The organism is Mesorhizobium sp. AR02, from assembly GCF_024746835.1.
GTDB lineage: Bacteria > Pseudomonadota > Alphaproteobacteria > Rhizobiales > Rhizobiaceae > Mesorhizobium.
The window spans coordinates 6,755,444-6,974,587 of the sequence record NZ_CP080531.1; the positions used below are offsets into that span (position 1 = coordinate 6,755,444).

The window sequence follows — 219,144 nt, forward strand, 5'->3', positions numbered from 1 at the left end:
GGAGATAGCACGGTCACCGCCCCTGCCCCGCTTCGGGCTGCCGCAAGCGCCGACAACCGCGCCGCGCCAGTGGCGCTCGGCCCGCCGGAAAAGACGCCGACATGGCCGCGTTTGTATTTGTGCGCGTCGACGGCCGGAACCGGAAAACCACGCAGCCAAAGCGCCGGCCTGTTCTCGAACGCCCGGGGCTGGAGCCGTGCAATGATGTCGTCGCCGATGCCGATATCGGCAAGCACGATCTCGTCACACCGTTCGCGACCAGGCAGAAGCAGATGGCCGGGCTTCTTGCGTGCAAAGGTGACGGTAACATCAGCGGTAAATGCCTTGCCCAACACTTTGCCGCTATCACCGGAAACGCCGGAAGGCAGATCGACCGCGACAACGGGCAAACGCCGATCGGTGGCGATATCGACCGCTCTCGCGGCATCGCCGGACAGCGGCTTGGACAGCCCTGCCCCGTAAAGCGCGTCGACTACGATCGAGCCGGGCTCGGCCTCAAAGCCGGACAGTGGCCGAGGCGTGACCAGGCACTCCGCTGCGGCGAGCGCCGCGTCGCTTTGCGGCCTCGGCGCACCGGACGCCCAGATCGTGGTGGCAACGTCGCTGCCGGACAGGATGCGGGCGACGACATAGCCATCGCCACCGTTGTTGCCGGGGCCGCACAACACATGGACATGTGTCGCTGAGGGATAGCGCCTGAGAACTTCGGCCGCGACGGCTTCACCAGCGCGGCGCATCAGGCCGATGCCGTCGACTGGACCGGCGGCAATCGTCAGCCGGTCCGCCTCGGCCATTTCGGCGGAGATAAGAAGTTCGTTGCTCATGGATTGCCGATCCGCATTCGATCAAGCATTGTCCAGTTTTCGAGCCGAAGCAAACGAAGAGGAGTTGTCGCGATCCGCCGCCAGACCGTTAAGATGTGCGCCGCAGGCACAAAATTGCCCACTATATGAGCAACTTGCCTAGATTTTGTGCGGACGCCGGCGTGGGCACTGTGTAGGCTCCAGCAATCCATGCCGCAACCGATGCAGTGAATGACGCGAATTTGCATCCCGGCGCGGCATGGCTTCGAAATCGTATGAGACCGCTTCGAATCCCTCGGATTGGCACAGTTCGTGCTTGATGGAGGCGCAAGCGGGGGCTCACAACCCGTTTTTTGGCAGTGGAGGCCACTTTTTACATGAAAAAGATCGAAGCGATCATCAAGCCATTCAAGCTGGACGAAGTGAAGGAAGCGCTTCAGGAGGCCGGACTGCAAGGCATTACAGTGACCGAGGCCAAGGGCTTCGGACGCCAGAAGGGTCATACCGAACTCTACCGCGGCGCCGAATATGTCGTCGATTTCCTGCCCAAGGTGAAGATCGAGGTCGTGCTCGGCGACGATGCCGTCGAAGGTGCGATCGAAGCCATCCGCAAGGCGGCCCAGACCGGCCGGATCGGCGACGGCAAGATCTTCGTCTCCAATATCGAGGAAGTCGTACGCATCCGCACCGGCGAAACCGGCATGGACGCCGTCTGACGCGGCCATCCTCTAAGAAACGTCATCCATCAAAAAACGTCATCAAACAGGGATACATGACATGACGACAGCCAAAGACATCATGAAGCAGATCAAGGACAACGACGTGAAATTCGTCGACCTGCGCTTCACCGACCCGAAGGGCAAGCTGCAGCACGTAACGATGGATGTCGTCGAGGTCGAGGAAGACATGTTTGCCGACGGCGTCATGTTCGACGGCTCCTCGATTGCCGGCTGGAAGGCCATTAACGAGTCCGACATGGTGCTTATGCCCGATCCGGACACGGTCCACATGGACCCGTTCTTCGCGCAGTCGACCATGGTCATCCTGTGCGACATCCTCGACCCGGTTTCCGGCGAATCCTACAACCGCGATCCGCGCGGCACCGCCAAGAAGGCCGAGGCCTACATGAAGGCCGAAGGCATCGGCGACCAGATCTTCGTCGGCCCGGAAGCCGAATTCTTCGTGTTCGACGACGTCAAATACAAGGCCGATCCCTACAACACCGGCTTCAAGCTCGATTCCACTGAGCTGCCGTCGAATGACGACACCGACTACGAGACCGGCAATCTCGGCCACCGCCCGCGCATCAAGGGCGGCTATTTCCCGGTGCCGCCGATCGACAGCGCGCAGGACATGCGCTCCGAGATGCTGACCGTGCTCGCCGAAATGGGCGTGCGCGTCGAAAAGCACCACCATGAGGTGGCAGCCGCCCAGCACGAACTCGGCATCAAGTTCGACACGCTGGTCCGCAACGCGGACAAGATGCTGATCTACAAGTACGTCGTGCATCAGGTCGCCAATGCCTACGGCAAGACGGCGACCTTCATGCCGAAGCCGATCTTCGGCGACAACGGCTCGGGCATGCACGTCCACCAGTCGATCTGGAAGGGTGGCAAGCCGACCTTCGCCGGCAATGAATATGCCGGCCTTTCGGAAAGCTGCCTGTTCTACATCGGCGGCATCATCAAGCACGCCAAGGCGATCAACGCCTTCACCAACCCGCTGACCAACTCCTACAAGCGTCTGGTGCCCGGCTACGAAGCGCCGGTGCTGCTCGCCTATTCGGCGCGCAACCGCTCGGCGTCCTGCCGCATCCCGTTCGGCTCGTCGCCGAAGGCCAAGCGCGTCGAGGTCCGCTTCCCCGATCCGGGCGCGAACCCCTACCTCGCCTTCGCCGCCATGCTGATGGCCGGCCTCGACGGCATCAAGAACAAGATCCACCCGGGACAGCCGATGGACAAGGATCTCTACGACCTGCCGCCGAAGGAGCTGAAGAAGATTCCGACCGTCTGCGGTTCGCTGCGCGAAGCCTTGCAGAGCCTCGACAAGGACCGCGGCTTCCTGAAGGCCGGCGGCGTCTTCGACGACGACCAGATCGACAGCTACATCGAGCTGAAGATGGCCGAGGTGATGCGCTTTGAAATGACCCCGCATCCGGTCGAGTACGACATGTACTACTCGGTGTAAGAACCCGTCGGATAGCGTTGAAAAGCCCTTGAAGGATTTCCCCTTCAAGGGCTTTTTGCTGTCCCCAATGCTTCGCCGATGGATAGCGTGGCCACGCAACAGCGTGGCGAGCTCTTTTGGTTTTTAAGGATTGTTTGATAGTTGGACTTGCTTGGGTCGGTGACCTGGCAGAGCCGCAAATTAAGGCTAGCGGGCAGCTACTTCAACCGCAATCAATCGCCAGGAGCGAGCGGCACACTGCCTCAGGCTGCAATGCCCGCTCGTCCGGCGCCCCCGCCAATGCCGTCGTTCAAGAAACCCCGCCCCGTTCGAACAGCATCGCTTTGGCGTAACCCCAAGGCCACGAATACGCATGCCGCAGCGTGATCTGTCAACGCCGCCAGCCGAAGGCATAAATCGCGGATTTCGATGTATGAACAGAGGCTTATAGAGAGGATCGTTGGTGTACGGATGAGCTGAAACAGGCTGTTTTCCGGGCTTTTTCAAGGAACTCGGAAACGCACGACACCGGTGGTGGCAAGGGGCACCAGCCAAAAGCCTCTCCGGCCAGTGAATTTGCCCGGTCCTTTTCAACCTGACTTTTTTTGGGGGTATTCGCTCCGCCAAGCCAGCACGGCAAAAAGAACCCCGGCAAAGCCGGGGTTCTCGCACGGACAAGCATCGGAGGGTGACGCCTATCCGGCAAGTTCGTCGGGGCCGTGCAGGTTCCAGTCCGTCCGCCTGGCCAGCACCAGCACATAGTAGATGGCCGCCACGACCATGATCAGCAGCGTCGCGATCAGGCTCGGGCGCCCGAAGGCGGCGTCGAGCAGGTTCTGATAGGCGACATAGACCAGCGCCACGAAGGCAAGGATGGCCGGCACCGGAAACAAGGGCATGCGGTAGTGTCCGCCAGCCGTGGTGCCGTTGCGGCGCCCGGCAAACGCCGCCACGCAGAGAAGCGCGTAGATCACCACCAGCGAGGTGCCGCTGACCACCAGCAGCAGGTTGATGTCGATGAAGCAGGCGACCGCCGCCAGCACCGACACGACGATGGTGGCGATCCACGGCGACGCGTAGCTGCCATGGACGGAGGCGACCGCGGCGTTGATCGGACCGAACCAGGTCTTGTCGCGGCCGGAGCTGAACAGCAGCCGCGCCGCCTGCAGGATGATGGCGATCACCGCGTTGAAGATCGCAACCGCGATGGCGAGGCTGATCAGCACCGTCAGCGCATGGCCGCCGCGCGCCTCGAGGAAATATTCTATTTTCTGGGGAGCTGCGAGCAGTCCCGCCAGATCGGGCGACCCCAGCAGCACGGCGGTCAGCGGAATGAGCTCCGCGGCGACCGTGATCAACAGCGCCCACACCACGACCTTGCCGATGTTGCGTTTGGCGTCCTGTGTCTCCTCGCCGAAATAGGCGGCCGCGCCATAGCCATTATAGGCAAAGAGCGAGACAGCGGTGGCCGCAAGGATGATCCCGGCCGACGCCGGCACCAGCGTGTTGGTGGCATCGAGCAATTGCGGCGACGTGAACAGGCTCGACAGCGGCCGCTCGACGTGGGCGAAGCCGAGACCGGTCAGGATCAGCAGCGCCAGCATCTCGATGCCGAGGAAGATGCCGGTGACGAAGGCGTTGAGCTTGATGCGCATTGCCGCGACCGTGCCGGCCAGCGCGATCGTCACCACGCCGACCCATTGCGGGCTGAGGTTGGGAATGAGCACACCGAGATAGGTGCCGACGCCGAGCGCGATGACGGCGACGATCAGCACGATCGAGACGAACACCAGCACCAGCGTGACAAAGCCCCAGAAGCGGCCGAGCGTGCGGCCGATCATGGTGTATTCGCCGCCGGCCATCGGATAGGCCGACGACAGTTCGGCGTAGACGAAGGCCATGAACAGCCCGATCACCGCGGCAATGACGAAACTGAGAAATGAGCCGGTGCCGGCGAGCGCAATGACGCCCGGCACGATGATGAACACCGAGGATGCCGGCGTCACGGCCGACAGCACGATCATCAGCGTGCCCAGTGCATTGAGCGCCCGGTCCAGTCCCTTGGCGGTTGGCGCAGCCTTGTCGACCGCCCCTGTTGTTGCTTCGTTTGTAGACATCGTCCTCCCATTTTTTTAATCAGATAAAAATTATCCTCCGACGCGGAACCTATCGATCGAGTCAGATATCGTCAACAAATATGGTGCATTGGTGCTTGAAAAATTTCACATGTCAGTTTTTAATTGAATCAAATTCAGGAAACAGAAATGGGACGACCCAAAACCCAGACCGATCGCCGCCTCACTCTGGTCGCGGCGGCAGAATCGATGATCGCCAAGCGCGGCCTTGCCGGCGTCACCCTGCGCGACGTCGCCAATGAAGCGGGGATGAGTTCGAGCGCCCTGCTCTACTACTATCCCGGCCTGAAGGACCTGCTGGATGATGTGCAGCGCAAGGCCGTCGAGCGGTTCTGCACGATACGCGCAGCTTCGGTCGCCGAGATCGCCGATCCGCGGCTGCGGCTGAAAACGATGATCGAAAGCGGGCTGCCGACCGATGCGGACGACCAACTCTGCCGGCTGCTGCTCGAGCTCGGCGCCTATTCGCGCTCTGAAGCGAGCTATGCGGCCCGCCATATCACCTTGTTCGAGCGGCAGGTGTCGATCTATGTCGGCATCCTGGAAGCGGGCGCGGCCACCGGCATCTTCAAGCTGCAGGCGACCAGCGAGACGATCGCGCGCAGCCTGGTGGTGCTCGAGGATGGACTGGGGCTGCATCTCGTCAACGTTGTGCCCGCGGTCGATCAATCTTCGGCCTTGGCAATCCTGACAAGCTATGCCGAGCTTGCGACCGGCTGCGGCCTTCGCTGAGCCCGCTTACATCAACGGAGCGAAACCCAAGCATGGACCAACTGCCCACCCAAATCACCACGCCAGCCGGTAAGGCGCGAGCCCGCGCGCTCGCCATTCCCTTGCAAGGCACGCCCGGTCCCGCCAATGCCATCACCGATGTCGACGGCGTCCTGGTCGGTTATTCCACGATCATCAAGGGCGAAGGCGAGCTCGACCGCGGACAAGGACCGGTGCGCACCGGCGTGACGGCCATCCTGCCATTCGGCCATGAAGGCGTCGGCGTCGCCTGCGCCGCCGGCTACCACTCCTTCAACGGCAATGGCGAGATGACCGGCGCATCGTGGATCGAGGAAGCCGGCAGCATCAGCCTGCCGATCCTGATAACCAACACCCATGCGATCGGCCCCTGCCATCGCGGCGTCATCGATTGGGTGGCGCGCCACAAGCCCAGTGTCGCGAGCCAGTGGCTGCTGCCGGTGGTGGCCGAGACCTGGGACGGCTATCTCAACGACATCAACGGCTCGCATGTCACAGTCGATCACGCGATGGCCGCGATTGACAACGCAGCAAGCGGGCGCATCGAGGAAGGCTCGGTCGGCGGCGGCACGGGCATGAATTGCTATGCCTTCAAGGGCGGCTCGGGCACGGCCTCGCGGATCGTCGATTACGGCCATCGTTCCTACACGGTCGGCGTCTTCCTGCAGGCCAATTTCGGTTCGCGCCGCGAACTCACCATCGCCGGCGTACCGCTTGGTGATCGGCTGGCAGACGACAACCCGATGGAAACGTACTTCCGGGGTGGCCCGACGGGCGCCGGCTCCTGCATCGGCATCATCGCCACCGACGCCCCGCTCTTGCCTGGCCAATGCAAGGCGCTGGCCCGGCGTGTACCGCTCGGCCTGGCGCGGACCGGCACTACGGGCTCGCATTTCTCCGGCGATATTTTCCTCGGCTTCTCGACCGCCAACCGCGATGCGCTCAACGGCCGCTTTCCCAAAGGCCCTGCCAGCGAAGAGAGCTACAGCCGCATGGATTTCATCCCGTGGGGTCGCATGGACGATTTCTATGCTGCCGTCGTGCAGGCAACCGAGGAGGCAGTGCTCAACGCGCTCGTCGCCAACAGTGACATGATCGGTCGCGACGGCAACCGTACGCCGGCTTTGCCCCATGCCAAGGTCGTCGCCGCACTGAAGGTGCGCGCGACGTGATCGCCGACTGATCCTTTGCACGCTATAATCCGGGGCGGCACCAGCAAGCTGCCGCCCGACGACAAAGCTCTCGCAGTCATCTCTTCAATTTTCATGACCGGATTCACCCGGTCATAAATCTATCCATCTATCCTCGGGTGCGAAGATGGAGCATTACCCGATGATCGCCAGGCGAGTTATTGCCGCGCTACTGGTCGCCTTGTTCGTGATGGGGGAGTCTTCCAGCACGTTTGGCGGCAGCCTCCAACAGCTTAGCCAAACCGACAAAGCCGCATTCGACAATATCGTGAGCGCCCTCGACAATTGGCGCAGCGATCCCGCGCAAGTCGCGAAGGTTCAGGCGGACATCCAGAATTTCAGCGCCGCCCACCCCGGCTTTGTCCCCATTCAAGTGGAGGCAGCCCGCGCCAAATGGCTATGGGTTTCGGACGGCCTCGGCATGATCATCGGAGCCAAATCATTCACTCCGATTGTTCTGGAGCTGCAAAAACTCGAGCCGACCTATGCCAAATCCTACATTCTGGGTGCTCGCGCCTTCATTCTCTCGGGCGACCCGGCCAGCGCCAGGCTTCAACTCGGCAAGGCAGCTGAACTCGATGCCAAGGATCCCTGGGTTGATCTGACCTCAGCACTTTTGTTCGACCGAACCGGTGATCCCAACAAGGCAGTGATATCCGCCGGGGCTGGCCTTGCCAAAGCGAAAGGGCAACCATTGGCAATCGCCGAGGCTGTCGTGACAATCGCAAGCAACGGCGGCATCCCGGATGACAAATCCGCCGATCTGCTCGCGGACCAGATCTACAAAATCGACGCAGATGCTTCGACTTTGACCACGGTCATGGCAAAGGCACTGGATCAGTACAGGTTTCAGCCGGGACTTCTGCAAACGCTCGCGCAAGTCACGCAGCGCGTCCTGGCTTCGTCGGAGCCAACGCCGGAATTTCAGCTTCAGATGGCGCGCTGGAACCTGGCATCTGGATACCTGTATTTCTACGCTGGAACGTTCCGATACCAGCCGGACTACGCGAAAGCCGCACTCAAGATACTGGACCAAATCCGGGATGATCCGGATGTCGCCCAAATGGCCTGGAGCCTTCGTTTCGATATCGCCGCAAGCCTCGACGATTCCCCCGAGATCCAACGATTGATCGCGGAGGGCGAAAGCAGAAAATATCCTGTGCAATTGGTGGCGCCCAAAAAAGGCACACAACTCTACGCTCAAGGAAAATTCTGGGAGTTGATCGCTCTCTACAAGGAAGCAGGCCTGCAGGATGACGAATTGATTGCAAGGGCCGATGGGCGTGTCGGCACTGGAGACACTGCGAGGCGTTACTACCTGCGGCAATTGGAAATGGCGCCAACGGCGCCAAACCTGAACGCGAACTATGCGCAGTTTTTGCTGATGCGCTTTGCTGACGCCGACGGCGCTATCGAGTACGCGGGAAAGGCGCTTTCGCTGACGCCTTACGAGAGCGCGCGGCAAACTCTTTCACTTGCGCTGCTCCTGAAGTCCGGCCGCTACCTTCGCAGTGGAAATCTCCCCAAGGCAAGGAGCACGCTTGAGCAGGCGAGCCTGGTGGGGATCGATCAGGACTATGCCAGAAAATGGTGTCTGGATTTCTGCAACGATGTGGATGCCGCGCTGGCGGCAGTTCAATAGGTAAACGGCGCTCACCAGACCTACGGCAAAAAAGAACCCCGGCTTTCGCCGAGGTTCTTCAGACTGCTGACAAACCCCTGGCATTTGCCGGGGGTTTTTGATTCACTGGGTCATGTTGAAGCGACCCGCCCCTGAACAGACCGCGCTTGAGATGGTAACGCTGGATCAGCTGGTTCCGGCTGATCACCTGTTGCGCAAGATCGACCGTGTGATCGATTTCTCCTTCATCCACGATCTGACGGCGCCACTCTATTGCCCGGACAATGGCCGGCCGCCGCTCGATCCGACCTTGATGTTCAAGGCGCTGTTCATCGGCTACCTGTTTGGAGTTCGCTCGGAACGGCAGTTGGTGCGCGAGATCGAGGTCAATGTCGCCTATCGTTGGTTTTTGCGGCTGAAACTGACGGACAAGGTGTTCGACGCCTCGACGCTGTCGCAGAACCGGCGTCGACGCTACGACGACACCAGCGTGTCGCAGGCGATCTTCGACCGTATCGTCGAGCAGGCGATCCGAGCGGGCCTTGTCGATGGCACGGTGCTTTACACCGACTCCACCCATCTGAAGGCCAACGCCAACAAGGGCAAATACGATCTTGCCATGATCGCCAAGTCGCGGGCCGACTATTGGGCCGACCTCGATCGTGCGATCGACGCCGAACGAGGGCTGCACGGCCAGAAGCCGCTGAAGGAGAAGCAACGCCAGCCCGCGGTGAAGGAGACGAAGGTATCGCGCACCGATCCCGACAGCGGCTACATGGTGCGCGAGGGCAAACCGAAGGGCTTCTTCTATCTCGACCACCGCACGGTGGATGCGGCCCACGCCATCATCACCGACACGCACACGACAGCGATCGTCCACGATTCTACGGTCTACCTGTCGCGGCTCGACCGCCAGGTGGAGCGCTTCGGCTTTGATGTCGGCGCTGTCGGGCTGGACGCCGGCTATGCCACGGCCGGCATCGCCAAAGGGCTGGAGGATCGCGCAATACGCGGCGTCACCGGCTATCGCCGCCCAACACCGCCCAAGCCTGGCATGATGGGACCGTCATCCTTCACCCATGAGCCCGAGACCGATGGCTATCGCTGCCCACAGGGCCAGTTGTTGGCCTACGCGACCACCGACCGCAATGGCTACCGCCATTACAAGAGCGCCCCCGCTATCTGCCGCGACTGTCCACTGCTCGCTTCCTGCACCACCAATGCCAAGGCCCAGCGCACCATCATCCGCCACGTCTGGGCCGATGCCAAGGAACGCACCGACGCCAACCGGCTGACGGCGTGGGGCAAGGCCGTCTACCGCCGCCGCAAGGAAACTGTCGAGCGCTCCTTCGCCGACGCCAAGCAACTGCACGGCCACCGCTATGCCCGGTTCCGAAGTCTCACCAGGGTAGCCTGCCAGTGTCTGATCGCCGCCGCAGCCCAGAACATGAAGAAGATCGCCCTGGCCCTCAGCCCAAGGCCAAAACCCCGCCTCGCATGAGGCAGGCAACCCTGACAAACGCTGCTGACGGCCGAAAATCCTGACCCACCAACCCCATAAGAAAAACCCCGCCGAAAATCGACGGGGTTTGTCAGCGGTCTGAAGAACCCCGGCTTTCGCCGAGGTTCTTGTTCGGTTGTCAGATGGCATGGGGCCGTCAGCCCCACATCCGACGAATGACTAAGCGGCAGCCGAGACCTTCGCGTCGGTCGCAACTTCCGAGATGGTCTTCAGGATCTGGGAGGCGATCTGGTAGGGGTCGCCTTGCGAGTTCGGGCGGCGATCTTCCAGATAACCCTTGTAGTCATTCTTGATGAAGGAGTGCGGCACACGGATCGAGGCACCACGGTCGGCGATGCCGTAGCTGAACTTGTTCCATGGCGCGGTCTCGTGCTTGCCGGTCAGACGCTTGTCGTTGTCCGGCCCGTAGACGGCGATGTGGTCCATCAGGTTCTTGTCGAACTGCGCCATCAGCGATTCGAAATACGCCTTGCCGCCGACCTCGCGCATATAGGCGGTCGAGAAGTTGGCATGCATGCCCGAGCCGTTCCAATCGGTATCGCCGAGCGGCTTGCAGTGGAACTCGATGTCGATGCGGTATTTTTCAGTGAGGCGCAGAAGCAGATAGCGGGCGATCCACATCTGGTCGGCGGCCTTCTTGGAGCCCTTGCCAAAGATCTGGAATTCCCACTGGCCCTTGGCCACTTCGGCGTTGATGCCTTCATGGTTGATGCCTGCAGCGAGGCAAAGGTCGAGATGATCTTCGACGATCTGGCGCGCGACATCGCCGACGTTCTTGTAGCCGACGCCGGTGTAGTACGGGCCCTGCGGCGCGGGATAGCCGCTCTCCGGGAAGCCGAGCGGGCGGCCGTCCTTGTAGAAGAAATACTCCTGCTCGAAGCCGAACCAGGCACCCTCGTCATCGAGGATGGTGGCGCGCTTGTTGGAAGCGTGCGGCGTGACGCCGTCGGGCATCATGACTTCGCACATGACCAGCACGCCATTGGTGCGGGTCGGGTCCGGATACACCGCGACCGGCTTCAGTACGCAGTCGGAGCTGTGGCCCTCGGCCTGCATCGTCGAGGAACCATCGAAGCCCCACAGCGGCAGCTCTTCGAGCGTCGGGAATTCGGCGAATTCCTTGACCTGCGTCTTGCCGCGAAGGTTGGGGACCGGGGTGTATCCATCGAGCCAAATGTACTCGAGCTTGTATTTCGTCATTCTAGCCTCTCGTTGCTTGATCACCGAACACCAGACGGGGTCGACATGCGTCTGCCGTCGGCAGCCGGCGCTGCCGATTGATAAAATGCAATTCGTGTGCCACTCCGGCGTCGATGGGTGCGGCAAAATGGCCGCGATATTGCGTTAGATCTGTTGAGCCGCCTCATCATTGGGTCGAGATCAGTCAAACGCATATCATGCATAAATATTAGGCATTTAATGATCTTTTCGTAGGCATATTGCCTAAAGGAATCGCAGGACCTATCTTCTGGGAAAGCTGAATCGAAAAGCTCCTGAAGAAGAAAGGAGACCGCTCATGGAAGTCGTCCACTCCCGTCCGTCGGCAAAAATTCTGATGTTCCCTCTGGCAGCGCGCAATTCTGCCTCAAATTTAGGCGTGAAGGCGAAATTCGCGGCAGAGCTCGCCTCGTTGCGCAACACGCACGCTGATTTTGACGGCTGGTACCACGAAGCGGCCGTCGAGGAAGAAAATCAGCGCAAGAGCTGATCCGCTTCTTCAGGCCTCAGACACGAAAAGCCCGGCGTGATTGCTCACGCCGGGCTTTCTGTTGGCCGATGATCCGTCGGCTACTCCTTGGCCTGCAGGTTGGTTCCGAGCGTATCCCTGACAAAGATCATGCCGATGATCAGTGACATTGCCGCGATCACCACCGGATACCAGAGACCGTAATAGATGTCGCCCTTGTAGGCGCTGAGCGCGAACACGGTCGCGGGCAGCAGGCCGCCGAACCAGCCATTGCCTATGTGATAGGGCAGCGACATGCCGGTGTAGCGAATGCGGGTCGGGAACATCTCGACCAGGATCGCGGCGATCGGGCCGTAAACCATGGTCACGAACAGTACCAGAATGAACAGGATGCCGATTGTCATCGGCCAGTTCACCGCGGCCGGATCGGCGAACATGGCAAAGGCGCCGCCGCCCGGAATGTTGTAGACAGTGACCTCGGGCGCGCCCGCCGCCTCATCGCTGGTCAACAGCTTGTCCTTGACCGCTTGGTCGGTCGGCACCGCTGCCTTTTCGCCGCCGCGGATAGCGGCTGCGTCGAGCTTGAGTTCAGGATTGGCTGCGATGAAGGCATCGAGTTTCTGGTCGGCAACCTTGATCGCCGCGCGCTTCAACGGATAACCACCGTCTTGCAGGGACATGTTGACGGCCTTGACGAAGGCCGCGTCCTTGGCCTTGGCCTGATCACCGGCGGCGACAGCATCGTAAGATGCCACCGTCTCTGTACCGATCTTGACCGACGCAGCCGTCCCGGCCGCAGCCGTCGACAACACGTCGTACGGAACGGAGTTCTTGGTCAGGAATGAAGTCGCGATGTCGCAGGACGTCGTGAACTTCGCCGTACCGACCGGATTGAACTGGAACCTGCAGTCGCCAGGGGCTGCCGTCACAGTTGCCCGTGTGTTCTGCTGTGCCTTGGCGAGTGCCGGGTTGGCCGCCCAGGTCAGCGCCTTGAACAGCGGGAAGGTGCAGACAATGGCAAGCGCGAGGCCAGCCATGATGATCGGCTTGCGGCCGATCTTGTCGGAGAGCCAGCCGAAGACGACGAAGAAGATCGAGCCAAACGCCAGCGCGATGGCGATCATGATGTTGACCGACTGCGCGTCGACCTTCAGCACGTTCTGCAGGAAGAACAATGCGTAGAACTGGCCATTGTACCAGACGACGGCCTGACCGGCGGTGAGGCCGAGCAATGCCAGCAGGGCGATCTTGGCGTTCTTCCACTGACCAAAGGCTTCCGAGAGCGGCGCCTTGGAGCCCTTCCCTTCGTCCTTCATCTTCAGGAAGGTCGGGGACTCCGAGAGAGACAACCGGATCCAGATCGAAACAGCGAGCAGCAGGAAAGAGACGATGAAAGGAATGCGCCAGCCCCAGTTGGCGTAGGTCTCCTTGCTCAGCGATCCCTGCACGATCAGGATGACGATCAGCGACAGGAACAGGCCGAGGGTTGCCGTCGTCTGGATCCAGGAGGTGTAGAAGCCGCGGCGATCGTCGGGCGCGTGCTCGGCGACATAGGTCGCCGCACCGCCATATTCGCCGCCCAGCGCCAAGCCCTGCAGCATGCGCAGGATGATCAGGATCGCGGGAGCCGCGATGCCCAAGGTTGCATAGCCGGGCAGCAGACCGACCAGGAAGGTCGACAGGCCCATGATCGTCATGGTGACCAGGAATGTGTATTTGCGGCCGACGAGGTCGCCGATGCGACCGAACAGCAGCGCGCCGAACGGACGCACCAGGAAGCCTGCGGCAAAGGCCAGCAGCGCGAAAATGTTGCGCGTTGCCTCGGGAATGGTCGGGCTGAAAAAGGTCGAGCCGATGAAAGCCGCCAGCGAGCCGTAGAGATAGAAATCGTACCATTCGAAAACGGTGCCGAGCGAGGAAGCGAAGATGACCTTCTTCTCTTCCCGCGTCATGCCGCGGCTGGTTCCGCCGGCGGTCGATGCCATTGCCATTGAGTTGTCCTCCCGTGAGACCCTGTCCTCGATGCTGAGCGCGAACGTCCACGCTCTCCTCCGAGCGCGGACTCGGAAATGCCGAGCATCCCGGAAAAAATGACAGAAAGCGCCCGCCGACGGCAGAGCGACGATGGGATTATGACTTTGGTATTAGGTGCGGTGCGGTAGGGACCGGCCGGTCAGGCCTTGAGCGCTTCGAGAAGGCTGACCGCAGCCACCATATCGCGCCTACGGGCGGCGCGGCGGGCGACTGCTTCGGCGTCCTGCCCCCAGTGCTCGATCTGCCAGTCCTCGTCGACATGGCCGGCGGCCCAGGCGGCCTCCGCGTCGAGCTCGCCGAAATCGACGGCCAGCGCCAGCAGCGCCGAACCGGTCAGAGAGGTCATGACGTGGATGGCGGCCAGCCGCAGCGGTTCCGCGCGCTGAGCAAGATGACTGCCCAGAACGGCGATAGACTCACGCGGCTGCTCGACATGGATGATCCCTTCGGCCAGGTTGAAGCGAGCCCCGAGTGCAGCGCGCGCCCAATCGATGACCGGATCCCACTGGTCGTTCTGCCGCTCGACCAGCCCTTGCGGCGCGTCGGCGCGGTAACAGAGCAGGTCCGATGAGGCAAACCGCAGTATGTCTTCCAGCACTGCCTGCGGATCGCTGGCGACGCCGTCGATGGCGGTGTTGACCAGGCGCATCACCGGCATCGTCACCGGATTGATCGTCTCACCCTGCTCCGCGAACTCGTCGGCAACCAACGCTGCAGCCGCCTCGGTCGGCAGCGCCAGCAGCGCCTTGCCCGGCGTGCGCACCGGCTTGCCGTCGAGATGCACGGCAAAACCGCCCTCTGTCAGCGCCACCGAGACGGCCTTGTAGAAGCGCTTGGGCAGCGGTGTCTTCATCTGAATCTGGGCTCGACGCACCGGATCCGGATCGGAAAGATACTTGCCTGCTTCGAGGTCGTTGAGGATGTCACGCATGAAAAATCTCTCTCACACCGGTGTCAGCTTGCGTGCCGGCCGGTTGACGATGATCAGGCCCGCTGCAATCAAGCCAAGTGCCAGGAAGATGCGAATGGTCAGTGGCTCGTTCAAGATGACCGCACCGCACAAAACGCCGAAAACCGGCGACAGGAAGGTGAAGCTGGACAGGCCGGAGGCCGGATAGCGGCGCAGCAGCCAGAACCACAGGACGTAGGTGAAAGCGACGATGTAGATCGCCTGGAAAAGCAGCGCCAATGTCGGCAACAAGGAGGGATCGCGCACCGGCGGACCGGCGAGAGGCAGCACCAATATGCCGACGATCGCCGCACCGGCGAGTTGATAGAGCAGCAGTTTTTCGGCGCTCGCCTCAACCAGTTTGGACCGCTTGATGAGGATATTGGTCAAAGCCCAGAAGAACCCGGAACCCAGGCTCAACAGGTCGCCGAACAGCATGTCCCCGCTGCCGCCAAGCTTGTCGGAAAAGACGGCGGCAAGGCCGGCGAAGGCCAGCAACAGGCCGAGGAACTTGCGCATGGTGATCTGCTCGCCAAGCAGGAAGTGACCGCCAATCAGCATCCAGAACGGCATCGAGTTGACCAGCAGTGTGTTGCGGGCAACGGTCGTGTGCTCCAGGCCGACATAGAGGCAGAGGAACTCGACGCCAAAAAGCACGCCAACCGCGATGCCAGCCAGCAACGTGCCATCGCGCGTGAACAGCGCGATGCCGCGCCAGCGGCACCAGAGGAAGACGCAGAAGCCGCCGATGATCGAGCGTGCGATCGACAGGAAGACAGGGTCGTAGCCGGCGTAGGAGATCTTGGCGGCGACGTAGTTCAGGCCCCAGGAAAAGGTCAGGCCGACCATGATGGCGGCGGCGGCCATGTCGACTGTGTCGCGCCGATCGAGCGCGTCGGTGGCGCCGCTCAAGCTCAATCCTCCGCGCTGGCGTCGTCGAAGCCGATCAGGTTCCAGCTCTGGCGCATATGCGGCGGCATTGGCGCTGTGACGTCGATGACGCCCTTGTCCGGGTGTGGAATGATGATGCGGCGCGCGTGCAGATGCAGGCGATTTTGAATGCCACCGGGGAAATCCCAATTGGTATCGGCCTCGAAATATTTCGGGTCGCCGATGATCGGGCAGCCGATATAGGCGGCGTGAACACGAAGCTGGTGGGTGCGGCCTGTAAAGGGCTCCATTTCCAGCCAGGTCATGGTCTGCGCCGCCTGCTCGATGATGCGGTAGTAGGAGACGGCGTGGTCGGCGCCTTTTTCACCATGCGCGGCGACCCGAACGCGGTCGCCGTCCTCAGTCGGCTCCTTGATCAGCCAGGTGGAGATCTTGTCCTCGCGCTTGGGTGGCACGCCTTTGACCAGGGCCCAATAGGTTTTCTTAGTCTCGCGGGCGCGGAACGCCTCCGACAGCTTCATGGCGGCCAGTCTCGTGCGGGCGACGACCAGCACGCCCGACGTGTCGCGGTCGAGCCGGTGGACCAGCCGCGGCTTCTCACCCTTCTGGCTGCGCCAGGCTTCCAGCATGTCGTCGACATTGCGGGTGACGCCCGAGCCGCCCTGCACCGCAAGGCCCGCCGGCTTGTTGAAGACGAAAACCTTCGGGTCCTCGTGGATCAGCATTTTTGCCAGGACGTCGGCATCGCCCTGGTTGCGGATCGAGTGACCGGTCAGCGCGCTCTCGCCCTTCTTGTCGACCTCGAGCGGCGGAACACGCACCACCTGGCCAGGCTCGACTCGGCTGTCGGCCTTGACGCGGCCGCCATCGACGCGGATCTGGCCGGAGCGCAGCAGCTTCTGCAGATGGCCGAAGCCAAGGCCCGGGAAATGGGTCTTGAACCAGCGATCGAGCCGCATGCCCGCCTCGCCGGCCTCCACCGTGATCTGTTCAACGCCTGCCATTTTTTCTTCGCTTGTCCGTTTCCAAAGCAGGGCTCGGCCTGCGCTTGGCGCGGCAATAGCACTAAGGCAGGCTTCTTGCGAGCCAAAGACCCAAAAACAGGGCGACAATGGCGCCAATGACGCTGACCAGCGCATATCCAAACGCCGGCAGCGTGGCGCCGCGCTCCCACAGTGTCGCGAAATCGAGCGAAAAAGCGGAAAACGTGGTGAAACCGCCAAAGATGCCGGTGGCGACAAACAGCCTGACTTCGTTCGATCCGCCGCGGCGTGCCAGGGTGGCGATGAACAGGCCCATGGCAAGGGAGCCGACAATGTTGATCGCCATCGTGCCCCAGGGAAAATTGGGGCCGACGAGGCGCAGCGCGCCCATATTGGTGAGATGGCGGATGCCGGCGCCGATGCCGCCGCCGACGACCACGAGAAGCAGATTGAGCATTGTCGTCTACTGCCCCTGTCGAGCCGGTGACGTCAATCCCTTCACGCCGAGGGCGATGGGATCGCACACACAGTTGAACGCGTCAGAAACCGCCTCTCGCGCCCATTGTCGAGCGAGAACATGCCGCCCCTGCCCGCCACGACGTCGATGATGAGATCGGTGTGTTTCCAGACCTCATACTGCGAAGAGCTGATGTAGACCGGCGTCTCGCCAATCTCGCCCAGCATGACATCGTTGTCGCCGACGATGAAATCGCCCTGGGGATAACACATCGGCGAGGAGCCGTCGCAGCAACCACCCGACTGATGGAACAGGACCGGGCCATGGTCGGCGATGATTTCAGCCAGGAAGGCTCTAGCCTCAGGCGTCGCCGAGACTTTTCCCAGGGAAACCTTGTCGAGCATGCCATCCTCCATCACGAAGAGATCGACGCGTGGCCCTATCAGCCACGCCTCTGTCTTGGTTGGTGCATGATCCCGGGAAAGGATCATGCGCGGCCCCGGGAGGCGATCAGAAGAAGCCAAGCTTCTTCGGGCTGTAGCTGACCAGCATGTTCTTGGTCTGCTGATAGTGGTCGAGCATCATCTTGTGGTTCTCGCGGCCGATGCCGGACTGCTTGTAGCCGCCGAACGCCGCGTGCGCGGGATAGGCGTGGTAGCAGTTGGTCCACACACGGCCGGCCTGAATGGCGCGGCCGAAGCGGTAGCAGCGGTTCGCGTCGCGGCTCCAGATGCCGGCGCCGAGGCCATAGAGCGTGTCGTTGGCGATCGACAGCGCCTCGTCGTCATCCTTGAAGGTCGTCACCGAGACCACCGGCCCGAAAATCTCCTCCTGGAAGACGCGCATCTTGTTGTGGCCCTTGAACACGGTCGGCTTGACGTAGTAGCCGCCGGCCAGATCGCCCGGCAGATGGTTCTGCTCGCCACCGATCAGCACCTCGGCGCCTTCCTGCTTGCCGATGTCGAAGTAGCTCAGGATCTTCTCCAGCTGTTCGCTCGATGCTTGTGCACCGATCATAGTTGCCGGGTCGAGCGGATCACCCTGGACGATCGCCTCGACGCGCTTCAGCGCCTTTTCCATGAACTTGTCGTAGATCTTCTCATGCACCAGCGCCCGGCTGGGGCAGGTGCAGACCTCGCCCTGGTTGAGCGCGAACATGACGAAGCCTTCGATCGCCTTGTCGAAGAAGTCATCATCCTCCGCTGTCACGTCCTGGAAGAAGATGTTGGGCGACTTGCCGCCGAGTTCGAGCGTCACCGGGATGAGGTTCTGGCTGGCATATTGCGAGATCAGCCGACCGGTCGTGGTTTCGCCGGTGAAGGCGATCTTGGCGATGCGGTTCGACGAAGCGAGCGGCTTGCCGGCTTCGAGGCCAAAGCCGTTGACAATGTTGAGCACACCGTCCGGCAACAGGTCGCCGATCAGGTCCGCCCACAGCATGATGGTGGCGGGTGTCTGTTCGGCCGGCTTCAGCACCACGCAGTTGCCGGCGGCAAGGGCTGGCGCCAGTTTCCAAACCGCCATCAGCAGCGGAAAATTCCAGGGAATGATCTGGCCGACGACGCCAAGCGGCTCATGGAAATGATAGGCGACGGTGTCATGGTCGATCTCGGAGATGCCGCCTTCCTGGGCGCGTACGGCTCCGGCGAAATAGCGGAAACGGTCGATGGCCAGTGGCAGGTCGGCGGCGGTCGTCTCGCGGATCGGCTTGCCGTTGTCCCAGGTTTCAGCGAGCGCCAGGAGATCGAGATTGTCCTCCATGCGATCGGCGATGCGGTTGAGGATCAGCGCACGGGCGGCGGCACTGGTCCTGCCCCAGGCGTCCTTGGCCTTGTGCGCGGCGTCGAGTGCCGCCTCAATGTCGTTTGCATCCGAACGGGCGATTTCGCCGAGCGGCTTCCCGTTGACCGGTGAGATGTTGTCGAAATACCTTCCTGAATGCGGCGCCACCCATTTGCCGCCGATGTAGTTGTCGTAGCGCTTGGCGAAGGGGACCTTGGCCGTGCGTGAAAATTCCACCTTGTTCATTGTCTTCCTCCCAGGAAACAGCGGTACGGGATGTACCGCGCTGCCAGGGAGAGTGAGGATGCCATCGGGCTTTGTCAGCCCGGGCAAATCATCCACACCAGGCCGACTGTCGCAAGATTGCGACAGGTTCGGCGCCGAAACCTCAATGTGGCCGACGGATGCCGAAGCGGGCGAGCTTGCGATGCAGAGTGGCCCGGGAAATGCCGAGATTGTGCGCAGCGGCAGAGACGTTGCCATCGGCGCGCGCGATCGCCCGCTGGATCACTCCGCGCTCCGCTTCGTCGAGTTCCTCCGCCGCCTTGGCAACGTCGCCGAGGATGTCGGCGGCGGGCAACCCCCTGGCGAGCGCCTGTTGCGTGATGCCGAGGGTCTGCCGCGCCGAGCGTGTCGCACCGACGACCAGATCATCACCGTCAACGGCGATGAGCGCGCCGGCGCCGCGCTCGGCCGCCGAGGCAAGCAGAATGCGGGCATTGGGAAAAGACAGGCGAAAATTCTCGGCCTCGATGCGGCGGGCAGCATCACCGACCGCCATGGCGATCAGGCCGACAAAGCCTTCGGTCAGATCCGACCGGCACGACGAGACATCGAGCGCGGCAGCCAGATTGCCCTCGTGGTCGTAAATCGGCGCCGTGGTGCAGCTCAGCAGCGTGTTGCTCGAAAAGAAGTGCTGGTCACGATGAATGGTCAGCGCGCGCTGGTCGGCCAGGCATGTGCCGATGCCGTTGGTGCCCTCGGAGTCCTCACTCCATACTGTCCCGGTCCACAGGCCCCATTCGTCGAAGGTCTCGTCATCGGCGGAAGCCCCACGGCGTTCGACAGGGATACCGTCGCGATCGGCCAGCAGGGCGCAACAGCCAATGCCGCCGACCGCTAGATAGAGACGATCAAGGCTCGCATCCGCAGCCCGCAGCAGCTGCTCGACCCGCTGCCGCGCCTGCCTGAACTCGCCTTCGGTCAGCCGTCGAGGCGCCTGTCGTTGGCCAGGATCCAGTCCATGCACCGTGAGCGAGCGTCTCCAGGAGGCAACCAACGCCGATCGGGCGGCATCGCTGGTGGCAATGGCCGCCTGGACGATATCGGCATGATGGGCCGGCTGTCCGCTCACCTCATCCTCCCAAGGCGCTTCCAACTCAAGCAGCGTTATATCCGTTCAGATATATCCGCTGCATCAGATGTAAAGGACCAGCGGCTGCTGGCGCTATAAGACAATGGTCCAACAGCAATTACGGGAGGTGGCCGATCGCTAAAAGCTCGCCAGAACGCTGCCAGCGAGGCCGGCAGCGCCGCGAAGCTTTCAGCTCAGGTGGTTTCGACCTTCTTCGGCTTGGTCGAGCCGATCATCTTCCAGTTCTTGTAGAACATCGAATTGATGCGTTCGACGCTGACTGACACGACAGCGAGCATGCCTGCTATCAGGCGCGGAACCGGGGACGGCCTGATAATGTCCATGAACACGCAGTAGCGGCGGCCGTCATATTCGTTGACCGAGCGATGCAGCAGTGTGTCGTCGAAAATGAACAGCGGGTTGTCGTACCAGTAGTTCTTGACGTTGCCGCATTCGACGAAGATTTCCGACTTCACCGGGACCAGATTGTAGAGGATGCGCAGGCTGAGCCGCAGCGGACCGAAATGCCAGGAGGTCGATTCGCGCTTGCTGAAGACCGACACAGCAATGGTCTTGATGTATTTGAAATCCTTGTTGAACTCGGCGACGTTGTCGATCCTGTGCTTGCCATACCACTGGTAGACATACATGCCGCGCCGGCCGGCGCCAAAATTGGCGTCGATGTCAGCGATGATCTCGTCCTTGCGCGCCTTGAAGATGTCCAGGACCTCATTGACCTCGCGCTGATAATCCTCTGGAAACTGCTCCAGCTTCCAGACGCCGGGGTTCCTATAGCAGAGCAGGTCGACCAGCAGGTTGAACGGCGACAGCAGCCAGGTGAACAGGCCGTTGCCAAGGAAGTAGCCTGAGAACAGCGACAGATCCTTCCTGTCGTTGCGCAGCACGTCGATCAGGCCGCAGACGATGAAGATCGTCGTCAGGATCGGGATGAAATAGAAGCCAAGGGCGAGAAGCGGGACGGCGATGGCGAATTTGCGAAGGGATTTGCGAAGGGTTTTTGTCATTTTTCCACGCGCGGAGCGCGATCCTGTTGCGAATGAGTGTGCCAAATCTCGGCAACGACCACCGCCCGGCCGTGCGCCTTGATAAGGTTTTTTGGGTCGCCGCACAACGCCACGACGTTGTGGCCTGGCAGCTGCCTGGTGGAATTTGCCAGACTTCGGTCAATGCACCGCTGGGGTCAATGCACCGCTGGCAAGCCGAGTTCGTCCCATTTCTCCCTAGCCACGGGATCGCCGACCAGGAACTCAAAGCCGATGACGCTTTCGCCGTCTCGTGCGAGCTGGCAGTTGAACATCAGACTATACCAGTTTTTGCGGCTGCGGAAAGCCGCGCCATCGGCGGCGATCATGGTGCCGCTGATCTTCTCCTCGGCCGTTGCGCAAGGCACGACGCGCTCCGGCTGAAAGTCCGCGCGCCAACGCCGGATCTGGTCCGAGATTGCACCATGCGCTCGTCGGAAGCGAAGGTCGCAAGATCGGCGCGCGCTTGCCGGCTGCGCGGATCGGCGAGCGTCTTGGCCGACAGCATTTCGGTCGGCCGGATCATGGCCGGCGCGGTGGGCGGTTGAAATTGAGGAGCACTCGGCGACGGTGTGGGCGGCATCGCTTGCGCCTCGGGTGCCGGAGGTGGCGCCGGCGGTGGCCTTGTCGCGGCCTCGAACTGCTGCGGCGTCAGAATGTCGACCGACACCCGCTCCTCTTCCAACCGCCTCGGCGGCTTCGGCAGCGGCATGAGCGCCAGCGTTGCGGCCAGCAGCGTGTGAAGAACAACCGACGCGGGAATGCCCCATGGCGAGGCCTCGCTTCGAAGCGTGACGACCACCGGGCCGCGCAAGTCAGCTATTCCCGTTCCTTGCGCAGCTTCGCCCAGTAGTCGAGCCGCTTCCTGATATCGCGCTCGAAACCACGCTCAGGCGGATCGTAGAAGGTCTGGCGGCCCATTTTTTCGGGAAAATAGTCCTGGCCCGAAAAGGCGTCCGGCTCATCATGATCGTAGCGATAGCCCGCGCCGTAATCCTCTTCCTTCATCAGCTTGGTCGGAGCGTTGAGGATATGCTTGGGCGGCAGCAGCGAGCCATGCTCCTTGGCAGCGCGCGTGGCGGCCTTGAAGGCGGTGTAGACGGCATTGGATTTGGGCGCGGTGGCGAGATAGACGGTGGCCTCGGCAAAGGCGAGTTCGCCCTCCGGCGAGCCCAGATAGTCATACGCATCCTTGGCGGCATTGGCGACGACCAGCGCCTGCGGATCGGCAAGGCCGATATCCTCCATCGCCATGCGCACCAGCCGGCGGCCGAGATAGAGAGGATCCTCGCCGGCATCGAACATGCGCGCGAGATAGTAGAGCGCTGCATCGGGATCCGAGCCACGCACCGATTTGTGCAGCGCCGAGATCAGATTGTAATGGCCGTCCTGGCCCTTGTCGTAGATCGGCGCGCGGCGTTGGACGATGCGCTGCAGCCCTTCGGGATCGAAGACCTCGCCGGGCTTGGCGGCACGCCAGACTTCCTCGGCGAGCGTCAGCGATGCGCGTCCGTCGCCATCGCTCATGCGGATCAGCATCGTACGCGCCTCGTCATCGAGCGGCAGCGCCCTGCCCTCCGTCTCCTCCGCCCGCACCATCAGCTTGGCGATGCTCTCCTCACCGAGCGAATGAAAGACCATGACGCGCGCGCGGGACAACAGGGCCGCGTTGAGTTCGAAGGACGGGTTTTCGGTCGTGGCGCCGACTAGGACGACCGTCCCATCCTCCATGACGGGGAGAAAGGAATCCTGCTGGGCGCGATTGAAGCGGTGGATCTCATCGACGAAAAGCAGGGTCTGACGACCGTTGGCGCGGCGAAGCTTGGCCGCCTCGAAGACTTTCTTCAGGTCGGCAACGCCGGAAAAGACCGCCGATATCTGCTCGAAGGCAAGGCTGGTTTCGCCGGCGAGCAACCTTGCCACGGTGGTCTTGCCGGTGCCTGGCGGCCCCCAGAAGATCATCGAGCCGAGCGAGCCGGACCCGATCAGCCGGGTCAGCGCGCCATCGGGGCCGGTCAGATGCTCCTGGCCAACGACCTCGCCAAGATTCTTTGGCCGCAGCCTGTCGGCCAGCGGCCGCCCGGGCGGCGCCTTTTCCGGTTCATCGACGCTGAACAGATCGGCCATGCACTTCTTTTGGTTGGAGCGCGATCCCTTCAGATCGAACTCAGTAACGCAACACCTGGCGCAGTATCTGCCCGCCACGCTCGACGGTAAAGCGCCACCAGCGCGTATCCTGCTGGGCAACCTGCGCCAGCGTCGCGGCGGTGTCGATGGTGGTGCCGTTGACCTCGCGCACGATATCGCCCGGCAGGAAGCCGAAATCGGCGGCCGGAGAATCGCGGTTGACATCGATCACCGTGACGCCCTTGAGGTCGGTGCGCAGGCCAAGCTTCTGGGCAAGGCGCGGCGACAGTTCCGCAACCTTGGCGCCCGAGAACGGGCTGCGGCCATGCAGCGTCACTTCCGAGGCCTTCGCACCCTCCGGCGCGCGCTCCAAAGCGATGTCCATGGCTGCCTTCTGGCCCTTGGTCAGGATCGCGAAATTCGCCTTGGTGCCGATCGACAGCGTCGCCATGCGATAGTCCAGCGCCTCGATGCTCTCGACAGGCTTGCCGTTGATCTGCAGCACGACATCACCCGCCTTCAGCCCAGCCTTGCCCGCCGGTCCGGTCGCTTCGACGGAAGAGACCAGCGCCCCGGTCGGCTTCTCCATGCCAAGCGATTCGGCGATCTGCGGCGTCACCGCTTCGAATTCGGCGCCGATATAGGGCCGCTCGAAGAAATCGAGGCCGGCCTTGGCGGCATCGGCAAAAGCCCGCACCATATTGGCGGGGATAGCAAAGCCGATGCCGATCGAGCCGCCGCTGCGGCTGTAGATCGCCGTGTTGATGCCGACCAGCTGGCCGCCCATGTTGATCAGCGCGCCGCCGGAATTGCCGGGATTGATGGCGGCGTCGGTCTGGATGAAATAGCCCGAATCCGAAACGCCGATATGGCTGCGGGCAAGCGCCGAAACGATGCCGCTGGTGGTGGTCTGGCCAACGCCGAAGGGGTTGCCGATGGCCAGCACCAGATCGCCTACCTCGAGCGCGTCGGAATCGCCGATGGCGATGACCGGGAAGGGTTTGTCGGATTCGATCTTGAGCACCGCAAGGTCGAGCGTCTCGTCCTTGAGCATCACCTTGCTGGTGAATTCACGGCCGTCGGCGGTCGCCACCTTGACCTCGTCGGCATCCTTGATGACGTGGAAATTGGTGACGATGACACCGCTCGGATCGACGAGCACGCCTGAGCCCAGCGAGGACTGCGCGCGCGGCTGGGCGCGGCCGAAAAACTCCTCGAAGAACGGATCGCCTTCAAAAGGCGATGTGACCTTGGCCGTCTGCGACGCATAGACATTGACCACGGCCGGCGCGGTCTGCTTGACCAGCGGCGCAAACGAAAGCTGCACCTCCTCGCGGCCGAACGGAACGCGCTTGTCTGGACCGGAGGTGGAATTCTCGCCTTCAACGCCATGCAACAGATCGGTCAGCACGTCCGACAGGCCCGGATCGGCTGGCTTGGCGGCGTCTTCGGCCAGCGCCTGCCGGACTGCCGGTGCGGCTGCGAACACCATGAAGGCGCAGAGCAGAACAAGGGACAGTCTTTTGGCGCGCATTCGCGAATCCTCCAAGGCAAGTTCGGGCGCATTGTCCCGACGATTGTGCAAAATGAAAGGCTAAGCCGCTGAAATCCGATTATTTTCGCGTCGGCAGATCGTTTAAGACACGCATTGGAACGCGCAGAACATGAAAAAGGGGCCCGCAGGCCCCTTCAATTCATTCTGGAAAGACGTGGCGTTATGCGGCTGCGGCGTCCGCTTCGGTACCTTCGGCTTCGATGCGAGCGCGGTCGCCGGCGCCCTTGGCCGAGGTGTCGCGATCGACGAACTCGATGACGGCCATCGCGGCATTGTCGCCGTGACGGAAGCCCGCCTTCATGATGCGCAGGTAGCCGCCATTGCGGTTGGCGTAGCGCGGGGCGATGGTGTCGAACAGGCGCTTGACGACGCCTTCATTGCCGATCTGGGCAATGACCTGGCGGCGGGCGTGCAGGTCGCCGCGCTTGCCGAGCGTTACCAGCTTCTCGACGATCGGACGCAGGTCCTTCGCCTTCGGCAGAGTGGTGACGATCTGCTCGTGCTCGAGCAGCGACACGGCGAGGTTGGCGAACATCGACTTGCGATGGCTAATGCTTCGGGCGAAGCGACGGCCTTTGAAACCGTGGCGCATGGCTCTTTTCCTTCTTCAGTTGTTCAAGAGGCCAAGGCCTCTGATGGTTTTCCGCATGACCGTCGGATCGAGCGGCCCAGGCCGCCGATCCTTGGAATTCATGCTCAATATTGATCTTCGTAGCGCTTGGCGAGGTCTTCGATGTTTTCCGGCGGCCAGTCCGGCACTTCCATGCCGAGATGCAGGCCCATCGCCGCGAGCACTTCCTTGATCTCGTTCAGCGACTTGCGGCCGAAGTTCGGGGTGCGCAGCATCTCGGCTTCGGTCTTCTGGATGAGATCGCCGATGTAGACGATGTTGTCGTTCTTCAGGCAGTTGGCCGAACGCACCGAAAGCTCGAGTTCGTCGACCTTCTTGAGCAGCGCCGGGTTGAAGGCGAGTTCGGTGACGGCTTCGGCAGCGACTTCCTTCTGCGGCTCGTCGAAGTTGACGAACAGTCCGAGCTGGTCCTGCAGGATGCGAGCAGCGAAAGCTACCGCGTCCTCGCCCGAGATCGAACCGTCGGTCTCGATGGTCATGGTCAGCTTGTCATAGTCGAGAACCTGACCCTCGCGGGTGTTCTCGACCTTGTAGGAGACCTTCTTGACCGGCGAGTAGAGGCTGTCGACCGGGATCAGGCCGATCGGCGCGTCCTCGGCGCGGTTGCGCTCGGCCGGCACGTAACCCTTGCCGGTGTCGACGGTGAATTCCATGCGGATTTCAGCGCCTTCGTCCAGCGTGCAGATGACGTGGTCGGGGTTGAGGATCTCGACGTCGCCAACCGTCTGGATGTCGCCGGCGAGAACCGCACCCGGGCCCTGCTTGCGAACGACCATGCGCTTGGGGCCGTCGCCTTCCATGCGGATGGCGATTTCCTTGATGTTCAAGACGATGTCGGTCACGTCCTCGCGCACACCGGCGATGGACGAGAATTCATGCAGGACGCCGTCGATCTGCACGGCGGTGACAGCCGCACCGCGCAGTGAAGACAGAAGCACGCGGCGCAGCGCGTTGCCCAGCGTGAGGCCAAAGCCGCGCTCGAGCGGCTCGGCGACCAGCGTGGTCAGAGTCTTCTTCTTCGACGAGAACTCGATCTTGTTCGGCTTGATCAGTTCCTGCCAATTTTTCTGGATCATGATGCTTTCCTTCCGTTGACCCGCCACCATCCAATCGTGGCGGGCGACCTGGAATACCGCGGAGGAACGCCTTTCGGCGTTCGCGCGGCGTTCGGTAATTTCTTAGACGCGGCGCTTCTTGCGCGGGCGGCAGCCATTGTGCGGGATCGGCGTCACATCACGGATCGAGGTGATGGTGAAGCCGGCCGCCTGCAGGGCGCGCAAAGCCGATTCACGACCGGAGCCGGGTCCGCAGACCTCGACTTCGAGCATGCGCATGCCGTGTTCCTGGGCCTTCTTGGCAACGTCCTCGGCAGCCATCTGGGCGGCGAACGGGGTCGACTTGCGCGAACCCTTGAAGCCCTGGGCACCGGCCGACGACCAGGCGATCGAATTGCCCTGCGCGTCGGTGATGGTGATCATCGTGTTGTTGAAGGTCGAATTGACGTGGGCAACGCCCGACGAGATATTCTTGCGTTCGCGACGGCGAACACGAGCGGCTTCCTTGGCCATGATAGTCCTTTCAGTTGATCTCTACACCGCCGTAATGCCAGCGGCTCCACCAGGGAGAAGGCAGTAGGGGAATATGGCAGTAGGGCAGTATGTCTGCCGGTCTATTGCCTTGCTGCCCTACTCCCTTACTGCCCCAAATTACTTCTTCTTGCCGGCGATCGACTTGGCCGGGCCCTTGCGGGTACGTGCATTGGTGTGCGTGCGCTGGCCGCGAACCGGCAGCGAGCGGCGGTGACGCAGACCGCGGTAGCAGCCGAGGTCCATGAGCCGCTTGATGTTCATCGAGACTTCGCGGCGCAGGTCGCCCTCGACCTGGTAGTCGCGGTCGATGGTCTCGCGGATCTGCAAGACTTCCGCGTCGGTCAGCTGGTTGACGCGGCGCTCGGCCGGGATGCCGACCTTGTCGACGATCTCCTGGGCGAACTTCTTGCCAATGCCGTGAATGTACTGAAGCGCAATGACGACGCGCTTGTTAGTCGGAATGTTGACGCCGGCTATACGAGCCATGTTCTTCTCTTCTCCATGTGGGCCGGACAAGCCGGCGTTATTCAGATTGCCCCGCGTCCGGTGGAGGCCGGCCCTTGCGGGTGTTTCCAGTTCAAAGCCACTGCGTTGCCCTTGCGGACAAGCAAAGTTCGCACCTGATAGGAAGACGGGCCGCCATACCGCAGCGAGCCGCCTCCGTCAAGCCTAATCTCTAAATTCCCCTTACCGCGCCTTTGCGGCCGCCGCGAGCACGGCTTCGATCTCGGCGGTCACCGCGTCGATGCTGGCCATGCCGTCGACCGTCTTGAGCCTGCCCTTGGCGTAGTAATAGCCGGTCAGCGGAGCGGTCTTCTTGTAGTACTCGCGCAGGCGCTCTTCGAACACCGCGGGATTGTCGTCCTTGCGCACCGGCTGGCCGGCCGCCTTGGCATCCTCGGCACGCTTGACGATCCGGCCAACGAGGGCCCTGTCGTCGACGACCAGTTCGATGACCGTGTCGAGGCTGATGCCACGCTCCGAAAGCATCGATTCAACCGCATCAGCCTGCACCAGCGTGCGCGGGTAGCCGTCGAGGATGAACCCCCCGGCGCAGTCCGCCTGATCGATCCGCTCGGCGACGATGGCGTTGACGATGGCGTCGGACACCAGCTCACCGGCATCCATCACCGCCTTGGCACGCTTGCCGACTTCGGAACCGGCCTGAACGGCGGCACGCAGCATGTCGCCCGTCGAAAGCTGGGGTATGCCGTATTTGTCTACCAGTCTTTGTGCTTGTGTCCCCTTGCCCGCCCCTGGCGGCCCAAGCAAAATCAACCTCATCTGGCTTTCTTCCCCCCGCGCAGCTTCGACTTCTTGATCAGGCCTTCATACTGGTGCGCGATCAGGTGGCCCTGAATCTGCGCAACCGTATCGAGCGTGACACTGACCACGATCAGAAGCGATGTGCCACCAAGGTAGAATGGTACGCCAGTCGCCGAGATCAGGAACTCCGGCAGCAGGCACACCAGCACCAGATAGATGGCGCCGACGACGGTGATGCGGGTGAGAACGTAATCGATGTAATCGGCGGTGCGCTCGCCCGGACGATAGCCCGGGATGAAGCCCGAATGCTTCTTGAGCTGGTCGGCGGTGTCCTTCGGGTTGAAGACAATCGCTGTGTAGAAGAAGGCGAAGAACACGATCATCGCCGCATAGAACGCCATGTAGAGCGGCTGGCCATGGCCGAGCGAGGCCAGGATGGTGCTCGCCCAGGCCGGCATGTTGGTCGTCTGCGAGAAGCCGGCGACAGTGGCCGGCAGCAGGAGCAGCGACGAGGCGAAGATCGGCGGAATGACGCCCGACGTGTTGAGCTTGAGCGGCAAATGCGAGGTGTCGCCCTGGAACATGCGGTTGCCAACCTGGCGCTTCGGATACTGGATCAGCAGACGGCGCTGGGCGCGCTCGAAGAACACGATGAGCGCGATGACGACGATGGCGAGCACGATGATCGCCAGGATCAAGCCGGTCGACAAGGCACCGGTGCGGCCAAGCTCCAGCGTGCCGGAAATGGCGCGCGGCAGGCCAGCGACAATGCCCGAGAAGATGATCAGCGAAATGCCGTTGCCGATGCCGCGCGCGGTGATCTGCTCGCCGAGCCACATCAGGAACATGGTGCCGCCAACCAGTGTGACGACGGTCGAGAGGCGGAAGAACATGCCGGGATCGTTGACGATGCCGTTGCCATTTTCCAGGCCCACCGAAATGCCATAGGCCTGAACCAGCGCCAGAAGCACGGTGCCGTAGCGCGTGTACTGGTTGATGACCTTGCGGCCCTGCTCGCCTTCCTTCTTCAACGCTTCCAGCGACGGGATGACGGAGGTCATCAGCTGCATGATGATGGAGGCGGAGATGTAAGGCATGATGCCGAGCGCAAAGATCGCCATGCGCTGCACGGCGCCGCCGGCGAACATGTTGAACATGCCAAGCACGCCCTTGCTCTGCGAGGAGAAAGCCTGGGCGAAGGCGTCGGGATTGATGCCGGGAAGCGGGATGTAGGTGCCGAGACGATAGACGAGCAAAGCGCCAATGGTGAACCAGATGCGTTTCTTCAGGTCCTCCGCCTTGGCGAAGGCCGAGAAATTCAGATTCGAGGCTAGTTGTTCAGCAGCCGAAGCCATGCCTGATTCTCCGCTTGGTAACGCTTGATGGCCCGTGAGGTCAGGCGGCGCGTTTCACCGAAGCTCACGAGATAAGCTCCGGGCTGTAAACATGCAAGCGGCCGCGTTGACGCGGCCGCCTAATTGAGCAGATCAAAGCGCAATCGTGAGCAAAAACGGTTTCTGCCGATCGCGCTTCAAATTGCCGTTACTCGGCAGCTGCCTTTTCCGGCAACTTGACCGAGCCGCCGGCCTTTTCGATCTTGTCGATCGCGGCCTTGGAGGCACCGGCGACGTCGAAGGCGAGCTTTGCCTTGATCTCGCCGTCCGAGAGGATGCGAACGCCGTCCTTGACGCGGCGGATGACGCCGGCGGCAACGAGCGATTCAGCCGTCACGGTTGCCTTGGCGTCGAGCTTCTTGGCGTCGATGGCGACCTGGATACGGGCCAGCGACACGACGGTGAAGCTCTTGGCGAAGATGTTGTTGAAGCCACGCTTCGGCAGGCGCCGGTAGAGTGGCATCTGGCCACCCTCGAAGCCATTGATGGCGACGCCGGAGCGCGCCTTCTGGCCCTTGACGCCGCGACCGGCGGTCTTGCCCGAGCCGGAACCGATGCCGCGGCCGAGACGCTTCTTGGAATGCGTCGCGCCGTCCTTGTCACGCAGATCGTTGAGTTTCATCTGGGTTCTCCTGCGCTTTGGCTCAGCCCTCGTCCACGACGCGGACGAGATGCTGAACGGCGGCGATCATGCCGCGCACGGAAAGCGTATCTTCCAGCGTGCGCTGCTTGTGCATCTTGTTGAGGCCGAGGCCGACCAGCGTCGCGCGCTGTTCCTTCGGACGGCGGATCGGCGAACCGATCTGCTCAACGGTGATGGTCTTGGTTGCTTTCTTGGCCATGGTCAAAATCCCTGGTCAGATCGACTATTCTTCAGCCGCAACGGCGGTGCCGCGGCGGGCCTGAAGGGTCGAATACTTGATGCCGCGAGCGGCAGCCACATCCTTGGGATGCATCTGGCTCTTCAGCGCGTCGAAAGTGGCGCGAACCATGTTGTAGGGGTTCGACGAACCCATCGACTTGGCGACCACGTCATGCATGCCGAGCGTCTCGAAGACAGCGCGCATCGGGCCGCCGGCGATGATGCCGGTACCCTGCTTGGCAGCGCGCAGCAGAACGCGTCCGGCGCCCCAGCGTCCCTCGACGTCATGATGCAGCGTACGGCCCGAGCGCAGCGGCACGAAGATCATGTCGCGCTTTGCCGATTCGGTTGCCTTGCGGATGGCTTCCGGCACTTCGCGTGCCTTGCCATGACCGAAGCCGACGCGACCCTTCTGGTCGCCGACGACGACGAGTGCGGCGAAACCGAAGCGGCGGCCACCCTTGACGACCTTGGCGACGCGGTTGATGTGGACGAGCTTGTCCACCATGCCGTCATCGCGCTCTTCACGCTCGCGGCCGCGGCCGCCTTCCCTACGTTCCTGTGCCATATCCTGTTCCTTGTTTTTTTCCGGAAGCACGGTTGATGATGAGATCCGGCGCCTCTGTGGGTCACCGGGGGCGAAAGTTTTTAGAAGCTGAGACCGCCTTCGCGTGCAGCTTCAGCCAGCGCCTTGACGCGGCCGTGATAGATGTAGGCGCCGCGATCGAAGACGACTTCCTTGACGCCGGCCTTGGTGGCGCGCTCGGCGATCAGCTTGCCGATCGCAGCAGCGGCCGCGGTGTCGGCACCGGTCTTGAGCGAACCCTTGAGGTCCTTCTCAAGCGTCGAAGCGGCGGCGATGGTGTGGCCCTTGGCGTCGTCAATGACCTGCACATAGATGTTCTTCGACGTGCGGTGAACCGAGAGACGCGGACGCTCGCCGGCGACCTTCTTGATCTGACGGCGGACGCGCTGCGCGCGGCGCTGGATGGATTCTTTGCTAGCCATGATAGTTCCTTGCCTTCAAAAAACGGGGGCCGCCATATGCGGTAGGCGAAAGCGCCTCCCGCGACCGCTCCCCGCGGCGTTGCACTTCTTTGGCTTGGTCCTTTCCGAAAAGTCTGCAACTTTTTTCGGGGCCAAGCCCACTACTTCTTCTTGCCTTCCTTGCGGACGATCTTCTCGCCAGCGTAACGGACGCCCTTACCCTTGTAGGGCTCGGGGCCGCGGTATTCGCGGATCTCGGCAGCCACCTGGCCAACCTGCTGCTTGTCGATGCCAGCAATGGTGATCTCGGTCGGCTTCGGCACGGTGATGGTGATGCCGGCCGGCGTCTCGTAGACGACGTCATGGCTAAAGCCAAGTGCCAGCTGCAGGTTCTTGCCCTGAAGTGCCGCACGATAGCCGACGCCGGTGATCTCGAGCTTCTTCTCGAAACCGTCCTTGACGCCTTGCAGGATGTTGACGATCTGCGTGCGCGACATGCCCCACTTGGAGCGGGCGGTCTTGGTCTGGTCGCGCGGCTGGACAGCGATCTCGCTGCCTTCCATCTTGACCAGGACTTCGTCGTTCACCACGAACTTCAGCTCGCCCTTGGGGCCCTTCGCCGTCACGGTCTGGCCGTTGACGGTCGCGGTCACGCCCTGCGGCAGCGAAACGGGTTTCTTTCCAATACGAGACATTTTGTTGTCCTCGTCACTTCTCTTGTTTCAGGTCTCTGTCTTCGGAACGATCCGAAGACCGGATTCCACTTTGCGGGTCAGCTGCCAGATCAGAAGATCTGGCAGAGGATCTCGCCGCCGACGTTCTGTTCGCGTGCTTCGTGATCGGCCATCACGCCCTTCGGCGTCGAAAGGATGGCGATGCCGAGGCCGTTGGCGACGTGCGGGATCGACTTGGCCGAGACGTAAACGCGGCGGCCCGGCTTCGAGACGCGGGCGATTTCGCGCACGACCGGCGCACCGTCGAAATACTTCAGCTCGATTTCGATTTCGGACTTGCCGTTGTCGAAGTCGGTCTGGCTGTAGTCGCGGATATAGCCTTCAGCCTTCAGCACGTCGAGGACGCGGGTGCGCAGACGCGAGGCCGGCGTCGAGACACTCGACTTCTTGCGGCCGTAGGCGTTGCGGATGCGGGTCAGCATATCGCCGAGAGGATCGCTCAATGACATGTTATGTCCTCCTTACCAGCTCGACTTGACCAAGCCCGGGATCTGGCCGTTATTGCCGAGATCACGAAGCGCGATGCGCGATACTTTGAGCTTGCGATAGTAGGCACGCGGACGGCCGGTGACTTCGCAGCGGTTGCGGATGCGGATCTTGGCCGAGTTGCGCGGCAGGGCGGCAAGCTTGAGCTGAGCGCGGAAGCGCTCCTCCATCGGCTTGGACTGATCCATGATGATCGCCTTGAGCGCAGCGCGCTTGGGACCGTACTGGTCGGCAAGCTTGCGGCGCCTGTTGTTCTTCTCGACTGAGCTGGTCTTTGCCATTTCAGATTTTTCCTTTTCTCGCTGCCGTTACTGGCGGAAGGGGAAGTTGAAAGCCTTGAGCAATGCCCTGGCTTCGTCGTCCGTCTTCGCAGTCGTACAAACGATGACGTCCATGCCCCAGATCTGATCAACCTTGTCGTAGTTGATCTCCGGGAACACGATGTGCTCCTTGATGCCCATGGCGTAGTTGCCACGGCCATCGAAGCTCTTGGGGTTCAGTCCGCGGAAGTCGCGGACGCGCGGCAGTGCGATGTTCACGAGGCGGTCGAGGAACTCGTACATACGTTCCTTGCGCAGCGTGACCTTGGCGCCGATCGGCATGTTCTCGCGGACCTTGAAGCCAGCGATCGAATTGCGGGCGCGGGTGACGACGGCCTTCTGGCCGGCGATCATCGCCAGGTCTTCGGCCGCAACCGAGGGCTTCTTGGAATCAGCGGTTGCTTCGCCGACACCCATGTTCAGCACGATCTTGTCGAGGCGCGGAACCTGCATGTCGTTGTCGTAGCCGAACTGCTCCTGCAGCGCCTTGCGAATGGTCTCGTTGTAGACCTGCTTGAGGCGCGGCGTGTTGGTTGCAGTCGCCTGCTTGGTTTGAGACTTAGCCATTGATGACTTCTCCCGAGCGCTTGGCGACGCGCACCTTCTTGCCGTCCTTCTGGAAGATGAAACCGACGCGGGTCGGCTTGCCATCCTTGGGGTCGGCCAGCGCGATGTTCGACAGCTGGATCGGCGCTTCCTTGGTGATGATCCCACCCTCTTGGGACTGGGACTGCTTCTGGTGACGACGGATCATGTTGACGCCGCGCACCAGCGCGGTGTCGTCCTTCGGCTGAACCGAAAGGACTTCGCCCGAACGGCCCTTGTCCTTGCCGGCCAGCACGACGACCTTGTCGCCTTTTCTAATCTTTTGCATTGGTCCGGCTCCTTACAGCACTTCAGGCGCGAGCGAGATGATCTTCATGTGGTTCTTGGCGCGGAGTTCGCGCGGAACCGGTCCGAAGATACGCGTGCCGATCGGCTCTTTCTTGTTGTCGACGAGAACGGCCGCGTTCTTGTCGAAACGGATCACGCTGCCGTCCGGGCGGCGGATGTCCTTGGCCGTGCGAACCACGACCGCCTTCATCACATCGCCCTTCTTAACGCGGCCGCGCGGAATGGCTTCCTTGATGGACACCACGATGATGTCGCCCACGGAAGCGTATTTCCGCTTCGAGCCGCCCAGCACCTTGATGCACATGACACGACGCGCGCCGGAATTATCCGCCACGTCGAGGTTTGTTTGCATCTGAATCATGACTGGCCGCCTTCTTCTTTTCTAACGGGACGGGTTTTTCACCCCTCCCCGGTCTGTCCAAAATTCGTTTGTTTACGCCTGGTCCGAAGACACGACGATCCAGCGCTTGTCCTTGGAAATCGGCTTCGATTCCTGGATGAACACCTGATCGCCAACCTTGTGGGCGTTGTTCTCGTCGTGCGCCTTGTACTTCTTGGTCATGCGCACGGTCTTCTTCATCACGGGATGCGTGAAGCGCCGTTCGACCTTGACGACAACCGTCTTCTCGTTCTTGTCGCTGACGACGGTGCCCTGCAGAATGCGCTTTGGCATGGTTTTCGTCCTTAAGCCTTCTTAGCCGCGGACTTTTCCGCAGCGATGGTCTTGATGCGCGCAATGTCCTTGCGGACCTGTCTCACGCGCGCGGTCTTCTCAAGCTGGCCGGTGGCCTTCTGGAAGCGCAGGTTGAACTGCTCCTTCTTCAGGCTGGCCAGGTCGTCGGTCAGCTGATCCTGGGTCTTGGTCCGGATGTCTTCGGCTTTCATGATCAGCCCGTCCTTATTCTGCGATGCGCTGTACGAAGCGCGTCTTGACCGAGAGCTTGGCCGCGCCGAGACGCAGCGCCTCACGGGCGGTTTCTTCATTGACGCCGTCGATCTCGAACATGATGCGGCCCGGCTTGACGCGCGCCGCCCAGTAGTCGACCGCGCCCTTGCCCTTGCCCATGCGGACTTCGGTCGGCTTCGAGGTGACCGGCACGTCTGGGAAAATACGGATCCAGACGCGGCCGGCACGCTTCATTTCACGGGTGATCGCGCGGCGGGCCGCCTCGATCTCACGCGCGGTGACGCGGTTCGGCTCAAGCGCCTTCAGCCCGAAACCACCGAAATCCAGGTTGGTGCCGCCCTTTGCGGTACCATGGATACGGCCCTTGAACTGCTTGCGGAACTTTGTGCGCTTTGGCTGCAGCATCGTTCTAACTCCAAATTCCTAAATGTCTCAGGCGTTTTCGCGACGACGACCGCGTTCGCGATCACCACCACCGCCATGCGCAGCATCACCCTCGGTCGCGCGACGCTCCGAAGCCATCGGATCGTGCTCGAGGATCTCGCCCTTGAATACCCAGACCTTGACGCCGCAGATACCGTAAGCCGTATGCGCTTCGGCCGTGCCGTAGTCGACATCGGCGCGCAGCGTATGCAGCGGCACGCGGCCTTCACGATACCATTCCATGCGCGCGATCTCGGCGCCGCCAAGACGGCCGGCGCAGTTGATGCGGATGCCTTCGGCACCGAGGCGCATCGCCGACTGAACGGCGCGCTTCATGGCGCGACGGAACGCGATACGACGCTCGAGCTGCTGGGCGATCGACTGGGCGACCAGGGTCGCGTCGATTTCCGGCTTGCGCACTTCAACGATGTTGAGGTGCGTCTCGGACTTCGTCATCTCCATCAGCTTCTTGCGAAGCTTCTCGATGTCGGCGCCCTTCTTGCCGATGATCAGACCCGGGCGCGCGGCATGGATGGTGACGCGGCACTTCTTGTGCGGGCGCTCTATCACGACCTTGGAGATCGCGGCCTGCTTGAGTTCCTTCTCAAGATATTTGCGGATCTTGATGTCCTCATGCAGCAGCTTGCCGTACTCGCCGGTGTTCGCGAACCAGCGCGAATCCCAGGTGCGGTTGATGCCGAGGCGAAGACCGATCGGATTGACTTTCTGGCCCATTATGCGGCCTCCCCTTTTTCTTCGACTTCACGAACGACGATCGTGAGGTGCGAGAACGGCTTCTCGATACGGCTGGCGCGACCACGGCCACGAGCGTGGAACCGCTTCATGACGATCGACTTGCCGACATAGGCTTCCGCCACGATCAGCGCATCGACGTCCAGGTCGTGGTTGTTTTCCGCGTTGGCAATCGCCGACTCGAGCGTCTTCTTGACCGTGCCGGAAATCCGCTTGGCCGAGAATTCGAGGTCGGAAAGCGCTGTCGCGACCTTCTTGCCGCGGATCAGCGCGGCAACGAGGTTCAGCTTCTGCGGGCTGATACGGATCGTGCGCAATACGGCGCGCGCTTCGTTGTCAGCAAGCCTGCGCGGAGCTTTGGCCTTGCCCATGATTATTTCCTCTTCGCCTTCTTATCCGCGCCGTGACCGTAATAGGTCCGGGTCGGAGCGAATTCACCGAACTTGTGACCGACCATGTCCTCGTTGACCGCAACAGGAACATGCTTCTGGCCGTTATAGACACCGAAGGTGAAGCCGACGAACTGCGGCAGGATGGTGGAGCGACGGCTCCACATCTTGATCACCTCATTGCGACCACCTTCACGAACCTTATCCACCTTCTTGAGAAGGTAGCCGTCGATGAAGGGGCCTTTCCAAATAGAACGAGTCACTTGGCGTTACCTCTTCTTAGCTCTTGCGCTGATGGCGCGAGCGCAGGATGAACTTGTCGGTCGCCTTATTGGACCGCGTCTTCTTGCCCTTGGTCGGCTTGCCCCACGGGCTGACCGGATGACGACCACCGGAGGTGCGGCCTTCGCCGCCGCCGTGCGGGTGGTCAACCGGGTTCATGGTCACGCCGCGATTGTGCGGACGCTTGCCACGCCAAACCGTACGGCCGGCCTTGCCGTCGTTGATGTTGCCATGGTCCGGATTGGACACGGCACCGACGGTGGCCATGCAGGAGCCGTGAACGACACGCTGCTCGCCCGAATTGAGGCGCAGGATCGCCATGCCCTGGTCACGGCCGACCAGCTGGCCGTAGCCGCCTGCCGAACGAGCGACCTGGGCGCCCTTGCCCGGCTTCAGCTCGATGTTGTGGACGATGGTGCCGACCGGCATCGAGGCCAGCGGCATCGCGTTGCCCGGCTTCACGTCGACCGATTCGCCGGCCAAGATCTTGTCGCCGGGAGCCAGACGCTGCGGAGCAATGATGTAGGACAGCTCACCATCATCATACTTTATCAGCGCGATGAAGGCGGTGCGGTTCGGATCATACTCGATACGCTCGACCGTGCCGACAACGTCGAACTTGCGACGCTTGAAGTCGATGATGCGGTACGAACGCTTGTGGCCACCACCGATGAAGCGGGCGGTGATGCGACCATGATTGTTGCGGCCGCCCGACTTGGTCAGGCCTTCGGTCAGACCCTTGACGGGCTTGCCCTTGTAGAGGCCCGAGCGGTCGACGATGACCAGCTGGCGGGTGCTCGGCGTTACCGGGTTGAATTTTTTCAGTGCCATTGTTCTGTCCTCGCGGCCTTGCTCAGAGACCCGTCGCGACGTCGATCGACTGGCCGTCGGCCAGCGTCACAATCGCCTTCTTGACGTCGCTCTGGCGGCCGATCGTGCCGCGGAAGCGCTTGATCTTGCCCTTGCGGACAAGCGTGTTCACGGCCATCACCTTGACGCCGAACAGCGCTTCGACGGCGGCCTTGATTTCCGGCTTCGACGCCTTCTTGGCGACGTTGAAGACGACCTGGTTCTGCTCGGAAGCCATGGTCGACTTTTCGGTGATCGCCGGGCTGACGATCACGTCGTAGTGACGAAGGTCGGTCATTTAAAGCGCTCCTCGAGAGCCTCGACGGCGGCCTTCGAAAGGACCAGCGTGCCGCGGCGCAGAATGTCGTAGACGTTGATGCCCTGGATGGGCAGCACGTCGATGTTGGGGATGTTGGTCGCGGCCAGCTTGAAGTTCTGGTCCAGCTCGGCGCCACCAATCACCAGGGCGTTGCTCAGGCCCAGCGTCGCGAAATTCGCGATCAGCGCCTTGGTCTTGGCCTCGGTCAGCTTCAGCTCGTCGATGATGATGATCGACGCGCTCTTGGCCTTGGCCGAGAGGGCATGCTTGAGGCCAAGCGCACGAACCTTCTTCGGCAGATCGTGCTCATGGCTGCGAACGACCGGCCCGTGGGCCTTGCCGCCGCCGCGGAACTGCGGGGCGCGTGCCGAATGGTGACGGGCGCGGCCCGTACCCTTCTGCTTGTACATCTTGGCGCCGGTGCGCGCGATTTCCGCGCGGCCCTTGGCCTTGTGCGTGCCCTGCTGCTTCTTGGCAAGCTGCCAGCGCACGACGCGCTGCAGGATGTCCTCGCGCGGATCAAGGCCGAAAATCTCCTCGGAGAGTTTCACCTTGCCGGCGTCCTTGCCGCCAAGCGTTGTGATCTTGAGATCCATTATTCCGCTCCCTCTGTGGCCGGAGCCTCGTTCTTAGCAGCACTTCCTGCTGCAACTGGGCGGATCGCGGCGGGCTTCGGCGCATTGGCCGGCAGTGCCACCTTGGCCGCGTCGCGGACCAGGATCCAGGCGCCCTTCGATCCGGGAACCGCTCCGCGGATCAGGATCAGGCCGCGGTCGGCATCGGTCGAGACGATCTCGACATTCTGCGTGGTGACGCGGGTATCGCCCATGTGGCCAGCCATATGCTTGCCCTTGAACACCTTGCCCGGGTCCTGGCGCTGGCCGGTCGAACCGTGCGTACGGTGCGAGACCGAGTTACCGTGCGTCGCGCGGCCACCACCCATGTGATGACGCTTGATGACGCCCTGGAAACCCTTGCCGATCGTCGTGCCCGTCACATCGACCTTCTGGCCGGCGACGAAGTGCTCGACGGTGATCTCGGCGCCGACATCGATCATGTTGTCGGCGGAGACGCGGAACTCGGCGACCTTCGCCTTCGGCTCGACGGAAGCGGTCGCGAAATGGCCGCGCATCGCCTTCGACGTGTTCTTCACCTTGGCGAGGCCAACGCCGAGCTGAACGGCGGTATAGCCATTCTTCTCCTGCGTGCGCTGCGCCACGACCTGGCAGTTCTCCATCTGGAGAACGGTGACGGGAACATGTTCCCCGGCATCGTTGTAGATGCGGGTCATTCCCACCTTCTTTGCAATCACACCTGAACGCATCGGTTCAATTCCTTTAGAGTTCCGGGCCAGGGGCACCGCCCCTTACCGCGCTCTCATTCCCTTAGAGCTTGATCTCGACGTCGACGCCGGCGGCCAGATCGAGCTTCATCAAAGCATCGACGGTCTGCGGGGTCGGATCGACGATGTCGAGCAGACGCTTGTGCGTGCGCATCTCGAACTGCTCGCGGCTCTTCTTGTCGACGTGGGGCGACCGGTTCACCGTGAACTTTTCGATCCGCGTCGGCAGCGGAATGGGGCCGCGGACGTTTGCGCCGGTGCGCTTGGCCGTCGACACGATTTCCTTCGTCGAGGCGTCGAGCACGCGGTGATCAAACGCCTTCAGGCGGATGCGGATATTCTGTCCGTTCATGCGTCACTTCCTTGTTCTGGCGCGGCGCGGGCAACTTCCGCGCCCGCGACAGATCGGTTTAAGTCCAAATTACTCTTTGATGGTGACGACGATGCCGGCACCGACGGTGCGGCCGCCTTCACGGATGGCGAAGCGCAGCTTCTCTTCCATGGCGATCGGCACGATCAGCTCGACATCGACCGTGATGTTGTCGCCAGGCATCACCATCTCGGTGCCAGCCGGCAGCGACACGATGCCGGTCACGTCGGTCGTGCGGAAGTAGAACTGCGGACGGTAGTTGGTGAAGAACGGCGTGTGACGGCCACCTTCGTCCTTGGTCAGGATGTAGGCTTCGGCCACGAACTTCTTGTGCGGCTTCACCGTGCCCGGCTTGGCCAGAACCTGGCCGCGCTCGACACCTTCACGATCAACGCCACGCAGCAGCGCGCCGATGTTGTCGCCAGCCTGGCCCTGATCGAGCAGCTTGCGGAACATTTCCACGCCCGTGCAGGTCGTCTTGGTCGTCGGACGGATGCCGATGATCTCGAGTTCCTCGCCGACCTTGACCACGCCGCGCTCGACGCGGCCGGTGACGACCGTGCCACGGCCCGAGATCGAGAACACGTCTTCGATCGGCATCAGGAACGGCTTGTCGAGCGGACGAACCGGCGTCGGGATGTAGGCGTCGACCTGAGCCATCAGCTCGCGGATCGCGTCCTCGCCGATCGTCTTGTTCGAATCTTCAAGAGCGGCCAGCGCCGAACCCTTGACGATCGGAATGTCGTCGCCGGGGAATTCGTTCTTCGAGAGCAGCTCGCGAACCTCGAGCTCGACCAGTTCGAGCAGCTCGGCGTCGTCGACCTGGTCGACCTTGTTGAGGAACACCACGATCGACGGCACGCCGACCTGACGGGCCAGCAGGATGTGCTCGCGGGTCTGCGGCATCGGGCCGTCGGCAGCCGACACGACCAGGATCGCGCCGTCCATCTGCGCGGCGCCGGTGATCATGTTCTTCACATAGTCGGCGTGGCCGGGGCAGTCGACGTGGGCATAGTGGCGGTTGGCCGTCTCGTATTCGACGTGAGCCGTCGAGATCGTGATGCCGCGGGCCTTCTCTTCCGGCGCCGCATCGATCTGGTCGTAGCGCTTGTACTCGCCAAAATACTTCGTGATCGCCGCCGTCAGCGACGTCTTGCCATGGTCAACGTGACCAATCGTGCCGATGTTCACATGAGGCTTAGTGCGCTCGAATTTACCTTTTGCCATGTGATGTCTCCATTTCCTGCTCGCCCAAGCGGGCTTTGAATTGCGTTACCGCGACAGCTCTTTCGAGTTACGCGTACTTTTTCTGGACTTCCTGAGCGACCGCGGTCGGGACCGGCTCGTAATGATCGAACTGCATCGTGTAGGCCGCGCGGCCCTGGCTCATCGAGCGCAGGTTGTCGACGTACTTGAACATGTTGGCGAGCGGCACCATCGCGTTGATGACGACAGCCACGCCACGCGCTTCCTGGCCCTGGATCTGGCCACGACGGCCGTTCAGGTCGCCAATGACGCTGCCGACGTAGTCTTCCGGCGTCACGACTTCGACCTTCATGATCGGCTCGAGCAGCTGCACGCCAAGCTTGGGTGCGGCTTCACGGAAGCATGCACGGGACGCGATTTCGAAGGCCAGGACCGAGGAGTCGACGTCGTGGTAGGCGCCGTCGATGAGCGTCGCCCTGACGCCGATCATCGGGAAGCCAGCGAACGGACCTGCGCCCATGACGCTCTGGATGCCCTTTTCGACACCCGGAATGTATTCCTTCGGCACGGCGCCGCCGACGATCTTGGACTCGAACACGAAGTCTTCGCTCTCCGAATTCGGCTCGAACACAACTTTCACACGAGCGAACTGGCCGGTACCACCGGTCTGCTTCTTGTGCGTGTAATCCTGCTCGTGCTTGCGGGTGATCGTCTCGCGATAGGCCACCTGCGGAGCGCCGACATTGGCTTCGACCTTGAACTCGCGACGCATGCGGTCGACGATGATGTCGAGGTGCAGTTCGCCCATGCCGGAGATGATGGTCTGGCCGCTTTCCTCGTCGGTCTTGACGCGGAAGGACGGATCCTCGGCAGCCAGGCGGTGAAGGGCGAGGCCCATCTTTTCCTGGTCGTTCTTGGTCTTCGGCTCGATAGCGATCTGGATGACCGGATCGGGGAATTCCATGCGCTCGAGGATAACCGGATGCAGCGGATCGCACAGCGTGTCGCCAGTGGTCGTGTCCTTGAGGCCAGCCAGAGCGACGATGTCGCCGGCGAAAGCTTCTTCGACGTCGGCGCGCGAATTCGCATGCATCTGCAGCATGCGGCCGATGCGCTCCTTCTTGCCCTTGACGGTGTTGTCGACCGAGACGCCCTTGGTGAGCTTGCCCGAATAGATGCGGGCAAAGGTCAGCGAACCGACGAACGGGTCGTTCATGATCTTGAAAGCGAGCATCGACAGCGGCTCGTTATCGTCCGCATGACGCTCGATCTCGGCGTCGGTCTTGGCATCGACACCCTTGATGGCGGGAACGTCGGCCGGCGACGGCAAATATTCGACAACGGCGTCGAGCAGCGGCTGCACGCCCTTGTTCTTGAAAGCCGAGCCGCAGAACATCGGGTAGAACTTGACCGCGATCGTGCCCTTGCGGATCAGCGAACGGATCTCGTCATTCGACGGCATCTTGCCTTCGAGGTAGTTCTCGAGCGCCGTCTCGTCCATTTCGACGGCGGCTTCGATCATCTTCTCGCGGTATTCCTCGGCACGAGCCTGGAGGTCAGCCGGGATCTCGACGACGTCCCAGGCAGCGCCCAGCGTCTCGTCGCGCCAGACGAGCGCGTTCATCTCGACGAGGTCGACAACACCCTTGAATTCGGTCTCGGCGCCGATCGGCAGCTGCATGACGACAGCCTGCGCACCGAGGCGCGAGCCGATCATCTCGACCGAGCGGTAGAAGTCGGCGCCGATCTTGTCCATCTTGTTGCAGAAGATCATACGCGGCACGCGGTACTTGTCGGCCTGGCGCCAGACGGTTTCCGTCTGCGGCTCGACACCGGCGTTGGCGTCGAGCAGCGCGATGGCGCCGTCAAGCACGCGCAGCGAACGCTCGACTTCGATGGTGAAGTCGACGTGCCCGGGGGTGTCGATGATGTTGAAGCGGTGCATCTTGCCGTCGCGACCCTTCCAGAAGGTCGTGGTGGCGGCCGACGTGATGGTGATGCCGCGTTCCTGCTCCTGCTCCATCCAATCCATGGTGGCAGCGCCGTCGTGCACTTCGCCGATCTTGTGCGACTTGCCCGTGTAATAGAGGACGCGCTCGGTGGTCGTCGTCTTGCCGGCGTCAATATGCGCCATGATACCGAAATTGCGGTAGTCTTCGATTTTGTATTCGCGGGCCATCGTAGCTGCCTCTCAGTCCTGTTCGCGCTTTACCAGCGGTAGTGTGCGAAAGCGCGGTTGGCTTCAGCCATCTTGTGGGTGTCTTCACGCTTCTTGACAGCCGTGCCGCGGTTGTTGGCCGCGTCCATCAGCTCGCCCGAGAGGCGGTCGACCATCGTCGTCTCGTTGCGGTTGCGGGCGGCAGCGATCAGCCAGCGAATGGCCAGCGCCTGACGGCGCTCGGGGCGCACGTCGACCGGAACCTGGTAGGTGGCGCCGCCGACGCGACGCGAACGCACCTCCACATGCGGCGCGACATTGTCGAGCGCCTGATGGAAGACGGTGACCGGCTCCTGCTTGGTCTTCGACTGAACCTGGTCGAGCGCACCGTAGACGATGGTCTCGGCGACCGACTTCTTGCCGTCATACATGACGGCATTCATGAACTTGGTGACGATCAGATCGCCGAATTTCGGATCCGGATTGATCTCACGCTTTTCTGCACTGTGACGACGCGACATGGCTTTTGTCTCTCAATCTCGTAGCCCGACGCATTCAAGCAGCGCCAAGGCCGGAAAATCTTACTTCGGACGCTTGGCGCCGTACTTCGAACGGCGCTGCTTGCGGTTCTTCACGCCCTGCGTGTCGAGCACGCCGCGGATGATGTGGTAGCGAACGCCCGGAAGATCCTTGACGCGGCCGCCGCGGATCATGACCACGGAGTGCTCCTGAAGGTTGTGACCTTCGCCGGGGATGTAACCGATCACTTCAAAACCATTGGTCAGGCGGATCTTGGCCACCTTGCGCAGCGCCGAGTTCGGCTTCTTCGGCGTCGTTGTATAGACGCGCGTGCAGACGCCCCGCTTCTGCGGGTTCTGCTGCATGGCCGGGACCTTGTTGCGCTTCACCGGCGCAATGCGCGGCTTGCGGATCAGCTGGTTGACGGTAGGCATTAAACCCTCTTGTCTCTCAATTCCGTGTCTCGCCCGGTCAGGGCCGCTCAAAGCGTCATTTCCATACGCAAATTCGGGCCATAAACCGCGCCTCGCGGTCTTGCCCGAACAAATGGCAGAGGAAGCGGAAGCCGCTTCATGCACGCCGGAAATGTCTTTTCGCTCGTAAAACGAACCCTGTTTGAGGCAAACTCCAAAGCGTGTCGCTTCGGAAGGGAGAGCCTCACATCGGTTCTGACTGGGCGGCTTCTACTCGTAAGCCCGCGAACCGTCAACCCCGGAGTGGCAAATATTGCATCGAAGCCGGGGCTTGGCAGCTATGCGAAAACCGCATGTAATTTTCTTTCGCCGTTTTGCAAGACCGAGGAAGAAAGTGACCGGCTTTTGGCTGTTGCAAAGCTTTGCTTCATGCGAAAAAGCCGCATGAGCAGCCCAAATCCCCTCGCCCACCCAGTCTCTTTGGCAAAAAACAGGAATCAGCCCGTGAACGACAATGAGGAGCGCCCGGTCACCATTATCACCGGCCGGGTGTGGAAGCGCAAAGGCGGCAAAGTGGAAGGCGTGCATGTCATGCTGGTCGCCCCCGACGACGATTCGGCGGTGCGCCGCGCCCTCGAATCGCTTGCGGCGGAAGGTTACGCCGAGGCCGAGCTCGACCAGATCGGCGACATGGACGGCGTGCCCGACGACGAGCCGCATTTGTCAGCCTACCAGGGCGCGCTCGAAGGCGAAGTGTCGATCGTCACCTTCGACGTGCCGATCTGAACCCAGGGCATAGATAATGGCTGGACCGAAAGCGGTTGAACCTGCATCCCGGGCCTGGGCCGACCGGGCGATCGCCGCGATCGAGGCCGACCAGCACCGTTCCGCCGACACCCACCTCTGGAAACTCGACCTGCCGGCGCTGGCTGGCATCGACTTCTATCTCAAGGATGAATCCACCCATCCGACCGGCAGCCTGAAGCACCGGCTGGCGCGTTCACTGTTTCTCTATGGGCTGTGCAATGGCCTCATCCGCGAAGGCTCACCGGTAATCGAAGCGTCATCCGGTTCGACGGCGGTGTCGGAAGCCTATTTCGCCCGCATGATCGGCGTGCCGTTCTATGCGGTGATGCCGCGTTCGACCTCGCGTGAAAAGATCGCCGCGATCGAACACTATGGCGGCAACTGTCATTTCATCGACGACGGCAGGCGCATCTATGCCGAGTCGGCCGAACTCACGGAGCGGCTCGGTGGTCATTTCGTGGATCAGTTCACCCACGCCGAACGGGCCACCGACTGGCGCGGCAACAACAACATCGCTGATTCCATCTTCGGACAGATGCGCGAGGAGCGGCACCCGATCCCAAGCTGGATCGTGATGAGTGCCGGTACGGGCGGCACCACGGCCACGATCGGCCGCTACCTGCGCTACAAGCGGCATGCGACCCGGCTGTCGGTCGTGGATGTCGAGCGCTCGGCTTTCTTTGACGGCTTTGCCACGCATGATCGCGATTGCCGCTGCGAGCAGCCGTCGCGGATCGAGGGCATCGGTCGGCCGCGCATGGAACCATCCTTCGTGCCCGGCGTGATCGACCACATGCTGAGGATACCGGATGCGCTGTCGCTGGCGGCGATGCGGGTGCTGTCGCGCCGACTCGGCCGCCGTGTCGGTGGCTCGACCGGCACCAACTTCATCGCCATGTGCTTTCAGGCCGCGCGCATGATCGAGCATGGCAAGACCGGTTCGCTGGTGACGCTGATCTGTGATTCCGGCGACCGCTATGCCAACACCTATTATTCCGACGAATGGCTGGCCGCCAACGGCCTCGACCCCTCGCCCTTCGAACCTGCGATCGAAGCCTTTCTGGCGGGCGGAAAACTGGCGCTGCAGTTCGAGGAAAGCTGGGGCTGATCGTTAGGCTTCGGCTTGCCCGAGGCAAGTGTTCTGCTAGAAACGCTCACCATCACCAAACAGACGGAGCGGCCGTGTCCCAGCCCATCAAGATAGGCATCGTCGGCGTCGGCAAGATCGTCCGCGACCAGCACTTGCCGGCCCTGGCGAAAGACCAGAGCTATCGCCTCATCGCCGCCGCCAGCCGGCACGGCAAGGTCGACAACATTCCGAATTTCCCGAGCATCGAAGCAATGCTCGACGCAGTGCCCGAACTCGAGGCCGTGTCACTCTGCATGCCGCCCCAGTTCCGCTACGATGCGGCGCGCACGGCGCTGATCGCGAAAAAGCATGTCTTCCTGGAGAAGCCGCCCGGCGCCACCGTCAGCGAAGTCGAGGACCTGAAGAGGCTGGCGACGGCCAATGGCGTCTCGCTGTTTGCCAGCTGGCATTCGCGCTACGCGCCGGCGGTGGAGGCCGCGCGCGCTTTCCTGGCTTCAGCCAAGGTCAAGTCGGCCGCCATCAACTGGAAAGAAGATGTGCGCCGCTGGCACCCTAACCAGGACTGGATCTGGGCGCCCGGCGGTTTTGGCGTCTTCGATCCCGGCATCAATGCGCTGTCGATCGCAACCCACATCCTGCCGGCGATGTTCATCACCTCGGCCGTGCTCGACTTTCCCGAAAACCGCGCCGCCCCGGTCGCGGCGCAAGTCACCTTTCGCACCTCGAACGGATTGCCGGTGACAATGGACCTCGACTGGCTCCAGACCGGCCCGCAGAGCTGGGACATCCTGGCCGACACCGACCAGGGCAAGATGGTGCTCTCGGGCGGTGGCTCGAAGCTCGCCATTGACGGTAAGGTGGTTCACGACGAGCCGGAAGCAGAATATCCCCAGCTCTACCGCCGCTTCGCCGAGATCGTGCGCGCCGGCGTGTCCGACGTCGATCTGGCTCCGCTCCAGCATGTCGCCGATGCCTTCATGCTCGGCAAGCGCAACGTGGTCGAGGCGTTTTTCGATTGATTTGTGCACGCGATGGGATCGCGGACCTGGCTTGAATGCACGCTCGTGCCAAGTCGACCCCCACTCCGTCTCGGCTACGCCGAGCCACCTCTCCCCCGATCGACGGGGTAGAGGAAGGGCGCGAGCCTATTGCCGCCACCGCTCGTGCAACGCGGCTTCCTTTCCCTCCGGAGGAAAGGTGGCGCTGCGAAGCAGCGACGGATTGGGGGAAGCCGGTCATCAAACGAACAGCCGATGACAAGTGAGCACGACCGAGTTGGTCTGATATCAGCGTCATTCAGACAATCACGGTGTGATATCACTCGACGATCGCAATGGCAAAGCCGTCATAGCCCTTGGCGCCGACGGTCTGGATGGCGGTGCCATCCAGGCGCGTGTCGCCGCCGATGAACGAGAACGCTGCCCGAGCGCCCACGACATTGGCGTCATGGCCATCCCCGTCGAGCACTGCGCCGTCGCGGATGACATTATCGCAGATGATCACTGTCCCCGGCCTCGAAAGCCGCATCGCCCAGGACAGATAGTGCGGGTTGTTCGGCTTGTCGGCGTCGATGAAGATGAGATCGAACGGCCCGGCATTTTCAGAGCTTAGCGCGGCAAGCGACTGGAGGGCCGGCCCGACCCGCAGGTCCACGCGTTCCGACACGCCTGCCCGGTCGAAATTCGACTGCGCGACGCTGGCGTGATGCGGATCGAGTTCAAGCGTCACGATCCTGCCGTCGGCAGGCAAGGCGCGCGCCATCCAGATCGTCGAATAGCCCCCCAGCGTGCCGACTTCGAGGATCCTCTTCGCACTCTGAATGCGCGCAAGAAGCGAAAGCAGCTTGCCCTGCGCCGGCGAGACGTCGATCGGCGGCAAACCTTGATCACGGTTGGCGGCCAGAACAGCGTCGAGGGCGGGATCTGCCTCGAACAGCGCGTCAACGATGTAGCCGTCGACAGCCGCCCAGGTCTTCTTGCTCATCGTTTCTTCCAATCCATCAAGAGCCGAATCACGAAACGGGGCCGCTTAAGGGTTGCGGCAAGGAAACACGTGATGTTGTCGGGTGTCCGAATTCAAGTTCGTTCAGAATGTTCGTACCAACCGCGACAGGTCGTCGTAAATGAAAAAGCCGCCGGGTTGCCCCGACGGCCCCCATCATCGAAGCGCTGTCGATCGCGATCCAAGTCCGGCGGAGTGCTTGGATCAATCCGTGGTGCGGCAGCCAGCGCGCTTGACCATATCGGCAACGATCAGCGGTGTCGCCGGCGTCTGCGACCAGCTATCCTGACGGGGTGCGCCGGCTTCGAGGGCGGCGCGTACGGCCCCAGTATCCAGGCTGAAAGACTTCTTGCACGAACGGGCGCCATTGCCGATCGTGTCGACGATGACGCCGGCGGTTTCACCGACTCCGGCGACATAGGCGACAAGCGTTTGCCTGGCGATCGGGCTGGAATCAGCCTTTTCGATCATCTCCATCACCTGCGCCACCGATATCCGGCCAGTCGCCGTCGATGGCAGAGCGTGGGCTGCAAAAGGCGTCGCGAGCGCGGCCGTGAACCCGATGGCGGCAAGGGTAATCTCGCGGTTGAAGGAAAGCATTGGTAGCTCCTGTTGCGTTGGACGTTGACAGGGATCATCCTTATGCATAAATTAATTATTGTAAAACGATAATTTCTTATCACATAGCGAGACAATTATGATTGAACCTGCCATCACGGCGCCGGATCCGAACCTTGCACGTCAGACAAGGCTGAGGCGCATTCGCCTTTGCAGCCTGGTGCTGGCCAGATGCTTTGTCGCGCTGGCGGTAGTGCTGACCATTGCCGTGTTGAGCTACTGGCTTGCCGCCCCCACCGCTTCGATCGCGATGGATGCCAATATCCCTCAGGAATGGCTGAACGGCATTGGCCTCGGTCGAAGACTGGCCGGGTTCGCGATCTCGTTCGCGCCGCTCGCCTGTCTCGTTTTCGCACTGATGGCAGCCCGACGCGCCTTCCAAGCCTTTGCGACCGGGGACTTCTTCGGTCAGAACGCCATCAGGAATTTGCGGTATTTTGGCTTCGGGCTGTTGGCATCCGCTGTGCTGAAGCCAGTTTCGGGGGCCGCGTTGTCCGTTCTCTTGAGTTTGGACGCGCCTGCCGGCCAGCACCGGCTGACACTCGGTCTCGACAGCGACACGCTGCTGACCTTGCTGACCGCAGGCATCATTGCCGTGATCACCTGGGTCATATCAGAGGCATCCGCGCTCGCCGACGAAAATGCGCAGTTCATATGAGGATCAGCTTATGCCCATAAGGGTCAGGCTCAATGTCGTCCTCGCCGAACGAAACGTGAAGTCGAAGGACCTGGCCGAACATGTCGGCATCACCGAAGCCAACCTTTCCCTTCTGAAACAGGGAAAGGTCAAAGGCATCCGGTTCGACACGCTGGAGCGCATCTGCGAGTACCTCGACTGCGAGCCGGGGGATTTGCTTCGCTTCGAGAAGCCGTCTGAATAGAACAACAAAAAGGCCGCCGGGTTGCCCCGACGGCCCTGTTGCCTGAGATTTCTTACTTTTTCTGGCGCAATTCCGGACGGAAAACCGCTTTGCACTTTTCCTGGAATTGCTCCCGCCGCGCTTACTGCGCGGCGGTTGTCATATCGGCCAGCATCGGCTCGGCGATTTCCACACCGGAGGCCTTGCGGCGCTCGTCGATGATCAGTTCGTCGCGCGAGGTGGCGATGCGCCGGATCTGGCTCATCGTGCCGCCGGTACCGGCCGGGATCAGTCGGCCGACGATGACGTTTTCCTTCAAGCCCTGCAGCATGTCGGTCTTGCCGGCAACCGCGGCTTCCGTCAGCACTCGGGTCGTCTCCTGGAAGGAGGCGGCCGAGATGAAGGACGGCGTCTGCAGCGAGGCCTTGGTGATGCCGAGCAGCACCGGCTGGCCTTCGGCCGGCTTCTTGCCGTCCTCGATCAGGCGCTCGTTGACCTCTTCCAGTTCGATCACGTCGACGTGGTCGCCCGGAATGTAGGTCGAGTCGCCCTGCGTGGTGATCTCGACCTTCTGCAGCATCTGGCGAACGATCACCTCGATGTGCTTGTCGTTGATCGACACGCCCTGCAGGCGGTAGACTTCCTGGATCTCGTTGACGAGGTAGGAAGCAAGTGCTTCCACGCCCTTGATCGCCAGGATGTCGTGCGGCGCCGGATTGCCGTCGAGGATGTAGTCGCCCTTCTCGATGACGTCGCCGTCCTGGAGATGGAACGGCTTGCCCTTCGGGATCAGGTATTCGACCGGCTCAAGCGTCGAGTCATGCGGCTCGATGATGATGCGGCGCTTGTTCTTGTAGTCGCGACCGAAGCGGATCGTGCCATCGATCTCGGCGATGATGGCGTGATCCTTCGGACGACGTGCCTCGAACAATTCGGCAACACGCGGCAGACCGCCGGTGATGTCCTTGGTCTTGGCGCTTTCCATCGGGATACGCGCCAGCACGTCGCCGGGGCGAACCTGCGCACCCGGCTCGACCGAGAGAATGGCCTCGACCGAGAGCAGGAAGCGGGCATCGCCACCCTTCGACAGCTTGCCGACCTTGCCCTTGGCGTCCTGAATGGCAATCGCCGGCTTCAGGTCGTTGCCGCGCGGCGTCGAGCGCCAGTCGATGACCTCACGCTTGGTGATGCCGGTCGACTCGTCGGCCGTTTCCTGAACGGAAATGCCGTCGACCAGATCCTCGTACGACACCTTGCCCTCGATTTCGGTGAGGACCGGGCGGGTATAGGGATCCCATTCGGCGATACGCTGGCCGCGCTTCACCTTGTCGCCATCGTCCACGAAGATGCGCGAACCATAGGTGACACGGTGCGTGGCACGCTCCTTGCCGGCTTCGTCGAGGATCAGCACCGCCATGTTGCGGCCCATGACCATCTGCTGGCCGTCGGAGTTGCGCACCACGTTGCGGTTGCGGATCTCGACCTTGCCCTCATAGGAGGCTTCAAGGAACGAGCTGTCCACCACCTGCGCGGTACCGCCCATGTGGAAGGTACGCATGGTGAGCTGGGTGCCCGGCTCGCCGATCGACTGCGCCGCGATGACGCCGACGGCTTCACCCTGGTTGACCGGGGTGCCGCGCGCCAGATCGCGTCCGTAGCAGACCGCGCACACGCCAACCCTGACCTCGCAGGTCAGTGCCGAGCGGATGCGGACCGACTGGACGCCGGCCTTTTCGATCTGTTCCACGTCACGCTCGTCCATCAGCGTTCCGGCCTTGACCAGCAGGTCGCCGGTCACCGGATGGTTGATGTCGTCGAGCGCGGTACGGCCCAGCACACGCTGGCCGACCGAAGCGACGACCTGACCGGCATCGACGATCGGCTGCATGGTGAGGCCCTTGTCGGTGCCGCAATCCACGGAGTTGACGATGCAGTCCTGTGCCACGTCGACCAGACGGCGGGTGAGGTAACCCGAGTTCGCCGTCTTCAAGGCGGTGTCGGCCAGACCCTTGCGGGCGCCGTGGGTCGAGTTGAAGTACTCGAGCACGGTCAGGCCTTCCTTGAAGTTCGAGATGATCGGCGTCTCGATGATTTCACCCGAGGGCTTCGCCATCAGGCCGCGCATGCCGGCGAGCTGACGCATCTGGGTGGGCGAGCCACGCGCACCGGAATGCGACATCATGTAGATCGAGTTCATCGGCTTCTGACGGCCATTGTCCTCGAACTCGACCGCCTTGATGCGGGCCATCATTTCGTCGGCGACCTTTTCCGAGCACTTGGCCCAGGCGTCGACGACCTTGTTGTACTTCTCGCCCTGCGTGATCAGGCCGTCATTGTACTGCTGCTCGTATTCCTTGGCCAAAGCCTCGGTGTCGGAGACCAGCTTGATCTTGGTATCCGGGATCAGCATGTCGTCCTTGCCGAACGAAATGCCGGCACGGCAGGCGTGAGCGAAACCGAGCGCCATGATGCGGTCGCAGAAAATGACCGTCTCCTTCTGACCGCAATGGCGGTAGACGGTGTCGATCATCTTGGAGATGTTCTTCTTGGTCATCTCCTGGTTGGCGGTCTCGTAGGGCACATTGACGTTCTTCGGCAGAAGCTCGCCGATGATCATGCGCCCAGGCGTGGTGTCATGGATCTTCGACACGACCTTGCCTTCGGCGTCGACCGTGCGGAAGCGGCCCTTGATCTTGGCGTGCAGGGTCACCGCCTTGGTCTCGAGCGCGTGCTGGAGTTCGCCCATGTCGGCAAACACCATGCCCTCGCCCGGCTCGTTCTGGTTGACGATCGAGAGATAGTAGAGACCGAGGACCATGTCCTGCGACGGCACGATGATCGGCGCGCCGGAAGCCGGGTGCAGGATGTTGTTGGTCGACATCATCAGCACGCGGGCTTCAAGCTGCGCTTCCAAGGACAGCGGTACGTGGACGGCCATCTGATCGCCGTCGAAGTCGGCGTTGAAGGCCGTGCAGACCAGCGGGTGCAGCTGTATCGCCTTGCCTTCGATCAGGATCGGCTCGAACGCCTGGATGCCGAGGCGGTGCAGCGTCGGCGCGCGGTTCAGCAGAACCGGATGCTCGCGGATGACCTCGTCGAGGATATCCCAGACTTCCGGACGCTCCTTCTCGACCAGCTTCTTCGCCTGCTTGACGGTCGAGGAGTAACCCTTGGCGTCGAGACGGGCATAGATGAAGGGCTTGAACAGTTCGAGCGCCATCTTCTTCGGCAGGCCGCACTGGTGCAGCTTGAGCTCCGGACCGGTGACGATGACCGAGCGGCCGGAATAATCGACGCGCTTGCCGAGCAGGTTCTGGCGGAACCGGCCCTGCTTGCCCTTGAGCATGTCGGACAGCGACTTCAGCGGACGCTTGTTGGCGCCGGTGATGACACGGCCGCGACGGCCGTTGTCGAACAACGCATCGACGGCTTCCTGCAGCATGCGCTTTTCATTGCGCACGATGATGCCGGGAGCGCGCAGCTCGATCAGCCTCTTCAGACGGTTGTTGCGGTTGATGACGCGGCGATAGAGGTCGTTCAGGTCGGACGTGGCGAAACGGCCGCCGTCCAGCGGGACGAGCGGACGCAGGTCCGGCGGGATCACCGGAACCACCTTCATGATCATCCATTCCGGACGATTGCCGGATTCCATGAAGTTCTCGACGACCTTGAGCCGCTTCAGATACTTCTTCTGCTTGAGCTCGGACGTGGTCGAAGCCAGTTCCGAACGCAGGTCGCCGGCGATCTTCTCCAGGTCCATGCCGGCCAGAAGGTCATGAATGGCCTCGGCGCCGATCATGGCGGTGAAGCTGTCCTCGCCATACTCGTCGACGGCGATCATGTACTCTTCCTCGCTGAGCAGCTGGTGCTCCTTCAGCGCGGTGAGGCCAGGCTCGGTGACGATGTAGTTCTCGAAGTAGAGGACGCGCTCGATGTCCTTCAAGGTCATGTCGAGCAGCGTGCCGATGCGCGAGGGCAGCGACTTCAGGAACCAGATGTGAGCGACGGGAGCGGCGAGCTCGATATGGCCCATGCGCTCGCGGCGGACGCGCGACAGCGTGACTTCGACGCCGCACTTCTCGCAGATGACGCCCTTGTACTTCATGCGCTTGTACTTGCCGCACAGGCACTCATAGTCCTTGATCGGGCCAAAAATGCGCGCGCAGAACAGACCGTCACGCTCCGGCTTGAAGGTGCGGTAGTTGATGGTCTCCGGCTTCTTGATCTCGCCGAACGACCAGGACAGAATCTTCTCAGGGCTGGCCAGTGAGATCCGGATGGAATCGAACACCTGCGCCGGCGCCTGCGGATTGAAGAGATTCATGACCTCTTGGTTCATGCCGTTCTCCTTTTCGGGGTCCTCGAAAACCCCTTGCATCTAACGCGGACCAAACGCCCGCCGTCTTTGTCGGCCACTGGCCGTCGAATTCGTTTGGCGCGCCGCAACTTGTGCGGCGCGCCGTAGCCTTACTCGGCTGCGTCGGGCAACCGGACAGGGTTGTCGTCGAGCTTGGTGTTCTCCAACTCGACATTGAGGCCGAGAGACCGCATTTCCTTGACGAGCACGTTGAAGCTCTCGGGAATGCCGGCCTCGAAGGTGTCGTCGCCGCGGACGATCGCCTCGTAGACCTTGGTGCGGCCGGCGACGTCGTCCGACTTCACCGTCAGCATTTCCTGCAGCGTGTAGGCGGCGCCATAGGCTTCCAGCGCCCAGACCTCCATTTCGCCGAAGCGCTGGCCACCGAACTGCGCCTTGCCGCCCAGCGGCTGCTGGGTGACGAGCGAGTACGGACCGATCGAACGCGCGTGGATCTTGTCGTCCACCAGGTGGTGAAGCTTGAGCATGTAGATATAGCCCATCGTCACCTTGCGATCGAACGGCTCGCCCGTGCGTCCGTCATAGAGCTGCGACTGACCGCTGGTGTGCAGGCCCGCCTGCTCCAGCATGATGTTGATGTCAGCCTCGTGCGCGCCGTCGAACACCGGGGTCGCGATCGAGACGCCGCGGCGCATCTGCTCGCTGAGGCGAACAATGCTCTCGTCGTCATAATCACGGACCGGCTCGTTGCGGTCGTTGGCCGGAATGAAGCTCTCGAGCGTCTTGCGCAGCGGCTTGATGTCGCCAGCCACCTTGTACGCGTCGATCAGTTCGCCGATCTTCCTGCCCATGCCCGCGCAAGCCCAGCCCAGATGCGTCTCCAGGATCTGGCCGACATTCATGCGGCTCGGCACACCCAGCGGGTTGAGCACGATATCGGCATGCGTACCGTCCTCGAGGAAAGGCATGTCCTCGACCGGAACGATGCGCGACACGACACCCTTGTTGCCGTGACGGCCGGCCATCTTGTCGCCCGGCTGCATCTTGCGCTTCACCGCCACGAAGACCTTGACCATCTTCATGACGCCCGGAGGCATTTCGTCGCCGCGCTGGACCTTCTCGACCTTGTCCATGAAGCGCTGTTCGAGCGCCTTCTTGGAGTCGTCGTACTGGCCACGCAGGGCTTCCAGTTCGCTCTGGAGCTTTTCGTTCTCCACGGCAAACTGCCACCACTGCGAACGCGGATACTCGTCGAGCGTATCCTTGGACAGCGTCGAGCCCTTCTTGAAGCCCTTCGGTCCAGCGATCGCTTCCTTGCCAACGAGCACGTCGGAAAGACGCGCGTAGACGTTGCGGTCCAGAATGGCCTGCTCGTCGTCACGGTCCTTGGCGAGGCGTTCGATCTCCTCGCGCTCGATCGCCATGGCGCGCTCGTCCTTCTCCACACCGTGGCGATTGAACACGCGCACCTCGACGACGGTGCCGAATGTGCCCGGAGGCATGCGCATCGAGGTGTCGCGCACGTCCGAAGCCTTTTCGCCGAAGATGGCGCGCAGAAGCTTCTCTTCCGGCGTCATCGGGCTTTCGCCCTTCGGCGTGATCTTGCCGACCAGGATGTCGCCCGGCTGAACTTCCGCACCGATATAGACGATGCCGGCTTCGTCGAGGTTCTTCAGCGCTTCTTCCGAGACGTTCGGAATATCACGCGTGATTTCCTCCGGACCGAGCTTGGTATCGCGCGCCATGACCTCGAACTCCTCGATGTGGATCGAGGTGAAGACGTCGTCGGCGACGATGCGCTCGGAGAGCAGGATCGAGTCCTCGTAGTTGTAGCCGTTCCACGGCATGAACGCGACCAGCACGTTGCGGCCGAGCGCCAGATCACCGAGCTCGGTCGACGGGCCGTCGGCAATGATGTCGCCCTTGTTGACCCGGTCACCCATGCGCACCAGCGGACGCTGGTTGATGCAGGTGTTCTGGTTCGAACGCTGGAACTTCATCAACCGGTAGATGTCGACGCCGGACTTGCCCGGATCGAGATCCTCGGTGGCGCGGATAACGATACGCGTCGCGTCCACCTGGTCGACGATGCCGCCGCGGCGGGCGCCGATGGCGGCACCCGAGTCACGGGCAACGATCGGCTCCATGCCGGTGCCGACAAACGGTGCCTCGGCGCGTACCAGCGGCACGGCCTGACGCTGCATGTTGGAGCCCATCAGCGCGCGGTTGGCGTCGTCGTTCTCGAGGAACGGGATCAGGGCCGCGGCCACCGACACCATCTGCTTGGGCGACACGTCCATCAGATCGACGTTTTCACGCGGCGCCATCATCACTTCGCCGGCACTGCGGCAAATGACGAACTCGTCGACGAAGCCGCCATTCTTGTCGAGCTCGGCGTTAGCCTGCGCGACATGGTGCTTGGCTTCTTCCATTGCCGAGAGATAGACGACGTCATTGGTCAGCTTGCCGTCGACGATCTTGCGGTACGGGCTCTCGATAAAGCCGTACTTGTTGACACGTGCGAAAGTGGCCAGCGAGTTGATCAGGCCGATATTCGGGCCTTCCGGCGTCTCGATCGGGCAGATACGGCCGTAATGCGTCGGGTGCACGTCGCGCACTTCGAAGCCGGCGCGCTCGCGGGTCAGACCACCCGGTCCAAGCGCCGACAGACGACGCTTGTGGGTGATCTCCGACAGCGGGTTGGTCTGGTCCATGAACTGCGACAGCTGCGAGGAGCCGAAGAACTCGCGCACGGCGGCAGCCGCCGGCTTGGCGTTGATCAGATCCTGCGGCATCACCGTGTCGATCTCGATCGAGGACATACGCTCCTTGATCGCGCGCTCCATGCGCAGCAGGCCGACGCGGTACTGGTTCTCCATCAACTCGCCGACAGAACGCACGCGGCGGTTGCCAAGATTGTCGATGTCGTCGATCTCGCCCTTGCCGTCGCGCAGTTCGACCAGCGTCTTGACCACGGCCAGGATGTCGTCCTTGCGCAGCACGCGCACGGTGTCCTCGGCCTTGAGTTCGAGGCGCATGTTCATCTTGACGCGGCCGACAGCCGACAGGTCATAGCGCTCGCTGTCGAAGAACAGCGAGTTGAACATGGCTTCGGCGGTTTCGAGCGTCGGCGGCTCGCCGGGGCGCATGACACGGTAGATGTCGAACAGCGCGTCCTGGCGGCTCTCGTTCTTGTCGACGTTGAGCGTGTTTCTGATATAGGCGCCGACATTGACGTGGTCGATGTCGAGAACCTTGATCTCCTGCTCGCCAGTGCCAAGCAGCACCTTCAGCGTCTTTTCATCGATCTCGTCGCCGGCTTCGAGGAAGATCTCGCCGGTGGCGTAGTTGACGATGTCTTCGGCCAGGTAGTTGCCGAGCAGGTCCTCGTCGGTCGCCTTGATCGCCTTGAGACCCTTTTCGCCAAGCGCCCTGGCCTGACGGGCGGTGATCTTCTTGCCGGCTTCGACAACGATCTCGCCCGTATCGGCGTCGACCAGGTCGCCGACAGCCTTGAGGCCGCGGAAACGCTCGACGTTGAACGGGATGCGCCAGTGGTCACCGGCGCGCTTGTAGGTGATCTTGTTGTAGAAGGTCGACAGGATCTCTTCGCCGTCCATGCCGAGCGCCATCAAGAGCGACGTCACCGGAATCTTGCGGCGACGGTCGATGCGGGCGTGCACGACGTCCTTGGAATCGAACTCGATGTCGAGCCACGAACCGCGATAGGGAATGACGCGCGCGGCAAACAAAAGCTTGCCAGACGAGTGCGACTTGCCCTTGTCGTGGTCGAAGAAAACGCCCGGCGAACGGTGCATCTGCGAGACGATGACGCGCTCGGTGCCGTTGACGATGAAGGTGCCGTTCAAGGTCATGAGCGGCATGTCGCCCATGTAGACGTCCTGCTCCTTGATGTCCTTGATCGACTTGGCGCCGGTATCCTCGTCGATATCGAACACGATGAGGCGCAGCGTCACCTTCAGCGGCGCGGCATAGGTCAGGTCGCGCTGACGGCATTCGTCAACGTCGAATTTCGGTCCTTCGAACTCGTACTTCACGAACTCCAGCATCGAGGAGCCGGAAAAATCGGAGATCGGGAAGACCGACTTGAAAACAGCCTGCAGTCCCTCGTCCGGACGCCCGCCCTTGGGCTCGTCCACCATCAGGAACTGGTCATAGGATGCCTTCTGAACCTCGATCAGGTTCGGCATCTCCGCAACTTCCGGAATCTTTCCGAAGAACTTGCGTACGCGTCTGCGGCCATTGAAAGTCTGGGTCTGGGCCATCGTCGCTCCTTAGCTCAAAACTCGGGACGGGCCTCGCCGCGGCCCGCCTTGCATACCGAGCCGCCTGGGCGGCGGCTCTCTGTCTGTTCTCCGTCCGCCCCAACCAATTGCTTGGCGGCAGCCGGCTAAAACGGGAGAAAACCCGTTTCCTGAAGGCCGGTTGCGGCCCTCAGGAAAGAGGTTCTCGTACATCTCGCGCTACGCGTCCTCCCTTCGGGCGAAGGGAGTGGCGGACGGCGCGAGGCCGCCCGCCGCTTTTACGCTTACTTCAGGTCGACCTTGGCGCCGGCTGCTTCCAGCTGGGCCTTGAACTTGTCAGCGTCGGCCTTGGAAACGCCTTCCTTGACCGGCTTCGGAGCCGCTTCGACCAGATCCTTGGCTTCCTTGAGGCCAAGACCGGTGATGGCGCGGACTTCCTTGATGACGTTGATCTTCTGAGCGCCAGCTTCGGTGAGGACGACGTCGAATTCCGTCTTTTCCTCGGCCGGAGCAGCGGCAGCAGCAGCGCCGCCAGCAGCGGCAACCGCCACCGGAGCAGCAGCCGAAACGCCCCACTTTTCTTCCAGAAGCTTCGACAGCTCGGCCGCCTCGAGGACGGTCAGCTTCGAAAGGTCGTCTACGATCTTTGCGAGATCAGCCATTGTTGTATTCCTTCATAAGGTTCGAACGTGTGTTTGTGATAGCGAGGAACGGCCTCATGCCGCCTCGTCCTTCCGGGCGTAAGCGCCGATGACGCGCGCGACCGAGGCCGCTGGCGCATTGACGATCTGGGCGATCCGGGTTGCCGGCGTGGCGATCATGCCAACCAGCCTGGCGCGCAGCTCATCGAGCGACGGAAGTGTGGCGAGTGCCTTCACACCGTCGGCGTTGAGCGAGGTGGTGCCCATTGCGCCACCGAGAATGACAAGCTTGTCATTTCCCTTGGCGAAATCGGACGCGACCTTCGGCGCCGCAATCGGATCCTCCGAATAAGCGATCAGCGTCTGTCCCTTGAACAGGTCGATGATCGATGCGGAGTCCGTGCCCTGAAGAGCGATTTTGGCGAGACGGTTCTTCGCGACTTTAACGGTGCCACCGGCGGCGCGCATTTTCGACCGAAGGTCATTCATTTGCGCGACGGTGATACCGGCATAGTGGGCCACGACGACTGAACCTGCGCCCGAAAACGCATCATTCAGGCCCGTGACGAGTTCGCGTTTTTCCGCTCTGTCCACTGCCTATCTCCAGTTGACCCCAATCCTGTTCAACGGGAACATTCCCATTGACGAGGACAGGCGTCGGGTTGCCTTTTGCCGGCCGGGCCATCCAGTAACGGATCTCCCGAACGACGCTCGAGGATCCTGCCCCCTTTCGCCACACCGCCGGCCAAGCCGACGATGCGCAGACAAAAGGCAAACACGGTTCGAACCTTCCATTGGAGCTTGTCGCTCCGTTGTCCGGTTTTCACCCGTCTCATGCAGGCCCAATTGAATTAAGGCTTCTGGGCCGCCTGCAATCTCGGACAGGATGTCCGGAAGCCTCTCGGCTTCCGGTACCGGGCCCCCAACAAGTCGGAGGCCCGGAATTCACTTGCGGATCAGCCGCTTAGCGGCCGATCCAATATGTTCGTATCAGGACGCTGCGAGCGTCGAGACGTCGAGCTTGAGGCCCGGGCCCATCGTCGAGGTGACCGACACCTTCTTGACGTAGTTGCCCTTGGCACCAGCCGGCTTTGCCTTGGTCACCGCATCGGCGAAGGCACGGATGTTCTCTTCCAGCGCCTTGACGTCGAACGACACCTTGCCGACGCCGGCATGAACGATGCCGGCCTTCTCGACGCGGAACTCGACCGCGCCACCCTTCGATGCCTTGACGGCGGCGGCGACGTCGGTGGTGACGGTGCCGACCTTCGGGTTCGGCATCATGCCGCGCGGGCCGAGCACCTTACCGAGACGGCCGACCAGCGGCATCATGTCCGGCGTGGCGATGCAGCGATCGAAATCGATCGTGCCCTTCTGGACGATGTCGACCAGGTCCTCCGCACCGACGATGTCGGCGCCGGCGGCCTTGGCTTCCTCGGCCTTGTCGCCACGGGCGAACACGGCGACGCGAACCGAGCGGCCGGTGCCGTTCGGCAGGTTGACCACGCCGCGGACCATCTGGTCGGCATGGCGCGGGTCGACGCCGAGGTTCATGGCGACTTCGACGGTCTCGTCGAACTTGACCGAGGAACGGTCCTTGAGCAGCTTCAGCGCATCACCCAGGGCATAAGCCTTGTTGGGATCGATGCCTTCGCGGGTCTTCGATACACGCTTTGCAATCTTTGCCATGATCTTAGCCCACCACTTCCAGACCCATCGAGCGGGCGGAGCCCTCGACCATGCGCATGGCCGCCTCGACGTCGTTTGCGTTCAGATCCTTCATCTTGGCAGTCGCGATTTCGCGAACCTTGTCGCGCGAAACGGTGCCAGCCTTGACCTTGCCCGGCTCCTTCGAGCCCGACTTCAGGTTCGCTGCCTTCTTCAGGAAATAGCTCACCGGCGGCGTCTTCATGACGAAGGTGAACGACTTGTCCTGGTAGTAGGTGATGACGACCGGAACCGGCGATCCCTTTTCCATTTCCTGGGTCTGCGCGTTGAACGCCTTGCAGAACTCCATGATGTTGATGCCACGCTGACCAAGCGCCGGGCCGATCGGGGGCGACGGCGTAGCCGAACCCGCGGAGACCTGAAGCTTGAGCTGGCCTGCAATTTTCTTAGCCATCTCTTTTTCTGCCTTTGTCTATGCCGGCCCCACTATCTGGGAAATCCGGCGGTTGCAGTCTGGTGGTGCGGTTCACGTGGCCGGCTAAAGCCGCGTTCGCCTCCCACCGTTCTCAGCCGCGCGTTTCCGCGCCGCCTCCCTGATCGCCGAACCGGCGTCGCCGGTCCAACATCGGGGATTTCGGATCAGCCCTTTTCGACCTGTCCGAATTCCAGATCGACAGGCACGGCGCGCCCGAAGATCGAAACTTCCACCTTGAGCCGCGCCCGCTCCTCGTCCACTTCCTGAACGAAGCCGTTGAACGACGCGAAGGGACCATCGGAGACGCGGATCGCCTCGCCGATCTCGAAAGTGACCGAAGGCTTCGGCCGCTCGACGCCTTCCTGCACCTGGTTCAGGATGCGCTGCGCTTCCGCCTCGGTGATCGGCACCGGCTTGGAGTCGCCGAGAAAGCCGGTGACCTTCGGCGTGTTCTTCACCAGCGAGAACACGGCGTCGGTCAGGTTGGCCTTCAGGAGCACGTAGCCCGGGAAGAACTTGCGCTCGGCATCGACCTTGCGGCCACGGCGAACCTCGACGACCTTCTCGGTCGGCACCACGATCTGCTCGATATCGGCGGACAGGCCCTTCTGCTTGGCCTTGTTCTCGATGTCCTCGGCGACCTTCTTTTCAAAGTTCGAATAAGCGTGGACGATGTACCAGCGCGCAGCCATTTTTTTAGACTTCTCCGTAGTCGCCGGACTTAGCGTCCAATGCCCAGAATCTGTTCGATCGCGAAGCCCATCAACTGATCGGCACTAAAGAAAAAGATCATCGCAATCACAGCGAAGGCCAGAACCATCACCGTCGAGATCATCGTTTCGCGGCGCGACGGCCAAGTCACCTTGGCGGTCTCCGAGCGAACCTGCTGGAGAAAGACGAAAGGATTTGTGGTTTTCGAAGCCATATGCCGCTCTGTCTTCAAGACCCGTTGGCCGGGTCTCCTGGATGATCCCGCTGGCCGGGACGTGCCGCCTGAGCCCAATCTCGCGCCGAATCAGCGCAATCATTTCGCCCATGCAAATCAGACGCGTAAAGCCGGCTTCCCAGCTCCACGCGTCGCGTGTCTGTTCTGTCTACATAAAACCGATTCTTGATCCACGCAAGTGGCAAGTGTCCGCTTTATGACCAAACACCGCCTCGGAACCATCCAGTCGTTCCGTCCCGGCTATGGCGCCCTTATGCCCCAATCGGCCTAATATGGCAAGCGTGTCGCCGTTTTTCAAAGGCGGCCCACAAAAAATCGTTTCTGGTGGCCATTCGGAAATGGCACGGGCAGCAGGGCTCGAACCTACGACCTGCGGTTTTGGAGACCGCCGCTCTACCAACTGAGCTATGCCCGTATCGTGCGCGCCTCGGCGCAGCAGGGGTTTCCTAAAAGCTTCCGCGCTCTCTGTAAAGAGTGGTTTGCATGCAAACGCGCCTTCATCCCCTTTGCCAGAAATCGGGATAGGTGACGACCAGCCCATCGCCGTCGATCTCCAGTTCGCGCTTGAAGCCACTGGCGCGCGATTCATAGAGATACCGTCTGCCCTCCTCGAGGCATGTGTAGCGCTGCGGGTTGCCCACGACCGTGAGCGCCGGGAATTCGATAAAGGCGGTGATGATCTCGGCACTCTGCCCGGCGGAAAGCCGCAGGCGCCGGATCGGCAGCGTGTTGGTGAACGGCGTGACGGTGAGATCAGGGTCGAGCACACCATCGAGTTCAGGTACGGGAAAGCCGTCCCGAAGCCAGCGGCCACCGCCATCGGAGGCAAGAACCAGCGTCCGGCCAGAGCCGATCATGTCGACCGTGACACTCCTGGCGCGCCAATTCGCGTCGCATTCTATGCGATAGCGGACGGAAAAAGGGGGTTGGCCGGAGCAAATAACGACGGAGTCGGCCAGGACTTCCCCTGCCCGCTCGCGCAGTTCGAGATGCTCGATGCCGGGGCCGTCCCACTCGCGCCAGCGCACGATCTTCAAATCTTCCGACATAGTCCTGCGCTCCGAGGCGGCTGGAAGCTACTTTGTTTCCGGCGGCGTATACGGCCCGCCGGGCACGCCCCAGCCCCAGGCCGGCATCGGTTCGGTCTCGGGATCGCAGGTCTCGCCGAGATTGGAGTTCATCTTGGCCAATCGCGATCCCCATTCGATATAGCCCATGAAGGCCGAGCGGAATTCAGGATCGTCGGGCAGACCGACGGCATCGGCGGCATCGGCGAGCAGATTGATCCAGCGGCGGCGCTGCTCTTCCGTCAAATGCTTGCCCAGATGATGCATGACCATCTCGCGGTGGCCGCCAAATTTCTCGCTGTAGGTTTTTGGTCCACCAAAGACCTCGCCGATGAAGGCGGCGACATGGGCGGGGTGGTTCGGCGACATGGTCTTGAACACCGGCCCGACGACCGGGTCCTTTGCCACCTTGTCATAGAAGGTCTGTGTCAGCCGGTTCAGCGCGTCGCTGCCGCCGGCCCATTCATAGAGTGTCGGAACATCCTTGCGCATGGCGGTCACCTGTCCTCGATCGCCGCAGACGGTAGCGGAAAGACCCGACCGGCCTCAACCTGCCTCGATGGCCAGTTCAACAGATGCCTTGCTACAGTTTGGCCGGCATGTCGGCTTCGGCGTTGGCTGACGGCATGACCCGACAATTGTCCGGCCTCGGAACAGACCTGCATATGGTGGCGCCAGTCAGTTCGTCGGCAGACTGCGGCCCGGTTGCCAGCCCGAATTTCAGTATCGCCTGCTGATAGAGCTGCCGTTTGGATGAGGAGAGCTGTATGGCGGCGAACAAGCCGGGTCCGATCGCCATCTCCTCGAGATACGCCTTGACCTTGTCCCCAGGCCCAACGGAACTCACGCTGAGGCGCACGGCAGGCCCGATGAAGCGCCTGACGCCACCGGCAATCATGATCGGACAGGCCGAAGCACATTCGCCCTCGGATTCGATGGTGAGCCCGGTGTGGACACCGTCCTTGGCCAGGCAATCCGCCGAGGGATCGCAATCGACGAAATCCGTGTGGGCGACGACGACATCGAGCTTGCGTTCGCGGATCAGCCTGCCGGCGGCAAGCGCGCCCTCGACATCGCCTCCTTGCGAGTTGATGACGATCGGCAGCCGCCGGCCGGCGACGGCATCGAGTGCCTGGCGTAGTCTTTCCGGCGTCTGCGCGGTGATCGCGCCCTCCGCCGAGATCCATTCCGGACAGTCGGGATTGCAGAGCGGGTTGCTGCCGCGGACAAGCACGAAGCGCATGTCCGCCTCCTTCGGCGTCGTGGCCTCAGCCGGCGCAGCGGGAGCTGGTTTTGCCTGGGCGGTCGGGAGATTGGCCGGCATCGCCTCTTTATCAGCCGGTATCTCCCGGCAGTTCGCCGGCATCGGATTTGCCTTGCAAATGGTTCCGCCGGTGAAAAGCTCGACGGTGTCGAGGGAGGTGACGAGGTTCATGTGGAGCATATTGTCGAGAACCAGCTGATGGATTTCGCTGGCCGGCGTGTTCTTCATCGTGATGAACACGCCGGCGCCTATCCCCATCCCCTGCAAATAGGCCGAAAGCCTCTTCTCGACCGCCTTGCTCATTTCGTAGGTCTTGTAGCTGCCCGCGTTCTTGCGGCTGACGACCTTGGTGCTGATGATCTTCTTCTTGCCGTTCACGATCCGGTAGGTGGTCCGGTAAAGCAGCTTCTCGCGCTTATAGGTGGTGGTGACCTGGTGGACGCCGAGATAGGCGAAATCCCCGACAACCCGGCGGACACCGCCGGAAAACATCAGCGGGCAGGCGGAATTGCACATGGCGCCGCTGTCATAGGCCATGCCGAAATAGTCGGCGCCCTTGCCCTGGTTATCCCTGCAATTCTTCATCTCCGGCTCGCAGCCGGAAAACACCGTCGTGCCGACAGCGATGTCGAGCTTGTTCTTGCGGATCATCTGGCCAAGCGTCACCGCCGCATCGACATTGCCGCCGGGGGAATTGACAACCACCGGCAATTGCCGGCCTTTGAGCGCCTTGAGCGTGCGCTTGAGCAGCGACGGTGTGCCCGCCTCGATTGTGCCTTCGGCCGATATCCATTCCGGACAGTTGGGCTCGCATCCCGGCGCATTGCTGCGCACGACGGCGAACCGCATCGAGGGGATCTCCAGCGACTGCTCCTGGGCCCGCGCCGCCGGAGCAAGCAGTACGATGGCAATCAACAGCGCAAGACCAGCCAGCGCCTGCGACCACCATGCATGCTCATCCAAACGGCTGTCCGGAACCACTGCGGCAAAGCTCCCTCGGTGCAACCTATACTAGACAAGGTCCGAGAGCTTGCAACAGGGTTCGACTTAGCTGACACGCGGTGTAGCTGGGGTGAAAGAGCAAAAAAGCAGCCTGAGAGCCGCTTAGTCGTTTGTCGCCGAGGATGGCTATTGAGGTATTGAAACGGGTGTCTGGCCTTTGGCTTTTTTGGGAGCCAGGGCGCAGTCATGATTCGCTCCCGTGCCAGGCGCATTCTCGAAAGTGCACCGCGTTTCCGGCGGTATCCCGCAGACCTTGTCCAGGGCTTTGAACCCTACACACTTGCCGTCGGGCCCGCGATAACCAGGCCCTCCCTTGCAACCGCACCCCTTGCAGGCCGGGCGTTCGGGGCAATCGGTTCCGAACGCCGGATTTTGAAAGGCCAGCGCCATCATCAACAGAACCAGCAGGGCTATGACTTGGCGCGTTCCGGCCTCCAACGCTAAAGTTTGGGCGGCGTCTTTGCCTCGGCATCAGCCGATGACAGAGCCCGGCAATTGTCCGGTTTTGGCGCCGATTTGCAAATGGTGGGGCCTGTCAGCACGTCCACCGATTGCGGCCCGGTGATCAATCCAACCGTCAGCATCAGCTCGGGTTCAAGCTGGCGCTCGACCGATCGCTGCTCGAGCGCCGCGAACAGACCGGGATCGATCGCCATCTCTTCCAGGTAGGCTTTGACTATCCGCTTCTGCCCCATTGCGTACATGCTGAGCCGGGCCTCGGGATCGACCAGCCGCCTGACGCCGCCGGTAAGCACGAGCGCGCAGGCTGAATCGCACTCCACTCCAAAATCGCTGATCAGCCCGACATAGACGCCGTTGTCGGCCAAGCAAGCTCCCCCTACCGGATCGCAGCCCGTGATATTGGTGCGGGCGACCGCGACGTCGAGCCTCCGTTCCCGGATGAGCCGACCGACCATCAAAGCGCTGAACAGGTCGCCTCCCCGTGAGCTGATCACAACGGGCGCCGCGTTTTGCCAAGCATGGCGAGCAACTGGCTAAGCCTCTGCGGGGCCTGTGGCGTGATCGCGCCTTCGGCCGAGATCCATTCCGGGCAGTCGGGATTGCAGAGCGCGTCGCTGCCACGAACAACCACGAAGCGCATCTCCGGCGCCCCATTTCCTGGCGCTGCCCAGAACGGCTTGGGGGGCGGAGCCTTGGCAGGTTGGGTTGGTGCTGCGTTGGCAGGTTGGGTTGGTGCCACCTTGGCAGGTTGGGTTGGTGCTGCCTTGGCAGGCTGCGAAAGTGAGACTTGAGCCGGTTGAGAGGGGGCGGGCTTGGCCTCTATCGCCGCCACGTCGGCCGGCTTGGCGTTCGCAGGGATTTCCCTGCAGTTCGCCGGCGCAGGACTTCGCCGGCACATGCCTGCCCATATAAGCAGGTCGACAGTGCCCTTGCTGGTGACCAACTTCATCGTCGTCATGTCGTCGAGGGCGACCTGGCGGATGTCACCCGCGGGCGTGGCTTTCATGATGTCGAGAATACCTTGCCCCACTCCCATTTCCCTGAGATAGGCCGACAGCTTCCTCTCAACCGCCTTGCTCATCTCGTAGGTCTTGTAGGTGCCGACGTTCGTACGGCTGACGATCTTGCTGCTGACAATCTTCTTCCTGCCACGCACAATTCTGTACGTGGTACGGTAATAGACCTGTTGGCGTTGGAATGTCGTGGTGATCTGGTGGACGCCCAGATAAGCCCATCGCCCGACCAGGCGTTGGACACCTCCGGCAAACATCAGCGGACAGGCGGAATTACACATGGCACCGCCGTCGGACGCGACGCCGAAGTAGGTGGCGCCCTTGCCATCGTTGGCCCGACAATCGCCCATTCCCGGCTGACAGCCGGAGAATTTGGTGGCTCCGACGGCTACATCGAGTTTGTTCTTGCGGATTATGCGGCCGAGCTGGAGCGCGGCGTCGACATTGCCGCCGGGAGAATTGACGATGATGGGTAGGTGGCGGCGACCGAGCGTCTTCAATATCTGCCTGAGTTTGGCCGGCGTGCCGGCCTCGATGGCGCCTTCAGCGGAAATCCATTCCGGACAGTTTGGCTCGCAGCCAGCCGCGTTGCTGCGGACGACGGCAAATTGCATCTCCGGGAAACTATCGGACAGAAGGTGCTGAAGGTACCACTTGTCAGGATTCCATGTTCTTGGGTCGGAGGGGTCAGCAGCCCTCGTGGCGGAGGCAGCTATTGCCATAGCGATCACCAGCGCCAGGTGGACCAACCAACGCCGCGAGCCTGTTGTACTTTTTGAACGATGCCCCAGAACCACGGTTGGCAAATGCCCTCCACCAACGCAACTCATAATAGTTACGGCGGGAATTCGTGCAACAACTTAAACGGCAGCAATACTTGTTCAACGGAGCTTAAAAAACAAAGGGCGGTCCGAAGACCGCCCTTTTCTTCTCGATCCGGCTAGTGCCGGTCTCGATTATTCCTTGATGGTGACGACGATGCCGGCACCGACGGTGCGGCCGCCTTCACGGATGGCGAAGCGCAGCTTCTCTTCCATGGCGATCGGCACGATCAGCTCGACATCGACCGTGATGTTGTCGCCAGGCATCACCATCTCGGTGCCAGCCGGCAGCGACACGATGCCGGTCACGTCGGTCGTGCGGAAGTAGAACTGCGGACGGTAGTTGGTGAAGAACGGCGTGTGACGGCCACCTTCGTCCTTGGTCAGGATGTAGGCTTCGGCCACGAACTTCTTGTGCGGCTTCACCGTGCCCGGCTTGGCCAGAACCTGGCCGCGCTCGACACCTTCACGATCAACGCCACGCAGCAGCGCGCCGATGTTGTCGCCAGCCTGGCCCTGATCGAGCAGCTTGCGGAACATTTCCACGCCCGTGCAGGTCGTCTTGGTCGTCGGACGGATGCCGATGATCTCGAGTTCCTCGCCGACCTTGACCACGCCGCGCTCGACGCGGCCGGTGACGACCGTGCCACGGCCCGAGATCGAGAACACGTCTTCGATCGGCATCAGGAACGGCTTGTCGAGCGGACGAACCGGCGTCGGGATGTAGGCGTCGACCTGAGCCATCAGCTCGCGGATCGCGTCCTCGCCGATCGTCTTGTTCGAATCTTCAAGAGCGGCCAGCGCCGAACCCTTGACGATCGGAATGTCGTCGCCGGGGAATTCGTTCTTCGAGAGCAGCTCGCGAACCTCGAGCTCGACCAGTTCGAGCAGCTCGGCGTCGTCGACCTGGTCGACCTTGTTGAGGAACACCACGATCGACGGCACGCCGACCTGACGGGCCAGCAGGATGTGCTCGCGGGTCTGCGGCATCGGGCCGTCGGCAGCCGACACGACCAGGATCGCGCCGTCCATCTGCGCGGCGCCGGTGATCATGTTCTTCACATAGTCGGCGTGGCCGGGGCAGTCGACGTGGGCATAGTGGCGGTTGGCCGTCTCGTATTCGACGTGAGCCGTCGAGATCGTGATGCCGCGGGCCTTCTCTTCCGGCGCCGCATCGATCTGGTCGTAGCGCTTGTACTCGCCAAAATACTTCGTGATCGCCGCCGTCAGCGACGTCTTGCCATGGTCAACGTGACCAATCGTGCCGATGTTCACATGAGGCTTAGTGCGCTCGAATTTACCTTTTGCCATAGTCTCTTTCCTTGGACGGCCTTGACCTTCAGTTCAGTCGAATGCGGGGCGATTAGCGACAAAGGCCAAAAAACACAAGCGTCTTTTGGCCGGGTGCCGTCTCACTCAGTCCGAACCTGGGATCCGATTGCGGGGATGTGGCGCTGATATAGGAAGGCGATGCGTGAAATGAAATGGGTGACAGGCCGATCGCTCAAGGTCTGCGTCAAGTGCTCTTGCCCGCCAATCCTGTCTGGTTCACGGCCAGTTGATGGCCCATTGCGGCGGCCATTGAGGTCTGATCTCCTGACCCCATGCATTTCATCCCTGCCTCGATCCGCGGCCCGCTGTTCATGATCGTCTCGACCGGGTCGTACCTGGTCAACGATACGATGATGAAACTCGCAACCGCAGGGCTGCCATCCTACGAAGTGCTGTTCCTGCGCGGTGTCGCGGCAACGCTCTGGGGCTTCCCGCTGCTGTTCCTGCTCGGCTACGGCAAACAGATCCCGCTGATCTTCGACAAACGCGTGCTGCGCCGGAACCTGCTCGAGCTGGCGGCGATCCTTTGTTACGTCGTGGCGCTCGCCAACATGCAGATCGCGGATTCGACAGCGCTCGGACAAATCACGCCGCTGCTGATGCTGGTCGGCTCCTCGATGCTGTTTGGCGAGCGTATCGGCGGCCAGCGCATGGCGCTGATCGGGCTCGGCTTCATCGGTGCGCTGATGGTGGCACAACCGACCATGCAAGGCATTTCCGTTTACGCGCTGCTGGCGCTCGGCAATGCCGGGCTGTCAGCCGCGCGCGACCTTGCCGGCAGGCGTGTCCCAGCAGAAGTGCCGGGGATGATCGTGGCGATTTCCGCCGTCGTGGTGGTGCTGATCGGCGCGGGTGCGGCGCATCTGGCGTCAGAGCGCTGGGTCATGCCCGAGGCACGCCACCTGCTGCTGATGGCCGGCGCCGGGTTTTTCCTGATCTTCGGCCACTTCTTCATCTTCATGGCCTATCGCGTCGGGCCGACCAGCGCGGTCGCGCCATTCTATTACTGCTTCACCGTCTGGGCGGTCATTTCTGGCCTGCTGGTGTTCGGCCAGTTCCCCAACACGCTGGCAGTCTGCGGCATCCTGCTGGTGGTGGGCAGCGGGCTGACGATCGTGTCGCTGGATCAGCGCAAGCGCAGGCTGACCGTGGTCGCGTAGCACCGGCACCTGAGCGTCTGTTTCTGCTGTTGCCGGGGCCAGATCGATCGTCTATTCGGCGAAGAGATGATCAATCAGCCAAGGGCGTTTCCCATGACCGATTTTGACCAGAACAAGAACTCCGACGCCGAGCACAAGGCCGCCATTCGCAAGTCGCTGGTCGGCTGGGCGGTGTTCATCGCTGGAACGCTGATCTTCTTCGCCGCGGCCGACGCAGTGTTGATGCCATAGGCAAGCCCGAAGCCGGTCTTGCCTCAGCAAAAATTCCAAACTTCAGATGATCGGCCGGCGCCTAAAGCGTCCGGCGTCCGCTGAACTGGTGGTAGGCCCACAGCACAACCACCGCACCAACCACCGCGACGATCAGGCTAGAGATGTTGAGACCGGTGACGCCCACACCAAAGATCTGGCTGCAGATCACGCCGCCGACAATGGCGCCGACGATGCCGAGCACGATATCCATGAGCAGGCCCTGGCCGGTCTTGTTGACGATCTTGCTGCCCAGGAAGCCGGCAATGGCGCCGAGAATGATCCAGCTGATGATACCCATTTTTTCCTCTCCATCCCCCGCCGACCCGACATTTTCATATGATTGTCAAAACCTCAAGCCAGCTTGAAATTCCGCCCGGATGCGCCATTGTCAGAGATGGGCAGGGCTTGGTTGAGATGGAGGATCCACTATGGGACTTTTTGACAACGCCGTTCCCGGCGGCAACATCACCAAACCGCTGATGATCGCGCTCGGCGCGCTGCTGGTCGGAAAGATGCTGAGCGGCAGAAGTGCCGAACAGCCGGATCAGCCTCAAGCGCCCGCGCCGGTCGAACCCACCGCCAGTGACGGCGGCCTGCTGGGCGGACTGGGCGGCCTGCTCGACAAGCTCAAGGATGCCGGCCACGGCAATGTCGCCGATTCCTGGGTCGGCACCGGGCAGAACCAGTCGATCAACGCCAACGATCTCGGCGCCGCGCTCGGGCCGCAGGTCATCCGCGAGATCGCTCAACGGACCGGGCTGGACGAGCAGGAACTGCTCAAGCAGTTGTCCACCGCCTTGCCGGGCATCGTGGATAAGCTGACCCCGAACGGCCAGGTACCACAGCAGCACCAGGTGGCTTCGGCGTTCAACAGCTGAGGCGCCGCGCCTTGATGCCATGAAGCGCTGCGCGCACGGTCGCGCAGCGTCTAGGCTTGCCGACGGTGGGTGAGAATCTGGAGCGGGTAGCGAACCCGCATATTCAGCTTGGATGTGCTCGCACCGGCGCTGCCGCGACAGCACCAACGAGGTCGACCACATGGTAAGCGTGGGCGCCGACCCTCATTTTCGGCTGTGGCCGAACCTGCGCCCGCTCTGCAAACCGCACGACGGTGGGCGTGCCGCCGGTGAGCACGGCGTTGCGCACAGTTCCCTTACCAGGGGATCGTTAAGGGTAGGCTCTGTTGAGTATCATATTCATCGATAGCAGCTGCTAGGTCTGCGACCATCTGCATGAAAACTTCCGCCAAGTCGGTTAGATAGCCTATCGTGATACCTTCCAATACGTTGCCAGTCGCGTCGCGCCCGTTTCGATGGACGCAATGATGGCGGTTCTGAACAGAGACAAGTATCCGGTCACGCTTCACCTTATCCGACGGCAATAGATGGTGGCCAATTGCCTTGAGAATTATTGCATGAAGAAACTCAAAGCGGTGGAATTGCGTCTGCCTGAGCTGCGCTATGACCGTGGCACGAACGAATCCCGGCTCTGAGGCCTTTATCAACGATACGTTCTGCTTTTTGAGCTCAGGGTGCTTTTCAACTATCGCGGCGGCGACAATCGCATATTCGGATGCGAGCTTGATGACAGCGTCCGATAGATAGGCTTCAAGGATGGAGAAGAGTTGGACGAGCAACATTCGGTTGATACCGGCTGTTCCGGTCGTCCGGTTCCCCATTCGTAGGAGGTTGAACCACTCGCCGATTGCAGCATCGAATATCTCTCTGGGATGAGGCTCCGGTTCCAAATCACCAAGCCAATCATCGTATGAGTAGTCCGGTGGTTCGATCTCGACTTTGGTTGAGGGGTCGTCGGTAAGGTAGGCTTCCCAGCCAGTAAGATGAGCCGTAACAGTTATAGGAATTTCGGATCCACAGGTTTTACATTCGATCTCGACTTCGCTGCTGACAATGGCGTCTGAAGTTGTTTCCGCAGTTAGGTCCGCCGACGGAACTTCGTCAAGCCACCCCTCCGCTGGCATTTTGCAGCTAGGGCATTTCACTGTTACGTGGAAATCGCCTTGAGCCATTGCCCAACCTTTTCTCACATCCTCTGAGTCATCGTCGGCTCAAGAGCCTAAAGCGTTAGCGGCACTATTTGTATCCGCACTGGCTCACGGTTGAAGGCTACCCCTCGAGGAAAGTTAAGCCAATGGCTGCCTCCTATCGCGACCGCGGCAACAGGAAATAGTGCGGCCGGATCGTTGCCAATACCTCACCAATGCCCGCTTAGGCAGGTGGTGCTGAAGCGCCACGCTGCCAAGGATCGGCTGCTCATGGCATCAGAATCAACTGGCCGACCCGATCAATGCGTCGTGTCACGTCAGGAAATACGCCAAGTCACATGCACAGACGAATATCAGGCGGCGTGTCAAGCGCCGCCAAGACGCACGCCAGCGTTCAGAGTCTCATTTTGGAAGAGTGACAGGCTTCTTTTTGCGACTGAACCAAATCTTGATCCACTGGCCGACTGTCGGACGGGGCTGAAACCCACTCAGCCATTGCTCATAATCCTGAATGTCGGGCATTAGCGCCTGGGCTTTTGGCGAGGAATAGTCAGCTTCGGCAATTCTGGGTAACCGCCAAAAAATGTGGTGGCGATATTTCCCGCGAACCCTGTTTCCATACGTATTTAAATCCTCGGAGAGGAGCTTAGAGAACATGATACAGTCGTTGCAGTAGCTTTCCATGGCAAAGAGCGTCTGCTTGTACTTCTCATCCGCTCCACCCTCGACCTTAACGCCAAGATAGCGGAACAACATCTCATCGTGGCCCATCTGCGGTCCTTCATACCATTTCGTCAGCATTTCGTTCCTAGCCGCGGTGGACGTATTGAAAGCGTCAATCGCCTTGTTGAGCTCTATGGTTAGCGCCAATGTCTTCGTACCGAGGGCGAGCTTTTCGAAGGCGATTGTCTCCAAGCGTTCGATTGGAACCTTAGTGATAGGCATTGTTTGTAGATCGGCTTGAAGCAGGAAACGCGGTAGGGTTGGGTCTGCCTTGGCTTTCTCCAGAAAAGATTCGAATCGTTTTTCGGTTTCGCGGAATCGAGCCAACAACTCAATCAAGTGCTGACTTTTCAGCGACATGAAGTTATTTCCGATTGTAAAACAGAGGGCTTGTCCTTCGTTCACAGCCCTCAATATCGCCATGATTTCCCGTCGTTGATCTCGACGAAATATCGCAACTTGCGCTCCCCATGCGCCAGCGAACGATGCCGCGACACCGACAACGGCTGTACTGAAATTACCGCTGGCATTTAGGTAGTGCCAAAGGCTGGTAAGCTGGCTCATTACCCCCCCCCCTAGGATTTCAGTCTGTCGAGATGCACCTTTGTGTGCTTTTGAACCACAATACGTGGCCCAATAGGTGGTACGCTAGCGGGCCGACAATTCCCCGAACTGCTTCCCGACGTTTTTGATTTCCGACATGTTCGGTGTAAACGAGCATCTAAAGCGCCAGAACAGCGCATTTCCGGGCTTTTCTGCGCCCACGGCGCACTTTCAAAGAAACTATTTAGTTAGAAATTTCAAAGAGATATCTGGAGCGGGTAGCGGGAATCGAACCCGCATATTCAGCTTGGAAGGCTGCTGCTCTACCACTGAGCTATACCCGCGCCTTGCACTGAAGTATCGGATTCACCCGAAAAGCGCCATGCACTTTTCGGCCCGATGCTTTTTCGTTTCAGGGCTTCCGGGCCGGCAGTGGTGGAGAGGGTTGGATTCGAACCAACGTAAGCTAAGCTAACGGATTTACAGTCCGTCCCCTTTAACCACTCGGGCACCTCTCCAGTCTGCCGCCGGAGCCATGCAACGAGGCATTCGCGCCAATTCGGACCCGAGTTGTGTCTTCTCCGAAACCAGCGAAGCGCCTTATGGCGGCAAGCCCATTGGGTGTCAACCGCGCAGGAAAGGTTTTTCGATGTTGTTCGCCGGCTGCGGCGACAGGGCATATCCTTGGCGGGAGGAGACGGCTATAGAAGCCGGCCATGAGCAACAATTCCAACACCCCGAAAGACACTCACTACGCCAAGCTGCGCCGCGCCTTTCGCGACGAGAAAAGCGGCGGCGCCCCGGCGTTCCGGCCGCGCCAACCTGTTCCGCCCGGCGAAAACGCAGCCGATGGCCTGGTGCGGCTCTATGGCCTGCACACGGTGCGGGCGGCACTCGACAATCCGCGCCGTCGGATCAAAAAAATGCTGGTGACGCGCAATGCGGCCGAGCGCCTTGAGATAGCCGATCTCGCCGCCCTGCCCTTCAAGGCGGAACTGGTCGAACCGAGAGACATCGACAAGATCACCGGCTCGGACGCCGTGCATCAGGGCGTGCTGATCGAGGCGGAGCCGCTGAAGCCCAAGCGCCTCGATACGCTGGGCGATACCAAGCTGGTGCTGGTGCTCGACCAGGTCACCGATCCGCACAATGTCGGTGCCATCCTGCGCTCGGCGGTCGCCTTCGGCGCCGGCGCGCTGATCACCACCGCGCGCCACAGCCCGCAGGAATCGGGCGTGCTGGCGAAGTCCGCCTCCGGCGCGCTGGAACATATCGACCAGATCGAGGTGAAGAACCTGGCCGACGCGCTCGGGCAGTTGCACGAGGCCGGCTTTCGCACAATCGGGCTTGATTCGGACGGCCCGGCCGAACTCGAAAAGAGCTTTGCCGGAGAAAAGATCGCGCTGGTGCTGGGGGCCGAAGGCAAGGGCCTGCGTCAGAAGACGCGCGAGACGGTGACGACGCTGGCACGGCTCGACATGCCGGGCGTCATCCGTTCGCTCAACGTGTCGAACGCCGCGGCGGTGAGCCTGTACGCGGCGCAAAGGTGGTTCGCGCACCACAGATCGGCCCTGTGAGTGCCCTTGGATTTTGCTGTCCTTGGCGCGAATGGCCATGTCGACCGATGTGTATCGATCGGCCCCTCAGCACATCATGAAATCATATCAATCGCGAGTGACAACGCGTTTGAATTCATACTGCAATTCCAAGATTTCTATGAAGATGCAACCGTTTCGATCGAATCCCTCCCATCATTGACCAAGCAAGTTGCGGAGCTTCAGCGGATTGAAGGAATTTCCGAAGAATCCAAAAGCTTTCTGACAAACTTGGCCGACCTCATCCGCTACGCGGTCGAGCAAAGTCGACCTATCGAGGCACTTGCGGACTAGCCGGCAGGCTGACGCGCCAAACGGGTCCCGGCGACAGACGCCGAAACCCGTTCTTCGACGGACAAGAGTTGGCGGCTTGGGAACGTTACGCCGCCCTCTCCCGACCTATGCCGCTTTGCCTTTGACGTCCGCCACCTCGCCACCGACCTCGAAATTCGCCATCCGCTCCAGCGCCCTGACCAGCGCCGAGTGATCCTCCTTGGCGCCACCATTGGCGGCGCAGGAATTGAACAGTTGCTGCGTGGTCGACGTGTTGGGCAGCGACACACCGAGTGCCTTGGCGCCCTCCAGCGCGAGGTTGAGGTCCTTCTGGTGCAGTTCGATGCGGAAGCCCGGCGCGAAGGTGCGCTTGACCATGCGCTCGCCATGCACTTCGAGAATGCGCGAGGCCGCCAGCCCGCCCATCAGCGCCTGCCTGACCTTGGCCGGGTCGGCACCGGCTTTCGAAGCAAAAACAAGGGCTTCGGCGACGGCTTCAATGGTCAGCGCGACGACGATCTGATTGGCGACCTTGGTGGTCTGGCCGACACCGTTCGGCCCGACCAGAGTGATGTTCTTGCCCATCTTCTCGAACACGGGTTTGGCGCGCTCGAACACCTTTTCCTCGCCGCCGACCATGATGGTCAACGATGCCGCCTTCGCACCAACCTCGCCGCCCGAAACCGGCGCGTCGAGGTAGTCGCAGCCGAGCTCATTGACCTTCTTGGCGAAGGTCTTGGTCTCGATCGGCGAGATCGAGCTCATGTCGATGACCAGCTTGCCCTTGGTCAGGCCGGAGGCAACTCCGTCGTCGCCGAACAGGACGTCGGCCACCTGTGGGGTGTCGGGCACCATGGTGATGATGATGTCGACGGCCTTGGCCACCGCGGCATGGCCAGCGACTGTTTTCAGGCCCTTGGCGATGAGATCGGCGGGTGGCTTGGAGCGGTGATCGCTGGCGATCACCTGATAGCCCGCATCCAGCAGATGCCCCGCCATCGGCGCGCCCATGATGCCGAGGCCGATGAAGCCTATGGTTTCCATTGTTTCTCTCCAAATGACTGTGTGAAACGCCCCCTCATCCGGCCCTTCGGGCCACCTTCTCCCCGAGGGGAGAAGAGGTCGCCGACGCTGGTGCCTGTCCCTTCTCCCCACCGGGGAGAAGGTGGCCGCGCAGCGGCCGGATGAGGGGCCTAAGGTGCTACGCCGCCGCGCTGCCCTGCCCGCTCAATTCCCGGAACCAGCCCAGCCCGGCCTCCGTCCCTGCCTTGGGCTTGTATTCCGCGCCGATCCAACCGGAATAGCCGATGCGGTCGATGTGGTCGTAGAGGAAGGGATAGTTGATCTCGCCCGTTCCCGGCTCGTGACGGCCGGGATTGTCCGCAAGCTGGATATGCGCGATGCGGCCGAGGTTTGCCTCGATTTTACGGGCGAGATCCCCCTCCATGATCTGCATGTGATAGATGTCGTATTGCAGGAACAGGTTTTTTGAGCCGACGCGGTCGATGATCGCCAGCGCCTGATCCGAGTAGTTGAGGAAGAAGCCCGGAATGTCGCGGGTGTTGATCGGCTCGATCAGCAGCTTGATGCCGGCCTGCTCCAGGTTTTCCGCCGCGAAGGCGAGGTTTTCGGCAAACACATCCTCAAGCACCTTGCGGTCGGCGCCGGCGGGCGCGATGCCGGCCAGGCAATTGACCTGCGGGCAGCCGAGCGCCTGCGCGTAGGTGATCGCCTTGGCGATACCCTGCCGAAACTCCGGCACACGATCCGGCAGCACGGCAATGCCGCGCTCGCCCTTGCCCCAGTCACCGGCCGGCAGATTGAACAGCACCTGCGTCAGGCCGTTCTTCTTCAGCCTCGCGGCCACTACCTCGGGCGCGTGGTCATAAGGGCCGATATATTCGACGCCCTTGAAGCCGGCGCGGGCAGCTGCGTCGAAGCGGTCGAGGAAATCATGCTCGCCAAAGAGCATCGACAGATTGGCTGAAAAACGCGGCATTCTTTTTCTCCTAATCGAGCATCACGATCGCGGTCGGCGCATCCTCATGGCTTTCGGCAAGGTCCTCGAATTCGGTGATCTTGTCGATCTCGGTACCCATCGAGATGTTGGTGATGCGCTCCAGGATGAATTCGAGCACGACCGGAACGCGATGTTCCTTCATCAGCCGTTGCGCCTGCTTGAAGGCGCCGGCGAACTCCTCCGGCTTGCGCACCCGGACCGCCTTGCAGCCCATCGCCTCGGCAACGGCGACATGGTCGACGCCATAGCCGGCCTCGGGATCGTCTGATCGGTTGATGTTTTCGAAGGCAAGGCTCACCTCATAATCCATCGAGAAGCCGCGTTGCGCCTGGCGGATCAGGCCGAGATAGGCGTTGTTCACGACGATGTGGATGTAAGGCAGCTTGTGCTGCGCGCCGACGGCCAGTTCCTCAATCATGAACTGGAAATCATAGTCGCCCGACAACGCCACGATGGTGCGGTCCGGATCGGCGGCGCGCACGCCGAGCGCCGCCGGCAAGGTCCAGCCGAGCGGGCCGGCCTGGCCGCAATTGATCCAGTTGCGCGGCTTATAGACATGCAGGAACTGTGCTCCGGCGATCTGCGACAGGCCGATCGTGGTGACATAGGTGACGTCGCGGCCGAACGCCTTGTTCATTTCCTCATAGACGCGCTGCGGCTTCAGCGGCACCTGGTCGAAATGCGTCTTGCGCTTCATCGTCTTCTTGCGGCCCTGGCATTCCTTCGCCCAGCCCGACCAGTCGCGCAGCTTTCCGGCCGTCTTCCACTCGGTGGCGACGTCGAGCAGTATCTTGAGCGCCGCACCCGCATCCGAAACGACGCCGAGATCCGGCGCGAAGACCCGGCCGATCTGCGTCGGCTCGATGTCGACATGGATGAACTTTTTACCCTTGGTGTAGACGTCGACCGAGCCGGTGTGGCGGTTGGCCCAGCGGTTGCCGATGCCGAAGACGAAGTCGGCCTCGAGCATCGTCGCATTGCCATAGCGGTGCGAGGTCTGCAGCCCGCACATGCCGGCCATCAGCCGGTGATCGTCAGGGATCGCGCCCCAGCCCATCAGCGTCGGGATGACCGGCACGCCTGATATCTCCGCGAACTCGATCAGCAGGTCCGATGCATCGGCATTGATGATGCCGCCGCCGGCGACGATCAGCGGCCTTTCCGCCGCATTGAGCATTGTCAGCGCCTTTTCGGCCTGAGCGCGGGTCATGGCCGGTTTGAATGGCGCCAGCGGCTCATAGGCATCGATATCGAACTCGATCTCGGCCAGTTGCACGTCGACCGGCAAGTCGATCAGCACGGGTCCCGGCCGCGAAGAGCGCATCAGATGAAATGCCTTCTGCAGCGCCATCGGCACGAGATAAGGCTCCATGACGGTGACCGCCCATTTGGCGACCGGTGCGGCGATGGCGGCGATGTCGACGGCCTGGAAATCCTCCTTGTTCAGCCGTGCACGCGGCGCCTGGCCGGTGATGCACAGGATCGGAATGGAATCGGCCGCCGCCGAATACAGCCCGGTGATCATGTCGGTGCCGGCCGGCCCGGACGTGCCGATGCACAGGCCGATATTGCCTGATTTGGCGCGGGTATAGCCTTCGGCCATGTGCGAGGCACCCTCGACGTGGCGGGCCAGCACATGGCGGATCGTGCCCCTCGCCTTCAGCGCCGAATAGAGCGGATTGATCGCCGCGCCCGGCACGCCGAAGGCGCAGGAAATGCCTTCCTTTTCGAGAACGAGAACCGCCGCATCGACAGCGCGCATCCTGGCCATTTTTCCGCCCTCCACAGGGTTTGTCATTGTTGGATAGCTGAGGATGTCAGCAAGCCGGCTATTTTTCAATTTTTTCAGAATATTTTTTCATTTCTAGAAAACGACGCCTGAGCTCTGATTTTATTGGGTTTTCTGTTTTCCAAGAATTTGCCTCTCCATTCGAGTGAAAAACTTTTTCATTGCTTGTTCAGCGAAATCGGCAAGAATGGCATCCATGGAAACCGTCGAAAAACGCCAGCGTGGCCGGCCCCGCGCCTTCAACGGGCCATCCGAGGCCAATTCGGTGCAGTCGCTCGACCGGGCGTTGCGCATCCTGGCCATTGTCGCGGAGGGCAGCGGCCTGTCGCTGAGCGAGATTGCAGCGCAGAGCGGCCTTGCCGCCTCCACCGCCTACCGCATGCTGACGACGCTGCAAAACCACGGCATGGTCGAATTCGACACATCAGACCAGTTGTGGTCGATCGGCGTCGAGACCTATCGTATGGGCGCGGCGTTCCTGCGCCGGCGCAAGCTTGTCGACCGCGCCCGCATCGTCATGCAGGAGCTGATGGAAAGAACCGGCGAGACCGCCAATCTCGGCGTCGCCGAGGATGACTGCGTGGTGTTTGTCAGCCAGGTCGAGACGCACCAGGCGATCCGCGCCTTCTTCCGGCCGGGCACGCGCAGCCCTTTCCATGCTTCGGGCATCGGCAAGGCGGTGCTGGCGCATCTCGAACCGGAGCGCGTCGGCACCATTCTGCGCAAGGCCGGCCTGCAGCGCTTCACCGACAAGACGCTGTCCGAGATCCCTGCCCTTGCCCACGATCTGGCTGTCATCAAGCAGCGCGGCTGGTCGGTCGATGACGAGGAGCGGCACCCCGGCATGCGCTGCGTGGCCGCCGCCATCTTCAACGAATTCGGCGAGCCGATCGGCGGCGTTTCGGTGTCGGGGCCGACGGTGCGGGTCACGCCGGAGCGGCTGGCCGAGATCGGGCCGATGGTGCGCAGTGCCGCGGCCGAGGTGACCAGGATGATCGGCGGCGTGCAAGCCGGATGATCAGCCTGCCCCGGGCAGCGCGCTCTTCGTAGCGATATCGAAGAAATCGAGCAGGATAGCCAGGCCGACGCCACAGGCGGTGAAGATGAGGCCGGCGATGAAGATGCGGTTGGCGCGTTCGTAGACGCGCCGCTGCAGGGATTTTATGTCGAGCAGCAGTGACAGCGCCCGCATCTGCAAGGCGATGCCGGCCAGGATCGGCAGGACGGCGACAAGATGGTAGCTCTGCCACGGGATCGGGTTGGCGGCCCAATGGGTGATGAAGCCCAACGAAAACGCCAGCAGGATGCCGACAGTGGTGACGGTGCCGTTGCGGAAAACCGTCTCGATCAGGTCTTCCCTGGGATCCTGCTCGTCCAAGCCACCCTCCCTCAGCCGGCCATCGGGATAGACTAGAGCAATTCCAGGAAAAGTGTGAACGGTTTTCCCGGGAAAAGCGCATAGCGCTTTCCCTTGGGAATTGCGTCAAAACAAGGACTTAGAGCGGATCGCCGTTTCCGTGAAACGGTGAACAGCTCTAGACGCTGCGAAAATCGCTGTATAGCGCCCGCTAGATGGGGTCTCGCCGTCTTGCAGTGGCGTTCGAATGCATGCGAAAGGGCGCGGATGCGGAAAACGGTTCAGCTTTTGCTTGTCGCTTCGCTTTGCGGATGCGTGGCGACGACACCTCAACCCGATGCCGGGGACCAACGCGTCAATCCCATTCCGTTCTCGCTCGCGCTGGAGGAGATCGTCACGAGCGGTATCCGCCAGCACCTGCCGGATCCGGCGTCCGCCAGGTTCGGGACGGTTCTCGCCGGCGAGCGAACGCCGAGCGGCCGCCGGGAAATCGTGGTCTGCGGCACCGTCAGCGCCAAGACCTCATCAGGGGTGTATGGCGGTGACAAGGCGTTTGTTGCTAAGGTCTACCCGGATGCCGGAAGCAGCTTCGAACTCGTCGCGATGAGCGACACTTCGGAAACGAGGCATATCGTCGGCAGCACCTGCAGCGCCGCCGGATTGCCGATCGCCGATCCCAGCCCGAAGACGCAACTGTAAGTCTCTGTGAAAAAAAGCAAAAAGGGGCCCGCGTGAGCCCCTTTTTCTGTTGCTGAAACAATCCTCCTCCCCTCTCAGAGCCGGCAGTAGTGGCTGTAGCCGTCGCGACCGATGTAGGTGTCGGAGTCCGGATCGTAGCTCGAGTAGCGATCGAGGCAGCGGCGGACGTGCCAGGAACCGCCGTCTTCGTCGACATAGACGGTGCGCGGCGGCTGCTGGGCGAGCAGGCTGCCAAGGACAAACCCGCCGACGCCGGCGGCGATGCCGATGCCGAGGTCGTGGTGATGCGAATGGGCCGCCGAAGGCTGAACGGTGCCGACAAGCGTGGTGGCGGCGACGGTGGTGGCGATGAGGCCGGAAACGAGTGTGCGCTTGAACATGATGATCTCCTTGCTTCGTTGACCGAGGCGATCCATCCGCCTCTTGATCATCTGTCGTCGCGGTACCGAAAAAGGTTCGAAGCTTTTTGATCTTTTTTTGCGGAGATGCGGTCGTTCCTGCCTGTGGGCCACGGGGAATGCAAAAAGGGCGGCCGAGGCCGCCCTTCGAACACGGCAGGCCTTGGCATCAAAAGATGATAACCACCCCGTCATGGTGGTGATGATGGTGATGGTGGTGGTGATGCCACCAGTAGTCGCCATAGTCGTCGTCGTAGTGATGATGGTGATGATGCATTCCGTAAGCTGACGACGTCTGAACCGTGGCAGCTAGCGCGCCTGTGGCAACGAAAATGGCGACGAGAGCGGAAGTAAGCGTGCGCTTGAACATGATAATCTCCTGGATCCTTGACCGAGACGACCATTCGCCTCTGGAGATCAGTCGGCGCGGCATGTCGAAAGGTTCGAAAGGTCGAGGAGTTTTTTCTGCGGCACGGGAGGACGGATGAGTAGTGAGTAGTGAGTAGTGAGTAGTGAATGGCGGATCACAGGGGCCCGGCCAACCACCCACTACTGACTACTACTCACTTACCCGTTCACCCCATGCCCGTGACATGCCGAAGCCAGAAGGCCAGCGCGATGAAGCCGATGATCGTGGTCACGCCGGTCCAGTCGACATTGGCCTTCTTCACATCGCTGATGAGCTTCACCAGCAGCATCCAGGCGAAGACCACGAGGGGGAGAATGATGACAAGCCTGATCATGCGACACTCCAGTCCGAAGCGATTGCACCTGGCTGTTATGTAGGAAGCGCGCTCGCGGATTTCAGCATGGGCCGGCGGCGGCGTCATCCACCGCTGGGGTAACCGAAAACGGAGTTTTGTCTTTACTGGCGCACGAAATATGCTACCGGAGCGCCGTGCCCTTGTAGCTCAGCTGGTAGAGCAGCGGTTTTGTAAACCGAAGGTCGGCGGTTCGATCCCGTCCGGGGGCACCAGTTCTGACCAACAATCTGTCAAGAGCCTTAAGCCCTTCCGAGCGCGACCATGAGCGCCGATATCCCCTATGAAGCGCTCGCGATCTGGGTAGATACGTTCGTCCTGATGAACGTATTCCTCACCCTGACTGACCTATAGACATAAGCAGCCCAGATGCCGGTCCCCACAAACGAGGCTATGGGTGCCACCAGCGCATCGCCTGCGAGCACTTGGTTCACCGGAACGTCCAGAATTGACGCAATCCAGATCGTGTCCAGGATGAACACGACCGGAATCGCAAACCACTGGCACAGAAACAATTGCGGGAAGCGGCGGCTTCGCCGCAGCATCGCAACGAGCACAACCAGCTGAAGCGCCAGAAATGCCAGATTGAGGATAAGCTCGCCATACACCGCCAGAGGCCCATTTGAGACGGTCATGAGCTGCTGGTAGCCTTCAACGGAATTGGCCAGGTCGGCGAGTGTGCGCAGCGGCGACAATGTCTGACCGATCGCCAGCAACAGCAGCCAGCCGCCGAAGCCGACAAGAGCCTCGGGTTTCTGTGACGGCTTCGCGGCCGATCGAACAGCAAAGAAAACAGGCACGCCGATCACCAGCAGCAAGATCGCCCAATGCCAGATGGAAAACGATCCCATCTACCCCTCCCCCTTTTTTATGCCCTTCCAAGTTGTATCAGATTTCAAATTCAACTCAAGAGGTGAGACTCGCATGAAACGACGTCTCATGCCGAAGTGGCGATTTCTCCTGCCTGCTCCTGACTCCTTCACACTCCGATAGCCGCCACGAGACGTCCTAGTTCGGACATTTCTCGAAAAAAACTGATCGTTGGATTTCCGGCAGGCCTTCGAACCGGACCCGAACCACCTCGATTCTTGCTCCAACCTTCTGAAAGACGAGATGCATATCGTCGTAGTCGTGTTGGGATGCTGTTTTGCCATCTGATCGGGTGACCGTCACGGGGTGGAGGCCTATCCCGATTTCGTCGCTGGCAACGAGTGCCGATTCAGTGACTTGATCGACAGTGGTAACCAATACACCGCCGTGCTTGTCGAGGATGGTCGCCGTCGCCTCTCCGCCAGACGGTGCTGCGAAAGTAACTCTATCCATCGTCGGCTGAGAAGATTCCCTGCTGCAATCCGACGACCACGCTCCCATGAGGCCAAATTGCTTCATAGGCCCCTCAATGTCGCCGCCAAATGCTGGAGCGGAAACCATACCGGATGCCAAGAGAACCCCGAAAAAGCTGCGCATTGCCCCTCCTACACGCTATCCCCATGCCGCATGCGTAAGCTGGGCACTGAACTTAGGCGCCTCTATGACCCGACTCTGGAGTGATTTTCACACAGGTTGCGCCAAAGACATCTGTCAACCGCCCAGCCGATCCGGCCCATCGCCTTGCCGCAATCCCGTCACACCCCGATCGCCGCCACCAGCATCCGGTTCTGCCTGCGTATCGCCGCGCGCAGCTCCGGGATCCTCGCCTCGTCGCGCTTCACGAATTCGATGAACATCATGTTCATGTTGTTGAAGATCAGTTCGCCCAGCGCCGTCCCGTCGATGTCCTGGCGCACCAGGCCAATCTCCTGCAGCCGGGCGATCAGCGCGCGGATCTGTTCGGTGAGTGAGCGGTCGAGCGCGGTGTAGGCCTGGCCGAACGGGCTGTCGGGCAATTGCGTCGAGATCGCCATCGCCTGCCGCCACATCTCCTTGCTGAGATAGTGCAGCGAGTGCTCGATATAGATGCCGATCAGCGTGTCCAGCGCATCGCCGACATTGGCCGGCGGCCTGGCGACGACGCCTCGCCCGGCATTGAGCACCTCGTTGACCTCCAGCGAGACGATGGCGCCGAGGATGTCGCCCTTGTTCTCATAATAATTGTAGATGGTGCCGATCGACACTTCCGCCTGCGCGGCGATCGCCTCGATCTTGGCGCCCTCATAGCCGGCCTCGCGGAAAAGCGCTGCCGCCGCCTCGATGATGCGCCTGTGCCGGTCCGCCTTTTGCCTTGCCCGCAATCCGCTCATAGCAGCCTCTTGCCATAAAAACAGAATTGACTCAATTTTAGAATTGGTTCAACTTTTTGCAAGAAGCCACAAAGGCAAGGGAGAACACTCGATGTCCGTCAAATCCGCATCCGGGAATCCGCTTTCCACCCTGAAGCGCCATCTGCACGCCGCTTGCGCCGCCACGGCACTGCTGCTTGGCGCCGGCAGCCTCGCCGAGGCCGCCGATCTCAATGCGCTGATCTGGTGCGACCATTCCGATCCGGCGCTGCTGCAGCCCTTCGAGGAGGCCAACAACGTCAAGGTCAATGTCAAGGAGTTCGAGGGCACCGGCGCTGGGCTGGCCATCGTCGAGCAATCACAGCCCGGCGACTGGGACGTGATGGTGATCGACAGCATCGACGTGCCACGCGGCGTCGAAAAGGGTCTGTTCCAGCCGCTGCCGGAAGACAAGCTGCCCTTCTCCGACCTCTTCCCGCAAGTGAAGATGGACGGCTCCACCATTGTCGGCGGCAAGCGCTACGGCATCACCGAAAAGTTCGGCTACAACACGATCGGCTTCAACAAGACCAAGGTCGATCCGGCCGACATGCAATCCTTGGCGTCGCTGACCAGCGACAAGTACAAGGGCAAGGTCGCCATCTACGACTATTACCTGCCGGTCATCGGCATGGCGGCGCTCGCCATCGGCAAGAAGACGGCGGATCTGACAGAAGCCGACCTGCCCGCCCTCAAGGACGAGCTGCTCAAGATGAAGGCCAACGCCAAGCTGGTCGGCGAGGTGACCGCCAGTCAGACGGCGCTAGCGACCGGCGAGGTCGACATTCTGGTCGGCGGCGGCGAATGGGTGACGGCGGGGCTGGCCAAGGAAAACCCTGCCCTCGACTTCTCCATTCCCAAGGAAGGCGCGGTGCTGTGGTCGCAGTCGCTGGCCATGTTCAAGGATTCCAAGAACAAGGATCTGGCGCTGAAATTCATCCAGTACATTATGAGCCCGGAAGGCCAGGCGCGGCTTGCGACCTCCTCCTGCTATTGGGGCATGCCGGCGAACACCAAGGCCGCACTGACCGACGATCAGAAGAAGGTCCTGCGTTTCGACGAGCAGCCGGGCTTCCTGGCCCGCGCCCAGGCCTATCCGGCGCCGAATGCCGATCTCGACAAGAAGATGCAGGACATGTGGACCGAAATGCTGCAGGCGAAGTGATCGGTAGCCGCTCGTGAGCTCAACCAGGAACAGCAGGGCGGGCCGTGCCCTGCCCTGGGCGCTGGTCACGCCGGCGCTCGGCTGGACGCTGCTGTTCTTCGTGCTACCGTTCATCGCCATGGGGTTTTCGAGCCTCACAGCGCATGAGGGCGGCGGCTTCACGCTGACCAATTACAGCCAGTTCTTCACCAACCCCTCCTACTGGCAGGCGATGGTGAACTCGTTGGAAGTCACGGCAACCGTCACCGTGGTCTCGGTGCTGCTTGCCTATCCCTTTGCCTGGATCCTCGCCGAACAGGTGCCGGAACGCTGGCAGCGGCTGGCGCTGATGCTAGCCGTGCTGCCGTTCTGGACGTCCTATGTCGTGCGCTCTTACTCCTGGCTGCTGGTGCTGGCGCAGAACGGCGTCATCAACCGCGCGCTGACCGGTTCCGGCCTGATCGCCGAGCCGCTGCAGCTCGCCAATACACGCTTCGCCACGGTCACCGGCTTCGTGCATTTCTTCGTCATGCTGCTGACGCTGACCATCTTCGCCAACCTCAAGCAGCTCAGCCCGAGCTACCGCAAGGCGGCCGCCGATCTCGGCGCCGGGCCGGTGCGCACCTTCCTGCATGTCGTTCTGCCGCTGACCCTGCCCGGCATCATGGTCGGCGCCTTCCTGACCTTCGTGCTGTGCATCGGCGACTACATCACGCCGCAGATCCTTGGCGGCAACAACGAGCTTCTGATGCCGCAGCTGGTGATGATGCAGATCGGCCGGCGCGGCGATTTTCCGCTGGCCTCGGCGCTGTCGATCATCCTGATGGCGGTGGTCACGGTCGCCTACCTCGCCTGCGCGCGCTGGCTGAAGATCGAGCGGGCCTGAGATGCGCCAGTTGGTCCGTGTCGCTTCCTGGGTCTATGCGCTTGCCGTCTACGGCTTCATCTTCCTGCCGGTGGTGGTGCTGGTGCTGTTTTCGCTCCAGGCGACCTCCTTCCCCATTCCGCCCTTCACCGGCCCTTCGCTGCGTTGGTACGATGCTGTACTCTCGGATGTCAGGCTGACTTCGGCGTTGGTCAATTCGCTGTTGGTGGCGTCAATCTCCTCAGCCACCGCCGTCACGCTCGGCTTCCTCTCCGCTTGGGGCTTTGCGCGCTTCGTGCTGCCGGGCTCGGGCCTGCTGCGTGGGCTGATCACATTACCCCTGACGGTCAGCTATCTCATCATCGGCATGGGGCTGCTGGTGCTGTTCAACTGGGCCGGCGTGCCGAAATCGCTGCTTGCCGCCGGCATCGGCCACGTTGTGATCAACCTGCCGCTGTGCTTCGCCATCATCTACAGCCAGATGGGCGACCACCAGATCAACATCGAGCGCGCCGCGCGCGATCTCGGCGCACCGGAATGGAAGGTGCTGCTCTTGATCACCGTGCCGGTCATGGCACCCGCCATCTTCGCTGGCTTCTTCCTGTCGATGACCTTCTCCTGGGACGAATTCGTGATCTCCTTCCTGCTGACCCGCTTCGACACCACGCTGCCGGTGGAAATCTGGAACCTGCTGCGCTCCGGCCTCAACCCCAAGACCAACGCGGTCGGCTCGCTGGTCTTCGCCGTCTCCATCGTGCTGGTCGTGCTGTTCGAACTGACATTGCTGCGCAGGAGAAAACCATGACCGCGCCTCTGGTCGATATCCGCGCTGTCTCGCACCGTTTCGGACAGCTGGCGGTGCTGAAGAACGTCTCGCTGCGGATCGAGCCGGGCAGCTACACGATCCTGCTCGGGCCGTCGGGGTCCGGCAAGACGACGCTGCTGTCCATTCTCGGCGGCTTCGTCACCCCAAGCGAAGGCAAGGTGTTCATCCGCGGCGAGGACTGCACCGCGGTGCCGCCGGCGAAGCGCCCGACGACGACCGTGTTCCAGGACTATGCGCTGTTTCCGCATATGAGCGTCGGCGGCAATGTCGGCTTTGGGCTCCGCATGCAAGGCGTCGATGGCGCGACACGCGCCGCCCGGGCGCGCGAGGCGCTAGCGCTGGTCGGGCTGGCTGCCGCCTTCGACAAAAAGCCGCACCAGCTTTCCGGCGGCCAGCGGCAGCGCGTGGCGCTGGCGCGTGCACTGGTGATCGAGCCGGCGGTGCTTTTGCTGGACGAGCCGCTCGGCGCGCTCGACCTCAAATTGCGCCGGCAGATGCAGGACAAGCTGAAGGCGATCCAGAAGCGCGTCGGCACCGCCTTCATCCATGTCACCCACGACCAGGAAGAAGCGATGGCGCTGGCCGACCATTGCGTGGTGATGAATGACGGCCGCATCGAGGACGAAGGACCGCCCGAACGCGTCTATGCCAGGCCGGCGACGCGCTTTTCGGCGACCTTCATGGGCGAAAGCACCATCCTTGCCGGCAAGGTCACGCAGGCCAAGGACAGGACAAGCACCGTCTCGACGCCGGCCGGAGCGGTTTTTGTGCCCAGCGCATTGCCGGTGGGCTCGGCTGTTGCACTGGCCATACGGCCGGAGCACCTCCTCCTCGGCGGGGTCGCCGGCACCGCAAGTCTCGGCATGGCAAAAGTGAGCGACGTCGTCTTCCAGGGCAGTTTCAAGCGCGTGCTTGCCGTCTCCGTCGAAGACGCCTCGCTGCAGTTCATCGCCAAGCTGCCCGCGTCAGCCACCGTCCAGCCCGGCGACACGGTTGCCGTTTCGTGCGATACCGACCAGATCATCGTTTTGACGGACTGAAATGGCACCCCTTCCGGTCATCGGCGCACCAGACTGGTACGAGACCATCCGCATGGCCGACGGCGTCACGCTGATCCATGAACCATGGATCAAACCCTTCTTCCGCTGCAACATCTGGCATGTGCGCGGCCGCGACCGTGATCTCCTGTTCGACACCGGTCTCGGCCATTTCAGCCTGCGCGCGCATGTGCCGCTGGTCACGGAACGCAAGCTGACCTGCGTCGCCAGCCACACGCATTTCGACCATATTGGCTGCCACCACGAATTTCCCGACCGCTGCGTGCACCGTGCCGAAGCAAAAATCCTCGCCGATCCGCGCAACGAATGGACGGTGGCCGACCGCTATGCGACCGACGATATGTTCGATCGATTGCCGCAAGGCTGGGAGTCGTCTCGCTACCGGATCCTGCCCGCTCCAGCCGACCGCCTGCTCGAACATGGCGAGGTCGTCGATCTCGGCGACCGCGCCTTCGAGGTGATCCACACACCCGGCCATTCACCTGGCGGCATCGCGCTCTACGAGGAGAAGACCGGCATCCTGCTGTCCGGCGACATCATCTATGACGGCCCGCTGATCGACGATGTCTACCATTCGGACATGTCGGACTATGTCGAGACGCTGCTCGCCATGCGCGACCTCGACGTCTCGATCGTACATGGCGGCCATTTCCCAAGCTTCGGCAAGGTGCGCTACCGCCAGCTGATCGACGAGTATCTGGCGCAGAAACGCCAGGCCGGCTGCCACCTGAGCCAGCGCCCCTGAGAAACAGCTACGGCATCAATTCAAAATGCCGCGGAAATGCCTGATGCAGCAAGAGCAGCATGGTCTTGCGCAGCACATTGGTGTCACGGCTCGAAGGGTTGAGATGATCCCAGTACCAGGCGCCGTGAACAAGATAATTCAGGCTCTCTGACAAGGTGTTGATGTCGACGCCGGTATAGCCGCCGCTGCGCGAAATCTCGATCAGCAGCTCGCGCGCTTCGGCGGTGTAGGCGAGATCGCTTGGCAGGCCGATCTCATTGTAGATCTGCATGCTCTTGCGGTCGCTGGAGAACACAACAAAGACCGAAACCCAGTTCGGATGCTGCCGGGCGAAGCGCTGCGCGCAATTGACGGCGCCCAGCAGCCTTTCGACCGGCGACAGGCCAGGCGCCCGCACCAGGGTGATCCACAACGCGTCATACTGATCGCTGAGATATTGCAGCACGGCCCGGAACAGGTTCTCCTTGCTGCGAAAATGAAAGACGACCAGCGCGTTGGACGAGCCGACATGTTCGGCGATGCGCTGCATGGTGAGGCTCGCCAGGCCCTCCTCGGCGATGAGCTCGATGGTGGCGTCGATGATACGCTGGACGCTCGCTTCGCCCCGCTCGCGCCGCCGGTCCCTGGGCGGCGCGGCATCGTTTGCCGACTCCCTGCCCTTCGGCGCGGCCTTGCGTTTCTCCGGCTTTGCGGTTGGCTTGCGTTGCGCCATTTTCGTCAGGCCTTTCGGACCCGCGGCGGAAACATCCCGCCGCATAGATTGCCTTGCCATATGGCACGCCGGCTCATCCCGGAAATCACTCAGAGCGACGGGCGTGTCTCAGCATTTCCATACCATTGGCCCTGAGCCGTTTCATAGGCCAGCCCGGCCCGGAAGACATCGGCATCGCTGTAGGTGCGGCCGACGATCTGGATGCCTGTCGGTACGCCATTGGCGGCGCGGCCCGACGGTATGGTCAGAGCCGGGCAACGGCTCAGCATGTTGAACGGCGTCGTCATCACCCAGCCCAGCGAGGGGTTGACCTCTCTGCCGTTGATCTCGACCGTGTCCCTGGTCTGATCGAATTCCGCCGGCACCGCGGGCAACGCGTTTGTCGGGCAAATCAGCACATCGTAGGTCTCCAGCAGCGGGCCGAGCGTCTGGTACATCCTGGCCGCCACATCGAGCGTCGCGACAAAGTCGGTGGCCTTCGACTTCTGCCCATCCTCGGCGAACTGCCTGGCATAGCTGGTCATGTCGCTGGCGTGTTCCGCAAGCAGTTGCGACAGCGAGGCACCGAAAAGGTGCTCGAGATAGGCCATTCCGGCCTTGAGTACCCCGTCATCCCAGCCAAGATCGACTTCCTCGACCGTGGCGCCGAGTGAGCGGAACACATCGCAGGCGGCAAGCGTGTTCTTGCGCACGTCGGGGTCGACTTCGAAGGAACCGAGATCCATGGAAAAGGCTATTCTCCAGCCTTTGATTGGTTTGTAGTCGAGTGGCAGGCGCAGTTTGGGACGCAGCGTGGCGATGTCGAGCGGGCTCGGTCCGGCCATGACATTCTGCAGCAGGATCGCATCCCGCACATTCCGCGCCAGCGGCCCGGTGTGGCAATAGAAGTCGAGGTTGAAGGGCGGCTCGTCGGGATTGCGGCCGTAAGGCGGCTTGAAGCCGACCAGACCGCAGGCCGAGGCGGGAATGCGGATCGATCCGGCGATGTCCGAACCGGTGGCGATCGACGATGTGCCGGAAGCCAACGTAGCGGCAGCACCACCTGACGAACCGCCCGGAGTGAAATCCGGATTCCAGGGATTGCGGGTGACGCCCCACCGCTTCGACCAGGTGTAGCCTGCGCAGCTGAACTCGGGCGTCGCCGTGCGGGCATGCACGATGCCGCCGGCCTTCATGATGCGCTCGTTCATCGTCGAGGTGTGGCCGCCTATGGCATCCCTGGACAGCAGCGAGCCATGCGAGGTCGGCTTGCCCTTGATGTAACTTTCGTCCTTGATGCCGATCGGCAGACCTTCCAGCGCGCCGGTCCTGGCGCCCTTGGCGTATTTCGCCTCGGCCTTGGCGGCCAGCCCCATCGCTTCCTCGAAATGCGTGAAGGTGAAGCAGTTGATCGTCGATTTGATGGCTTCGGCGCGGCGAATGGTGGCCTGCATCAATTCGACGGGCGAGAGTTTCTTCGCCTTGAACAGCCGCAGCGCCTCATGGGCCGGCATGTAGCAAAGGTCGAGATCGGACATCATAAATCTCCTGCGATCGTGAGACCGCACTTGGCATGAAGGGTTGCCGGACCGCACGTTGCGGCCCGGTGGTTGTTCGTTGGGGGCGGTGGCGCTATTTCTGAAGGTCGGTCCAGATTTTCGTGTACAGCGCCTGCACATCCGGGGGGCAGGCCGGCATGAACTGGCCCTTGGCGGCAAATTCAGCCGGAATATTCACCTCCGGCGCATTCTTCATATCCTGCGGCATGAAGGCTTCCGAGCCCTTGATTCCGTTCGAATAGCGCGCGAAAGCCGAGATCAACGCGGCATTCTTCGGGTCCATGATGAAATTCTGGAACAGTTTGGCGTTCTCGACATTCTTGGCGTCCTTGAGGACGGCGACATTGTCCATCCAGATCGGAAAACCTTCCTTGGGATAGCCGTAGACGATCTTGTCGTTCTGCAGCCGCTCGCGCAGCGATATACCGTTCCAGTTGACGCCGGCGGCGATGTCGCCTCGGCCCAGGCCGTCGACGGCCGCGTAGTCGAGCGAGAGCCATTTCGCCTTCGCCTCGACCAGCTTGTCATGCACCTTCTTCAGCACCTGCATGTCGTTGGTGCAGTATTGGCCGCCTTCATAGGCGATGGCGAGGAACATGATGTCACCCATTTCGGGCACGACATTGATCTTGCCGACGAGTTCCGGCGGCGGATCGAGGAAAAGCGCCGAGGTGTTCGGGTCACCGGCATACACCGACTTGTTCACCGAAATGCCTGTCGTACCCCACTGCCATGGAACAGTGTATTTGCGGCCCGGATCGAAGGGAACGTCGACCCATCGCGGGTCGACGTTCTTGAAATTCTCCATCTTGTTGGGGTCGGTCTCCAAGAGCAGACCTTCGCTGATCCAGATCGGCACGACGCTGGCCGACGGCACCACGATGTCATAGCCGGAAGCGCCCTGGCGGACCTTGGCCAAAGCGGTGTCGTTGGAGTCGTAGTCGGTGACGGTGACCTTGATCTTGTAGGTCTCTTCGAATTTCTTGATGAGGTCCGGGCTGGTGTAGTTGCCCCAATTGTAGATGTTGAGTTCGCCATCGGCGCGGGCAACGCCTGTCGTCGCGAGCAACGACAGCCCCAAGGCCACCGCGGTCAGTTTCCAGTTCATGCTAGTGCTCCCATTGTTGGGACCGGCTGCGTCACCGCCTCGGGTCCATTTCCTGCTGATAAAGCCTGGTGACGCCTTTCCCGATGACGGGCTGGACGGCGGTCAAGGCATTCCCCACTCGCGGCCATTCACCGGCACATGCCGGCTGGTCAACTCGGTTATGACAGAGGCTAAATTATAACTAACTATATAGTCAATATCTTTTCGCGGCGATGCGTTTCGTGGCTCCATCGGATGCCCCGCAGCCTCTACGCAGGAATGGTGGACGGCACAGCGAGCGACCCTTGACCTCAGTCAGCGCCGCCGGCGGGAAGTGAAATCCGATAGTCAGGCCCGCGATTCCTTGGCTTCCGCCACGGCCTCAGACGATCCTTCAATCTCGTTCGGACAACCGGCTTCTCGTAAACCGGAGCCGGCAGGCCGGCGAGTGCATAATAGTCGTCAAGGATGTTGGTCTGCAGCAGGCGCTGCTCCTGTGTGAAGAAGCTGAAATGCGCGGCGACCAGATCGCCGAAAACCTTGCCCGGCCGATCGAGCTTTGCCGGCAAGGTCGCTGACAGCCATTCTTCTTCATCATTTCCCGGCGGGTAGAAAAGCTCGCCGATCTCCAGGATGTCCGACCCGAAAAACCCTATCGCGTTGATCGAGAAGCGACCCAGCCTGACTTCCCGGTCAGGCACGCGGAAATCACCCAGCCTATTGGTCCGCACAGCCTCGATGAAGACCGGATGAAGCGCCTCGGGAAAGGCGGCATGTGCCCAGGAATACGGACACATCGCCTGACAGGTGAGCGGTCCTTCGATCAGAACCCTGGAAAGATTCTTGATCAAGCTGTTGCAGACCGCGTTGTTGATGATGAGCGGTGCATACCAGAGGGCCGCCCCTTTTTCCGCCATGGCCCGCGCCTTGAACCTGGGAAGGAAGCCCTCCTCCAGAAAAACCACGTCGTCGTCGAGGCGCAGATAGAGAGCGTCGGCGTCGTCACAGAAGCGAAAGAACCTGCCGATGACGTCGATAGTGCCGTCGGCGTTTGGAAGCGTCTTTATCTTGCAGCGCGGATCGCTGGCTGCCAGTCGCTGGAGATAGGCCCGGTCGGCTTCGTTGCGGCAATTGTCCCACAGATGCCATTCGTGCACCTCGGGACTTTTCAGAACATGATGGCTGAGCAGGCGCAGGTACTTCTCACGGCCTGCCGGGGTCACAACAATCAGCTTCATGAGAGTCTCGCCCCGCGTGTTTTGGTCAGCCTGCAACCTATGGCGAGCCTACAATCGATCATGTAGCGTTTCCAGATTCGCGGTGTGTTGCAAAGCACGGCGCAAGACATCGGCCTGACAATGCCAGACAAAAGGCACCCTCCCGTTGGTGGCCCTTCGCATTCATCCGGCTTTGGTGTAGGGGCTCGCTATAACAGCTCGGAACCGAAGGGCTTTCCGCCAAGTGCATAAGTGGAAGAGGCGACTTTGGCATCTGCTGCGCAGGCAATGGTCCAAGCCGATCGACCTGGCTCAGATCATACTCGAACCATAAGGGCGTTGGATCCGCGAATGGACAAGAACCTGCTCAGCAAGACCGACATTCTCATTGTCGGCGCAGGCTTTTATGGCGCGACGCTCGCCGAGCGCATCGCCACGCAACTCGGCCGGCGCGTGCTGGTGATCGACCGGCGCAAACACATTGGCGGTAATGCCTATACCGAACAAGATCCGGCCACCGGCGTCGAGATCCACCGCTACGGGCCGCATCTGTTCCACACGTCCAACGAGGAGGTCTGGAATTATCTATGCGCCTTCACCGGTTTCACGGCCTATCGCCATCGTGCGTTCTCGACCTATCGCGACAAGGTCTATCCGCTGCCGATCAACCTCGCCACGATCTGCCAGTTCTTCGGCAAGCGGTTGAGCCCCAATGAAGCGCGCGGCATGATCGCCGAGCAGGCCGCCGAGCTTGGCGACCGCCCGCCGGCCAATCTCGAGGAGAAGGCGATCTCCCTCGTCGGCCGTCCGCTCTACGAGGCCTTCATCAAGGGCTATACTGCCAAGCAATGGCAGACGGACCCGCGCGAACTGCCGGCGCAGATCATCGCGCGCCTGCCGGTCCGCTACACATTCGAGGACGGCTATTTCAACGACCGTTTCCAGGGCCAACCTGTGGATGGCTATACCGCGATCTTCGAAAAGATGCTCGCGCATGAGCTCATCGAAACACGGCTTGGCATCGACTTCTTCGATATCAAACCCTTGCTGCCGAAAGACCTGCCGGTCGTCTACACCGGTCCGATCGACCGCTATTTCGACTATTGCGAGGGCGAACTCGGCTGGCGGACCATCGATATCGATCTCGAGGTCATGGACACCCCGGATCATCAGGGCACGGCGATCATGAACTATGCCGACGAAGCCGTGCCCTACACCCGGGTAGTCGAATTCCGGCATTTCAATCCGGAACGCCAGCACAAGAGCGACAAGACACTTATCGGCCGCGAATATTCGCGTTTTGCCGGCCGCACCGACGAGCCCTACTACCCGATCGACACACGCCGCGATCAGGCGGTGTACCGTCGTTATCTCGAACGGGCGGCCGCCGAGAAAAACCTGCATCTGGGCGGACGGTTGGGCACCTACCGGTATCTCGACATGCATCAAGCGATCGGCGCGGCCCTGAAGGCCTTCGAAACCGTGCTCGAGCCCTATTTCACCGGCAAGCTCGATTCTGTTTCACGGTCGTTATGACGGGTCGGGTCTGAAACCTTAAAACGTCCGGCGCTCAGGCTGTTGCCGCCGATCTGCCGTCAGTCACAATCTGTCGGCGGAACCATTCGAAGGTGCGCCGTATCCCTTCCTGGTAACTGGTCTTTGCCTCCCATCCGGGAAGAACCTGTCTTGCCAGGGTCAAGTCCGGGCACCGGTTCGTCGGATCCTGCGGGACAGGTGCATGGTGTTCGATGCGGCTGCCCGGCACAAGCGAACTGACGAATTTCGCGGTCTCGAGAACCGAGACCTCGCGATTGTTGCCGATGTTCAAGGGGCCGCGGTGCGAGATGCTGTCACGCCAGAAGAAACGCGCCAGACCATCGACGATATCGTCGACATAACCCCAGCTGCGCGATTGCGAGCCGTCGCCATAGACGGTCAGGATTCCCGTGGTCAGGGCCTGGCTGACAAAATTCGAAACAGCGCGGCCGTCATCGATGCGCGTTCGCGGCCCATAGGTGTTGAACAACCTGACGACGCGGACATCGAGCCCGCTGACGCGTTGCTCTTCGAACAGCAGCGCCTCGGTGCAGCGCTTGCTTTCATCATAGGAAGCCCTTGGCCCGGTGCAGTCCACGGATCCCCGGTAGCTCTCCGGTTGCGGCGACACCAGGGGATCGCCATAAACTTCCGAGGTGGAGGCGAAGCAGAAGCGACCGCCGGGCCTGAGCAGTGATAGAAGATTGAGCGCGCCGCCTACGTTGGCCCTGATCGTGCGCGCCGGCTCGCGCATGTACCATATGGGCGAAGCCGGTGACGCCAGATGTATGATCTCATCGAAATGCCGGCTGGCCGTGAAGCTTTCGGCATCGGCAATCTGCAGGTTGAACCGCGGATCCGCGACATGGGCAATGTTGTCGCGCAATCCGGTCCACAGATTGTCGACGACGACAAGCGTTTCCAGATCATCGCGCCGCAGCAGGCGATCGACAAGATGGGAGCCAATGAAGCCGCAGCCACCAGAAACCAACACACTGCGCGGCATGCGCACTCCCTTCCAGAAACTCGGCCGGTCAACGCGCCGCAGGGCTTGTTTCCCCGGGATGATGGGAACGGTGTCCTATCCAGATCCGAAAGTCTTTCTACCAGTGCTTTCACCGATGCCGCAATTGCAACGATCAAACTTGTCTTGCGCCAGCCGATAACCGGTCGCCCGAGGGTCAAACCGTGGCCGGGATATATGGCGCGGGCGGGTGAGTGGATTTTGGCAACCTACAGTGCCCTTTGCGGGCAAGGCATTCCGGTCGCATCGCCACAGCGTGACGCCGTAGGCAGCGGTCTGTTACTCATTTCTTCCGACTGGCGCACAATCTCGGCGAAGACCAGCGCGAAGCTACCCAGCATGACAAAGACGATGATCAGGCGTGCTACCGGCAATATGTCGGCCTCGTCTGGCTGGTGCGTGCCCAGGAACATCAGGATATTCCCGGGATGATACGCACAAATCAAAAGTGCCACAGCGTCCTTTTAGGATCCCGAAGGATACTTGCGGTGCTGCGGGCGCCCCCACGCCATCCATGCCGGCTAACATGATCCATCCGCCTTTACGAGACTTTAAGCCCCGCCTTAACCATCACATTCGCGCGTGCCCTGTCATGAAGCGCGACCTGCCGGTCGGGACGATGCCGTCGTGGCATGGCTTTGCCCAGTGGCGCAACGGCTCTCTTTGCAGACCTGCCCGCACCATGCTACCCCGGCGCTGGCGCGGCCAGACCCGTCGCCAATCGGTCGCGATCGGGGAGCCATGAGCACAGCCGCCAACAGCATCGCCTTCGTCTCGTCCGACACAACAGACGCCAAGGCGGCGCTGGAAAGCCTGTCGGCGCGTTATGGCCAACGTTCGATCGCGGAGGCCGCCGTTGTGGTGGCCCTGGGCGGCGACGGCTTCCTGCTGCAGACCTTGCGCGATACGATGGGAACGGGAAAGAAGGTCTACGGCATGAACCGTGGCACCATCGGGTTCCTGATGAATGAGTACCGTTCCGGGGGACTCACCGAGCGAATCGCGGCCGCGGTCGCCGAAACCATCCGCCCGCTGGAAATGCTGGCCGTCACCTCGGAAGGCGAAACCGTTTCGGCGCTGGCGATCAACGAAGTTGCGCTGTGGCGCCAATCCTATCAGACAGCCAAGATCCGCATCAGCGTCGATGAACAGATCCGGCTCGAGGAACTGAGCTGCGACGGCGTCATGATCGCCACGCCAGCCGGATCCACGGCCTACAATCTCTCCGCACACGGCCCGATCCTGCCACTCGACGCGCCGCTTCTGGCGCTCACTCCAGTCAGCCCGTTCCGCCCGCGCCGCTGGCGTGGCGCGTTGCTTTCCAACAAGGCGACCGTGCGCTTCGACATTCTGGAGCCGGAAAAGCGGCCTGTGAATGCCGCCGCCGACCATACGGAAGTCAAGGCGGTGACCTCGGTAACGGTGCGGGAGTCGCCGGCAGCGACGGCGACCTTGCTGTTCGACCCCAATCACTCCTGGAACGAGCGCATCCTGGCTGAACAGTTCCGGTACTGAGCCGGCACACAGACAAGCGGCCGGATTAAGCATCGCGATTAAGGTTACAACTTCACAATCGCGCCAATCCCGCCCGTTTCTGTTGACAAATCGCGGACTTGCGCCTAATCGCAATGCCAATCTTGCAAGCGCGCGGCGCTTGCCGCGACAAAAGCCGTTGCGCTTCCCCGAACCAGCCAAAGACAACAACACTTGTCCTCAGACACCACGATCGCTCAAGAAGCGTTGACCTTTTCAGACCTCGGCCTGTCGCCGAAGGTGCTTTCCGCAGTCACCGATGCCGGCTACACGCAGCCGACGCCGATCCAGGCCGGTGCCATCCCGCACGCCCTGCTCGGCAAGGATATTTTGGGCATCGCCCAGACCGGCACCGGCAAAACGGCTTCCTTTGTGCTGCCAATGCTGACCCGCCTCGAAAAGGGCCGGGCTCGCGCTCGTATGCCGCGCACGCTGATCCTGGAGCCGACGCGCGAACTCGCCGCACAGGTCGAAGAGAATTTCATCAGATATGGCAAGAACCACAAGCTCAACATCGCGCTTTTGATCGGCGGCGTGTCGTTCGATGAGCAGGACAAGAAGCTGGAGCGCGGCGCCGACGTGCTGATCGCGACGCCTGGCCGTCTGCTCGACCACCGCGAGCGCGGGAAGCTGCTGCTCAACGGCGTCGAGATCCTCGTCATCGACGAGGCCGACCGGATGCTCGACATGGGCTTCATTCCCGATATCGAGCGCATCTGCGAAATGATCCCGTTCACCCGGCAGACGCTGTTCTTCTCGGCAACCATGCCGCCGGAAATCACCAAGCTGACGGAAAAGTTTCTGCACGCGCCGGTGCGTGTCGAAGTTTCGAAGGCCGCGTCGGCCGCCACCAACATCATCCAGCGGCTGGTCAAATCCGGCTCGAAGCCCTGGGACAAGCGCGAGACGTTGCGCAACCTCATCAAGGCCGAAGACGCGGAGCTGAAGAACGCCATCATCTTCTGCAACCGCAAGGTCGAAGTGTCCGAGCTGTTCCGCTCGCTGCTGAAGTATGATTTCGATGCCGGCGCCCTGCATGGCGACATGGATCAGCGCGCCCGCATGCAGATGCTGGCCAATTTCCGTGACGGCAAGCTTCGCTATCTCGTGGCTTCGGACGTCGCCGCGCGCGGCCTCGACATCCCCGATGTCAGCCACGTCTTCAACTATGACGTGCCGATCCATGCCGAGGACTATGTCCACCGCATCGGCCGCACCGGCCGCGCCGGGCGCTCCGGCAAGTCCTTCACCATCGCGACGAAGTCCGACACCAAGTATATCGACGCCATCGAACGGCTGATCGGCACCAAGATCGAATGGCATGATGGCGACCTGTCGACGGTCGTGGTCAGCGAAGGCGGCGAAGACGATGCTCCGCGCCGTGGCAAAGGCGCGCCGCGTCGCGCCGGCCGCAAGGACGACGATCGCAAGGACAGGGGCGAGCGCAAAAAGGGCGGCGAACGTCGCGCCAGACACAGCGAGGAAGATGCCTCGACCGTGGTCGCACAGCAAGAACAGCCCGATGTGGCTGAGACGCCCGTCGCCGACATTGGCGAACGGCGTGCGCGCAAGGAGGCGATCCGTTCGGACAACACCGAACGCAAATCCTCCGATCGCAACGAACAGCGCGCACCGGGACGGGGCGATACCAGGCCGCAGCGCGAAAGCAGCCGCCCTGCCCGTCACCGCCACCAGGAAGACAACGACACCACCGTTGGCTTTGGCGATGACATGCCGGCCTTCATGCGCATCGTCGCCAAGGTCTGATCTCCGGCCAACTTTCGAAGGCAAGCCAGCGATCCGGCTTGCCTTCGCAGTAAGCTTCTGGCCTGCCTCGCCCGTTACATTGGCCCAGGCATCATCTTGGTCGGCTTCTCCAGCATCGGAAACTCGGCCTTGGTGCATTTCACGTTCGGGTTCGTCGGACTGAACATGCCGTTCGGATTGTCCCTGAACAGCCAAGCGTGAAGATCATAGTGGACGAACTCCCTCGGGATGAGCGGATAGTGTCCTTCCATCGGCCCCATGAAGGTTTGGCCAAACAGTTTTGGCGGTTCTTTGATGTCCGGCGTCAGCGGCACCAGCCATTCCACGCCGACCAACTTCAGGCCTTTCTTGGTCGGCTCGTAGATCAGGGCGTTGGGCTTCATCGGGTCGAGCTTCTGGCCGACGCTCATGGCGTTGACGAAATGGATGCCCATGGCGCCTTTCGGATAAAACATCGCGCCCGGTATCTTTTCGCCAGCATAGTAGACGCAGCCAACCGTCGACAGATAGAGGTCGCGGACAGCTGCGGTATAGTCTTCGTACTTCGCCAACGATTTCTTCAAGGCTTCGATATCGGCCTTGTTGGCGTCCTCGGCCCGAGCCGTAGCGACCCCCAACCACGCGCCTACAACACCGGTCAAAACGAGGACGCCGCAGCGCCCAAGGCTGGCTGTTCTTGTCATGCATTCCTCCCAGATATTTCATCTGGCCGTGCAGACCGAGGCGGGAAAATGCTTATCGCGCGGCCAGTTGTACCGCCTCATCCCCTCTGGAACAAAGTCAAAGCTATTCCTTTCCATGGTTGCGGGAAAGCGGTTATTTAGAACTAGCTAATTCTCATACGTTGCAATCTGAAGAGCGCCTATGGCCGCTCAAGCAGAAACGGCCCCGCATGGGGGCCGTTTCGCATTCGATTGCCGATCAGATCAGGTGAGCGGCGACAGCTGGATTTCGACGCGACGGTTCTGCTCGCGGCCGGCGGCCGTCGCATTGGATGCGATCGGCCGCGTCTTGCCGAAGCCGGTGACCGCGAAGCGGCGCTGATCGACGCCCTGACCGGACAGATAGTTGGCGACCGCCAGCGCGCGGCGCTGCGACAGATCGAAATTGTGCTGGTCGCCGCCGGTCGAATCGGTATGACCGAACACGTCGACCGTGGTCTGCTTGAACTTCTTCAGCACCAGCGCAACCGAGTTCAGCACCGAATAGAAGCCGGGCTTCACCGCATCCTGATCGACATTGAAGGTGATGTCCGACGGCATGTTGAGGATGATCTGGTCGCCACTGCGGGTGACGCTGACACCAGTGCCCTCGAGCTGCCGGCGCAGTTCAGCTTCGTTCTGATCCATGGTGGCGCCGATGGCGCCGCCGGCCAGCGCACCGATGCCGGCGCCAATCAGCGCGTTGCGGCGATCATTGCCGCCGGCAAGCAGACCAAGGCTGGCACCTGCAAGGGCACCAAGACCGGCACCAGCGGCCGTGTTGGAAATCTTCTGGTCGCCCGTATATGGGTCGGTGGTGGTGCAAGCGCTCACGAGCAAAGCCGTCGCCACGACGACGAGCACGGTCTTCTTCATAGATGGTCCCTCTCCAAGTCGCGCCTTTTTCGACGGTGCCAAATCAGCCCTTCCCGCGACTTGTACCATGAATTGCGGCGAAAAGCGGAACGGGAAAAGCGCCCACGACGGCTTTTCCCGGGGTCAGTTACGTGACGCCCGCATTGGCCGGCTACCAGAGATTCTTGCCGTCAATGACCACCACTTCCACCTTGTCGAGATCGAAATTATCGAACAACCGCGAATTGACGCTGATCTTCGGATTGTCGAAATCCGGCTCGCCGGTCGACCAATCCGGTGTTTCGGTGAAAGTGCCGCAGCCGCAAGTGGTGCAAAAACCATGCTTCACGGTTTTCGAGCCCCATTGATAGAAGGCGACGTTTTTCAGCGGCGTGATGAGCCTGAACTGAGATGGGGTGTAATAGGCCCAGAGCGAGCCGCGTTTCGAGCAGAACGAACAGGTGCATTGCGTCACCGTCTGCGGTGCCTCTGAAACCTCGAATGTCGTCGCCTTGCAGTGGCAGCTTCCCTTGATGGTCATCGACATCACCTCTCCATTGTCCGCCGCCCATGCAGCAGGGCACCATAAAGAAGCGATCCTGACAACTGTCTGTCAGCAGGCTTTGCCCGTGAACAGCCGACAGCAAACCCTAAAGCGCGTCGCGCCGAGACGGATTCATGCGACGCGCTTTAGGTCTTTGTCTTTGTGCATGTCGTTTTCCCAAAACCAAGGCCACTTTGGGCGACATGCATTAGTAAGACGATGGTGGCACGAACAGGCAGATGGTCTTGCCGGCATCGAGCCCCGCCTCATGGGCGCACCAATGGAATTCGCCGTCGGGCGAATCCTTGATGCGCCTGTCGCTGTAGGCCAGCACCTCCCCGGTGTCCTTGATGACATAGCCTTCCGGGCGCTCGCTGATCGAGGTTTGCGATACCTCGTGGCAGTCGTAGTTCGCGCAGCAGGCAAACGGATAACTCCAGCCTTGCGGTTTGGCCGCGGTCGGCTTGGCGTCATGCGCCAGGGCCGGCGCCGACAGCAGCGCGATCACGCACGCCGCGCAAAGGGGAATGACAAGCTGGCCAACCGATGGAACGGCGATGGCCGATCTGGAACTGGCAGCAGACATGGGAACGTTCCTTTCAAACCAGGTTCAAGCGTTTCGCTTGCCCGTTCCCGGAACGTGTCTTCCCAGCGGCCAATCGTCAGCAAATATGCCGCGACCGGCCATAAATGCTTTTGTCTCCTCCTGCCTTAAATGGTGAGCCGAAATGTGAGTCGGCGCAAGAAATTGCTGCGTGGCCGGCCCGCACCCTGTTGCTCGGCCGCCCAAGGCAGCAACAGGTGACCTCACAACGACGGCAGTCGTCGTCGGTGATGGCCCGCTTCGTCCTATGCGAGCGGTCACAATCCAGGTTTGGCGGCGGACGGTGCTAGTCCAGATCCGCCACGGCCTCACCCGCGCCGCCCTCGATGCGCTGCGACAGCGAGGCTTCCATGAAATCGTCAAGGTCGCCATCGAGCACGCTCGACGGGCTGGTGCTTTCAACGCCGGTGCGAAGGTCTTTCACCAGCTGGTAGGGCTGCAGCACATAGGAACGAATCTGGTGGCCCCAGCCGATGTCGCTCTTCGAGGCTTCGGTGGCGTTGGCGATGGCCTCCCGCTTCTTCAGCTCTTCCTCGTAGAGACGTGAGCGCAGCATCTCCCATGCCTTGGCCTTGTTCTTGTGCTGTGAACGCTCAGCCTGGCAGGCAACCGCGATGCCGGTAGCAATATGGGTGATGCGCACGGCCGAATCGGTGGTGTTGACGTGCTGGCCGCCCGAACCCGACGAGCGATAAGTGTCGATGCGCACGTCCGATTCGGAAACGTCGATCTCGATCGTGTCGTCGATGACCGGATAGACCCAGACGCTGGCGAAGGAGGTGTGCCGGCGCGCATTGCTGTCATAGGGCGAGATGCGCACCAGGCGGTGGACACCGGATTCCGTCTTCATCCAGCCATAGGCATTGTGGCCCTTGATCATCAGCGTGGCGGACTTGATACCGGCCTCTTCGCCGTCATGCACTTCCAGCACCTCGACCTTGAAGCGGCGGCGCTCGGCCCAGCGCGTGTACATGCGCAAAAGCATCGAGGCCCAGTCCTGGCTTTCGGTGCCGCCGGCGCCGGCGTGGATTTCGAGATAGGTGTCGTTGGCGTCGGCTTCACCTGACAGCAGCGTTTCGACCTGGCGGGCCTTCGCCTCGCCCTGCATCGAGCGGATCGCTGCTTCGGCCTCGGCGATGACGCCTTCGTCGCCTTCTTCCTCGCCAAGCTCGATCAGGCCGATATTGTCTTCCAGCGCCTGGGTGATGCCCTTGACCGCCGCGATGCCTTCCTCGAGGCCCTGGCGTTCGCGCATCAGCTTCTGCGCTTCCAGCGGTTCGTTCCAGAGGCTGGCGTCCTCGGCCCGGACATTCAGGTATTCAAGCCGCTTTATGGCCTGATCCCAGTCAAAGATGCCTCCTCAGCAGGGTTATCGCCTGCCTGATCTCGTCGACAATATTCTGCGTTTCCGCGCGCATGGCCTGGTATTTTGTCCTGTTGCTGAAGTGACACTTCGGTCGGCGCGATACATAGGGACGGCGCCGCCATGTGTAAAGCGAAATGGGCCGGCCCACAGGCCAGCCCAGCGATCCGCATCTGGACCCGTCAGTAGAGGCCGCCGCCGCCGTCCTGGATGGCCTGGTTGGCCTGCGGCGACAGTGGGCCGCCCGACGCGTTGGAGCCGTCGGCGCCCATGCCGATCACCCAATAGCTGTCGGCGGGACCGGTGCCCGGCTTGAAGGCCTCGATGATGGTGCCGGGATCGCCCGACGCGGCACGCATGCCGGTCTTGCGGTTGATGGCAATCAGGTTCATGCCGTCGGGAACCTTGAAGTCGACATTGGGCGTGCCGTCCAGCGCCACGCGCATGAAATCCTTGAAGATCGGGGCGGCGAGACCGCCGCCGGTGGCGCCATGGCCAAGGCCACGCGGCGTGTCGTAGCCCATGTAGAGGCCGACGACGAGGTTGGGCGTAAAACCGATGAACCAGGCGTCCTTCTCGTCGTTGGTGGTGCCGGTCTTGCCGGCGATGTGGCGGCCAAGCTCGCCAATGGTGGCGCCGGTACCGCGTTGCACCACGCCTTCCATCATGGAAGTGATCTGGTAGGCGGTCATCGGATCGAGCACCTGCTCGGAATTGTCGACCAGTTCCGGCTCCAGCTGGTTCTTCCACTCAGGTGCGTTGCAGCCCTCGCAGCCACGCTCATCCTGCTTGAACACGGTCTTGCCGTAGCGGTCCTGGATGCGGTCGATCAGCGACGGTTTGATCGACTTGCCGCCATTGGCCATAATCGAATAGGCCGAAACCATGCGCATGACGGTCGTCTCGCCGGAGCCCAGCGCCATCGGCAGATACGGCGCCAGATGATCGTAGACGCCGAAGCGCTCGGCATATTCGACGACCAGCTTCATGCCCATGTCGTTGGCAAGCCGCACCGTCATCAGGTTGCGTGACTTCTCGATGCCGGAGCGCAGGGTTGCCGGCCCGGCGACCGTGCCGTCATAGTTCTTCGGCGTCCAGGTCGTGTTGCCGCTCTGGATGGTGATCGGTCCGTCCATGATCACCGAGGCCGGCGTATAGCCGTTGTCGAGCGCGGCCGAATAGACGATCGGCTTGAACGAGGAGCCCGGCTGGCGCATCGCCTGGGTGGCACGGTTGAATTCCGACTGCGAATAGGAGAAGCCGCCGACCATGGCCAGCACGCGGCCGGTGTGCGGATCCATCGCGATCAGACCGCCTTCCACCTCGGGAACCTGACGCAAGCTGTAAGTGTTGTCGGAACCTTCGTTCTTCTGCACGAAGATGACGTCGCCCGGCTTCAGCACGTCGGCCGGCGACTTGGCCTTGACCGTCTTGCCGTCGACCAGATGGCGCATGGCAAAGCCCATGTCGTCCTTGCTGACGGTGCCTTCGACACGCTCCTTGACGATGTCTCCCGACGCCTGGCGTGCGGGCTGCAGGCCGATCGAGAGGCCGGATGCCGAGGAGTCGAGCACGACGGCGAGCGACCATTCAGGAACGTCCTCCAGTCCCTTGACGTTGCCCAGCGGTACGCCCCAGTCACCGGACACGTCGATTGATTTCACCGGCCCGCGATAGCCGCGCAGGGTGTCGTATTTCATCAAGCCGTTCTGCATCGCCTTGCGGGCAATGAGCTGAACCTTCGGGTCAAGGGTCGTGCGAATGGAAAGGCCGCCCTCATAGAGCGCGTTCTCGCCATAGCGGGCGATGATCTGCCGGCGAACCTCTTCGGTGAAATATTCGCCCGCGAACAAATAGGAGCCGGTGCGACGCGGGGCGACGCCAAGCGGTTCGGCCTTCGCCTTCGCACCCTCTTCGGGGGTCACGTAACCGTTCTCGACCATCTGGCCGATGACCCAGTTTCGCCGCTCAATCGCGCGATCGGCATGCTTGAACGGATTGTAGTTGGCCGGACCTTTCGGGAGCGATGCCAGATAAGCGGCCTCGGCCACGGTCAGTTCGTTCACCGATTTATCGAAATAGGTCAGTGCGGCGCCGGCGACACCATAGGCGTTGAAGCCAAAGAAAATCTCATTGAGATAGAGCTCAAGGATACGATCCTTGGAATAGGCCTGTTCGATGCGGAACGAAAGGATGGCCTCCTTGACCTTGCGTTCCAGGGAGCGCTCGTTGGTGAGAAGGAAGTTCTTGGCAACCTGTTGGGTGATCGTCGACCCCCCCTGCATCGGTCCACCCGAAACGTAGGTGAGCGCCGCCCGGCCCAAGCCCGTTATGTCAACACCCGGATGGCTGTAGAAATTCTTGTCCTCGGCAGACAGAAAGGCCGCCTTGACGCGATCCGGAATGGCCTGGATCGGCAAATACAGGCGCCGTTCGCGCGCATACTCCGCCATCAGAGAGCCATCCGAGGCATGGATGCGGGTGGTCACCGGCGGCTCGTACTTGGCCAGCACTTCGTAGTCAGGCAGATCCTTTGCTACATGGCCGACATAAATCGCAACGCCCGACGCGACCAGAAGGGCCAGCGTCGTGCCGATGCCGAAGAAATAGCCAATGAGACGAATCATACCCGCTCCAGTCCTTGGTTCGGGAATTTCCTAAACGAAGCCGCCTTCCACGCAAGCTTTCGAACTGGTCCCAATCCGTAATCGAAAACCCATGTCGCCACCATGTGGACAAAATACGGCAAGGCCTGATTTCGTGACCGCGCGCCGGAAATAAAAGGCACCGGGTGTTGTCATCCAGCAACGCTGCCTCAGGTTGCAGGCGCCGCCAGCCATGTCAACCTCCGGTCACCGTTCCGGCCCGGGCGGAGGCAAACAGCGCAACGGCGTTGGTGATGCTTTGTGCGGCCTTGTTGCGCCATTCGGCGTCGAGCAGCTGCGCCTCGTCCTTGGCATTCGAGAGATAGCCGAGTTCGACCAGAACGGATGGCACGTCTGGTGCCTTCAGCACCTTGAAACCTGCGGAACGCTGCGGATTGTTGATGAGGCCGACGCTGGTCGACAGCTGGCCGACCAATGTGTGGGCGAAACTCATCGAAAATGTGTGCGTTTCGCGGCGGATCAGGTCGATCAGGATGTCGGTCACTTCCTTGTTACCGTCCTTGATGACCATGCCGGCGAACTGGTCGGAGAGATTCTCGCGGTCGGCAAGCGCCTGCGCCTCGGGATCCGACGCCTTGTCGGAGACGGTGTAGACGGTGGCGCCGCGGATGCCCTTGACGCTGATTGTGTCAGCATGGATCGAAATCAGCAGGTCGGCCTCATGCTGGCGGGCAATGCGCACGCGGTCGTCCAGACGCAGATATTCATCGGTGTCGCGCGTCATGAAGACATCGTATTTGCCGATGGCGGCGAGCTTGTCCCGCAGTTCCGTGGCGAAGGCCAGCGTGACGTTCTTCTCGATGGTGCCGTTCAGACCCTCTGCACCGCCATCGACGCCGCCATGGCCGGGATCGATGACGACGGTGAAGCGGTGGCCCGGATTGGAGACCGGCCCGGTGCCGACCCGCCCGCCCTTGTCGGTCGAAACCGTCGAGCCGGTGGTCAGCGCCTGGTTGGCAAGGGCGGCGTCGAACTCCCGTTCGGAGGCGGCCGACATGTCGATGGCGATGCGGTAGCCGGTTCCGTCCTCATTCTTGAGCACGTCCAGCTTGTCGACGGCGAACGGGCCCTTGCCGGTGAGGATCAGCCGCGAAACGCCCTCGCCAAGCTCGCCCAGGCGCACGCCCTTGACAAGGCCGCGCGGCTTCAAATCCTTGGCGTCGATGGCCAGCCTGGTATTCGCCAGGTCGATGACCAGACGATTGGGTCCGCGCAGCAGAAACCATTTGATATCCGGTTCGCGATCGAAATCCACGACGATGCGCATCTTGGTGGCATCGCCCGCCATCTTGTAGCCTTTCGCCACCAGTGGCGCGTCGGCGGCATGGGCAACAGAGAAGGCCTGGGAAATCGCCAGCAGCAGCAGAAGGCATAAAGCGCCAAGAATCCGGCCGCCGACACGACATCCCTTGTCTGTGAAGTCTGCCAGTCCCATCTCTCTTCCAGTCGCTCCCGGTTTGGCGCCAGGCGCCCGTTCGTTTCGTCGAAGTGCCGGTTAGGCCGCGAACTCGATTAACGATTGGTATCCAGAGAAGGTTAACCAAGCCTTTTCATGCAGGGTTCGAACCCAGGCTTACGCTACGGAACTGCTTTTTGCCGGCATCGGAAATCGGGGTTGCCTTCCACCCCGCCAAATCATAAAAGCGATAGTGGATCACTGCAATCCTGGAACCGCCCTCCTCCGCAGCTTCCTGCTACAGGGTCAGATGAAAGGCGGCTCCTTTCGCTTCACGCGAAAAGGGTTCAGGTGATTGCGACGAATTTCGCAGGCGTGCTCCCGTGGCGGGGGAATCGCCTGCGTGAGGAAAACGGCCGGGTTTGTTCCCGTGCCGGCTCTGTATGAGCAAACAAGCTGGTCCGGTTTCCGGGCTTTGGTTCAAAAGGTTCTGCTGGTGACGATGGCTTCAAGCGCAATCATGGAAAGGTCCGCATCAAACCGCGCCAGTATGGCTGCGGGCGGCACCGCCATGACGCGCAGGCACCGTCCGGCGGACATTCAGACATCCGGCACCCACACTCCAGACACGCAGCAGCGGACTTTGCCTTGCAAGCTGCGGCTGACGGCTGCCGGGAGGAAACGAAATAATGCCCAACAAAATGCTGATAGACGCCTCCCACCCGGAGGAAACACGAGTTGTCGTCGTACGCGGTAACCGTATCGAAGAATTCGACTTTGAATCCCAGGACAAGAAGCAGCTCAAAGGAAATATCTACCTCGCCCGCGTAACGCGCGTCGAACCCTCCCTTCAGGCAGCCTTTGTCGAATATGGCGGCAACCGTCACGGTTTTCTCGCCTTCAGTGAAATACACCCCGACTACTACCAGATCCCGGTCGCCGATCGTCAGGCCTTGCTGCGCGCCGAAGCGCAGGAGGCCGAAGACGAAGAGGACGAGGATGGCGACGGCGAGGACCGCCAGAGCCGCGAGCGCGGACGGCGCGGGCGCCGGCGCGGCGGCAAGAGCCGCGACCGCGGTGAGCACAAGCGCGATGCGGGCGAGGCAGGCGACGGCGAGGCAGGCGAAGGCAGCGACAATGGCGACATCGTTGTCGAGGAGATCTCCCACACCTCCGAGATCATCGAACACGCAGCCGATACATCAGAACATTCAGATAGCTCGGAGCATGATGCTGACGCGTCCGGCCATGATGAAGGTTCCGCCGAGCAGGACGAAACCGAAACCCGCGAGGGTGGCCCGACGTCGATCGCCGCCGCGGTCGAAGGCGATGTGATTTCCGAACCCGTCTCGCAGACGGAACAGGGCACCGAAGCAACGTCCGGCGACAATGATCGCGGCATGCTCGAGGAAGTACAGTCCTCGCATCCCGATGACCACGAGATCGAATCGGTCGGCGCCGAGGATGCGCTGGAAGAAGTGCGCAACCGCCGCAAGCCGGTGCGCCGCCAGTACAAGATCCAGGAAGTGATCAAGCGCCGGCAGATCCTTCTGGTGCAGGTCGTCAAGGAAGAGCGCGGCAACAAGGGCGCCGCACTCACCACCTATCTGTCGCTTGCCGGCCGCTATTCGGTGCTGATGCCGAACACGGCGCGCGGCGGCGGCATTTCCCGCAAGATCACCAGCGCGGTCGACCGCAAGCGCCTGAAGGAGGTCGTCGCCGACCTCGAAGTGCCGCAGGGCATGGGCGTCATCCTGCGTACGGCCGGCGAGAGCCGCACCAAGGCCGAGATCAAGCGCGACTATGAATATCTGATGCGGCTTTGGGAGAACGTGCGCAATCTCACGCTCCAGTCCACCGCCCCTGCCCTGGTCTACGAGGAAGGCAGCCTGATCAAGCGTTCGGTACGCGACCTCTACAACAAGGATATCGACGAGATTCTCGTCTCCGGCGAGGAAGGCTACCGCGAGGCCAAGGACTTCATGCGCATGCTGATGCCGAGCCACGCCAAGGTGGTTCAGCCGTTCCGCGATACGACGCCGATCTTCGTGCGCAACGGCATCGAGGCGCAGCTCGACCGCATGCTGCAGCCGCAGGTGACGCTGAAGAGCGGCGGCTACATCATCATCAACCAGACCGAGGCGCTGGTCGCCATCGACGTCAATTCGGGGCGCTCCACCAAGGAGCACTCGATCGAGGACACCGCGCTCCACACCAATCTGGAAGCGGCCGAGGAAGTCGCGCGTCAGCTCAGGCTGCGCGATCTGGCCGGGCTGATCGTCATCGACTTCATCGACATGGAGGAGAACCGCAACAACCGCTCCGTCGAGAAGCGGCTGAAGGATCACCTCAAGAACGACCGCGCCCGTATCCAGGTCGGCCGCATCTCGCATTTCGGCCTGATGGAGATGTCACGCCAGCGCATCCGCGCCAGCGTGCTGGAATCGACCATGAAGCCCTGCCCGCATTGCGGCGGCACCGGCCATGTGCGCTCCGATTCGTCGGTCGCGCTGATGGTGGTGCGGGCGATCGAGGAATTCCTGCTCAAGGATTCGCGCAGCCACATCACGGTGCGGACGCCGGCGGCGACCGCGCTCTATGTGCTCAACCACAAGCGCGGCACACTGGTTGAACTCGAAAGCCGCTTCGGCCTGACCATCACCATCGAGGCCGACGATACGGTTGGCGCGCAGCACTATGCGATCTTCCGCGGCGCTCTGGCCGAAAAGCCCGAGGGCTTTGTCGAGGCGCGCAGCCTGCCGGCCTATGTCGAGCCGGAAGAGCCCGAGGACGAGATTGTCGTCGTCGAGGAAGATGATGAGGTCGTGGTCCAGGCCGAGCAGCCGCGCCAGCAGCCGCAGCAAAACCAGCAGCCGCGGCCTGCCGGTGGCGAGGACGGCGAAGGCCGCGACCGCAAGCGCCGCAAGCGTCGCAGACGTCGCGGCGGCAGGGACCGCGATCGCGAGCATGGCGCCCCGACGGACGGCTCATCCATCTCCGCTCCGGCCGGCGATTTCGCCGGCCCGGCAAACGCGGCAGACGATGACGACACCGAAACCGACGACGCCGCTCCGGTCGCTGCCGGAGCCTCTGACGAGGCGGCGCAGGCTTCGGATGACAGCCAGGGCAAGAAGCGCCGGCGCGGCAAGCGCGGCGGCAAGCGCAATCGCCGTGAAGACGGCGAAGGCGAGACCGAGGCAAGTGCCGGCGAAACGAGCGAGCCGTCCGAAGCTGATGCTTCCGAAAGCGAGCCTGCGTCGATCGAGCCCGTGGTTGTTGCTGTGGCCGAAGAGCCGGTGGCTATCGTAAGCGAAGAGGCGCCGAGCACCGAGAAGCCCAAGAAGCCGCGTCGCGCAGCCAAGCCGAAGAGGGCAGCCGCCGAGGCCGTCGCCGAAACGACTGTTGTCGAAGCAGCCGCGGAAACGCCGGTCGAGGCTCCGGTGGCTGTTGCCGAGGAAACAGTGGTCGCGGCCGTCGCGGAAGAGCCTGCAAAGGCCCGACCGTCACGACGCAAGCCGGCGGCCATCGATGCACCGGTCGTACCCGTGGTTTCCTCGACCGTCGCCGATGAGCCGGAAGCCAAGGCCGAAGAAAAGCCGAAGCGTGCCGGCTGGTGGCAGCGGAAGGGCTTTTTCTAAGCTTTTCAATTGGTTGAAGTGATTTCTTGATAAGAAAATCCCGCGCGGGTCGAAAGACGGCGCGGGATTTTTCATATCTGGCGTTGCAACAGGTCGCGAAGTTATGGCGCGAAGATCGACCAGTTCATCATCCTGGCCAGCTTTTCCAGCGCGATCGAACCCAGCTTGGAATTGCCGTTGGCGTTGAGACCGGGCGACCAGACGGCAAGTGAGGCGACGCCCGGCACAATGCCCAATATGCCGCCGCCGACGCCGCTTTTTCCCGGAATGCCGACACGGAAGGCGAAATCGCCGGAGCCGTCATAGTGGCCGCAGGTCAGCATCATGGCGCCGATGCGCCGCGCCCGCTCCGCCGACACCACCGAATGGCCGGTCGCTGGGTTCTTGCCGCCATTGGCGAGGAAGCGGCCCGCCATCGCCAGTTGCCGGCAACTCATGGCGATGGCGCAATGGTGGAAATAGACGCCGAGCGCCAGTTCCGGCGCATGATGAAGATTGCCGAAGGATTTCATGTAGTTGGCGAGCGCGAAATTGCGATAGCCGGTGGCGCGTTCGGACGCCGCGACCTCGCGGTCGATGATGATGGTCTCGTCGTCGGCCAGGAACTGGATGAAACGCAGGATCTCGCCGATCGCCTCGCGCGGCTGGTGGCCGGCAAGCAGAATGTCGGAAATGACGATGGCGCCGGCATTGATGAACGGATTGCGCGGAATACCGTTCTCATGCTCGAGCTGGACGATCGAGTTGAACGGATTGCCCGACGGCTCGCGCCCTACCCGTTTCCACAGCGCGTCGCCGACATTGCCGAGTGCCAGCGTCAAGGTGAACACCTTCGAGATGCTCTGGATGGAGAAGGGCTGGTCGGCATCGCCCGCCACCAGCACGCGACCGTCATTGGTGACGGCGGCTATGCCGAATTTCCTTGGATCGACCTTGCCCAATTGGGGAATGTAGGTCGCGACATCGCCGCGATCGGGGCGCTCGGTCATTTCGGCGGCGACTTCGGCCAGCGCCAGTTCGAGTTCCGGCATGGGTGCTACCTCAACCAGCGTTCGATGCGCGCCATCGCCTCGACCATATCGTCGTGGCTGCCGGCATAGGAAAACCGCATCATGCGATGCCCCGCCTGGGTGTCGAAGTCGCGGCCGGGCGTCGCCGCCACATGCGCCTCGGCCAGCATCTTGCGCGCGAAGGCCATGCTGTCATTGGTGTGCCGGGTGACATCACAAAAGGCATAGAAGGCGCCATCCATGGGTGCGGCCAGCGGAAAGCCCAGTTCCGGCAGACGCTTCATCAGAAGCTCGCGATTCCGGGCATAGCGCCCCTTGACCGCTTCCAGCTCTTCGGTCGCGGCAAAGGCTTCGATCGCGGCGATCTGCGACAGTTCCGGCGGCGAGATGTAGAGGCTCTGGGCAATGCGCTCGACGGGCCGCACCAGCTCTTCCGGCAACACCATCCAGCCGATGCGCCAGCCGGTCATGCAATAGTATTTCGAGAAGGAGTTGATTACCGTCACGCTGTTGCCGAAGGCGAGTGCTGTGGTGTCCGGAGCGCCATAGGCCAACCGGTGGTAGATCTCGTCGGAGATGACGGCAATGCCCAGTGTCTCCGCTGTATTGACCAGCGCCGACAGTTCGTCGGCCGGTATGACCGCGCCGGTCGGGTTGGCCGGGCTTGCAAACAGGACGCCCTTCAGCGGCTTCTCGCGATGCGCCGTCTCCAGATGACCAGCATGCAGATAGGCAGCGTCGCCGAGCTCTATCTCGACCACATCGATGCCGAGCGCCGCCATGATGTTGCGATAGGCAGGGTAGCCGGGTGCTGCGATGGCGACGCGGTCACCCGGATCGAACATCGCCAGAAAAGCGAGATTGAAGGCCGCCGACGATCCCGTGGTCACCGCGATCCGGCCGGGTTCGATTTCGAGCCGATAGTGATCCGCGTAATGCTCCGCGATTGCCTTGCGCAGACCGGCCAGACCCAGCGTGTCGGTGTAGCCGATGCGGCCGTGCTCCATGGCCTTGGCCGCCGCGGCGCGAACCCGAGCGGGCGCCGGATCGGAGGGCTGGCCGACCGCCATGGAAATCACCGGCACGCCCTGGGCCTTGAGCCTGTTTGCTTCGGCCAGCACATCCATGGCGTGGAAGGGCTCGACATTGCCACGACGTGAGAGCGAAACGACCATTTTATTCCTATCCCGACGGTTGGGCACGCCATGCCCTCGAAACCATGCGCCGCACAAATGCCCGATTGATGTGAGGATCACAAGTTGAGGAAGTTTTTCCGGTGCCGACTTTTCATCTTTCGCCCGCTCGTCTACCAGTGGACACGTCATGTTGAGCCGACCCAGACCGACGATTGCCCGGATTGCGCGTGTTTTCGCGACGCTTTCGCTTGGCATCGCCGTTGCGGTGGCAAGTTCGGTCACCGTCTTTGCCCAAGGCGTGCCGGTGGTACGCGATGCCGAGATCGAGGCTCTGGTGCGCGACTACGCACGGCCGATCTTCAAGGCGGCGGGGCTCGCGAATGACGGCATCGACATCGTGCTGGTCAACGATTCCAGCTTCAACGCTTTCGTCACCGGGCGCCGGCTGTTCATCAACACCGGTGCACTGATGACGGCGGAAACGCCCAACGAGATCATCGGCGTCATAGCGCACGAGGCCGGCCATATCGCCGGCGGCCACCAGCAGAAACTGCGAGACCAGCTCGAGCGCGCCAAGACGATGGCCATCATCGCGACCTTGCTTGGCGCCGGCGCGATCGTTGCCGGTGCGACCACCAACAGCCGCGGCCTTGCCGGCGCCGGCATGGGCGTGGCCGCCGGCGGCGGCGAGATGGCGCAGCGCAGCATCCTCGCCTACCAGCGTACCGAAGAGATCACGGCCGACCGCTCGGCCATCACCTATCTCAACGCCACCGGCCAGTCCGGCATGGGCATGCTGAAGACGTTCCGCCGCTTCCAGACCGCGCTGTCGCTGTCGGGTGCGCAAATCGATCCCTATCGGATCAGCCACCCAATGCCGCAGGAGCGCATCGCCAATCTCGAAGTGCTGGTGCAGCAGAGCCCCAATGTCGACAAGCCCGACCCGCCGGCGCTGCAGCAGCGCCATGACATGATGCGGGTGAAGATCGCCGTCTACATGGAAGGCCAGGCCACAGCATCGCGGCTGATGCAGAAGATGCGAGGCAGCCTCGCCGCGCAGTATGGCGACGCCCAATCGACCTACCTTTACGGTGACATCGCCGGTGCACTCGCCAAGACCAATGCCCTGATCAAGGCACAGCCCAACAACCCCTATTTCCAGGAGTTGCGCGGCGACATCTTGATGAAGGCGAACAAGCCCAAGGATGCGGCCGAAGCCTACGCCAAGGCGGTCAGCCTCGATCCGGCGCGGTCCGGCTTGCTGCCTGTCTCGCTTGGCCAGGCGCTGATGGCGGTCGGCACGCCCGACTCGCTGAAGAAGGCCGTCGTGCAGATCAACAATGGCCTGGGGCGCGACAAGGAAAATGCCGAGGGGTATCGTTACCTGGCGCAGGCTTATGGCGAGTTGGGAGACATACCGGGCGCCGAGCTTGCCACGGCCGAAGGTCACTTCTATTCCGGCAATTACAAGGATGCGAAGATCTTCGCCATGCGGGCGCAGCAGCAGATGAAGCGCGGTGAGCCGCGCTGGATACGCGCCCAGGACATCATAAACTACAAATCGTCAAGCAAGATCTAGTGAACCTTCCGGCGACGCGCTGCGACACAGCCGCACCGGGAAACAGGCAAAAAAGGAACGAGAACGATGAAAAAGGCACTGCTGCTGGGCACCACGGGGATTGCTGTGGCCCTTGCCATGCTGGCTTTCGGTTTCGTCGCCGGCAGCCCCCAGATCGCCAAGGCGGGTACGGCGCAGCCTGTCCAGACCACTCAGCCTGTCCAGATTGCAGGGGCCGATACCAAGATCAACCGCACCGAGGTCGAAGGGATTATCCGCGACTACCTCCTGAAGAACCCGGAAGTGCTGCTCGAAGTGCAGGACGCGCTCCAGGCCAAGCAGAAGGAAGAGCAGCGGATCGCCGCGCTCGGCGTCATCAAGAACGCCAAGGAGCAGATTTTCAACTCCACCTTCGACGGCGTCGTCGGCAACCCGAACGGCAAGGTGACGATCGTCGAGTTCTACGACTACAATTGCGGCTTCTGCAAACGCGCCATCGAAGACATGCGGGCGCTGACCAAGGCTGATCCCGATCTGCGCTTCGTGCTCAAGGAATTCCCGATCCTCGGCCCGGATTCGCAAAAGGCGAGCGTCGTCTCGATGGCATTCCACCTGATGAAGCCGGAAAAATACGGCGAGTTCCACAATGCGCTGCTCGGCGGCCAGGGACGCGCCACCGAAGCGGCTGCAATCAAGATCGCGCTTTCGCTCGGCGCCGACGAGGCGACGCTGCGCGAGAAGATGAAGGATCCGTCGATCACCGAGGCCTTCTCCAAGACCTACGATCTTGCCAACAAGCTGGCGATCACCGGAACCCCGTCCTATGTCGTCGGCAACGAGGTCGTGTTCGGGGCTCTCGGGCAGGACGTGCTGGCGGAAAAGATCGAGGCAGCGAAAGCCGCGCTTTGATCAGCCGGGGTTTTTCTTCACGGGCGCATTTCGGCCTGTTGTGGACAGTGAAAGAACGCACTTGCGCTCTTTTCGCGGACGGCTATGCCCGGTATAGAGGCCCAGCGCGCCGGTTTGATACCGGCGCCGTAAAAGGTCGGTTTTTTTGAAAACGGTTTTCGTCCTGAACGGTCCCAATCTCAACGCGCTCGGCAAGCGCGAGCCGGGCATCTATGGCGGCAAGACGCTTGCCGCCATCGCCGACGACTGCAAGCAGGTCGGCGCGTCGCTTGGACTCGAGATCGATTTCCGCCAGTCGAACCATGAGGGCGATCTTGTCGACTGGATCCAGGAAGCCGGCGACAAGGCCGCCGGCATCGTCATCAATCCAGGCGCCTACAGCCACACCTCGATCGCGATCCATGACGCCATCCGTTCGGTCGCGCCGCTGCCGGTCGCAGAAGTTCACCTTTCCAACATCCATGCGCGGGAATCATTCCGCCACGTCTCCATGGTCGCGCCGGTCGCTGTCGGCATGATCTGTGGCTTTGGGCCGCTCGGCTACACGCTGGCGCTACAGGCGCTGGCCGCACGCCTATGACCGGCCAACAAACAGAAGGCTCGAAAATGTCGATAAAGAAGACCGGTGTTGACCAACAGCTGATCCGCGATCTGGCGGGCATACTGAACGACACCAACCTGACCGAGATCGAGGTTGAACTGGGTGACCTAAAGGTGCGCGTGTCGCGGCAGGCACCTGCCGTCCACGCGATTGCAGCACCCCCGCCCAGCTATGCGCCGGCGGCAGCCGCCCAGCCCGCGGCCGCGGCCGCCCCGGCAGCGGTCGACGTATCGAAGAACGCGGTCACCTCGCCGATGGTCGGCACCGCCTATCTGGCGCCCTCGCCCGACGCCAAGGTGTTCATCGAGGTCGGCCAGAAGGTCAAGGAAGGCCAGACGCTGCTGATCATCGAGGCGATGAAGACGATGAACCAGATCCCCTCGCCGCGCGCCGGCACGGTGACGGCGATTCTGTTCGAGGACGCGACGCCGGTCGAGTACGGCATGCCGCTCGTCGTGATCGAGTAGAGCGGGCAGGATGTTCCAGAAGATCCTCATAGCCAATCGCGGCGAAATCGCGCTTCGGGTGCTGCGCGCCTGCAAGGAACTCGGCATCCAGACGGTGGTGGTGCATTCGACCGCCGACGCTGACGCCATGCATGTGCGGCTTGCCGACGAGAGCGTCTGCATCGGGCCGCCGCCATCGCGCGACAGCTATCTGAACATCCATCAGATCGTCGCGGCCTGCGAGATCACCGGCGCCGACGCCGTACATCCAGGCTACGGCTTCCTGTCGGAGAACGCCAAGTTCGCCGACATATTGGCCGCGCACAACATCACCTTCATCGGCCCGTCCGGCGACCATATCCGCATCATGGGCGACAAGATCGAGGCCAAGCGCACCGCCAAGCGCCTCGGCATCCCGGTGGTGCCCGGCTCCGATGGCGCGGTGACCGACGAGAAGGAAGCCAAGCGCATCGCCGCCGAGATCGGCTATCCCGTGATCATCAAGGCCTCCGCCGGCGGCGGTGGGCGCGGCATGAAGGTTGCACTTACCGAGGCGGACCTCGAAATCGCCTTGCAGACGGCGCGCACGGAAGCGGGTGCCGCTTTCGGCGACGACGCCGTCTATATCGAAAAATACCTGCAGAAGCCGCGCCATATCGAGGTGCAGGTGTTCGGCGACGGCTTTGGCCGCGGCGTGCATTTCGGCGAGCGCGACTGTTCGCTGCAGCGGCGCCACCAGAAGGTCTGGGAAGAAGCCAATTCGCCGGCGCTCAACGCCGAGGAGCGGTCCCGCATCGGCGGCATCTGCGCCAAGGCCATTGCCGATCTCGGCTATTCCGGCGCCGGCACGATCGAGTTCCTGTACGAGAATGGCGAGTTCTATTTCATCGAGATGAACACGCGCCTGCAGGTCGAGCATCCGGTGACGGAAGCGATCACCGGCATCGATCTCGTCCACGAGCAGATCCGCGTCGCTTCCGGTGGCGGTCTTTCGGTCAGGCAGGAAGACATCAAGTTCAATGGCCACGCCATCGAATGCCGCATCAATGCCGAGGATCCGCGCACCTTCACCCCCTCGCCCGGCACGATCACGCATTTCCACACGCCAGGCGGTCTCGGCATCCGCGTCGATTCCGGCGTCTATTCCGGCTACAAGATCCCGCCCTATTACGACAGCCTGATCGGCAAGCTGATCGTGCATGGGCGCAATCGCGTCGAATGCATGATGCGGCTGCGGCGGGCGCTGGATGAATTCGTCGTCGACGGCATCAAGACGACGTTGCCGCTGTTTCGCGATCTGGTCGGCAATGCCGACATCGCCAATGGCGACTATGACATCCATTGGCTGGAAAAATACCTGGCCAAGGAAGAATAGTCCGGGGACGCGATGACCCGCCCCTACGCGCCCGGCTATCGCATCCCCACCGACCTCCTGCTCAAGGCCTATGCCTCGGGCGTCTTCCCGATGGCCGAAAGCGCCAGCGATCCGGAGGTGTTCTGGGTGCGGCCGGAGACGCGCGGCATCATCCCGCTCGACGGGTTCCACACGCCCAAAAGCCTGAAGAAGGTGATCCGCAAAAACCCGTTCGACATCCGCTTCGATTTCGATTTCGAGGCGACGATCGACGGCTGTGCCGAAAAGCGCGAGGAGCGGCGCTCGACCTGGATCAACGCGCCGATCCGCGAAGCCTATGTGCAACTGCACCGCATGGGCCACTGCCATTCGGTCGAGGCCTGGCGTGAGGACCAGTTGGTCGGCGGCCTCTACGGCGTGTCGCTCGGACGGGTGTTCTTCGGCGAAAGCATGTTTTCCAAGGCGACGGATGCGTCGAAGATCTGCCTCGTGCATCTCGTCGAGCGCTTGAAGGCACGCGGCTTCGCTCTGCTTGATACGCAGTTCACCACCGAGCACCTCAAGCGCTTTGGCGCTGTCGACGTGCCACGGGGCAAGTATGAGAAAATGCTCGCCGATGCGCTGAAGGGTGAGGCGATCTTTTTTCCGTGACTGGAGAGCTTCGATGTCGAGCGAAATCCACCTTCGAGCGGATGTGCAGCCAATTGTTCAAGCGCTGATCGCAAAGGGCAGAGACGTCACAATGGCTCAACTCGACCAACTGCTTCCCAAGCGGGAATTCAGTTCAACCGAGATCGAAGATATATTTGCTGCCCTCGCCGAGCATGGACTAAACGTCACCGAGTGAACGATCCGCTGGACCACCCAGAAGATCAGCTCTTCGCTGCAGCCTCCAGTGGCGTCTGCGAATGGAACATCATCTTCCAGCCGTTGACGCGATGGACATAGCCGGTGCTGACGAGCGCCGCGTAGGGGTCGCCATTCTCCCGCGTCGCATGCGCCTCGTAGGTCAGCATGACGATGTCGCTGCCCGGTTCGATAATTCCCTTGAGCTCGATATCGAGGTCGCGCCAGCGGTTGGGCTTGGTCGCGGTCTTGGCCAGGTCGGCATTGTCCATTGCCTTTGCCATTTGCGGAAAGGCCACCAGGCATTCCGTGTCGGCATTGGCCGCGTAATAGGCCTCGTCCCCTGTCCAGAACCCTTTTTCGAGTTCGAGCAACTCTTTCTTGCTCGCCGTGATCCGCTTGCTGTCTGACATCGAAATATCCTCCGTGCGCATCGATGCGCGGTCGTCAATGGTCCAACGCATGGTGGCCACGACGGTTCCCGGGGATCAGTTGGCGCCGGTGGTGTCCGGTTCCGTGGGATCGGACTGTTCCGCATCCGGGCTGGCCGCAGGCTTCGGCTTGGCGGCGGCTGGCTTGGTCGCTGCCGGCTTCGGAGCGGCGGCCTTGGTGGCGTCAGCCTTGGTGGCGTCCGGCGCCGGCACATCCGACTTCTGCTTGCATTCCTTCAGCCAGACGTCATAGACGGCATGCTCGACGGCGTTGAGCCCCGGGCTTTCGGCGAACATCCAGCCGGTGAAGATGCGGCGGATCTTGCGGTCGAGCGTGATTTCGTCGACCTCGACGAAGGAATCGGTCTTCGGCTCCTCGGTCTGCGGCCGCGAATAGCAGACGCGCGGCGTCACCTGCAAAGCGCCGAACTGCACCGTCTCGTCGATATAGACGTCGAAGGTGATGATGCGGCCGGTGATCTTGTCGATGCCGGCGAACTCGGCAACCGGATTGGTGATGCGATCCGATCCCGCGGGTGCAGCCGGCGCGGGTGCGGCGGGTACAGCCGGTGTGGGCGAAGCCGCAAAGGCGGCCGTGCTGACGGCGAGGCTGGCGGCTAGCGTCAGACCGCCCGTCGATATCAGGTTGAAAAAGCTCATATAGGGGTACCGGTGGTTCGTGCCCGGGTGATTCCGTCGATCGCCAAGGCTAGTCGCCGTTTTCTGATCAGCAAGCAGCTAAACACCAATTGTGGCGATAAAGGACCGGCCTGCACTTTGCGCCGTTACATCCAGGGGCCGTTACGACCCGGGCGTCCAGGCGTCATAGTCACCCGTGACCTGCGGACGATGCTGATTTGTCAGCACCGAGCCCTTCGGGCGATAGGCCGCCGGCGTGCCGGTCAGATTGGGCTGATGCGACTTCTGCCATTCGCGCGGCTTGTAGTCTTCGCTCGGCGGCGCGACGTCGACACGGTGATGGATCCAGCCGTGCCAGCCGGGCGGAATCGCCGAGGCTTCCGAATAGTTGCGGTAGATGACCCAGCGCCGCGTGCGGCCTTCCGAATCGATACCGCCTTCGTAATAGACATTGCCGACCTCGTCCTGGCCGACCCTCTTGCCGTACCGCCAGGTGTGCAGGCGTGTTCCCAGCGTCTGGCTGTTCCACCAGGTGAAAAACTGCGTCAGGAAAGTCTTCATCTCAGAACCCTCGCGCTGGCGGCGCTGTTTCCTGCTTATGGCGTCAGGCCTTCGGGAAGGCAAGGGTTTTGCCAAGGGGAGCGCGCAAATGGCGCGCCAGGGACCCGACACAAGCCTGTGATCCCGAGACGCGGCAGGATGCACGCTTGCCAAGCCTTTCGGCTCTTTCTAAAGCTCAGCGCGCTCGTGCGGATATCGAATCCAGCCATGGGCCGAAGGAGGTGACGATTGGCCACAAAATTGCCGACCACCGACATCCGCATCGGCGCCGAGCTGATTCGCCGCCGCAAGGGCAGCATCCCGTTGGTTTGCCTGACGGCCTACACCTATCCCGTCGCCCGCCTGCTCGATCCCCATGTCGACCTGCTTCTGGTCGGCGACAGCGTCGCCATGGTCCTGCATGGCCATGCGACGACGCTGGGCGCCTCGCTGGAGATGATGATCGCGCATGGGCAGGCCGTGATGCGCGGCTCGGCCAGAGCCTGCGTCGTTGTCGACATGCCAGCCGGCAGCTATGAGGCTTCGGCGGCGCAGGCCGCGGCCTCAGCGCGGCGCATCATTGGCGAGACCGGCTGCCAGGCGGTGAAGCTCGAAGGCGGCGTCGACATGGCCCCTCAGATCGCGGCGATCGTGGCCGCCGGCATTCCGGTCATGGGCCATATCGGCCTGCTGCCGCAATCGGTGGAGAAGGATGGCGGCTACAAGATCAAGGGCCGCACGGACGAGACTATCGCGGCGCTGATGGCCGACGCGCTCGCCGTCGAAAAAGCCGGCGCGTTCTCCGTGGTCATCGAAGGCACCATCGAGGCGGTCGCCGCCGACATCACACGCCGCATCGCCATTCCAACCATCGGCATCGGCGCCAGCGGCGACTGCGATGGCCAGATCCTGGTCATCGACGACATGGTCGGACTGACCGTCGACCGTGTGCCGAAATTCGTCAAGGAATACGCCGATCTGCGCGGCGTGATCGCGCACGCAGCCGAGCGCTACGCATCGGAGGTGCGAAGCCGGACTTTCCCCGGCCCTGCCCATGTATTTTCAGGCTCAAAAGTATTTTCGGGTTCAAAAGTCTTTTCGGGCACAAATGGCGGAGACGAGGCATGAGCCGACCTGATGTCGTCGATAGCGTTGCCGCGCTTCGCGCCGAGATCCGGGACTGGCGGCGCGATGGCCTGCGCGTCGCCATGGTGCCAACCATGGGCGCGCTGCATGAGGGACATCTCTCCCTGATCAGGATCGCCAGGAAAAAAGCCGAGCGCTGTGTGGTGTCGATCTTCGTCAACCCGACGCAGTTCGCGCCGAGCGAGGATCTCGACAAGTATCCACGCCAGCTCGCCCGCGACCTGGATATGCTGGCGACGGTCAAGGCCGATCTTGCCTTCACGCCGACGGTTGGCGCGATGTATCCCGCCGGCTTTGCCACCAGGATCGCGGTCGGCGGCCCGTCCGCCGGGCTCGAATCGGATTTTCGCCCTACCTTTTTCGAAGGCGTCGCCACCGTGGTGGCCAAGCTTTTTCTTCAGGCAACGCCCGACTATGCGGTCTTTGGCGAGAAGGATTACCAGCAGCTTTGCGTCGTCAGGCAGCTCTGCCGCGACCTCGACCTGCCCGTCGAGATCATCGGCGCCCCGACCATACGCGACGAGAGCGGCCTCGCCATGTCGTCACGCAACGCCTATCTCGACGAGGCCGAACTCGCGGTCGCCCGCCAGTTCAACGCGATCCTGCACAAGACGGCTGCCGCGCTCGCGGCCGGCGCACAACAAGATGACGCGACAGGTGAGGCCGGCCGCGCGCTGATCGCCGCCGGCTTCCAGAAGGTCGACTATGTCGAGGCTCGCGAAAGCCTGACGCTGGCGCCCTGGCGCCGCGACCGCGCGGGGCGCCTGCTCGCCGCTGCCTGGCTCGGCAAGACTCGGCTCATCGACAATGTGGACGTTCCCATCGCCTGAGCGGATTGGCCTACGCCACGCTTTGTCCTTGGCGCGTGACCCATCCGGATTTCCGGCATGCGCTTACTCCTCTGTCGGCATATGCAGATACATCGACTGGATGCCGACGCGGCCCGGGCCGGTGAAGCGGTTGACGATGAAATTCATGTTGGCGCCGAAGAAGCCGCTCGACAGGCGATCGATCTTGGTTTCCATCCGGACCGAGGCATCCTTGAACAGCCAGCCGCCCGGCTCGATGTCGATGGTCTCGCCAGCGGCAAGCGTTTTCTCGAAGACATTGCCATAGCCGTGCAGCCAGACGATGCCGTCGCCGCTATCGCCGCGAAAACGGTCGATGAAGAAGCCGCTCTGGCCAAACAGCATCGTCGCCAGGCCGCGCACACGCTCGAATGTGTAGTCGACATTGCCGGTGGCGGCGAGGAACTGGTGTTCGCGCACCTGGATCTCCTCGCCGCGCCTGAGGTGGATCGGCACGATGTGGCCGGGCCCGTCACGGCTGAAGGCAATGATGCCCGCCCCCGAGGCCTCGGTGACGAATATCTGCATGCCAGCCATCATGCGCTTCAGCGCGCCTTTCAGCGATTTCAAGCCGATGGTGATGGTGGAGTTCTTCCACAACAGGATGTGGTGCTCGAAATAGACAGGCATTCGCGTCACATCGACCGAAAGCACGGGCACCAGTTCGCCCGCTATGTGATAGGTGACGCCACCAAAGGTTTCGTCCGACACCTGCGTCGGCATCAGTTCCGGCAAGCTTGGCATGGTTCCCCCCTCGCCGCCTTGCGCGCCAGTCCATTCCGGCTTCCGCACGGTCAGCTGCAGCAGCTTGGTGTGTGACCCCTGGGCCGTCAAACGAAAACGGGGCGCATCCCGCACCGCTCGCGCGAAGGTGATCCAGACAGGTGCACGTCGAAGCGATCAGCCGGCAAGAGGCCGGCGATAGACCAGCGTCGGCTCGCCGGAGGCACCGATGTGCTCGCCGGCATCGCCGGATCGCACGAAGCCGTTTGCTTCGTAGAAGGCGATGGCGCGCGTGTTCTGCGCCTCCACTTCCAGACGGATGGCGTCGGCCTCGGGAAAACTTTCGATAATCTCATCGAGGAGCATGCCGCCGATGCCCCGTCCCTGCAGGCTGGGAAGCACGTAAAGCTGCCTCAGGACAACCGTCTTGCCGCCGTCGATGCTTTCGGCAAAAGCCACGCCGCCAATGCGCTTGCCGTCATCAGCAACAAGGAAGTCGCTGTTCGGCTTGATCAGCCGCGCCTTCAGCGAGGCGATCGAATGCCATTCATCGGTGATCTCGGTGACCTTGGCGGCGCCGTATATGGCGTCATACGTCGCATGCCAGGTTTCGACCAGCACTGCCCGAATTGCATCAAGGTCGCGTTCACCTGCTGTGCGGACGAACATCGCTTTCTCTCCCGCCTATGCCGCGACGCGATTGCGTCTGAAATCAATTGCCGCAAGCAGCACCACCCAGACCAGGAGCACCATGCTGCCCGGCATGTTGGCCGCCATGGCAAGGCCGGAGAAACCGGTTGCCGCGGTGGCAAGGCCACCGAACAGGACGCCTACGGCGCCGGCGGCGCCCAGCAGCGACAGCCACAACGGACAGCGCCTGGCCTGATACAGCGCGACGTTGGCGAGTAGAACCGTCAGGCCAAGCAGCATGGCGCTGACCGCGGCAAAGCCGACCTCGACCTGGCGCACTGCGAAGGCGGCGCTCAATAGCGACGGCTTTGTCGCCGCATCGGCCATGGCCCAGGCGTTGACCACCGCCTTCAGCGCAATGCCGTCGACCGCCTGCAAGGCAGCGGCCGCCGCTAGCGACGCCGCGCCGAACACGATCGTCAGAAGGGTCCAGCCCCGGGCCGGCCCCTTCGACAGACGGCCAAGGATCAGCAGCAACCCCGCTACCATCGCGAAGACCCCTGCAAGCTGTGCCATGTGGCTATAGAGCCAGATATGGTCGGCTGCATATTCACCGAAGGCGGCAAGCGCGTCATTCGGATCCTCATGCATCGGATGCAGCGACGTGCCGACAAAAAGCAGCACGGCGCCGGCAATCAACAGGACCGACGAGACGCTTGCCGAATTGCCCGGCTTTGCGTCTCCGCTCATTGATCCGATATGCCGAGCTTGGCCTTGACGAGGTCGTTGACCGCCTGCGGATTGGCCTTGCCGCCCGTCGCCTTCATCACCTGGCCGACGAACCAGCCGGCCATGGTCGGCTTGGCGCGCGCCTGTTCGACCTTGTCGGGATTGGCCGCGATCACCTCGTCGACCGCCTTCTCGATGGCGCCGGTGTCGGTGACCTGCTTCAAGCCACGGCTTTCGACCAGCTGGCGCGGGTCGCCACCTTCATTCCAGACGATCTCGAACAGGTCCTTGGCGATCTTGCCGGAGATGGTGCCATCCTTGATCAGGTCGATGACCGCACCGAGCTGATCGGGCGAAATCGGAGCATTTTCAATATCCTTGCCGGCCTTGTTCAATTGACCAAGCAGATCGTTGATGACCCAGTTGGCAGCGAGCTTGCCGTCGCGGCCGGCGGCCACCTTCTCGAAATAGTCGGCGATCGACTTTTCCGACACCAGGATCGAAGCGTCATAGGTCGAGAGACCCAGCGAGGAGATCAGCCGCGCCTTCTTGTCGTCCGGCAGTTCCGGCAGTCCTTTGGCCAAAGCATCGACATAGGCCTGGTCGAATTCCAGCGGCAGAAGATCGGGATCGGGGAAATAGCGGTAGTCGTGCGCTTCTTCCTTTGAGCGCATCGAGCGCGTTTCGCCCTTGACGGCATCATACAGCCGCGTTTCCTGGTCAATCTTGCCGCCGTCCTCGAGAATGGCGATCTGGCGGCGCGCCTCGTAGTCGATGGCCTGGCCGATGAAGCGGATCGAGTTCATGTTCTTGATCTCGCAGCGGGTGCCGAACTCGCCACCGGGCCGGCGTACCGAAACGTTGACGTCGGCGCGCAGCGAGCCTTCATCCATGTTGCCGTCGCAGGTGCCGAGATAGCGCATGATGGTGCGCAGCTTGGTGACATAGGCCTTGGCCTCATCGCCGGAACGCAGGTCAGGCTTGGAGACGATCTCCATCAGCGCCACGCCGGAGCGGTTGAGGTCGACATAGGACATGGTCGGATGCTGGTCGTGCATCGACTTGCCGGCATCCTGTTCCAGATGCAGCCGCTCGATGCCGACATCGATGTCCTCGAACTCGCCCTGCCGGTCCGGTCCGACCGAGACGATCACGGTGCCCTCGCCGACGATCGGCTGCTTGAACTGCGAAATCTGGTAGCCCTGTGGCAGGTCGGGATAAAAATAGTTCTTCCGGTCGAAAACCGACTTGTGGTTGATCTGTGCCTTCAGCCCGAGACCTGTGCGGATCGCCTGCTTTACGCATTCCTCGTTGATGACAGGCAGCATGCCCGGCATTGCTGCATCGACCAGGCTGACATTGGCATTGGGGGCCGCACCGAAAGCGGTCGAAGCGCCGGAAAACAATTTTGCTTCCGAGATAACCTGCGCGTGCACTTCGAGACCGATGATGATTTCCCAGTCGCCGGTGGCGCCGGGGATCAGGCGTTTTGCGTCGGGCGTGCGGGTATCGATGAGGGTCATGGCGGCCTGCGAATTGCGGTGAGTGAACTCACGTTTGATCGTGACTTTCACGTCTGAAGTGAAAGTCATTCGCTAGTGCAAACCACCAAAAGAGACAAGGCAAAAGGTAGTGTGCTGAGAGTTCTGCAAATTCGCTGAGAGAGGGGCGGTCATGGCAGGCTGGTGATTGTTCACGTCACCGATTCCCGCGAAGGAACGCCACCATGACCAAGATTGAAAGTAAGACCGCCAGCGCCTCCGTCAAAGACATTCTGCTTTCGAACCCGGACGGACTTCACGAAGTGATCCGTGCGGTGATGCAGGAGGTGCTCGAGGCCGAGATGGATGAGGCGCTGAGTGCTTCGAAGGGCGAACGCACGCCCGAGCGGCTTGGCTATCGCTCGGGTTACTATGGCCGCACCCTTGTGACGCGCGTCGGCAAGCTTGAGCTGCGGGTTCCGCAGGACCGCTCGGGGCGCTTCTCGACCGAGTTGTTTGAGCGCTATCAGCGTTCGGAACGGGCTTTGGTGGCGACGCTGGCCGAGATGTATGTGCAGGGCGTGTCGACCCGCAAGGTGAAGGCGATCACCGAAGAGCTGTGCGGCCATGCTTTCTCGGCCTCGTCGATCTCGGCCATCAACAAGCGGCTGGACGAGAGCCTCGCTGCCTTTGCCAGGCGTCCCCTTCAAGAGCCGTTTGCTTACCTCATCCTCGATGCGCGCTACGAGAAAGTGCGTGAAGCCGGCGTCGTCATGAGCCAGGCGGTGCTGATCGCGGTCGGCATCGACTGGGACGGCCGGCGCCAGATCCTGGCTGTGGAGATGGCCAATCGCGAGAGCCGTTCGGCCTGGAAAGACTTTCTCGTCTCACTGAAGGCGCGCGGCCTCAAGGGCGTCGAATTGGTCGTGTCCGACGATCACGCCGGCCTGGTGGCGGCGATCGGCGAGGTGATCCCGGAAGCCGCCTGGCAACGCTGCTACGTGCACTTCCTCAGGAACGCGCTCGATCATCTGCCGCGCAAGCACGGCGATGACTGCCTGCAGGAGCTGCGCTGGCTCTACGACCGACGCGATCTCGCCGAGGCCAGGGCCGATCTCGCCGCATGGCTTGCCAAATGGTCACCTCGCTATCCGCGCCTGACAGGCTGGGCCGAAGATGCCATCGAACAAACTCTGACCTTCTTCAGGCTGCCGAGACAGCACCACAAGCATCTCAAGTCCACCAACATGCTCGAGCGCCTCAACGAGGAAATCCGCCGGCGCACCTATGTCGTACGCATCTTCCCCAACGCCGAAAGCTGCCTGCGCCTTGTCAGGGCCTTGGCTGTCGAGACCAACGAAAACTGGATGGAGGCCAACCGCTACATCAACATGGACGACCTGCGCGAGCACAAAAAGCTCGCTCTACGCCAAGCCGCATGACCAGCACTATGGCCGCCCCTTTTTGCAGAACTTGACGCACACAACCAGGCAAAAGCGGCAGACTGGCGTTTTCGGCCACGTTCGCTTATATCCCGCTCATCCCAATGGAGAGTGGATGTCCGCTTACGCTCAGTCCCGGTAAGGCCCTGACCTCGTAGCGAGGCAGGGCGACAAAACCTGAAACCCCGTGCCGCGAAGCTTCGCGGCGGCGGCATTTTTTGTTTTCCCGGAAACTCTCCATATGGATATTTCGCGCACTGAACAGCGCATCCTGCACCTGCTTGCGCAGGGCGGACGCATTGAAATCGAAAAGAACCAGAAGAAACGGATCGCCTCCGTCAAATGCCTGACCCGCGACGGCTGGCACTATCCGGGCGTCGATCTCGACCTGTTTCGAAAGCTGAAACGCAAGAAGGCGGTTTCGTCGTCGGGCGGCGGTCCCTACCGCATCACGAGGCGCGGACTCGAGCTCGTCCGTTCCGAACTCGATAACAGATAGAAATGGGTCCGCCGGTCGGGTCTCCGGCCGGCGGTTTCTTTCACCGCTCAGGCGGTGGCGATGTAGGCCCTGATCTCATCGGCCTCGCGTTCAACATCCTCGATGCGGCGCTTGACCACGTCGCCGATGGAGACGATGCCATCGAGCAGGCCGTCCTTTTCCACCGGCAGATGGCGGAAGCGACCCCTGGTCATGATCTCCATCACCTCGTTGACGGTGTGGTTTTCATTGCAGATCTTCACCTTCGGCGTCATCGCCGAACGCACCGCAATATCAAGTGCGGCGGCGCCCTCCTTGGCGACGACGCGCACGATATCGCGCTCCGAAAGAATGCCAACGATCTTGCGATCGCCATTGGTGATGACCAGCGCACCGATTTTGTGGTCCGCGAGCATGCGGATGGCCACGCTAAGTTTTTCATTCGGCCCGAGCGTCAACACGTCGTGGCCTTTTTTCTCGAGAATTGCCTTAACCGTCATGGCGTCCTCCTCTGCTTTTGCCTGCCGGTTCCTGTCCTGACCGGCTTTCACATAAGAGTGAACATCGTGCGCCGTGATCGGTTGCATTTCAAGTGCGGTGGTCGGTGGTTTCCCACTCAGGCGGCTGCCATCGCCTGTCGAACCAGCGCAGGCCAAAGAAGCCGGCGACGAAGCCGCCAATATGGGCCTCCCAGGCGATCTGGCCGTCTATTCCAGGCGCAAAGCCGAGCAGGCCGGTGGCGAGGTTGATGATCATCCACACGGCGAGAAAGATCACGACGCCACGCAAACGCAAGACAATCGCGATCGGCAGCACCGGGCCGGCGAAGGCTGCCTTGCCGGCCGAACGGTTGGTGCGGAAACCGAACCGCGCGGCGGCGCCCATCATGCCAGAAATGGCGCCCGAAGCGCCGACCAGAGGCGCTTCACCATAGGGGTGCATGGCCCAGAAGAGCGCCACGGACGCCAGTCCGGTGGCGGCGAAGAACAGCGCGAACCAGAGCGCGCCCAAACGATTGGCCAATGGTGAACCAAAGGCAGCGAGCCAGACCATGTTGATGGCTATATGGGCAAAACCGCCATGCATGAAGGCATAGGTGAAGGGCCGCGTGAACAGGAACCAGTCGAAGCCGTATTGTCCGGTGTAGAGGACGGGGATGAAGGCCCCGTCATAGAGCAGCGTCATCTGCTGCGTGTCGTTCAGCACATATTGCTGCAGCAGATAGACGGCCGCGCAAATGCCGATCACCGCCAGCACGATCGGCGGCAGGTTGAACACCGGCTCGCGCCGGGGCTCCGGCGTCGGTTCGGTGGGTTCGGTTTCCGAAGGGCTTACCGGTTCACTCATACGCGTCTGGTCCAGGGATTCGATGCGCGAGCTTTAGAGCAAGGATGCTCGACTTGGAACAATTCTGTTTCTCGAAACAGCCGACGCCCGCGCGGCGTCGGCCTCATTTGCTACGAACCGAAAAGGAAACGAAGCGGAAATGCTCCGGGATCTGAAAAACTCGCAACCAGCGTTCTCGGAAGCGCCGGGCCCCCTCCCTAGAATGCGGCCAATTTCAAAGGGGTCGATACATGATCAAGCATCTTCTTTCGCTGGCTGCCGCGGCCGGCATCACGGCTCTCGCCACCGCGGCTTCGGCGCAAGGCATTGCCGGAGCGCCGGCTCCCTTCGACAAGGGCGGCGTCAAGATCGCCGTCGTCAGCTTCCTTGGCGCCGGTGACTGGCTCCAGGCTTTCGAAGCCGGCGTGAAGCGCCAGGCCGACGCGCTCGGCATCGAGGCCAACATTTCGCAGGCGCGCAACGACATCAACACCGAGCGCCAGCTGATCCAGCAGGCGATCAATCTCGGCGTGCAGGGCATCATCATCAACAACGGCCAGCCGGAGGCGATCAAGGACGTCGCGCAGGCCGCGCTTGACGCCGGCATTCCGGTGGTGGCCTACGACACCAATCTCGACAACCCCAAGATCCCGCAGGTCGAGCAGTCCGACGCCGACATGGCGCGCCTGGTGATCGGCCAAGCGGTCAAGGAGCAGGGCGAGAAATTCGACGGTGGCGTCGTCTATGTCGCCGGCTTCGCGCCGCTCGACCGCCGCTATGCGGTCTGGAAGGATTTCGCCAAGAAGTATCCCGGCATCAAGGACGTCGCCACCTGGGGCGTGGTCAACGACACCGTTGCCGCTTCGGTCGCCGACCAGACCAAGGCCGTGCTCACCGCCAATCCGACGCTTTCGGTGGTCTTTGCGCCTTGGGACGAATTCGCCCGTGGCGTGAAGCTCGCCATCGACGAGCTTGGCGTCGCCGACAAGGTCAAGATCTACGGCGTCGACATCTCGACCTCGGACATCCAGGCCATTCTCGAGCCGAACAGCCCATGGGTGGCGACCGCGGCAACCAACCCGGTCGTGGTCGGCGAAGCCTCGGTGCGCGCGCTGGCCCAGCTGATCGCCGGCCAGGATCCCGGCCACTCGGTGCTGATCAAGCCGACACTGGTCACCAAAAAGGACCTGGTCGACAACAACATCAAGACGATCGAGGATCTGCAGGCGAAGTTCCCCGCCTTCAAGGACAGTGACGCGGCCAAGGCGCCCTGGATCCCGGCATCGAACTGAGCCGCCGACCGCCGCCTGCAACAAGCCGGCCACCCGCTACCTTGCTCTGAAAACGTGACCGGCCTTCAAAACCCCCGTCATCCGATCGCCCCGGATGACGGGGCGAAAGCCTTTGAAAGACAGAGATGAGTTCCCTTCCCACGCCAGACTACGCCCGTAACATGCGCCTCATCGGCCATTCAGACCAAGGCGGACGGCCGGATGGGCTGCAGGTCATGGTGCATAGGGGCTTCGCCTATGTCGCGCATCCCTGGTCGCAGGGATTTTCCATCATCGATGTGCGCGATCCCAGGAACCCCGGCGCGACGGTGTTCGTGCCGGCGCCGCCAAACACCTGGACGATCCATCTGCAGACGCATGAGGATCTGCTGCTGGTCGTTCATGCGCGCGATCTCTTCGCCGATGCCGCCTTCGCTTTCGACGAGAAGGTCTACTACACCAGGTCGATCTGCGAGACGATCGGCACCGCCTCCGGCGGCGGGAGAAACTGGTCGGCCGGCATGGCCATTTACGACATCTCTAGGCCGGCTGAACCGCGCCAGATCGGCTTCTTTCCGGTCGACGGCATCGGCATCCACCGCATCTGGTATGTCGGTGGGCGCTATGCCTATGTTTCGGCCCTGCTCGACGGCCACAGCGACTACATCTTCCTGACCGTCGATCTCCAGGACCCGGCACGGCCCGTCGAGGCGGGGCGCTGGTGGATACCGGGCATGCATCTCGCCGGCGGCGAGACGCCGGGCTGGCCCGACGGCCGCCGCTATGCGCTGCACCACGCGCTGGTCGAGGGCGACACAGCCTATGCCTGCTGGCGCGATGGCGGCCTGACCATCCTTGATATCGCCGACCGCAGCCAACCGAAGCTGATCACGCACCGGAACTGGTCGCCACCCCATGGCGGCGGGACGCATTCGCCGCTGCCGCTGCCGAAACGCGGTCTGCTTGTTGTCGCCGACGAGGCCGTGCTCGATCATGAGGAGGACGGGCGCAAACGCACCTGGATTTTCGATGTCCGCGATCCGGCGAACCCCATTTCGATCTCGACGCTGCCGACGCCGGACGAGGCGGACTACACGGCCAAGGGCGGGCATTTCGGCCCGCACAATCTGCATGAGAACCGGCCAGGCAGCTTCGTTTCCGACACGCTGATCTTCGCCACCTACCAGAATGCCGGCGTGCGCGTGTTCGACATTTCCGATCCTTACCGGCCGAAGGAGACCGGCGCGCTGGTGCCACCTGCGCCAAGGCGCATGGTCGACAAGCGCCCGAACCGGCCGCAAGTGATCCAGTCGACCGACGTGTTCGTCGATGCCAACGGCATCGTCTATTCGCCGGACTACAATGCCGGACTGGCGATCATGGAATATAACGGGTGACAAAGGCGGCCAGCCGTCCCCCGCACATTATCATCAGCAGCCAAAGCCCGATCACATTGCCCCCAGCAAGCTCAGCCATCGCCGTCTCCGGCATCGAGAAATCCTTCGGGCCGACACGCGCGCTCGCCGGCGCCGATCTTGCCGTCGCGCCCGGTGAGGTCGTGGCGCTGATGGGCGCCAATGGCGCCGGCAAGTCGACCTTGGTGAAGATCCTTTCGGGTTCGTACACGCCCGACGCCGGCACGATCACGCTGGGCGGCAACACGATCGCCTTCGCCTCGCCCAGTGCCGCCAAGGCCGCCGGCATCGCAACGGTGCATCAGGCGACCGACCAGGCGGGTGCTGCCGGATTGACGGTTGCCGAAAACCTCCTGCTCGACGAACTTTGCGGCCGGGGCGGACACTTCCTCGTCTCGGCGGCGTCGATCCGCCGGCGCGCGCGCGCGGTGGCCGCGCTGATCGATCTCGATCTGCCGCTCGATCGCGACTTCGTCGATCTGCGCCCGGCGGAACGCCAGTTGATCGCCATCGCCCGCGCCGTCGCGGCCAAGGCCTCGGTGCTCATCCTCGACGAGCCGACGTCGAGCCTGTCGACCACGGAAGCCGAGCGGCTGTTCGCCATCATCCGCCGGCTGCGCGCCGGCGGCATGGCAATCCTCTATATCTCGCACAGGCTTGGCGACCTTGCGGCCATCGCCGATCGCGCCGTAGTCATGCGCGGCGGCCGCATCGTCGGTGCCTTTGCCAGGCCGATCGATTTCCCGGCCGCCGTCGCGGCCATGATCGGCCGGACACTGGAAGCCGCCACACATGACGGTAAGACATCAACCACCCCGATCATCGCTTCCATCAAGGGCGCGCGGCTGATTCCCGGAGCAGAGCCTTTCGATCTCGACCTGCGCTCCGGCGAGGTCGTCGCCATCACCGGCACGCTCGGATCGGGCAAGAGCCGGCTGCTGCGCGCGCTTTTCGGGCTCGAAACGCTGGCGCAAGGCGGCTTCGTGCTCGATGGAAAGCCGTGGCTTTCGAGCGGGCCGGCACAGTCGATCGAAAGCGGTGTCTTCATGGTCGCCGAGGACCGCTGGCAATCGTCATTGCTGCCGCCGGAAGTTCCCGGCGCCTCGATTGCCGGCACCATCGCCCTGCCGCATCTGAGGCGCTGGTTTCCAAGTGGCCTGCTGCGGGCAGCACGCGAGCGCCGGGTCGCGTCCGATGCAATCTCGCGGCTCGGCATCAAGGCGCGCGGCCCCGACGACACGCTCGACGAGCTTTCCGGCGGCAACCAGCAAAAGGTCGTGCTCGCCCGATGGCAGGCCGCACCTTGCCGGCTGCTGCTGCTCGACGAGCCGTTCCAGGGCGTCGACGTCGGCGCGCGCGCCGATCTGATCGCCGCCATCCGCGACAGCCAGAGCGGTTCCGCCACACTGATCGCGACCAGCGACACTGAAGAGGCACTGGAGGTTGCCGACCGCATCCTCGTCATGCGCAACCACTCACTTCATGAGGCCGGAGACGGCCATGGCTCGCTGACCGACCAGATCGGCAAGGTCGAGAGCGACAAGGCCGGAGACCACCAATGACCTATCCGACGACGACACAACCGTCCGCCTCGCGCACATCGCTTTTCCGCGAAACGCGCCGCTACGCCCTCTTCGTGCTGCTGGCACTGATGGTGGTCGGGTTCTGGTACGCGCAGCCTGCCTTCATCCGCTCGGCCAATCTGTTCTCGATCCTGCAGGCGGTTTCGGTGGTGGCGATCCTCGGCGTCGGGGTGTCGATCACCATGGCGGCCGACGGCTTCGATCTGTCGGTCGGCAGCATCGCCGCTTCGTCTGTGATGGCGGCAAGCTATGCCATGGTCGTGTGGCAGCTGGACGCGGCGCAGACCATGGTGCTGGTCTTGCTGATGGGAGCCTTCATCGGCCTCGTCAACGGGCTGCTGATCGTCCGCGTCGGCGTACCCGATCTTCTCGCCACGCTGGCGACCATGTTCCTGCTGGCTGGCTTGCAACTGATCCCGACGGGTGGCCGCTCGATCACCGCCGGCATGGTGCTTCCCGACGGCTCATCGGTTCCCGGCGCCTACGATCCGGCGTTCCTGATCCTCGGCCGGTCACGGCTCTTCGACACGATTCCGCTGTCTGTCGTGGTCATGGCTATCGTCGCCGTGCTGGCCTGGTTCCTGATGGAGCGCACGCGCTGGGGCCGCGTCTTCTACGCCATCGGCGGCAACGAAACGGCCGCGCACCTCGCCGGCGCGCCGACCAGGAGATACCGGCTCTGGGCCTACATCCTGTCAGGCACGCTGGCTTCGCTGGGCGGGCTGATCGTGGCCTCGCGTGTCGGCCGTGGCGACGTTTCGGCGGGCAATTCGCTGTTGCTCGATGCCGTGGCGGCCTCGCTGATCGGCTATGCCGTGCTCGACAAGCGTCGCCCGCATGTGGTCGGCACGGTGGTCGGCGCGATCTTCGTCGGCGTGCTCCTCAACGGCCTCACCATGCTGAACGCGCCCTATTACACGCAGGACTTCGTCAAGGGCGTCGTGCTGGTTGGTGCGCTGGCACTGACCTTCGGCCTGGGAAAGAAGCGGTAGAGCAGTTCACCGTTTCACAGAAACGGCGACCCGCTCTAACTCTTCGTTTGGACGCAATTCCCAAGGGAAAGCGCTATGTGCTTTTCCCGGGAAAACCGCTTCACACCTTTCCTGGAATTGCTCTAACCCTAACCTCCAATCGATACCTCCTCTCCCTCGCTTGCCGCGAGGGAGAGGAGAAAAAGGATCAGTTGGAGGGGATCCAGCTGGCCGCCGCCGCGTCGCTCTGGCCGAAGGCTGGAAGCTTGGCGTCGAGATCCTCGACTGTCTTGATGCCATTCTTGCGCAGCTCTTCCTGTGTCAGCAGCACCGGCTTGACGACGATGTTGTGACCGGGGTCCTCACCAGCGATCAGCTTGGCCGCCGCCCGTACCGAAACCGCGCCGACGACGGCCGGATTGGTGGCCGCGGTGGCGACCCACGGACTTCCTTCGGCGGTGATTTCGGTGATGTCCGCGGTGGACACGTCGGCCGAATAGATCTTCACCTTGTTCGAGATGCCGAGTTCGTCGGTAGCAAGCTTCACTCCGCGCGCGAACTCGTCATAGGGAGCAAAGACGACCGAGATGTCGGGGTTGGCCTGGAACGCCGCCTTGGTCTGGTCGGCCGTCGATACCGCGGTCGTGTCGTTGACCGTCCCCCAGCGCGCCTTCTCGACGATGCCGGGATTGGCCTTCTTGGTCTCGTCCCAGATTTCGTTGCGGCGGTCGAGCGGCGCAAAGCCGGCGACATAGACATAACCGGCCTGGAACGAGCTGCCATTGTCCTTGAGCGCTTGGCCGAGCGAGGCCTTGGCGAGTTCGTGATCGGACTGTTCGACCTGCGGGATCTTCGGGTTGTCGAGATTGACGTCGAAGGCGACGACCTTGATGCCGGCATCGAGCGCCTTCTGCGCGACGTCCTTCAGCGCTTCAGGCTGACCATGGTCGATGATGATGGCCTGGACACCAAGATTGATCGCCTGCTCGATCTGGTCGCGCTGTGCGGCCGCATCCTGCCGGCCGGAAAAGATCTGCAGGTCGATGTCCAACGCTTTCGCCTGTTTCGTCGCGCCGGCCTGATAGGCCTGAAAGAAATCGCCGGCCGAGATGAAGGTAACGAGCGCCACTTTCACGCCGCCCTTGTCGAAAGGAGCGGGAGCGCCCGCGATTCCGGCAGCGTGAACGGCGCCGACTGGAATGGCGCTGGCGAGCAGGCCGGCCGTGATCAGTCCAAGGATAGAAGTCTTCATGAAGGTTTCCCCAGAGAATACGCTGACAAGGCACGTCTCCGGACCGCGGGATCGCCGCCGTCGCGCCTCAAGGAGCGAATTCACGAAGGGTACAGCGGCAACAGAACCGCTCGGAACGCAGATTTTTCTCTTTAGCGGCGCGTGATTGGCAAATGTTGCTGTTGCCTGCCCCACGGCCCGGGGATCAGGTTATCCCGGCGCCATTGATCACCGGACCGCCGCAGGGGCTGCGATGAGCGAAAAATCATGCCCGCCGTTAACCGCGAATCACGGGGCGCGAATCAAAAAAGAAGCCGTCCAAGGTTTCCCTTGAACGGCCGGTCGAGCCCCTGCTCCCCTAAAACTCTTGACTGAAGTGCTGCCGATCGTCGCGAAACGACCGCTTCTGGAGTGGTTTTGGTGTGCCACGGGGCGCGCTCGGGCGCAACGTAAACCAGTTGTTAACCTTAACGGCCCCGACCCGTGAACAAGTGTTAACGATGCTGGCACGCTTCCTGCTCCGCAACGCATGTAAGTCATCGGAGGGCGCCCTTCTGTTCACCGATGGGACATCAGACGACAGAATGCGCGGAGCAGCATACCATGAACCAAAACGGATCGATCACGCTGTTCCATTACTGGAATCGCCTGCGTGACGGACGCCCTGCTCCGAAGCGATCGGAAGTCGAGCCGGCCGATATCAAGTCGCTGCTGGCCGACACGTTCATCCTGGAAAAGGACACGCGCGGGCACCCCGTGTTCCGCCTGGCGGGCACCAGGCTGTGCGCCTGCTATGGCCGCGAACTCAAGGGCTTCTCCTTCCCGTCGCTGTGGCGCGAGAAGGATCAGCGCCTGGTCTCACGGCTGATTCATGGCGTTTTCGACCAGAAATCGGTGGTGCTGATCACCTTCGAGGGTTTCAGTCGTAACGGTCGCTCCAACAAGTTCGAATTGCTTGCCTTGCCGCTAGACGGCGGCATCGAAAATCCGCGTTGTCTCGGCGTGATCAGCGCCGCTGAGAAGCCGTTCTGGCTGGGCGCAGATCCGATCACGGACGCGATGATCGATTCGATCCGTGTCATCGATCCGGAGAAAGAGCTCCTCAACAACCGTCCGGCGATCGACGTTCCCTCGCTTGTTCCAGCCGAACTCGAGGCGCCCGATACGATCTCGGCGCTTGGCCGGGCGCGCCGCATCCGCCATCTCGTCGTCTTCGACGGCGGGCGCGAGGAATAGTTGATGATCCCACAGTCATGCGGGCTCGTTTTTCCCCTTTGTTAACCCGCTTTGTTGTACTTCTCTGATGAAGTCCCTCGCATCGACGCGCGGGAATGCCAAACGGGGTGTAGGCAGTCATGAGGTCAGCGGCGGTCGACTACGCGCCGTCCCAAGCTGAAAGGCGTAACTTTCAGCGCGTCCGGGTCAAGATATACGGGCGATTCATGCTGGAAGACCGCACCGAGCATCCTTGCCAGGTTGTCGACATGTCGCCCGGCAACGTGGCTCTTCGCACCGACCGCATCGGCATGCCCGGCGAAAAAGTCATCGCCTATATCGATCATATCGGCCGCATCGAAGGCGTCGTCACCCGCACCCTGCAGGACGGCTTCGCCATGACGGTGATTGCGTCCGACCGCAAGAAGGACAAGCTGGCGGCGCAGTTGACCTGGCTTGCCAACAAGCACGAACTCGACCTGCCGGAAGACCGCCGCCACGAGCGCGTCGCCCCGCGCAACCCGACCAGCGTGCTGCAGCTCACCGACGGCCGCCAGTACCAGTGCCGGATCATCGATCTGTCACTGTCCGGCGCGGCGGTCGAGATCGACGTCAAGCCGGCGATCGGCATCCAGGTCATGCTTGGCACCATGCGCGGCCAGATCGTTCGCCATTTCGAGGATGGCGTCGCCATCGAATTCGCCGTCATCCAGCGCCCCGAAACGCTCGATTCCGAATTCAACACGCCGCGCGCCTGACCGGAAAGGACAGGACGCCCCAATCGAACCGGCCCTTCGTGGCCGGTTTTTTGTTTCTAGAAAAACTGGAAGCGATCGACGTCGCTTCTCGCAACCCGAGGCTGCTGCCAGCGCCGGCCGCAAGCGCGTTCTCACCCGGCCAGCCCCGCCAATCCAAATAATTCAATACTCAAATGAATCAAATTTTATGTTTATTCTACTGGCGTTTTACTTAAAGTCTGCTTCGCGCTTTTGCGTCAAATAAATCCAGCTGTGGCAATGTCTCCTTCGAACGGGGAGACTAGAAAATGAAAAAAACGAGGGGCAAGCTGTTGCTGATGGCAATGGCGATGCAGCTTTCCGCTTGGGGATCAGCATATGCCGCGGGACCGGCCTATATGCACACCGGCGGACGTACCACGCAGCCTGTTGGCCATTATGAATTCTGCCAGCGCATTCCTGGCGAATGCAATGAGAAGACGCCCAAAGGCGAGCCGGTCGACCTGACCCGCAAGCTCTGGGCGACGATCGTCAACATCAACAATTCGGTCAACACGCGCATCAAGCCGCGCACCGACATGGAAAATTACGGTGTCGAGGAGTACTGGGCCTATCCCGACAATGGCTATGGCGATTGCGAGGATTATGCGCTGGAGAAGCGCCGCGAACTGATGGACGCCGGCGTGCCGGCGGGCGACCTGCTGATGACGGTTGCGCGCCAGCCGAATGGCGACGGCCATGCCGTGCTGACCGTGCGCACCAGCCTTGGCGAGTTCATTCTCGACAATCTGGAAACCAAGGTGCTGTCCTGGACGGACACCGACTACACCTACCTCAAGCGTCAGTCGACGGAGAATTCCGGCGTTTGGGTGACGATCAACGACGGCCGCTCCGACGCGGTCGCCAGCGTCCGCTAGGACGCCAATGCATGTCGCCCAAAGGTTTAGCGCCATGCATGGAACAGAGGTTAAGCGCGTTGCATTGACGCGACGCGCTTGAGGAGAAACCCGGTCGAGTCCCCACCCTCCCCGTCCCCAACGACCGGGTCAAAGGAGCCGGCCCTGTCCCCGGGCCGGCTCCGCCATTTCTGCGGCAGCTGCTGAAATTGACCAATTTCGATGGCATGGTGCGTATTCGTGCCGCCATATATCGAGAAGATATCAGCCGCAGGAGGTCTTATGCCCACCGAAGCTCGATCACCACGTCTTGCGGTTCTCATCGACGCCGACAATACCTCCGCCAAGATTGCCGACGGTCTGTTCGAGGAAATCGCGAAGATCGGCGAGGCCAGCGTGCGCCGTATATATGGTGACTTCTCCAGCACCCGGTCCAAGGGCTGGGCAGACATCCTGGCGAAGCACGCAATCATTCCGCAGCAGCAGTTCGCTTATACCTCCGGGAAGAATGCTTCCGATATCACACTGGTGATCGACGCGATGGATCTGCTCCATAGCGGCCGTTTCGACGGTTTCTGTCTGGTTTCTTCAGACAGCGACTTCACCAGGCTCGCCGCCCGCATTCGAGAACAGGGTGTCGATGTGTTCGGGTTTGGGGAGCAGAAGACCCCGGAGAGCTTTCGGCAGGCTTGCCGCCGGTTCATCTACACGGAAAACCTTCTGCGTGGCCCGGCGAATATCCCGGATACCGCGCCCGCATCGAAGCCGCTTCAATCGTCCGGTGCCGCGCTGCCCATACTCAAGAAAGTCATTGGCCAGATGGACAGCGAAGATGGTTGGGTTCTGCTCGGCACATTCGGAAAGCAGCTCTCGAACCTCTTCTCCGATTTTGATCCTCGCACCTATGGTTTCGGCAAACTGAGTGACCTGGTGAGGAGTACAGCCGAATTCGAAATCGAAGCGCCCAAAGGGGGAGCGATGCGAATACGAATCAAGCCGCTGACAGGGAGAAAGGGGAAAAACAAATCCGCCTGATCCACGCGGCATAGCCGTCCCCCGTAACTTGCCGGGCGGATCGTGGCTTAGACCTTCTTCAGCCCCGCCTTGAAGCGTTTGCCATTGGCGACATAGTGCGCGGCCGAGCCACGCAGCCTGGCGACGGCGGCGTCGTCCAGCACCCTGATCGCCTTGGCCGGCGAGCCGACGATCAGCGAATTGTCCGGGAATTCCTTGCCTTCGGTGACCAGCGCGCCGGCGCCGACCAGCGAATTCTTGCCGATCCTGGCGCCGTTCAGCACGATGGCACCCATGCCGACCAAGCTGTTGTCGCCGATCGTGCAGCCATGCAGCATGGCCCGGTGACCGATCGTGCAGCCTTCGCCGATGGTCAGTGGAAAGCCGGGATCGGTATGCATGACCGTGTGTTCCTGCACATTGGTGTCGGCGCCGATGACAACAGGCTCGTTGTCGCCGCGAATGACGACGCCGAACCAGAAGCCGGCATTGCGGCCGACCTGGACGTTGCCGATCAGCGTCGCATCGGGCGCGATCCAGTTTGTATCCGCATCGGCGAAGCTGGGCTCTGTTCCGTCGATCGCAAAAAGCGGCATTGTCGGTCTCCGAATCGTCTCAGATGCCGGACCCTAGGAGACGGATCGTCCATGAGGCAATGGCAAGCACGACGATGCCCAGCGCCAGGGACCAGGCAATCGCCGTGCAGCCGCATGACAGGAGCGCGATTGTCGAAATGCGGTTCGCGCGCCGGGCATCGAGGGCATCGTTGACCAGCATGAAAGGCCCAGCGCCAGCGGTAGCCATCAGCGAGCGCAGCACATGTGAGGGCGACACATAGGGCTCGGTGAAGGCGACCTTGCGGCCCGACACCAGTTCCATCGTTGAGCCCGTCAGCCCGCAGACCGTCAGCCCAACGAGAAAAGCGAACAGGAAGAGTTCCACCTCAGCCATCTTAACCTTCCATTTACCATGAAATCGCACAGTCGTTTCAGGAAGGCTGCAAGAGCCGTGCCGCGCGATGTGTGCCGCCGAGGGACACCGGGAATGGCGGACGGGCGGTTGGGATGAGGACCGAGATGAAGCAGGCAGCGATCGCCGACGGCCCTGAATTCACCGTGGTCGATTCCACGCTGATGCGGCGGGTGTTCTATGCCTTCGCCGCACTTGCCTTGCTGTCCGTAGCGATCAGCCTTGGCGGCAAATGGTTCGGCCATTCGATCGCCATGGCCGGATATACCGACGACACGACGGTGCGCCGGGTGGTGATCGGCAACAATGTGATTTCCGTGCCGGCCAATTTCATCCGCTTCGACCAGGCCCGGCGCGACGGCGTTGCCTCACGTCTCGACCTTTATCTGCGTTATCCCCAGATGGACGGCTACAGCGAGGCGGCCCGCGACGATTTCAATCACTCGGAAGCCAACAGGAGCATCATCTTCCTGTCCTTCGAACAGCAGATGATGTCGCGCGACATGAGTGGCCGGTTCGCGCCGATCTACAGCGCGCTGATCGTCCAGCCCGGTATTCCGGGACCGGGCGGCACGACGGTCTACGGTTTCAATGAGAAATCAGGCTATCTGAACGAGGTGCTGGTGGTCGGCACACGCGGGGGCAAGGACCCTTTCGTGGCCCGCTGCCTGAGCGGGCCGAGTGCCGGTCAATCGCTGGCGCCCTGCGAGCGAGATATCCATGTCGGTGACGATCTCAGCCTCACCTATCGTTTCCCCAAGGAATTCCTTGGCGACTGGCAGGCACTCGACGCGGCGATGACGGCAGAGGCCGGACGAATCCTGAAGCCCGGACATTGACTGACAGATGCCGAGGCCGGCCGCGCTCGACGCGGCCTGCCATCGGATCTTGGGCTCAGGCCAGATCGATGTCGAGGATCGCCATCGAGAAATTGTAGTCGCCGTCGTCCTCATCCTTGAAGACGATGCCGAGGAACTCGTCGCCGACATAGACCTCGGCCGAATCTTCCTTGCGCGGCCGTGCCTTGACCTCAAGCTTGGGGTTCTGGAAGACGCGCTTGAAATAGGCGTCCAGCTTTCTGATTTCGTCCGGCTTCAACAGTCTTCTCCGATCATCGGGCTTGCTGGTTTGAAGGGCGCTTCTGGCACGTCGACAATGGCGATGTAAAGGCAAGCCAGCCGTATTGCACCGGAGCGACAGCGCCGCCGGGCAAAATCGCAATGACGCCGGACAGCGCGCCGGCGCGTAAATCAGATATCGAAGCTGACCACCTGGTCCATCGACTGCGATGGCAGAAGCTGGTCCATCTGGCGGGAAGGCTGGTCGCAACCGGTCTCGCCGACGACGCGGGCCGGCACGCCGGCAACGGTCTTGTTGTGCGGCACGGGCGACAGCACCACGGAGCCCGCCGCAATCTTGGAGCAATGACCGACTTCGATGTTGCCGAGAATCTTGGCGCCGGCGCCGATCAGCACGCCACGGCGGATCTTGGGGTGGCGGTCTCCACCGGCCTTGCCGGTGCCGCCCAGCGTCACGCCGTGCAGGATCGATACATCGTCCTCGATGACCGCGGTCTCGCCGACGACGAGGCCGGTGGCGTGATCGATGAAGATGCCCTTGCCGATGCGGGCGGCCGGATTGATGTCGGTCTGGAAGACCGAGGACGAGCGGCTCTGCAGGTAGAGCGCGAAGTCCTTGCGGCCCTGGGTCCACAGCCAATGCGCCAGCCGATGGGTCTGGATGGCGTGAAAGCCCTTGAAATAGAGCACCGGCATGATGAAGCGGTCGCAGGCCGGGTCGCGGTCGTAATAAGCCTGGATGTCGACGCGCACGGTCGTCGGCCAGTCCTTGTCGTCGGCCAGCATCGATTTGAAAGTCTGGCGGATGAGATCGGAGCCGATATCCTGATGGGCAAGCCGCTCGGCGATCCGGTGGATGACGGCCTCTTCCAGGCTCTCCTGGTTGAGGATCGTCGAATAGAGGAAGGCGGCGAGCAGAGGATCGCGGTTGACCGCGTCCATCGCTTCGTCGCGGATCGAACGCCAGATCGGATCGACCGGCTGCAACGCGCTGTGGCGGGAAATGCTGATGCTGTTCATCGACGTCTCGTCCTGCGTCCTGCTGGCTTGCCCTGTTGTGCTTGCCCGTTGTTTGGCCGCACATATAAGCCAGATCATAGCACGATTGAACTCAATTTTCCTTAGTGCTGTGTCAAATGGATTTGGTTCGCGGGAATTCAAGCAGCCATGGAAAACGAACCCTTGATCGCCGAGCCGCCGGAAGCGGCCTTCCTCGCCTGGCTGCCGGGAAGGTGTAGAACGATCCGGTGGCGGGCTCAAGGTCAGCGCGGCGCCGACGGCACAGCGCTGTGATGGCCGCCGTTCAAGTCGGCAGCTGCGTGCCGGCCTGTTCCGCCACCATGTATTCGGCATACCAGTCGGGCCAATTCACATCGTGCTGTCCGCCAGTCCGTTTCTCGTGTTCGCCATGTGCTGCCGCCGCACGCCGCAGCGCCGCGGCAAACTCGCCCGACGACGTGAATATCGTGTCGCTGGCATCCACGCGTCCAGGCAATCGCTGGGTGATTTCCTGCAGTATGAAGCTGTTGCCGTCCGGATCGCTGAACGTGGCATAGGAGGAATAACTGCGCCCTTCCGGATGCCGGCCGCTGATCGGCGGCTGCCCGGGCCCCGCGCGGTGGAACACCTCGCTTGCCTCGACGCCCCGCGCCACGAGTTCGGCATGCGCCGCCTCGATATCGGACACCACGAGATAAAGCCCCTTTGCCGAGCCTGGCGCGGCTGATGTCAGACCCTTGCCGAAATGGATCGAGCACGGCGAACCAGGTGGTGTGAACTGCACGACCCGAAACGCATCGCCGGCGGCGAAGTCGGCGTCGAGCCGCCAACCCAGGCCGCCATAAAAACGCTTGGACCGGTCGGCATCCGCGACGGCAATGATGACGGCCTCCAGCTTCATGTCGATCGTCCCCGGTCTCGGAGTCTCGCTGCTGGGGGTATTGGTCATGTCAGCCTCCCTGGGTTGGATATTTCTCGACTGGCAACATTCCTCAGAGCCTCGGCCCATGCAAGGTTCGAAGTGATTGGCTTTTTGACTCAGAGGGGCTGAGATCGATTAACTGGACGGATGATAAAGATGAAAGACCTGCCCTTGATCGACACGGCCCTGAAAACCGAGCTTTCGGCGCTCTACAGGGCCGAGGATCGTCACTACCACAACCTCACCCATATCGAGGCGATGCTGGCGCTGGCCGGCGACTATCGAGGGCTGCTCGGCGACCCCGAAGCCGTCGAAGCGGCGATCTGGTTCCACGACGCCATCTACGACAGCAAGGCCAAGGACAATGAGGCCAGAAGTGCCGCCCTTGCCGAGAAAAAGCTCGCGGGCCGCACCGATGCCGGGCGCCTGGGCCGCATCAGTGCGATGATCCTCGCCACCGCCACCCACCAGCTGCCCCGATTTGATGACGCGACCGCCACACGCGACGCCGGCCTCTTCCTCGACATGGATCTGTCGATCCTGGGTGCCGCGCCGGGTGCGTTCGACGCCTATGAACGCGCGGTCCGCCGCGAATATGGCTGGGTGGAGGAGCCGATGTGGCGTGCCGGACGAGGTGCCGTGCTGAAGGATTTCCTGGCCCGCCCGCACATCTTCCACACCGAGGATTTTCGCCAGCGCTTCGAGCCTCAGGCCAGGCTGAACATGGCGCGCTCACTGGAGACCCTGCAAAAACCCTCGTGATTTTTCGCCTGAGATCACCTGGCACACTTGCATGTGGCCCAAAAGGTCGACGACTGCGAGACGCGGATCGCCGAAATCGTCAAACGTGAATTCTTCTGAGGTGCCGATATTATGAGCAGCAATTTCTTCCAGCCGGTCGACGCGTCGGCCGTTCCCCGTTTTGCCGGGCTCTCGACCTTCATGCGGCTGCCGGCGGTGGCGAGCGCCGAGGGGCTCGACATCGCGATGGTCGGCATACCGTGGGACGGCGGCACGACCAACCGCGCCGGCGCGCGGCACGGCCCGCGCGAGATCCGCAACCAGTCGAGCCTGATGCGGCGCGCCCACCACGTCTCGGGCATCGAACCGTTCAGCATCGCCAACGTCGCCGATGTCGGCGATCTCTCGGTCAATCCGATCAACCTCATGGACGGGTTGAAGCGCATCGAGGACGGCATCTCTGCGATCGTGGCGGCAGGCGCCATTCCGCTGTCCGCCGGCGGCGATCATCTGACGACGCTGCCGGTGCTGCGCGCCGTCGCCAAGGATCGGCCGGTCGGCATGATCCATTTCGATGCACATTCCGACACCAATGACCGTTATTTCGGCGACAATCCCTACACGCACGGCACGCCCTTCCGCCGCGCCATCGAAGAGGGCCTGCTCGATCCCAGGCGTGTCGTGCAGATCGGCATTCGCGGCTCGATCTACGAGCCTGGCGAGCATGACTGGGCGGTCGCCCAGGGGTATTCGCATCATCTACATGGAGGAGTTCGTCAGGCGGGGTGCTGCCAGCGTCATGGAAGAAGCGCGCGCCATCGCCGGAACCGGCCCGACCTATGTGACCTTCGACATCGACTGCATCGACCCGTCGATGGCGCCGGGAACAGGAACGCCCGAGCTTGGCGGCTTCACCACCCGTGAGGCGCAGGAGATGGTCCGACTGCTCGACGGATTGAACATTGTCGGCGCAGATGTCGTGGAAGTGGCGCCGCCATTCGATCTTGCCGGCATGACGGCGCTGGCAGGCGCGACGATGATGTTCGAATTGCTGTGCGTGCTGGCGAAGTCGGTTCAAGCCGCGAGAGGGCGCAAGATCAAGTAAAGGCGCCTATTGTCGATGCCATTGCCGCGAGAACACCAAGCCCTGCCATCACCGACAGGCCGTTGAGGATGATCCCCAGAAGGCCAAGCGAGCGACTGTCGTCCGAACACGCCAGTGCCATGATGCCAAAGACCACGCCGGTGATATGCGCCAGCGGAGCGGCCAGCAGGAACACCGCCATGAAGAGGCCCGTGGCGATGTTCTGGACGAGCTGCGACGTGTCGCTCGGCATCGCCACCAAGATGGTTATCGGAAGTGTCCCTGCCGCGAACGCCGACAACGCCAGGATGACCGAACGTTTGCCGAACGTTTTGCGGGCGACGGCGCCAGGCATGGCGGCCGTGCTTCTACCCCATTGTGCCACTGTTGCCCCCCGGCCAACCGCTCAAAGCGGATATTCAGCATAAAACTCCAGCACGCGTTGCTTGAAGGTCTTGTCCCCGACCGCCAGCATATGGTCCCTGCCCTCGATGTGGAAAGCCCTGGCGTTCGGCATCAAGGCGGCGAGCTCGTCCGGTGAGCCGCCAATGTCGTCCGTCGTGCCGACCGCGACCAGCGTCGGCTGGGCGATGCGGGCAATATCGTCCTCATCAAGCAACTCCCGCGACTTGGCGATGCAGGCGGCGAGCGCCCGGCGATCGCTGCGGGTCTGGTCGGCGAAGGCGCGGAAAGAGCGGCCGCGCGGATGGGTGGTGGCAGCCGGATCGTCGGCAAGCAGGGCCGCGGCAATCGGATCCCAGTCGCCGACACCGTCGATCATGCCGATGCCGAGGCCGCCAAAGACCAGCGTCGCCACCTTGTCCGGATCGGACAGCGCCAGGAACGCCGCGATGCGCGCCCCCATCGAATAGCCCATGACATGAGCCCGTTCGATGCCGAGATGGTCGAGCAGGGCGGCGGCATCGGATGCCATTTTCGCCGGTGTATAGTCGGCCTCGTCATAGCTCTTCGATGACGAGCCATGGCCGCGATTGTCGAAGGCGATGGCGCGATACCCGGCATCGTTGAGCGTCTTGAACCAGCCGGGCGACACCCAGTTGACATAGTGGCTCGAGGCGAAGCCGTGGATCATGAGCACAGGATCGCCCTCGCCCGACGCCGGCTGGCGGTCAAGGAAGGCAAGATCGAACCCGTCATGGGAAAAAAACTGCATCGGAAGGCGATCCCCGGCGCTCAGTTGGAATCGACGTTCGGAGAATCGCCCTTGTCAGCCGGCGGCACACCGGGGCCAGATACGGTGCCGACCGCCGGATGGCGCAAAAGATCATCATACTCGATGCCGTTCCTGGCGGCGGTGCCAGCCTTGAGTTCGAGCACGAAGCGCACCGGTACGCCTGGCGAAATGATAGCCTGGGATTGCGGTTCGCCGTGCTTGATGGCGCGGATCTTGCCATCCTGGCCGACAAAGATCAGGTCAAGCGGCATCGGCGTGTTCTGCATCCAGAAACTGACCTGCTGCGGTATCTCGAAGACGAAAAGCATGCCGTGGTCGTCCGCCATGTCCTGGCGGTACATCAACCCGGCCTCGCGCTCTGCATCGGTGTCGGCGATTTCGATCGAAAAGGAGCGCTTCCCGTCTTTCGTCACCACGACCAGCGGCGTCGGATCGACCGGAAGGATCATCGCCCGGCTGTCGGCCGAGGTCGGCCGTTCCGAATAGAAGAAAGCGCCTGCGGCCACGATCACGGCAGCAATGGCGCAAAGCACGCCCGCCGTCAGCCAGTTCCTGTGAGCCATGCAAAGTCCTCGACCGGAAATCGTCCTAGACCATGATCCCGAAAAGTGGAACCGGTTTTCGGACAAGATCATGGTCAAACAAAGAGGAGGTAGAAGCTGAACCAGCTCGATGTATCGGGATGGTTCAGGTTCTAGTGCGAAACCGGCAAGGTGCCCATATCGGGGTGAATTTCGGCGGCCATAAGGCCTTTGTCGCCGCGCCCGAAACGGACAAGCACGACCTGTCCCGGCCGAAGCTCGGTGATGCCGTAGCGGCGCAAGGTCTCCATATGGACGAAAATGTCCTCGGTGCCCTCGCCGCGCGTCAGGAAGCCGAAGCCCTTGGTGCGGTTGAACCACTTGACCAAAGCCCGTTCGAGCCCGCTCTCCGGCGTCACCGCGACATGGGTGCGCTGTTCCTGCATTTCCGCGGGATGGACGGCGGTGGTGACATCCATGGAAAGCACGCGGAAGGCCTGCAGTCCCCGATCGCCCTGCTTGACAAGACAGACCACGCGCGCGCCTTCCAAGGCTGTCTGGAAGCCGTCCCGCCGAAGACATGTCACATGGAGGAGGATATCGCCCGAAACACCGTCATCGGGAAGGATGAACCCGTAGCCCTTGGCCACATCGAACCACTTGATGGCGCCGGCAATTTCGGTCAGGTCGGCGGCATCGCCGCCTTCGTCGCGCGTCAAGGCGTCGCCAAGGGTTTCGGCCCGCCCCGTCAAAGAGGCCTTTTCCCCCATAAGAATGCCCCCTTTTTTCAAGAACACCGCAACTGATTCTTGACACCAGATTAACACTGCGGCTTCCGGTGTGTGCAAGACCTTCCCTGCCTTTTTTCACGGTTCATTGCGGGAATACCGGATTTGTTCTTTGCCGGCATCGCCGACCGCCGGAGATTGCCCTTTGACCGGGCCGACCCTATGTTGCGCCGCAACCCAACAAATCGAGGAAAACACATGCGCTATCTGCACACCATGGTCCGCGTCGCCGATGTCGATGCCTCGCTCGATTTCTACTGCAACAAGCTCGGGCTGAAGGAGGTCCGCCGCTACGAAAACGAGCAGGGCCGCTTCACGCTGATCTTCCTCGCCGCCTCCGAAGACGAACAGAGCGGCATCAACGACAAGGCGCCGCTGGTCGAACTCACCTACAACTGGGATCCGGAAGACTACAAGGGCGGGCGCAATTTCGGCCACCTCGCCTATGAGGTCGACGACATCTACGCCACCTGCCAGCATCTGATGGACAACGGCGTCACCATCAACCGGCCGCCGCGCGACGGCAACATGGCCTTCATCAGGTCGCCGGACGGCATCTCCATCGAGCTTCTGCAGAAAGGCCCGTCGAAAGCCAAGGCCGAACCTTGGGCTTCGATGGCGAACACGGGAAGCTGGTAGGCGTCGACCTGACACCGGGCGGGATTTGCTCGGCCGCCTTTGCCGTTTCCCACGAAGGCACCTATCTACCCGAACATGGCGCCAGCCTGGCAAGTCTGGCGCCATGTCGAACAATGGGCGCCTGCCCTTCTGGAGAATCCACTCATGCCGACCAGCCGTGCCGATGTCGCCACCGAACATGCCCGCCGCTATTTGCAGCAGTTGTGCAAGCACTGGGCGCACAAATTTCCTGTCGAATTCGATCCCACCCATGGCACGATCGATCTGTCGCTCGGCCGCACCGTTATGGATGCCGACGCGACCGCGTTGCACATTGTGGTATCAACCGAAGAAGCCGGGTCGATCGAGCGCCTGGAAAGCGTCGTCGCCGATCACATCAAGCGCTTTGCCTTCCGAGAGGAACTGACCTTCGACTGGAAGCCCGCTCCGACGGCGTAATCGGCCTAATTCTTACCGGCCTGACCGGCCATCTCCAGCAGCGCCAGCACCGAGCGCCAGTTGCGCGCGGTGCCAGGCACCTTCAGAACGCGCGGAATGAGGTTGGCAAACACCGATTTGCCGAGCCCGTCCGGCGCGCTGAGGTAGAGCACGTCTCCCTTGACTTCGAAGCGCTCGGGGCCGGTGCACTTTTCAGCCAGCCGTGCCACCTCATCGGTGGTCGGCTCACGCTCCAGCGCATAGGCATGGAGCTTGGTGTGGTCAGCGGCCGCTTCCGGATAGGGATTTTCGCTCACCAGCCGTTCGAACCAGGAGAGATCGCGCACCATGATGCGCGAATGAAAACCCCATTTCTTCTCGAAGGCCGCTTCGACCTGTTTGGTCAGCGCGGCCGCGTCGCCCTTGCCGGCCCGGAACACGACATTGCCGCTCTGCACATAGGTGGCGACATCGGAAAAGCCGAGCCCCTCGAAGAACGAGCGCAACTCCGCCATCTTGACGATGCGGTTGCCGCCGACATTGATGCCGGAAAACAGGGCGACGAAGACCTTTCCGCTCATATGATGAACCCCGCCAATGTCTCGTTGTCGGTGATGTCCTGATACTGGACGCCCTCGGCCTCGAAGTTTGCCTTCAACAGGTCGAAATTGCGACGGTCCTTGGTTTCGATGCCGATCAGAACCGAGCCGAAATTGCGCGCCGACTTCTTCAGATACTCGAAGCGCGCAATGTCGTCGTCCGGCCCCAGCATTTCGAGGAAGTCGCGCAGCGCGCCCGGCCGCTGCGGGAAGCGGATGATGAAGTATTTCTTCAGGCCCTCGTAGCGCAGCGCCCGTTCCTTGACATCCGGTAGCCGCTCGAAATCGAAATTGCCGCCTGAAACCACGGCGACAATGGTCTTGCCGCGGATCTCCTTCCGCGAAAAATCCTTCAGCGCATCGATCGCCAACGCGCCGGCCGGCTCCAGCACGACGCCCTCGACGTTGAGCATCTCGATCATGGTCGCACAGAGCCGGTTTTCCGGGATCAGCCGCACTGTGTCGGCGGCAAACTCCTTGAGGTATCGCAAGGGTTCGCGGCCGATCTCGGCGACCGCCGCGCCGTCGACGAAATTGTCGACCTTGGCGAGCTTGAGCCGTTTTCCAGCCGCAAGGCTGTCATGCAGGCTCGGCGCGCCGGCCGGCTCGCAGAAGACGAAACGCGCGTCGCGGCCCTGATCGGCGAAATAGTGCGTCACGCCGGCGGCGAGCCCGCCGCCGCCGACCGGCAGCATGATGATGTCGGGCATGCGCGCGCCCGGCATCTGGTCCGCGATCTCGTAGGCGACCGTCGCCTGCCCCTCGATGATGTCTTTGTGGTCGAAGGGCGGCACCATGTGGGCGCCGGAGCTTTCGGTGAATTCGAAGGCGGCGCGGTAACAGTCGTCGAAAAAGTCGCCGACCAGCCTGATCTCGACGAATTCGCCACCGAACAGCCTGGTCTTGTCGATCTTCTGCTGCGGCGTCGTCACCGGCATGAACACCACGCCTCGTCTGCCGAAATGGCGACAGACGAAGGCGAAACCCTGTGCATGGTTGCCGGCCGAGGCGCAGACGAAGAGTTCGGCCTGATTGCCGGCAGCAAGCGCCTTGCGGAAGAAGTTGAAGGCGCCGCGGATCTTGTAGGAGCGCACCGGCGACAGGTCCTCGCGCTTCAGCAGCACCCGGGCGCCGGTCTTTTTCGACAGATAGTCGTTTTCCTGCAGCGGCGTTTCCGGAAAGATCTGGCGGATCGCCGCGGCGGCAACGGCGACGCGAGAGGAAAAATTGGTCATCGGAAAGTCACCTTGTGCCGCACCCCTGTCATCAGACCTGGCCGCACAGTGTCTGTCTGTTGCATCCTGAGTTCGCACAGCCGATCCTGCCTATTGCATATCCGGCCCCGCAACGCCATTGTCCGGCCCTCCATGCTCTTCCCGCAAAGGGCATTCGCAGAATCCTTGCAAGCACTTGGGAGCGTTTGTTCATGCCTGTCGCATCGGTTGGCCTGAAATCCATGTCGCTGCCGGAATTCGGCGAACCGACGGTGATGCCGCTGGTTGCCCGAAATACCTATGAAGCGCGCATCGAAGCGCTGATCGCGCGCGGCGCCAAGGCCGGCTTCGATGCCTTCGCCATCTATGGCGACCGCGAACACGCGGCCAATGTCGCCTATATCTCAGGCTACGATCCGCGCTTCGAGGAGACATTGCTGGTCGTCGTTCCTGGCAGGCAGCCAAGACTTCTCGTCGGCAATGAGGGCTGGGGCTATGCCGAAATCTGCGACGGGCCCTATGAGCGCGTGCTCTACCAGACCTTCTCGCTGCCGGCGCAGCCACGCGACCGCTCGGACGCGCTGCCCGACATCCTTGCCGGCTGCGGCCTGAAGCCCGGCCAGACGATCGGCGCCATCGGCGGGAAGCCTTTTGGCGCCGGCGACGCCGGGTTCGATGAGACGACGCTCGACCTGCCGTCCTTCATTGCCGATACGCTGCGCACGCTTGTTGGCGACAAGGGCGCGGCTGTGAATGCCGCCAATCTTTTGATGAACCCCACCGACGGCCTGCGCGCGATCAACGAGGCCGACCAACTGGCCGCCTTTGAGTTTGCCGCGACCTTCACCTCGCAAGGGCTGCGCAATGTCCTGCAAGGCATCGAGCCCGGCATGACCGAACTGCAGGCGGCGCGGTTGATGGGCATGAACGGCCTGCCGCATTGTTGTCACCCGATGCTGTCGGCGGGAAAGCGCGCCGCCTATGGTTTGCCCAGCCCTCGCCTCGACATCATCCGGCGCGGCGACCCGATCACCATGGCCTATGGCATCCAGGGCGCGCTCAATGCCCGTGCCGGCTTCCTCGCCGAGGATGCCTCAGAGTTGCCTCCTGCTATCCGCGACTACGTCGAAAAGCTGGTCGCACCGTATTTCGCGGCCGTCGTCGATTGGTACGAAGCGATCGGCATCGGCACGACGGGCGGCGCTTTGTGGAAGGCGGTGCATGACCGCATCGGCGATCCGTTCTTCGGCGTCTCCCTCAATCCCGGCCATCTCGTCCATATCGACGAGTGGATGCATTCGCCGGTGTTTTCCGGCTCCGACATCAAATTGCGATCGGGCATGGCGCTCCAGGTCGATATCATCCCGGCAACCGGCAGCGACTATTTCACCACCAATATCGAGGATGGCATCGCGCTCGCCGACGAAGCACTGCGCGAGGAGATCGCAGCGCGCTATCCCGAAGCCTGGAGCCGCATCGAAGCGCGCCGCGCCTTCATGGCGGATGCGCTCGGCATCCGCCTCAAGCCGGAGGTGCTGCCATTCTCCAACATTCCGGCGTTTCTTCCGCCATTTTGGCTTTCGCGCAACAGTGCGATGGCTGTAGCCAGCCGCTGACCACATTTCGGCTGGACACGACTTAGTTCTGCCGCACTCTCCCTGTCCGGGAGGTGTCGCGGGGGTGGATAGGCCTTTCGGCCGGAGTGGAAATTTCAGACGTGCCTTTGAAGAAGATTCTTACTGTTGCTCTCGCCTTGCTCGTTGCCGGCTGCGCCGGCCCGCAAACCCAGGAATTGCTTGGCAGCGCAGTCATGTCCACGCCGGTGACGGAAATCGCCGGCAACCACTCGATCTTCATCGCCACGACGCGCAAGAAATCCGACGATCCCAACAAGGTTTTCGACGGCGAGCGCTCGGCCACGCTGAACTACGCCCGCGTCAACGTCACCGTGCCTGGCATCCATCAGACTGGCCAGATCGAACGGCGTTCGCGCGGCAAGTCGGATGATCCGGCCAAATATTTCATGGCTTCCGAGGTTGTCGGCTACGACACGCAGCCAAAATTCTCCAGCGCGCTCAACGCCGATATCGCGGCGCGCGGCGGCCGTGTCATGGTCTTCGTGCATGGCTACAACACCGGCTTCGACGACGCCGTCTACCGCTTGACCCAGATCGTCCACGATTCCGGCTACCCGGGCACGCCTGTGCTGTTTTCCTGGGCCTCGGGCGCCAGGACCACCGACTATGTCTACGACAAGGAAAGTGCCAGCGCCGCCCGTGACCAGCTTGAAGTGACCTTGCGCATGCTGCAGCAGTCCGGCGCGCGGCGCATCGACATTGTCGCGCATTCGATGGGAACCTGGGTGACCATGGAAACGCTGCGCCAGATGGCCATTAGCGGCGACCGTGATCTTGGCGGCAAGCTGGGCGACGTGGTGCTGGCATCGCCCGACATCGATGTCGACGTGTTCAAGAGCCAGATGCGGCGCTACGGCAAGCCCGACAAGCCGTTCATCCTGCTGTTGTCCGACGACGACCGCGCGCTGAGGCTTTCCGGCCTGATCGCCGGTTCGCGGCCACGCGTCGGCGACTACAAGGATGCCGCCGACCTTGCCTCCTATGGCGTGACGGTGGTCGATCTCTCCAAGGTCAAAGGCAGCGACAGCTTCAACCACACGAAATTCGCCGACAATCCGACCCTGGTGAAGATGATCGGCCAGCGGCTGCGTGAGGATGACGGCTTCGCCAGCGACCGGGACGTGACTGACCGCATCACCCAGCTCGGGCAATAGATGCGCCGCCGCGGATTTCGCCGTGCCTGTTCAGCATTGCTGAGGCACCAGGCCACTTTGAACTGGACCGCGCCGGTCTCTGGCTCTATCGGAATGACTGGTGACGTCATGCTTTTGACGTCCCCTTCTACGGGAGCCGTCGCGTGACCGTGCGTTTGAAGAGTGTCGTCGCCATAATTTTCGCGCTGCTGGTCGCCGGCTGCGCTGGAAATACGCACGATCTGCTCAACAAGACGACGGTCGCGGTGCCGGCTTCCGCCATCGCGGCCACGCATGAGATATTCGTCGCCACCACCCGCCAGAAGGCGACGAAGGAGCCGCGGCAGGTGTTCGACGGCGATCGTTCGCTGACCACCAGCTTCGCCCGGGTCGATGTCACGGTTCCGACGAGCCATCAGGTCGGCGCTATCGAGCGTGCCAAGGGTTCCGCCAACAGCAATCCGGCCAAGGATTTCACCGCCAAGGACGTCACCTACTACGAAGGCGCGCCGCAATTCGCCAAGGCGGTCGGCGCCGACATCGCCATGCGCGGCGACCGCGCGCTGGTTTTCGTGCATGGCTTCAACAACGGCTTCGACGACGGCATCTACCGTCTGACGCAGATCGCCCACGACACGAAATATCCGGGCACGCCCGTGCTGTTCTCCTGGGCGTCGAGCGCCAAGACCACGGGCTACATCTACGACAAGGACAGTGCCAACGCCGCCCGTGACGATCTCGAGGCGACGCTCAGGATGCTCGCCAAGACGCGGGTCAAGAGCATCGACATCATTGCTCATTCGATGGGAACCTGGCTGACGATGGAGGCGCTGCGCCAGCTCGCCATCAGCGGCGACCGCGATCTCGGCGGCAAACTCGGCTATGTCATCCTGGCTTCGCCCGACATCGATGTCGACGTGTTCAAGAAGCAGATGATGCGTTACGGCAAGCCGAACAAGCCCTTTGCCGTGCTGCTGTCAGGCGATGACCGGGCGCTCAAATTGTCTTCACTCATCTCCGGCGACAAGCCGCGTGTCGGCGACTATGGCAATGCTGCCGATCTCGCCAGCTACGGCGTGTCCGTGGTCGACCTGACCAAGGCCAAGGGCGGCGACGATGGCCTCAACCATGCGAAATTCGCCGACAATCCGATCCTGGTGCAGTTGCTCGGCGACCGCTTGCGCACGCCGGCTGGCCTGGCCTCGGACGAACCCGATCCGGCACAGCTCAACAATCTCGGCCAGGGCCTCGGCAAGGCCGTCGGTTCGGTCGCCGAGGTCGTCATCACCACGCCGTTCAAGGTGCTGACCATCGTCACCGGCGGGTGAGCGCCACCAACAAGCGCAAGGGTATGTTGAGATTCGGGTCAGGCCGAGCCGAGAATGGCTGCTTCCGAGAACCGGAGCGGAGCGCACTTAGTCGCCCGTGAAATATCCCGAACGGCTTTGTTTTCTGGGCGATTGAGCCGCTCGGCAAGTATTTGCTTTGCAGGAACGTCGGCATGTTTGGCTTGATTTCTTGCAAAATTGAATGGCGGCTTTGCGCAATCTGGGTGCCAATCATCGTCTCGCCCTCCAAATCCGAGCAGCACGACGGAATCACGCGGCCAAGGCCGATCAACACCCGACCAAATCAACGATATCGGCCAAATGCGGACTCTCGGCGCCGAACGTGAAAGGTGCTTCCCAGACGATCCCTGAATCTGATGAAGGCTCTGCGGGTCGCAGGATTTCAAAGCAATTACAACAACTTAATGAACCAGCAAACGCGAGTAGCGACGTCCCAGAGGTGCGGCTACCTTTTTCTCGTTCTGCAAACGGATCCAACTGCGAGGTCAACCCCATGTCGGACGAGCAAGTGCGCTGGCTTTTGAAGGTCATCCAGCCCGAGGCGACCTTGGCCTCCCTCCCCGAAGGCCCCAGCCTCGACAGGGAAGCTCATGCCGGCCTCCTCGGCCTGCCGGTTGAGATCTACGCGACCGAACTCGGCCGCATGCAAAAGGAGGCCTCGGAAGCAGCCGGCGCGTTGCTTGCCGACCCAGCCGTGGCATCGATGGTCGATCGCCTTCCCCTGCGGAAAGGGGACAAGGTAGTGGCGTTCGGCGACAGCTTGACGTCCGATCCCCAATCTTGGGCGGTAGTCCTTAGGGAAATGCTGGCGAGGCGCCGCGGTACCGACGGGATTTCGGTGATCATCAGCGCAGTCGCAGGCGAGACGACCACGCACGGTCTCGTGCGGGTCGCAAATGTCATCAATTCCCGGCCCGACTGGATACTCTTCCTCTTCGGTACGAATGATGCCCGCACGCAAGGCCCGCGCCCCACGAAGACCCTCGTCCATCATGAGGAGACCGCACGCAACATTGCCGAGCTGCGGCAGCGCGTTTCCGGAGAGACCACGGCGAACTGCGTCTGGATTACTCCGCCTGCGGTCAATGAAGCGCAGGTAGCGGCCCATCGGGGCCTGGCCCGGTTCGGGGTTCGGTTCCGCAACGAAGACCTGGCGCGCGTCGCCAAGATCGTCCGGGAGGGCGACGGGCCGGTTATCGACGCCTTCTCAACGCTGGGGAGCCCCCCTCCCTCCGACCTGCTCATGGACGATGGTCTGCATTTCACTCTGGCGGGCCAGAAGCGAATGGCCTTCGAGGTGATCCGTGGCTGGAGCCAGCTCCAGTGAAACATCTCATCATCGGCGCCACAGGAAACATCGGCTCTCGGGTGACCCAGCGCCTCGTTGATTGCGGAGCACGCCCGTCCGTTTTCGTGCGCAGCGCGAAGAAGGCCAGGGCCCTTTTCGGTGACCAGGTCGATATCCATACCGGAGACCTCGAAAAGCCAGGCTCCTCGCTAACCACTGCGCTGGCTGGGGTCGACGGCATATTCCTCCTGACTGATGGATCGGATCTCGAGAAGCGAGATCGCGCGGTCTCCTTCGCTGCCCGCCACGCAGGCGTACGACACATCGTCAAGCTCTCTACCTTGGACGTGCGAACCGGGATTGGCACCGGTCCGTGGCATGCACGCGGCGAGGATGCCATTCGGGCAAGCGGGGTGGCGTTCACGTTCATTCAGGCGGCCGGATTCATGTCCAACGCGCTCGGTTGGTCGGAATCCATCCGCCGCGAGGGCGTGCTGCGCTCGTCTACGGGTCGGGGCAAGATCGCATTCATCCATCCAGACGACATCGCTGCCGTCGCCACGGCCGCCCTGACCACGCGCGACCACGACGGCCAGGCACTGGTGATCACCGGCCGTAAGGCGCTGTCCTATGGGGAGATGGCGGCCACGATAGGCAGAGCCATCGGCAAGCCCGTCGGCTTCGAGGAAATATCCGACCGGCAGGCGTACACCGACGCCGTCGAATGGGCCGGGAAAGGCCCCTACGTCGATGCCCTTGTGGACATCTGGCGCGCGGTGCGCGAGGGCCGACTTGACACGGTGACGGACGGGGTAAAACGAGTAACTGGGCGGGAACCAATCCCGTTCGCTCAATGGGCCGCCGAGAACGCCGCGTCGTTTCAGTAGTGTTTCGGTGCGGTGCGCTAAAAAGAATTCACGTAGACCAGTACGGTACGGAGCGCCTCGCTCCTAACGACATCACGCGAGAGCGCGCGCACCTGGTGGACCGCTCCGTGCACAAGGGATTCCACCATGCGTGGAAGGACAAAAAGCATTCGCTCCGTCTCGTCGAGGCTGTATCGCTTTTGGTCGGCGCGTGACAGCACTCGCCCAAACGTGTGATGCAGCGCGTTCCTGAAGCCAAGAGCGCCCTCCGGAACGGCGGACGAAACAATCTCGTGCAGTTCCGCAGCATCCACGTGCACGTTCACCAGACCTCGGACGAGTTCGCGCGTGAATTCCTGCAGCGGAGCCGAGGCGTAGGCAGCCGTCGTCTGCCCGATGACCTGCCGTACATCGTCGACGTGTCGGTCATGAAGGGCGGTGAAGATTGCGCGCTTGTCGGGGAAGTACTGATAAAGCGACCCGACGCTAACGCCGGCGGCCTCCGCGATGCGATTCGTGGTGATGGCCTGGGTCCCGTGACGCTTCACCACAAGTTGGACCGCCTCGAGCACGCAGTCCACGGTCTGCTGCGAGCGTTGCTGCTTCGGCTCGCGCCGCGTAAAGGTTCTCTTGGCCGTGGTCATGCTGCCTCGTCGTATGTAGTTCGCAGGCCGACATCATCCGAATATCGACATACCTAGACGAACAGATCGACTTTCTGGAACGTCGTCACGTCGATCAGCCCGACGTCGGAAATCCTCAACTCCGGAATGACCACCAGCGCCAGCAGCGAGTGCTGCATGTAGGCGTTGTTCAGGGAACAGCCCATCTTGCGCATCGCCTCGGTCAGTTTTTCGGCTTTGGCGGCGACGATTTCGGCGCGCTCGTCCGACATCAGCCCGGCAATCGGCATTTCGACCAGCGCCAGTTCCTTGCCCTTGGAGAACAGCACGACGCCGCCGCCGACTTCGCCCAGCCGGTTGACCGCCAGCGCCATGTCCTGCTTGTTGGTGCCGACGCAGATGATGTGGTGGGCGTCATGCGCCACGCTAGACGCCATGGCGCAATCGCCCATATAGCCGAAGCCGGAAACGAAAGCGTTGGTGACGCCGCCCGTGCCCTTGTGCCGCTCGACCAGCGCGATCTGGCAGACATCGTTGCGGCGATCCATGGCAACCAGCCCGTCCTCGACAGGAAGATCCGCCTCCAGCGCCCTTGTCGGCGCCTGGTTCTCGATGACGCCGATGACGCGCACCCGCACCTCGTTAGCGCCCTTGGGGGCCGCGATGTCGAAATCGCCGGCCTTCAGCTTCTTGCCCAGCTTGACGGTGTTTTTCGCCGTCTTCGGGTAGTCATAGGCCGGAATGTCGATGTCGAGCTTGCCGCCCTTGGCCAGCCTGACGCCGCGCGCATAGACCTCATCGATGGTCATTGCGGCGAGATCGGAGACAATCAGCAGGTCGGCCAACCGCCCCGGCGCGATCGAACCGATCTCGCGTTCCAGCCTGAAATGCTGGGCGGTGTTGATCGTTGCCATCTGGATCGCCGTCACCGGCTTCAGCCCCTGTTGGATGGCGTGGCGCACCACCCGGTCCATGTGGCCTTCGTGGACAAGCGTGCCGGAATGGCTGTCGTCGGTGCACAGGATGAAGTTGCGCTGATCGATACCGCCTTCGGTCACCGCCTTGATCTGCGAGGCGACGTCGTACCAGGCCGAGCCCAGCCGCAGCATCGCCTTCATGCCCTGACGCACGCGGGCGATGGCGTCCTCGGCGCGCGTGCCCTCGTGATCGTCCTCGGGTCCGCCGGCGACATAGCCATGGAACGGCAGGCCAAGATCGCGCGAGGCATAGTGGCCGCCGACCGTCTTGCCCGCTTTCACAGTCGCGGCGATCTCGCCCGACATGACAGGATCATTGGCGGCGACGCCTGGAAAATTCATCACCTCGCCGAGCCCGATGATGTTTTCCCATGTCATCGCTTCCGCGACATCCGCGACCGTCAGTTCCGCGCCTGCGTGTTCCAGCCCAGGCGCCGAAGGCACGCAGGACGGCATCTGCACATGCACGTTGATGGGCATCGCCACCGCTTCGTCATGCATCAGCCGCACGCCAGGCAAGCCCAGCACATTGGCGATCTCGTGCGGATCGATGAACATCGATGTGGTGCCGTGCGGGATGACGGCGCGGCAGAATTCCGTCACCGTCACCATGCCGCTCTCGACATGCATATGCGCGTCGCAGAGGCCGGGCACGAGGTAGCGCCCGCCGGCATCGACCACCTTGGTGCCCTGGCCGATGGCGTGGCTGGCATTCGGCCCACAATAGGCGAAGCGGCCGCCGGCAATGGCAATGTCGGTGCCGGCGATGATCTCGCCGGAGTGAACGTTCAGCCAGCGGCCGTTGCGGATGACCAGATCGGCGGGCTTGCGGCCCATGGCGACGTCGACCAGATGCGTCGCCATATCGGCCCACGGTCTTGGTTTGGCGGCACTGGCGGTCTTTGCAGTCGGCATCAGGCGATTCCTTCGGTTACGAACAGTCTCGCAAATGTCGGCGCGCGTAGCCAGAGGTGACGACCGGCTTGAACAGCCTCACAATTGCAAGTCGACGGCAATGCCACGTTCCAGAAGCTTCAAACGCCCTGCGATACCGAGCGCCTTGAAGGAATGGGCAAGCTCGCTTTGCGTCTCGGTGAAATGCTGCCAACCCTCATTGTGGATCGCGATGATCGTCGCATCGGAGAAGGCATTGGCCGCCTCGATCGCGTCATTGCTGTCCATGGTCATATGGAAGGCGCCGCGTGGCCTGGCCGAGCCAGTGAAAAGGATTGCGGCCCTGACGTCAAAACGGCGCGCGACTTCGGCCACGCCGTCGAACCAGACGGTGTCGCCTGAGATGTAGACACTCGGGCCACCTTCGCCATGGAGCGATAAGACGAAGCCGACAACATCGCCGCTGATCGGCTCAATGCCATGTGGACCGTGCCGCGCGGGCGTGGCCGTCACACGTAGGCGCCGGCCATCCGATACATCAACTTCAACGCTCTGCCAGGGAGCCAGCCCCTCCGTCGAGCCGCCCAGGCGCCTTGCACCAACCTCGGTCGTGAGCACTCGATACGCGCGAGGCAGGAAAGCGCGACCTGAATGATCGAGGTTGTCCAGGTGCTGGTCATGGCTGAGCAACACCACGTCGATGGGCGGCAAACTGTCGATACCAATGGCCGGACCGGACTGCTTGACCAGCCGGACTGCGCCCGCGTCATAAGCTTGGGGCACGTCGAAAGTCGGATCGGTCAGAAAGCGGATTCCGGCGATCTCGATGAGCGCGGTGGGGCCGCCGATCAAGGTGATTGTCATTCTGTCAGGCCCGGGCACGTCCACGATGAAATGCTCCTTCAGTTTGCCGCCCGGACTGATATCGGGAGAGACGAACAGATATCCAAGGACCAGTTTGCGGACAGCGATTGTTTCACCCGCCCGGTTGCTCGGCTCTCGCATCGACCGTAACGCTGACACCACCGGATGAGATCTTTTCGGCGATCCGCTCTAGTTCGCCCGGTGCGAATGTTCCGCCGACCATGATCTCGCCGCCGATGATCGGCTCCATCAGCCGCGGCGACATCACCACGGCGCCGTCGATGCTGAGATCGACCACCTTTCCGATGTTCACCCTGGTGAAGTCGGCGAACAGCTTCGCGCTATCCAGTGTCATCTTGAGGCTGAGTGATTCTCGTCCCGAAACCGGATCAGATATCACCGCCGCCTTGGCGATGCCGAGCGTCAAGGGTTCGGCCATGGCGAGGCCGTTGGCGAACAAGGTGATGGCAGTTGCGGCGATCAGGCGGACCAGGGCATTCATCAGGATTTTCTCCCTGCAAACCGCCGATCTTGCACAGCGACGCTTCGCACGGCAATGCCGCGTGCCCACGGCCTGCCGACTGCGACGCGGCGGATCGCATCGGCTGCTGCCAGAAATCCGATTTCGTTTTGCGGCAGATAGGGTTACCTTGCCTTGAGGATCTTTCCGACTCTTCGTCCGGGGAGCTCGAATGTATCGCCTTGTCGTCGCAAGTGCCGGTCTTCTTGCCGCACTGTCCCTGCCGGCTTTCGCAGCCGACCCGACAGTCGATGTTCCGATGACCGCGCCTGGCTTCGACTGGACCGGATACTATGCCGGCCTGCAGGCAGGCTATGGCTGGGGTCGGTCCGACATCTCGGGAAACGACGGCGGAGTGTTTTCCGTCTCACCTGACGTCGACGGCGGTTTCGTCGGCGGACACGTCGCCGGCCTGTGGCAGTTCGACCAGGCGGTGATCGGCGCCGAAGCCGACCTCAACTATTCCACGATCGACGGCACGGCGGAGCTCGGCGGGCCCGGAAATGTCGTTGGTACCGACATCAAATGGTTCGGCTCGGTCAACGCCAAGGCCGGGTATGCGATGGATCGTGTGCTGGTCTACGGCATAGGCGGCGTCGCCTTCGCCGGGATCGAGACGTCGCAATCAGCAGGCTCCGCCTTCTCCGAGACACGCACGAATGTCGGCTGGACCGTGGGTGCCGGCGTCGACTACGCGCTGACCGACAAATTCGTCGTTGGCGCGCAGTATCGGTATTACGATTTCGGCTCCGAACACTATAACGGGTCCAGCGATTTCGTCGGCCGCGACCAGGACACGAAGCTGAACACCGTCGGCGTCAATCTGAGCTACAAATTCTGAGCGCGGCCAACAGCGATCGGCGAGCGACGGCTGTGAGGTGACCAGCAATTTCGACGAGAGGGGCGGCCGGCGCCCCCAGTGGGCGGGGGAATGGGTTGGGCCTGGTAGACGCCGGCCTCGGCGGATCAAGTCCGCCGTGCAAACACCCTACTCATTGCGCGCGGCACGGATAATTCCGCGATCGCACCAGTATCGCCACGCCCCCTCCTCTGGGGTGCGCGTTCAGGCAGCTCAAGAACACGACTTGACGGCCTGTGTCAGGCATCTGAAAAGGGCTGGCCTGCGGACGTGGCGGAATTGGTAGACGCAAGGGACTTAAAATCCCTCGATCTCTGATCGTACGGGTTCGATTCCCGTCGTCCGCACCACCCTTCGCTCTTCGAGCTTGGGGTGGCAGGCCACCTGGATCAGAATTTATAACCCACGACGTCGCTCCAGTCGCATCAGTCGCCGATTCCATCGCCATTGTGCATCGCGGTTGTGCGGTACGGAGCCAAGAGTAAGTTTCTCCCGCCGCCTTTCGAGTGGGCCAACAGCGCTTGCGCATCCGCAGCGCTATTTCGGAACGGGCAATGACAATAACGATAGATAGAAACGCCAGCTGGCGCGATATCGCTCGGGTGAGCGAAGGCGAATCCCTGGCGCTTAGCCAGGCAGCGTGGGAGAGGATCGCTTTTGCGAACCAGATCGTAGCGGCCATCGTCGAAAAAGGCATCCGCGCCTATGGCGTCAATACCGGGGTCGGCGCATTGGCAAGCAAGATTGTGGCGCCTGCCCTGCAAAAGAAACTGTCGCGCAATATCATTCGCAGTCATGCGTGCGGCGTAGGTGACCTCGTGCCGAGACGTGGCGTGCGCGCCATCATTGCCGCTCAGGTGGCAAATTTCGCGCATGGCCATTCGGGCGTGAGCCCTGCGATCGTCCGTAATTTGCTCACCTTTATCGAGCGCGATTGCGTTCCCGACGTGCCGTCCCGGGGATCGGCTGGATATTTGACGCACAACGCGCATGTAGCGCTGGTCTTGATCGGTGAAGGCAGTGCAACCGTGGCAGGTCGCTCGATGAGCGGGCTCGAGGCCCTGGCTGAAATGGGTCTGGAGCCATTGGAGCTTGGCGCCAAGGAAGGCTTGAGCCTCGTCAATGGCACCGCGTGCGCGACCGGCCTGACAAGCATCGCCGTGCTGCGCGCGGAGCGTTTGTTGGGATGGGCCGACGCTGCGGCGGCTTTGACGCTTGAAGCCGCAGGCGCGCAAATGCCGGCCTTTGGCGAGCAAATCCTGGCGATGAGGCCCTCACCCGGCATTCAGGACGTGGGCAAATCGCTGCGTGGCTGGCTCCATGGCAGCGAGCTTATCGCGCTGGCCCATGGCAGCCGCACGCAGGACGCGCTCAGTCTTCGCGCCGTGCCGCATGTTCATGGCGCCGCCCGGGAGGTCTTGGGCCGGTCCGCCGAGCTGGTCGACCGCGAATTGGCCGCTGTCACCGACAATCCCGCCGTATTCGGGTCTTTGAACGATCCTCAGGTTGTTTCAGAAGCGCATGCGGTGGCGCCTGCCCTTGGGCAGGCCGCTGACGGCCTGACCATCGCTTTGGCGCAGGTGGCTGGAATGAGCGAGCGTCGGATCGACCGTCTCGTCAATCCACTTGTCAACAATTTGCCGGCCTTTCTTGCCGATGAGGACGGAGCCAATTCCGGCTTCATGATCGCCCAATACACGGCCACGTCGCTCAGCAACGTCAATCGGCGTTTGGCCGCCCCGGCGGCGACCGACGGCGGCGTCACATCCGGCCTGCAAGAGGATTTTCTTGCTCATCCAACCGTCGCAGCCAACAAGCTGCTGGCGGTTATCGACAACGCGGAATACATCCTGGCGATCGAACTCATGGCAGCCGCGCAGGCACATGATTTTCTGGCGCAGCGAGGCGCACGCGCACCTGGTACCGACACCATCTACCAAATGGTCCGGGACAACGTCGCTCACTATTCCGACGATCGGCCTCTGTCCCGGGACATGGAGGCCTTGCGCAACTTCATCCGTGAAATGGACGTGCCGGCCTGTCCGCAGCCCAGCTCGTAAGGCAAGTGTTCGGCTAGCTTCGACGGACTAGGCCTTCATCGGATACAATTTCAGGTGCTGGATCAGGATGATCGTCTTGGCATCGACGATGCGGCCGTCGGCGATGCCGGCCAGCGCTTCGTCGAGCGGCATTTCCAGAACCTCGATGTCCTCGCCTTCTTCCGGCGCGCCGCCGCCGGCCGAGATGCGGTCGGCGGGCGAATAGCGGGCAACGAAGAACCACAGCCGCTCGGTGACGCTTCCCGGGCTCATGTAAGGCGAAAACAGCCGCTCAATCTTGTTCAGCCGGTAACCGAGCTCTTCCTCGGCTTCCTTGCGGATGGCGGTCTCGGGATCGTTTTCGTCGAGCAGCCCGGCACAGGCCTCGATCAGCGGCTCACGGTGGCCGGTGACGTAGGCGGGATAGCGGAACTGGCGCACCAGCAGCACCGTCGAACGGCCGGGGTCGTAGGGCAGGATCACCGCGCCATCGCCGCGATCATAGGTCTGGCGGACCTGCGTCTCCCACTGGCCGTCGCGCCGGCGATAGTCGAGCACGGTCTTTTTCAGCACTGCCCAGTCGTCGGAGAGAACCTCTTCCGAGCGGATGCGAATGCGATCTTCCATTGGACACCTCGGTATTTGCTGCCGGGCGCAGGCGTAGCCGCGAACCGGCGCCGGCGCAATTGGGGCAGCCATTGGTCCAGAGCGCGCTTCACTCTCTCGTGTGTGGTATGGCAGAGTTCCGTTGCCTAAATAGCGCGTTCCTCTCCGGAGTCCTTTCATGACGACATCGCTTTTCCAGCCGATCACGCTCGACGGCTTGAGCTTTCCCAACCGCATCGCCGTCGCGCCGATGTGCCAGTATTCCGCCGAGGATGGCTCGGCCAGCGACTGGCATCTTTACCACTGGATGAACCTGGCCATGTCCGGCGCCGGCATGGTCACGGTGGAGATGACCGATGTCGAGCGGCGCGGGCGCATCACGCATGGCTGCCTCGGGCTTTACTCCGACGACAACGAAGCCGCAGCCCGCCGCACACTGGACGCGGCACGACGCGTCGCCGCGCCGGGCACGAAATTCGGCACGCAGCTGGCGCACGCCGGCCGCAAGGCTTCGAACCGCAAGCCCTGGGAAGGCGGCGGGCCGCTGCAGCCAAACGAGGATCCCTGGCAGACCGTCTCGGCCTCGGCCATCGCCTACGACACCGGCTGGAACGTGCCGCACGCGCTGGAGGACGAGGAGATCCTGCAACTCATCGAGCGCTTCGCCGAAGCGGCAAGGCGGGCCGAACGCGCCGGCTTCGACTTCATCGAACTGCATGCCGCGCATGGCTACCTGATCTTCCAGTTTCTGTCGCCGCTGTCCAACCAGCGGACGGACCGCTGGGGCGGCTCGCTGGAAAACCGGATGCGTCTTGTCGTCGAAATCGCCAGGGCGGTGAAGAAAGCGGTGCCGAAGCTGATGCTCGGCACGCGGCTGTCGGTGAAGGACTGGGTCGATGGCGGCTTCGACGTCGAGGATGCGATCGAGGTGGCGAAGGCCCTGAAGGCCGAGGGCGTCGCCTATCTCTGCTGTTCCAGCGGCGGCAATTCGCCTTTGCAGAAATTGCCCACCGGCCCCGGTTATCAGGTGCATCTGGCGGAAGCCGTGCGCAAGGGCGCCGGCATCCCGACGCGCGCGGTCGGCCTGATCGACGATCCCAAGCAGGCCGAGGCTGTTATCGCCGAAGGTCGCGCCGACATGGTGGCGCTGGCGCGTGCCTTCCTCGCCGATCCACGCTGGGGCTGGCGCGCGGCCGCCACATTCAGCGAAAAGATCCATCCGGCGCCGCAGCTCGCCCGCTCGGTGACGACGATGGAACACTGGATGAAAGCGGCGGGCTGATCGCCCCATCCTCCTGATACCGGCATGATCCTGCCCAGCCGTTTGCAACAGCCTGCTTCAATTCTGGCCGCAAACTGTTACGTTGGGTGAGGCTGCGGCGGGCGCGGCCGGGCTTGGGAGGAAATCATGTCGTTCAGGGCATTTTTGCCGGCTGCAGCGCTTGTGACTGTCGCCGGGTTCTGGCTCGGTGCATCGACGCCGAGCGTTGCGCAATATTGCGAGGGTACGGTGCACGGCCTCTCCGGCCGCTACAATCTGGCGACCGGTAGCGGCTTTCTTGCTGTGCGGACACGGCCAAACTCGTCATCGCGGATGATCGGCCAGCTGTTCAATGGCGATCACACCGAAATCTTCGACCGACGCGGCAACTGGTATCAGGTCGAAATCGGCGGCACGACCGGCTGGGCGAACGCACGCTGGCTGCGCAACGATTGCGACTACTGAGACGCCCGTGCATGTCGCCCAAAAGTGGATCCGGTTTTGGGACGACGACATGCATCGAACAAAGAGCTAAAGCGCGTCGCAAACGCGACGCGACTTTTGGGCGCAGGTTCCGCGCCACTTTTGCAACCAAATTGGCTGTTTTGCGTTGCGGCCATGATGGACAACAAACCCTTTGAAACGCCGGTGGTGGTCGAACTCGGCCATGTCGGCAAATATCGCCATATCCGCAGCACCCAGGAAGCGGCGGAGTGCCTGATGACGGTGTGGCCGCTCAATCGCGGCCCGCGCCATCGTGATGCTCTCGACACTTGCCTCAAAGTGCTGGAAGGTTATCGTTCGACAGCGGAAGCGCGACGGGCATTGATCGAAGCCGCCAGGGAATCGGAAGTGCTGGTGCCCGACGACAGGCTGTCCGACGACCGGCTGCATTGAGCAGGCGGACCTTTCAACCGGAGGTTTTGATGGCGAAGCTGACTTACAAGATCGTCGAGCATGACGGCGGCTGGGCCTACAAGGTCGGTTCGACCTTCTCGGAGACATTTCCCACCCATCAGGATGCGCTGCGCGCCGCCGAGATCGCCTCGGCCGAGCAGCAGGTGGCAGGCGCGACGGACGGCATCCAGTATGAGGATGCCGACGGCAAATGGCATGAGGAACTGGCGGATGGCCGCGACCGGCCGCAGACCGAGGTGTCCGACTGAGCAATTCCAGGAAAAGTCTGAAGAGAACTTGCCGGCACGAACAGGCAGGGCGCCGACCGCAGACGTCAGGAGAGACGACGTCCGACGGTCAGCGGCTGCCCAGCGGCTGAACTATTTACCGCAATACTGATCGTTCACGTTGCCCTGAGCATTCGCGTCAGGACCGGCCGTGTTGTAGGCACAAGGGCCGGCCGAGCCCGAGCTACCAAGGGTATCCAGTCCCGAGCGGTCGCCGTTGATGCTTCCAGTCGTGTTCTGGTCGACGCCTGAAGACTCTTCGTTGCCGAACGGCCACCAGTTGTGATGGTTGGAATATGCGGCGTCCGACGATTGCGCCATCGCCGACGTGGCGAGACCGATCGTCAGAACCGATGCTGCGAGAAGTTTCCTGTACATTGCATTACTCCGTGTCTTGGTCGCCTTGGGTGCGACACGGGGTAAACCCGGCAGTCAGCCGGTTGGTTCATTGAAATTGTCGTGAGGCTGTGGTGATGGAAACGCGCGGGAGGCAATCCGCTCGATGAAATCGATCACCCGCCTGGGCTCGACGAACTGCGGCATATGGCCGACGCCGTCAACGGGTTCGAAATCGAGCCCTTCGATCTTGCCTCGCATCGGCTCGCCATGGATGCGGATGTCGATGACGCGGTCGGCGGTTCCAAACAGGATGCCGGCGGGCATGGCAATCTCGCCATAGCGTTGCTCGATGCGGCCGAGATCCTGTTCGACGGCCACGACATCGGCGGACGTTGCCTGGAAATGGACTGGCCGCAGCCCGAGCCAGCCACCGCCGTCGACCATGTAGTCCGCGGGAAAAGCCTGCGGCGCGAAGATGAACTCCATCGTCGGCCGCGCATAGCGCAGGCTCAGCGGTATGGCCACGGTGTAGGCCATGATCCAGCGCAGCAGGCGCGAGGGAATGTAGAGCAGGTCGAACCGCTGGCGTGCCCTGGTTTCCAGATGCGTCAACGGCGCCAGCAAGGCGATGCCCGAAATCGCCTCGGGGTGTTCCACGGCCAGGGTCAGCGTGACGGCGCCACCCAGCGAGTGGCCGACCACCAGCGGCCTCTCCAATCCCAATTTTTCGATGAAGCGGCACACCAGGGCTGCCTGCTCGGGCAAGCGGCCGGTGGCACCGTTGGCGCGTACCGAATAGCCCGATCCCGGCCGATCGAGCGCGATCAGCCGGTAGCCCGGGCCGAAATGTCCGAACAGCGTGTGCCGGAAGTGATGGAGTTGCGCACCAAGACCGTGCAGGAAGACGATCGGCCGCCCGTGGCCTACATCGACATAGTGGATGCGGTTGCCGTCGATCTCGATGAATTTTCCGACCGGCGGAACCAGTCTTTGCGCCTTCGCCGCGATCCACAGCGTCACCAGCACCAGACAGACGATCCCCAGGACCGCCAGCAGGAACAACAGGGCCAGCAGCCACGACAGGATCGATATCAGCATTGTTCACCCGGACCAGAACCAGTTTGAGCTTACCCGCAGCCGGTTGCGCCGCAACCTCGCATCGAACAGGGGCGATTGTTCACCGCCCGGGTGGCATTGCCGACAGGCACGCGCCGCGCTATCTCAGGCGACCCGTCCTGGAGCCCTCCATGCCTGAAATCGTTACAGCCGCCATGCTTGTCATCGGCGATGAGATTCTGTCCGGCCGCACCAAGGACAAGAACATCGGCCACCTCGCCGATATCATGACGGCTGTCGGCATCGACCTGAAGGAAGTGCGCATCGTTCCCGACGAGGAAGACGAGATCATAGCTGCGGTGAATGCCGTGCGTGCGCGCTATACCTATGTGTTCACTACCGGCGGCATCGGCCCGACCCATGACGACATCACCGCCGATTCGATTGCCAAGGCGTTCGGCGTTCCCTGCGAATACGATGCCAAGGCCTATGCCATGCTGGGCGAGAGCTACGCCGCGCGCGGCATCGAATACACCGAGGCGCGCAAGCGCATGGCGCGGATGCCGCGCGGCGCCGACCATATCGACAACCCGGTGTCCGTGGCGCCCGGCTTCCGCATCGGCAACGTCCACGTCATGGCCGGCGTGCCCTCGATCTTCCAGGCCATGCTCGACAATGTCGTGCCGACGCTGAAGACCGGCACGAAGATGCTGTCGGCGACGGTGCACTGTCCGTTCGGCGAAGGACTTGTCGGCGGGCCATTGGGTGAGATCCAGAAGGCGCATCCGGACACGATCATCGGCTCCTATCCAAAGTATGGCGACGGCAAGTTCTGGACCGAGTTGGTCGTTCGCGCCCGCAGCCAGGAGGCGCTCGAGGCCGCGCGCGCCGATGTCGAGGCGATGGTGGCGGGTTTCGCCGCCAAGGCAAGCTGATCGGCTTGAAGCCGGAACCAAGCACGGCGCGCCGACGTTTCCCTGCACGCGAGCTCCAAGGCTCGCCAGATTGAGGGATCACCATGCGCTTCAAGACCATCGTTGCCATTCTGCAGAACGAGCAGGACGCCGAGCGCGTGCTCGACTGCGCCATTCCGCTCGCCAGCCGCTTCGAGAGCCATCTGATCGGCATCCATGCCGAGGCGCTTCCGGTGCCCTACACGTCGGCGACCGGCTTCCCGGATACCGAGTTCCTGCAGGTCTCGGCCGACATGAACCGGGAGCGGGCCGACAAGCTGCAGGCCGTCTTTCTCCGGCGCATCGAGGATTCCGGCCTCTCCTTCCAATGGCGCAGCCTGGAGAGCTTCTCCGGCGACAGCGCGCTGACCGGCATTTCGAGCGTGCGCGCCGCCGATCTCATTGTCGCCGCCCAGCGCGAGACCGGCGGCGATCCGAGCGCCGATGTCGACACGCTGGTCTATGATGCCGGCCGGCCGGTGCTGGTGGTGCCGAGCGCTGGCCCGCTGGTCACCACCTTCAAACATGTTCTGCTCGCCTGGAACGGCAGCAAGGAAGCCGCCCGCGCCGCCTTTGACGCCCTGCCCTTCATCATCGAGGCCGAGAAAACCGACATATTGGTCATCGATCCGCCCGACAGCCTTGACGAAAGCCCGGAAGCCGCCGGTGCCGAAATCGCGTCGGCCCTGTCGCGCCATGGCGCCAACGTCAGCGTGTCGGTGCAGGAATCGGGCGGCACCTCGATCGACGACATGATCCAGAACAGGGTCGCCGAGACCGGCGCCGACCTCCTGGTGCTTGGCGCTTACAGCCACTCCTGGCTGCGCCAGCTCCTGTTCGGCGGGGTGACGCGCACAGTGTTGCGCACAACGCAGGTGGCAGCCTTCCTGTCGCGATAAGTCCACAGCCATCGCTGCCGGTCGCCCTTGCCAAGTCCAAGGGTTTCCAGTTAATTCCGCGCGCATTCCCCTGTTTTTGTGCACGCGGCCTTCGCGTGCTGCGGAGTGCGCGAAAAATGTCCCTTCCCGAAAAAGCCTTCCCGGTCTCCTGGGACCAGTTCCATCGTGACGCCCGTGCACTTTCCTGGCGGCTCTCCGGCGCCAACAAGGGACAATGGAGAGCGATCGTCTGCATCACCCGCGGCGGTCTGGTCCCCGCGGCGATCATTGCGCGCGAGCTCGGCATCCGCATCATCGAGACGGTCTGCGTCGCCTCCTACCACGACTACACCAGCCAGGGGCAGTTGCAGGTGCTGAAGGAAATCACGCCCGCGCTGCTTGCCGACGATGGCGCCGGCGTGCTGATCATCGACGACCTGACCGACACCGGCAAGACCGCCGGTATCGTGCGCGCGATGATGCCCAAGGCGCATTTCGCCACCGTCTACGCCAAGCCGAAAGGCCGGCCCCTGGTCGACACTTTCGTCACTGAGGTCAGCCAGGACACCTGGATTTATTTCCCCTGGGATATGGGCTTCACCTATCAGAAGCCGATCGCCGACGATCACGCCGGCTGATTCGCAACACGCCGCTTTTTCCAGTTAAACCGTCGCCGACGACAATTTTTGCTTCCGTGGACGGGTCCGCGGAGCAAGATATCCTGTGAAATCGACCCTTGTTGGCGGAAATCGGCCAGCCCGACCAAAGTTTTTACTTTTATTGCTGATAATTAGCCGTAAGATTCGTAAGGCGGCAAACGATTCTGGAGGCTGGGGCTAGCTTCTCCGATGTTGACAAGGCCAACGACGCACAACCATCTGGCTGAAAGGGTCCGGCGACTCTTCGGCACCGCGCCGTGCCGTCTACAGGTTGCCGCCCTGCCCTGGCGCGATACCGGGAATGGCGTAGAGATCATGCTGATCACCAGCCGCGATACGGGCCGCTGGGTGTTGCCGAAGGGCTGGCCGGAGGCCAGGGAGCCGCTCTGCGAGGCGGCGGCGCGGGAAGCCGGCGAGGAAGCCGGGTTGCGCGGAAACATCTCCCATCTCGAAGCCGGCCGTTACTTCTATGCCAAGGTGCTGGCATCAGGCGAAGAAGTGCCTTGCGAGGTGCTGGTGTTTCCGCTGCACGTCGACAAGATCGCCGACCGCTGGAAGGAAAAGCATTCGCGCACCCGCAAATGGGTCAATTCCAGCGAAGCGGTGCGCATGGTCAATGAACCAGACCTTTGCCAGATCATCGCCTATTTCTGCGCCGACCCGCACAGATTCTCCTAAGCGACATCTTGCGCGTGTTCTACGGCGGATTCACAATCAGGTGATGTGCCGCATGAATGGTTTGCTAATTTTTCTTCGCTAAGAACCGGCCAATCTGGCGATTGATCGATGGCAAACTCTGTAGACCCCCTTAAGCAAGATTCCGACGCCTCCAAGCGCGAGCACCGCCCACGTGTGCTCAAGGGCGGTTCCGTCATCACCGGCATTCAAAACTCGGAAGTCGCCGTTACGCTGCGCAACCAGCATGCGGGCGGCGCCGAGTTGAAGATACCGCTCGAGTCGCGGGTTCCCGATCGTTTCCTTCTCTACGTGCCGCTCGACGGCATCGCCTATCGCTGCGAAGTCCGCTGGCGCCGCAACGATCGGATCGGTGTACAGTTCACTGGCACCGAGCCAAAGCCGAAGCTGCATTACGGCTGATATCTGGCATATCGGCCTGACAGGCTTTCGCTGCCACCCAGATTACCTCGGACGAGCGCCTACTGAGCGTCAACGGCGCGCAAACCCGCTGCTGCAATGACAATCGCAGCGGCGCATTTCTATCCCCGTTATCCACATGTGTGACACACAAGATGTTGGGGTCACAAAAGCTACGCAAACGAATCCTTGACGGCGCAAAACGAGTCGCCTTTTATAGGCCATGCGCTCCTGTTGAGAGTGCGACCGGAAAGTTCTGAGCCCGGTCTTTTTCCCGGATTATGTGCGTTTTTGCCCGCATTTCCGCCTGTTTACGAGGCCGGCGGAAGCGTTGGGATTGTGGGGTGGTGGGGCGACGAAAGGGAGAATTGTCGGACTGGAATAAATTGTCTGTTAATACTATATTTAGTGTTTGCAGGTAGGTTCGACGCTAGATAGTGTGAATTTCCCTGGAGTGAGGGACTCGGAAAAAATCAGTTTTGAGGGACCCGCGGGGTCCGTCTGCGAGTTGGACAGGCGCTTCGCAAGGAGTTTTGACCAGCACGCGGCGGAGACTGCGAAGTGGGAGAGCCGGCCGTTTTCGAACGCCGGCACACGGCGGACATGCGTGTTTCGCATTTGGGGGCAGAAATCCCCTGACGAAAGCGCTATATATAGACAAAAGGACCGGACCAATGCGCATCGAGCGTCGCTTCACCAAGCCAGGCCAATCAGCTTATGCGGAGATCGAATTCCGCAAGGCCCTTTCCGAGATCAAGAATCCGGATGGCTCGGTGGTGTTCCGTCTCGACAATATCGATGTGCCGGCGCAGTTCTCCCAGGTCGCCGCCGACATCCTGGCGCAGAAATATTTCCGCAAGGCCGGTGTCCCCGCGCGGCTGAAGAAGGTCGAGGAGAACGACGTCCCCTCCTTCCTGTGGCGCTCCGTCGCCGACGAGGCCGACCTTGCCAAGCTGCCGGAAGCCGAGCGCTACGGGTCCGAGATCGATGCCCGCCAGGTCTTCGACCGGCTGGCCGGCACCTGGACCTACTGGGGCTGGAAGGGTGGCTACTTCAAGACGTCGGAGGAAGACGCGCGCGCCTTCCGCGATGAGCTTGCCTATATGCTGGCCACCCAGCGCGTCGCGCCGAACTCGCCGCAATGGTTCAACACCGGCCTGCACTGGGCCTACGGCATTGACGGCCCGAGCCAGGGCCACTTCTATGTCGACCCCTTCACCGGCAAGCTGACCAAGTCGAAGTCCTCCTACGAGCATCCGCAGCCGCATGCCTGCTTCATCCAGGGCGTGCAGGACGACCTCGTCAACGAGGGCGGCATCATGGATCTGTGGGTGCGTGAGGCGCGCCTGTTCAAATACGGCTCCGGCACCGGCTCGAACTTCTCGCTGCTGCGCGGCGAAGGCGAAAAGCTGTCCGGCGGCGGCCGCTCGTCCGGCCTGATGAGCTTCCTCAAGATCGGTGACCGCGCCGCGGGCGCCATCAAGTCGGGTGGCACGACGCGCCGCGCCGCGAAAATGGTCATTGTCGACGCCGACCACCCCGATATCGAGGAATTCATCGACTGGAAGGTCAATGAAGAGCAGAAGGTCGCCTCGCTGGTGACCGGCTCCAAGATCGTCAAGAAGCATCTTGAATTGATCATGAAGGCCTGTGTCAATTGCGAAGGCAATGGCGACGACTGCTTCGATCCGGCTATCAACACCGCGCTGAAGCGCGAGATCAAGGCGGCCAAGAAAGACGCGGTGCCGGAGAACTACATCTACCGCGTCATCCAGTTCGCCAAGCAGGGCTACACCTCGATGTCGTTCAAGACCTACGACACCGACTGGGATTCGGATGCCTATCTGACCGTTTCGGGCCAGAACTCCAACAATTCGGTATCGCTGAAGGACAATTTCCTGCGCGCCGTCGAGCAGGACGCCGACTGGCACCTGACCGCCCGCAAGGACGGCAAGGTGCTGAAGACGCTGAAAGCCAGGGATCTCTGGGAAAAGATCGGCTACGCCGCCTGGGCATCTGCCGATCCCGGCCTGCATTTCAACACGACGATGAACGACTGGCACACCTGCGCTTCGGCGGGTGCGATCCGGGCCTCCAACCCGTGCTCGGAATACATGTTCCTTGACGACACGGCCTGCAATCTTGCCTCGATCAATCTGCTGCCCTACCGCAATGCCGACGGCACGATCGACATCGCTGCCTACGAGCATACGGTGCGGCTGTGGACCATCGTCCTCGAAATCTCGGTGATGATGGCGCAGTTCCCGTCGAAGGAGATCGCCAAGCAATCCTATGAATACCGCACGCTCGGCCTTGGCTACGCCAACATTGGCGGCCTGCTGATGACCTCGGGCATTCCGTACGACTCGGATGAGGGCCGCGCCATCTGCGCAGCACTTACCGCGATCATGACCGGCATGGCCTATGCCACTTCGGCCGAAATGGCCGCCGAGCTCGGCGCCTTCGCTGACTACGACCGCAACGCCCAGAACATGCTGCGCGTCATGCGCAACCATCGCCGCGCCGCCTATGGCGACAAGGACGGCTACGAGAAGCTGGCCGTCAACCCGGTGCCGCTGGTCGCTTCCGATCTCAAGCAGCAGGCGCTTGTCGAGCATGCGAAAGCCGCCTGGGACCGCGCCATCGAACTTGGCGAGGAGCACGGCTACCGCAATGCGCAGGCGACCGTCATCGCGCCGACCGGCACGATCGGCCTGGTCATGGATTGCGACACCACAGGCATCGAGCCCGACTTCGCGCTGGTGAAGTTCAAGAAGCTCGCCGGCGGCGGCTACTTCAAGATCATCAACCGCGCCGTGCCGGAAGCGCTGCGCACGCTCGGCTACTCCGAAGCCCAGCTCGCCGAGATCGAGGCCTATGCGGTCGGCCACGGAAACCTCAACCAGGCGCCCGGCATCAATCCCGGCTCGCTCAAGGCAAAGGGTTTCAGCGACGACAAGATCGCGGCGCTCAATGCGGCGCTGAAGTCGGCCTTCGACATCAAGTTCGTCTTCAACCAGTGGACGCTCGGCGCCGACTGGGTGAAGGAGACCTTTGGCTTCACCGACGAGCAGCTCAACGACTTCTCGTTCGAGATGCTGCCGGCGATGGGTTTCTCCAGGAAGGACATCGAGGCCGCCAACATCCATGTCTGCGGTGCGATGACTTTGGAAGGCGCGCCGTTCCTCAAGGCTGAACACCTCGCCGTGTTCGATTGCGCGAGCCCCTGCGGCAAGATTGGCAAGCGTTCGCTTTCGATCAACAGCCACATCCAGATGATGGCGGCGGCGCAGCCCTTCATCTCGGGCGCCATCTCCAAGACCATCAACATGCCCAACGATGCGACGGTGGAAGACGCCAAGGGCGCCTACATGCTGTCGTGGAAGCTGGCGCTGAAGGCAAACGCCCTCTACCGCGACGGCTCGAAACTGTCGCAGCCGCTCAATGCCTCGCTGCTCGCCGATGGCGAGGAGGACGAGGACGATGCGGTCGAGCAGCTGATCGCGGCCCCGGCTGCAGCGCGCGCGGCGCAGATCACCGAGCGGATCGTCGAGCGCATCATCGAACGCGTGTCGCGCGAGCAAGAAAAGCTGCCCGGCCGCCGCAAGGGTTATACGCAGAAGGCCAAGATCGGTGGCAACACCATCTTCCTGCGCACCGGCGAATATGATGATGGCCGCCTCGGCGAGATCTTCATCGACATGAACAAGGAGGGTGCCACGCTGCGTGGCCTTCTCAACAACTTCGCCATCGCGATTTCGCTCGGCCTGCAGTACGGCGTGCCGCTCGACGAATATGTGCATGCCTTCACCTTCACCAAGTTCGAGCCGGCGGGCATGGTGCAGGGCAATGACGCCATCAAGAGCGCGACGTCGATCCTCGACTACGTGTTCCGGGAATTGGCGATTTCCTATCTCGGCCGCAACGACCTCGCCCATGTCGACCAGTCGGACTTTTCCAACACCGCACTTGGCCGCAACATCAGCGAAGGCAAGACCGACGCCGTCTCCAAGGGCCTGACCCGCGGTTCGCCGGTGAAGCTGGTTTCCAGGGCGATCGGCAACGAGCCGAAAGGCTTCGCCGGTTCCGCAGGAACCCCTGCCCGCTCGGCGCCGACCGCCTTCTCCGGCTCCAACGTGCTGGCGTTGAAGCCCGCCAGCGACGAGGCGATCGCCTACAAGCGCGACTATGAGGATCGGGCCAAGGAATTGGCGGAAGACATCGCCTTCGAGGAAGCGGCGGGCTCTGCTTCCGTAGCCTCTGATACCACGGCGGCGCTGTTCACCGACGCCGCAGCCAATGAAGCGGCCGAGGCGAAGAAACTCGCCGCCGACCGCCGCGCCAGGTCACTGCTGCAAGGCTACACCGGCAATTCCTGCTCCGAGTGCCAGAACTTTACCATGGTGCGGAACGGGACCTGCGAGAAGTGCGACACGTGCGGCGCTACGAGCGGGTGCAGCTGAGCAAGTTCGAAACACTAAAACGCAATATCATCGGCCCGGTCGCAAGACCGGGTCGATTTCATTTAAACGGTTAAAAAAGCGACCCTTGGATCTCGTTCTCAACCCCGTGGTCGAGCCGGATCACACCGTTAATTAGCCATTGCGGATAGGCTTTGTGGGTCCCCATCGCGAGAACAAAACCTTTTCTCGAGTACTCAGCCCCAAATCTTTCCGTCATTTTCCGAAGCGTGTCCGTCTCGCCATAAAGCCGTTGCCACTTGAGAAAAGTGGCTTCTATCTCCCAGTCCTGACAAGTTCCTTCCCGCGATCCATCCGCCGTTTCGTACTTATATTTGAAAAGAAATGGAGCTGGCTCATACGGAACTAAACTCTTACCCAGAAATCCAAACAGGCTATTAGCTTCCTGATCGTGCCACATCTGAAATCGCGCTTTCTCTTCCTCAAATGTAGCGCGATCTTTTCTTTCAATCACGAATTCAGCATTCTTCGGCCGAATAAGTGCCAGACTTCGACCTCTCTCCAGTTCGGTATTGAGACTTGGAACAACGTGCCGAGCTAAGAATTGAGCCCGGGATTTTTCAGATAAACTGCTTGTTATTACGAGAGACTTGTGCTCCAGCCTTCGGCTCTCGCTTCTTTGGTCGCCTTTAGGAAGGCTCCAGCCATACTCAATGGTATCCCATCGACCGAACTTCTGAGCATCTTCTAGGGTCCGAAAAGCTACTGGGTATAGCCGAATCCAGTTACCGCTGAAATCTAACCCTGCACAACAGACTAGCTCGCCATGAGTTTCTCCAACTCGCGGCGCCGCCTTTACCAGAATCACCGCAGAGTCACGCTGAGAGAGAGATGCCAATCACGCAGCCTTTAGACGGAAGCCTTTCGGTACACCAATATTTTTAATTGAACTCTTCTTAATTTTCAATATCTCTTCACAAATAATGGAACGATGGCAGTCTTTGTGATCTCTTTCAAAACACATTAGACAGATGTTCTTTGTTTCTGCGTGCAGTGCTAATTCACGGATTATTTTTCCGGCTGCCTCATTCGCGATATGGCTTCTGAAGATACGCTCGAACCGCGGACGATCCCCACTTCGAGCGGCCAACCGTCCTTCCCTGGGGTCACCGAGGATTTTTTCATGCCTATAGTCGATCGAAGAGTTTTCTAGATGGTTCCTAAGCGAGTTTTTGGAGAAGCCTGGTTTTCTTGACAGAGGTAGATCTCTCACGTCGACAAGCAATTCGACCTTCTCTGCCTTCAGTACGGATACGAAGTCGTCAATTTCAGAACCTTCATAGCCAATCGTCAGTAGCGCCATAGGACATCTCATTGTCTGTTATGGTGGTCATAGGCGATCAAACTTGTCCGAAGCGTGACGCACGATCAACCATTAGATCGCGGATTCGAGCGCACGGTGCGGTCATGGTCGGTTTCGGTGGGCATCCACCTCGCCTATAACACCCTTAGCGTCTGCTCATCAAACAGCGGTTCGTCCTGCCCCGCCCGGACGAACAGCACTTTCCGCCCTTTGCCTACCGGCACCTCGAAATACTGGATGCCGTCAGGCATTTCGCCCCAGTCGCCGCAGGGCGGCTCAGGAACTTCTTCCAGATTGGCAAGTGCTTTCAACTCTTTGGCATAGGCCGCGTCGGGGCTGAATGTGTAGCGTTTGACGCCGGCGGGCACGGTCCCCTCGGTGTAGGGCGCCAGCACGCAGCGGGCACTGATGGCCTTGTCGGTCTTTTCCACAAACAGACGCAGCAACGCAGCCTCGGCGGTTTCGCTCGGCTTGATGACGAACACCTCGACCAGAGGATCGGCCGCGCCGCCATCGCTGTATTTGATGGCGAGCGCGTTGCCGGCGAATTCGAAATGGATCTGGCGGAAGCCGAAATCGTCGCGGATGCAAAAAGGGTGCAGGCCCAGGCGATCGATCTCATGGCGCTAGTCATCTCTGCATCCTGTCAAGGTAAAGGCATCCCAGGCCGCAGCGCTGCACCCAGGCCCTGCTCGGCCAACGATTTCTGGGCGAAACCCATGCGCAGGGCAAACAGCCCCATGAACAGCAGCAGTGCCGCCGCGCCGAGATTCTGTGGCTTGGGCAGATGCGGCCGGATCGCCTCGAGCAAACCGCCGACGGAAAACACCAGCACCAGTGCGCCGATCACCAGCACCGCCGAGAGCTGGAACATGAACTTGAAGGCGCCATCGGGCATGGTGCGCTCGATCACGGCTTTGCTGGGATCGGCCGGATTGTAGAAGACGGTCACCGCGGCGCCGCGGGGAAACTGCGCAAGGGTTTCGGTGACTTCGAAATTCCCCAAATTCTCCTTCACGCTGTAGCGCGAGCTTTGAAATTTCTTGCCACCCACTTTGTATTCGAAGGTGATCGCCGGAAAATTGCGCATCTCGGTGGTATCGCTGCTGTCCGAGCCAACGCCCGAGCTTCTGACCTCCCGCGCCTCGACGCGCGACGAGATGATCTTTCCCGGGGCCGGCAACCAGTGGCTCAGCGCCTTTACCTCGCACCATTTCAGGAAAGTGATGAGCGACAACATGCCCGCGACCGCGCAGGCAAAGCCGACAAGCAGAATTTTGAGCTCCACCCTGATCCCCCCGGAGTGCAGGAACCGGCACTAGACAGCACCGCGGCGGCAATGTCTCGCTTATTCGCAAGGTCGGGAGGTGATCGGCCGGGCGTAACGCGCGCCCTCTCCTTCTCCCCTTGTGGGAGAAGGTGGATCGGCGCGTAGCGCCGAGACGGATGAGGGGTGCGAGTGAGGCGTTGGCGTTCCCTGGAGCACCCCTCATCCGTCGCCTTCGGCGACACCTTCTCCCGCAAGGGGAGAAGGGAAAAGATCCCCTCATGCCGGCCTTACAGCCAGGAACGTGTTCCATTCTTCGCTGTTGCGGCCCAGGTTGAAATCGTCCCTGAGAAGCACCAGCCCGGCGGCTTCGAGACGGGCCGCAAAATCGTCCCGGCGCCAGTAGACCGTATGGTATTTGCCTGATGTCTCGCCATCGCCATTGCGCATCGACACGAGGAAGGCGCCGCCTGGCCGCAGTGACCCGGCTATCCTGGCAAGCACCTGGTCTGTCTGGTCGCGCGGCACATGGATCAGGACGGCCAGGGCCAGGACGGCGTCATAGGGGCCGCCGAGATCATCGGTGAGAAGATCGAGAAGCTCACCATGCTTGCCGCGCGCGGCTTGCAGCTCGAGAAACCGCTTTGTTGCGTCGGTGCGGCGAACCTTGACGCCCAAGTCCTCCAGAAAGTCCGCATCGTAGCCCGCTCCCGACCCGACTTCCAGAATCTGGCCTTCTGTGCCGGCAATCGCCACAAGCCGCTTCAGCGATGCCTGTTCTCTTTCGTTGGGGACATGCCGCACGATGGCATCGTAGCGTTCCGCATAATCCTCATAAGCATTGATCGTCTGACGGCTCTTCGCCAGAGCCTGCGACAACACATCCATCTTTCCCTCCCCTGCATCCGTGTGGGTCAAAAACGTCTTCAGCGACTGGTGCCGGGAGGTACGTGCCCGTCGAGCACGCCAATGTCGCGCAGAAAATGATCCGACAGCGAACGCTGGTCGAGCAAGCCGCGCCTGCGGGGTCTGAACGGCGCGGTGAAGAGGTCGAGCATCGGACGACGAAGCGTGTTGTAGAGGGTCATTGCCGTGTCCTTTCGGGTTCGATTTGATCACCAGAGTATGCCGTGTTCCGTGCTTGGCTTCCAATCGAACGTCGCGTACCATGCATCAGGAGGATTGATGCGTCATGAGTTGGGAGCTGCCGCCCTTAGGGGCCATCCGGGTCTTTGAAGCCGCAGCTAGACTGGGCAGCTTTACCAAGGCGGCCGAGGAACTCGGCATGACCCAATCAGCGGCCAGCTATCAGATCAAGGTGCTGGAGGAACGCGCCGGGACGCCGCTTTTCATAAGAAAAACAAGACAGATCGCCTTGACAGAGGCCGGGCAGCAATTGGCGCCGCACGCCACGGGCGCGTTCTCGGCCCTGGCGGATGCCTGGGTCGCCACCAAGGGTGGAGCGAGCGGCGTGCTATCGCTCACGACCATGGCAACATTTGCATCGAACTGGCTGGCTGTGTGGCTTGGAACATTCCAGCTGATGCATCCCGACCTCGCCGTGAAGGTGGATACATCGTCCCGGCTGGTCGATTTCGGGCGCGAGGGCATGGATATCGGCATCCGGACCGGCACCGGCAAATGGCCTGACCTGACCGCCCACTATCTGTTCAAGGCCGACTACACGCCAATGCTCAGCCCCAAACTGGCCGAGAGCGTCGGCGGCATCCGCCGGCCCGAGGATCTCTACAAGGTGCCGCTATGCGGCCCTGACGATCCCTGGTGGAAAATCTGGTTCGAAGCAGCCGGCGTGCCCTTCGATCCCGCTCATGTCATCCCCGGTCCGGCGCTTGGCGGGCAGGCTTATGATGTCATGGCGGCACTGACCGATCAGGGTGCTGCCATCCTCACCCAAAACCTCTACAGCGCGCTTTTGGCGAAGGGGCAGCTGATAAAACCTTTCGACATCGTCGGGTCCGACGGCGACGGCTATTGGCTTGTGCACCTGGAAAGCCGACGCAACGTACCGAAGATCAAGGTGTTCCGGGACTGGGTGCTGGCCCAGACCGCGGAGATTCGAGAACACGAAGCGCACCAAGCACAGGCCTACAAGGTGCAGTCGCAACAGAGGACAAAATGATCGATCACATAACCATCGAAGTGGGTGATCTGGGGCAGAGCAAGCTCTTCTATGAACGCGCCTTTGCGCCCCTGGGATATCGCCTGTCCTTCGGCAAGGAAGGGGTGTTCTGGGCCTTCGATGCCGGCAATGGCTGCCTGTTCGAAATCCAGCGAACCGGCGAGACGCCGCCGCTCACCCATCTGCATGTCGCTTTCCGCGTCGGCAGCAGGGCAGAGGTCGATGCGTTCTATCGGGCAGCGCTGGAGGCCGGCGCCAAAGACAATGGCGCACCCGGCCCGCGCCCCGACTATGCGGAGAATTACTACGCCTGCTTCGTGCTTGACCCGGACGGCTACAACATCGAGGCGATGATCAATGAGCGGTGAAGCGCTGCGCCTCAATCCTTGAACGTGATGCCGTACTGCGCGGCCTTGTCCCTGGGCATGTCGACCAGCGCCTGGCGTACGGTGTAGCCGCCATAGACGTCACCGCCATTCCTCACCATCCAGTCCTCGACATCGGCCTCGGCCACGGCCATTTCGTCGCCCATCTTGTACTTGTTGCCGTTGACCGGGACATCGGCGAGCAAGCCGATGAATTTGCCGTTGCCAAAGCCGACCAGCTGCATCCAGATATGCTCGGTGGCGCCGTTCTGGGTCAGCGGAAATTTCACCGTGTAGGTACCGGGCGTAGCGGCATCGATCAGTTGGTGGAAGCGCGGCAGCGTCTCGTGGCCGGCCTTCTTGGCTGCCTGCATGGCCTGATCAGCGGTGGAATAGGCGACGACGTTTTCCTTGATCGGGCGCGGCGACATCGGCAAGGCGCCGGGTGCGGCCTCCGGGATCGCTATAGGCTTGCTGTCAGGCATATGCCCGAGCGTGTTGAAAGCCCCGTAGCCAAGGGCGGCCACAAAAGCGACCGCCAGAACCGGATTGCGCATCGACCCCTCCACGCCTTAATCACGTGGATGTTACCGGGCGGACGTTGCAACACCGCTAAGGAACAACATGAGCGGTTGGTTAGCAAAACTCTGAAATTACCGCCGAAAGTTGCAAGCCCGGACATGGGGGAGTGCTGCCGGACAAAATGCATTGCGGAAGGGTAATTTGACGGCCGAACCGATCGGCTTAAAAAGGGCTGGAGACATCCTCGAGACAGCAAGTCGGGAGACGGGCATGAGCGATGAAGCCGACGATGACAACGACATCGTGAACCAGCTCGCCTATGTCAGGGCCGATCCAACCCAGCACGATACGCTGACGCTACTGACCATGATCGACGCGGCGCTTGCCGAGATCATGAGCTTGAGGGCGAGGTTGCGGCTGAGCGAGGAACGGAATGGCGGGAGCCGCCAGCTCCAATGAGGGTCAGCCCGAGGCGACACTGAGGGACTGGGGCGGTTCACCGTTTCACGGCGAAGCCCTAATCCACGTCAGCCATCATCTGCCGGCCACCGCCGCCGGCCCAGGCGCGCCATTGCCGCTCGTCGCCATGGAAGACGTTGAGGTCGATGCGTCCGGTCACGCCATGCGACAGGCCGGAGCCGGAATATTGCCAGAACAGCCATTTGCGGTCGGGATAGACCTTTGACGGGTGCCGTGCCACCGCGCGCACCCAGAAGGGGTAGTCGAAAAAGGCGCCCTGGAGATTATCGCGGTAGAAGTCAGGCGATGTGTAGATAATGGGCCGCTGGCCGTAGTGACGCTCCAGCTTGTCCATGAACACCTGCATCTTCTCCAGCACCTTTTCGCGTGATGGGCGCCGCTTGCAGGAGGAATCGCCGTTCCACTCGACGTCGATCACCGGCGGCAGCGCGCCGTCGACCTTCGGCACGTTGCGGATGAACCAGTCGGCCTGCTCGCTGGCGACGCGGCACCAATAGAAGAAATGGTAAGCGCCGCGCTTCAGCCCGGCGGCGTCGGCGCCGCGCCAGTTTTTCATGAACATCGGATCGAGATGGTCGCCGCCATCGGTCGCCTTGATATAGGCGAAGTTGGCGCCCTGTGCGCGCAGCTTCCCCCAGTTGACGTCGCCTTGCCAGCGCGAGACATCGACGCCGTGGACAGCGAGATGCCTGGGCGATGACCGGCCGAAATTGATCGGCTTGGCGTCGCGAAAGCCGTAACGCATGATCGACCCGGCAAACATGGGCGGCCCATTGCGGCTCAATAGCTTCGACGGCGACACCAGCGCAGCCGCTTCAACCGGCGGCTCGGCACTGTCGGGCAGCTCAGGACTGTCGGGCAGTTCAGGTGTCGCAAGCATCGCCGTTTCTTCTTCCGCCAGGCCAAAAGGCCGAGCAGGTTCGTCCACGGGCGCTGCCTCGGCCAGCTTGCGTGCTTTGGCCTTGGCCACAGGGACGGATGCGATCGGCGCGCTTGGCCGCACCACCGAGCTGGTGGTCTCGTTCGACGGCTGTTGCATATCGAGCGCGTCCATGCCCGATGTCGACGAGCAGCCGGCAAGGCACAGCGCTGCGATCACGAAACTGACGACGCCTGGTAACCGCATCTGGACCTGTACTCAAAACACAACAGACCGAAGGCGACAGCCGACGGACAACCAAGCCAGTTATGAACGAGAAATTACCAATAAAGTTTGAATCAAGTTTTTTACCATGACTGTGACCCGTTTCAGACATTCGCCGTCGACGGCCGGCCAAGCCTTGACAGCGCCATGATGTGGCTGTTGAGACGGATATGCGGCGTTTGCCGCCGGCATTTCCAGCGATCCCAAAAAGGCGTCCGATGATTGCGTTGCAGCGGCTTCTCCTGGTCCCCCTGCTCGCGGCCCTCTCCTGCGGCGGCGCGCTTATGGCCGCGCATGCCAGCGCACTGGTCGTCGTCCCTCCCGGCAATCGCTCCGAGACGCAACCGACGATCCCGGATGCATCGGCGACGCGAACCCGCGCCTTCAAGACCACCTACGCGGAAAAATACGAGAAGATCGTCGCGCTGCTGAAGCGCGAGAAGAAACTGGTGGCGCATATCAAGCAGGTGGCGGCGGCTTACGATATCGACCCCATCCATATCGTCGGCGCGCTGGTCGGCGAACATACCTACAATGTGACCGCTGTCGGTTCGGTCCAGACCTATTATGTGAAAGCCCTGTCCTATTCCGGCCTCGACTTTGCCTTCCGCTACAAGGGCGTGCCGGTGCAGACCTTTGTCCAGCGGCCGGAATTCGCGGCCTGCGCCGAGGCCAAGGACAGTGCCGCCCTGTGGAGCTGCCGCGACAGTGTCTGGGTCGAACACTTCCGCGGCAAGACGGTCGATGGCGTCACCTACGATGCAATGACCTTCCAACAGGCGTTCTTCCAGCCCTTCTTTGCCGGCCAGACATTCGGCCTCGGCCAGATCAGCCCACTGACCGCGCTCGAAGTGACCGACCTGGTCAACAAGGTCAGCGGCTACGACAGACTGACGCCGGATCATCCGCAGGCGATCTATCGCGATGTCATGGATCCCGACCGCAGCATCGTCTACATCGCCGCGATCGTGCGCGACGCCATCGACGCCTACAAGGAACAGGGTTTCGACATATCGGGCAATCCGGGCATCACGGCCACGCTCTACAATGTCGGCCAGCCCCGGCAGCGGGCGGCCGATTTGCGCGCGGCGGTGGCCGGCGGCAAGGGCCGCAAACTCCCGGTCGAAAATTATTACGGCTGGCTCGTCAACGACAAGCTCGACGAACTCAGAAGCCTGCTCGACAGCGGCAGCTGAGAAACGCTTTTAACAGGGAGCCTGCGTGCAGTCGTTCATCGACCAGAGCGTTTGTTTCATCGAGAACCATCAGGCCTGGGCCGGCCTCGTGGTCGGGCTGCTGGCCTTTGGCGAGTCGCTGGTGCTGGTCGGCATCCTCTTGCCTGGCACCACGGTGCTCATCATCGTCGGCGGCCTGGTGGGGGCCGGCATCGTACAGCCTCTGCCGGTACTTCTCGGTGCGATGATCGGGGCGGCGCTTGGCGATACCATCTCCTACTTCCTCGGCAGATGGCTGGGGCGCGGTGTCGTCCACAAATGGCCACTCAACCGCTACCGCCGCGAGGTCGCCAGGGCGCGCCTGTTCTTTCACCGTTATGGTTTTGCAGCGGTTTTCATCGGCCGCTTCTTCGGCCCGGTCCGCGCCACCGTGCCGTTGGTCGCAGGCATGATGGGCATGCACCGGCGCCGCTTCCAGATCGCTAACATTCTGTCGGCGATCATCTGGGCTCCGGTCGTGCTGTCGCCGGGATGGCTGGTGGCCAAGGGCGCCGGCAGCATCCCCGAGCTCGATGTGACCAGCCTGTTCGGATTGGCGGCGATCGCCGTGGTCGCCTTGATCGTCATCGCGGTGATCGTTTTCAAGCTTCGGAGCGCTCGAGCCTAACCCCTCCTTCTGAACACCCCGATCATCGGCCCCAGATTCCAGTAATCATCGTTGCGGCCAATCGCGGGCGCGAACAGGCTCGATATCGTGCCATCGAGAAACAGCGCATTGTCGCAGCCGAGCGCATCGCGGAACAGCCGGGCGAATGCGTGGAAATTCACCGTGCCGTTCGAAATGGCAAAGACCGCGACACCGTCCTTGCGCACACCGACGCCATCGCGGGTCTTGCGCGAGGTGCCGTCGGACTGGAATTTCGGATGAAGCTGGCCGTCGATCACCAGCATCGGCCCGGATTGCGTGGCATAATCGGTGGATGGTCGCTTCCTGACGAAGTCTCTGGTCGCCCGAACGACAGCCTTGCCGGCGCTGATGTAGAAGATGCCATTTGGCTGCAGCGAGAAATTGCCGCTTCCCGATCCCGTCTTCACACCGGCCATCTCCTGGCCGCGTTCGACATAGAAGCCGACCGGCCTGAGATCGGGATGATACATGCCGCCATTGATGGCGAACAGCATCGTGCGGCCGGCCGCGCGCTGGGCGTTGTCGAGATTGTGCAGCGACTGAAAGGGCTTGCCGGCCGGATCCTTCCAGAACAGTTCGATCGAATACAGTTTCGGATCGACCTCGCAGATGAGATAGCTGGTCGCCTCGAAGGCGAAGTCACGGCACGGTGGCACCGCCACGAACCATTGGCCGAATGCCATCGCGGTGGCGACCGCCTGCGGCAGCGCAGCCTTGACCAGGCCCAGCAGCAGGGGCGCCGAGTTGAAAAGCGTCAGAAAATCCATGCGCCTATCCGATTGCCAGCTTCAACGAGCGGCCGTGGATAGCACCGTCGACCGGCACTATGAAGACCGGTTCGGGGAGCATGGATCAGTATGTGGGGCAGCGGCCGGGCGAGGAGCTATTTGACTGAGCTGACCAGCTGTTCGTCGCCACCAAGAATGGAAACCCAGTGCCCGGTGTTGTCGCTCGCCTGCCTTTTCAGGTAGCGATAGCTCGTCTGGTTCCAGAGGCGGACCTTGTCGGTCAGATTGTCGAGGATGAAGTCGCCCTTGTCGGTTCGCACCGTCAGCACGGCGTGGCCTTCGCCATCCGGTTTGCGAACCACCGTCATCAAAAGATTGGCCACCGCAATACCCAGGCTGTTGAGTTCTCGCCGCTTTTCCAGCGCGTAGTCCTCACAGTCACCAAAGCCGTTGTCGGGATAGGCCCACCACTCGTCCTTGCCGTAATTGTCCATGTCGCTCATCGGCTTGACGCGCGTGTTGACCGAGAGATTTACGGCCGAGATATCGTGCAGCAGTTTGCTGGTCAGATGTTCCGGTACGCTGTTGGGCGAGCGGATCGAGCATTCGGCGACGTGGATCTTGCAAAAATCATAGTGGCCGATCGGCTGCGAGGTCGAGCCGCCGACAACCATGGAAGCAGGCGCGGCATAGGCGGAACCCGCCGCCAAACAGAAAGCGGTGACGGCAACCGCCAGCCCCAACCCCTTCGCCTTGCGGCGCCAACCCATCGAGGATGCCATCCGGCCCCACCCATCTGTTTTGTTAACAGAATGTTAAGGGCTGTTATCTTCCGAAGTCAATGAACCCGGCCGATCACATCTCCGCGGGCCGGTGCATGCATCCAAGTGGTTGCCCGCGCGCAACACTGGCCCTGGTCAAGCCAGCCATCCCATCGCCACGCCCAGCAGCAGCACGACGCCGAGCAGGCCACGGTAGATGACGAAGGGCCAGGCAGAGAAGCGTTCCAGCACGCGCATCAGGCCCCAGATGGCGAAGAAGGCGGAGAGCGAGGCGACGACCAGCCCGGTGGCCAGAACCGACCAGCCATGAGCGTCGAGGTGAACCTTGTGCAGTTCCCACAGCTCCTTGAGGCCGGCAAGCGCGATTGCGGGCAGCCCGAGCAGAAACGAGAAGCGGGCCGCCTCGGCCCGCTTGAAGCCGAGCCCGAGTGCTGCCGTCAAGGTCGAACCCGAGCGCGAGACGCCGGGTATCAGCGCGCCGATCTGGGCCACGCCGACAAGCAGTGCGTCGGCCAACGACGCTTCCGCCATGGTGCGCTTGTGGCGGGCGAAAAGCTCGGCGAGCGCCAGCAGGATCGCCATGGCGATGCAGGCCCAGCCGATCACGCTCAGGCTGCGCAGCGGCGAATTGCAGGCGTTGAGCACACCCGACAGCGCGACGCCGGCAATGACGATCGGGATCGTCGCCAGCACGATCCAGGAAGCCAGCCGGAAATGCCGGTCGGCGAAGTCGCGTCGCGTGAGAGCGTCGAGCGAGCCGAACAGGAGATCCCTGACGTCGCCCCAGAAATAGCTGATCACGGCGGCAAGGGCGGCAAGCTGCATGGCGGCGGAGAAGGCCGAGCCCGGATCCTGCCAGCCGAGCACCGCCGGCACGATGCGCATATGGGCCGTCGAGGAAATCGGCAGCAATTCGGTGATGCCCTGCACCAGGCCGAGAAAGGCGACCTTGGCATATCCCAGGCCGACGAAGCCGGTGTCTACGCCTTGAGTGCAGATGTCAGCCATATCGAGCCTTTCTGTCGAACAATCATGAGGGGGCAATCCCCGCCGAGCAATAGTCTGGCGATCCCCGGAATCCTATTTACGGATTTGTAAGTTTACGGATTTGTAAGGCGCCGCTTGACAAGCCGCGCATTCATATTATTCTTCGCTAATCTTACACTGTAAGATAAATGACGGAGGAGAGCCATGCTGACCGCCCTGTCAGAACTGCAGCCCCTGCCCGAACCGCACCCGCCTGGCATCGCGATCAAGGATGTCTCGCGCGACCTCAGCCGTATTATCGAGCGCGCCGAGGTGAACGCCTGGCTCGACCTCTATGCCGCCGCGCCGGCCGATTTCGCCGCAAGGCAAGGCCTTTCGATCGCGGGAGAAGGCGACCTCACCTGGACCACCTGCACGACGATCCCGTTCGTCCATTTCAACTGCGTGAAGAATTTCGGCGTCGACAGCCCGGCCTCCGAAAGCCAGCTCGACGCGCTGCTCGCGCACTACCGCGCCGCCGGCATTTCGCGGCCCTGGTTTTATGTCAATCCACACGCCGAACCGTCACGCCTCAGATGCTGGCTCGAGGCGCGCGGCCTGCAGCGCCAGGGCGGCTGGGAGCGGATTTATCGCGAGGCGGAACCGCTGTCATCCGAGCCGCTCTTCATGGCTGACGGGGTTTCAGTCGAACGCGTGACGAAGGCATCGGCAAGCGAATGGGCCGGCTTCATCGACAGAAGCTACCGGCTGCCCACCTCACCCTGGCTGCTGGCTCTGGTCGGCCGACAGGGCTGGCATCACTACATGGCCAGGCGGGATGGCGCAGTGGCGGCGGTGCGCTCGCTGTTCATCGGCGCCGACGGCGCGGCCTGGAGCGGCATCGAAGCTCCGGTGCCGGGCATCATGGCGCCGAGCTTCGATCTCGACGCGATGCTTGGAGAAGCGCTGGTGCGCGACGGGATTGCGGCCGGCGCGAAACTGTTCGTCGCCGACATCGAGGCGCCGCACGAGGAGCGCAACGGCCCGGCCTATCGCAACTATGCTCGCCTGGGCTTCAGAATCGCCTATTTCCGCAGCCATTACAGCTATTTGCCGGCCAGCTCCAACTGACCGTGCGCCTAACTGCGCAGCCATTGCTGGAAACAACTTTTGGCCACTATATGGGCCGGCGGAACGACCGGCTGATCGGCGCGTGCGTCATCGGGCGCCCGGTTGCGAACCCTTTCGAGCAGCATGCGTACCTGTTCCGGGCGCACACGGTCGCGCTCCATGACAAGCAGGACCATCGGATCGCTCAAAAGCTCGTCCAGGGTGCTGATGCTGTCGTTCATCCGTCGTCTCCTCGAATGCCGGCCCGCGCAGCATAGATAGGAAGACAATGATGGCTCGCCAATGACGTTTTGCCGGCTATCGCGTGTTGATTTGGATTAAATTTTGGTCATGGGCGCGCGCTTCCTTTTCCCCCTGGGTCCCTAGAGGAGAAGGAAGAAACTTCAACCTGGCGGCGGAGCGCCTTCATGTTGCGGCAGGCCGTCATCGAGCACCACCCAAGGCTGCTTCGAGGCGGTGAAAATGTGCATCTGCGGCCTGAAGACCGTGGGATCATCAAGCGAACCGGTGGTGATGCCGATGATGCCGGCCGAATCGCGCCGCGAAAACATCGTCGTGCCGCAGCTCGGGCAAAAACCGCGCTTGAGATCGGGCGAGGTGTTCACCGTCGCTAATGGCCCCTCGATCGTCACATCATCGATGCGAAACAGCACGCGCGCGTTGAAGGCGGCGCCGATCGCCCTCTGGCAAAGCCGGCAATGGCAGATGCGTTCGTTGATGGGAGCCGCTTCGGTGCTGTAGCGCACCGCTCCGCACAGGCACCCGCCCTGATGTTTAGCCATCGCCTTGATCCATGATGAGGAGAATAAGTGACAAGGTAGTCGCACGGCCGACAGGGTCAATTGAATAGCTTTGATACAATGCCATCGATAATCGGAATGCGATGGAGTTCACTGTGGCGCAAGACATCGAAACCATCGGCATTGCGGATCTGTTCGGGCCGCCCTCGACCGCCCGCGACCGCGCCGACGCCCGCATCATGGCTGCTGCCTCGGGGATCGGTTTTATGGCGGTCCGGGATTTTCCCGGCGACGCCTGGCTGACGCCGGACGGCAGAGCGCAATTGCTGCACATCTTCGCCCTTCCCGACACCGAGAAGCAGAAATTGCTGCGCTGGAATTTCGATCGCACCAGGAAGAATGTCTATCGCGGCTGGTTCCCGCTGCAGCCGGCAGCCGTTTCCTACAAGGAAGGCATCGACATGGGGCCGGATATCGCTGATGCAGCCGGCGTTTCGGCATCCGACGATCCGTTGTGCGAGCCGACGCCCTTGCCGGCCGAGGACGCCCTGCCTGGCTGGCGCACGGCTGCGGCGGATTATTATCGGGCGATGGGGATGGTCGGCAACGCGCTGATGCGGTCGATCGCACGCGGGCTTGGACTACCGGAAACGATCTTCGATCCCTATTTCGAGGATGGCATCTCGACGCTGCGCCTGATCCGCTATCCCTTGCGCGACGCCAATGCCGGTGTCGACATCAGCGGGCCCGACTTCTCGGTGGTCCACAAGGGGGAGACACGCACCATCATCGGCCGCGAGCATGCCGATTCCGGTTTCGTCACCTTGCTGGCGCAGGACGGCGTCGAGGGTTTGCAGGCAAAAAACCTCGCAGGCGAATGGATCGACGTGCCGCCTGCCAACGGCACGCTGGCGGTCAATTTCGGCCAGTTGCTGGAGCGCTGGACCGGTGGACGTGTGCGGGCGACGCGGCATCGGGTGATCGCGCCGAAGACAATTCGGTTTTCGATCCCGTTTTTCTATGAGCCACGTGTCGACGCCGAGATCGCGCCACTGCCACTGAGCGGCACTGAGCCTTTCGAGCCGTTTCTCTATGGCGACTACCTCTGGGAGTCGGCGACAAACTTTGTCGAGATGAGCGGCATCAAGCATTTGCGTGAGCCACGCCGCGCCAGGGCTTCCTAAGCGGGGCGCGGTCGTCGTCAGGGCGATCCGATTTCAAAGCGTCTTGGCGAGGTCTTCGAGCTGGTCGGTGCACTGGCCCCAACCCACATGAAAACCCATCGCCTCGTGCTGTTCGCGGTCGGCGACACTCCAATGCCGGACGCGCGCGATGTAGCGGGTCTTGCCCTCGCCTTCGTCCTCGAAGGTCAGCACGCCGGTCATGAACGGCTTTTCCGATGGCTCCCATGCCTGCGTGTAGGCATCGGTGAAGATGATCTTCTTGCCGGGAATGACTTCCAGGAAGACGCCGGGGTTGGGGAATTCATTGCCGTCCGGGCCGGCCATGATGACAAGGCTCGAGCCGCCGGTGCGCACATCCATTTCGGCCCGCGGCGTCGTCCACGGCTTTGGCGCGAACCACTGCGTGATCAGCTTCGGGTCGGTCCAGCAGCGATAGACGTTCTCGCGCGGCGCATCGATGATGCGGGCGACAACCAGTTCGCGGTCATTGGCGGGGGCGATGTCGAGCTTGGTGGTCACGGTGGTCTCCTCGGTTTGATCTGACTTCCGCCCAAGGACGAGCCGGCAGAACGCAACCCGACATGGCCGGCGAAAAAATTCTGGAGATTATGCGCTGGGGGAACCGCGAACCGAGCCCGCGTCAGTGGCGCTTGGCTTGCACCAGATAGGCGTCGATCTCGGTCTCGCCGAGCCACTTGGCCGCTTCCAGGCGATGCAGGCCTTCGACGAGGATATGGCGCTTGCCGTCGTGGCGGACCTGGATCGGCGTCTTCATGCCGTTCTCCAGAATGTCCTCGGCGAGATGGCGGACGGTCTCGGGGTGCAGCGTCTTCTTCCGCGCCGTCGGTACGTAGATGTCGTCGACCTTGACCTTTTGCACTCTGAGCATGCCTGTCCCCGTGGCGGAGATGCCGCCTCCCCTGAGATAGTCGGTTTGCTGAAGGCGGCCAAGGGCGCGGCTAACGAATACCGGGCCTAAGGAGCCGGTTTGCCTGTCGTCGCGCATTTCGATATGGCGTCTCGCGATCGTCAACGAAGGCGCGGAACTTCCCATGAGCAAATCTCTCGTCACCTTTGTCGGCGTCGCGCATCCCTGGATGTGCGATGTGATGGGACACATGAATGTGCGCCATTACGCGGCGATGTTCGACGATGCCAGTTTCCAGCTTCTTGGCCATATCGCCGGACAGGATGGCAGCCAGGCTGCGGCAACCGGATGGGCCGATGTGCGCGCCGAAATCGACTATCGCCATGAAACGAAAGCCGGCTCGCTGATCACCATCCGCTCGCATGTGGTGAAGATCGGCCGCACCTCCGTCACCTTCGAACAGGTCATGTCGGGATCGCTCGACGGCATCGTCCATGCATCGAGCCGGACCACCAGCGTGCGCTTCGACCTTGTCGCGCGTGCCTCCGTGGCGCTGGATGAGCCGATGCGCGACCGTGCGGCAGCCTACCTCGTCGAATAGGCCGGCTTCCGCCGTTCAACCGTTGTAGATGCGCTCCTCAAACGGCGTCTCGGCGATCAGCGCCTGCAGCCCCGACAGCAGCGCCTTCTCGGCCCGATTCATCGCCTTGTCGGGATTGGTGAGCAGGAAGATATCGATAGCCGGCGGCGCATCGTAGGGCGGCAGCCGCCATAGCATGCCATCGGCCACGTCGCGTTGCGCCACATGCAGCGGCAGCGGCCCGATACCGAGCCCGGCGACGATCATGCGCCGTACTTCCTCCAGGCTCGAGGAGACGCCGACGACATCGGCGTTCAGCCGGGCTTCGCTGCGCAGCAAGGCGACCGGTCGCAGCGCGTCCGAAATATGATCGGTCTGGAAGGAGACCGAGGGCTCGCCCTTCAGATCTGCCAGCGTCAGTCCGGTCTTTCCATAAAGCCTGTGCTGCGGACCGCAGAAGAAGCCGAAGAATTCACGGTAGACCATCGCATAATCCAGCGCCGGATCACGCTGGCTGACGAGGCAGATGCCGAAGGAGGCGCGGCGTTCCCGCACCTGCTTGGCGACTTCCGTGCTTGCCGAAACCGAAATGGTGATGCTGGCGCGCGGGTAATTGCGATGAAACTCCGCCAGCGCCCGATCGAACAGCGGCGAGACGACATGGCTTGCGGTGGCGATCATGACGTGGCCGGTCACGTCGTCGCTGATCCCCCGCATCAAGAGCGGCAGCTGCGATATCGAGCCGAACACCTCGACGCTCTGCTCATAGATAAGCCGCCCGACCTCGGTGAGCTCGAAGCGTGTCGCATCACGCTCGACCAGCCGCCGGCCAACCCGGTCCTCCAGGCGCCGCAAGGCGTTGCTGACGCTGGGCTGCTTGAGATTGAGCCGCTCGGCGGCACGGGTGATGCTCTTCACTTCGGCGATGACGACGAACGTCCGCAGAAGGTTCCAGTCGAGGTCCCAGACCAGACGTTCGGGGCGCGGCAAAGCCATTCCTGAAATCTATGCTCCCTATTCCCATTATCTATTTGCGCAATGCTGGCGCAAAGGCAATCCTTGGCCTCAGGAGAGCGCCCTAACGCCTCCCAAGAACAAGCCTTCGCGCTCCATCCAGAGGACAGAAAATCAGATGAACAGGGTATTTTCCTGCATTGCGGTCACGGCGCTGCTGCTTGCGTCGACCTTCACCACCGTTTCGGCAAGGGCCGACGATCTCGAAAAGATCAAGGCGGCGGGTGAACTGAAAATTTCCATGAGCGGGCAATATCCGCCCTTCAACTTCGTCAACGACCAGAACGAGGTCGTCGGCTTCGACGCCGATATCGGCAAGGCCATTGCCGAGCGCATCGGCGTCAAGGGCACCATCATCACCACGGCCTGGGACGGCATCATCGCCGGCCTGCTCGCCAACAAATACGATACCGTGGTGGGCTCGATGACGATCACGCCCGAACGCGAGAAAGTGGTCGATTTCGTCGGCCCCTACTACCACGCCGGCCGCGCGGTTTTCGTGAATCAGGATTCCAAAGTGCAGAGCCTGGACGACCTCAAGGGCAAGACCCTTGGCGTGACGCTCGGCGAGACGCACGAGAAATGGGCGCGCCAACAGGGCGGCTGGGACATCCGCACCTACAAGGGCCTGCCGGAATTGCTGCTGGAGCTGAAGGCCGGCCGCGTCGACGCCATTGTCGTCGACAACATCCCGGTCATGGTTGCCGTCAAGGAAACCGGAGAGAAGGTGCGCAAGCTCGACACGCCGAACATTGAGGGCGGCAGCGTTGCCATCGGCATCGCCATCCGCAAGGACAATCCGGAGCTCAAGGCCGCCATGCAGAAGGCGCTGGACGGCATGATGGCCGACGGCACCTACGAGAAGATCTCCAAGCAGTGGGTCGGCAGCGACATCCGCTAATTTCCTCGAACCTCAGGCGATGCAAATTCGCCTGAGGCCACGCGCCATTTCTGCTGGGCTGATCCATGGATTTCTCCTTGATGCTGCGCGTCTTCCCTTCTTCGTGGAGACCGCGCTGGTGACGCTGGAACTGACAGCGCTGGCCCTGCTTCTGGGACTGGCCGCGGCAGCACTGGCCGCGACCGCCGGGATGTCGAGGTCCGCTACCCTGCGCGCCGTCGGCACTGCCTATGTCAGCCTGTTTCGCGGCACGCCCTGCCTGATCCAGCTCTTCGTGCTCTATTTCGGCGGCCCGCAGATCGGCATCAATCTGGATCCGTTCGCGGCTGGTGTGATCGGCCTTGGCCTCAACATCGGCGCCTATATGGCGGAATCGATCCGCGGCGCGCTTGTGGCGGTCGACCGGGGCCAGACAGAGGCTGCTCGCACGATCGGCTTCAGCCGTTTCCAGACCTTTCGCAAGGTGGTGTTGCCGCAGGCAGCGCGGCTGATGATAAGGCCGCTCGGCGTCAACACGGTCGCCTTGCTGAAGGGCTCCGCACTGGTGTCGACCATCTCGGTGGTGGAGCTGACCTACACCGCCCAGCGCTTCATCGGCTCCACCTACAAGCCGTTCGAGATCTTCGGCGTCGCGGCCCTGCTCTACATGATCATGGTCTACGCCGTTGCCCGGGTCGTCGACCTGCTCGACAAGCGCTTCGCCATCGTCTGACGGGAGAGCACAATGCAAGGTCTCGATTTCACCGTCGTCCTACCCTACTGGGACCTGCTGTTGACAGGCGCCTGGTGGACCGCCGTGCTGACCGTTTCGGCAGGGGCGCTCAGTTTCGTCTTCGGCATCCTGTTTGCCGTCATCGTGCTCTATGCGCCGGCAATTCTCGCCTATCCCGTGCGCGGCTTCATGTGGCTATTCATGGGCACGCCGCTGCTGCTGCAGCTGTTCCTGATCTATTTCGGCCTGGTGCAGATCGGCATCGACATCCCGGCGCTGGCCGCCGGCATCGTCGGGCTTGGCCTGCACTTTGCCGTCTACAATGCCGACGTCATCCGTGCCGGCATCGTGGCGGTCGACGTCGGCCAGACCGAGGGCGCGCGCAGCATCGGCTTCGGCAAGTGGCGGACGCTGCGCCATGTCGTGATACCGCAAGCCATCCGCAACACGGCACCGCCGATCGGCAGCAACCTGATCGCGCTCTTGAAGGAGTCCTCGATCGTTTCGGTCATCGGCATCGCGGAGCTGGTCCACTCGGCCCAGTTGGCGATCAGCGAAACCTTCCGCCCGTTCGAGTTCTACATCACGGCCGCCGCGCTCTATTACATCTTGAACCTCGTGCTCGAAGCGGCCTTGCATCGGTTTGAAAGACATGTGGAGGTTTCCCGATGAGCACGCAGCGGCCAATGGTCGAGGTCCGCGGCGCACGCAAATCCTTCGGCGTCGTCGAGGTGCTGAAAGGCATAGATTTGTCGGTCGAGCGTGGGCAGATCGTGGCGATCATCGGGCCGAGCGGCTCCGGCAAGAGCACGCTGCTGCGCTCCATCAACCATCTTGAGACGTTGAATGGCGGCGAAGTCTGGCTGGACGGCGTGCAGGTCAACCAGAAGCTGTACGGCCAGGCCTTCGAGCGGCATATCAACAAGGTGCGCCAGCAGATGGGCATGGTGTTCCAGCACTTCAATCTGTTCCCGCACCTGACCGTGATCGAGAACATCACCATGGGGCCGGTGATCCTGAAGGGCATGGCGAAAGCCGACGCCCGGGCCTTGGCGCATGGCCTCTTGTCCAAGGTCGGGCTTGCCGACAAGATCGATGCCTATCCCTCCAGGCTTTCGGGTGGCCAGAAGCAGCGCGTGGCGATTGCCCGTGCGCTGGCGATGCAGCCCAAGGTGATGCTGTTCGACGAAGCCACCTCGGCGCTCGATCCGGAACTGGTCGACGAGGTCAACGCGGTGATGAAACAGCTTGCCGCCGAACACATGACCATGCTCATCGTAACGCATGAGATGCGCTTTGCCGGCGAGGTGGCCGACCGGGTGCTGTTCATGGACGGCGGCGTGGTCGTTGAGGAAGGCCCACCGGCTGACATTTTTCGCGCGCCGCAGAAGGAGCGCACCCGCAGCTTCCTCAAGAAATATCTTTCCGCCTGAGCACGATGATGACCAGATTACCCACGGAATTCCCCGATTTCGGACTGACGCCAGAGCAGCGCCGCCACGCGGTGCGCGGCCACTATTATGAATGGCCAGGCATGGATGGCGAGCGCGGCGAGATCTGGTGCTATAGCGACCATTTTTCCTATCGCGCCGGTGAGACGGTGACGCTGCATGTCAGTTCGACGGCTCCAGCATTCAACATGGTGATCGTTCGTGACGGCGGCACCGAGACGAAAGTGTTCGAGAAATCGGGCATTGCGGCGTGCTGGCAGGACACGCCCGACCAATGTTCCGCTGAGGGTTGCGGCTGGGAAGCCGCCTTCGAATTCCGTGTCGAGAACGACTGGCCGTCCGGTGCCTATCGGGTAACGCTGACTGCCGCTGGCCATGACGGCAAGCCGATCCACAGCCACCATCTTTTCATTGTCTCTCCCCAACCCGGCAGGAAGCCCGGCCGCGTACTGCAGGTGGCGGCGACGGGCACCTGGCTTGCCTACAACACTTTTGGCGGCTCCAACCACTATCAGGGCATTACCGGGCCAAACCGCGACCAGTATTCGCCCATCGTGTCGACGCAACGCCCCTGGTGCCGTGGCTTCGTCGTGCTGCCGAAGGACGCGCCGCGCGTGCCGCTGGAGGTCGCCGTGCCGCCGAAAACAGTGCCGCGCTATCCGCATATGGAATGGGCGCTCGCCACCGGCCATTCGAAGAAATACGCCTCGTCCGGCTGGGCGAGCTACGACAGCCACTTCTTCCGCTTCGCCGAGCGGGCGGGCTATGAAATCGACCTCGCCAGCCAGCACGATCTGCATTTCTCACCTGATATTCTCGACGGTTGCGACTGCGCTGTCTTCGTAGGGCACGACGAGTACTGGACCTGGGAAATGCGCGATGCGGTCGACACTTACGTCGAACGCGGCGGCCATGCGGCGCGTTTTGCCGGCAATTTCATGTGGCAGACGCGGCTGGAGGACGAGGGTCGTCGGCAGGTCTGCTACAAATACCGCGCGCGCAAGGAGGATCCCGTCTATCGCGGCGGCGACGTCACCCGCGCCACCAATTCCTGGGAAGCACCGGAAATCGGCCGACCGGGTTCGGCGACCTTTGGCCTCAACGCGACACGCGGCGTCTATGCCGGCTGGGGCGGCTGCGCGCCGCGCGGCGTGCGCGGTTTCCCGGTCTACCGGCCCGAACACTGGGCCTTTGCCGGCACCGGCATCTATTATGGCGACCTGTTGGGCGCCGACAGCCATGTCTATGGCTATGAGGTTGATGGGCTCGATTTCGAGATCCGCGGCGGCCTGCCCTACCCCACATCAGACAGCGGCGCGCCGGATGGCTTGCAGGTTCTGGCCGTCGGCATGGCTAGCCAAGTTGAGGAAAGCGCCGACATTCCGATCGAGGACCAGTTCCTCACCGACGAGGATGGCCGCTTCACCGCCGAGACTTTGTTCGGCGAGGCGAGCGACGCCAACCTCGAAAAAGTCAAACGCGGCAACGGCATGATCGTTAATTTCCCGCGCGGCAAGGGCGAGGTGTTCCATGCCGGAAGCTGCGAATGGGTCGCCGGCCTGCTAAGACAAGACCCAATGGTCGAACGCGTCACCCAAAATATCCTCGATCGTTACCTCGGAAAGTCCTGACATGTCGAAAGTCCAGCCTGCCGCTCAAGATGTCGACGCCCGGCGCCAATCGCATCTGTTCTACCTCTCCAGCCTGCGCCGGCCGCTGATCGACCGCGCCGAAGGCATCTATATGTGGACGCAGGACGGCCGCCGCTTCATCGATGGCTCGAGCGGGCCGATGGTGGCCAATATCGGCCATTCCAACCGCAATGTGCTCGACGCCATGAAACGGCAGATGGACCGCGCCACCTTTGCCTATCGGCTGCATTTCGAGAACGAGCCGGCCGAGGAACTGGCGCGTGAACTGGCCGGCAAGCTGCCGGACGGCATGGACCGCATCTTCTTCGTCTCGGGCGGCTCCGAAGCGACGGAATCCTGCATCAAGCTGGCGCGGCAATGGGCGGTCGCCACCGGCCAGGCCAGCCGCTGGAAGGTGATCACCCGCTTCCCCTCCTATCATGGCGGCACGCTGGGTTCGCTGTCGGTCACCGGCGACGACGCGCTGGCCGAAACCTTCGAGCCGATGATGCGGGTGATGCCGACCGTGCCGGCGCCGACCGCCTGGCGCGACCGCGACAATCTTTCGCTGGAACAGCGCGGCGTCCGCTATGCCGACATGCTGGAGGAGAAGATCCTCGCCGAAGGTCCCGAAAGCGTCGTCGCCTTCATCATGGAGCCGATCGGCGGCGCTGCCACGGCCGCTCTTGTGGCACCGGACAGCTATTATGCGCGCATCCGCGAGATCTGCGATCGCTACGGCATCCTGCTCATCCATGACGAAGTGATGAGCGGCGCCGGCCGCACCGGCAAATTCCTCGGCGGCGACCACTGGAACTGCAAGCCCGACATCGTCGCGCTGTCGAAGGGGCTGGGCTCGGGCTATGCGCCGCTCGGCGCACTGGCCGCCCCGATGCGGCTGGTGCAGCCGCTGCTTGCTTCCGGCGGCTTCCAGCATGGCCACACCTATGCCGGCAATCCGCTGGCGTGTGCTGCCGGGCTCGCCGTGCTTGGCGAAATGGACAGGCTCGACCTGATCGCCAATGCCGCCGCCATGGGCGATGTGCTGATGGACGGGCTGAAGGGACTGGCGAGGCGCTTTCCCTTCATCGCCGACGTGCGCGGCAAGGGTCTGCTCACCGGTGCCGAAATGGTTGCCGATCCGGAGACGCTACGACCGATTGACCAGAGCAAGAAGGCCACGCAGCGGCTGCTCGACCTCGCCTATGATCGCGGGCTGATCATCTATGGCCGCCGGGTCAAGGGTGGTGTCGATGGCGACAATTTCATGGTCGCGCCACCGATGATCGTCACCAGCGAACAGGTCGGCGAGATCGTCTCCATCATTGGCGACTCGCTGGAGGCTCTGGCCGCCGAGCTCGACCTGCCGGTCGAAGGCCGGGGCTAGAAGAATGGCGCCGCGAAAAGTCATCATCACCTGCGCCGTCACCGGCTCGGTGCACACGCCTTCAATGTCGCCCTATCTGCCGGTGACGCCGGACCAGATCGCGGCGGATGCGATCGCGGCGTCGGAAGCCGGTGCCTCGATCCTGCATCTGCACGCCCGCGATCCCAAAGATGGCCGCCCAACCGCAGATCCGGACGTGTTCATGCAGTTCCTGCCGCGCATCAAGCAGGCGACCGATGCGGTGATCAACATCACCACCGGCGGTTCTTCGCTGATGACGCTGGACCAGCGGCTGGCAGCACCACTGCGCGCCGAGCCCGAAATGTGCTCGCTCAACATGGGCTCGATGAATTTCGCGCTGTTCCCGATGCTCGACAAGCCAAGGGAATGGCAGCACGAATGGGAGCCAAAGCTGCTCGAAGCCACACGCGACACCATCTTCAAGAACACCTTCGCCGACATGGAGGGCGTGCTGGAAAGGCTGGGTAAGGGCTGCGGCACGCGCTTCGAATTCGAATGCTACGATGTCGGCCATCTCTATTCGCTGGCGCATTTCCGTGACCGCGGCCTGGTGTCGGGGCCGCTGTTCATCCAGTTCGTGCTCGGCATTCTGGGCGGCATCGGCGCCGATCCGGACAATCTCATCCATATGAAACGCATCGCCGACAAACTGTTCGGCGACAGCTACCAGTTCTCGGTGCTGGCCGCCGGCCGCCAGCAGATGCCGCTGATCTCGATCGCCGCGGCGATGGGCGGCAATGTCCGTGTCGGGCTGGAAGACAGTCTCTATGACGGCCGCCAGCTGGCGAAATCCAATGCCGATCAGGTGCGCCGCATCCGTGGCATTCTCGATGGGCTGTCGCTGGAAGTTGCCACGCCGGCCGAAGCGCGTGAGATGCTGGCTCTGAAAGGCGGCGATCGGGTAGCTTTCTAGAAGCAAGGGAGGAGCTGATATGGAAAGGGTTCTCGTCTCCGCCTGCCTGCTCGGCAGCCACGTCCGTTATAACGGCTCCTACCGGCTCAACAACCATCCGGTCCTGATGCGCTGGCAGGAGGAAGGGCGGGTCGTGCAAATCTGCCCAGAGGTTGCCGCAGGTTTCTCAACGCCACGTCCTCCGGCGGAAATTCGCGGTGCAGCCGACGCTGTGCTTCACGGCCAGGGTCGAGTGGTCGAGCAGACGGGAAATGATGTGACCGCACTTTATCTCGAAGCCGGGCAGCTTGCGCTCGAACTCGCCCGAGAAACAGGATGTCGCTACGCGGTTCTTACCGACGGCAGCCCGTCTTGCGGCAGCAGTTTCGTCTTTGACGGCAATTTTTCAGGCAAGCACGTAGCCGGTCGCGGCACGACCACCGCTCTCCTGGAAGCCAATGGCATTCGCGTCTTTTCGGAAGACAATATCGGCGACCTTGACGATCTCCTGAACAAGCGCGGCTCAGCCTGATCCATGGCAGACAAGATCCAGACCGCGAGCCGCGATACCGTCATCCGCCACGGCACCGTCGATGATGTCGAAACCATCCACGCCGCACTCTTGCGCCTCGGCACCCATATCGGCGCGCATCAGGAGATCACGTCCACATCAGATGATCTCCGCACCTACGGCTTCGGCGAAAAGCCCGCCTTCTCGACGCTGATTGCCGAGGTGGGCGGCCAATTCGCCGGCCTGTGCCTGCATTTCCCGATCTTCTCGACCTGGATGGGGCGGCCTGGCGTCTATGTGCAGGACCTCTATGTCGAGGATAGGTTTCGCGGCCGCAAGATCGGCGAGCGGTTGCTGCGGCGCGTTGCTGCTGAATGCCGCAAGGACGGTGGCGTCTATCTCAGACTTTCGGTCGACACCGACAATGAGGGCGCCAAGGCCTTCTATGAAAGGCTGGGCATTGCCTGGTCGAGTTACGAACAGACGCAGAAAATCCTCGGCGAGGCCTTTTTTGCCTTCGCCGACGCGCCGGAAAATGGGGAGCGGGAATGAAAGCCTTTTATGCCGAGGAGCAGAAGCGACACGACCCCAAGGCCTTCCTTTCCAGCGGTGCCGCGCAGCCCAATCCGGAAAAACCGGAGCGTGTCGAGAGATTGTTAGCCGGCGCAAAATCTGCCGGCTGCACGATCGAGCGGCCACGCAATCACGGCCTCGGTCCGGTTTCGGCGGTGCACACGCCCGAATATCTCGACTTCCTCGAACATATTTTCGAACGCTGGCAGCGCATCGAAGGCGCCTCGGCCGAAGTGATCCCCAACATCCATCCGATCGCTCGCAGCGGCTCCTATCCCGCCTCCGCCGTCGGACAGGCCGGCTACCATATGGCCGATACCGCCTGCCCGATCTCGGGCGAAACCTGGCAGAGCGCGCTGTGGAGCGCCTGGAGCGCGGTCGAGGCGGCGGAAACAGTGATGGCCGGAGCATCGGCCGCCTACGCACTGTGCCGTCCGCCCGGTCACCACGCCTTTGCCGATGTCGCCGGCGGCTTCTGTTTCATCAACAATTCGGCCGTTGCGGCACAAGTGCTGCGCAAACAGGTGGCGCGCGTGGCGATCCTTGATTTAGACCTGCATCACGGCAATGGCACGCAAGGCATTTTCTATGCCCGGCCCGATGTGCTCACCGTCTCGCTGCATGCCGATCCGGTGCGCTTCTATCCGTTCTTCTGGGGTCACGCCGACGAACGTGGCGAAGGCCCGGGCCTCGGCTATAATTTCAACCTGCCCTTGCCGCGCAAATCCGCCGACGCGGCGTTTCTGGAGGCACTCGAGGTGGCGTTCCAGCGTATCCGCGCCTTTTCACCGGAAGCGCTGGTGATCGCGCTCGGTCTTGACGCCTTTGAGGGCGATCCGTTCGGCGGGCTTTCGGTGACGACGCCGGGATTCTCGCGCATCGGCGAGGCCATCGCCAAGCTCGGCCTGCCGACGGTCATCGTCCAGGAAGGCGGCTATCTCTGCGACGAACTCGGCGACAATCTTACCGCCTTCCTCACCGGCTTTGGCGGCAAGGCACGATAAGAATCCAGGATTGCGTCAGGATCGCTGCTGCCTGAGCATGGCGATCACCCGGTGCACGCTCTCCAGCGTCTCATCGATTTCGCCCGCCGTGTTGTAATGCGCGATGCCGATGCGCACGACGCCCTGTTCGGCCGGAATGCCGAGCTGGTGGACGATCTCCCAGGCGTAGTTGTGACCGGACCACAGGAAGATGTTTTCGGCGTTCATCTGCCGAACGATTGTTTCGGGCACGATGCCGTCGACGGTGAACGAGACCGTCGGCACGCGATCACCGAGCCGTTTCGGATCGGTGATGCCATGGATGGTCAGGCCTGAAATGTCGGACAGGCCGTCGATCAGCCTTTGCGCCAACGGGTTTTCATAGGCGATGGCGACTTCGAACGCCTTGGCGATCTTCTGCCTTCTTGAAGCACCCTCGCCCGCTGCCGCACCCAGTTCGGCAAAGTACTCGACCGCCGCCGTGAGGCCGGCCATCAGCTCGATCTGCGGCGTGCCAAGCTCGAACCGCTCTGGCAGGCCATTGGACGAACAGCGGCATTTGTAGGGCTTCAGGCCATCGATGATTTCACGCCGTCCCAACAATATGCCCATATGCGGGCCGAAGAATTTGTAGGCCGAGCAGATCAGGAAATCGCAGCCGAGGTCTTGCACGTCGATCAGGCCATGCGGCGCGAACTGCACGGCGTCGACATAGACCAGCGCGCCAGCCTGTTTTGCGATGGCAGTCAGGGACTTAACCCGGTTGATCGAGCCGGTCAGGTTCGAGGCATAATTCAATGCGACCAGCCGTACCTTGTCGGATAGCAGCCCGGCCAGCGTCGCTTCCTCGACCTGCCAGCTCCTTTCGTCGAACGGCAGCCAGCGCACGACGAGACCAAGGTCCTCGGCCAGTTGCAGCCAGGGCGAGACATTGCCCTCGTGATCCATGCGGGTGAGGATGATCTCGTCACCAGGCTTCAGCGTGCGGCCAAGCGTGCGCGACATGTGATAGGTCAGCGTCGTCATGTTGGCGCCGATGATGATTTCCTCAGGGCTCGCCGCCCCAAGAAAATCGGCCATCGCCTGATGCGCCTCGTCGACGACAGCTTGAGCCGCGATCGTCGTTTCGAAATAGCCGCCGAGATTGGCATTGGTCGTCAGCAGGCAGCGCGACACCGCATCGGCGACAGCCTGCGGCACCTGCGTGCCGGCAGGGTTGTCGAGATAGATGCGGCGGCGCCCCTTGTCGGTCAGGGAAAGCGCTGGAAATTTTCCACGCACGGCCTCGATCGGAAAGTCCACCATCGTCTCCACCCCTCTGTTATTGCTTGATAATTCTATCGCCGAGCAGTTCAAGGGCAGGGATTGCCGACCCGCTGGTGGATCGCGTCCACCGCCTTCTGCATCTCTTCCGTCCAGACGACATCCGCCGAAGACAATGCCATTTCGAGCTGCGGAATGGTCGTCGCGCCGACAATGTTCGACGTGACAAAAGGCCTGCTCGACACATAGGCGTTGGCAAACAGCGCCGGCTCCATGCCGAAGGAGCGCGCCAGCTCATTGTATTCGAGCAGCACTTCGGCTGCATTCGGCGTCTCGTAACGCTGGCCACGATTGAACAGTTGCGAGCGCGAGCCGTGCGGGCGCGCGCCATGGTCGTATTTGCCGGTCAAGTAGCCTTGCGCCAGTGGCGAATAGGGCAGCAGCGACACCTGTTCGCGCTCGCAGACCTCGGCAAGGTTCACCTCGAAGGTGCGGTTGACGAGATTGTAGGCATTCTGGATCGAGGTGAGTCGCGGGCCAACGCCCTTGTCCGCCGCGGCAAGGAACCGCATGACACCCCAGGAACTCTCGTTCGACAGGCCGAAATGGCGGATCTTTCCTGCCTTCACCAGTTCATCGAAGACGCCAAGCGTCTCGGCGATCGGCGTTTCGTTGGCCGGCGCGCCGTCGGCATCGGCGCGCCGCCCCACTGCCCCGACACGCGTCGGATTGGCGCCCCAGGGGATGTCCCGCTCCGGCCAGTGGATTTGATAAAGGTCGAGATAGTCCGTGCCGAGCTTGGCCAGTGACTTGTCGACGGCGTCAAAGATATCGGCGCGCACCAATTGCGACGGCCTGTCGCCGCGAAACCAATCGCTGGCCGTGCGGCCGACGACCTTGGAGGCAAGGATCACCTTGTCGCGGTTGCCCTTGGCCTTCATCCAGCTGCCGATGATCTTCTCGGTTCGCCCCTGTGTCTCCGCCTTGGGCGGGATCGGATAGAGCTCGGCGGTGTCGATGAAATTGACGCCACGCGAAAAAGCCAGGTCCATCTGTGCGTGGCCTTCGGCCTCGGTGTTCTGCTGGCCCCAGGTCATGGAGCCCAGGCAGATCTGGGTGACAAGAAGATCGGTCCGACCGAGACGGCGTTTGTGCATGGAATTCTGCTCCGGAGGGAAAGCGTGCGCAGGGAGGAGGCCGCATCTATAGGGAAAGCGGAGGCGCTCTCCAAGCCTCGCCATGCCGACTTTTGCGTGAGCCAGCAGTGTTCAGCTAGCGGCGGGCACCGGTCACCGCGCGGCGCTTGGCCTCGTCGATCAGCATGTTGGCGACCTGCATGCGGATCATGGCGCGCTGGCGCAGGTGCGGGGCGACGCGATCGGGATGGTTGGTGAAAGCAAAGCTGCGGCGCATGCGGCCGAAATCGGCGGCGCTCTTGGGCTGGTTCAATCCCAGTTCGGCCGCGATCGATTCCGGATCGATCGGCGGCAGTCTTTCCTCGGGCTTCGGGTCCTCGGCAGCGAGGGCCAGCTTGGCGTGTTCGAGCAAGGCGGCGAATTCGCTCGCCAGATCAGCACCGGCCTCGCGATACTCGGCGGCCGATACCTTGATGCGGCCGGAATGGAGTTCATCGGCGACCGACAAATAGTCGAAAGGAATGGACGGACGCGCGCCGGCCTCGTCGCCCTCGATGCCGTCGCCCTTGTCGGAGGCAACGAAGAGGTCGTCGAGCAGCGAAGCGAAATCACGCTTGGCGCTGGTAGCGATGTCAGCCTCCCCCTTGCCTGACTGTCAGGTTTCCAGACCATAGAACCGGCTCGTTAAAAATACATACCATTGATCTTAACGAATTTAGTTTTCGAAGGGTCGTGACCGGCGCCTCAGACAAAAAGCCGGACTGCACTTTCATGCAGCCCGGAAATTCGCCAGGAGTGGCGAGGAAAAACTGGCCATGTGCCAGCGTCGAAGCCTACGGTTCGTGCGGCGCAGAAGTTTCAGTGGGCCGCAAAGAAATTTTATGAAAATCATCCGGACATAGCAGGCATGCAAATGCTGCACTGCACAATTGTCACGATTCCCCTATATTGGCTGGCGTGGAGGACCAACCAGGAGCCTGAATCATGGGTTTCTTCACGGAAATGTTCGCCCGGCCGCGCCCGCAGGAACATCTGAGATATCGCGCAGCACTGGCGCTGCTTCATTCGATGAGCAATGCCGACCGCGCCGATATCGGCATCAAGCCCGCCGATTTTCCGCGCATCGCCCGCGAAATGTCCATCCGCTAAGCAGCTAGCGAGATGTCCCGGACCAATCCGGGACATCTCAAAGCCTAGTGTCAACGCGATCCGAGGAATGTCGCCTTGCCCAGCGGCACGCCATTGTGGCGAAGGATGTCGTAAGCGGTGGTCAGGTGGAAATAGAAATTGGGCATGGCCACATGCAGCAGATACTGCATGCCGCCCAACGTCGTTTCGCGGCCACCAAGCTTCAACTCGATCACCTTGTCGTCGGAACCGTCGATATCGGCTGGCGAAAAAGTCGCCAGAAGCGCGAGCGTCTTGGCTATCCGCGCCTCGAGATCGGCAAAGCTCGCCTCATTGTCCTCGTATTTCGGTACCTCGCGGCCGGCGAGCCGCGACGGCGCGCCCTTGGCATGGTCGGTGGCGATCTGCACCTGCCTGGTCAAGGCGAACATGTCGGGTGCAAGCCGCGCCGTCAAAAACACCTGCGGGTCGATCTTGCGGTCAAGCGCATTCTGTTCGGCAGCCGCCAGCACACTGGAAAGTGCTTTCAGCCTGGCTGAAAACACGGGCACGGATGCCTCATACATCGATATGGTCACGTCAAATCTCCCTGTCCGGCCTGAACGGCGGCGCAGGGGACCTAGCGCCTGCGCGCACGATTCTTCAAGCGCCGTGGGCTCCGCGTCACCACGCCGCCGCAATCGCTGTGGTAGAATTTCCGTTATCGAGCGGAGATTCCCGATGAGACGCGTCCTTCTCGCAGCGACTGCCCTTCTCTCCCTTGCCATATCCGGCCAAGCGGCGTTGGCCGCCGACGACGCGCCCGAAGCGCCCTATGTCGACGACCGGTCTAGCGCCGAGGCGGTCATCCGCTCGCTCTACAGCGCCATCAACCGGCACGAATTCGCCCGGGCCTGGGGTTATTACGGCGATGCAAAGCCGGCTAAGGATTTCGACAGTTTCGTCAAGGGCTATGACGGTACCGACAAGGTGGAAGTCGCGACCGGTGCCATTTCAGACGAAGGTGCCGCCGGCAGCATCTTCTACAACGTCCCGGTCGCCATCCGTGCCACCGACAAGAGCGGCGGCGAGAAGGTCTTTGCCGGCTGCTATACGCTGCGCCAGGTGAATGCCCAAATCCAGGCCGTGCCACCCTTCGATCCGATCCACATTGAAAAGGGCGCGCTGAAACCCTCACCCGCCAACTTCGAGGAAGCGCTGCCGCCAAGCTGCGGCGAAGGCCCGCCGCGGCCGAAGAAGGATACGGCACTTGAGCAGGCCAAGAAGGCATTTCTGGCGACCTATGGCAACCAGTGCGACAAGCAGTTCCTGGGTGATGAGCCGGAGATTTTCTCAATCAAGTACAAGGACAAGGATGCAAAGCCCGGCGACCCCGACAAGGAAACACGGCTGTTCCATTTCTCCTGTTCGGCCGCGGCCTACAATGAAAGTTCGGTGTACTACATGACCGACGAGTTGTCGGCTGTGCAGCAATTGCAGTTCGCCGAACCCAAGATGGACATCCGTTACGAGAACAATGACAGCGATGGCAAATTGCTGGGCATGAGCATCGTCGGCTTCGAGACGACCGGTTGGGCGGTCAATTCCAACTATGATCCGGACACCCACACCATCACCACCTTCAACAAGTGGCGTGGCGTCGGCGATGCCTCCGACTCGGGAACCTATCTGTTCCGCAACGGCGATTTCTCGCTGGTCCAGTACGATGTCGATGCGTCTTATGACGGCGAGGAAAACCCGCAGACGGTCGTCGACTATAACACCGCGCCTTGAACGCTAAGGGACTTCCCGGCAGCGTCGATCAAGGCGCCTTCGACAGCATCCAGTTCAGCGTGCCGCGCCAGTCGACCATGCGGATCGGCGTGCCGTGCGTGCCTGTCTCGAAGCGGACGAAGCGGGTCGGATAGGGATAGGCTTTCGACCTGGCGATGATGGAGCGGAAGAAGGCTTCCTGGTTCGCCACGGGAAAGACCACGTCATGGCTGCCCTGGCCGAAGAAGACCGGGACATGACGCCTGAAGGCGGGACTTGCGAGAAAACTGTCGTCCCACAGCGATCCGAGCAGCAACAGCCCGTTGATGCGCCGGCCGGTATCGTTGCGAGCAGCAAGCTTCCAGCACAGCGCACCACCCATCGAGCCGCAGGCGACGAAGATCTTCGCGCCCGGCGACTGTTCGGCATAGTGGTCAATCAGGGCCGCGACCTGTGCGGCGCCCTTGTCGCCAAAATCGGGGAAATCCGGCGAGAGATAGAGCCCGCCATTGCCGGCCATCAAATTCTTGATGCGGTTGAAATTGCCACCGAAAGTGAAATCGTCGACGCCCTGCTTGCGGCTGCCGCCCTGCCCGTGCAGGTAAAGCACAATGACGGCGGCACCTTCCGTCTTGCCGACCGCGACGTGCCTGACATCGCCGGCGTCGGTCTTCAGCATCAGGTCCTGCTGCACTTTGCGCACACCGGTGTCGGTGTATTGCGCATGCACGCGCTTTTCCGGCACCTCGTCGCGCTGGTTGATGTCGCGCATTTCGCGATAGTCGATGACCGTATAGGCGCCGTTGCTGTCGGACGAGAGCGCGGGCGGGTAGGCGAAGAGATCGTCCTTGAAGGGTTTTAGTTCGAGCGCGTTGGCGTGGCCGGCGACGCAAACAAAAAATGCCGCGGCCAGGAAGGCGTTGAGTGGAGCAAGGAAACGAAAAGCCATGGCCCACGCATGCGTAATTCAGCCTGGGTTTGTCAATCCTGCAGCACGCCGCCGGCGCCTTCGAGCGCCTCGCGGGTGTCGACATCGACAGACGCGCCCTCGCCGATCTCGACATCGATGACGTCGAGCCCTTCGGCCTCGACCAAGTGGCGGGCGCCGGTATCGCCTTCGAGATGAGCGATGGCCGGAAACAGCGAGCGCGGCAAAAGCACCGGGTTGCCGCGTTTGCCCTGATGCGAGGCGCGGACCACCGAATTGCCTCCGGCCTTGCGGAAGGCATCGATCAGCCGGTCGAGATCGTCTGACACAACGCCAGGCATGTCTCCCAGAACAATCATCACGCCGGCGGTGTCTTCGGGCAGATAGGCAATACCGGCCTTCAGCGAGGTGGACAGGCCATCGGCGAAATCCGGATTGTCGGCGAAGGTGACGTCGAGGCCCGACAAAGCTGCGCGCACCCGCTCGCGCTGATGACCGGTGACGACGACCGTGCCCGAAGCCTTCGATCCGAGCGCGCGCTCGGCGGTGCGGCGCACCAGCGGCTTGCCGTCGAACAGCGCCATGAGCTTGTTCGGTCCGCCCATGCGGCTTGACCGGCCAGCCGCCAGAAGCACGATGGCGACCTTGAGCCGGCTCTTGGCCGGCAGTGGTTCGCGCGGCTGCGGCCGTGTCGGGATTTCCATCAACAGCCCGCCAACGCCCATGCCGGCGATATCCTTCGCGGTAACGTCGAGCCCGGCGATCAACCGGTCAAGCACCCAGTCGAAGCCGTTTTCCTTGGGGCTGCGGGCGCAGCCGGGCGCACCGATGACCCGCTTGCCACCTAGTGTACCCAGCACCAGCAGATTGCCGGGATCGACCGGCATGCCGGCGCGGATGACAGTCCCGCCTGCCATTTCGATCGCCGCCGGAACGACATCGGCGAAATCGCTCATCGCCGAGGCGCCGAAGATCACCACCATGTCGTTGTCGCGCGCCAGCGAGGCGGCGGCCTCCGCCACGGGTGCGATCTCGTGCGGCGTGCGACGCTCCGCCGTCAACCTGCCACCCGAGCGCGCCAGCCGCGCTTCGGTGACGCGCAATGTCTTGTCGAGCACACTGGGCTTGATGCCCGGCAGAACCGTCTGGATGACACCGACGCGCACCGGTTGATAGGCGTTGACGGCAAAGATCTCGCCGCCGGCACAGATTTTCGTAACAGTGTCGACCAAGCTGGAGGCGACCGCGAAGGGGATGATCTTCACCGTCGCCACCATCTGACCCTTTTCGACCGGCGCATGCTGCGCCAGCGTGGCGATGGTGATGGCCGGATCGACGGCGTTGATGGCATCGATGACAGCAGCATCGACCGTGAAGATGCCTGATGCCTTGGCGTGGAGATTGACCCGACCGGTCGCGGCAGGCCTGGCCTCGATACCGTTGAAAGTCATGCTTTCGGCAATTCTTTGCGCCGCGGCGTCCTCGCCGAGATCGCCCGAGGAAAGCACGGCGGCAACGACCTGCAAGACGCCTGCCCGCTTGAGTATGGAGACGTCTTCGGCGCTCAGCCTGTGCGCCTTGCGAAAGCGCTTTTCGCCGGCAGCGGTGGCATGCGCCAACACCGCGCCTTCGGCCTCGTCAATCGCAATCGGACCGAATTTCACGCCACTGCGCCTTTGGCATCGAGGCCGCGCGAGCGGAAGGCATAGATGGTCTGCGCGAGAACGGCGACAGCGATCTCGGCCGGGCTGGCGGCACCGATGTCGAGCCCGATCGGCGCATGGATACGGGCGATCTGGTCGGCACTGGCGCCCAGCGCCAGCAAGCGCTCTACACGCTTGGCGTGCGTCTTGCGGCTGCCAAGCGCGCCGACATAGAAGCAATTGGCGTCGAGCGCCGCCTTTAGCGCGAAATCGTCGATCTTCGGGTCATGGGTGACGGCGGCAAGCGCGGTGTAGCTGTCGAGCGGCTGGCGTTTCAGCACATCTTCCGGCCACTCGGCATGCAAGGCGACATCGGGAAAGCGGTCCGGCGTGGCGAAGGCGGTGCGCGGATCGATGATCTCCAGGGGGTAGCCGGCGATCCTGGCCATTGGCGCCAGTGCCTGGCTGATATGGACGGCGCCGATCACCACGAGCCGCGGCTGCGGCAGATGCGCGTTGAGAAAAAAGGTCCGGCCCTCGGCTTCGACCGAGCCGGAATTGCCCGATCGAAACGCCTTGGCGATCGCGGCTCCGAGATCGCCGGCGACCTGGTCGCCCTCGCGCACAATGCGGTCGCGCCCATCACCGAGATCGGTGACGAGGATCGCCGCGCGGCGGGCGCGGCGCTCGGCATTCAAAGTTTTTAGGGCGTATGGGTCCATCTGAGATCAGCCCAACCGCTCGACATACACCTTGATGCGGCCGCCACAGGACAGGCCGACCTGCCAGGCGGTCTCATCGGCGACGCCGAATTCGAGCATTTTGGCTTTCCCTGAGTCGATCACGTCGATTGCCTCGCTCACCACCGCCCCCTCGACGCAACCGCCCGAGACCGAGCCATGGAAATTGCCTTCGGCGTCGATGACCAGATGGCTGCCGACCGGCCTCGGCGCCGAACCCCAGGTCTCGACCACAGTGGCAATGGCGACATCCTTGCCGTCCTTCATCCAGCCTTCCGCGATAATCAGCGGGTCGCGGGCCTCATCGAGATAGATGCTGTCGTCCATGATCGCTTCTCTCAGAGTCTGTTTTTCCGGTGGATAAACATATGGCTATGCGGCGTGCTTCGCGCCAGCTTCCATCCATCGCCGCGGATCGACGGATTGTGCTGACTTCTTGTCGAGCGAGGCGCAAAGGTCGGCGAGCGCATCGAGATTGTGGACCGAACGGAATTCGTCGACATGCGGCAGCATCGCCTTGACGCCGCGGGCGCGCGCCTGGAAACCGTCAAAGCGCAGCAACGGATTGAGCCAGATCAGCCGCCGGCAGGATTTGTGCAGGCGCTCCATTTCCTCGGACAGGCCGGCGACATCGTCACGCTCCAGCCCGTCAGTGATCAGAAGCACGACCGCGCCCTGCCCCAGCACGCGCCGCGACCATACCAGGTTGAACTCGGCCAGCGTGTCGCCGATGCGCGTGCCACCCGACCAGTCCTTGACCGCCGCCGAACAGTCGGCAAGTGCCGCATCGGGATCGCGGTGGCGCATTTGCCGGGTCAGGTTGGTCAGCCGCGTGCCGAAGACGAAGGTGTGCACGCGGCGGCGCTTTTCCGTCAGCGCATGCAGGAAATGCAGGAAGATGCGCGTGTACTGGCTCATCGAACCGGAAATGTCGGCCAGCACCACCAGCGGCGGGTGGACTTCGCGGGCCGAGCGGAATTTCGGCAGGATCAATTCGCCGCCGGTGCGCGCGGCCGAGCGCATCATGGCGCGCGGGTCGATGCGGCGGCCATGCGCGTCGGCCTTGAAACGCCTGGTCCGCACCATATCGAAAGGCAATCGCAGCTCGGCGATGGCCTTCTTGGCATCGGCCATCTCGGCGGCGTTCATCTGGGCAAAATCCTTGCCGCGCAACACCTCGTTGCCGGAAAAGGTGAAGCGGGCATCGACCTCGATCTCGGGGATCTCCTGCGGCGGCTGGTTCTTCTGGTGGCCTTCGAACATCGCCTGGCTGACGCGGTTCTCGGCCGCGCGCGGCTTCTGCTTCTCCCTGGCGTCAGGCGCCACTGGCGAAAACATCGCCAGCAGCTTCTCGATCAGTTCGCGCGATTTCCAGAACAGCCGGAAGGCTTCGTCGAAGACCGGGTGATCCTCATGCCTGGACACCAGCACCGCATGCAGCGTCCAGTAGAAATCGTCGCGTGAGCCGATGCCGGCGGCCAGCACCGCCTCGATGGCATCCTTGACCGAGGCCGGCCCGACCCGCATGCCCGCCTTGCGCAAGGTGCGGGCGAAATAGACGATGTTGTCGGCGATGCGCCCGTCCGGCGTCGCCTCTCTGGGGTCGGGGCGGGACGCGTTCATCACGCTACTGCGCCGCCGCGAGCTCGGCCTTGACCTCGTCGAGGATGCGCCGGCCCTCGCCCGAACCGATGCGGGCAATATCGTCCTGGTATTTCAACAGCACGCCGATCGTGTCGGACACGGTTTCGGGATCGAGCGCCACCTTGTCGAGTTCGGTCAGCGCGCCGGCCCAGTCGATGGTCTCGGCAACGCCCGGCACCTTGAACAGCTCGATCTGGCGCAGCTTCTGGATGAAGGAGACCACCTCCGCCGAAAGCCGCTGGTTGGCCTGCGGCACCTTGCGGCGCACGATCTCCAGTTCGCGCTCGGCGTTGGGATAATCGACCCAGTGATAGAGGCAGCGCCGCTTCAACGCGTCGTGGATCTCGCGGGTGCGGTTGGTGGTGATGATGACGATCGGCGGCTCTTCCGCCCTGATGGTGCCGAGTTCGGGCACCGTCACCTGGAAGTCGGACAGGATTTCGAGCAGGAAGGCTTCGAAGGCTTCGTCGGTGCGGTCGAGTTCGTCGATCAGGAAGACCGGGGCCGCCCCCGTCTTGCCGGTCAGAGCATCGAGCACCGGGCGGCGGATCAGGTATTTTTCGGAGAAGACGTTGCGCTCCATGGCGGAGCGGTCGACCTTGCCGGCCGCCTCCTCCATGCGGATTTCGATCATCTGCGCGGCGTAATTCCACTCGTAGACGGCCGAGGAAACGTCGAGCCCCTCATAGCACTGCAGCCGGATCAGCCGGCGGCCAAGCGCCTCTGCCAACACCTTGGCGATCTCGGTCTTGCCAACGCCGGCCTCGCCCTCGAGGAACAAGGGCCGGTTCATGCGCAGCGACAGGAAAAGCACGGTCGCCAGCGACCGGTCCGCCACATAGTCCGCGCCGGTCAGGAGATCGAGCGTCTCGTCGATCGTCCGCGGCACGGGGCGCGGTTTCAGTTCGGTCATTCTTTCTCCGTGAACGCCGCCGCTCCGCTGTCCAGGACATGGTAACCGCGGGCGTGGTAGATCAGCGGCCGCAAATTATCGCCCATGCGCAGGCCTGTCACCTTGCCAAAAAGCACACGATGGGTGGCCAGGTCCTTGGTGTCGATCAATTCGCAGTCGAACACGGCGAGTGCGCCCTTCAGCGTCGGCGCACCGGTGGAAATCACATCCCACTCACCGAGTGCGAAACGCTCTTCAAGCGGCAGGCCGGTGATGCCGGAAAAGCCGATCGACAGCGGCTCCTGGTGCGAGGCCAGCGTGTTCAGGGCAAACCGGCCGTTTTGCACGAACAGCTCGTTCTTGGTATTTTCGCGATTGAGGCAGACCAGAATGGTCGGCGGTGTGTCCGACACCGAACAGGCGGCAATCACCGTCGTGCCGCGCTTCCCCGCCGGCCCGTCGGTGGTCACCACGTGGACGTGGCCGGCAAAATGGCTCATCGCGTCGCGATAGGCCTGCGGCCCAATATCGTTCTTCTTCAGCACCGGGAATATTCCATGGCCAGTATCGTCCTGACATATATGGCCAGACATGACATGCCACAAGCGAAGTGCTTGGCCCATATCCCTGAATTCGCGTGTTGCACCAAGGCCGGGCAGCCTTTAGGTCTTGGCGGGAATTGGCGCCTGCGCGATGTCGCGGGCTTGGGAGGAACTCTTCGGCAGGATGCGACCCGGGGCAACGATATCCGCCGCACTGGCCTGGCTGCTCCTGGCCGGTGCCGCCAGCGCCCAGACGCTCACGATCGGCGTCGCCGCACCGTTGTCGGGACCGTCGACCGTCCTCGGCAAGCAGATCGAGGCCGGGGCTAGGCTCGCGGCGCAAGCAAACGGCATAGAACTGAAGACCGAGGACGACGCCTGCACCGCCGATGGTGGTGCCGCCGCGGCCAGGGACTTCGCGGCGGCCAAGGTCAGTGTCGTCGTCGGCTTCCTCTGCACCGAGGCCATCGAGGCGGCGATGCCGATCCTCAAGGACGCCAACATCCCTGTCATCACCGTCGGGGTGCGCACCGAAAGCCTGACCGACCGCCGTGCCAAGACCGGTTGGCCGGTCTATCGCCTGGGGCCGCGCGGCGACGATGAGCGCAACGCCGTTGCCTCCACCCTCACCCGGCTGTGGCAGAACGAGCTGTTCGCCATCATAGACGATGGCACCATCTATGGCCGCGAGATGGCCGAGACCTTTCGCGCGGCGGCCGAGCAAGCGGCGCTGAAGCCGGTCTTCGTCGACACGTTCCGGCCGCAGCTCGACAACCAGATCGGCCTTGTCGGCCGGCTGAAGAAAGCCGGCGCCACGCATGTCTTTGCCGGCGGCGACGGCGACGACATCGCCATCATGGGCCGCGATGCCGGCCAGCTCGAAGCCGGCATCACCTTTGCCGGCGGCGAAAATCTGCGCACACCGCCCGGCGATGTACCCTATGTCACGGGCACGCTGATGATCGCACCGCCGGAATGGGTCGATGTCGCCGACCCAAAAGTGCTGGAAAGTTTCTCCACACAGAAAATCGTGCCTGACGGCTACACATTGCCTGCCTATGCGGCGGTCGAGATTGCCAAGGCAGCGTCGGCCTTGTCCGGAAGCTCAGGCAAGCCGCTGACTGAGGCGCTGATCGGTCATGATTTCATCACGGCGATCGGACCGATCCGCTTCGACGCCAAGGGCGACCTCAGCCAGAGCCCCTACCGCGTCTTCCGCTTCGACGGCACGCGCTTCGTGCCCTTGGAAAGCAACTGATGTTCCGCACCGGTCCGCGCAATCTGATCACCGACGTTGCCGGCCTGCACGTCGGCAATGCTTCCGACGCCAGGCTGAAGTCCGGCGTGACGACAGTGCTTTGCGACGAACCGGCTGTGGCCGGTGTCCAGATCCTCGGCGGCGCGCCGGGCACGCGCGAGACGGACCTGCTCGAACCGCACAATTCGATCGAGGCGATCCACGCCGTGGTGCTGTCGGGCGGTTCGGCTTTCGGCCTTGACGCTGCGTCCGGCGTGCAGGCGGCGCTGCGCGAACGCGGCATCGGCTTCGAAATGGGCGGCTTTCGCGTGCCGATCGTGCCGTCGGCGATCCTCTTCGACCTGCGCAATGGCGGCGACAAGGATTGGGGCCGCTATCCCCCCTACCGTGACCTCGGCTATGAGGCAGCGCAATCCGCCGCCACCGATTTCGAGCTCGGCACGGCCGGCGCCGGCACCGGTGCGCTCACCGCGGGGCTGAAGGGTGGCCTGGGCTCGGCCTCGACGCTTTTGGACAATGGCGTCACCATTGGTGCGCTGGCCGCCGTCAATCCGACCGGCTCGGTGACTGTCAGCCGCACCCACCATTTCTGGGCAGCACCATTCGAAATCGGCGACGAATTCGGCGGGCTCGGCTACCCCTGGCCAATGCCGGACGATGCCAAGAGCATCTTGCTGAAATACCGCGACAAGCAGGCAGGCAGGCAGATGGAGATCGGCGGCAACACCACCATCGCCGTCATTGCGACGGACGCGGTCCTCACCAAGGCCGCGGCAAAACGCCTGGCGATGTCGGCGCATGACGGCTTCGTGCGCGCCATCTGGCCGACGCACACGCCGGCCGACGGCGACCTAGTGTTCGCGCTAGCGACAGGAAAGAGCGGCATCCGGCTCGAAGCCGATGCGGCAATCGACCTCTATGCCGCGGCCGGCGCCACCATGGCGCGCGCCATCAGCCGCGGCGTGTTTGCCGCGACGCCAGCCGACAACGACCTGTTTCCCGTCTGGTCGTCGCGTCGCTAGCGGGTCGCCCTATCAGACCGGATCGGACTTTTCTTCCTCGAACGTCACCGCCACATCGGAATTCGCCGACAGCCACACCTTCTTGCCATCGACCTCGGCAACCAGGGCCAGAGGAATGTAGTGGTGATGGCCCTTGTGAGCGCCCTCGCCGCTGTCGGCCTTGGTCAGCTTGATGCGCTGGCCGTCGACCTTGTCGACAGTGCCGACATGCACGCCATCGGCGCCGACGACTTCCATATGCTCACGAATTTTGCTGGTGTCGGTCATGGTGGTTCTCCATTGGGACTGCCGACAATAACAAATGACGGGCCGATTGGATGCATCGGCTTTTGACCCGCACGACGTTTTGATTCGGCCGTGCTAGGGATTGAAACGATCACGGCTGCCGGAGTGAAAAAGATGCGAATGCTTTTCCTGTTTGCCGTTTCCCTGGCCGCGCAGTTTGCGACGTCGATCACTGCCCAGGCCGGCGATGTCGCCGAGCTTGAAATCCTTGGCTTCACCAAGGACGGCGGCGTGTTCGCCTTCGAGGAGTATGGCGTCCAGGACGGGTCGGGCTTTCCCTATGCCAACCGCTATTACATCGACACCAGCAATGACAGCTTCCTCAAGGGCACGCCGATCCGGGTCCGGCTTGACGACGAGAACGCCACGCTCGACGCGGCCCGCCTTCAGGCCCGGCAGAAAGGTGAGGCCATTGTCGGCCAGGCCGAGCTGAGCGCCAACCGCGGCATCACCGCCGGTTTCAACCCGGTGACCGAGCTTTCGGCCGATCCGCACCGCATGGTGGTCAATCCGCGCCCGATCTTCTCTCCCGTCGACCAACCGCTCGAGTTCCGGCTGGACGAGATCGGCATGAACAGCACCGAAGGCTGCGACAGCCAGGGCGAGATCAATGGCTTCCGGCTGCTGCGCATCGAAGCCCAGGATGGCGGCATCACCAAATTGCTGCACGAGGACAAAGCGATCCCCAAGAGCCGCGGCTGCCCGAACGGCTACCGCATCGGTGCGGTCCAGACATTCTCCATGGATAGCCTCAGCGCCTATGCGGTGCTGATCGCGGTGCGCCAATACGGCTTCGAGGGGCCGGACTTCCGCTGGATCGCCGTGACCGGCCGCCTGTGACACCCATTCTCCAACCCGCAAGGCGCAATCGTGCCCTTGGCCGCCTGTACAACGCGATACCGACGCCGCGCACGGCACTTTGCGGCGCCTTGCTATGGGCCGCCACGATGGGCGCCAGTGCGCTCGCCAACCTGTTGCTGGATAATTGGGTGACGCCGGACAAGATCCGCACCGTGTCGCTGCTGTTTGCGGGCGGCGGCGCCCTGGCCTTTCCGATTGGCCTGTTCGCGGCACGGCTGGTCTCGCTCGGAAGAGGCTGGGAGGTCGCTATCGCTTCGGCAATGGTGTGCCTTGCCGCCGCGACGATCGGGCTGACCGCCGGGCTCTATGCCTTGCAATACCGGTCCTACTATGCCGAATGGCATGCACCCGTCTTCACCCTCACCTGGGGGTTTCAGCTCGTTTTCACGATGGCGGTGGCGTCCTACCAGTTCGTGGTGCTGGGCATCCGGCTCTATTTTCCGCTTGGTTTCGTCGCCTTGTTTGCCGTGAGCCTCTGGTTTGCACAGCAGCGGCGTTGAGCATTTTGTCCGCCTCTGTTAGGACGCGGGCTAACCCAGAGCGGTTCAGCGTTTGGTAGAACCGCCGACCCGCTCTAACTCCTTCTTTTTCGCAATTCCGGACGGAAAACCGCTGCGCACTTTTCCTGGATTGCTCTAGATACATCAGGACTGACCGATGATCCCTCGCTATTCCCGGCCGGAAATGGTCGCCATCTGGTCGCCCGAAACCCGGTTTCGCATCTGGTTCGAAATCGAGGCCCATGCCTGCGACGCGCTGGCCGAGCTCGGCGTCATCCCGAAAGCGGCTGCGAAAACCATCTGGGAAAAGGGCAATGCGGCGAAATTCGACGTCGAGAAGATCGATGAGATCGAGCGCGTCACCAAGCATGACGTCATCGCCTTCCTCACCCATCTCGCCGAATTCGTCGGACCCGACGCGCGCTTCATCCACCAGGGCATGACCTCTTCGGATGTTCTCGACACCTGCTTTGCCGTCCAGCTCACGCGGGCCAGCGACATCCTGCTCGCGGACATTGACGGCCTGCTTGCCGCGCTCAAGCGACGCGCCTTCGAGCACAAGGACACCGTCACCATCGGCCGCAGCCACGGCATCCATGCCGAGCCGACAACCTTCGGCATCAAGCTGGCGCA

General features: G+C 62.1%; 240 protein-coding genes, 5 tRNA genes and 2 pseudogenes (2 of these 247 only partly in view). 97 read left to right on the plus strand and 150 right to left on the minus strand.

Annotation, left to right across the window (positions count from 1 at the left end):
* A protein-coding gene (locus tag DBIPINDM_RS36945; protein WP_258583882.1) for an NAD(P)H-hydrate dehydratase crosses the window boundary here: on the minus strand, nt 1-824 show its 5' portion. It extends 706 nt beyond the left edge of the window; only the first 824 of its 1,530 coding nucleotides appear in the window; it begins with the start codon at nt 822-824; the stop codon falls past the left edge of the window.
* Nucleotides 825-1,180: 356 nt separating this feature from the next.
* On the opposite strand from DBIPINDM_RS36945, the gene DBIPINDM_RS36950 reads away from it, so the two are divergent.
* Nucleotides 1,181-1,519 carry a P-II family nitrogen regulator gene (locus DBIPINDM_RS36950; RefSeq protein WP_006205430.1) on the plus strand — a complete coding sequence of 113 codons (339 nt, stop codon included), beginning with the start codon at nt 1,181-1,183 and terminating at the stop codon, nt 1,517-1,519.
* A 61-nt stretch (nt 1,520-1,580) separates the two neighbouring features.
* Nucleotides 1,581-2,990, plus strand: coding sequence for a type I glutamate--ammonia ligase (glnA, locus tag DBIPINDM_RS36955; RefSeq protein ID WP_258583888.1), 1,410 nt, complete (start codon nt 1,581-1,583; stop codon nt 2,988-2,990).
* Nucleotides 2,991-3,664: 674 nt separating this feature from the next.
* On the opposite strand, the gene DBIPINDM_RS36960 is transcribed toward glnA, so the two are convergent.
* Nucleotides 3,665-5,086: an APC family permease gene (locus DBIPINDM_RS36960; protein WP_258583889.1), complete on the minus strand. Its 1,422-nt coding sequence runs from the start codon at nt 5,084-5,086 to the stop codon at nt 3,665-3,667.
* 147 nt (nt 5,087-5,233) lie between these two features.
* Between DBIPINDM_RS36960 and DBIPINDM_RS36965 the strand changes: the two genes are divergently transcribed.
* The 4 genes from DBIPINDM_RS36965 (at nt 5,234) to DBIPINDM_RS36980 (ending at nt 10,166) form a co-directional block, all read left to right on the plus strand.
* Entirely contained in the window at nt 5,234-5,836 is a 603-nt protein-coding gene (locus tag DBIPINDM_RS36965; RefSeq protein WP_258583890.1) for a TetR/AcrR family transcriptional regulator, read from the plus strand.
* 32 nt (nt 5,837-5,868) lie between these two features.
* Entirely contained in the window at nt 5,869-7,026 is a 1,158-nt protein-coding gene (locus DBIPINDM_RS36970; protein WP_258583891.1) for a P1 family peptidase, read from the plus strand.
* Between the two features lie 160 nt (nt 7,027-7,186).
* On the plus strand, nt 7,187-8,686 hold the full coding sequence (locus DBIPINDM_RS36975; RefSeq protein WP_258583892.1) for a hypothetical protein: 1,500 nt from the start codon (nt 7,187-7,189) through the stop codon (nt 8,684-8,686).
* A gap of 112 nt (nt 8,687-8,798) precedes the next feature.
* On the plus strand, nt 8,799-10,166 hold the full coding sequence (locus tag DBIPINDM_RS36980; protein WP_258581702.1) for an IS1182 family transposase: 1,368 nt from the start codon (nt 8,799-8,801) through the stop codon (nt 10,164-10,166).
* A 180-nt stretch (nt 10,167-10,346) separates the two neighbouring features.
* Here the strand turns inward: DBIPINDM_RS36980 and DBIPINDM_RS36985 are convergent, their stop codons facing one another.
* Nucleotides 10,347-11,387, minus strand: coding sequence for a glutamine synthetase beta-grasp domain-containing protein (locus DBIPINDM_RS36985; protein ID WP_095203299.1), 1,041 nt, complete (start codon nt 11,385-11,387; stop codon nt 10,347-10,349).
* Between the two features lie 316 nt (nt 11,388-11,703).
* On the opposite strand from DBIPINDM_RS36985, the gene DBIPINDM_RS36990 reads away from it, so the two are divergent.
* Complete coding sequence (locus DBIPINDM_RS36990; protein ID WP_258583893.1) at nt 11,704-11,895, plus strand: DUF2735 domain-containing protein; 192 nt, start codon at nt 11,704-11,706, stop codon at nt 11,893-11,895.
* 80 nt (nt 11,896-11,975) lie between these two features.
* Here the strand turns inward: DBIPINDM_RS36990 and DBIPINDM_RS36995 are convergent, their stop codons facing one another.
* The 44 genes from DBIPINDM_RS36995 to rpsL form a co-directional block, all read right to left on the minus strand.
* Nucleotides 11,976-13,865 (minus strand): MFS transporter, encoded by a 1,890-nt coding sequence (locus DBIPINDM_RS36995; RefSeq protein ID WP_258583894.1) that lies wholly within the window; start codon nt 13,863-13,865, stop codon nt 11,976-11,978.
* A 182-nt stretch (nt 13,866-14,047) separates the two neighbouring features.
* Entirely contained in the window at nt 14,048-14,839 is a 792-nt protein-coding gene (locus tag DBIPINDM_RS37000; protein ID WP_258583895.1) for an ATP12 family chaperone protein, read from the minus strand.
* Between the two features lie 12 nt (nt 14,840-14,851).
* A complete protein-coding gene (locus DBIPINDM_RS37005) occupies nt 14,852-15,724 on the minus strand; it encodes a DMT family transporter (protein ID WP_258589432.1) in 873 nt (290 codons plus the stop codon).
* Nucleotides 15,725-15,771: 47 nt separating this feature from the next.
* Nucleotides 15,772-16,752 (minus strand): RluA family pseudouridine synthase, encoded by a 981-nt coding sequence (locus tag DBIPINDM_RS37010; protein ID WP_258583900.1) that lies wholly within the window; start codon nt 16,750-16,752, stop codon nt 15,772-15,774.
* A gap of 61 nt (nt 16,753-16,813) precedes the next feature.
* Complete coding sequence (gene crcB / locus DBIPINDM_RS37015) at nt 16,814-17,188, minus strand: fluoride efflux transporter CrcB (RefSeq protein WP_258583901.1); 375 nt, start codon at nt 17,186-17,188, stop codon at nt 16,814-16,816.
* Nucleotides 17,189-17,229: 41 nt separating this feature from the next.
* Nucleotides 17,230-17,631: a DUF779 domain-containing protein gene (locus DBIPINDM_RS37020; protein ID WP_416361801.1), complete on the minus strand. Its 402-nt coding sequence runs from the start codon at nt 17,629-17,631 to the stop codon at nt 17,230-17,232.
* Nucleotides 17,632-17,698: 67 nt separating this feature from the next.
* A complete protein-coding gene (gene adh, locus DBIPINDM_RS37025) occupies nt 17,699-19,216 on the minus strand; it encodes an aldehyde dehydrogenase (protein ID WP_258583902.1) in 1,518 nt (505 codons plus the stop codon).
* 142 nt (nt 19,217-19,358) lie between these two features.
* Complete coding sequence (locus DBIPINDM_RS37030; RefSeq protein ID WP_258583904.1) at nt 19,359-20,324, minus strand: helix-turn-helix domain-containing protein; 966 nt, start codon at nt 20,322-20,324, stop codon at nt 19,359-19,361.
* Nucleotides 20,325-20,518: 194 nt separating this feature from the next.
* Complete coding sequence (locus tag DBIPINDM_RS37035) at nt 20,519-21,349, minus strand: aspartyl/asparaginyl beta-hydroxylase domain-containing protein (protein ID WP_258583905.1); 831 nt, start codon at nt 21,347-21,349, stop codon at nt 20,519-20,521.
* 176 nt (nt 21,350-21,525) lie between these two features.
* Complete coding sequence (locus tag DBIPINDM_RS37040) at nt 21,526-21,735, minus strand: DUF930 domain-containing protein (RefSeq protein WP_258583906.1); 210 nt, start codon at nt 21,733-21,735, stop codon at nt 21,526-21,528.
* Nucleotides 21,693-22,181, minus strand: a complete 489-nt coding sequence (locus DBIPINDM_RS37045) for a hypothetical protein (protein ID WP_258589483.1) — start codon at nt 22,179-22,181, stop codon at nt 21,693-21,695. Before DBIPINDM_RS37045 ends, DBIPINDM_RS37040 begins: the two co-directional genes overlap by 43 nt.
* Nucleotides 22,182-22,186: 5 nt before the next feature.
* The gene (locus DBIPINDM_RS37050) at nt 22,187-23,494 is read right to left on the minus strand and encodes a replication-associated recombination protein A (RefSeq protein ID WP_258583907.1); all 1,308 of its coding nucleotides are present in this window, start codon (nt 23,492-23,494) and stop codon (nt 22,187-22,189) included.
* A 40-nt stretch (nt 23,495-23,534) separates the two neighbouring features.
* Complete coding sequence (locus tag DBIPINDM_RS37055) at nt 23,535-25,028, minus strand: DegQ family serine endoprotease (protein WP_258583908.1); 1,494 nt, start codon at nt 25,026-25,028, stop codon at nt 23,535-23,537.
* 181 nt (nt 25,029-25,209) lie between these two features.
* The gene (gene rplQ, locus DBIPINDM_RS37060; protein WP_258583909.1) at nt 25,210-25,641 is read right to left on the minus strand and encodes a 50S ribosomal protein L17; all 432 of its coding nucleotides are present in this window, start codon (nt 25,639-25,641) and stop codon (nt 25,210-25,212) included.
* A 104-nt stretch (nt 25,642-25,745) separates the two neighbouring features.
* Nucleotides 25,746-26,756 (minus strand): DNA-directed RNA polymerase subunit alpha, encoded by a 1,011-nt coding sequence (locus tag DBIPINDM_RS37065; RefSeq protein ID WP_006205443.1) that lies wholly within the window; start codon nt 26,754-26,756, stop codon nt 25,746-25,748.
* 102 nt (nt 26,757-26,858) lie between these two features.
* Nucleotides 26,859-27,248, minus strand: a complete 390-nt coding sequence (rpsK, locus tag DBIPINDM_RS37070; protein WP_006205444.1) for a 30S ribosomal protein S11 — start codon at nt 27,246-27,248, stop codon at nt 26,859-26,861.
* A gap of 138 nt (nt 27,249-27,386) precedes the next feature.
* Nucleotides 27,387-27,755, minus strand: coding sequence for a 30S ribosomal protein S13 (gene rpsM / locus DBIPINDM_RS37075; protein ID WP_006205445.1), 369 nt, complete (start codon nt 27,753-27,755; stop codon nt 27,387-27,389).
* Between the two features lie 201 nt (nt 27,756-27,956).
* Nucleotides 27,957-28,553 (minus strand): adenylate kinase, encoded by a 597-nt coding sequence (locus DBIPINDM_RS37080; RefSeq protein ID WP_258583910.1) that lies wholly within the window; start codon nt 28,551-28,553, stop codon nt 27,957-27,959.
* Nucleotides 28,550-29,890, minus strand: a complete 1,341-nt coding sequence (gene secY / locus DBIPINDM_RS37085; RefSeq protein ID WP_091584616.1) for a preprotein translocase subunit SecY — start codon at nt 29,888-29,890, stop codon at nt 28,550-28,552. The genes DBIPINDM_RS37080 and secY overlap by 4 nt, the downstream gene beginning before the upstream one ends.
* Before the next feature lie 187 nt (nt 29,891-30,077).
* Nucleotides 30,078-30,551 carry a 50S ribosomal protein L15 gene (gene rplO / locus DBIPINDM_RS37090; protein ID WP_258583911.1) on the minus strand — a complete coding sequence of 158 codons (474 nt, stop codon included), beginning with the start codon at nt 30,549-30,551 and terminating at the stop codon, nt 30,078-30,080.
* Nucleotides 30,552-30,573: 22 nt separating this feature from the next.
* Entirely contained in the window at nt 30,574-30,771 is a 198-nt protein-coding gene (gene rpmD / locus DBIPINDM_RS37095) for a 50S ribosomal protein L30 (protein WP_258583912.1), read from the minus strand.
* A gap of 24 nt (nt 30,772-30,795) precedes the next feature.
* Entirely contained in the window at nt 30,796-31,359 is a 564-nt protein-coding gene (gene rpsE, locus DBIPINDM_RS37100) for a 30S ribosomal protein S5 (protein ID WP_032933400.1), read from the minus strand.
* Between the two features lie 80 nt (nt 31,360-31,439).
* Nucleotides 31,440-31,799 (minus strand): 50S ribosomal protein L18, encoded by a 360-nt coding sequence (rplR, locus tag DBIPINDM_RS37105; protein WP_172229138.1) that lies wholly within the window; start codon nt 31,797-31,799, stop codon nt 31,440-31,442.
* 140 nt (nt 31,800-31,939) lie between these two features.
* Complete coding sequence (gene rplF / locus DBIPINDM_RS37110; RefSeq protein ID WP_258583915.1) at nt 31,940-32,473, minus strand: 50S ribosomal protein L6; 534 nt, start codon at nt 32,471-32,473, stop codon at nt 31,940-31,942.
* A gap of 89 nt (nt 32,474-32,562) precedes the next feature.
* Nucleotides 32,563-32,961, minus strand: a complete 399-nt coding sequence (rpsH, locus tag DBIPINDM_RS37115; protein ID WP_006205453.1) for a 30S ribosomal protein S8 — start codon at nt 32,959-32,961, stop codon at nt 32,563-32,565.
* A 12-nt stretch (nt 32,962-32,973) separates the two neighbouring features.
* Complete coding sequence (gene rpsN / locus DBIPINDM_RS37120) at nt 32,974-33,279, minus strand: 30S ribosomal protein S14 (RefSeq protein WP_010909282.1); 306 nt, start codon at nt 33,277-33,279, stop codon at nt 32,974-32,976.
* A gap of 27 nt (nt 33,280-33,306) precedes the next feature.
* Entirely contained in the window at nt 33,307-33,885 is a 579-nt protein-coding gene (gene rplE, locus DBIPINDM_RS37125; protein WP_172229140.1) for a 50S ribosomal protein L5, read from the minus strand.
* Complete coding sequence (gene rplX / locus DBIPINDM_RS37130) at nt 33,878-34,192, minus strand: 50S ribosomal protein L24 (RefSeq protein WP_006205456.1); 315 nt, start codon at nt 34,190-34,192, stop codon at nt 33,878-33,880. Before rplX ends, rplE begins: the two co-directional genes overlap by 8 nt.
* A 12-nt stretch (nt 34,193-34,204) precedes the next feature.
* Nucleotides 34,205-34,573 carry a 50S ribosomal protein L14 gene (rplN, locus tag DBIPINDM_RS37135; RefSeq protein WP_006205457.1) on the minus strand — a complete coding sequence of 123 codons (369 nt, stop codon included), beginning with the start codon at nt 34,571-34,573 and terminating at the stop codon, nt 34,205-34,207.
* Nucleotides 34,574-34,645: 72 nt separating this feature from the next.
* Nucleotides 34,646-34,885 (minus strand): 30S ribosomal protein S17, encoded by a 240-nt coding sequence (gene rpsQ, locus DBIPINDM_RS37140; protein WP_010909280.1) that lies wholly within the window; start codon nt 34,883-34,885, stop codon nt 34,646-34,648.
* 11 nt (nt 34,886-34,896) lie between these two features.
* On the minus strand, nt 34,897-35,097 hold the full coding sequence (gene rpmC, locus DBIPINDM_RS37145; protein WP_006205459.1) for a 50S ribosomal protein L29: 201 nt from the start codon (nt 35,095-35,097) through the stop codon (nt 34,897-34,899).
* 13 nt (nt 35,098-35,110) lie between these two features.
* Entirely contained in the window at nt 35,111-35,524 is a 414-nt protein-coding gene (rplP, locus tag DBIPINDM_RS37150; RefSeq protein WP_013531427.1) for a 50S ribosomal protein L16, read from the minus strand.
* A 27-nt stretch (nt 35,525-35,551) separates the two neighbouring features.
* On the minus strand, nt 35,552-36,277 hold the full coding sequence (gene rpsC, locus DBIPINDM_RS37155; RefSeq protein ID WP_023672753.1) for a 30S ribosomal protein S3: 726 nt from the start codon (nt 36,275-36,277) through the stop codon (nt 35,552-35,554).
* Nucleotides 36,277-36,666: a 50S ribosomal protein L22 gene (gene rplV, locus DBIPINDM_RS37160; RefSeq protein ID WP_006205462.1), complete on the minus strand. Its 390-nt coding sequence runs from the start codon at nt 36,664-36,666 to the stop codon at nt 36,277-36,279. The genes rpsC and rplV overlap by 1 nt, the downstream gene beginning before the upstream one ends.
* Nucleotides 36,667-36,668: 2 nt before the next feature.
* Nucleotides 36,669-36,947, minus strand: coding sequence for a 30S ribosomal protein S19 (gene rpsS, locus DBIPINDM_RS37165; protein WP_027044977.1), 279 nt, complete (start codon nt 36,945-36,947; stop codon nt 36,669-36,671).
* A 16-nt stretch (nt 36,948-36,963) separates the two neighbouring features.
* On the minus strand, nt 36,964-37,797 hold the full coding sequence (gene rplB / locus DBIPINDM_RS37170; protein ID WP_258583920.1) for a 50S ribosomal protein L2: 834 nt from the start codon (nt 37,795-37,797) through the stop codon (nt 36,964-36,966).
* Nucleotides 37,798-37,819: 22 nt separating this feature from the next.
* Nucleotides 37,820-38,113, minus strand: a complete 294-nt coding sequence (locus DBIPINDM_RS37175) for a 50S ribosomal protein L23 (protein ID WP_010909275.1) — start codon at nt 38,111-38,113, stop codon at nt 37,820-37,822.
* Nucleotides 38,110-38,730, minus strand: a complete 621-nt coding sequence (gene rplD, locus DBIPINDM_RS37180) for a 50S ribosomal protein L4 (protein WP_013895699.1) — start codon at nt 38,728-38,730, stop codon at nt 38,110-38,112. The genes DBIPINDM_RS37175 and rplD overlap by 4 nt, the downstream gene beginning before the upstream one ends.
* A complete protein-coding gene (gene rplC / locus DBIPINDM_RS37185) occupies nt 38,730-39,458 on the minus strand; it encodes a 50S ribosomal protein L3 (RefSeq protein ID WP_258583921.1) in 729 nt (242 codons plus the stop codon). The genes rplD and rplC overlap by 1 nt, the downstream gene beginning before the upstream one ends.
* Before the next feature lie 61 nt (nt 39,459-39,519).
* Complete coding sequence (gene rpsJ / locus DBIPINDM_RS37190; protein ID WP_010909272.1) at nt 39,520-39,828, minus strand: 30S ribosomal protein S10; 309 nt, start codon at nt 39,826-39,828, stop codon at nt 39,520-39,522.
* Nucleotides 39,829-39,897: 69 nt separating this feature from the next.
* Nucleotides 39,898-41,073: an elongation factor Tu gene (gene tuf, locus DBIPINDM_RS37195; protein WP_010909256.1), complete on the minus strand. Its 1,176-nt coding sequence runs from the start codon at nt 41,071-41,073 to the stop codon at nt 39,898-39,900.
* 67 nt (nt 41,074-41,140) lie between these two features.
* Nucleotides 41,141-43,231, minus strand: coding sequence for an elongation factor G (fusA, locus tag DBIPINDM_RS37200; protein WP_214472514.1), 2,091 nt, complete (start codon nt 43,229-43,231; stop codon nt 41,141-41,143).
* A 29-nt stretch (nt 43,232-43,260) separates the two neighbouring features.
* A complete protein-coding gene (rpsG, locus tag DBIPINDM_RS37205; protein ID WP_008875664.1) occupies nt 43,261-43,731 on the minus strand; it encodes a 30S ribosomal protein S7 in 471 nt (156 codons plus the stop codon).
* A 60-nt stretch (nt 43,732-43,791) separates the two neighbouring features.
* On the minus strand, nt 43,792-44,163 hold the full coding sequence (gene rpsL, locus DBIPINDM_RS37210; RefSeq protein WP_006333356.1) for a 30S ribosomal protein S12: 372 nt from the start codon (nt 44,161-44,163) through the stop codon (nt 43,792-43,794).
* Between the two features lie 483 nt (nt 44,164-44,646).
* On the opposite strand from rpsL, the gene DBIPINDM_RS37215 reads away from it, so the two are divergent.
* The 3 genes from DBIPINDM_RS37215 (at nt 44,647) to DBIPINDM_RS37225 (ending at nt 47,058) form a co-directional block, all read left to right on the plus strand.
* Entirely contained in the window at nt 44,647-44,928 is a 282-nt protein-coding gene (locus DBIPINDM_RS37215; protein ID WP_096445651.1) for a transcriptional regulator, read from the plus strand.
* A gap of 16 nt (nt 44,929-44,944) precedes the next feature.
* Nucleotides 44,945-46,057: a PLP-dependent cysteine synthase family protein gene (locus tag DBIPINDM_RS37220; protein WP_258583923.1), complete on the plus strand. Its 1,113-nt coding sequence runs from the start codon at nt 44,945-44,947 to the stop codon at nt 46,055-46,057.
* A gap of 74 nt (nt 46,058-46,131) precedes the next feature.
* A complete protein-coding gene (locus DBIPINDM_RS37225) occupies nt 46,132-47,058 on the plus strand; it encodes a Gfo/Idh/MocA family protein (protein ID WP_258583924.1) in 927 nt (308 codons plus the stop codon).
* Between the two features lie 298 nt (nt 47,059-47,356).
* Here the strand turns inward: DBIPINDM_RS37225 and DBIPINDM_RS37230 are convergent, their stop codons facing one another.
* Nucleotides 47,357-48,022: an O-methyltransferase gene (locus DBIPINDM_RS37230; protein WP_258583925.1), complete on the minus strand. Its 666-nt coding sequence runs from the start codon at nt 48,020-48,022 to the stop codon at nt 47,357-47,359.
* Between the two features lie 222 nt (nt 48,023-48,244).
* On the minus strand, nt 48,245-48,640 hold the full coding sequence (locus DBIPINDM_RS37235; RefSeq protein ID WP_258583926.1) for a chlorophyllide reductase: 396 nt from the start codon (nt 48,638-48,640) through the stop codon (nt 48,245-48,247).
* Between the two features lie 211 nt (nt 48,641-48,851).
* Here DBIPINDM_RS37235 and DBIPINDM_RS37240 point away from each other — a divergent pair, with 211 nt between their 5' ends.
* Together DBIPINDM_RS37240 and DBIPINDM_RS37245 are read left to right on the plus strand one after the other, a co-directional pair.
* Nucleotides 48,852-49,316 (plus strand): DUF2975 domain-containing protein, encoded by a 465-nt coding sequence (locus tag DBIPINDM_RS37240; RefSeq protein WP_258583927.1) that lies wholly within the window; start codon nt 48,852-48,854, stop codon nt 49,314-49,316.
* A gap of 10 nt (nt 49,317-49,326) precedes the next feature.
* Complete coding sequence (locus DBIPINDM_RS37245) at nt 49,327-49,539, plus strand: helix-turn-helix domain-containing protein (protein WP_056568371.1); 213 nt, start codon at nt 49,327-49,329, stop codon at nt 49,537-49,539.
* Between the two features lie 121 nt (nt 49,540-49,660).
* On the opposite strand, the gene rpoC is transcribed toward DBIPINDM_RS37245, so the two are convergent.
* From rpoC to tuf (DBIPINDM_RS37315), 15 genes are all read right to left on the minus strand, one after another.
* Nucleotides 49,661-53,857 carry a DNA-directed RNA polymerase subunit beta' gene (rpoC, locus tag DBIPINDM_RS37250; RefSeq protein WP_258583929.1) on the minus strand — a complete coding sequence of 1,399 codons (4,197 nt, stop codon included), beginning with the start codon at nt 53,855-53,857 and terminating at the stop codon, nt 49,661-49,663.
* A gap of 128 nt (nt 53,858-53,985) precedes the next feature.
* Complete coding sequence (gene rpoB, locus DBIPINDM_RS37255; RefSeq protein ID WP_258583930.1) at nt 53,986-58,122, minus strand: DNA-directed RNA polymerase subunit beta; 4,137 nt, start codon at nt 58,120-58,122, stop codon at nt 53,986-53,988.
* 263 nt (nt 58,123-58,385) lie between these two features.
* Nucleotides 58,386-58,763, minus strand: coding sequence for a 50S ribosomal protein L7/L12 (rplL, locus tag DBIPINDM_RS37260; RefSeq protein WP_008875658.1), 378 nt, complete (start codon nt 58,761-58,763; stop codon nt 58,386-58,388).
* 54 nt (nt 58,764-58,817) lie between these two features.
* On the minus strand, nt 58,818-59,336 hold the full coding sequence (gene rplJ, locus DBIPINDM_RS37265) for a 50S ribosomal protein L10 (protein ID WP_027146631.1): 519 nt from the start codon (nt 59,334-59,336) through the stop codon (nt 58,818-58,820).
* Nucleotides 59,337-59,732: 396 nt separating this feature from the next.
* Nucleotides 59,733-60,431, minus strand: a complete 699-nt coding sequence (gene rplA, locus DBIPINDM_RS37270; RefSeq protein ID WP_027044965.1) for a 50S ribosomal protein L1 — start codon at nt 60,429-60,431, stop codon at nt 59,733-59,735.
* 4 nt (nt 60,432-60,435) lie between these two features.
* Nucleotides 60,436-60,864: a 50S ribosomal protein L11 gene (gene rplK / locus DBIPINDM_RS37275; protein WP_010909262.1), complete on the minus strand. Its 429-nt coding sequence runs from the start codon at nt 60,862-60,864 to the stop codon at nt 60,436-60,438.
* Between the two features lie 185 nt (nt 60,865-61,049).
* Nucleotides 61,050-61,577: a transcription termination/antitermination protein NusG gene (gene nusG / locus DBIPINDM_RS37280; RefSeq protein WP_010909261.1), complete on the minus strand. Its 528-nt coding sequence runs from the start codon at nt 61,575-61,577 to the stop codon at nt 61,050-61,052.
* A 29-nt stretch (nt 61,578-61,606) separates the two neighbouring features.
* Nucleotides 61,607-61,810, minus strand: a complete 204-nt coding sequence (secE, locus tag DBIPINDM_RS37285; RefSeq protein WP_027044964.1) for a preprotein translocase subunit SecE — start codon at nt 61,808-61,810, stop codon at nt 61,607-61,609.
* 360 nt (nt 61,811-62,170) lie between these two features.
* A tRNA-Trp gene (locus DBIPINDM_RS37290) sits at nt 62,171-62,246 on the minus strand.
* Between the two features lie 82 nt (nt 62,247-62,328).
* Nucleotides 62,329-62,880 (minus strand): putative glycolipid-binding domain-containing protein, encoded by a 552-nt coding sequence (locus tag DBIPINDM_RS37295; protein ID WP_258583932.1) that lies wholly within the window; start codon nt 62,878-62,880, stop codon nt 62,329-62,331.
* Between the two features lie 27 nt (nt 62,881-62,907).
* Nucleotides 62,908-63,390, minus strand: coding sequence for a group II truncated hemoglobin (locus tag DBIPINDM_RS37300; RefSeq protein WP_258583933.1), 483 nt, complete (start codon nt 63,388-63,390; stop codon nt 62,908-62,910).
* Nucleotides 63,391-63,481: 91 nt separating this feature from the next.
* Nucleotides 63,482-65,143: a hypothetical protein gene (locus DBIPINDM_RS37305; protein WP_416361735.1), complete on the minus strand. Its 1,662-nt coding sequence runs from the start codon at nt 65,141-65,143 to the stop codon at nt 63,482-63,484.
* A 461-nt stretch (nt 65,144-65,604) separates the two neighbouring features.
* On the minus strand, nt 65,605-65,991 hold the full coding sequence (locus tag DBIPINDM_RS43745) for a hypothetical protein (RefSeq protein ID WP_416361736.1): 387 nt from the start codon (nt 65,989-65,991) through the stop codon (nt 65,605-65,607).
* A 125-nt stretch (nt 65,992-66,116) separates the two neighbouring features.
* Nucleotides 66,117-67,445 carry a hypothetical protein gene (locus tag DBIPINDM_RS37310; protein WP_416361737.1) on the minus strand — a complete coding sequence of 443 codons (1,329 nt, stop codon included), beginning with the start codon at nt 67,443-67,445 and terminating at the stop codon, nt 66,117-66,119.
* Between the two features lie 150 nt (nt 67,446-67,595).
* Nucleotides 67,596-68,771, minus strand: coding sequence for an elongation factor Tu (tuf, locus tag DBIPINDM_RS37315; RefSeq protein ID WP_010909256.1), 1,176 nt, complete (start codon nt 68,769-68,771; stop codon nt 67,596-67,598).
* A gap of 293 nt (nt 68,772-69,064) precedes the next feature.
* Between tuf (DBIPINDM_RS37315) and DBIPINDM_RS37320 the strand changes: the two genes are divergently transcribed.
* Nucleotides 69,065-69,952, plus strand: coding sequence for a DMT family transporter (locus tag DBIPINDM_RS37320; protein WP_258583934.1), 888 nt, complete (start codon nt 69,065-69,067; stop codon nt 69,950-69,952).
* Between the two features lie 93 nt (nt 69,953-70,045).
* Nucleotides 70,046-70,183, plus strand: a complete 138-nt coding sequence (locus DBIPINDM_RS37325) for a hypothetical protein (protein ID WP_164548697.1) — start codon at nt 70,046-70,048, stop codon at nt 70,181-70,183.
* Nucleotides 70,184-70,244: 61 nt separating this feature from the next.
* On the opposite strand, the gene DBIPINDM_RS37330 is transcribed toward DBIPINDM_RS37325, so the two are convergent.
* The gene (locus DBIPINDM_RS37330) at nt 70,245-70,502 is read right to left on the minus strand and encodes a GlsB/YeaQ/YmgE family stress response membrane protein (protein ID WP_027044956.1); all 258 of its coding nucleotides are present in this window, start codon (nt 70,500-70,502) and stop codon (nt 70,245-70,247) included.
* A 130-nt stretch (nt 70,503-70,632) separates the two neighbouring features.
* On the opposite strand from DBIPINDM_RS37330, the gene DBIPINDM_RS37335 reads away from it, so the two are divergent.
* The gene (locus DBIPINDM_RS37335) at nt 70,633-71,082 is read left to right on the plus strand and encodes a YidB family protein (RefSeq protein ID WP_258583935.1); all 450 of its coding nucleotides are present in this window, start codon (nt 70,633-70,635) and stop codon (nt 71,080-71,082) included.
* A 275-nt stretch (nt 71,083-71,357) separates the two neighbouring features.
* Here the strand turns inward: DBIPINDM_RS37335 and DBIPINDM_RS37340 are convergent, their stop codons facing one another.
* From DBIPINDM_RS37340 to DBIPINDM_RS37355, 4 genes are all read right to left on the minus strand, one after another.
* Entirely contained in the window at nt 71,358-72,233 is an 876-nt protein-coding gene (locus tag DBIPINDM_RS37340; protein ID WP_258583936.1) for a hypothetical protein, read from the minus strand.
* Nucleotides 72,234-72,611: 378 nt separating this feature from the next.
* On the minus strand, nt 72,612-73,496 hold the full coding sequence (locus tag DBIPINDM_RS37345; RefSeq protein ID WP_258583938.1) for a hypothetical protein: 885 nt from the start codon (nt 73,494-73,496) through the stop codon (nt 72,612-72,614).
* A 249-nt stretch (nt 73,497-73,745) separates the two neighbouring features.
* Nucleotides 73,746-73,819, minus strand: a tRNA-Gly gene (locus tag DBIPINDM_RS37350).
* Between the two features lie 89 nt (nt 73,820-73,908).
* Nucleotides 73,909-73,993, minus strand: a tRNA-Tyr gene (locus tag DBIPINDM_RS37355).
* A gap of 198 nt (nt 73,994-74,191) precedes the next feature.
* On the opposite strand from DBIPINDM_RS37355, the gene DBIPINDM_RS37360 reads away from it, so the two are divergent.
* Together DBIPINDM_RS37360 and DBIPINDM_RS37365 are read left to right on the plus strand one after the other, a co-directional pair.
* Nucleotides 74,192-75,052: a TrmH family RNA methyltransferase gene (locus tag DBIPINDM_RS37360; protein ID WP_258583939.1), complete on the plus strand. Its 861-nt coding sequence runs from the start codon at nt 74,192-74,194 to the stop codon at nt 75,050-75,052.
* A gap of 6 nt (nt 75,053-75,058) precedes the next feature.
* A complete protein-coding gene (locus DBIPINDM_RS37365) occupies nt 75,059-75,364 on the plus strand; it encodes a hypothetical protein (protein WP_258583940.1) in 306 nt (101 codons plus the stop codon).
* A 105-nt stretch (nt 75,365-75,469) separates the two neighbouring features.
* Here DBIPINDM_RS37365 and DBIPINDM_RS37370 read toward each other — a convergent pair whose 3' ends face one another.
* The 3 genes from DBIPINDM_RS37370 to gcl form a co-directional block, all read right to left on the minus strand.
* Nucleotides 75,470-76,387, minus strand: a complete 918-nt coding sequence (locus DBIPINDM_RS37370; protein ID WP_258583941.1) for a 2-hydroxy-3-oxopropionate reductase — start codon at nt 76,385-76,387, stop codon at nt 75,470-75,472.
* A 157-nt stretch (nt 76,388-76,544) separates the two neighbouring features.
* Nucleotides 76,545-77,342 carry a 2-oxo-tetronate isomerase gene (otnI, locus tag DBIPINDM_RS37375; RefSeq protein ID WP_258583942.1) on the minus strand — a complete coding sequence of 266 codons (798 nt, stop codon included), beginning with the start codon at nt 77,340-77,342 and terminating at the stop codon, nt 76,545-76,547.
* A gap of 10 nt (nt 77,343-77,352) precedes the next feature.
* Complete coding sequence (gcl, locus tag DBIPINDM_RS37380) at nt 77,353-79,134, minus strand: glyoxylate carboligase (protein WP_258583943.1); 1,782 nt, start codon at nt 79,132-79,134, stop codon at nt 77,353-77,355.
* A 214-nt stretch (nt 79,135-79,348) separates the two neighbouring features.
* Here gcl and bhcR point away from each other — a divergent pair, with 214 nt between their 5' ends.
* Complete coding sequence (bhcR, locus tag DBIPINDM_RS37385; RefSeq protein ID WP_258583944.1) at nt 79,349-80,170, plus strand: HTH-type transcriptional regulator BhcR; 822 nt, start codon at nt 79,349-79,351, stop codon at nt 80,168-80,170.
* Here the strand turns inward: bhcR and DBIPINDM_RS37390 are convergent, their stop codons facing one another.
* A complete protein-coding gene (locus DBIPINDM_RS37390) occupies nt 80,171-80,530 on the minus strand; it encodes a hypothetical protein (protein WP_258583945.1) in 360 nt (119 codons plus the stop codon).
* 294 nt (nt 80,531-80,824) lie between these two features.
* On the opposite strand from DBIPINDM_RS37390, the gene DBIPINDM_RS37395 reads away from it, so the two are divergent.
* Nucleotides 80,825-81,208 (plus strand): hypothetical protein, encoded by a 384-nt coding sequence (locus DBIPINDM_RS37395; RefSeq protein ID WP_258583946.1) that lies wholly within the window; start codon nt 80,825-80,827, stop codon nt 81,206-81,208.
* Between the two features lie 74 nt (nt 81,209-81,282).
* On the opposite strand, the gene DBIPINDM_RS37400 is transcribed toward DBIPINDM_RS37395, so the two are convergent.
* The 3 genes from DBIPINDM_RS37400 to DBIPINDM_RS37410 form a co-directional block, all read right to left on the minus strand.
* A complete protein-coding gene (locus DBIPINDM_RS37400) occupies nt 81,283-81,588 on the minus strand; it encodes a BA14K family protein (protein ID WP_258583947.1) in 306 nt (101 codons plus the stop codon).
* A gap of 187 nt (nt 81,589-81,775) precedes the next feature.
* On the minus strand, nt 81,776-81,976 hold the full coding sequence (locus tag DBIPINDM_RS37405) for a hypothetical protein (RefSeq protein WP_258583949.1): 201 nt from the start codon (nt 81,974-81,976) through the stop codon (nt 81,776-81,778).
* A gap of 205 nt (nt 81,977-82,181) precedes the next feature.
* Nucleotides 82,182-82,349, minus strand: coding sequence for a hypothetical protein (locus tag DBIPINDM_RS37410; protein WP_258583950.1), 168 nt, complete (start codon nt 82,347-82,349; stop codon nt 82,182-82,184).
* A gap of 157 nt (nt 82,350-82,506) precedes the next feature.
* Here DBIPINDM_RS37410 and DBIPINDM_RS37415 point away from each other — a divergent pair.
* Nucleotides 82,507-82,582: transfer RNA gene (locus DBIPINDM_RS37415), tRNA-Thr, on the plus strand.
* Between the two features lie 66 nt (nt 82,583-82,648).
* Here the strand turns inward: DBIPINDM_RS37415 and DBIPINDM_RS37420 are convergent.
* The 3 genes from DBIPINDM_RS37420 to DBIPINDM_RS37430 all read right to left on the minus strand — a co-directional run bounded on the left by DBIPINDM_RS37420 (nt 82,649) and on the right by DBIPINDM_RS37430 (nt 84,607).
* Nucleotides 82,649-83,218 carry a DUF2569 family protein gene (locus DBIPINDM_RS37420; protein ID WP_258583951.1) on the minus strand — a complete coding sequence of 190 codons (570 nt, stop codon included), beginning with the start codon at nt 83,216-83,218 and terminating at the stop codon, nt 82,649-82,651.
* A gap of 157 nt (nt 83,219-83,375) precedes the next feature.
* Entirely contained in the window at nt 83,376-83,834 is a 459-nt protein-coding gene (locus tag DBIPINDM_RS37425; RefSeq protein WP_258583952.1) for a hypothetical protein, read from the minus strand.
* Nucleotides 83,835-83,992: 158 nt separating this feature from the next.
* On the minus strand, nt 83,993-84,607 hold the full coding sequence (locus DBIPINDM_RS37430) for a TetR/AcrR family transcriptional regulator (RefSeq protein ID WP_258583953.1): 615 nt from the start codon (nt 84,605-84,607) through the stop codon (nt 83,993-83,995).
* A gap of 91 nt (nt 84,608-84,698) precedes the next feature.
* Here DBIPINDM_RS37430 and DBIPINDM_RS37435 point away from each other — a divergent pair, with 91 nt between their 5' ends.
* From DBIPINDM_RS37435 to DBIPINDM_RS37455, 5 genes are read left to right on the plus strand one after another with little or no spacing between them, the layout of a single operon-like run.
* Nucleotides 84,699-85,790, plus strand: coding sequence for a polyamine ABC transporter substrate-binding protein (locus DBIPINDM_RS37435; RefSeq protein ID WP_258583954.1), 1,092 nt, complete (start codon nt 84,699-84,701; stop codon nt 85,788-85,790).
* Between the two features lie 13 nt (nt 85,791-85,803).
* On the plus strand, nt 85,804-86,655 hold the full coding sequence (locus DBIPINDM_RS37440) for an ABC transporter permease (RefSeq protein ID WP_258583955.1): 852 nt from the start codon (nt 85,804-85,806) through the stop codon (nt 86,653-86,655).
* Nucleotide 86,656: 1 nt separating this feature from the next.
* Nucleotides 86,657-87,439, plus strand: coding sequence for an ABC transporter permease (locus DBIPINDM_RS37445; protein WP_258583956.1), 783 nt, complete (start codon nt 86,657-86,659; stop codon nt 87,437-87,439).
* Entirely contained in the window at nt 87,436-88,500 is a 1,065-nt protein-coding gene (locus DBIPINDM_RS37450; protein WP_258583957.1) for an ABC transporter ATP-binding protein, read from the plus strand. The genes DBIPINDM_RS37445 and DBIPINDM_RS37450 overlap by 4 nt, the downstream gene beginning before the upstream one ends.
* A gap of 1 nt (nt 88,501) precedes the next feature.
* Nucleotides 88,502-89,263 carry an MBL fold metallo-hydrolase gene (locus DBIPINDM_RS37455; RefSeq protein WP_258583958.1) on the plus strand — a complete coding sequence of 254 codons (762 nt, stop codon included), beginning with the start codon at nt 88,502-88,504 and terminating at the stop codon, nt 89,261-89,263.
* A 7-nt stretch (nt 89,264-89,270) separates the two neighbouring features.
* Here the strand turns inward: DBIPINDM_RS37455 and DBIPINDM_RS37460 are convergent, their stop codons facing one another.
* The 4 genes from DBIPINDM_RS37460 to DBIPINDM_RS37475 form a co-directional block, all read right to left on the minus strand.
* On the minus strand, nt 89,271-89,975 hold the full coding sequence (locus tag DBIPINDM_RS37460) for a TetR/AcrR family transcriptional regulator (protein WP_258583959.1): 705 nt from the start codon (nt 89,973-89,975) through the stop codon (nt 89,271-89,273).
* 89 nt (nt 89,976-90,064) lie between these two features.
* The gene (locus DBIPINDM_RS37465) at nt 90,065-91,492 is read right to left on the minus strand and encodes an amidase (protein ID WP_258583960.1); all 1,428 of its coding nucleotides are present in this window, start codon (nt 91,490-91,492) and stop codon (nt 90,065-90,067) included.
* 94 nt (nt 91,493-91,586) lie between these two features.
* A complete protein-coding gene (locus DBIPINDM_RS37470) occupies nt 91,587-92,621 on the minus strand; it encodes an extracellular solute-binding protein (RefSeq protein ID WP_258583961.1) in 1,035 nt (344 codons plus the stop codon).
* A 290-nt stretch (nt 92,622-92,911) separates the two neighbouring features.
* The gene (locus tag DBIPINDM_RS37475) at nt 92,912-93,838 is read right to left on the minus strand and encodes a hypothetical protein (protein ID WP_258583962.1); all 927 of its coding nucleotides are present in this window, start codon (nt 93,836-93,838) and stop codon (nt 92,912-92,914) included.
* Between the two features lie 330 nt (nt 93,839-94,168).
* Between DBIPINDM_RS37475 and glf the strand changes: the two genes are divergently transcribed.
* Nucleotides 94,169-95,353, plus strand: coding sequence for a UDP-galactopyranose mutase (gene glf / locus DBIPINDM_RS37480; RefSeq protein WP_258583963.1), 1,185 nt, complete (start codon nt 94,169-94,171; stop codon nt 95,351-95,353).
* A gap of 34 nt (nt 95,354-95,387) precedes the next feature.
* On the opposite strand, the gene DBIPINDM_RS37485 is transcribed toward glf, so the two are convergent.
* Both DBIPINDM_RS37485 and DBIPINDM_RS37490 read right to left on the minus strand, forming a co-directional pair.
* Nucleotides 95,388-96,359 (minus strand): NAD-dependent epimerase/dehydratase family protein, encoded by a 972-nt coding sequence (locus DBIPINDM_RS37485; RefSeq protein ID WP_258583965.1) that lies wholly within the window; start codon nt 96,357-96,359, stop codon nt 95,388-95,390.
* 227 nt (nt 96,360-96,586) lie between these two features.
* On the minus strand, nt 96,587-96,790 hold the full coding sequence (locus DBIPINDM_RS37490; RefSeq protein WP_258583966.1) for a hypothetical protein: 204 nt from the start codon (nt 96,788-96,790) through the stop codon (nt 96,587-96,589).
* 328 nt (nt 96,791-97,118) lie between these two features.
* Here DBIPINDM_RS37490 and DBIPINDM_RS37495 point away from each other — a divergent pair, with 328 nt between their 5' ends.
* Together DBIPINDM_RS37495 and DBIPINDM_RS37500 are read left to right on the plus strand one after the other, a co-directional pair.
* Nucleotides 97,119-97,892: an NAD kinase gene (locus tag DBIPINDM_RS37495; RefSeq protein ID WP_258583968.1), complete on the plus strand. Its 774-nt coding sequence runs from the start codon at nt 97,119-97,121 to the stop codon at nt 97,890-97,892.
* 192 nt (nt 97,893-98,084) lie between these two features.
* Nucleotides 98,085-99,677, plus strand: coding sequence for a DEAD/DEAH box helicase (locus tag DBIPINDM_RS37500; RefSeq protein WP_258583969.1), 1,593 nt, complete (start codon nt 98,085-98,087; stop codon nt 99,675-99,677).
* 74 nt (nt 99,678-99,751) lie between these two features.
* Here the strand turns inward: DBIPINDM_RS37500 and DBIPINDM_RS37505 are convergent, their stop codons facing one another.
* The 7 genes from DBIPINDM_RS37505 to DBIPINDM_RS37535 all read right to left on the minus strand — a co-directional run bounded on the left by DBIPINDM_RS37505 (nt 99,752) and on the right by DBIPINDM_RS37535 (nt 107,845).
* Nucleotides 99,752-100,360, minus strand: a complete 609-nt coding sequence (locus tag DBIPINDM_RS37505; protein WP_258583970.1) for a hypothetical protein — start codon at nt 100,358-100,360, stop codon at nt 99,752-99,754.
* 243 nt (nt 100,361-100,603) lie between these two features.
* Nucleotides 100,604-101,254, minus strand: a complete 651-nt coding sequence (locus DBIPINDM_RS37510; RefSeq protein ID WP_258583971.1) for an OmpA family protein — start codon at nt 101,252-101,254, stop codon at nt 100,604-100,606.
* A 151-nt stretch (nt 101,255-101,405) separates the two neighbouring features.
* Nucleotides 101,406-101,774 carry a GFA family protein gene (locus DBIPINDM_RS37515; protein WP_258589435.1) on the minus strand — a complete coding sequence of 123 codons (369 nt, stop codon included), beginning with the start codon at nt 101,772-101,774 and terminating at the stop codon, nt 101,406-101,408.
* Between the two features lie 211 nt (nt 101,775-101,985).
* Nucleotides 101,986-102,363 carry a hypothetical protein gene (locus tag DBIPINDM_RS37520; RefSeq protein ID WP_258583972.1) on the minus strand — a complete coding sequence of 126 codons (378 nt, stop codon included), beginning with the start codon at nt 102,361-102,363 and terminating at the stop codon, nt 101,986-101,988.
* A gap of 304 nt (nt 102,364-102,667) precedes the next feature.
* Nucleotides 102,668-103,799 (minus strand): peptide chain release factor 2 gene (prfB, locus tag DBIPINDM_RS37525; RefSeq protein WP_258583973.1). Its coding sequence is split into 2 segments (ribosomal slippage): nt 102,668-103,732 and nt 103,734-103,799, totalling 1,131 coding nucleotides; the frame shifts between segments, so codons are not numbered across the junction.
* Nucleotides 103,800-103,926: 127 nt separating this feature from the next.
* The gene (locus tag DBIPINDM_RS37530; protein WP_258583974.1) at nt 103,927-106,371 is read right to left on the minus strand and encodes a penicillin-binding protein 1A; all 2,445 of its coding nucleotides are present in this window, start codon (nt 106,369-106,371) and stop codon (nt 103,927-103,929) included.
* 214 nt (nt 106,372-106,585) lie between these two features.
* Nucleotides 106,586-107,845, minus strand: a complete 1,260-nt coding sequence (locus tag DBIPINDM_RS37535) for an N-acetylmuramoyl-L-alanine amidase (protein ID WP_258583975.1) — start codon at nt 107,843-107,845, stop codon at nt 106,586-106,588.
* A 650-nt stretch (nt 107,846-108,495) separates the two neighbouring features.
* Between DBIPINDM_RS37535 and DBIPINDM_RS37540 the strand changes: the two genes are divergently transcribed.
* Entirely contained in the window at nt 108,496-111,444 is a 2,949-nt protein-coding gene (locus DBIPINDM_RS37540; RefSeq protein ID WP_258583976.1) for a ribonuclease E/G, read from the plus strand.
* Between the two features lie 101 nt (nt 111,445-111,545).
* Here the strand turns inward: DBIPINDM_RS37540 and DBIPINDM_RS37545 are convergent, their stop codons facing one another.
* Nucleotides 111,546-112,475, minus strand: a complete 930-nt coding sequence (locus tag DBIPINDM_RS37545) for a glutaminase (protein ID WP_258583977.1) — start codon at nt 112,473-112,475, stop codon at nt 111,546-111,548.
* 5 nt (nt 112,476-112,480) lie between these two features.
* Nucleotides 112,481-113,629, minus strand: coding sequence for a pyridoxal phosphate-dependent aminotransferase (locus DBIPINDM_RS37550; protein ID WP_258583978.1), 1,149 nt, complete (start codon nt 113,627-113,629; stop codon nt 112,481-112,483).
* 148 nt (nt 113,630-113,777) lie between these two features.
* On the opposite strand from DBIPINDM_RS37550, the gene DBIPINDM_RS37555 reads away from it, so the two are divergent.
* The 7 genes from DBIPINDM_RS37555 (at nt 113,778) to DBIPINDM_RS37585 (ending at nt 119,305) form a co-directional block, all read left to right on the plus strand.
* A complete protein-coding gene (locus DBIPINDM_RS37555) occupies nt 113,778-115,169 on the plus strand; it encodes a tetratricopeptide repeat protein (RefSeq protein WP_258583979.1) in 1,392 nt (463 codons plus the stop codon).
* Between the two features lie 66 nt (nt 115,170-115,235).
* Nucleotides 115,236-116,057, plus strand: coding sequence for a DsbA family protein (locus tag DBIPINDM_RS37560; protein WP_258583980.1), 822 nt, complete (start codon nt 115,236-115,238; stop codon nt 116,055-116,057).
* 145 nt (nt 116,058-116,202) lie between these two features.
* On the plus strand, nt 116,203-116,637 hold the full coding sequence (gene aroQ, locus DBIPINDM_RS37565) for a type II 3-dehydroquinate dehydratase (protein ID WP_258583981.1): 435 nt from the start codon (nt 116,203-116,205) through the stop codon (nt 116,635-116,637).
* A gap of 26 nt (nt 116,638-116,663) precedes the next feature.
* Nucleotides 116,664-117,125 carry an acetyl-CoA carboxylase biotin carboxyl carrier protein gene (accB, locus tag DBIPINDM_RS37570; protein ID WP_258583982.1) on the plus strand — a complete coding sequence of 154 codons (462 nt, stop codon included), beginning with the start codon at nt 116,664-116,666 and terminating at the stop codon, nt 117,123-117,125.
* A gap of 10 nt (nt 117,126-117,135) precedes the next feature.
* Nucleotides 117,136-118,479 (plus strand): acetyl-CoA carboxylase biotin carboxylase subunit, encoded by a 1,344-nt coding sequence (accC, locus tag DBIPINDM_RS37575; RefSeq protein WP_258583983.1) that lies wholly within the window; start codon nt 117,136-117,138, stop codon nt 118,477-118,479.
* A gap of 12 nt (nt 118,480-118,491) precedes the next feature.
* Nucleotides 118,492-119,109 carry a leucyl/phenylalanyl-tRNA--protein transferase gene (aat, locus tag DBIPINDM_RS37580; RefSeq protein WP_258583984.1) on the plus strand — a complete coding sequence of 206 codons (618 nt, stop codon included), beginning with the start codon at nt 118,492-118,494 and terminating at the stop codon, nt 119,107-119,109.
* A gap of 13 nt (nt 119,110-119,122) precedes the next feature.
* On the plus strand, nt 119,123-119,305 hold the full coding sequence (locus DBIPINDM_RS37585) for an RNA polymerase sigma factor region1.1 domain-containing protein (protein WP_258583985.1): 183 nt from the start codon (nt 119,123-119,125) through the stop codon (nt 119,303-119,305).
* Between the two features lie 25 nt (nt 119,306-119,330).
* On the opposite strand, the gene DBIPINDM_RS37590 is transcribed toward DBIPINDM_RS37585, so the two are convergent.
* From DBIPINDM_RS37590 to DBIPINDM_RS37600, 3 genes are all read right to left on the minus strand, one after another.
* Nucleotides 119,331-119,717, minus strand: a complete 387-nt coding sequence (locus DBIPINDM_RS37590; RefSeq protein ID WP_183458813.1) for a hypothetical protein — start codon at nt 119,715-119,717, stop codon at nt 119,331-119,333.
* 75 nt (nt 119,718-119,792) lie between these two features.
* Nucleotides 119,793-120,395 carry a DUF2155 domain-containing protein gene (locus tag DBIPINDM_RS37595; protein WP_258583986.1) on the minus strand — a complete coding sequence of 201 codons (603 nt, stop codon included), beginning with the start codon at nt 120,393-120,395 and terminating at the stop codon, nt 119,793-119,795.
* Between the two features lie 141 nt (nt 120,396-120,536).
* Nucleotides 120,537-120,935 (minus strand): NADH:ubiquinone oxidoreductase subunit NDUFA12, encoded by a 399-nt coding sequence (locus DBIPINDM_RS37600; RefSeq protein ID WP_258583987.1) that lies wholly within the window; start codon nt 120,933-120,935, stop codon nt 120,537-120,539.
* A 228-nt stretch (nt 120,936-121,163) separates the two neighbouring features.
* Between DBIPINDM_RS37600 and panB the strand changes: the two genes are divergently transcribed.
* Nucleotides 121,164-122,042 carry a 3-methyl-2-oxobutanoate hydroxymethyltransferase gene (panB, locus tag DBIPINDM_RS37605; protein WP_258583988.1) on the plus strand — a complete coding sequence of 293 codons (879 nt, stop codon included), beginning with the start codon at nt 121,164-121,166 and terminating at the stop codon, nt 122,040-122,042.
* Nucleotides 122,039-122,890 (plus strand): pantoate--beta-alanine ligase, encoded by an 852-nt coding sequence (panC, locus tag DBIPINDM_RS37610; protein WP_258583989.1) that lies wholly within the window; start codon nt 122,039-122,041, stop codon nt 122,888-122,890. The genes panB and panC overlap by 4 nt, the downstream gene beginning before the upstream one ends.
* A gap of 63 nt (nt 122,891-122,953) precedes the next feature.
* On the opposite strand, the gene DBIPINDM_RS37615 is transcribed toward panC, so the two are convergent.
* The 4 genes from DBIPINDM_RS37615 to gatB all read right to left on the minus strand — a co-directional run bounded on the left by DBIPINDM_RS37615 (nt 122,954) and on the right by gatB (nt 126,513).
* On the minus strand, nt 122,954-123,652 hold the full coding sequence (locus DBIPINDM_RS37615; protein WP_258583990.1) for an AIM24 family protein: 699 nt from the start codon (nt 123,650-123,652) through the stop codon (nt 122,954-122,956).
* A gap of 156 nt (nt 123,653-123,808) precedes the next feature.
* Nucleotides 123,809-124,300, minus strand: coding sequence for a GNAT family N-acetyltransferase (locus DBIPINDM_RS37620; protein ID WP_258583991.1), 492 nt, complete (start codon nt 124,298-124,300; stop codon nt 123,809-123,811).
* A 15-nt stretch (nt 124,301-124,315) separates the two neighbouring features.
* Nucleotides 124,316-125,011 (minus strand): hypothetical protein, encoded by a 696-nt coding sequence (locus tag DBIPINDM_RS37625; protein ID WP_258583992.1) that lies wholly within the window; start codon nt 125,009-125,011, stop codon nt 124,316-124,318.
* Nucleotides 125,008-126,513: an Asp-tRNA(Asn)/Glu-tRNA(Gln) amidotransferase subunit GatB gene (gene gatB / locus DBIPINDM_RS37630; RefSeq protein WP_258583993.1), complete on the minus strand. Its 1,506-nt coding sequence runs from the start codon at nt 126,511-126,513 to the stop codon at nt 125,008-125,010. Before gatB ends, DBIPINDM_RS37625 begins: the two co-directional genes overlap by 4 nt.
* A 203-nt stretch (nt 126,514-126,716) precedes the next feature.
* On the opposite strand from gatB, the gene DBIPINDM_RS37635 reads away from it, so the two are divergent.
* Nucleotides 126,717-127,913, plus strand: a complete 1,197-nt coding sequence (locus DBIPINDM_RS37635; RefSeq protein WP_258583994.1) for an IS256 family transposase — start codon at nt 126,717-126,719, stop codon at nt 127,911-127,913.
* A gap of 241 nt (nt 127,914-128,154) precedes the next feature.
* On the plus strand, nt 128,155-128,412 hold the full coding sequence (locus DBIPINDM_RS37640) for a YjhX family toxin (RefSeq protein WP_013895772.1): 258 nt from the start codon (nt 128,155-128,157) through the stop codon (nt 128,410-128,412).
* A gap of 47 nt (nt 128,413-128,459) precedes the next feature.
* On the opposite strand, the gene DBIPINDM_RS37645 is transcribed toward DBIPINDM_RS37640, so the two are convergent.
* Both DBIPINDM_RS37645 and DBIPINDM_RS37650 read right to left on the minus strand, forming a co-directional pair.
* A complete protein-coding gene (locus DBIPINDM_RS37645; RefSeq protein WP_183458799.1) occupies nt 128,460-128,891 on the minus strand; it encodes a CBS domain-containing protein in 432 nt (143 codons plus the stop codon).
* A gap of 88 nt (nt 128,892-128,979) precedes the next feature.
* Entirely contained in the window at nt 128,980-129,738 is a 759-nt protein-coding gene (locus DBIPINDM_RS37650) for a rhomboid family intramembrane serine protease (protein ID WP_258583995.1), read from the minus strand.
* Nucleotides 129,739-129,968: 230 nt separating this feature from the next.
* Here DBIPINDM_RS37650 and DBIPINDM_RS37655 point away from each other — a divergent pair, with 230 nt between their 5' ends.
* From DBIPINDM_RS37655 to DBIPINDM_RS37670, 4 genes are all read left to right on the plus strand, one after another.
* Nucleotides 129,969-131,009 carry a substrate-binding domain-containing protein gene (locus DBIPINDM_RS37655; protein WP_258583997.1) on the plus strand — a complete coding sequence of 347 codons (1,041 nt, stop codon included), beginning with the start codon at nt 129,969-129,971 and terminating at the stop codon, nt 131,007-131,009.
* Between the two features lie 125 nt (nt 131,010-131,134).
* Complete coding sequence (locus DBIPINDM_RS37660; protein WP_258584001.1) at nt 131,135-132,385, plus strand: LVIVD repeat-containing protein; 1,251 nt, start codon at nt 131,135-131,137, stop codon at nt 132,383-132,385.
* Between the two features lie 77 nt (nt 132,386-132,462).
* The gene (locus DBIPINDM_RS37665) at nt 132,463-133,965 is read left to right on the plus strand and encodes a sugar ABC transporter ATP-binding protein (RefSeq protein ID WP_258589436.1); all 1,503 of its coding nucleotides are present in this window, start codon (nt 132,463-132,465) and stop codon (nt 133,963-133,965) included.
* On the plus strand, nt 133,962-134,978 hold the full coding sequence (locus tag DBIPINDM_RS37670; protein ID WP_258584002.1) for an ABC transporter permease: 1,017 nt from the start codon (nt 133,962-133,964) through the stop codon (nt 134,976-134,978). Before DBIPINDM_RS37665 ends, DBIPINDM_RS37670 begins: the two co-directional genes overlap by 4 nt.
* A 187-nt stretch (nt 134,979-135,165) precedes the next feature.
* Here DBIPINDM_RS37670 and DBIPINDM_RS37675 read toward each other — a convergent pair whose 3' ends face one another.
* Complete coding sequence (locus tag DBIPINDM_RS37675) at nt 135,166-136,197, minus strand: substrate-binding domain-containing protein (RefSeq protein WP_416361802.1); 1,032 nt, start codon at nt 136,195-136,197, stop codon at nt 135,166-135,168.
* A gap of 594 nt (nt 136,198-136,791) precedes the next feature.
* Here DBIPINDM_RS37675 and DBIPINDM_RS37680 point away from each other — a divergent pair.
* From DBIPINDM_RS37680 to DBIPINDM_RS37695, 4 genes are all read left to right on the plus strand, one after another.
* On the plus strand, nt 136,792-137,424 hold the full coding sequence (locus DBIPINDM_RS37680; protein ID WP_258584005.1) for a PAS domain-containing protein: 633 nt from the start codon (nt 136,792-136,794) through the stop codon (nt 137,422-137,424).
* A gap of 119 nt (nt 137,425-137,543) precedes the next feature.
* Nucleotides 137,544-138,161: a PilZ domain-containing protein gene (locus DBIPINDM_RS37685; protein WP_027045602.1), complete on the plus strand. Its 618-nt coding sequence runs from the start codon at nt 137,544-137,546 to the stop codon at nt 138,159-138,161.
* 287 nt (nt 138,162-138,448) lie between these two features.
* Nucleotides 138,449-139,057: a transglutaminase-like cysteine peptidase gene (locus tag DBIPINDM_RS37690; RefSeq protein ID WP_258584008.1), complete on the plus strand. Its 609-nt coding sequence runs from the start codon at nt 138,449-138,451 to the stop codon at nt 139,055-139,057.
* Nucleotides 139,058-139,318: 261 nt separating this feature from the next.
* Nucleotides 139,319-140,071 carry an NYN domain-containing protein gene (locus tag DBIPINDM_RS37695; protein ID WP_258584009.1) on the plus strand — a complete coding sequence of 251 codons (753 nt, stop codon included), beginning with the start codon at nt 139,319-139,321 and terminating at the stop codon, nt 140,069-140,071.
* 47 nt (nt 140,072-140,118) lie between these two features.
* Here DBIPINDM_RS37695 and DBIPINDM_RS37700 read toward each other — a convergent pair whose 3' ends face one another.
* Both DBIPINDM_RS37700 and DBIPINDM_RS37705 read right to left on the minus strand, forming a co-directional pair.
* Nucleotides 140,119-140,646 (minus strand): gamma carbonic anhydrase family protein, encoded by a 528-nt coding sequence (locus DBIPINDM_RS37700; RefSeq protein ID WP_258584010.1) that lies wholly within the window; start codon nt 140,644-140,646, stop codon nt 140,119-140,121.
* A 19-nt stretch (nt 140,647-140,665) separates the two neighbouring features.
* On the minus strand, nt 140,666-141,001 hold the full coding sequence (locus DBIPINDM_RS37705; protein ID WP_258584011.1) for a DUF6949 family protein: 336 nt from the start codon (nt 140,999-141,001) through the stop codon (nt 140,666-140,668).
* A 125-nt stretch (nt 141,002-141,126) separates the two neighbouring features.
* Between DBIPINDM_RS37705 and DBIPINDM_RS37710 the strand changes: the two genes are divergently transcribed.
* Nucleotides 141,127-141,858, plus strand: coding sequence for a hypothetical protein (locus tag DBIPINDM_RS37710; RefSeq protein ID WP_258584012.1), 732 nt, complete (start codon nt 141,127-141,129; stop codon nt 141,856-141,858).
* 55 nt (nt 141,859-141,913) lie between these two features.
* Here the strand turns inward: DBIPINDM_RS37710 and DBIPINDM_RS37715 are convergent, their stop codons facing one another.
* Entirely contained in the window at nt 141,914-142,117 is a 204-nt protein-coding gene (locus DBIPINDM_RS37715; protein ID WP_006200852.1) for a DUF3126 family protein, read from the minus strand.
* Nucleotides 142,118-142,269: 152 nt separating this feature from the next.
* Nucleotides 142,270-143,118: a serine O-acetyltransferase gene (gene cysE / locus DBIPINDM_RS37720; protein ID WP_258584014.1), complete on the minus strand. Its 849-nt coding sequence runs from the start codon at nt 143,116-143,118 to the stop codon at nt 142,270-142,272.
* Nucleotides 143,119-143,265: 147 nt separating this feature from the next.
* On the opposite strand from cysE, the gene DBIPINDM_RS37725 reads away from it, so the two are divergent.
* A complete protein-coding gene (locus DBIPINDM_RS37725; protein ID WP_258584017.1) occupies nt 143,266-143,391 on the plus strand; it encodes a hypothetical protein in 126 nt (41 codons plus the stop codon).
* A gap of 10 nt (nt 143,392-143,401) precedes the next feature.
* Here DBIPINDM_RS37725 and DBIPINDM_RS37730 read toward each other — a convergent pair whose 3' ends face one another.
* Nucleotides 143,402-144,046: a VOC family protein gene (locus DBIPINDM_RS37730; protein ID WP_258584019.1), complete on the minus strand. Its 645-nt coding sequence runs from the start codon at nt 144,044-144,046 to the stop codon at nt 143,402-143,404.
* 129 nt (nt 144,047-144,175) lie between these two features.
* Here DBIPINDM_RS37730 and DBIPINDM_RS37735 point away from each other — a divergent pair, with 129 nt between their 5' ends.
* Nucleotides 144,176-144,781, plus strand: a complete 606-nt coding sequence (locus DBIPINDM_RS37735) for a hypothetical protein (RefSeq protein WP_258584020.1) — start codon at nt 144,176-144,178, stop codon at nt 144,779-144,781.
* A 111-nt stretch (nt 144,782-144,892) separates the two neighbouring features.
* Nucleotides 144,893-145,865 (plus strand): annotated as a pseudogene (gene speB / locus DBIPINDM_RS37740) (agmatinase).
* Here speB and DBIPINDM_RS37745 read toward each other — a convergent pair.
* From DBIPINDM_RS37745 to DBIPINDM_RS37760, 4 genes are all read right to left on the minus strand, one after another.
* Nucleotides 145,858-146,199: a hypothetical protein gene (locus DBIPINDM_RS37745; RefSeq protein ID WP_258584021.1), complete on the minus strand. Its 342-nt coding sequence runs from the start codon at nt 146,197-146,199 to the stop codon at nt 145,858-145,860. The pseudogene speB and the gene DBIPINDM_RS37745 sit on opposite strands and share 8 nt — an antisense overlap.
* A 51-nt stretch (nt 146,200-146,250) precedes the next feature.
* Nucleotides 146,251-147,018 carry an alpha/beta fold hydrolase gene (locus DBIPINDM_RS37750; protein ID WP_258584022.1) on the minus strand — a complete coding sequence of 256 codons (768 nt, stop codon included), beginning with the start codon at nt 147,016-147,018 and terminating at the stop codon, nt 146,251-146,253.
* 20 nt (nt 147,019-147,038) lie between these two features.
* Nucleotides 147,039-147,602 (minus strand): DUF192 domain-containing protein, encoded by a 564-nt coding sequence (locus tag DBIPINDM_RS37755; RefSeq protein WP_258584023.1) that lies wholly within the window; start codon nt 147,600-147,602, stop codon nt 147,039-147,041.
* A 131-nt stretch (nt 147,603-147,733) separates the two neighbouring features.
* Complete coding sequence (locus DBIPINDM_RS37760; protein WP_258584024.1) at nt 147,734-148,330, minus strand: cold-shock protein; 597 nt, start codon at nt 148,328-148,330, stop codon at nt 147,734-147,736.
* A 216-nt stretch (nt 148,331-148,546) separates the two neighbouring features.
* Here DBIPINDM_RS37760 and gloA point away from each other — a divergent pair, with 216 nt between their 5' ends.
* Nucleotides 148,547-148,987 (plus strand): lactoylglutathione lyase, encoded by a 441-nt coding sequence (gloA, locus tag DBIPINDM_RS37765; RefSeq protein ID WP_258584025.1) that lies wholly within the window; start codon nt 148,547-148,549, stop codon nt 148,985-148,987.
* A 144-nt stretch (nt 148,988-149,131) separates the two neighbouring features.
* Complete coding sequence (locus tag DBIPINDM_RS37770) at nt 149,132-149,425, plus strand: DUF2218 domain-containing protein (protein WP_258584026.1); 294 nt, start codon at nt 149,132-149,134, stop codon at nt 149,423-149,425.
* Between the two features lie 5 nt (nt 149,426-149,430).
* On the opposite strand, the gene DBIPINDM_RS37775 is transcribed toward DBIPINDM_RS37770, so the two are convergent.
* Nucleotides 149,431-149,985 (minus strand): DUF1697 domain-containing protein, encoded by a 555-nt coding sequence (locus DBIPINDM_RS37775; protein WP_258584027.1) that lies wholly within the window; start codon nt 149,983-149,985, stop codon nt 149,431-149,433.
* Complete coding sequence (ilvA, locus tag DBIPINDM_RS37780; RefSeq protein WP_258584028.1) at nt 149,982-151,238, minus strand: threonine ammonia-lyase IlvA; 1,257 nt, start codon at nt 151,236-151,238, stop codon at nt 149,982-149,984. The genes DBIPINDM_RS37775 and ilvA overlap by 4 nt, the downstream gene beginning before the upstream one ends.
* 191 nt (nt 151,239-151,429) lie before the next feature.
* Here ilvA and DBIPINDM_RS37785 point away from each other — a divergent pair, with 191 nt between their 5' ends.
* The 5 genes from DBIPINDM_RS37785 to DBIPINDM_RS37805 all read left to right on the plus strand — a co-directional run bounded on the left by DBIPINDM_RS37785 (nt 151,430) and on the right by DBIPINDM_RS37805 (nt 157,511).
* On the plus strand, nt 151,430-152,833 hold the full coding sequence (locus DBIPINDM_RS37785) for a M24 family metallopeptidase (RefSeq protein WP_258584029.1): 1,404 nt from the start codon (nt 151,430-151,432) through the stop codon (nt 152,831-152,833).
* A 68-nt stretch (nt 152,834-152,901) separates the two neighbouring features.
* Nucleotides 152,902-154,008 carry an alpha/beta hydrolase gene (locus DBIPINDM_RS37790; protein WP_258589437.1) on the plus strand — a complete coding sequence of 369 codons (1,107 nt, stop codon included), beginning with the start codon at nt 152,902-152,904 and terminating at the stop codon, nt 154,006-154,008.
* A 143-nt stretch (nt 154,009-154,151) separates the two neighbouring features.
* A complete protein-coding gene (locus DBIPINDM_RS37795; protein WP_258584030.1) occupies nt 154,152-155,315 on the plus strand; it encodes an alpha/beta hydrolase in 1,164 nt (387 codons plus the stop codon).
* Between the two features lie 202 nt (nt 155,316-155,517).
* Complete coding sequence (locus tag DBIPINDM_RS37800) at nt 155,518-156,663, plus strand: SGNH/GDSL hydrolase family protein (RefSeq protein WP_258584031.1); 1,146 nt, start codon at nt 155,518-155,520, stop codon at nt 156,661-156,663.
* Nucleotides 156,660-157,511, plus strand: a complete 852-nt coding sequence (locus DBIPINDM_RS37805) for an NAD(P)H-binding protein (RefSeq protein ID WP_258584032.1) — start codon at nt 156,660-156,662, stop codon at nt 157,509-157,511. Before DBIPINDM_RS37800 ends, DBIPINDM_RS37805 begins: the two co-directional genes overlap by 4 nt.
* 17 nt (nt 157,512-157,528) lie before the next feature.
* Here the strand turns inward: DBIPINDM_RS37805 and DBIPINDM_RS37810 are convergent, their stop codons facing one another.
* From DBIPINDM_RS37810 to DBIPINDM_RS37825, 4 genes are all read right to left on the minus strand, one after another.
* Entirely contained in the window at nt 157,529-158,134 is a 606-nt protein-coding gene (locus DBIPINDM_RS37810; RefSeq protein ID WP_258584033.1) for a TetR/AcrR family transcriptional regulator, read from the minus strand.
* 53 nt (nt 158,135-158,187) lie between these two features.
* On the minus strand, nt 158,188-160,005 hold the full coding sequence (ade, locus tag DBIPINDM_RS37815) for an adenine deaminase (RefSeq protein ID WP_258584034.1): 1,818 nt from the start codon (nt 160,003-160,005) through the stop codon (nt 158,188-158,190).
* A gap of 78 nt (nt 160,006-160,083) precedes the next feature.
* Complete coding sequence (locus DBIPINDM_RS37820) at nt 160,084-160,848, minus strand: MBL fold metallo-hydrolase (protein WP_258589438.1); 765 nt, start codon at nt 160,846-160,848, stop codon at nt 160,084-160,086.
* A gap of 112 nt (nt 160,849-160,960) precedes the next feature.
* Nucleotides 160,961-161,350 carry a SecDF P1 head subdomain-containing protein gene (locus DBIPINDM_RS37825; protein WP_258584035.1) on the minus strand — a complete coding sequence of 130 codons (390 nt, stop codon included), beginning with the start codon at nt 161,348-161,350 and terminating at the stop codon, nt 160,961-160,963.
* A gap of 190 nt (nt 161,351-161,540) precedes the next feature.
* Between DBIPINDM_RS37825 and DBIPINDM_RS37830 the strand changes: the two genes are divergently transcribed.
* The 3 genes from DBIPINDM_RS37830 to DBIPINDM_RS37840 all read left to right on the plus strand — a co-directional run bounded on the left by DBIPINDM_RS37830 (nt 161,541) and on the right by DBIPINDM_RS37840 (nt 164,287).
* The gene (locus DBIPINDM_RS37830) at nt 161,541-162,209 is read left to right on the plus strand and encodes an outer membrane protein (protein ID WP_258584036.1); all 669 of its coding nucleotides are present in this window, start codon (nt 161,541-161,543) and stop codon (nt 162,207-162,209) included.
* Nucleotides 162,210-162,491: 282 nt separating this feature from the next.
* A tRNA-Leu gene (locus DBIPINDM_RS37835) sits at nt 162,492-162,577 on the plus strand.
* A 204-nt stretch (nt 162,578-162,781) separates the two neighbouring features.
* A complete protein-coding gene (locus tag DBIPINDM_RS37840; RefSeq protein WP_258584037.1) occupies nt 162,782-164,287 on the plus strand; it encodes an HAL/PAL/TAL family ammonia-lyase in 1,506 nt (501 codons plus the stop codon).
* A 27-nt stretch (nt 164,288-164,314) separates the two neighbouring features.
* Here DBIPINDM_RS37840 and DBIPINDM_RS37845 read toward each other — a convergent pair whose 3' ends face one another.
* The gene (locus tag DBIPINDM_RS37845; RefSeq protein WP_258584039.1) at nt 164,315-164,893 is read right to left on the minus strand and encodes an NUDIX domain-containing protein; all 579 of its coding nucleotides are present in this window, start codon (nt 164,891-164,893) and stop codon (nt 164,315-164,317) included.
* A 157-nt stretch (nt 164,894-165,050) separates the two neighbouring features.
* Between DBIPINDM_RS37845 and DBIPINDM_RS37850 the strand changes: the two genes are divergently transcribed.
* From DBIPINDM_RS37850 to DBIPINDM_RS37865, 4 genes are all read left to right on the plus strand, one after another.
* Nucleotides 165,051-166,154: an NADH:flavin oxidoreductase/NADH oxidase gene (locus DBIPINDM_RS37850; protein ID WP_258584040.1), complete on the plus strand. Its 1,104-nt coding sequence runs from the start codon at nt 165,051-165,053 to the stop codon at nt 166,152-166,154.
* A 126-nt stretch (nt 166,155-166,280) separates the two neighbouring features.
* The gene (locus DBIPINDM_RS37855; protein WP_258584041.1) at nt 166,281-166,598 is read left to right on the plus strand and encodes an SH3 domain-containing protein; all 318 of its coding nucleotides are present in this window, start codon (nt 166,281-166,283) and stop codon (nt 166,596-166,598) included.
* A 153-nt stretch (nt 166,599-166,751) separates the two neighbouring features.
* Complete coding sequence (locus tag DBIPINDM_RS37860; RefSeq protein WP_019857850.1) at nt 166,752-167,030, plus strand: DUF982 domain-containing protein; 279 nt, start codon at nt 166,752-166,754, stop codon at nt 167,028-167,030.
* Nucleotides 167,031-167,059: 29 nt separating this feature from the next.
* Nucleotides 167,060-167,299, plus strand: coding sequence for a DUF2188 domain-containing protein (locus DBIPINDM_RS37865; RefSeq protein WP_019857848.1), 240 nt, complete (start codon nt 167,060-167,062; stop codon nt 167,297-167,299).
* Between the two features lie 111 nt (nt 167,300-167,410).
* Here the strand turns inward: DBIPINDM_RS37865 and DBIPINDM_RS37870 are convergent, their stop codons facing one another.
* Nucleotides 167,411-167,695, minus strand: a complete 285-nt coding sequence (locus DBIPINDM_RS37870) for a hypothetical protein (RefSeq protein ID WP_258584042.1) — start codon at nt 167,693-167,695, stop codon at nt 167,411-167,413.
* 54 nt (nt 167,696-167,749) lie between these two features.
* Nucleotides 167,750-168,754, minus strand: coding sequence for an alpha/beta fold hydrolase (locus tag DBIPINDM_RS37875; RefSeq protein WP_258584043.1), 1,005 nt, complete (start codon nt 168,752-168,754; stop codon nt 167,750-167,752).
* Between the two features lie 149 nt (nt 168,755-168,903).
* Here DBIPINDM_RS37875 and DBIPINDM_RS37880 point away from each other — a divergent pair, with 149 nt between their 5' ends.
* The 6 genes from DBIPINDM_RS37880 to DBIPINDM_RS37905 all read left to right on the plus strand — a co-directional run bounded on the left by DBIPINDM_RS37880 (nt 168,904) and on the right by DBIPINDM_RS37905 (nt 176,760).
* Nucleotides 168,904-169,647: a competence/damage-inducible protein A gene (locus DBIPINDM_RS37880; RefSeq protein WP_258584044.1), complete on the plus strand. Its 744-nt coding sequence runs from the start codon at nt 168,904-168,906 to the stop codon at nt 169,645-169,647.
* A gap of 83 nt (nt 169,648-169,730) precedes the next feature.
* Complete coding sequence (locus DBIPINDM_RS37885) at nt 169,731-170,564, plus strand: universal stress protein (protein WP_258584045.1); 834 nt, start codon at nt 169,731-169,733, stop codon at nt 170,562-170,564.
* Nucleotides 170,565-170,680: 116 nt separating this feature from the next.
* Nucleotides 170,681-171,181: a xanthine phosphoribosyltransferase gene (gene gpt, locus DBIPINDM_RS37890; RefSeq protein ID WP_172229339.1), complete on the plus strand. Its 501-nt coding sequence runs from the start codon at nt 170,681-170,683 to the stop codon at nt 171,179-171,181.
* A 210-nt stretch (nt 171,182-171,391) separates the two neighbouring features.
* Nucleotides 171,392-171,880: an NUDIX hydrolase gene (locus DBIPINDM_RS37895; protein WP_258584047.1), complete on the plus strand. Its 489-nt coding sequence runs from the start codon at nt 171,392-171,394 to the stop codon at nt 171,878-171,880.
* A gap of 108 nt (nt 171,881-171,988) precedes the next feature.
* Complete coding sequence (locus DBIPINDM_RS37900; protein ID WP_258584049.1) at nt 171,989-172,300, plus strand: PilZ domain-containing protein; 312 nt, start codon at nt 171,989-171,991, stop codon at nt 172,298-172,300.
* A 671-nt stretch (nt 172,301-172,971) separates the two neighbouring features.
* Nucleotides 172,972-176,760 carry a vitamin B12-dependent ribonucleotide reductase gene (locus tag DBIPINDM_RS37905; protein ID WP_258584050.1) on the plus strand — a complete coding sequence of 1,263 codons (3,789 nt, stop codon included), beginning with the start codon at nt 172,972-172,974 and terminating at the stop codon, nt 176,758-176,760.
* A 70-nt stretch (nt 176,761-176,830) separates the two neighbouring features.
* Here DBIPINDM_RS37905 and DBIPINDM_RS37910 read toward each other — a convergent pair whose 3' ends face one another.
* The 6 genes from DBIPINDM_RS37910 to DBIPINDM_RS37935 form a co-directional block, all read right to left on the minus strand.
* Nucleotides 176,831-177,232, minus strand: a complete 402-nt coding sequence (locus DBIPINDM_RS37910) for a hypothetical protein (RefSeq protein WP_258584051.1) — start codon at nt 177,230-177,232, stop codon at nt 176,831-176,833.
* A gap of 384 nt (nt 177,233-177,616) precedes the next feature.
* Nucleotides 177,617-178,081, minus strand: a complete 465-nt coding sequence (locus DBIPINDM_RS37915; protein ID WP_258584053.1) for a DUF488 family protein — start codon at nt 178,079-178,081, stop codon at nt 177,617-177,619.
* Nucleotides 178,082-178,215: 134 nt separating this feature from the next.
* On the minus strand, nt 178,216-178,566 hold the full coding sequence (locus DBIPINDM_RS37920; protein WP_258584055.1) for a hypothetical protein: 351 nt from the start codon (nt 178,564-178,566) through the stop codon (nt 178,216-178,218).
* Between the two features lie 161 nt (nt 178,567-178,727).
* Entirely contained in the window at nt 178,728-179,369 is a 642-nt protein-coding gene (locus DBIPINDM_RS37925; RefSeq protein WP_258584056.1) for a DUF3592 domain-containing protein, read from the minus strand.
* Between the two features lie 258 nt (nt 179,370-179,627).
* Entirely contained in the window at nt 179,628-180,236 is a 609-nt protein-coding gene (locus DBIPINDM_RS37930; RefSeq protein ID WP_258584057.1) for a class I SAM-dependent DNA methyltransferase, read from the minus strand.
* A 38-nt stretch (nt 180,237-180,274) separates the two neighbouring features.
* Nucleotides 180,275-180,436, minus strand: coding sequence for a hypothetical protein (locus DBIPINDM_RS37935; RefSeq protein ID WP_258584058.1), 162 nt, complete (start codon nt 180,434-180,436; stop codon nt 180,275-180,277).
* A gap of 104 nt (nt 180,437-180,540) precedes the next feature.
* Here DBIPINDM_RS37935 and DBIPINDM_RS37940 point away from each other — a divergent pair, with 104 nt between their 5' ends.
* Nucleotides 180,541-181,488, plus strand: coding sequence for a LysR family transcriptional regulator (locus DBIPINDM_RS37940; RefSeq protein WP_258584059.1), 948 nt, complete (start codon nt 180,541-180,543; stop codon nt 181,486-181,488).
* Nucleotides 181,485-181,856, plus strand: coding sequence for a VOC family protein (locus DBIPINDM_RS37945; protein ID WP_258584062.1), 372 nt, complete (start codon nt 181,485-181,487; stop codon nt 181,854-181,856). Before DBIPINDM_RS37940 ends, DBIPINDM_RS37945 begins: the two co-directional genes overlap by 4 nt.
* Nucleotides 181,857-181,867: 11 nt before the next feature.
* Here DBIPINDM_RS37945 and DBIPINDM_RS37950 read toward each other — a convergent pair whose 3' ends face one another.
* Complete coding sequence (locus DBIPINDM_RS37950) at nt 181,868-182,410, minus strand: DUF2314 domain-containing protein (RefSeq protein ID WP_258584064.1); 543 nt, start codon at nt 182,408-182,410, stop codon at nt 181,868-181,870.
* Nucleotides 182,411-182,645: 235 nt separating this feature from the next.
* Between DBIPINDM_RS37950 and DBIPINDM_RS37955 the strand changes: the two genes are divergently transcribed.
* Nucleotides 182,646-182,834 (plus strand): hypothetical protein, encoded by a 189-nt coding sequence (locus DBIPINDM_RS37955; RefSeq protein ID WP_172229366.1) that lies wholly within the window; start codon nt 182,646-182,648, stop codon nt 182,832-182,834.
* Nucleotides 182,835-182,892: 58 nt separating this feature from the next.
* On the opposite strand, the gene DBIPINDM_RS37960 is transcribed toward DBIPINDM_RS37955, so the two are convergent.
* A complete protein-coding gene (locus DBIPINDM_RS37960) occupies nt 182,893-183,981 on the minus strand; it encodes a GH25 family lysozyme (protein ID WP_258584066.1) in 1,089 nt (362 codons plus the stop codon).
* Between the two features lie 236 nt (nt 183,982-184,217).
* Between DBIPINDM_RS37960 and DBIPINDM_RS37965 the strand changes: the two genes are divergently transcribed.
* A complete protein-coding gene (locus DBIPINDM_RS37965) occupies nt 184,218-185,195 on the plus strand; it encodes a DUF1402 family protein (protein WP_258584068.1) in 978 nt (325 codons plus the stop codon).
* Nucleotides 185,196-185,220: 25 nt separating this feature from the next.
* On the plus strand, nt 185,221-185,841 hold the full coding sequence (locus DBIPINDM_RS37970; RefSeq protein ID WP_258584069.1) for a DedA family protein: 621 nt from the start codon (nt 185,221-185,223) through the stop codon (nt 185,839-185,841).
* Here DBIPINDM_RS37970 and DBIPINDM_RS37975 read toward each other — a convergent pair.
* The 3 genes from DBIPINDM_RS37975 to DBIPINDM_RS37985 all read right to left on the minus strand — a co-directional run bounded on the left by DBIPINDM_RS37975 (nt 185,838) and on the right by DBIPINDM_RS37985 (nt 188,380).
* A complete protein-coding gene (locus DBIPINDM_RS37975; RefSeq protein WP_258584070.1) occupies nt 185,838-186,629 on the minus strand; it encodes a phosphodiester glycosidase family protein in 792 nt (263 codons plus the stop codon). The two genes, DBIPINDM_RS37970 and DBIPINDM_RS37975, sit on opposite strands and share 4 nt — an antisense overlap.
* Nucleotides 186,630-186,745: 116 nt before the next feature.
* Nucleotides 186,746-187,372, minus strand: coding sequence for a transglutaminase-like cysteine peptidase (locus DBIPINDM_RS37980; protein WP_258584071.1), 627 nt, complete (start codon nt 187,370-187,372; stop codon nt 186,746-186,748).
* Between the two features lie 135 nt (nt 187,373-187,507).
* Nucleotides 187,508-188,380, minus strand: a complete 873-nt coding sequence (locus DBIPINDM_RS37985) for an undecaprenyl-diphosphate phosphatase (RefSeq protein WP_258584072.1) — start codon at nt 188,378-188,380, stop codon at nt 187,508-187,510.
* Between the two features lie 183 nt (nt 188,381-188,563).
* Here DBIPINDM_RS37985 and DBIPINDM_RS37990 point away from each other — a divergent pair, with 183 nt between their 5' ends.
* Nucleotides 188,564-189,469, plus strand: a complete 906-nt coding sequence (locus DBIPINDM_RS37990; protein ID WP_258584074.1) for a hypothetical protein — start codon at nt 188,564-188,566, stop codon at nt 189,467-189,469.
* Between the two features lie 8 nt (nt 189,470-189,477).
* Here the strand turns inward: DBIPINDM_RS37990 and DBIPINDM_RS37995 are convergent, their stop codons facing one another.
* Together DBIPINDM_RS37995 and DBIPINDM_RS38000 are read right to left on the minus strand one after the other, a co-directional pair.
* Nucleotides 189,478-189,690 carry a hypothetical protein gene (locus DBIPINDM_RS37995; RefSeq protein ID WP_258584075.1) on the minus strand — a complete coding sequence of 71 codons (213 nt, stop codon included), beginning with the start codon at nt 189,688-189,690 and terminating at the stop codon, nt 189,478-189,480.
* A 162-nt stretch (nt 189,691-189,852) separates the two neighbouring features.
* On the minus strand, nt 189,853-190,251 hold the full coding sequence (locus DBIPINDM_RS38000) for a GFA family protein (RefSeq protein ID WP_258584077.1): 399 nt from the start codon (nt 190,249-190,251) through the stop codon (nt 189,853-189,855).
* A 113-nt stretch (nt 190,252-190,364) separates the two neighbouring features.
* On the opposite strand from DBIPINDM_RS38000, the gene DBIPINDM_RS38005 reads away from it, so the two are divergent.
* Nucleotides 190,365-191,393: an isopenicillin N synthase family dioxygenase gene (locus DBIPINDM_RS38005; protein ID WP_258584083.1), complete on the plus strand. Its 1,029-nt coding sequence runs from the start codon at nt 190,365-190,367 to the stop codon at nt 191,391-191,393.
* 33 nt (nt 191,394-191,426) lie between these two features.
* On the opposite strand, the gene DBIPINDM_RS38010 is transcribed toward DBIPINDM_RS38005, so the two are convergent.
* Together DBIPINDM_RS38010 and DBIPINDM_RS38015 are read right to left on the minus strand one after the other, a co-directional pair.
* Nucleotides 191,427-191,912 carry an SRPBCC family protein gene (locus DBIPINDM_RS38010; RefSeq protein WP_258584087.1) on the minus strand — a complete coding sequence of 162 codons (486 nt, stop codon included), beginning with the start codon at nt 191,910-191,912 and terminating at the stop codon, nt 191,427-191,429.
* A 121-nt stretch (nt 191,913-192,033) separates the two neighbouring features.
* Nucleotides 192,034-192,282 carry a ParB N-terminal domain-containing protein gene (locus DBIPINDM_RS38015; protein WP_008875526.1) on the minus strand — a complete coding sequence of 83 codons (249 nt, stop codon included), beginning with the start codon at nt 192,280-192,282 and terminating at the stop codon, nt 192,034-192,036.
* Nucleotides 192,283-192,445: 163 nt separating this feature from the next.
* On the opposite strand from DBIPINDM_RS38015, the gene DBIPINDM_RS38020 reads away from it, so the two are divergent.
* On the plus strand, nt 192,446-192,862 hold the full coding sequence (locus DBIPINDM_RS38020) for an acyl-CoA thioesterase (protein WP_258584090.1): 417 nt from the start codon (nt 192,446-192,448) through the stop codon (nt 192,860-192,862).
* A gap of 15 nt (nt 192,863-192,877) precedes the next feature.
* On the opposite strand, the gene DBIPINDM_RS38025 is transcribed toward DBIPINDM_RS38020, so the two are convergent.
* Nucleotides 192,878-193,837 (minus strand): LysR family transcriptional regulator, encoded by a 960-nt coding sequence (locus tag DBIPINDM_RS38025; RefSeq protein ID WP_258584091.1) that lies wholly within the window; start codon nt 193,835-193,837, stop codon nt 192,878-192,880.
* Between the two features lie 136 nt (nt 193,838-193,973).
* Here DBIPINDM_RS38025 and DBIPINDM_RS38030 point away from each other — a divergent pair, with 136 nt between their 5' ends.
* The 10 genes and pseudogenes from DBIPINDM_RS38030 (at nt 193,974) to DBIPINDM_RS38075 (ending at nt 202,938) form a co-directional block, all read left to right on the plus strand.
* Nucleotides 193,974-194,756: an ABC transporter substrate-binding protein gene (locus DBIPINDM_RS38030; RefSeq protein ID WP_258584092.1), complete on the plus strand. Its 783-nt coding sequence runs from the start codon at nt 193,974-193,976 to the stop codon at nt 194,754-194,756.
* A gap of 65 nt (nt 194,757-194,821) precedes the next feature.
* A pseudogene (locus DBIPINDM_RS38035) lies at nt 194,822-195,468 on the plus strand (amino acid ABC transporter permease).
* A 12-nt stretch (nt 195,469-195,480) separates the two neighbouring features.
* Nucleotides 195,481-196,140 (plus strand): amino acid ABC transporter permease, encoded by a 660-nt coding sequence (locus DBIPINDM_RS38040; protein WP_258584096.1) that lies wholly within the window; start codon nt 195,481-195,483, stop codon nt 196,138-196,140.
* Nucleotides 196,137-196,901, plus strand: coding sequence for an amino acid ABC transporter ATP-binding protein (locus tag DBIPINDM_RS38045; RefSeq protein WP_318036920.1), 765 nt, complete (start codon nt 196,137-196,139; stop codon nt 196,899-196,901). The genes DBIPINDM_RS38040 and DBIPINDM_RS38045 overlap by 4 nt, the downstream gene beginning before the upstream one ends.
* 8 nt (nt 196,902-196,909) lie before the next feature.
* The gene (locus tag DBIPINDM_RS38050) at nt 196,910-198,550 is read left to right on the plus strand and encodes a N,N-dimethylformamidase beta subunit family domain-containing protein (protein WP_258584097.1); all 1,641 of its coding nucleotides are present in this window, start codon (nt 196,910-196,912) and stop codon (nt 198,548-198,550) included.
* A gap of 1 nt (nt 198,551) precedes the next feature.
* Nucleotides 198,552-199,937, plus strand: coding sequence for an aspartate aminotransferase family protein (locus tag DBIPINDM_RS38055; protein WP_258584098.1), 1,386 nt, complete (start codon nt 198,552-198,554; stop codon nt 199,935-199,937).
* Nucleotides 199,938-199,941: 4 nt separating this feature from the next.
* The gene (locus DBIPINDM_RS38060; protein ID WP_258584100.1) at nt 199,942-200,871 is read left to right on the plus strand and encodes a 3-keto-5-aminohexanoate cleavage protein; all 930 of its coding nucleotides are present in this window, start codon (nt 199,942-199,944) and stop codon (nt 200,869-200,871) included.
* A 19-nt stretch (nt 200,872-200,890) separates the two neighbouring features.
* Complete coding sequence (locus DBIPINDM_RS38065) at nt 200,891-201,382, plus strand: DUF523 domain-containing protein (protein WP_258584101.1); 492 nt, start codon at nt 200,891-200,893, stop codon at nt 201,380-201,382.
* A 3-nt stretch (nt 201,383-201,385) separates the two neighbouring features.
* Nucleotides 201,386-201,913 carry a GNAT family N-acetyltransferase gene (locus DBIPINDM_RS38070; protein ID WP_258584102.1) on the plus strand — a complete coding sequence of 176 codons (528 nt, stop codon included), beginning with the start codon at nt 201,386-201,388 and terminating at the stop codon, nt 201,911-201,913.
* Nucleotides 201,910-202,938 carry a histone deacetylase family protein gene (locus DBIPINDM_RS38075; RefSeq protein ID WP_258584103.1) on the plus strand — a complete coding sequence of 343 codons (1,029 nt, stop codon included), beginning with the start codon at nt 201,910-201,912 and terminating at the stop codon, nt 202,936-202,938. The genes DBIPINDM_RS38070 and DBIPINDM_RS38075 overlap by 4 nt, the downstream gene beginning before the upstream one ends.
* A gap of 15 nt (nt 202,939-202,953) precedes the next feature.
* On the opposite strand, the gene DBIPINDM_RS38080 is transcribed toward DBIPINDM_RS38075, so the two are convergent.
* The 3 genes from DBIPINDM_RS38080 to DBIPINDM_RS38090 form a co-directional block, all read right to left on the minus strand.
* The gene (locus DBIPINDM_RS38080; RefSeq protein ID WP_258584104.1) at nt 202,954-204,222 is read right to left on the minus strand and encodes a cysteine desulfurase-like protein; all 1,269 of its coding nucleotides are present in this window, start codon (nt 204,220-204,222) and stop codon (nt 202,954-202,956) included.
* A 47-nt stretch (nt 204,223-204,269) separates the two neighbouring features.
* On the minus strand, nt 204,270-205,337 hold the full coding sequence (locus DBIPINDM_RS38085) for an aldo/keto reductase (RefSeq protein ID WP_258584106.1): 1,068 nt from the start codon (nt 205,335-205,337) through the stop codon (nt 204,270-204,272).
* 115 nt (nt 205,338-205,452) lie between these two features.
* Nucleotides 205,453-205,914 carry a hypothetical protein gene (locus tag DBIPINDM_RS38090; protein WP_258589440.1) on the minus strand — a complete coding sequence of 154 codons (462 nt, stop codon included), beginning with the start codon at nt 205,912-205,914 and terminating at the stop codon, nt 205,453-205,455.
* Between the two features lie 386 nt (nt 205,915-206,300).
* On the opposite strand from DBIPINDM_RS38090, the gene DBIPINDM_RS38095 reads away from it, so the two are divergent.
* A complete protein-coding gene (locus DBIPINDM_RS38095) occupies nt 206,301-206,465 on the plus strand; it encodes a hypothetical protein (protein WP_081294723.1) in 165 nt (54 codons plus the stop codon).
* A gap of 50 nt (nt 206,466-206,515) precedes the next feature.
* Here DBIPINDM_RS38095 and DBIPINDM_RS38100 read toward each other — a convergent pair whose 3' ends face one another.
* Entirely contained in the window at nt 206,516-207,022 is a 507-nt protein-coding gene (locus tag DBIPINDM_RS38100; RefSeq protein WP_258584108.1) for a DUF1993 domain-containing protein, read from the minus strand.
* Between the two features lie 142 nt (nt 207,023-207,164).
* Here DBIPINDM_RS38100 and DBIPINDM_RS38105 point away from each other — a divergent pair, with 142 nt between their 5' ends.
* Nucleotides 207,165-208,217: a DUF1176 domain-containing protein gene (locus DBIPINDM_RS38105; protein WP_258584109.1), complete on the plus strand. Its 1,053-nt coding sequence runs from the start codon at nt 207,165-207,167 to the stop codon at nt 208,215-208,217.
* Between the two features lie 28 nt (nt 208,218-208,245).
* Here the strand turns inward: DBIPINDM_RS38105 and DBIPINDM_RS38110 are convergent, their stop codons facing one another.
* The 7 genes from DBIPINDM_RS38110 to DBIPINDM_RS38140 are packed head-to-tail and all read right to left on the minus strand — an operon-like array spanning nt 208,246 to nt 214,588.
* On the minus strand, nt 208,246-209,145 hold the full coding sequence (locus tag DBIPINDM_RS38110; RefSeq protein ID WP_258584111.1) for an alpha/beta hydrolase family protein: 900 nt from the start codon (nt 209,143-209,145) through the stop codon (nt 208,246-208,248).
* 32 nt (nt 209,146-209,177) lie between these two features.
* Entirely contained in the window at nt 209,178-210,788 is a 1,611-nt protein-coding gene (locus DBIPINDM_RS38115; RefSeq protein WP_258584112.1) for a molybdopterin-binding/glycosyltransferase family 2 protein, read from the minus strand.
* Entirely contained in the window at nt 210,785-211,489 is a 705-nt protein-coding gene (locus DBIPINDM_RS38120) for an XdhC family protein (protein ID WP_258584113.1), read from the minus strand. Before DBIPINDM_RS38120 ends, DBIPINDM_RS38115 begins: the two co-directional genes overlap by 4 nt.
* Nucleotides 211,490-211,495: 6 nt before the next feature.
* Nucleotides 211,496-211,834 carry an XdhC family protein gene (locus DBIPINDM_RS38125; protein ID WP_027045528.1) on the minus strand — a complete coding sequence of 113 codons (339 nt, stop codon included), beginning with the start codon at nt 211,832-211,834 and terminating at the stop codon, nt 211,496-211,498.
* Between the two features lie 45 nt (nt 211,835-211,879).
* Nucleotides 211,880-213,130 (minus strand): vWA domain-containing protein, encoded by a 1,251-nt coding sequence (locus DBIPINDM_RS38130; protein ID WP_258584114.1) that lies wholly within the window; start codon nt 213,128-213,130, stop codon nt 211,880-211,882.
* A gap of 4 nt (nt 213,131-213,134) precedes the next feature.
* Nucleotides 213,135-214,064, minus strand: coding sequence for an AAA family ATPase (locus DBIPINDM_RS38135; protein ID WP_258584115.1), 930 nt, complete (start codon nt 214,062-214,064; stop codon nt 213,135-213,137).
* Complete coding sequence (locus DBIPINDM_RS38140; protein WP_258584116.1) at nt 214,061-214,588, minus strand: flavin reductase; 528 nt, start codon at nt 214,586-214,588, stop codon at nt 214,061-214,063. The genes DBIPINDM_RS38135 and DBIPINDM_RS38140 overlap by 4 nt, the downstream gene beginning before the upstream one ends.
* A gap of 181 nt (nt 214,589-214,769) precedes the next feature.
* Here DBIPINDM_RS38140 and DBIPINDM_RS38145 point away from each other — a divergent pair, with 181 nt between their 5' ends.
* Both DBIPINDM_RS38145 and DBIPINDM_RS38150 read left to right on the plus strand, forming a co-directional pair.
* Nucleotides 214,770-215,843, plus strand: a complete 1,074-nt coding sequence (locus tag DBIPINDM_RS38145) for a branched-chain amino acid ABC transporter substrate-binding protein (RefSeq protein WP_258584117.1) — start codon at nt 214,770-214,772, stop codon at nt 215,841-215,843.
* Nucleotides 215,843-216,865, plus strand: coding sequence for a P1 family peptidase (locus tag DBIPINDM_RS38150; RefSeq protein ID WP_258584118.1), 1,023 nt, complete (start codon nt 215,843-215,845; stop codon nt 216,863-216,865). The genes DBIPINDM_RS38145 and DBIPINDM_RS38150 overlap by 1 nt, the downstream gene beginning before the upstream one ends.
* A 12-nt stretch (nt 216,866-216,877) precedes the next feature.
* Here DBIPINDM_RS38150 and DBIPINDM_RS38155 read toward each other — a convergent pair whose 3' ends face one another.
* Nucleotides 216,878-217,132 (minus strand): DUF2171 domain-containing protein, encoded by a 255-nt coding sequence (locus tag DBIPINDM_RS38155; RefSeq protein WP_096445325.1) that lies wholly within the window; start codon nt 217,130-217,132, stop codon nt 216,878-216,880.
* 132 nt (nt 217,133-217,264) lie between these two features.
* Between DBIPINDM_RS38155 and DBIPINDM_RS38160 the strand changes: the two genes are divergently transcribed.
* The 3 genes from DBIPINDM_RS38160 to purB form a co-directional block, all read left to right on the plus strand.
* Nucleotides 217,265-217,990: a DUF2259 domain-containing protein gene (locus tag DBIPINDM_RS38160; RefSeq protein WP_258584128.1), complete on the plus strand. Its 726-nt coding sequence runs from the start codon at nt 217,265-217,267 to the stop codon at nt 217,988-217,990.
* Nucleotides 217,987-218,511 carry a hypothetical protein gene (locus tag DBIPINDM_RS38165; RefSeq protein ID WP_258584130.1) on the plus strand — a complete coding sequence of 175 codons (525 nt, stop codon included), beginning with the start codon at nt 217,987-217,989 and terminating at the stop codon, nt 218,509-218,511. The genes DBIPINDM_RS38160 and DBIPINDM_RS38165 overlap by 4 nt, the downstream gene beginning before the upstream one ends.
* 157 nt (nt 218,512-218,668) lie before the next feature.
* A protein-coding gene (gene purB, locus DBIPINDM_RS38170) for an adenylosuccinate lyase (protein WP_258584134.1) crosses the window boundary here: on the plus strand, nt 218,669-219,144 show its start. It continues 826 nt past the right edge of the window; 476 of the gene's 1,302 nt are visible here — the first part of the coding sequence; its start codon is at nt 218,669-218,671; its stop codon lies beyond the right edge, outside the window.

Bases quoted from the DNA above. Each gene is read 5' to 3' on its own strand.
- DBIPINDM_RS36950 (WP_006205430.1), top strand. From the start codon at position 1,181: ATGAAAAAGATCGAAGCGATCATCAAGCCATTCAAGCTGGACGAAGTG.
- glnA (WP_258583888.1), top strand. From the start codon at position 1,581: ATGACGACAGCCAAAGACATCATGAAGCAGATCAAGGACAACGACGTG.
- DBIPINDM_RS36960 (WP_258583889.1), bottom strand. From the start codon at position 5,086: ATGTCTACAAACGAAGCAACAACAGGGGCGGTCGACAAGGCTGCGCCA.
- DBIPINDM_RS36965 (WP_258583890.1), top strand. From the start codon at position 5,234: ATGGGACGACCCAAAACCCAGACCGATCGCCGCCTCACTCTGGTCGCG.
- DBIPINDM_RS36970 (WP_258583891.1), top strand. From the start codon at position 5,869: ATGGACCAACTGCCCACCCAAATCACCACGCCAGCCGGTAAGGCGCGA.
- DBIPINDM_RS36975 (WP_258583892.1), top strand. From the start codon at position 7,187: ATGATCGCCAGGCGAGTTATTGCCGCGCTACTGGTCGCCTTGTTCGTG.
- DBIPINDM_RS36980 (WP_258581702.1), top strand. From the start codon at position 8,799: ATGTTGAAGCGACCCGCCCCTGAACAGACCGCGCTTGAGATGGTAACG.
- DBIPINDM_RS36985 (WP_095203299.1), bottom strand. From the start codon at position 11,387: ATGACGAAATACAAGCTCGAGTACATTTGGCTCGATGGATACACCCCG.
- DBIPINDM_RS36990 (WP_258583893.1), top strand. From the start codon at position 11,704: ATGGAAGTCGTCCACTCCCGTCCGTCGGCAAAAATTCTGATGTTCCCT.
- DBIPINDM_RS36995 (WP_258583894.1), bottom strand. From the start codon at position 13,865: ATGGCAATGGCATCGACCGCCGGCGGAACCAGCCGCGGCATGACGCGG.
- DBIPINDM_RS37000 (WP_258583895.1), bottom strand. From the start codon at position 14,839: ATGCGTGACATCCTCAACGACCTCGAAGCAGGCAAGTATCTTTCCGAT.
- DBIPINDM_RS37005 (WP_258589432.1), bottom strand. From the start codon at position 15,724: ATGGCCGCCGCCGCCATCATGGTCGGCCTGACCTTTTCCTGGGGCCTG.
- DBIPINDM_RS37010 (WP_258583900.1), bottom strand. From the start codon at position 16,752: ATGGCAGGCGTTGAACAGATCACGGTGGAGGCCGGCGAGGCGGGCATG.
- crcB (WP_258583901.1), bottom strand. From the start codon at position 17,188: ATGCTCAATCTGCTTCTCGTGGTCGTCGGCGGCGGCATCGGCGCCGGC.
- adh (WP_258583902.1), bottom strand. From the start codon at position 19,216: ATGAACAAGGTGGAATTTTCACGCACGGCCAAGGTCCCCTTCGCCAAG.
- DBIPINDM_RS37035 (WP_258583905.1), bottom strand. From the start codon at position 21,349: ATGACAAAAACCCTTCGCAAATCCCTTCGCAAATTCGCCATCGCCGTC.
- DBIPINDM_RS37050 (WP_258583907.1), bottom strand. From the start codon at position 23,494: ATGGCCGATCTGTTCAGCGTCGATGAACCGGAAAAGGCGCCGCCCGGG.
- DBIPINDM_RS37055 (WP_258583908.1), bottom strand. From the start codon at position 25,028: ATGCGCGCCAAAAGACTGTCCCTTGTTCTGCTCTGCGCCTTCATGGTG.
- rplQ (WP_258583909.1), bottom strand. From the start codon at position 25,641: ATGCGCCACGGTTTCAAAGGCCGTCGCTTCGCCCGAAGCATTAGCCAT.
- DBIPINDM_RS37065 (WP_006205443.1), bottom strand. From the start codon at position 26,756: ATGATCCAGAAAAATTGGCAGGAACTGATCAAGCCGAACAAGATCGAG.
- rpsK (WP_006205444.1), bottom strand. From the start codon at position 27,248: ATGGCCAAGGAAGCCGCTCGTGTTCGCCGTCGCGAACGCAAGAATATC.
- rpsM (WP_006205445.1), bottom strand. From the start codon at position 27,755: ATGGCTCGTATAGCCGGCGTCAACATTCCGACTAACAAGCGCGTCGTC.
- DBIPINDM_RS37080 (WP_258583910.1), bottom strand. From the start codon at position 28,553: ATGAGGTTGATTTTGCTTGGGCCGCCAGGGGCGGGCAAGGGGACACAA.
- secY (WP_091584616.1), bottom strand. From the start codon at position 29,890: ATGGCTTCGGCTGCTGAACAACTAGCCTCGAATCTGAATTTCTCGGCC.
- rplO (WP_258583911.1), bottom strand. From the start codon at position 30,551: ATGAAACTCAACGATCTGCGTGACAAGGACGGCGCGACGCATTCCAAG.
- rpmD (WP_258583912.1), bottom strand. From the start codon at position 30,771: ATGGCCAAGAAAGCAACCAAGACCATCACCGTTGAGCAGATCGGTTCG.
- rpsE (WP_032933400.1), bottom strand. From the start codon at position 31,359: ATGGCACAGGAACGTAGGGAAGGCGGCCGCGGCCGCGAGCGTGAAGAG.
- rplR (WP_172229138.1), bottom strand. From the start codon at position 31,799: ATGGCTAGCAAAGAATCCATCCAGCGCCGCGCGCAGCGCGTCCGCCGT.
- rplF (WP_258583915.1), bottom strand. From the start codon at position 32,473: ATGTCTCGTATTGGAAAGAAACCCGTTTCGCTGCCGCAGGGCGTGACC.
- rpsH (WP_006205453.1), bottom strand. From the start codon at position 32,961: ATGTCATTGAGCGATCCTCTCGGCGATATGCTGACCCGCATCCGCAAC.
- rpsN (WP_010909282.1), bottom strand. From the start codon at position 33,279: ATGGCAAAGACCAGCTCAGTCGAGAAGAACAACAGGCGCCGCAAGCTT.
- rplE (WP_172229140.1), bottom strand. From the start codon at position 33,885: ATGGCTAAGTCTCAAACCAAGCAGGCGACTGCAACCAACACGCCGCGC.
- rplX (WP_006205456.1), bottom strand. From the start codon at position 34,192: ATGCAAAAGATTAGAAAAGGCGACAAGGTCGTCGTGCTGGCCGGCAAG.
- rplN (WP_006205457.1), bottom strand. From the start codon at position 34,573: ATGATTCAGATGCAAACAAACCTCGACGTGGCGGATAATTCCGGCGCG.
- rpsQ (WP_010909280.1), bottom strand. From the start codon at position 34,885: ATGCCAAAGCGCATTCTGCAGGGCACCGTCGTCAGCGACAAGAACGAG.
- rpmC (WP_006205459.1), bottom strand. From the start codon at position 35,097: ATGAAAGCCGAAGACATCCGGACCAAGACCCAGGATCAGCTGACCGAC.
- rplP (WP_013531427.1), bottom strand. From the start codon at position 35,524: ATGCTGCAGCCAAAGCGCACAAAGTTCCGCAAGCAGTTCAAGGGCCGT.
- rpsC (WP_023672753.1), bottom strand. From the start codon at position 36,277: ATGGGCCAGAAAGTCAATCCGATCGGTCTTCGCCTCGGCATCAACCGC.
- rplV (WP_006205462.1), bottom strand. From the start codon at position 36,666: ATGGGCAAGGCCAAAGCTCCGCGCAGGCTTGCTGACAACGAAGCGCGC.
- rplB (WP_258583920.1), bottom strand. From the start codon at position 37,797: ATGGCACTGAAAAAATTCAACCCGGTAACGCCGAGCACCCGCCAGCTG.
- DBIPINDM_RS37175 (WP_010909275.1), bottom strand. From the start codon at position 38,113: ATGACCGACCTTCGTCACTACGACGTGATCGTCAGCCCGGCGATCACC.
- rplD (WP_013895699.1), bottom strand. From the start codon at position 38,730: ATGGATCTCAAGATCACAACGCTTGGCGGCAAGGACGCCGGCAAGGTG.
- rplC (WP_258583921.1), bottom strand. From the start codon at position 39,458: ATGCGTTCAGGTGTGATTGCAAAGAAGGTGGGAATGACCCGCATCTAC.
- rpsJ (WP_010909272.1), bottom strand. From the start codon at position 39,828: ATGAACGGACAGAATATCCGCATCCGCCTGAAGGCGTTTGATCACCGC.
- tuf (WP_010909256.1), bottom strand. From the start codon at position 41,073: ATGGCAAAAGGTAAATTCGAGCGCACTAAGCCTCATGTGAACATCGGC.
- fusA (WP_214472514.1), bottom strand. From the start codon at position 43,231: ATGGCCCGCGAATACAAAATCGAAGACTACCGCAATTTCGGTATCATG.
- rpsG (WP_008875664.1), bottom strand. From the start codon at position 43,731: ATGTCGCGTCGTCACAGTGCAGAAAAGCGTGAGATCAATCCGGATCCG.
- rpsL (WP_006333356.1), bottom strand. From the start codon at position 44,163: ATGCCTACCGTCAACCAGCTGATCCGCAAGCCGCGCATTGCGCCGGTG.
- DBIPINDM_RS37220 (WP_258583923.1), top strand. From the start codon at position 44,945: ATGGCTGGACCGAAAGCGGTTGAACCTGCATCCCGGGCCTGGGCCGAC.
- DBIPINDM_RS37230 (WP_258583925.1), bottom strand. From the start codon at position 48,022: ATGAGCAAGAAGACCTGGGCGGCTGTCGACGGCTACATCGTTGACGCG.
- DBIPINDM_RS37235 (WP_258583926.1), bottom strand. From the start codon at position 48,640: ATGCTTTCCTTCAACCGCGAGATTACCCTTGCCGCCATCGGGTTCACG.
- DBIPINDM_RS37245 (WP_056568371.1), top strand. From the start codon at position 49,327: ATGCCCATAAGGGTCAGGCTCAATGTCGTCCTCGCCGAACGAAACGTG.
- rpoC (WP_258583929.1), bottom strand. From the start codon at position 53,857: ATGAACCAAGAGGTCATGAATCTCTTCAATCCGCAGGCGCCGGCGCAG.
- rpoB (WP_258583930.1), bottom strand. From the start codon at position 58,122: ATGGCCCAGACCCAGACTTTCAATGGCCGCAGACGCGTACGCAAGTTC.
- rplL (WP_008875658.1), bottom strand. From the start codon at position 58,763: ATGGCTGATCTCGCAAAGATCGTAGACGACCTTTCGAAGCTGACCGTC.
- rplA (WP_027044965.1), bottom strand. From the start codon at position 60,431: ATGGCAAAGATTGCAAAGCGTGTATCGAAGACCCGCGAAGGCATCGAT.
- rplK (WP_010909262.1), bottom strand. From the start codon at position 60,864: ATGGCTAAGAAAATTGCAGGCCAGCTCAAGCTTCAGGTCTCCGCGGGT.
- nusG (WP_010909261.1), bottom strand. From the start codon at position 61,577: ATGGCTGCGCGCTGGTACATCGTCCACGCTTATTCGAACTTTGAAAAG.
- secE (WP_027044964.1), bottom strand. From the start codon at position 61,810: ATGGCTTCGAAAACCACAAATCCTTTCGTCTTTCTCCAGCAGGTTCGC.
- DBIPINDM_RS37295 (WP_258583932.1), bottom strand. From the start codon at position 62,880: ATGTCGGAAGATTTGAAGATCGTGCGCTGGCGCGAGTGGGACGGCCCC.
- DBIPINDM_RS37300 (WP_258583933.1), bottom strand. From the start codon at position 63,390: ATGCGCAAGGATGTTCCGACACTCTATGAATGGGCCGGCGGCAGCGAC.
- tuf (WP_010909256.1), bottom strand. From the start codon at position 68,771: ATGGCAAAAGGTAAATTCGAGCGCACTAAGCCTCATGTGAACATCGGC.
- DBIPINDM_RS37320 (WP_258583934.1), top strand. From the start codon at position 69,065: ATGCATTTCATCCCTGCCTCGATCCGCGGCCCGCTGTTCATGATCGTC.
- DBIPINDM_RS37325 (WP_164548697.1), top strand. From the start codon at position 70,046: ATGACCGATTTTGACCAGAACAAGAACTCCGACGCCGAGCACAAGGCC.
- DBIPINDM_RS37330 (WP_027044956.1), bottom strand. From the start codon at position 70,502: ATGGGTATCATCAGCTGGATCATTCTCGGCGCCATTGCCGGCTTCCTG.
- DBIPINDM_RS37335 (WP_258583935.1), top strand. From the start codon at position 70,633: ATGGGACTTTTTGACAACGCCGTTCCCGGCGGCAACATCACCAAACCG.
- DBIPINDM_RS37340 (WP_258583936.1), bottom strand. From the start codon at position 72,233: ATGGCTCAAGGCGATTTCCACGTAACAGTGAAATGCCCTAGCTGCAAA.
- DBIPINDM_RS37345 (WP_258583938.1), bottom strand. From the start codon at position 73,496: ATGAGCCAGCTTACCAGCCTTTGGCACTACCTAAATGCCAGCGGTAAT.
- DBIPINDM_RS37360 (WP_258583939.1), top strand. From the start codon at position 74,192: ATGAGCAACAATTCCAACACCCCGAAAGACACTCACTACGCCAAGCTG.
- DBIPINDM_RS37370 (WP_258583941.1), bottom strand. From the start codon at position 76,387: ATGGAAACCATAGGCTTCATCGGCCTCGGCATCATGGGCGCGCCGATG.
- otnI (WP_258583942.1), bottom strand. From the start codon at position 77,342: ATGCCGCGTTTTTCAGCCAATCTGTCGATGCTCTTTGGCGAGCATGAT.
- gcl (WP_258583943.1), bottom strand. From the start codon at position 79,134: ATGGCCAGGATGCGCGCTGTCGATGCGGCGGTTCTCGTTCTCGAAAAG.
- bhcR (WP_258583944.1), top strand. From the start codon at position 79,349: ATGGAAACCGTCGAAAAACGCCAGCGTGGCCGGCCCCGCGCCTTCAAC.
- DBIPINDM_RS37400 (WP_258583947.1), bottom strand. From the start codon at position 81,588: ATGTTCAAGCGCACACTCGTTTCCGGCCTCATCGCCACCACCGTCGCC.
- DBIPINDM_RS37405 (WP_258583949.1), bottom strand. From the start codon at position 81,976: ATGTTCAAGCGCACGCTTACTTCCGCTCTCGTCGCCATTTTCGTTGCC.
- DBIPINDM_RS37410 (WP_258583950.1), bottom strand. From the start codon at position 82,349: ATGATCAGGCTTGTCATCATTCTCCCCCTCGTGGTCTTCGCCTGGATG.
- DBIPINDM_RS37420 (WP_258583951.1), bottom strand. From the start codon at position 83,218: ATGGGATCGTTTTCCATCTGGCATTGGGCGATCTTGCTGCTGGTGATC.
- DBIPINDM_RS37425 (WP_258583952.1), bottom strand. From the start codon at position 83,834: ATGCGCAGCTTTTTCGGGGTTCTCTTGGCATCCGGTATGGTTTCCGCT.
- DBIPINDM_RS37430 (WP_258583953.1), bottom strand. From the start codon at position 84,607: ATGAGCGGATTGCGGGCAAGGCAAAAGGCGGACCGGCACAGGCGCATC.
- DBIPINDM_RS37435 (WP_258583954.1), top strand. From the start codon at position 84,699: ATGTCCGTCAAATCCGCATCCGGGAATCCGCTTTCCACCCTGAAGCGC.
- DBIPINDM_RS37445 (WP_258583956.1), top strand. From the start codon at position 86,657: ATGCGCCAGTTGGTCCGTGTCGCTTCCTGGGTCTATGCGCTTGCCGTC.
- DBIPINDM_RS37450 (WP_258583957.1), top strand. From the start codon at position 87,436: ATGACCGCGCCTCTGGTCGATATCCGCGCTGTCTCGCACCGTTTCGGA.
- DBIPINDM_RS37455 (WP_258583958.1), top strand. From the start codon at position 88,502: ATGGCACCCCTTCCGGTCATCGGCGCACCAGACTGGTACGAGACCATC.
- DBIPINDM_RS37460 (WP_258583959.1), bottom strand. From the start codon at position 89,975: ATGGCGCAACGCAAGCCAACCGCAAAGCCGGAGAAACGCAAGGCCGCG.
- DBIPINDM_RS37465 (WP_258583960.1), bottom strand. From the start codon at position 91,492: ATGTCCGATCTCGACCTTTGCTACATGCCGGCCCATGAGGCGCTGCGG.
- DBIPINDM_RS37470 (WP_258583961.1), bottom strand. From the start codon at position 92,621: ATGAACTGGAAACTGACCGCGGTGGCCTTGGGGCTGTCGTTGCTCGCG.
- DBIPINDM_RS37475 (WP_258583962.1), bottom strand. From the start codon at position 93,838: ATGAAGCTGATTGTTGTGACCCCGGCAGGCCGTGAGAAGTACCTGCGC.
- glf (WP_258583963.1), top strand. From the start codon at position 94,169: ATGGACAAGAACCTGCTCAGCAAGACCGACATTCTCATTGTCGGCGCA.
- DBIPINDM_RS37485 (WP_258583965.1), bottom strand. From the start codon at position 96,359: ATGCCGCGCAGTGTGTTGGTTTCTGGTGGCTGCGGCTTCATTGGCTCC.
- DBIPINDM_RS37490 (WP_258583966.1), bottom strand. From the start codon at position 96,790: ATGTTCCTGGGCACGCACCAGCCAGACGAGGCCGACATATTGCCGGTA.
- DBIPINDM_RS37495 (WP_258583968.1), top strand. From the start codon at position 97,119: ATGAGCACAGCCGCCAACAGCATCGCCTTCGTCTCGTCCGACACAACA.
- DBIPINDM_RS37505 (WP_258583970.1), bottom strand. From the start codon at position 100,360: ATGACAAGAACAGCCAGCCTTGGGCGCTGCGGCGTCCTCGTTTTGACC.
- DBIPINDM_RS37510 (WP_258583971.1), bottom strand. From the start codon at position 101,254: ATGAAGAAGACCGTGCTCGTCGTCGTGGCGACGGCTTTGCTCGTGAGC.
- DBIPINDM_RS37515 (WP_258589435.1), bottom strand. From the start codon at position 101,774: ATGACCATCAAGGGAAGCTGCCACTGCAAGGCGACGACATTCGAGGTT.
- DBIPINDM_RS37520 (WP_258583972.1), bottom strand. From the start codon at position 102,363: ATGTCTGCTGCCAGTTCCAGATCGGCCATCGCCGTTCCATCGGTTGGC.
- DBIPINDM_RS37530 (WP_258583974.1), bottom strand. From the start codon at position 106,371: ATGATTCGTCTCATTGGCTATTTCTTCGGCATCGGCACGACGCTGGCC.
- DBIPINDM_RS37535 (WP_258583975.1), bottom strand. From the start codon at position 107,845: ATGGGACTGGCAGACTTCACAGACAAGGGATGTCGTGTCGGCGGCCGG.
- DBIPINDM_RS37540 (WP_258583976.1), top strand. From the start codon at position 108,496: ATGCCCAACAAAATGCTGATAGACGCCTCCCACCCGGAGGAAACACGA.
- DBIPINDM_RS37545 (WP_258583977.1), bottom strand. From the start codon at position 112,475: ATGCCGGAACTCGAACTGGCGCTGGCCGAAGTCGCCGCCGAAATGACC.
- DBIPINDM_RS37550 (WP_258583978.1), bottom strand. From the start codon at position 113,629: ATGGTCGTTTCGCTCTCACGTCGTGGCAATGTCGAGCCCTTCCACGCC.
- DBIPINDM_RS37555 (WP_258583979.1), top strand. From the start codon at position 113,778: ATGTTGAGCCGACCCAGACCGACGATTGCCCGGATTGCGCGTGTTTTC.
- DBIPINDM_RS37560 (WP_258583980.1), top strand. From the start codon at position 115,236: ATGAAAAAGGCACTGCTGCTGGGCACCACGGGGATTGCTGTGGCCCTT.
- accB (WP_258583982.1), top strand. From the start codon at position 116,664: ATGTCGATAAAGAAGACCGGTGTTGACCAACAGCTGATCCGCGATCTG.
- accC (WP_258583983.1), top strand. From the start codon at position 117,136: ATGTTCCAGAAGATCCTCATAGCCAATCGCGGCGAAATCGCGCTTCGG.
- aat (WP_258583984.1), top strand. From the start codon at position 118,492: ATGACCCGCCCCTACGCGCCCGGCTATCGCATCCCCACCGACCTCCTG.
- DBIPINDM_RS37585 (WP_258583985.1), top strand. From the start codon at position 119,123: ATGTCGAGCGAAATCCACCTTCGAGCGGATGTGCAGCCAATTGTTCAA.
- DBIPINDM_RS37590 (WP_183458813.1), bottom strand. From the start codon at position 119,717: ATGTCAGACAGCAAGCGGATCACGGCGAGCAAGAAAGAGTTGCTCGAA.
- DBIPINDM_RS37595 (WP_258583986.1), bottom strand. From the start codon at position 120,395: ATGAGCTTTTTCAACCTGATATCGACGGGCGGTCTGACGCTAGCCGCC.
- DBIPINDM_RS37600 (WP_258583987.1), bottom strand. From the start codon at position 120,935: ATGAAGACTTTCCTGACGCAGTTTTTCACCTGGTGGAACAGCCAGACG.
- panC (WP_258583989.1), top strand. From the start codon at position 122,039: ATGAGCCGACCTGATGTCGTCGATAGCGTTGCCGCGCTTCGCGCCGAG.
- DBIPINDM_RS37615 (WP_258583990.1), bottom strand. From the start codon at position 123,652: ATGCCAAGCTTGCCGGAACTGATGCCGACGCAGGTGTCGGACGAAACC.
- DBIPINDM_RS37620 (WP_258583991.1), bottom strand. From the start codon at position 124,300: ATGTTCGTCCGCACAGCAGGTGAACGCGACCTTGATGCAATTCGGGCA.
- DBIPINDM_RS37625 (WP_258583992.1), bottom strand. From the start codon at position 125,011: ATGAGCGGAGACGCAAAGCCGGGCAATTCGGCAAGCGTCTCGTCGGTC.
- gatB (WP_258583993.1), bottom strand. From the start codon at position 126,513: ATGACCCTCATCGATACCCGCACGCCCGACGCAAAACGCCTGATCCCC.
- DBIPINDM_RS37635 (WP_258583994.1), top strand. From the start codon at position 126,717: ATGACCAAGATTGAAAGTAAGACCGCCAGCGCCTCCGTCAAAGACATT.
- DBIPINDM_RS37640 (WP_013895772.1), top strand. From the start codon at position 128,155: ATGGATATTTCGCGCACTGAACAGCGCATCCTGCACCTGCTTGCGCAG.
- DBIPINDM_RS37645 (WP_183458799.1), bottom strand. From the start codon at position 128,891: ATGACGGTTAAGGCAATTCTCGAGAAAAAAGGCCACGACGTGTTGACG.
- DBIPINDM_RS37650 (WP_258583995.1), bottom strand. From the start codon at position 129,738: ATGAGTGAACCGGTAAGCCCTTCGGAAACCGAACCCACCGAACCGACG.
- DBIPINDM_RS37655 (WP_258583997.1), top strand. From the start codon at position 129,969: ATGATCAAGCATCTTCTTTCGCTGGCTGCCGCGGCCGGCATCACGGCT.
- DBIPINDM_RS37660 (WP_258584001.1), top strand. From the start codon at position 131,135: ATGAGTTCCCTTCCCACGCCAGACTACGCCCGTAACATGCGCCTCATC.
- DBIPINDM_RS37670 (WP_258584002.1), top strand. From the start codon at position 133,962: ATGACCTATCCGACGACGACACAACCGTCCGCCTCGCGCACATCGCTT.
- DBIPINDM_RS37680 (WP_258584005.1), top strand. From the start codon at position 136,792: ATGAACCAAAACGGATCGATCACGCTGTTCCATTACTGGAATCGCCTG.
- DBIPINDM_RS37685 (WP_027045602.1), top strand. From the start codon at position 137,544: ATGAGGTCAGCGGCGGTCGACTACGCGCCGTCCCAAGCTGAAAGGCGT.
- DBIPINDM_RS37690 (WP_258584008.1), top strand. From the start codon at position 138,449: ATGAAAAAAACGAGGGGCAAGCTGTTGCTGATGGCAATGGCGATGCAG.
- DBIPINDM_RS37695 (WP_258584009.1), top strand. From the start codon at position 139,319: ATGCCCACCGAAGCTCGATCACCACGTCTTGCGGTTCTCATCGACGCC.
- DBIPINDM_RS37700 (WP_258584010.1), bottom strand. From the start codon at position 140,646: ATGCCGCTTTTTGCGATCGACGGAACAGAGCCCAGCTTCGCCGATGCG.
- DBIPINDM_RS37705 (WP_258584011.1), bottom strand. From the start codon at position 141,001: ATGGCTGAGGTGGAACTCTTCCTGTTCGCTTTTCTCGTTGGGCTGACG.
- DBIPINDM_RS37710 (WP_258584012.1), top strand. From the start codon at position 141,127: ATGAAGCAGGCAGCGATCGCCGACGGCCCTGAATTCACCGTGGTCGAT.
- cysE (WP_258584014.1), bottom strand. From the start codon at position 143,118: ATGAACAGCATCAGCATTTCCCGCCACAGCGCGTTGCAGCCGGTCGAT.
- DBIPINDM_RS37725 (WP_258584017.1), top strand. From the start codon at position 143,266: ATGGAAAACGAACCCTTGATCGCCGAGCCGCCGGAAGCGGCCTTCCTC.
- DBIPINDM_RS37730 (WP_258584019.1), bottom strand. From the start codon at position 144,046: ATGACCAATACCCCCAGCAGCGAGACTCCGAGACCGGGGACGATCGAC.
- DBIPINDM_RS37735 (WP_258584020.1), top strand. From the start codon at position 144,176: ATGAAAGACCTGCCCTTGATCGACACGGCCCTGAAAACCGAGCTTTCG.
- DBIPINDM_RS37745 (WP_258584021.1), bottom strand. From the start codon at position 146,199: ATGCCTGGCGCCGTCGCCCGCAAAACGTTCGGCAAACGTTCGGTCATC.
- DBIPINDM_RS37750 (WP_258584022.1), bottom strand. From the start codon at position 147,018: ATGCAGTTTTTTTCCCATGACGGGTTCGATCTTGCCTTCCTTGACCGC.
- DBIPINDM_RS37755 (WP_258584023.1), bottom strand. From the start codon at position 147,602: ATGGCTCACAGGAACTGGCTGACGGCGGGCGTGCTTTGCGCCATTGCT.
- DBIPINDM_RS37760 (WP_258584024.1), bottom strand. From the start codon at position 148,330: ATGGGGGAAAAGGCCTCTTTGACGGGGCGGGCCGAAACCCTTGGCGAC.
- gloA (WP_258584025.1), top strand. From the start codon at position 148,547: ATGCGCTATCTGCACACCATGGTCCGCGTCGCCGATGTCGATGCCTCG.
- DBIPINDM_RS37770 (WP_258584026.1), top strand. From the start codon at position 149,132: ATGCCGACCAGCCGTGCCGATGTCGCCACCGAACATGCCCGCCGCTAT.
- DBIPINDM_RS37775 (WP_258584027.1), bottom strand. From the start codon at position 149,985: ATGAGCGGAAAGGTCTTCGTCGCCCTGTTTTCCGGCATCAATGTCGGC.
- ilvA (WP_258584028.1), bottom strand. From the start codon at position 151,238: ATGACCAATTTTTCCTCTCGCGTCGCCGTTGCCGCCGCGGCGATCCGC.
- DBIPINDM_RS37785 (WP_258584029.1), top strand. From the start codon at position 151,430: ATGCCTGTCGCATCGGTTGGCCTGAAATCCATGTCGCTGCCGGAATTC.
- DBIPINDM_RS37800 (WP_258584031.1), top strand. From the start codon at position 155,518: ATGGCGGCTTTGCGCAATCTGGGTGCCAATCATCGTCTCGCCCTCCAA.
- DBIPINDM_RS37810 (WP_258584033.1), bottom strand. From the start codon at position 158,134: ATGACCACGGCCAAGAGAACCTTTACGCGGCGCGAGCCGAAGCAGCAA.
- ade (WP_258584034.1), bottom strand. From the start codon at position 160,005: ATGCCGACTGCAAAGACCGCCAGTGCCGCCAAACCAAGACCGTGGGCC.
- DBIPINDM_RS37820 (WP_258589438.1), bottom strand. From the start codon at position 160,848: ATGACAATCACCTTGATCGGCGGCCCCACCGCGCTCATCGAGATCGCC.
- DBIPINDM_RS37825 (WP_258584035.1), bottom strand. From the start codon at position 161,350: ATGAATGCCCTGGTCCGCCTGATCGCCGCAACTGCCATCACCTTGTTC.
- DBIPINDM_RS37830 (WP_258584036.1), top strand. From the start codon at position 161,541: ATGTATCGCCTTGTCGTCGCAAGTGCCGGTCTTCTTGCCGCACTGTCC.
- DBIPINDM_RS37840 (WP_258584037.1), top strand. From the start codon at position 162,782: ATGACAATAACGATAGATAGAAACGCCAGCTGGCGCGATATCGCTCGG.
- DBIPINDM_RS37845 (WP_258584039.1), bottom strand. From the start codon at position 164,893: ATGGAAGATCGCATTCGCATCCGCTCGGAAGAGGTTCTCTCCGACGAC.
- DBIPINDM_RS37850 (WP_258584040.1), top strand. From the start codon at position 165,051: ATGACGACATCGCTTTTCCAGCCGATCACGCTCGACGGCTTGAGCTTT.
- DBIPINDM_RS37855 (WP_258584041.1), top strand. From the start codon at position 166,281: ATGTCGTTCAGGGCATTTTTGCCGGCTGCAGCGCTTGTGACTGTCGCC.
- DBIPINDM_RS37860 (WP_019857850.1), top strand. From the start codon at position 166,752: ATGATGGACAACAAACCCTTTGAAACGCCGGTGGTGGTCGAACTCGGC.
- DBIPINDM_RS37865 (WP_019857848.1), top strand. From the start codon at position 167,060: ATGGCGAAGCTGACTTACAAGATCGTCGAGCATGACGGCGGCTGGGCC.
- DBIPINDM_RS37870 (WP_258584042.1), bottom strand. From the start codon at position 167,695: ATGTACAGGAAACTTCTCGCAGCATCGGTTCTGACGATCGGTCTCGCC.
- DBIPINDM_RS37875 (WP_258584043.1), bottom strand. From the start codon at position 168,754: ATGCTGATATCGATCCTGTCGTGGCTGCTGGCCCTGTTGTTCCTGCTG.
- DBIPINDM_RS37880 (WP_258584044.1), top strand. From the start codon at position 168,904: ATGCCTGAAATCGTTACAGCCGCCATGCTTGTCATCGGCGATGAGATT.
- DBIPINDM_RS37885 (WP_258584045.1), top strand. From the start codon at position 169,731: ATGCGCTTCAAGACCATCGTTGCCATTCTGCAGAACGAGCAGGACGCC.
- gpt (WP_172229339.1), top strand. From the start codon at position 170,681: ATGTCCCTTCCCGAAAAAGCCTTCCCGGTCTCCTGGGACCAGTTCCAT.
- DBIPINDM_RS37895 (WP_258584047.1), top strand. From the start codon at position 171,392: ATGTTGACAAGGCCAACGACGCACAACCATCTGGCTGAAAGGGTCCGG.
- DBIPINDM_RS37900 (WP_258584049.1), top strand. From the start codon at position 171,989: ATGGCAAACTCTGTAGACCCCCTTAAGCAAGATTCCGACGCCTCCAAG.
- DBIPINDM_RS37905 (WP_258584050.1), top strand. From the start codon at position 172,972: ATGCGCATCGAGCGTCGCTTCACCAAGCCAGGCCAATCAGCTTATGCG.
- DBIPINDM_RS37915 (WP_258584053.1), bottom strand. From the start codon at position 178,081: ATGGCGCTACTGACGATTGGCTATGAAGGTTCTGAAATTGACGACTTC.
- DBIPINDM_RS37930 (WP_258584057.1), bottom strand. From the start codon at position 180,236: ATGGATGTGTTGTCGCAGGCTCTGGCGAAGAGCCGTCAGACGATCAAT.
- DBIPINDM_RS37935 (WP_258584058.1), bottom strand. From the start codon at position 180,436: ATGACCCTCTACAACACGCTTCGTCGTCCGATGCTCGACCTCTTCACC.
- DBIPINDM_RS37940 (WP_258584059.1), top strand. From the start codon at position 180,541: ATGAGTTGGGAGCTGCCGCCCTTAGGGGCCATCCGGGTCTTTGAAGCC.
- DBIPINDM_RS37945 (WP_258584062.1), top strand. From the start codon at position 181,485: ATGATCGATCACATAACCATCGAAGTGGGTGATCTGGGGCAGAGCAAG.
- DBIPINDM_RS37950 (WP_258584064.1), bottom strand. From the start codon at position 182,410: ATGCGCAATCCGGTTCTGGCGGTCGCTTTTGTGGCCGCCCTTGGCTAC.
- DBIPINDM_RS37955 (WP_172229366.1), top strand. From the start codon at position 182,646: ATGAGCGATGAAGCCGACGATGACAACGACATCGTGAACCAGCTCGCC.
- DBIPINDM_RS37960 (WP_258584066.1), bottom strand. From the start codon at position 183,981: ATGCGGTTACCAGGCGTCGTCAGTTTCGTGATCGCAGCGCTGTGCCTT.
- DBIPINDM_RS37965 (WP_258584068.1), top strand. From the start codon at position 184,218: ATGATTGCGTTGCAGCGGCTTCTCCTGGTCCCCCTGCTCGCGGCCCTC.
- DBIPINDM_RS37975 (WP_258584070.1), bottom strand. From the start codon at position 186,629: ATGGATTTTCTGACGCTTTTCAACTCGGCGCCCCTGCTGCTGGGCCTG.
- DBIPINDM_RS37980 (WP_258584071.1), bottom strand. From the start codon at position 187,372: ATGGCATCCTCGATGGGTTGGCGCCGCAAGGCGAAGGGGTTGGGGCTG.
- DBIPINDM_RS37985 (WP_258584072.1), bottom strand. From the start codon at position 188,380: ATGGCTGACATCTGCACTCAAGGCGTAGACACCGGCTTCGTCGGCCTG.
- DBIPINDM_RS37990 (WP_258584074.1), top strand. From the start codon at position 188,564: ATGCTGACCGCCCTGTCAGAACTGCAGCCCCTGCCCGAACCGCACCCG.
- DBIPINDM_RS37995 (WP_258584075.1), bottom strand. From the start codon at position 189,690: ATGAACGACAGCATCAGCACCCTGGACGAGCTTTTGAGCGATCCGATG.
- DBIPINDM_RS38000 (WP_258584077.1), bottom strand. From the start codon at position 190,251: ATGGCTAAACATCAGGGCGGGTGCCTGTGCGGAGCGGTGCGCTACAGC.
- DBIPINDM_RS38015 (WP_008875526.1), bottom strand. From the start codon at position 192,282: ATGCTCAGAGTGCAAAAGGTCAAGGTCGACGACATCTACGTACCGACG.
- DBIPINDM_RS38020 (WP_258584090.1), top strand. From the start codon at position 192,446: ATGAGCAAATCTCTCGTCACCTTTGTCGGCGTCGCGCATCCCTGGATG.
- DBIPINDM_RS38025 (WP_258584091.1), bottom strand. From the start codon at position 193,837: ATGGCTTTGCCGCGCCCCGAACGTCTGGTCTGGGACCTCGACTGGAAC.
- DBIPINDM_RS38030 (WP_258584092.1), top strand. From the start codon at position 193,974: ATGAACAGGGTATTTTCCTGCATTGCGGTCACGGCGCTGCTGCTTGCG.
- DBIPINDM_RS38040 (WP_258584096.1), top strand. From the start codon at position 195,481: ATGCAAGGTCTCGATTTCACCGTCGTCCTACCCTACTGGGACCTGCTG.
- DBIPINDM_RS38045 (WP_318036920.1), top strand. From the start codon at position 196,137: ATGAGCACGCAGCGGCCAATGGTCGAGGTCCGCGGCGCACGCAAATCC.
- DBIPINDM_RS38050 (WP_258584097.1), top strand. From the start codon at position 196,910: ATGACCAGATTACCCACGGAATTCCCCGATTTCGGACTGACGCCAGAG.
- DBIPINDM_RS38055 (WP_258584098.1), top strand. From the start codon at position 198,552: ATGTCGAAAGTCCAGCCTGCCGCTCAAGATGTCGACGCCCGGCGCCAA.
- DBIPINDM_RS38060 (WP_258584100.1), top strand. From the start codon at position 199,942: ATGGCGCCGCGAAAAGTCATCATCACCTGCGCCGTCACCGGCTCGGTG.
- DBIPINDM_RS38065 (WP_258584101.1), top strand. From the start codon at position 200,891: ATGGAAAGGGTTCTCGTCTCCGCCTGCCTGCTCGGCAGCCACGTCCGT.
- DBIPINDM_RS38070 (WP_258584102.1), top strand. From the start codon at position 201,386: ATGGCAGACAAGATCCAGACCGCGAGCCGCGATACCGTCATCCGCCAC.
- DBIPINDM_RS38075 (WP_258584103.1), top strand. From the start codon at position 201,910: ATGAAAGCCTTTTATGCCGAGGAGCAGAAGCGACACGACCCCAAGGCC.
- DBIPINDM_RS38080 (WP_258584104.1), bottom strand. From the start codon at position 204,222: ATGGTGGACTTTCCGATCGAGGCCGTGCGTGGAAAATTTCCAGCGCTT.
- DBIPINDM_RS38085 (WP_258584106.1), bottom strand. From the start codon at position 205,337: ATGCACAAACGCCGTCTCGGTCGGACCGATCTTCTTGTCACCCAGATC.
- DBIPINDM_RS38095 (WP_081294723.1), top strand. From the start codon at position 206,301: ATGGGTTTCTTCACGGAAATGTTCGCCCGGCCGCGCCCGCAGGAACAT.
- DBIPINDM_RS38105 (WP_258584109.1), top strand. From the start codon at position 207,165: ATGAGACGCGTCCTTCTCGCAGCGACTGCCCTTCTCTCCCTTGCCATA.
- DBIPINDM_RS38110 (WP_258584111.1), bottom strand. From the start codon at position 209,145: ATGGCTTTTCGTTTCCTTGCTCCACTCAACGCCTTCCTGGCCGCGGCA.
- DBIPINDM_RS38120 (WP_258584113.1), bottom strand. From the start codon at position 211,489: ATGGACCCATACGCCCTAAAAACTTTGAATGCCGAGCGCCGCGCCCGC.
- DBIPINDM_RS38125 (WP_027045528.1), bottom strand. From the start codon at position 211,834: ATGGACGACAGCATCTATCTCGATGAGGCCCGCGACCCGCTGATTATC.
- DBIPINDM_RS38130 (WP_258584114.1), bottom strand. From the start codon at position 213,130: ATGAACGCGTCCCGCCCCGACCCCAGAGAGGCGACGCCGGACGGGCGC.
- DBIPINDM_RS38135 (WP_258584115.1), bottom strand. From the start codon at position 214,064: ATGACCGAACTGAAACCGCGCCCCGTGCCGCGGACGATCGACGAGACG.
- DBIPINDM_RS38145 (WP_258584117.1), top strand. From the start codon at position 214,770: ATGCGACCCGGGGCAACGATATCCGCCGCACTGGCCTGGCTGCTCCTG.
- DBIPINDM_RS38150 (WP_258584118.1), top strand. From the start codon at position 215,843: ATGTTCCGCACCGGTCCGCGCAATCTGATCACCGACGTTGCCGGCCTG.
- DBIPINDM_RS38155 (WP_096445325.1), bottom strand. From the start codon at position 217,132: ATGACCGACACCAGCAAAATTCGTGAGCATATGGAAGTCGTCGGCGCC.
- DBIPINDM_RS38160 (WP_258584128.1), top strand. From the start codon at position 217,265: ATGCGAATGCTTTTCCTGTTTGCCGTTTCCCTGGCCGCGCAGTTTGCG.